Consider the following 230,686-nt stretch of genomic DNA (forward strand, 5'->3'; position numbering starts at 1 on the left):
TAGATGGTGTGACCTTGATCTGTTTCTGACTGCCGGAATGCCGTTACCCCGTCACGATCGCGGAACCCGCCACCTGTGCGGGCGTGAGGTTCCACAACGCATCGAGGAAGTGCGGCTGGAACGTGCCCGGGCCGTCCGACTTCGCCTCGGCGATCTCGCCGGCGCGGTTGAACAGCAGCGAGGCTGCCAGCGCGGCCGTCAGTGGTTCGGCGACCGCTAGGTACGTCGCGGTCACGCCGCCCAGCGAGCAGCCGGCACCGGTGATCTTCGCCATCAGCGCGCTGCCGCCCGGCAGGCGGTAGACCTGCTCGCCGTCGGTCACGAGATCGACCTTGCCGGACACGGCCACCGCCGCCGTGCCGTGCGGCGCGGATCGAGCGAGGAACGCCGCCAGCGTCTTCGCCGGTTCGACCGCCGCATCAACCTCGTCCACCGACTCCACGCCGGCCGGCCGGCTCGCCTCGTCGGGGGAGACCAGTCCCCACATGGTCGCCAGCGCGATGATCTCGGACGCGTTGCCGCGCACGATCGTCGGGGGAGCGGCGCGGAATGAGCGCAGGATCTCCGTGCGGGTCTTGCCGATGCCGGCCGCGACCGGGTCGAGCACCCACGGGTGGCCGGACTTGCGGAACGCGCGGGCGATCTGCGGCAGCGCATCCTTGTAGAACGGCAGCAGCGTACCGACGTTGATGTAGTCCGCGCCCGAAATCGACGCGGTGTCGATCACGTCGTCCGGCAGGAAGCTCATCGCCGCGGTGCCGCCGGCCGCGAGCTGCGCGTTCGCGACGAGGTTGATCGTCACGAAATTGGTGAACGACTGCGCCAGCGGCGTACGTTCCCTGACATCGTGCACGGCCTGTGCGATGCGCTCGCGCAGATCGGCCAGATCGGTCGGTTCGGTGGCGGTTTGATCGATGCCGGCCTGATCACAGACGGAATGGTCGATGTCGGACCGACCGGCATCTGACTGATCGGTGCCTGATTGATCGGCGCAACCGCAACAATGCGACTGCGTGTCGGTATGCGAATCTTCGCTCATATCGCTGCTCCCTACGATGGTCTTAACCAACAGGTTCTAAGGGTCAGGCTCGCGCCTCTCTCAACCCGCCGCACCGGCCGGGTTCCCCTGCATTACGCTCCCGACGCTATGCCCCAACATGGACATATCCCCGTTCTTTCGTGTCCTTCCTCTGGCGTTTCTTGCCCGCCTGTGGTATTAAGGCGCTCCTTATATCACTGTCACGCTGTGCCTATAGACTCGGGAACGCTAACTAGTCCCCAAACCGTTCAAACCAGAAGGTGCATTGTGGCTGTATCCAAACTCGATGAAGTCGTGTCCCTCGCGAAGCGTCGCGGGTTCGTGTTCCCCGCCGGAGAAATCTACGGCGGCACCCGTTCCGCGTGGGATTACGGTCCGCTCGGCGTCGCGCTGAAGGACAATATCAAGCGCGAATGGTGGCGTTCGATGGTCGTCACCCGTGGCGACGTGGTGGGCGTGGATACGTCCATCATCCTGCCGACCCCGGTGTGGGTCGCCTCTGGCCACGTGGCTGTGTTCAACGACCCGCTGGTCGAGTGCCTCAACTGCCACAAGCGCAACCGCGCCGACAAGCTGCAGGAGTCCTACGCCGAGAAACACGGCGACAAGCTGCCCGAGAACGGCATGGCCGACATCGTGTGCCCCGACTGTGGCACCCGCGGCAAGTGGACCGAACCGCGCGACTTCAACATGATGCTGCGCACGCACCTCGGCCCGGTCGAGGACGAGAACAGCCTGCACTACCTGCGCCCGGAGACCGCGCAGGGCATCTTCGTGGACTTCAAGAACGTCATGACCTCGTCTCGTTCCAAGCCGCCGTTCGGCATCGCCAACATGGGCAAGTCCTTCCGTAATGAGATCACGCCGGGCAACTTCATCTTCCGCACCCGCGAGTTCGAGCAGATGGAGATGGAGTTCTTCGTCGAGCCGGGCACCGACGAGGACTGGCACCAGTACTGGATCGACGCGCGCACCCAGTGGTACCTCGACCTCGGCGTCAAGCCGGAGAACCTGCGCCACTACGAGCATCCGAAGGACAAGCTCGCCCACTATTCGAAGCGCACCGTCGACATCGAATACAAGTTCGGCTTCCAGGGCTCTGACTGGGGCGAGCTCGAGGGCATCGCGAACCGCACCGACTTCGACCTGTCGGCGCACGCCAAGCACTCCGGCGAGGACCTGAGCTACTTCAACCAGGCCACCGGCGAGAAGTACGTGCCGTACGTCATCGAGCCGGCCGCCGGCTTGACCCGCTCCCTCATGTGCTTCCTCGTGGACGCGTACGACGTGGACGAGGCCCCGAACACCAAGGGCGGCGTCGACAAGCGCACCGTGCTGCGCCTCGACCCGCGTCTGGCCCCGATCAAGGCCGCCGTGCTGCCGCTGAGCAAGAAGCCCGAGCTGCAGACCGTCGCGCAGAACCTCGCGTCCGACCTGCGCCAGCACGAGTGGATGATCGACTACGACGAGGCCGGCGCGATCGGCCGCCGCTACCGCCGCGAGGACGAGATCGGCACCCCGCTGTGCATCACCGTCGACTTCGACACGCTCGACGACCAGGCTGTGACGATCCGCGACCGCGACACCATGAACCAGGAGCGCATCTCCCTGGACAAGGTCGCCGAGTACGTCGACGCCCGCATCGGCGAGAAGCGCACGCACGTGCCGCAAAAGCCGGTCGCGATGGGCGGCGAGGCTTGGCCGGACTCCGTGAAGATCAACGAGGCCGGCGGCCTGTACTGATCCGCTGTTCGCCGAGCGGACCTCGGCCCCCTCTGATGAGGGGGCTCCCGGCGAAGCCGGGTGGGGGAGGGAAGAAGCCATAACGCCGATCTCTCCCCCAGTCATCCTGCGGATGACAGCCCTCTCAGCAGAGGGGGCCAAGTGCGTTATTGACCTTTGTATTCGATCCGGAACCTATTCCATCAGATGAGGGACAACATATCGTGACGAACAAGGATGCTGAAACCGTGCTCACGGCGCGTGACCGCGAGCGACTCGACCCGCGCGGCGACATGGCCGCGGCTGCGGGCGACGGATCGTCGCAGCCGGCGGCCGAGCCGTCCTCGTCGGTCTCGCCGGTGACGATCGCGCCGGTCAGGCTCGGCCCGATCACCGTGCCCACTCCGGTCGTGCTCTCGCCGATGGCCGGGGTCACTAACTGGCCGTTCCGCGTGATCTGCGAGGAATATGGTCCCGACGGCCTGTACGTGGCCGAAATGATCACCGCCCGCGCGCTCGTCGCCCGCAATCCGAAGGCGCTGCGCCTGTGTCAGTTCGCGCCGAGCGAGAAGATCCGCTCGCTGCAGCTGTACGGCGTCAACCCGGCCATCGTCGAACAGGCCGCGCACATCGTCGTCGACGAGCACATGGCCGACCACGTTGACCTCAACTTCGGTTGCCCGGTGCCCAAGGTCACCCGTCGCGGCGGCGGCTCGGCCCTGCCGTGGAAGACCGACCTGTTCCGCGAGATCATCCAGCGCGTCGTCAAGGTGTGCGGCGAGGCGAACATCCCTGTCACCGCGAAGATCCGCGTCGGCATCGACCACGAGCACGAGACGTTCATGGAGGCCGGACACATTGCGCAGGAGGAGGGCTGCGCGGCAGTGACGCTGCACGCGCGCACCACCGCCGAATACTACGGCGGACACTCCGACTGGAGCCGCATCGGCGAGCTGGTCGAGGCACTCGACATCCCCGTGTTCGGCAACGGCGACATCTGGGGTGCGGACGATGCGCTCGAAATGGTGCGCGAGACCGGCTGTGCGGGTGTCGCGATCGGCCGCGGCTGCCAGGGCCGGCCGTGGCTGTTCGCCGACATCAAGCATGCGTTCGCGGGTGACGATATCCGCGTCAATCCGACGCTCGGCGAGGTCTGCGGCGTGATCGAACGTCACGCCGAGCTCCTGACTGAGTTCTACGACGGCGATGAACGCATGGCTGTGCACGACCTGCGCAAGCATATCGCCTGGTATCTCAAGGGATTCCCGGTCGGCGGCTCCACGCGCAAGGCGTTCATGGAATGCGAAAGCCTTGACGACGTGCGCCGCGAGATCGGTCGTCTCGACCCGGCGATGACGTTCCCGGAGCGTGTCAAGGACAAGCCGCGCGGCCGCGTGCGGTTCGCCAAGAAAGTGCACCTGCCGTACGGCTGGCTGGACTCGCGCGAGACGACCCACGAGCAGCGCGAGACGTTGTTCGGGGACGATCCGATGGACGCCAGCTACTGACGGGGATGGCAGCCTTGTGGTGACGTCCCCGGCGAGTATCGTGTGAGATTGCGAAAGAATGGTGTATTCCGTGCGCGAAACGCCGATACACGCTGAGAAAAGTGCCCTCTTTATCAGGGGTTCTGCGATACAGTTATGCGTAACCGTGTGAGTGACAGGAGACAATGGTGAGCGAAATCGCCCAGAACGAGCAGCTTAGCGACAAGATCAACATCAAGGTCGTCGGCGTCGGTGGTGCGGGTGGCAATGCAGTCAACCGCATGATCGCCGAAGGACTGCAGAACGTCGAATTCGTGGCGGTGAACACCGACGCGAAGGATTTGCTGCGTTCGGACGCCGATGTGAAGATCTCCCTCACCGATAACACCAGCCGTGGTCTCGGCGCGGGCGCCGATCCCGAGAAGGGCGCCAAGGCCGCGCAGGATCACCAGTCCGACATCGAGGAGTCGCTCAAGGGCGCCGACATGGTGTTCGTGACCTGCGGCGAAGGCGGCGGCACCGGCACCGGCGCCAGCCCGATCGTCGCCAAGGCCGCGCATCAGCAGGGCGCGCTCACCATCGCCGTCGTCACCCGCCCGTTCTCGTTCGAAGGTCCGCGCCGCTCTGCGTCCGCGAACCTCGGCATCGAGAACCTGCGTAAGGAAGTCGACGCGCTCATCGTTATCCCCAACGACCGTCTGCTGGAACTCGCCGACCGCAACATGAGCATCGTGGACGCGTTCAAGACCGCCGACAGCGCCCTGCTCGCCGGCGTGCAGGGCATCACCGACCTGATCGCGGCCAACTCGTACATCCACGTCGATTTCGCCGACGTCAACACCATCCTTCGTGGCGCGGGTACCGCGCTGTTCGGCATCGGTTCGGCCCGCGGGGAGGATCGTGCCACGCAGGCGGCCGAGATCGCCATCAGCTCGCCGCTGCTCGAGGAGAGCATCGAGGGTGCGCATGGCGTGCTCATCAATATCTGCGGCCCGACCGACCTGGGCATTCAGGAGGCCGCGGCGGCCGTTGAACTCGTGCGCAAGGCCATCCATCCTGAGGCGCAGATCATCTGGGGACAGTCGCTCGACGACGCGTTTGGCGACGAGGTGCGCGTCACCGTCATCGCGGCCGGTTTCGGTCCCAAGACCAAGAACGGCGATCAGGACGCGCCTTCGGCCGCGGCCCCGATCATCGTCCAGTCTGCCGCCGCGCAGCCCTCTTCCACGCCGGCCGCCGCGCAGCCCAATCAGAGCGCACCGGTTCAGCCGCAGCCCGCAGCACAGCAGTACCAGCAGCCTGCCGTCCAGCAGGCGACGCCGGTCGTCCCGTTGCAGCAGTATGCACAGCCGGCCAACTCCACCCCGCAGCACTCCTTCGACGAGACGTCGGAGCATGAAGTGGTGTCCTCCAACGACCCGGGCGATCTCGACATCCCGGATTTCCTTCGCTGAACCGATTGAGTCGAGACGCCGAGCCTGATTGAAAGGAATCCTCATGGCAGGGTTTATGAAGAACGCAATGTCCTATCTGGGCATGACGGATGTGGTGGACGACGATGATCAGTACGAAGACGAGCCGGCCGAGGACGCCACGTTCGATTCCGATCATTCCGTCACGCCGATGACTTCCGGTGCGGCGTCCGCTGCGAGCCAGTCCTCCGGCACTCAGACGACGCGTGAGTCGAATCCGTTCCAGAGCCGTGTGACGCGCATCACCACCATCCATCCGAAAACCTATGACGATGCGCAGCTCGTCGGCCGCGCCCTGCGTGACGGCGTTCCCGTGGTGCTGAACCTGACGGGGGTTCCCGAGGCGGTGGCGTATCGCATCGTCGATTTCTCGGCGGGTGTGGTGTTCGGCGTGCGCGGTTCGATCGAGCGGGTCACGCCGCGCGTTTTCCTGCTCAGCCCGGCGCAGGTCAATATCAAGGTCGAGGAACCGCAGGCCCCGGCCTCGTCTCACGACCTGTTCTCCGACTGACGCTCTGTTTCCCGGCGAACGATCAGTTCGCGTTCAGCATGCCCCCAGCCTGCCTGATAGGCTGGGGGCATGCTGTTATATCTCCTGTCGTACATCGTCAACCGCGTCATCGACGTGTATATCGCGATCCTGTTCATCCGAATGATCCTCGATTGGGTGACCGTGCTGTCGCCCCGTTGGCGGCCGACGGGCATCCTCTATTCGCTGATCGACGTGATCTATCGGCTCACCGAACCGCCGCTGCGATGGCTGAGGCGGTATATCCGGCCGATCCCGATGGGCGCCGTATATCTCGACGTGAGCTTCATCGTGCTATATTTCGCGCTGATCGTGCTGCGCATCCTGATCTGAAGGCCCGAAAGAGTGTTGAAAACCGCCCATAATGGCGTCGAACTGCCATCTTGGCGTGGGGTACGTGATAGCATCATGTGTTGATACCAACACAGCGAGGCATGACCCCAAAGCGAGGTGTAAGGATTTATGGCTTTGTTGACTCCGAAGGATATACGGGAGCATACCTTCCAGACGGTTCGATTCAAGGAAGGCTATGACGTCGACGAGGTCGACGATTTTCTGGATCAGGTGACGGAAACCGTCGAGGCGCTCGGCAAGCAGGCCGTGGCCGCCGGTGCGGCGACCCAGTCCCTGGGACCGGACGTGGCCAACCTCAACAAGAAGATCTCCGACCTGACCGCTCAGGTGCAGGGACTGCAGAAGGAGAACGCGGAGCTGAAGTCGCAGGCTGGCAACGCTGCCGGTCAGGGCGATCAGGCGGCGCAGGTCGCGCAGTCCAAGCTCGCCGAGGCTGAGGAAAGCAACCGCGCGCTCACCGCGCAGAACGAGCAGCTCAAGGGTCAGGTCGACCAGCTCAACAAGCAGATCGATCAGCTGACCGCCCAGGCCGCCAAGGCGTCCGACAACGACGCCCTCGTCGAGCAGCTCGCGACGATCCAGAAGGAACGCGACACGTTCCGCGCCAACAGCGAGGATCTGTCCCGTCAGCTCGCCTCCGCGCAGCAGCAGGTGGTGGCTGCGCAGCAGGCCGCCGCCCAGGTTCGCGAACTCACCAAGCAGCTCGAAGAGTCCAAGCAGCGTGAGAACCAGCTGCGCGAGCAGGTCTCCAAGGTCGAGCCGAGCACCGAGACCGGCAGCCTGCAGAAGATCGCCGGCGCCGCCGCCTCCGCCAACACCGAGCCGGAGCGCGCCACCGCCATGCTCACCCTCGCCATGCAGCTGCATGATCAGTACGTCGACAAGGGCAAGGCTCAGGCCAAGGAGATCACCGAGGCCAGCCAGGCGAAGTACAACGAGCTGATCACCAAGGCCAACGACTACTCCAGCCGCACCCGCTCCGAGGCCGACGAATACGGCAAGCGTACCCACGCCGATGCCGACGCCTACTCCGATCGCGTGCGCGCCGACGCCGACGGCTACTCCGTCAAGACCCGTCAGGATGCCGACCTGTACTTGAAGAACAAGCACGAGGACGGCGACGCCTACGAGGCCGAGGTTCAGCGTCGTGCTTCCGAATACGACAAGAAGAAGCGCAACGAGGCCGACGAATACAGCAAGAACACCCGTTCCGCCGCCGACGACTATGCGCAGCAGGTGCGCGACAGCCTCACCGAGCAGTCCAAGGTCATCGAGGGCAACATCCAGGGCCTCAAGCAGTTCGAAAGCGCCTACCGTACTCGTCTGACCGAGTTCCTTACCGGTCTGATGAACCAGGTGTCCGACACGAACAGCTACAACCAGACCGAGCAGTCCGGCCAGTGAGACCATAGGACGGGTATTCGGATATGACTACTCGACAGGGACGGCCGCGCACGCGCGTGGCCGTCTTTGCATGTGTGGCGCTCGTCGCGCTCGTGATCGATCAGCTCACCAAGTTCTGGGCGCAGATCGCCCTTTCGGACGGTCGAACGGTTCCGGTTGTGCCCCCGTTGCTGTCGCTGACGCTCGTGCATAATCCCGGTGCATCGCTTGGTCTCGGCTCTTCGATGACCTGGGTCATCTCGTTGCTGGCGATCATTGCCAGCATCGTATTGGTCGTATTGGGACTGCGCACCGCATCGACGCGATGGTCGGTGATGTTCGCGCTGGCGTTCGCCGGTGCGTTCGGCAACCTGATCGACCGTGTGACTTACGCCGACGGATTCCTCAACGGCAAGGTCGTGGACTTCCTCAATTACGGCTGGTCCGTGGGCAATGTAGCCGACATCTGGCTGATGATCGCCGGCATTGGCATCGTCGTACTGATCATGCTGGGAACGCCGATCGACCATGAAGACAATGCCGCGACGGCAGGCGTCGTCACCGCCGACGACGGGTCCGGCGTGGACTCGAATGCCGTTGCCGCATCATTCGGATCGGATGCGCCGGCCGGCGCTGACGGGAGGGACGCGTCGAAAGGCGGTGCCCTATGAGCCGTCTTGTCCCTGCACCCGATGCCTTGGTCGGCAAGCGGTTCGACGTGGCCGTGGCCAAAATGCTCGGCCTGTCACGCGCCAAGGCCGCGGATCTTATCGAAAACGGTCAAGCGCGTGTGCTTGGCCGCGATATCGCCAAATCCGGCACTCTGTTGGCAGGAGAGACCGTCGAATTCGATCTGGTCGAGGAACAGACGCAGCCCGAACCCGTGGCCGACGACATGGCCATCGTCTACGAGGACGACGACGTGGTCGTGGTCGACAAGCCGGTCGGCGTCGCCGCGCACGCATCGGTCGGCTGGACCGGCCCGACGGTGCTCGGCAGCCTGCTGCAACGCGGCGTGCACATCACCTCCTACGGGGCCGCGGGGCGACAAGGCATCGTGTCGAGGCTCGATGTCGGCACCTCCGGTCTGATGCTCGTATGCAAATCGGATCTCGCATACGTGGAGATGCGGCGCCAATTCGCCGAGCATGAGGTCGTCAAAACCTATCATGCGCTGGTCCAGGGCGGGCTCAAGGAAGACAAGGCCACCATCGATGCGCCGATCGGGCGGGCGAAGGTATCCGACTTCCGGTTCTGCGTCACACCGGCAGGCAAACCCGCCATCACCCATTGGGACGTGATGGAGCGTTTCGGCGGCGAGGCCACACTCGTGTCGGTCAATCTGGAAACCGGCCGTACCCACCAGATCCGTGTGCACTTCTCATCCATCGGACATCCCCTCGTCGGCGATCCGATGTACGGGGCGAATCCTGTATTATCGTCTGAGCTGGGACTTGACAGGCAATGGCTGCACGCCATGAAACTCGGATTCCGCCATCCTCGCACCCGCGTATGGACCACGGTCACATCGCAGTATCCGGCCGATCTCTCGCACGCGCTCGACCTGATGCGTCGGCGGCATGCGCAACAGGAGTGAACCGCGGCTGAGCAGTCTCAGGCCGTTGTTCCTCACAAGCGTCGGCTGCGTCTGATTCGCAGAGCCTCGGCGCCATCTCGGTATCACACCCCGAACGAGGCCTCAGGCATCTATGGGCCAGAAAACCGGCGGTGATATGCAGCACGACTCCGGCGGCCAGACATACCGGGCACGCTGCAATGACCAGACAGGCCAGCAACAGCACCAGAACGTCGAGCGGATCGTACCTGCCACGATCCAGATGGTTCATGCACAGCAGCGCAGCGACGCCCAACGCCGCACCAGTGCCGAACATCGCGTTCGCGATGATACGAAGCGTGCGCACCCGCGACGTCCGACCGACTGCGGGCGCCGGATCTTGGCCGTTCGGGCAAGCCTCGGCGGTGAGCACGCGGGGAGCCGTACCCGGTCGTATCGATCGAGGCATCATGATCATCGGTGGCTGCTTCATCGCGCTCCTTCGCTCGTGACCGGTGCATCCGGCGAACCGATCCGTCCACTCATCATCCCGAAACTCTGCATGGTCGCACAAGCCGAACCGGGTCATGTGGACGCAATCGACGGATCCGGGCGTGTTGTGGATAACCTGCTGTGGATAACTCCATCCACAATCGTCACGGCGAACGGACCGGACAGGCCGCACGGTGTGCCAGTCGGGCATGTCGTACGATGCCGGCGGCGATCTCATTCCTTCGGACGAATCCGTCGGTGAGTCTCATACCCTACAATCGTTCATAGAACGTAGGGAAACGTCACGGATCACGGGGAGACCAGCGGTGCTGACACGCAATCAGATACGCACATTGGTAAACGAGCACGGACACGACATCATCGAGCACGAACACATGCACATCGAACGTGGCTGCTACCAGCACGGCTGCATCACCACGTTCGCCCACTCGCTACGCGTCGCATGCCTTGCCGTATGGTTCGCCGACCGACTGCACCTGTGGAACCGCGTTGACCTGCGCTCGCTCATCCGTGCCGCGCTCCTGCACGACTATTTCCTGTACGACTGGCACGACTGGGACAACGGCGACCACCGCCTGCACGGCTTCACCCACGGCAAGACCGCGCTGCGCAACGCGATGAGGGACTTCCGGCTCAACGCGATCGAACGCGACAGCATCGCCTGCCACATGTTCCCGATGACTCCCACTCCGCCCAGCTATATCGAGGGCTATCTGGTGACGATGGCCGACAAGGTCAGCGCCACCCGCGAGACGGTCAGCCTCAAACGGTTTGGCCGCCCGCCCAAGCCCATCGTTGCGACACGCACATTCGACGCACCTCACGTACACTCACATGACGGGCGAAGGAGCTGAACCATGCTGCTGATCGCGGAGAAACTCTTCCTTTGGTTTCTGTTCTACAGCTGCTGCGGCTGGGTATACGAGTCGATCCTCGTTTCGGTGCAGGAACGCCGCCCCGTCAACCGAGGCTTCCTCAACGGCCCGCTGTGCCCGATCTACGGCACCGGCGCGGTGCTCGGCGTCGTGCTGCTCGGACGCGTCCATAACCCGCTGTGGCTGTTCCTGTTGTCGTCGGTCGGCGCATGCGTGCTCGAATATTTCACCTCGTGGGCTATGGAGCGACTGTTCCATGCTCGCTGGTGGGACTATTCGCATTTCAAATTCAATCTCAACGGACGCATCTGCCTGCTCGGCGCGGTGGTGTTCGGCATCGGCGGCGTGGTGATCGTCGATGGTGTCCAGCCATACGTCGCCGAGATCACCGACATGATGCCCGAACCGGTCATTCACTGGCTGTGCCTCATCCTGTTCGTATTGACCGTGCTCGACACGGCGATCACCGTGGCCGGCATCGTCAACTTCGAGGACAGCCTCGACCAGCTCTCCGCAATGGTCGCCAAGTACGGCGACGCGATGCGAGACCGTCTGGGCGATGCGGCGGATGCGGTCAGCGACGCATCAGGCAAGGTGAGCGAGCTGGTCGGTGGTGCGGTCAACGGGCCATTGCATTCCGGCCGTGAGATGTCGACCGAACTCATGTTCAAGGTCCGGGAGGCGGCCGACGGCATCTTCAACCGCCAGCAGCGCCGCATGATCGCTTCGTTCCCGCGTCTGCGTACCGACCGTAACAACGAGACGTTGCAGCAGCTGCGCGAGACGTTCGAGAAGCTGTACCGTGGTCGCAAGTGACCGGTTGACATGGGCCAGACCCCGGTCGAGCCGTTCTGCGAAACTGATAGGCGCATAAAACCCACAATTTGATAGGGAGAAACCACAGTTATGGCTCACGTCATCGATTTCAAGGAGGCCGGATTCGACTCCGTCCTCGATGAACTGGAATGGCGCAGGTTGATTTCGCAGTCCACCGACCGCGATCAGCTCGCCGCAGCGCTGAACGGAGAGCCGATCACCTATTATTGCGGGTTCGACCCGACCGCCGCATCCCTGCACATCGGCAACCTCGTCCAGCTCATCAACATGCGCCACCTGCAGATGGCCGGGCATCATCCGATCGCTCTGGTCGGCGGCGCGACGGGTCTGATCGGCGACCCGCGCCAGTCCGGCGAGCGCACGCTCAACCCGAAGGACGTGGTGGCCGGCTGGGCCGAGCGTCTCAAGAACCAGATCGGCGGCATTCTCGAAACCGGCGGCAGCAACCCGGTGCGGTTCGTGTCGAACTATGACTGGACCGCGCAGATGTCCGTCATCGACTTCCTGCGCGACGTCGGCAAGAACTTCCGCCTCGGCACCATGCTCGCCAAGGACACGGTTGCGCGCCGCCTCAACTCCGAAGAGGGCATCTCGTTCACCGAGTTCAGCTACCAGGTGCTGCAGGGCAACGACTTCCTGCACCTGTTCGACGAGTACGGCTGCACGCTTGAGATTGGCGGTTCCGACCAGTGGGGTAATCTAACCTCCGGCATGGATCTGATCCGCAAGGTGCGCGGCGCTTCGGTGAACGTGTTCACCAGCCCGATCATCACCGACGCGAGCGGCAAGAAGTTCGGCAAGTCCGAAGGCAACGCTGTCTGGCTCGACGGCACTATGTTGAGCCCCTACAAGTTCTACCAGTTCTGGTTCAACCGCCCCGACGTGGAGATGGAAAGCCTGCTGAAGGCGTTCACGTTCCTGCCGAAGGCCGAGATCGAGCGTTTGGTGGAGGAGTCGAAGACCAATCCTGGCGCCCGCGAGGCGCAGAGGACGCTGGCTTGGGAGGTCACGAGCTTTGTGCACGGCGAGGCCGCGACGCAGGCCGCGATCGATGCGTCCGCCGCGCTGTTCGGCCGTGGCGGCGACCTCGGTTCGATCGACGAGGGCACATTGGAGGCCGCGATCGACGGACTCAAGGTCGAAGGCGAGAATGGCGCCAAGGCTTTTGCGGCCGTGGCCGACGGTGATCGCGTGATTGAGGCCGGCGTGAAGGCCGGGCTGTTCAAGTCGATCTCCGAGGCTCGTCGTGCGGTCAAGTCCGGCGGCGTGTACCTCAACAACAGCCGTGTGGAGGATGAGGAGCAGACGCTGGGCGACGCCGACTTCCTGCACGGTCGTTTCGCGCTGATCCGCCGCGGCAAGAAGGCCCTCGGCGCGGTCGAGAAGCACTGATTTTCCGATAGACAGGTATAAGACACAACAACTATCTCGGCTCTCCTGATACGGAGCCGAGCACGTCAGTGAAGGACATCAATGGCAGAAGAACAGGGCCGCTCGGGCGGCAAATCCTACGGCAATCGCAAGTCCTACGGCTCCGGCCGTCCGGGCGGCCGCGGCGGCAATAGCGGCGGACGTTCCTTCGGCGGATCGCGCGGCGGATACCGCAAGGACGGCAACGGCAAGTCCGGTGGCTTCCATAAGGGTGGCTTCCATAAGGACGGCGGCTTCCGCCGTGACCGTGAGGGTGCCGGCGAAGGTCGCGAGTTCAACCGCGAGGGCGGCGATCGTCGCGACTTCCATCGTGACGGCGAGCGCGGCGGTTTCCGCGGCGGTAAGTCGGGCGGCTTCCACAAGGGCGGCTACCGCAAGGATGGCGAGCGCGGCGGCTACCGCGGCAACGGCGGCTTCCGTCGTGACGACGACCGCAAGGATTTCCGTCGTGACGGCGAGCGTCGTGACGGCGATCGCCGTGATTTCAAGCGTACTGACGGTGAGCGTCGCGACTTCCACCGCGATGGTGATCGTCGCGACTTCCGTCGTGACGACCGTCGTCAGGGCGGCGACAACCCGCGCTACCGTCGCGATGACCGTCGTGACGGCGGTCGTTCGTTCCGCGGCGGCGATGATCGTCGTGATTTCCATCGCGATCATGATCGTCGCAATGATGGCGAGCGCCGTGACTTCCATCGTGACGGTGAGCGCAAGGATTTCCACCGTGATGATCGTCGTGATTTCAAGCGCGATGATCGCCGCAATGAGCGCGGTGCCGAACGTCGCAATGATGGCGAGCGCCGCGAATTCACGCCTGAAGAGAAGCGCGAATACCGCGAGACCAAGCGCCGCGAATACATGGAGCGTGGCCCGCGCCGCAATTCCGACGGCACGATGAGCTTCCCGTCGCAGAACCCGTACACCGCGCGTCGCCCCGACGAGCCGAAGATGCCCAAGGGCATGGAATGGTCGATGCTGTCGACTGACGAGCGCGAACGTCTGCGCGGCCTGTCCAAGGAGCACGCCGAGAACATCGGTCTGCACATTCTCGCCGCCTATGCGCTCGAGGAGTCCAATCCGGAGCTGGCGCTCGCCCACGCCAAGTGGGTGGCACGTCAGGCGTCCCGCATCGACTTCGCCCGTGAGACGCTCGCGTTCGTCGCGTATCGTCAGGGCGATTACAAGCTTGCGCTGCGTGAGTTCCGCACCGCCTACCGCATGAATGGCTTTCCGGACTACCTGCCGTTCATCGCCGACTGCGAGCGCGGCACCGGCAACCCGAAGAAGGCCGTCGAAGTGGCTACCTCCGACGAGGCCAAGCAGCTGCGCGGCGAAGCCAAGGTCGAGATGTTCCTGGTGTACGCGGGCGCTCTTGCGGATCTGAACCAGATCGACAAGGCCATCGAGATCGTGCATACGATCGGCCGTTCCAAGGGTCTGCCGGGCGAGTACCGCATGCGTGCCATTCAGGCAGAACAGTACTTCCTCGAGGAGGCCGGCCGTGGCGAGGAAGCTGCCGATCTCGATCCGCTGCTCGACAAGCTCGAACTGCAGTATGCGGACGATGACGAGGCCGTGGACGACGCCGTGATCGACCATGATCTCGAACGGTTCAGCGACGACGAGCTCGACATGCTCGGCATCAGCGAGGACGACGCGCAGTACGCGCCGGCCGATGACGATGAGGATGCCGATGAGGCTGAAGGTGAGTCCGAGGACGACGGCACTGCTTCAGGCGACGAGGATGCGGACGACGCCGAGGATGTGAAGGAAGTCGCCGGCATGAGCGAATCTGCCGAGCACGAGTCCGAGTTCGACGTCGCCGATGCGGATGACGAGTCCGTGCTGCCGGCTCAGGAGGCTCAGGACGGCTCCGATTCCGCCGTCGAGCCGGAGACTGGCATCGATGACGCTGCGGATGCGGACGAGTCGGCCGACGCCGAGGCGAACGATTCCTCCGACGCCGAGTGAGATGACGCGCATGCTCAAATCCACCGACAAGCCGATCGCGGCAGCCTACCGGCTCGCGCTGCTCGATCTTGACGGCGTGGTGTACCGGGGCAAGAACCCGGTCGAACATGCCGCCGAGTCGATTCGCCAAGCCGAATCGGCCGGCATGACCATCGAATATACGACGAACAACTCGTCGCGCTTCCAGCGCGTGGTCGCGGATCAGCTGCGCGGCTTCGACCTTGAGGTCGAACCGCATCAGGTCATCACCTCATCGGTGGTCGCCGCGCGCATGGTGCGCCGTCACGTGCCGGCCGGCTCCAAGGTGCTGGTGCTGGGCGCCGATCATCTGCGCGAGGAAGTCGCCAAGCAGGGGCTGATCGTGGTCGAAGGCGCGGCCGACGAGCCGGTGGCCGTGATCCAGGGATGGTATCCGGACATGTGCTGGCAGGAGATGGCCGAGGTCGCGTTCGCGGTCGAGCATGGGGCGATGTATTTCGTCACCAACCGGGATCTGACGATTCCACGCGAACTGGGCATCGCGCCCGGCTGCGGGTCGATGATTCAGGCCGTCATCAACGCGACCGGCGTCGAACCGGTCGCCTCGGCCGGCAAGCCCGAATCCGCGATGTACGACGAGGCGCGACTGCTCGCGGCCGGCGACGACACGGAACCGGTGGCCAAGGACGCGTGCCTGGCGATCGGCGACCGTCTTGATACCGATATCGAGGCCGGCAACCGTGGCGGCTACGATTCGCTGGCCGTGCTCACCGGCGTGACCAATCCGCATGAGCTGATGCTCGCGCCGGCGCATCTGCGACCGACCTACATCGTCAAGGACCTGCGCGGACTGCTCGAAGCGCAGCCGGCCGCCGTTGCTGCCGGCGACGGTTCGTCGTGGACGTGCGGCGAGGCGTCCGCCACGCTGCATGACGGCGTGCTGACGGTGAGTGATCCGACCAGCATGAACGCCCTGCGTGCGGCATGCGCCCTCATGTGGGACCATGCCGATGCCGGCGGCGACGTTGCGACGGTCACGTTGCCTGATTTCGCGCTCTGACGTTGCCCTGGCCTCCTCCGACGATCCGACGAGGAGGCCAGCTTGTTATCAGATGTTTTACGGTGAGACAGTGGTTGTTCTGTCTTGCCCCTTCCCGATTCATTCCTACGCAAGGAGCTATGTCATGCCTGACGATCTGTCCCAGAGGTTCCCCGAGCTGGCCGATCTGGACGCCAAGGACATGCCGCAACACATCACGGCATTCCAGGAGGTGCTCGACCGACTCCAGCACGAACTCGACGACAATCGGTGACCTATGGCACGGCTTGACTCCTTACTGGTCGACTTCGGACTGGTCGACAGCCGCTCCAAGGCGCAGAAACTCATCAAAACCGGGCATGTGACGGTTGGGGGAGTGGTCGCGTCCAAACCGGCCATGAACGTTGACGCGGATGCGGTGATCAGCGTCGATAAGGGCGACGACTACGTTTCACGCGGTGCGTACAAGCTGGTCGGCGCGTTCGACGTGTTCGCCGCCGACGGATTGCCGTCGCCGGACGGTCTGCATTGTCTCGACATCGGCGCGTCTACGGGCGGCTTCACACAGGTGTTGCTGCGACGCGGCGCCGCACAGGTCATCGCGCTCGACGTCGGTCACGACCAGCTTGACCCGCGGGTATCCGATGACCCGCACGTCATTCGCATGGACGGGGTCAACATCCGCGACGTGAGCGCCGACAGCCTGCCGTACCGTCCGCAGATGATCGTCTCCGACGTGTCGTTCATCTCTCTGACCTATGTGATCCCGGTCATTGCGAGTATCGCCGCGCCCGGCGCGCATATCGTGCTGCTGGTCAAACCGCAGTTCGAAGTCGGACGCGAAGGGCTGGATCGTCACGGTATCGTGGAGGATCCAGCCCTTCGGGAACAGGCGTTGCATAAGATCACGCAATGCGCGGCAGAGCACGGGTTGGACGTCGTCGCGACGGCCGACTCGCCCATCGAGGGCACCCACGGCAACAGCGAATATCTGCTGTACGCTCGGAACCGTATTAGCCGCGGATGAACTTGTCGATCTGATCCTCTTTGCCCATGATGATGAGCTCGTCGTTGCGGTGCATGACCAGTTCCTTGGAACCGTACTGGAACTCCTTGCCAGGGGATTTGATGCCGACGACGGTGATGCCGTAGCGCTCGTGCACCTTCGCATCCTCGATGCTGTAGCCGACCACATGCTGCGGAGTATGGATCTTGACGACCGTGTGCGCGCCCTCGATCTCGATGTAGTCGAGATAGTTGCCGGACACCAGATGGCCGACACGCTTGCCGGCGTCCGTCTCCGCGTTGATGATGTGCCGTGCGCCGATGCGCTGCAGGATGCGCGCGTGCTCCTTCGACACGGACTTCGCCCAGATATCGGAGATGCCGGCGTCCAACAGGTTGCCGGTGGCGATGACCGATGCCTCGACGCTGTCGCCGATCGCCACGATGGCCGTGTTGAAATCGGACGCATTGAGTTGTTCCAGCGCCAGCACGTCGGTCATGTCCGCCTGTACGGTCGGGATCTGCGACGACCAGCGGTTGACCAGCTCCGGATCCTTGTCGACGGCCAGCACGTCCTGGCCCATCGCATCCAGCGTCGTAGCCACCGAACTGCCGAAACGGCCCAGTCCCACCACCAGAATGCTTCTGCCGTTGACTGCCATGACTGTGGTTCCTCATTTCCCGCACGCACGTGCCATCGATGACAACTAACTACCGGTTATGCATCATAGCGTTCCCTCGACCCGACACGGGGCGAAACCGCTGATGCGGAGCGACGGTCAGCCCACCACCAGCGGTTCGGTGGGATAGCGCACGGTTTCGAGCGCGCGCGGACGACTGATCGAATAGGCGATCGTCATCGGCCCGAGCCGGGCCACCACCATCGTGAACGCGAGAATGGCCAATGCCGCCGGATTGTCCTCTCTGGCCACGCCCACCGTATATCCGCCCAGACCGAACGCGGAACACGCGTCGAACAGCGCGTTCGACAGCGACGCGTCGGACACCAGCATCAGGGCCATCGCCGCGCCGAGCACCAGCATCAGGCATGTGGTGGTGATGCTCACGGCCGTCATCGCCACATCGGTGTGGATGCGGCGGCGGAACGCATTGATGTCTTTGTGGCCGGTGAACGATGCGCGGCACACCAGGAGGATCACGGCGAACGTGGTGACGCGGATGCCGCCCGCGGTCGAGGTGCTGCCTCCGCCGATGAACATGACGATGCTCATGAACACCTTCGTGGCCTCGCTGACCTGAGGCACCCACGACAGGTCGAATCCGGAGCTGCGCGGCATGACCGCCGCCACCATGGCATGCCGCAGCCGCGTCTCCACATCCGCGTTCTTGAACAGATAGGGGTTGTCCCATTCGACCGCCAGGAACCATGCCAGCGAGGCGGCGACGATGAGGAACGTCATCGTCAGTGTCACCTTCGTGTGCAGGCTCCAGCGGCGCGGCGGCACACGTTTGCGGGCGCATCGCATGAGGTTGAGGATGACGGGGAAGCCGAGCGTGCCGCAGAACGCGGACATCATGATCGGCATGCCCACGGCCCAGTTGTTCACATGCAGTCCCGCGCCGTCGGGGGTGAACCCGGCGTTGTTGTACGACATGACGGCGAAGAACAGCGCCTCCCATGCCGTTCTGCCCCAGTCGCCGCGATTGACGGACCACAGGCCCGGAAACAGCGCGAAGAACGTGATCGATTCGATGACGAACGTGGTGGTGATGACCACGGTCAACACGCCCCGGATCTCGGAAAGCTTCGTGGTGCCCAGTTCCGTGGCGGTGAGCAGCCGTTGCGTCGCCTTCATGTGATGGTTGACTGCCAGCGCGATCATCGAGGCGAAGGTCATGACGCCGAGCCCGCCCATCTGGACTGACACCAGCAGGATCGCCTGGCCGAATTCGGTCCAGTGGGTCGTGGAGTTGACGATCGAGATGCCGCAGGTGGACAAAGCGGATATCGCCGTGAACATCGCCGTTGAGAACGTCGTGGTCTCGCCCGGCGGCGTGGACATCGGCAGCATGAGCATGCCGGTGGCGATGACGACGAGCGCGGCGAAGTACATGATCGTCAGGCGCCCGGGGTGCGAGGTCATATGCTGGCGGAACGTGTGCCTGCGCGTGGCCCGGCGCTCGTCCGCGGCGGCCTTCTCGAACGTGTCGCCGGAGAACCACCATGCATATCCGCGCGAGGATTCGCGGTTGGAGGAGGATTCGTCAAAGACGAGGTTCGACATGGCTCCTCCTTTACCGGTTCGTGCGGGCGCGTGCCCTGGTCTCGATGCGTGTAGGACATTCTATGCCCTGCGCGTGAGAACGTGACGCGGGTGGATGGTCTCGGACGGCGTGGCGCAAGGTGGGAAGCGGCGTGTCATGCGAACATGTGTTCGAAATTTTCGGTCGGTTCAGTTAGGATGGGACTGTTCCTGTTTCCTGCGGCAAGGGGGATGTGATGGTCGGCGTTCGGCACGCGGTGGTGGTGACGCACACCCGTCTTCGCGAAAGCGGCACGGTGGTGGCCGAGGCGGTGGCGAGGCTGCGCCAGTGCGGGTTCGAAGTGTCGATCATCGACAATTCGGAGGCACCGGCGTTCGGGGCGAGACCGTCGGTGGTGCCGGACAACACCGAGATCGTCGTCGTGCTCGGCGGCGACGGCACGATCCTTCGTGCCGCCGAACTCGTGCACTGCACCCGCGTGCCGATTCTAGGCGTCAATCTCGGCCATGTCGGGTTCCTGGCCGAGTTCGAGAGCTTTCAGATGAGCGAGGCGATCCGTCGCGTGGCCGAACACGACTATTCGATCGACGAACGCATGATCGCGCATGTGGACGTCTGGCTGCCGGGCGCGAGCGAGCCGCTGGAGGACTGGGCGCTGAACGACATTACCGTGGAACGGGCCGACCGTGGCAAGATGGTCGAGCTGTCGATCCGCGTCGATGACGTGGAGATGAGCTCGTTCGGATGCGACGGGGTGATCGTCTCCACGCCGACCGGCTCGACCGCGTACGCGTTCTCGGCGGGCGGGCCGATCATGTGGCCGAACGTGCAGGCGTTGCAGCTGGTGCCGCTGGCCGCGCACGCGCTGTTCGCTCGTCCCCTGATCATCGGTGCGGGCTCGACGTTCGCGCTGGACATTCTCGACGATTCGATGTCGGACGGATGGATTTGCTGCGACGGCAGGCGCCAGCGCGCACTGCCAAAGGGAACACGCATCGAGGTCCGCCAGTCGAAGGACACCCTGAGACTGGCCCGGCTGTCCGGAGTGCCGTTCACCAACCGTCTGGTGACCAAGTTCGATCTGCCGGTCGTCGGATGGCGCGAACAGGCCCGTGGCGGGGTACAGACGGTACATCATGGCCATGTCTTCCCCGATGGGGTGGAGCACGGCGTGCCTGGCTCCGTTCCGATGGGCGACGTGGCGGGCACAGGGGAGAACGCGGATGCTTGAGGAACTGGAGATCCGAGACCTGGGACCGATCCGCCATGCATTGCTGACGCCGGCGCCGGGCATGACCGCGATCACCGGTGAGACCGGCGCCGGCAAGTCCATGCTCCTGAGCGCGATCAAGCTGATCTCCGGAGGCACTGCGGACTCCGGGCGCGTATCTGCCGGCGCGAAGGAATCCTGGACACAGGGCGTGTTCGCACTCGGGACTGCCAAGCCGGAGCGGAACGGGGATGACGGCCGTGGCTCCCGTGTGCTGGCCGTGGCACGCAATGCCGGCGTCGAGCCGGAGGACGGGGAATTGTTCCTTTCGCGCGTCGTGCCGGTATCGGGCCGTTCCCGAGCCGTGGTGAACGGGCGCAGCGTGCCGCGCGCCGTACTGGGTGAACTGGCCGGCGAACTCGTCACGATCCACGGTCAGGCGGATCAGCTGCGCATCGCGGCGTCGGCGCGTCAGCGTGAGTTCCTCGACATGGTGGCCGGGGACGAGCGCGAGCTCGAACGGTATCACAAGGCGTGGGACGCGCTGTGCGCGCTGGACGATCGCCTCGAACGCATGGAGCATCAGGAGGCTTCGGCCCGGCAGCAGGCGGATTACCTGAGGGAGTCCATCGATCGCATCAACCGCGTGGATCCCCAGCCGGGGGAGGACGACGAGCTCAAGGCCAGACGATCGCGCATCGAACATGCGGCGGACATCGCGCAGGGCGTGTCGGGCGCGCTTGGCGCGTTGGACGCATCCCAGGTCAACGTCGACACGGATGACGCCAGTGCGTCCGAACTCATCAACCGCGCGGTGCAGTCGCTGCGATCCGTTCACGCGGATGGCGATTTCGCGGAACTGGCCAATCGGCTGGAATCCATCAACGCCGACCTGTCGGACGTCGTGTATTCGTTGAGCCGTCAGCTCGACGTGGAAGACGACATGGACGATCTCGACGAGCTCAACGCGCGCATTCATGAACTGGGCGAGCTGACCCGCCGGTGGGGGCCGACGTTGGCCGACGTGATCGCATGGCGTGACAAGGCCGTGTTTGATATGGAGGATCTGGATGCGTCGCCCGAAAAGATCGCCGAACTGCGGCAGGAACGCGCCAAGCTGTTCGACGATGCCATGGCGGCGGCCGAACGTCTGAGCGCCGTGCGTCGCTCCGCGGCCCGGTCACTGGCTGCCACCGTAACCGGCGAGCTGTCGTCGCTGGCCATGGACGGCGCCGAACTGAAGATCAACGTGGCGAAGCGAGAAGGAACAGGCAAGACCGCTTCCTGGCCGCTCGATGCCAATGGATGCGACGACATCTCGTTCATGTTCACGCCGTACGAGGGCGCCCCCGAACTGCCGATGGGCAAAAGCGCCTCGGGCGGCGAACTGAGCCGGCTCATGCTCGCCCTGGAACTGTCCGCGGCGGACCGTCATTCGGGTGACGCTTCCCCGATGACGTTCATCTTCGACGAGGTCGACGCCGGTGTCGGCGGCAAGACCGCGGTCGAACTGGGCCGGCGTCTGGCGCGGCTTGCGGCCAGCGCCCAGGTCATCGTCGTCACCCATCTGGCGCAGGTCGCCAGTTGGGCCGACCGGCAATTCGTCGTCACCAAGGAACCTCCGGACGCGGATGACGACGCCGTCGGGGTCGTGACCACCGTCGAACCGGTGGAAGGGGATGCCCGCATACGCGAGATCGCCCGCATGCTTTCCGGCTCCGAATCGGAGGCGTCGCTGGATCATGCGCGCGAGCTGCTGGACTCATCGCGGATATAGGCATACGACCGGAACGGAGCGAACATGAACGATGTGAGGCATATCAACCAGGGCAAGGCGGCCATTTTCGACTTGGACGGCACGCTGCTCGACTCCATGGGCGTGTGGGATCAGGTCGACATCGATTTTCTCTCTCGCAGGGGCATCGTCGTGCCCGACGATTACATGATCAAGGTCGCCTCCATGCAGTTTAAGCAGATCGCCGAATACACGATCGCCCGGTTCGGCCTGACGGACACTCCCGAACAGCTGATGCGCGAATGGGACGACATGGCTCGCGTGGCCTATTCGACCGTGGTCGAAGCCAAGCCGCATGCCAAGGACTACCTGCGCCGCCTTACCGAAAGCGGGGCCCGGCTGGCGGTCGCCACATCGCTGCCGCCCGCGCTGCGTGAGCCGGCCATGAGACATGTCGGCATCGACGGATACTTCGATGCGGTCGTCAGCGTCGACGACGCAGGCGATGTCGGCAAGGACAGGCCCGACGTCTATCTGCTGGCGGCGTCCCGTCTCGGCATCGCACCCGAGCATTGCACGGTGTTCGAGGATCTGCTCGTCGGCGTCAGATCCGCGAAATCGGCGAACATGCACGTATGGGCCATGCACGACGACTCGTCGGACGGCGATTGGGCGACGATTTGCGAGGAGGCCGACGGCGTATTGTTCGACTTCGGCGACGCGCCGGACCGGCTCGCCTAGTCGGCTGCGCGGCGAAACGGCGCATTCGGATGCCTTTGGCAGCGGTCATAAGCAACGTGTATAGCCACGCGGCCACACGTCGCCGAAGCATCGGGTAAGGTGGGCACCAGCCGCGGGGCGGGGGCCATCGCGGACGGGAAACAGCCACACACGCAAACCATCTCAAGGAGGTGCGCCATGACGAGGTTCAACACGCAGCTGGTCCACGGACTGCCGGTCAACGACAACACCACCGGTGCCGTGAATCCGCCGATCTACAACTCTTCCACGTATGCTTTCGAATCGGTCGAGGCGATGCCCCGCTGGGATTACGCGCGCAGCGGCAACCCCACCCGTGATTTCCTCGAGCAGCAGATCGCGCAGCTCGAACACGGCAGCCGCGGTTTCGCGTTCGCATCCGGACTGGCCGCCATCCATGCGGTCATCAGCATCTTCAAGCCGGGCGATCGCATCGTGGTCGGCAAGAACATCTACGGCGGCACCTATTCGTTGTTCAACGAATACTTCGCCGAACGCGGCATCACGTTCGAGCCCGTGGACACCGCGGATTACGAGGCGCTTGACGCGGCGGTTCAAGGCCGTGAACGCGTCACGTTCGACGGATGCAGGCTCGACGAGACGACGCCGGCGAAGGCCGTGTATTTCGAGGTGCTCACCAACCCGCTGTTGCAGGTCAACAACGTGGGTCGCATTTCCGAGATCGCCCGCCGTCACGGAGCCCTCACGATCGTGGACAACACGTTCGTGACCCCGTATCTGCAGCAGCCTCTCGACTTGGGCGCCGACATCGTCCTGCACTCGGCCACCAAGTACCTGGCCGGGCATTCCGAAGTGACCGCGGGCCTTGTCGTCGTCAAGGACGACGAGATTGGCCGGGCCATCTACTTTGCGCAGAACCGGTTCGGCGGTGTGCTCGCGCCCGCCGAATGCAACGATGTACGCCGGGGCATTCAGACGCTCGCCCTGCGTGTGGAACGCCAGCAGGAGAACGCGCAGGCCGTCGCCGAATACCTGCTCGCCCATCCGCTCATCAAGACAGTGCACTATCCGGGCGTGAAGGGCGATCGCGAATGTCTGCTTGCCGACAATGGGCTACGTGGCTTCGGCGGCGTGCTCTCGTTCGAGGTCGTGCCGGGCGTCGATCCCGGCATCGTGCTCGACAACCTGCACGTCTTCCGTCTGGCCGTCAGCCTCGGTGCGGTGGAAAGTCTCGCCGAGCTGCCCTGCCGTATGACGCATTTCGAATTGCCGAAGGAGGAACGGCTCAAGGTCGGCATCACCGACGAACTGATCCGCCTCGCCATCGGCATCGAGGATGCCGCCGACCTGATCGAGGATCTCGGTCAGGCGCTCGACAAGGCGTATGAGGCGTATCTGCGCAATCACAGCGAGCTTGACACGTTCAGCCAGCTCGCGTCGGGCGTATTCGCCTGAACCGTAGGTCTTATATAAGAGACGTCGGGCCATCCGTGCCGATGCGGGGCGGACGGCCCGGATCATATTTTTTTTGTTCTTTTTTCATTGTTCATTCAATCAAGGGGAAAACCGTATGCGTTCCACCATCACACGTGCAGTCAAAGCCGTATTCGGCATCGCGTTGTCGGCCGGGCTCGTCCTGTCGGCCGCGGCCTGCGGCACCGCCTCGGCCAACGACGCGGACACGGCGAAGACCATCCGTCTTGCCGCGTCTCCCGGCCCGTACAGCGAACTGTTCAAGAAGGGCGTCGCCCCGATCCTTGAAAAGCAGGGATACACGATCAAGGTCACCACGTTCAGCGATGCGCAGCAGGCGAACGACTCGCTGAACGAAGGCAGCACCGATCTCAACGTCGATCAGCACACGGCCTACATGGACGCATACAACGAGAAGAAGAACGGCACGCTGGAGTCGCTCATCCCGATCCCATCCGTGCCTGCCGGCCTGTACTCCAAGAAGCATACGTCCGTCGACCAGATCACGAACGGCGCCACGATCGCGGTCTCCCAAGACCCGTCGAATCTGGCTCGCGCATTGCGGCTGCTGGAGAAACTCGGCTGGATCACGCTCAAGGACGACTCCGATTCGGCCCTCGGATCGATCAACGATGTCGCGACCAACCCGAAGAACCTGAACTTGGAGACGCTCGACAACGGCCAGATCCCGCGCGTGCTGGATGATGTGGACTATGCGGTCGTCACCGGCAGCTGGTCGTACAGCGCCAAACTCGACCCGAAACTCGAGCTCGCCCAGGAGACGCTCAAGCCCGAATACGAGATCGTCGCCGTCACCCGCAAGGACGAAGCGAACAAGCAGTGGGCGAAGGACGTGGTCGCGGCGTACAAGTCCAAGACGTTCCACGATTATCTGGCCAAGAACAACACGACCGGCTACTGGTTCGTGCCCGACGAGCTCAAGCAGTAGGCAAGCAACGATGACGATCACATCGACGCCTCACCCACCGCAACAGGAAACGCCCGAGCCGACGCCGGTCCCGACGATCGGCCGTGGGCGACCGTATTACGGAGTCGGCACCGGCATCGCCATTCTTGACTCCGACATCCCTCGTCCGGTCGGAGACATCGGCAACGCCCGCAGCTTCGGCTATCCGGTACGCTACGAGGTCGTCGCCGGCATCGGTCCCGCCGACATGTTCCGGCCGCGCAGCACCGCGGTGGCGGACGGATTCGTCGCGGCCGTCAACACGATGGCCGACCAAGGCATCCAGGTCGCCGCCACCTCGTGCGGCCTGCTCGCCCACTACCAGAGCGAGGTAGCCGCACGCACGCGGATCCCCGTGGCGATGTCGAGCCTGATCCAGCTGCCGCTCGTGCTGCGCATGCTACGGCCGGAACAGAGCGTGCTGCTAGTGACCATCGACGCACACGCGATCGGCGACCGGCATTTCGAACAAAGCGGCGTCGCGCAATCCGATCGGGATCGCATTGTCGTGCAGGACATGGCCGATGCACCGTATTTTCTGTCCGTGATCAAGGGACGGCAGGACGACTACGAGCCGGCGCGGGCCGAGATCGAAGTCCTTGCCGCCGTGCGCGCAGGACTCGCCCGTGCGCCGCAATGCGGGGCGATCGTGCTGGAATGCACCAACCTGCCGCCCTTCTCACAGACCATCCGCCGAACCACGCATCTTCCCGTCTGGGATGTGCTCACCCTGACCGACTGGCTGGCCGGGGCCACCGCCGTGGACTGAAACCAGAGCCCGCCCATAGGCAACCACTATTACCGCATCATCAGCAAGACCACGTAAGGGGAACACACCATGAGCAGCCAATCCTATCTGGTCGTCGGCGGAGGCATCCTCGGCGCGACGATCGCAGAGCGACTCGCCGTACGCGGCGCGGACGTGACCGTCCTCATCGCACCGGCGAAACCCGGGACAAGCGCCACCGAACGCACCCTGGGATGGATCAACGACACCGGCGTCAGCATCGCGGAATACCGTACGCTGCGCACCATCGGCAAACTGCGCCTCGCACAGCGCCAGCTCGTCGATGCATCCCGGCCGGAAGGGACGACCTGGTACCACCAATCCGGCCGGCTGGATTGGGCGAGCGCCGCCGGACGGCAGGAATTGCCCGCGCACAACGGCGCGCATCGCGAAAGCATCGAAGAGGAAGCCGCCAGACTCTCCTCGCAAGGCCAGGACGCGTACCTGATCTCTCCGAGTGAGGCGGCGGCTATCGACCCAGCCCTGGATGGGGCAAGTCTGTCGGGCAACGTGCTGTGGGTTCCGGAAGACGCCTGGGTCGACCTGCCCCTGTTCGCGCGGACTCTGCTCACCCGTGCGCGATCGGCCGGCGCGTGCATCGTACGCGGCAGCGCGTTGACGCTGCTGGAATCAGACGACGGCACCGTGCGCGGCGTGCGTACCGAGAATGGCGACATCACGGCCGACCGTACGATCGTGGCCGCGGGGGAGGACACCCCAGCGCTGATCAGTCGGTTCGCGGCCATTCCCAAGGCGTCCACGACCGGTGTGACCGTATTCACCACGCCGTTGGACAACCCTCCCCGCACTGTGCTGCGCGCGCCGTTCGCCGGTGCCCGCACCGATGAGCAGGGACGTCTGGTCGTCGTCGCCGACCCCTTGGAGGCAGCCATCCTGCCGGACGGCACGCTCGATCCCGATGCGCTACGGCACACGCTCGACCACCTATCCGCATTCCTGGCCGGTCACCCGGCACTGGAGGCCGAACACGTGTTCATCGGCCCGCGTCCCATTCCCGGTGACGGATTGCCGGTAGCGGGCGTCGTCGCGGCGACGGGAGGCACGCTGGCCGTCGCGTTCACGCACAGCGGCGCGACGGTGGGGTATGCGCTCGGCCAGATTCTGGCCGACGAACTGCTCGACGGCACGCGTGCCGTGGTGCTGGACGCGTTCCGGCCGGAACGCTTCGCCGTGAACGGGCTCGACGCCCGGTTCGACTGAGCGTCGTCGACACAGTCATCAACGAGCGGATGGCGCAGGGACATTCCCGCAAGGGAGGAAGCCTGTGCCATCCGCTCGTCGCGTATTGACGCACCATGCCGTTGCCGTCGGATTGCGGCCAGCACGTCCCGATCGAGAAAAAACTTATAGCCGGTTAACAAGTCCAAGAACCGGGCGGGGCCGTACAGACGCTCAAACTTTTGCCTATAGACACGCCGTGTTGCGTCCTGAACGAAGTACGTATATTCGGGATTGTCATCTTCGAGGGAAGATCCTTACACGGAGGAACGGGAATCCTCCTGACACGCAAACATCGGCAAGCAACATCATCGATCGTCCACCACAGAGAGGGGAAACATCATGACCGCACACAAGAAGACCTGGCAGATCATAGCCGCAGCCGCCACCGCCGCGCTGCTCGCCCTGACCGGCGCCTGCGGCACGGCCTCGGCCACCGGTACCGACACGGCGAAGACCATCAAGGTCGGCACGTCACCCGGCCCGTACAGCGAACTGTTCAAGAAGGGCGTCGCCCCGGTGCTCGAAAAGCAGGGATACAAGGTCACCTACCAGAACTTCAGCGACCTGCAGACCGCCGACATCGCGCTCAACGAGGGCAGCGTTGACCTGAACGTCGACCAGCACACCGCATACCTCGAGGCGTTCAACAAGAACAAGGGCGGCGATCTGGTCGGTCTGACCCCGATCCCGACCGTGCCGGCCGGCCTGTACTCGCAGAAGCACAAGTCGCTCGACGATGTCTCCGAAGGTGACCTCGTGGCGATCTCGCAGGACCCGTCGAACGAGTCCCGCGGCCTGCGCCTGCTGGAGAAGCTCGGCTGGATCACGCTCAAGGCCGACGCCGACCCGGTGACCGTCACGCCGAACGACATCGAAAAGAACCCGAAGAACCTCGACATCCGTCCGATGGATTCAGGTACGATTCCGCGCTCGCTGCAGGATCTCGACTATGCGGTGATCCCCGGCAGCGTCTCCTACAGCTCGAAGGTCGACGCCAAGCTCCAGCTCGCGCAGGAGACGCTCAAGCCCGAATACCTACTGCAGGCGACCGTCAAGAAGGAAAACAAGGACAAGGAGTGGGCCAAGGCCGTGGTCGAGGCGTACAAGTCCAAGGACTTCCTTGACTTCCTCGACAAGAACAACACCAACGACTACTGGTTCGTGCCCGACGAACTGCGGCAGTGACCCGAAAGGGCCCGTGAAACGCAATCTCGGGCCCATGCGCCGGGGCCGGCCGCGTAGGACCGGCCCCGATGCATGCCACACATCCACACGTCTATCCAAGGAAGTGCATTCATGAACACAGCCGTCACGTTCGACCATGTGTCCAAAACCTACGGTCGCGGCAGCAAAGCCCAGAAAGCGCTCAACGACATCAGCTTCGAGGTGCCGGCCGGATCGTTCTTCGGCGTCATCGGCTCCTCCGGCGCCGGCAAAAGCACGCTGATCCGCACGGTCAACGGTCTTGAGACACCCACCAGTGGCAGCGTGGACGCGCTGGGCCGCAACCCCGCGACGCTGAACAAGCCCGAACTGGCCAAGCTGCGCCGCGAGATCGGCATGATCTTCCAGCACTACAATCTGCTGCAGTCCAAGACCATCGCGCAGAACGTCGCGTTGCCACTGGTGTTGGCCGGCGAATCCAAGGACACCATCGACCGCCAGGTTCGTCACACGCTGGAACTGGTCGGACTGGCCGACCGTGCCGACGCCTATCCGTCACAGCTGTCCGGCGGCCAATGCCAGCGCGTCGGTATCGCCCGCGCGCTGGTCACCAACCCCAAGGTGCTGCTCAGCGACGAGGCGACCAGCGCGCTCGACCCGATCACCACGCGCCAGATCCTCGACCTGCTCAACGACATCAACCGGCAGTACGGCATCACCGTGCTGCTCATCACCCACCAGATGAGCGTGATCGCAAGGGCCTGTGAACACGTGGTCGTGCTCGCGCACGGCGACATCGTCGAACGCGGCAAGGTGAGCGACGTCTTCGCCCACCCCAAGGACCCGCTGACCAGGCAGTTCGTCGAAACCGTGGTGCCCCGCCAGCTGCCCAAGAACCTGACCGACCGCATCTCGTCGGGCGGCGAAGGCTCGGTGGTGCGCGTCTGGTACCGCTCGGACGCCGCCAAGCACATACTGGCCGACATCAACGCCGCCGTGCATCCCACCGACATCACCCTGCTGCACGCCAATGAGAACGCGCTGCGCGACGTGACGCTCGGACAGCTCATCATCGGGCTCGACGGCGTGGACGGCTCGTCCCTGGCCGAACGGCTCGCCCCACTGGAAAACGATCAACGTGAATTCGAGGTGCTCCATGTCTGATTTTCTCGACTCCACCGTCACCACCGAACAGTACCTGCAGGCGTTCCAGGACACCCTGTACATGGTGGGCCTTGCGCTGTTCTTCGGCGCCGTCATCGGCATCCCGATCGGCGTGGCGCTCGCCATCACGCGCAAGGGCGGCCTACTGCCGAACCAGATCGTCTACGTGGTGCTCAACACGATCGTCAACATCATCCGCTCCGTGCCGTTCATCATCCTCATGGTCGCGATCATGCCGTTCACACGACTGATCGTACACACGTCGATCGGTACGAACGCGGCGCTCGTGCCGCTGGTCGTCTACGTCGCGCCCTACATCGGACGCCTGATCGAAAGCGCGATCCTCGAGGTCGATCCGGGCATCTACGAGGCAGCCGAGGCGATGGGCGCCGGCACTGTGCAGACCATCCGGTACTTCATCCTGCCCGAAGCCAAGGGATCCATCGTGCTCGCGCTGACCACGGCGTGCATCGGACTGATCGGCGCGACCGCGATGGCCGGCACGATCGGCGGCGGCGGCGTGGGTGATCTCGCGATCTCGTACGGCTACCAGCAGTTCGACACGATCGTCATCATCATCACCGTGATCATCCTCATCGCGATCGTGCAGGTGATCCAATCGTTCGGCAACTGGTACGCGCGCCGCTCGCGGCACACGTCGAACACCGAGGAATAGGCCCGCGGCCATCTCCGCGGCCGACATACAGACGACATCAGAAAGGGAAACGGGATCGTGACGCAGCAAGAGACGACCGGATTCGAGACATTGAGCGTGCACGCCGGATACGATCCGGCAGCCAACCGGGACTCCTCGAGCGTGCCGCTCTACCAGTCCGTGGCCTACGGGATGGAGAACGCCCTGCACGGTGACGCGCTCGCGGGCGGCCAGACCAGGGGATTCTCATACTCGCGCGTGGCGAACCCCACCGTGGACGTGTTCGAACAGCGGATCGCCTCGCTTGAAGGCGGCGATTCGGCGGTCGCCGTGGGCAGCGGCATGGCCGCCGTCTCCTACGCGTTGCTGTGCGCGGCCGAAGGCGGCGGCCGCATCATCTCGCCCACCGACCTGTATGGCGCCTCGGTCGATGCGATGGAGACGTTCTTCCCCCAGTTCGGCATCCACACCGACTTCGTGCACGACATCAACGACCTGTCCGAAGTCGAATCGCTCATCGGGGACGACACCCGTGCGATCTTCGCCGAATCGGTCGCCAATCCCAGCACCGAGGTCACCGACATCGCGCCGCTCGCCGAACTCGCGCACCGTCACGGCATCCCGCTGATCGTCGACAACACCGTGCCCACGCCGTACCTGTTCCGTCCGATCGAATTCGGCGCCGACATCGTCGTGCATTCGACCACCAAGGGCATCACCGGCCACGGCAACGCCCTCGGCGGCGCGATCGTGGACGCGGGACGATTCGATTGGGACAACGGGCGTTTCCCGCAATTCACCACGAACGAGCTGATCCTGAGCGACGAACGCAACGGCGTATGGGAAAGCTTCGCCTCCAAATTCGGCCGCGGCGCGTTCATCCACCGGGTGCGCACCAAATACCTGCGTACGTTCGGCGCGGTCATGGCCCCGTTCAACGCATACCTGTCGCTCGTCGGGCTGGAGACATTGCCGCAGCGCGTACGCCAGCAGGCCGCCTCCGCGCTCGCCGTCGCCGAACACCTGCGCGGCGTGCCGCACGTCACGCGAGTCAACTATTCGGCGCTCCCGGACCATCCGCAACGCCGGCTCGTCGAACGATACCTGCCCAAGGGAGTCGGACAGATCCTCTCGTTCGAGGTGGACGGGGACGAAACCAACGTCAACCGCATCCTCGACGGCACGAACCTGTTCTCCTACGTGCCGAACATCGGCGACGCGAGATCCCTGATCGTCAACCCCGCCCGCATCACGCACCGCGAAGTGCCCGCCGTCTACCGCAAGGCCGCCGGCGTGAGCGACAACCTCATCCGCCTGTCGATCGGTCTCGAGAACGTCGACGATCTGATCGCCGACCTCGATCAGGCCATCGCCCACGCCTACCAACCCGCCTGATCCGACCGCAGCACATCCGACCAACCGCAAGCACACGAAGGGAACACCATGACCGCACAGCATCTGCAAGCAGAACTCGAAGACCATTACCGCTGGTTCCACCAGCACCCCGAGCCGGCATACCAGGAATTCGAGACCACCGCGCGCATCAGGCAGATCCTTACCGAACACGGCATCGACATCCTCGACACCGGCCTGAAGACCGGACTCGTCGCACGCATCGACGGCGCGGCGAAGGACGGCCTGGGCGCCGGCCATGTGGTGGCGGTGCGCGGCGACATCGACGCGCTGCCCATCCAGGAGGACACCGGCGTGCCGTACGCGTCCCTCAACCCCGGATACCTGCATGGCTGCGGTCATGACTACAACCTCACCACCGCGCTCGGAGCGGCCCTGCTGCTTGCCGAACGACGCGACGAGTTCGCCGGCACCGTCAAGGTGATCTTCCAGCCCGCCGAAGAGGTGGCCGCTACCAAGGAGATTCCGACCGGAGCCGTCGCCGTGCTCAACACCGGCGCCCTGAATGATGTCGAGGCGTTCTACGGCGTGCACGACACCAACGGCGAGGAACCCGGCACGTTCGTCATCGCGTCCGGCCCCGACTCGGGAGCGGTCGATAAGTTCCGCGTGCGCTTCCACGGTCGCGGCACCCATGCGGCGCACCCCAACGGCGGCATCAACCCGATCCGCCCGCTCGCCGCCGCGGTCGAGGGCATTCAGTCGATCAGCGGTCAAGACGTCGAGCCCACGCATCCGTGCGTCGTCACCGTCACCCACGTCGAATCCGGCAGCACCTGGAACGTCATCGCCCCCGACGCCTTCCTCGAAGGCACCGCACGCACCGCGTTCCCCGAAGACCGCACGATCATCCACGACCGGCTCGAAGCCATCGTCAACGGCATCGCCGCGGCCTACGGAGTAAGCGTCGACTTCGAATGGGAATACGGCTCGCCGTCCGTCGTCAACGACGAGCAGTGGTCGGCGCTCGCCGCCCAGACCGCCACAGACCTCGGACTCACCGTCGTCACGCCCAAGCAGACCTCGCTCGGCGGAGAGGACTTCTCCTACTACCTGCAGCATGCGCCCGGCTCGTTCATCCACATCGGCGTCGGCAATGGCGACCGGCCGATGCACGGCCCGACCTTCTACGCCAAACTCGACGCGCTCGCCGACGGCGCCGACCTGCTCGCCACCGTCGCCACGCGCACGCTCGCACGCCTCGGCGAATGAACGGACGGTGGACTGATGCCCGGATTCCGGGCGGTTCGTGATTCGTGCTGATACGATGGGAACCGTGAGCCGGCATCGAGGACGGTGCCGGCAGACAAGGAAGGGGACATCATGCTGTTATCCGATTTCACCGGGCCGGTCATCACGGTGCTGGTGCTGGCCGTCGTCATCGCATTGCTGTGCGCGGCGATCTTCGTCGTGCCGCAGCAGCAGGCGTACATCATCGAACGGTTCGGCAAATTCCATAAGGTGCAGTTCGCCGGCATCCACGCGCGCATCCCGTTCGTCGACCGCATCGCCACCAAAACCAACATGCGCGTCTCGCAGCTCAACGTGCAGCTCGAAACCAAGACGCTCGACAACGTGTTCGTCACCGTGGTCGCCTCCACGCAGTTCCGCGTGAACGCCGAGAACGTGGCCACCGCATACTACGAGCTGCGCGACCCGGCCGGCCAGCTGCGCTCCTACATGGAGGACGCGCTGCGTTCCGCGATCCCGGCGCTCACCTTGGACGACGCGTTCGCCCGCAAGGACGATGTGGCGTTCGACGTGCAGAAGACCGTCGGCAACGAGATGGCGCGCTTCGGTTTCACCGTCGTCAAGACGCTGATCACCGCGATCGACCCGTCGCCGCAGGTCAAGAACGCGATGGACTCCATCAACGCCGCCCAGCGCGAGAAGGAGGCTACGCGCCAGCGCGCCGAGGCCCAGCGCATCCAGATTGAGACACAGGCCGCCGCCGAGGCCGAGAAGACGCGTCTGCAGGGCGAGGGCCAGGCGAACTACCGCCGCGAGATCGCCAACGGCATCGTCGACCAGATCAAGTCATTGCAGGCCGTGGGCATGAACATCAACGACGTGAACAACGTCGTGCTGTTCAACCAGTACCTCGATGTGATGCGATCCCTGTCCGAATCGAAGAACGCGAAGACCGTCGTGCTGCCGAGCGCCACGCCAGGCGGCTACGAGGCGCTCTACCGGCAGATCACCGAGGCGATGCTCACCGCCAACGAAACCAAGACCGACGGCGGCGACGCGCCGTCCGACGTGGCTTCCGCCGCGAAGTAGATGTTCCGGTACGGCCTACAATGGCCGTATGAGCAAGACGATCATCAACTGCCTGCCGCTGACCGACGAGGAACGGCAGGCTTTTTGCGATGCCGTGGACGGCACCGACGTGCATCAGGAATTCACGGGCGTCGCCGCACAGCGCGGCATGATGGGCTGGAAGGCGGTCGTGCCGGACGAACTGCGCGGAACCGCCACCGCCGTCATCGGCAACATCCCGGCCGACGAGTGCGCGCACTACCCGAACCTCGAATGGCTGCAGACCTGGAGCGCCGGCGTCGACCCGTATCTGGCGCCCGGCGTGCTGACCGACGGCACGCAGGTCACGAACGCGACCGGCGCGTACGGCCAGACCGTGGCCGAACACCTGTTCGCGATGATGTGGTCGCTGATGAAGAACATCCCCATGTACGCGCGCCAGCAGACCGAACAGCGCTGGCACGACCTCGGCCGAGCGCTGTCGCCGGTCGGCGCGACCGTGCTCGTGATCGGCACCGGCGACATCGGCTCGCATTTCGCGACGTTGTGCAAGGCCGCCGGCGCGCATACGATCGGCGTGCGCCGCGACAAGACCCGCCCGGCCGACGGCATCGACGAGATGCATGATTTCAGCGAACTCGACTCGCTGCTGCCCTCCGCCGACGTGGTGGCGATGGTCGTACCGGCCACTGCCGACACGTATCATCTGATCGACGGCCGTCGCCTGACCCTCATGAAATCGACCGCCGTGCTGCTTAACGCCGGCCGCGGCACCGCCATCGACCCGCGTGCGCTCGCCCGCGCCCTGTCCGAGGACCAACTGCACGGCGCAGGTCTCGACGTCACCGAACCCGAACCGTTGCCCGCGTCCAGTCCGCTGTGGAACGAACCGCACTGCCTGATCACCCCGCACGTCGCCGGCGGCAACCATCTGGCCGCAACCGAGGATCGCATCATCGCGATCGCGCTCGGCAACGTGCGCCGCTACGCCCACGGCGAGCCGCTCGCCAACCGGCGCAGGTAGGGAGGAACATGACTGAGTCCAGCAACGTCATTCGTGTACGTGCCGTGGTCACGGGTCTGGTGCAGGGCGTGGGATTTCGGTATTACACGGTCGAACAGGCGCGCAGGATCGGCGTGGGCGGCTGGGTGCGCAACCGGCTCGACGGGTCGGTCGAGGTCGAGGCGCAGGGGGAGCCGACCGAGATCGCGCAGATGATCTCGTGGCTGAAGGTCGGGCCGGATTGGGCGCGCGTCGCGCACGTGGCCGTGACCGAGATTCCGATCGAATCTGAGCGCGGCGCGTTCCGTGTGCGTAATGATCGCTGAGCCGAATATCCATTTAACGGTTTTGACCGGGACTGGTATGTTGCCGGACCTAAGCTGACGCGTTCTGTGTTCTTGGCTCCCTCGGCCGAGGGAGCTGTCCGCGAAGCGGACTGAGGGAGCGTCGGACCCATCGCATTAAACCCGATAAAGTACTAGTCGGAGGTTAATCAGCTCGCCAGGAACTCGGGGATGGCCTCGGCGGCGGCATAGCCGGCGCGGTACATGCGCTCCAGTCCCTCGAACGACTTGCTCAGCGTCGACAGGCCGTACAGGCTTTCGGGCGCGAGGATGAGCACGCGGCCGTCCTTTTCGTACTCCTTGGCCAATGCCACCTCGTCGTTGTACGTCTTGTAGCGTTCCAGCAGCCGCTCGGCCGCCGCCGGGTACGAGTGGCGCAGGATACGCGCCGGCGCGATGTCTTTCTTCTGCTCGCGCAGCACGTCCTTCAGTTGGGTCAGGATCAGCACCACGCGGTCGTAGCCGTCGTCCAGCGCCTTCTGGACCGGGACCGGATCGGCGATGCCGCCGTCGAAATACGGCACCCCGTCGATCACATACGGTTCGCACGCGACCGGCACTGCGCTCGACGCCTTCATGATATTGAAATCGTCGTAATGCACGTCCGACTTGTCGAAGTACTTGGCCGAGCCGTCGCGCGCGTCGCATGCGATCACCGTGAACCCGGTCGGATTCGCCTCGAACGCCGCGTAGTCGACCGGATATTCGCCGTCATGGTTGCTCAGCGTGCCGTACACGTAGTCGAGGTTCGCGAAATTGTGGTTCTTCACGAACGAGTCGAAGCTCGCGTACTCCTTGCGGAACGCGTACTCCGTGTAGAACTTGTGGTTGCGGCCGTGCTGGCCGGAGATGAATGAGACCATGTTCGCGCTGCCCGCCGAAACCCCATAGCAGTGGTTGAACGCGATGCCGTCCTCAAGGCAGCGGTCCATCACGCCCGCGCCGAAGATCGCGCGGAATCCGCCGCCCACGTCGATCAGCGCCGTCCTGTGCTGCGTCTCCTGCGTCTGCGTGTTGTCAGCCATGCCAATTCCCCTTCGTGCTGTGCCGATATCGCGTCCGAGCTTACGTGCCCAGCCGGGACAAACCGGCATCATCCGGTCAGGAATGCAGCAGTTCGCTTGACAATGTCGCGATATGCTCGCTCGGGTCGGAATTGGCGAGTTCCACGCCGCCGGCCGCATCGTCCGGCGCAAGCTTGCCGAGCGATTCGAGCACGACGCCCAAATGCCGCACCGTGCCTTCGTTGCCGTCGATGATCGCGGTCGAGGCCGGCAGCAGCTCGCGGAAATAGTCGCGGTAGAACACGAAATGCGTGCAGCCGAGCACCACCGAGTCGATCGAATCGAGATCGTACTGATCAAAATAGCCGTGCAGCGTGCGCATCACCAGATCATGATCGCCCAGCCGGCCGTGCTCGACGATCTCCACCAGGCCCGGGCATGGCTCGGGGAAGATCGTGTTCTCGGACTTGAACCGGTCCATCAGCGCGGCGAACTTGTGCTCGCGCAACGTCAGCGGCGTCGCGGCGACGATCACTCGCTGAGCGGCATGCGAGCCGTCCGCGCGGTCGCCGCGGTCGCACGCCACCTTCAACGCCGGCTCCATGCCGATGATCGGCATGTCGTAGTGTTCGCGCAGGTCGTTCACCGCCGCCGACGTCGCCGTGTTGCACGCGATCACCACGGCCTTGACACCCTGTTTCACGAACCGTTCCACGATCGCGAAGCTCAATTCGCGCACCTGCTCCGGTGACTTCGTGCCATACGGCGCGTTCGCGGAATCGCCGAAATACAGCACGTGCTCATGCGGCATGTCGTGCATGATCTGCCGTGCCACCGAAATGCCGCCCAGTCCGGAATCGAATACGCCGATCGGTGCCGTCGAAGCCATGCCGCTGCCTCCTGCAAAAGATATGTGGACGTTCACTAGAGTACTCCGCGCATCCCACGCTAGAGTAAAGCCATGAGCATTCCGCACGTTGTATACAAGGCCCACGCCACGGGCAACGATTTCGTCGTCTACGCCGATCCGACCGGCGAATATGAACCCACGCCGGACGAGGTGCGCTTCCTGTGCGACCGGCATTTCGGCATCGGCGGCGACGGTCTGATCCGTCTTGCGCATCCGGGCGACGTGTCCGATCTGAGCGCCGAACAGGTCGCCGAGTCCGCGGCCGGCGGTGCCGAATGGTTCATGGACTACCGCAATGCGGACGGATCCCTCGCGGAGATGTGCGGCAACGGCACGCGTGCGATCACGCTGTTCGCGCAGCGGCAGGGGTACGCCGAGCCGGCCGGGGGAGCGCCGTTCAGGCTCGGCACCCGCGCCGGCGTGAAGACGATCACCTCGCTGGGGGCCGTGGCCGGGTTCGGCAAGGACGTGTTCCAGGTGGACATGGGAGCGTGGAAGCGCGGCGAGACGGATGCGTTCGCCGTGACGATCCCCGGCACGACCGGTTCGGCGCGCGGCACGTTCGTGGACATGGGCAACCCGCATGTGGTCGCGGTGATCGAGGATTCGTTCGCGACGTTGCCCACGGTCGAGGAGCTTGATCTGGTGACGAAGCCGGAAGTCAGTCCGGTGCTCGAGTCTGATCAGAACGTCGAGTTCGTGCGCATCGATGACATGGATGAGACGAACGATGCCGGAGAGGCGACGATGCGCGTGAACGAGCGCGGCTGCGGGGAGACGCTCTCGTGCGGCACCGGCCTGTGCGCGACCGCCGTGACGCTGCGTGCCAAGACCGGCATCGACCATTGGACGATCACCGTGCGCGGCGGCACGCTGCGCGTCGACGTGACCGACGAGGATGTGAAACTCACCGGCGCGGCCACGTTGGTAGGTCGCATCGAACTGCTCTAGGGAGTCGTCGTCGCGGCTCACGAGAAGATGGCTGCGCCGTCCTTGACGAGAATTAGCACCACGAGCGCGATCAGCCACACCACGTCGGCCATGAGATCGTAATTAAGACGGTAATACGTGCGTAGGCCCTGCGAACGTGCCGGCAGCCCCTGCACGGTGACGGTTGCGTGGCTCAGTGCCATGAACTGGATGGTCGTGGAGAACATGAGCGCGAGGCACCACGGGCACAGGGCGTTGATGACGAACAGCGACTGCGAAGTCAGCCAGTACGAGTAGGCGATCGCGGCGAGACCGCCCAGCCAAGTGCAGGCCGCGAACCAGCGGGGCACTGCCACACGCGTCAGACCGATCACCGCGACCGTGACGAACACGGATTCGGCGGCGATGCCGAAGAACGCGTTCGGATAGCTCAGCCCGCCGAATTTGACGATCTCCGACTGCCACGACTGCGCGACCGTCGAACAGGAAAGCACGCTGTTGATGTCGCAGTCGAGGATCTGGTTCGGGTCGCGCGCAAGCTTGAGCGTTTCCGCCGACAACACGAACGAGACGACCAGCGCGACCGCCGAGGCGATCAGCATGATCAGATACGTCCATGTCGCGGCGTGTCGCCATCCGCTCGGCTGAACCACGGTCTCGTGTGGTTCGCTGTCCTGTTCGTTCGTCATATCAGGTTCCCTTCCGATTCGTTTCGGCATGTCATATGACATGCCGATGACCGGTTTCAGATTACGATGGTCGTATGACTCGCATCGACATTCCTTCCGAACCGCCGCGCACGGGCTGGGACATCCACTGCCACACGGTGTTCTCCGATGGTACGGAGACGCCGGCCACGCTGGTGGAACAGGGCAAGGGTCTGGGCCTGCTGGGCGTTGGCATCTCCGACCATGACACGACCGCAGGATGGCATGACGCCGAGGACGCCGCGTCCCGGTGCGGTGTACCGCTGCTGCGCGGTACGGAGATCACCGCCGATGATGAAGGAATCTCCGTGCACATGCTCGCGTTCCAGTACGATCCGCGCAGCCGGCATATCTGCGAGCTGTTCGAGGCCACACGGGCCGCTAGACTCAAGCGTGTCAGACGGATGGTCGAACTGCTGTCGGCCGATTACCCGATTACTTGGAACAGCGTGCTGGAACAGGTGCGCGAGGGGGAGAAGACGACGGTCGGTCGGCCTCATATCGCGGATGCGCTCGTAGCCGCCGGCGTGTATCCGACCCGATCCGACGCATTCTCCGACGTGGTGAGCACGTCAAGCAAATACTATATTCCAACACCATCGCCGAGTACCCATGAAGTGGTGCGGGCGGTCGGCGAAGCCGGAGGCGTGACGGTCATCGCCCATGCCGGCGATCTGAGCCGCAATGCGCGACTGCTGTCGGATCGGCAGATCGAACGGCTGATCGGCGAGGGGCTGGACGGTCTTGAGGTATGGCATCGCGGCAATCCGCCCGAACAGCGCGAACGGCTGCTGGCCATCGCACGCCGTCACGGTCTGCTGGTGACGGGCGGATCGGACTGGCACGGCAAAGGCAAGCCGAACGCGCTGGGGGAGAACCTCACCGATGAGGCCACGGTAGTCGAAATCGTGCGCCGTGGCGCGATTCCGCTGTGGAAATAGGAAAGACGAACCCATAAGTGGGCAGAACAGGCTCTAGGAAACCAAAGGTGGGTGTTTCGGTGTCATATACGGACGAACATCGTCCCCAAATAACACCGAAACACCCACCTTTGATTATTCGGATCCCGTTGTGCCCACTTTTCGCGGGAAACGGGACGGGACACGGCTTGGACCGGACGTCACAGCGCGCCGAAACCGACGGCGTGCTTGGTTTCCGAACCGATGATCGCGTAACCGAGCGCATCGGCCGGCACGACGATATGGCGGCCCTTGTCGTCGGTCAGCTCGATGGTCTGATGCTCGGAGACGGCCTTGCCGATCACCGCGTTCACCTCGTCCGCGCTCTGTTCGGTGCTGAACGTGACGGTGCGCGCCACATTGCGGATACCCAGTTCGATGTCCATGATGCTCCTTGATGACGGCCGCCACGTGGCGGCATGCGTTTTTCTCTATTGTGCCAAGCGGCGTGGCCGGTACGTTCGGTTACGCCGTCGGCGTGGACGCTTCCTCGCCGTGTTCGCCGCTCTCATGGTCATGATCGTCATGCCCGGCCGGGGTGCCGCCCTGCGCCACCGCGCGCGTGATGCCGGTGCGCGACGCCAGGCCGAGCTGCGCATCGCGCAAGGCACGCTCCTCCTGCTCGAGCAGCGGGATCAGCACGGTCTGCGCATCCTGCTCCTGGGCCGGGCTCATGCCTGCCTGCTGCTGGCGGACGCGATCCTGGTACGGCTGCGAACGGTAGACCTGCGGCTGGTTGTCCGGCGTGTCGTCGGAACCGTCATACGTCTGATCGATGAACATCGCACGGGCCTCGTCCGGGCTGATCGCCATCGTCGGGGAACTCGACGGGGTCCATGACCGGGAGTCGGGCGACGGACGGTATGCCGTCGGCGTGGATTCGGGTGTGTGATCGGCCGTGGCATCCGTCTCACCGGTCGGATCCGACACGACCTGTGCGGAATCGGTGCGATCCATGTCTCCGGTCTCATCCGATCCGGTCATGGCCGACACGGCAGGAGCAGCGGCTCCCTGACCGGCCTGTGCTCCGGCCTGTGCGAGACGCCGCTCGCTTTCGCGCAGCAGCGTGCCCACGGTGATCGTGGACGGCGCCTTGCGCTCGTCGGTCTCGTCTCCGGCGCCCTGCGGTCCGCCGTCATCCGCCGATCCCGCCGCAGGAGCCGAAAGCGGCGCGCCGTCGGCCTTGTGCGTGACGATGCCGAGCTGATGGGCCAGACGATCCACCTGCGCCTTGAACTGCATGATCTTCACGTTGTCGGCACGGTTCAGCGCCTGGATGAAATCGCCCACCTGCTCCATCTGCAACCACAGGTTCGCGCGCAGCATGATCAAATCGTCCAATCGCGAACCCATCATCCGCCCGTATGCGGCCAACACCGCGTTGCGATGTTCCTCGTCCAGTTTGGCGAAGATCCATGCAAGGTCGCGGGCGGGATCGTTGATCTGCATGCCCTGCCAGTTGGTGATCGCGGTGATCGTGGAACCGGAATACAGTACGTCGCCGTCCACGAACCCGCCATGCACAAAGCATGTGGCGAACGACCACAGGCCGTCCGTCTCGATGATCCGCGCCCAGCTGCCGGTGATCTCCGGAGGAATATGACCTGCGGCGCGCAACCGGGTGATCCACTTCGACAGCTGCGCGTGGATCTGCGACGTGCCGAACGACGGGTAACCGCCCGACCCCACCATCGTGCCTGGCAGACGGTGGATCGCGCCGATCGCCGTGCCGATCGCCGAGCAGTCGTCCAATGTGAGCAGATCGAGATTGCGCGCGATGCCGTCGAGATGGTTGATGACCATGACCGCGGTGCCCCCGGTCGGTCCCTTCTCGTTGGCGTCCTGGAACGCGACGACCTGATCCAACCCGAATCCCAGGCCGCCGGGCTCACGCGCCTGCGCCAGCGTGCGAGCGGCCCGCACGCGGTTCCTCAGCCTCTTGCATCCGGCCTCGGTGTCGGATGCGAATACGTCGTACTGCCGTCCGGTCGAATCCAGGACGATCGCCTGATCGATGCCGGCCGTGCCGTCCGCGGCATTCTGCGATCCCGCTTCGCGCACTCCGGCCACGGCGATGCTCGGCATGGCCGCGCAGGCAAGGGCCGCCAACTGGAATTTGCTTCGTTCACTCACAGTTACACCCTAATACATCCCCTGACTCGAACCGGTGTCATCAGGCCAAAACACGCATGGCGCTCGCATGAAGGTGCGGTGGCTGCCACAATGGAACGCATGACATCGGCACAGGACACCCACGCACAGGATCTGCTTGACGGTTTGGACGAATCGCAGCATACGGCGGCGGCCACCGTCGACGGTCCGGTGCGCATCGTCGCGGGGGCGGGCGCGGGCAAGACGCGCACGATCACCCGGCGCATCGCATACGCGTGCAGGAGCGGGCAGTGGGATCCGTCGGGCGCGCTCGCCGTGACGTTCTCCGTCAAGGCGGCGAACGAGATGCGTTCGCGGCTGCGCGGGCTTGGCGTGGATGACGTGACCGCGGCGACGTTCCATTCGGCGGCGCTGCAGCAGCTGCGCCGGCACTGGGAGGATATCTGCGACGCGCCATTCCCGCATATAGCCGACGATGGCGAGCCCCGGCGCATCATCGATGTGGCGCTGGGGCGGGTGTGCGCCGCGGCTGGTGCGGACGAACAGACGGCCCGCGCCGTGCAGGAGGAGATCAACTGGGCGAAGGTGTCGCTGATCGCGCCCGGGGACTATCCGCGCGTGGCCGCCGCGCTGCACCGCCGCCCGCCGGCAGGTTTGGAGGTGCAGCAGTTCGAGGACGTGTACGACTGCTACGAGCAGGAGAAGACGTCGCACGGACTGATCGATTTCGACGATATTCTGCTGATCGCATGCCATGTGCTCGACGAGTTCGATGACGTGGCGGCGGACATCCGTCGTTCGGTCCGCTGGCTGACCGTGGACGAGTACCAGGACGTGTCGCCGTTGCAGCATCGGCTGATGACATTGTGGCTGGCCGACAATCGCAATGTGTGTGTGGTGGGAGACCCCGCGCAGACGATCTACTCGTTCGCCGGCGCCAGCAGCTATGACCTGCTGTCGTTCCCCGGGCAGTTCGGACCGTTGGCCGCCGACGTGAGCCTGAACACGGACTACCGTTCCACGCCGCAGATCGTCGGATACGCGAATCGTATTCTCTCCAGGTCTCCCGAACGCGGGGACTATCTGCGTCTGGTCTCCGCCCGGATCGACGGCGAGCACGTGCGGCACACGGTCTACGAGTCGGACGCTGACGAGGCGAGAGGGGTCGCGGGGCGCATCGCGGCCATGGTTGCCAAGGGGGAGGATCCGTCCGACTTCGCGATCCTGACCCGTATCAACGTCCAGCAGCGCCTGTTCTGTGACGCGTTGCGGGAGCTTGGGCTGCGGTATCGCGTCCGGCGCGATACTGGATGGTCGGGTGCGGCCGGAGACGATCCGGCCAGCCGGCAGGCGGTCCTCGAATCGTTGGGAGCTGACGGTGCGGCGCGCGCGGGAGCGGTCAACGTGTCCACGATTCACGCGTCCAAGGGTCTGGAGTTCAGGCATGTGTTCCTGGTCGGCTGTTCCGAGGGTCTGATGCCGTATGGTTCTCCCGCGGACGGCGACGCCTTGGAGGAGGAGCGTCGGCTCGCGTATGTCGGCGTCACCCGTGCCGAAGACAGCCTGCACCTGTCGTATGCGCGCGCCAAGGATCCGGCCATGCCCGGCCGGCCGCGCGTCCCCAGCAGATTTCTGACCTGACGGTCGGCCGGCGCCTACTGTCGTTCGTCGTCCGGGGAATCTCCGGAATCCTCGCCGAGCAGCTTGCTCAGCTCGGCGTCCCAGTCGATCGCATCGGAGCCGCCGGACGAACCGTTCGACCGGTCCGGAGTGCCATCGCCGTTGCCTGCGTTCGCGGCATCCGTTGCGCCGTCGGCCGGCTTGTCGCCTGGCAATGCCGGCAACAGATCCGGATGACCCCACTTCGCGTCACGGGTCTCGATGCCGTCAGTCGCGCCGATCTGCTCCCAGAGAGCCGCCGCCTCGCGCATGCGCTTCGGTCGCAGCTCCAATCCGAGCAACGACTCGAACGTCCGCTCGGCCGGGCCGCCGACCGCGCGTTCGCGCCGGATCATCTCGCGCAACTGTTCGATATGCGGGATGTGCGCCATGCCGGCACGCCAGACCACGCAGTCCACCCAGCCTTCGACCAGTGCGAGCAGCGTCTCCAACGACGCTTTCGCCTCCTGCTGCTCGGGCGTGTCCGCAATGCCCACCTTCGTGAGGTTCACCGCGCCGGAGATCGCCTCCGGATCCATCGAACTCGCCTCGCGCAGCTGCTCCTCCATCGCGTCTAGGTCGATGTCCACGCCGCGCGCGTACTTGCCGATCAGCGCCTCGAACCGCGGCATCAGCCATGGCACCGACGCGAACAGGCGCGCATGCGCCATCTCGCGCAACGCGAGGAACGACATGACCTCCGCGACCGGGATATCCAGCGATTTCGCATACTCCTCGACGTTCTGCACGATCAGGCCGCCCGCGGGATTGGCCAGCAATGCGACGCCCTGATCGAAACTGCCGTGTACCTCGTGCGACAGGTCGCCCGCCGCATGGCCCAGCTGCATCGCGAACGACGTGTTGCCCAGCAGCCGCATCAGCTGCGCCGGGTTCTTCATGCCTTCGGGGATCGGAATCGACACCGGGCCCGCGAACACGCCCGCGATCTCGCCGTTGAACGCGTCTCCCAGACGTTCGGAGATCACCGAGGCCAGCGCCTCGTTCATCGACTCGGCGACCGGTGCCGCGAACTTCGCCCACGCGTCGATCGTTTCCTCCACCCAGCCGGCGCGGGTCATCACCTCGGGTTCGCCGGCCACCGGATTCATTTCGCACGCCGTGTCCAGCCACAGGTTCGCCTCGCTCATCGCACGGCGCGCCGCGGCTCCCGACTCCGCGCTCACCGTCGGCAACGATCCCTCTCCGTTCGCCTGCTGCAAGGCGATCGACTTGGCCAGCTTCACGTTGATCGGCCCTTCGGCCACGGTCTGCTGCATTTCGCTCGGCGTGTTCAGCCCGCCCGTGGTGAACGCCTGCATCAGCGCTTGCACCTCGCTCGGCTTGGGCAGCTTCGACGGGTCCTGACTCATGAGCTGGTCCTTGATCGCGTCGGGCAGGTCGTTGAGCTGTTTGAAGGCCATCTCGCCCTGGATCGGGCCGAAGCATTCGATCAGCCACTGGTGGATTGCGTTCTCGTCCATAGTCCGTTCCCCGCTTCATGTGTTAACGTCGGTTGGTTCCATAGTATTGGAGGTATGCCGAACATGCACACGAAACGCCAGTCTCACGCCCAAGGCATATTCTCACGTATCGGCGCACGGGTGCGCGAATACTACGGGGCGCGTCCACGCGGGTATCTTACCGGGGCGTTCGCCGTGCTGCTGTCGGTTGTCGTGCTGTGCCTGCCCAGCGCCTACGCGGTCGAAGGCCCCGGCCCCACCGCCGACGTGCTTGGCAAGACGGGCGGCAAGAACGTCATCACCGTCACCGGAGCCGACACGCATCGGGACACCGGCAAGCTGCTGCTCGTCACCGTCAACGCGTCCGGCGTGCCCGGCTATCCGGTCACCAACGCGCAGACCCTGTGGGCGTGGCTCGACCCGCAGCAGACCGTCATGCCGCAGGAGGCCGTCGTGCCGGTCGGCCAGAGCGCCGAGGAATACCAGAAGGAAAGCGAGAAGGAGATGACCTCCTCGCAAGGATCCGCGACCGCCGCCGCGCTTGCGTACGCGAAACAGACGCTCGGCATCGACACGGACGGTGTGACGGTCACCATGCACGTCGACGACATCGGCGGCCCGTCCGCGGGCATGATGTACTCGCTCGGCCTGATCGACAAACTCACCGAAACGGATGAGACGGGCGGCCAGACGATCGCCGGCACCGGCACGATGTCGAAGAACGGCAAGGTCGGCGCGATCGGCGGCATCAGGCTGAAGATGATCGGCGCGAAACGCGACGGTGCGACATGGTTCCTCGCGCCCGAATCGAACTGCGACGAGGTCGTTGGCCATGTGCCGGCAGGGTTGCGCGACGTGAAGGTCGCGACGCTCGACGAGGCGTATCAGGCGCTGGTCGCGATCGGGAAGGGCGAGGGCGCGGACCTGCCGCACTGCACCGCCTGACGGCCGGGAAAGACATGTCCGGCAAGCGTGCGGATCATGCGCTCCGGAAGCGGATCGCATGATCGTTTGATGAGACGCGCCGCGCGTGTTAACGCGGCTGTTCCCCGCGGTTTGCTAATGTAATGTCCCGTGAATCAAACGGCATCTGATAACGCTGAAGAGTTCGGTTTCCACAAGGGCGACATCGTCCAGGAGTGGATGTGGGACGAAGACGTGGACGATTCGATCCGCGCCAAGATCGAAGACCTGACCGGTGAGGATCTGGTCGACGAGGATTACGATTCCGCCGTGGACGGCGTGATCATCTGGTGGCGCGACGGCGACGACGAGGACGAGCTATCCGACACCATCGTGGATGCCTACGCGGTGCTCGGCGACGACGGCCCGCTGTGGGTGCTCACCCCCAAGCCCGGTCGCCCGGGTGCGGCCAGCTCCAGCACCGTGCAGTCCGCTGCGAAGACCGCAGGCATGAACGCCGCCACGCCGCTGACCATCAGCAAGGACTGGAACGGCATTCATCTGCGCGCCTTCGGCAAGGGACGCTGACGATCTTCGAAAACCTGAGTGGGGACGGTCCTGCATCGTCTCCGCTTTCTTGTATGCGGCTGCATGCGGCCTGGCGCGTGCCCGAAACGTGCACGGCTCTGACTGCCCTGACTTTCGATATGACAAAGCCCCGGAACCGTGTGATTTCACCGTGTGGTTTCCGAGGCTTGGCAGGCGGTGGGCGATGAGGGGCTCGAATCATCTTCACCCATGGCTGAGAATCGTTGGGAAATGGCCGCTTTGCCTTACAGGAGTAGGGTTGGGCGGCTTTTTCGTATTTCGGGAAATTACACCGAATTACACTGTTTTTTCAGAAAAATGTAGTCAAAATGTAGTCACGGATATGAGAAGAGCGCCAGACGTTAATCTGGCGCTCTTTTGTGGCCTTGGCGGTGTTCCATGCCGCTGCGGCCGAACCATCTATAACCAACAGCGCAATCCAGTGATTGTTTTGTTGACGGTTCCAATTCTAGAGGTCGGCTTGCGTGAACGCGCCAACCTCGCTGTCCAGGTCGAACAATGGGTCATCGTCCTGCTGCTGGCGGATCGCGTCGAGCTTGGCTGCGGCGTCTACCAGCTGGCGGGCGATGCCGGGCAGGTCACGCGGGGCCGTGTCCGCCGACTCCATGGCCGCGTGCAGGCGGCGAACCACCAAACGAAGACAGTCCTCGTAGTCGGGCGGGACGCCGTTCACGATGTCGTCCAGTTGGCTGTTGGTGATCTCGTGACGCCGGGGTTTCGTAACACGTTTCGTATCAGCGGTGACGCTGCCGTGCTCGTGCTGGCGGGATGCCTTGACGCGGCACGCCGCAGAGCAGTATTTGCGCGGCCTACCGGTCGATTGGGCTGGTAGCTGCTTGCCGCAATACCGGCATTTCATCGTTAACTGCTCCTAGTTTCGTATCAAGGGCCTAGCCCGGGGAGAGATCGGCCCTGTGCCCGAGGTGGCTGCCAGACCGGGCGGGAGGATACCCCACCGTGGGTCTACCAGTCGCCGCTCGTCATCAACGGCAGGGACGTCGATCGTATCATCTGTTTTCCGGCGAGCAGCGCGCGAGCGTACGTGTCGCTCTTGTTGCTTTTGAGTCGATTGCAACGACGATGCACGAGACGGCAGTTGCTGAAGTCCAATGGATCGCCGCCACGTGACACAGGCACGAGTTCGTCGACCTCCGCGCTCAATAGATGCGGAGTGCGCAGGCTCTTGTCGACCGGCTTGCCGCAGATCGCACACACGTCATAGGCGGCAAGCACTCGCTTGCGCAGCTGGTCACGCCGCCAACCGTTAGCCCTGCGTGGATTCGGGCGGGACATTGGCGAGCTGTCCGAGCGTGGCGGCGATCCTGTCGAGCGCGTCCGCGATCCGGCAGCGTGCTTCGAGATCGATGATGACGCTTTCGGCGGCTAGGTTGTTTGTCGTTTTGGCTCGGTTGAGTCGTGCGGTCAGAGTGTCGCCGCGCTGGTTGGCCGGGATATTCATAACGTCCTCGAATGTCTTACTGGTCTTCATGGTTGGCGTGGTCCTTTACTTGGTCGTGGTGGTCTGGTTGACAGTGAGCACTGCGAGGTGGTTCGGGTAGGGGATTCCCCAGCCTATGCGCACGGTGATGCGCACGCCGAACGAATCCTTCTCGAAGTAACGGTCGTCTGTACGGCTCACGGTGATCTGACCACTGGCGCTGTACACGTCTTTCGAGCTGTTGACGAGAATCTTGCCGTCCGGGGCCATGTTGTCGAGGTAGACGGGCACGCCGAACAGGGCGGGGGTGGGTTCGTTGGCTACGTCGGGGTTAATCATTGGCTGGCCTTCGGCGTATCGCATTTTCAGCAGGTACGCCCATGTTCCGTATCCCATGACGAGGGCCGTGGGGGTGCCTCCGTTGGCGCTTACCTGTGCGATTGCGTCTATGATCGGGTCGAGCTTGTTGGTGATGTTCCCGCCTTGGATGATGCCGGGGTAGTTGAACAGGCCGGTTGGCTTCGATTCGGGTTGTCCGTCCGTGGGGGCGGGGTTCTGCCAGAATATGGCGTTGATCTTCTCCGTGATGCTCTTACGCATTCCCTCGGTGATGACGGTGACGACGTCCGCGCCGCTGCCTCCGGCCGTGGCGTTTCCGTCCGCCGTGGCGTTGCTTTCGTTGGTGAACACGTTCAGTAGCGCGACTTTCTGCGTTTTTACCGCCAGTTCCTTGGCGTGTGTGTCGGATTCCTTGATTTCCTCACCTTCGGCGACGATCTGCGCGGCGCTGAGACTGCCGACGTAGGGCAGGTAGAGCGATGGATAGTCGCCGGTGATGTCGCCGGCCGTGGTCGCTTGGGTGAATACCGCCGCGTTGGGGATGACGAGTGATGCGGGGCGTGCTGCCGCGCTGCCGTAACCGGCCATTGATTCCGTTGTCATGTTGTTGTTCCTTTGCTGGTTGCGCGTCCCTGCGCTGCATATGAGAAAGCGGCCGGGGCGCTGTGGGTGCGCCGTCCGGCCGCTGACTGCAAACAAAAGTGCTGCGTTTATTCTACATCATGTCTGGCTTGTTCCTCGAGTCGTTTGCATTGCTGTTTCCAGAAGCGTTTCCCGGCACGATGCCTTGCGCTTTCGATGGTGAGGGACTGTATCCAACGGATAAGCTCACGGCGGGTCATGTGCCGGTACGGTTCCGGCTCCAAATCGTCCGGCTCACTCACGGGGCGGCTCCCTCATGTCGTTGCGACGCTTGAGTTCGTCGGCGATCCTGCATAGGGCTTGCAGCATGTCGTCACGCTGACCGCCTGCGGCTAGTTCCTGTAGGTATCGCGCCTCGAGCGAGGCCGGTCTACGATTGCGGTGTCTGCGGTGTCTTGGCATTCGGTTTTCTCCTTCCATTCCTTCGCCAGTCGTCGCATGAGGGTGTCGTAACGTTCCTGACGTTCGTCCTGATCCAGGCGGCGGCCGGCGTGCCTGTGCAGTTTCGCCATACGGGTTTCCTCCATTCGTTTGATTCGGTGCCGGTAGACGGCGGGTATCCTCACGAGCACGCTTCGATGATCTCCGGTATGTGGGCCGTCTCCCATGCGACCACCTCGGCGAGGTCGTCCAGCCACGTTTGCAGCAGTTCGGTCTTGGTGGCGAGGTCGGCGAGTTCGTCGGGCGTGCTGTCGCTCCAGTAGACGCCGCTGTTCTGGATGCTGTTGGAGCCGGTGCCGTCCGTGAACACGTCGGACGCGAACGATACGGCGAACGGGTCAAGGTCGCTGTCGAACACGACGATCGTGTCGCGGTCGGGTGACTCGGGCGGGTAGCGCTCGAACCTCCAGCCCGGCGAGTGCTCGAGCTGCAAGCGGGGCAATGGTGGCAGCTTGGCGAGGATGCGTTTCATGTCCTCGGGCGAGTTGCGTTTCACCGGGCGCATGTAGTCCTCCTCCGAATACGGTCGAACGTCGGGGGGGGGGGGTGATCTTTTCCGTGCTCATTGTCTGTTCCTTTCCTCGGGTTGGTTTGCTTCACTGGATGCCGGCCGGCGTCCCGCGTCCGTCGTGGCGTCGCCAACCGCCGTGTCGGACGTGTGGCGGTGGATGTCGGCCGGCTTGCGATCCCAGCGTGGCGACGCGCGGGGTTTCACCGGGTCGATCTGCTGGGCGAGTATCAGCATGGACGCGCCGGTTATCGCGGCATCCTGCGGATGGACGGGCACACGGATAACGATGTCGTGGCCGCTGCAAGACTGGATCGCGTGCGCGCAAGCGCGGAGGACTTGGCCGGCGATCCGTTGCGCGTCCCTGCGGGGCTTCGACACGTCCGCGTCCGAGTCCGCGACCGAGAACTTGACCGGGATCATGCCCACGTGGTTCACCATGATTCCGCCCCCTCGAACATGAGTTGCCCCGGACTCGAAGTCGAACCTCGATGCAGTCGGCGAGCGCCGTGATCTTTCGGTTCGTCGGGTAGGGTGATGCCGGTCTGGTTGACGATCTGGGCGGCCTGGCAGAGCGGGCATGAGATGTGTGTGACGGTGGCGGTTGTGCTGTGTTCGGCGTGGGTGACGTTGGTTTGTGTCTGGGTGAAGTTGAGTCGTTTGCCGCACCATGTGATTACGGTGTCGTCTTCGCGCCATTCGACTATGTCGTGGTCGGTTATGGTGACGTCTGTCATACGGTTCATGATCGGTGCTCGATTCTGGGTGTGAATGTGGCGTGAGGTGTTGTGGTCATTGGGTTTTGAGGGTGTGTGGTGTATTAGTTCCCCACGGGGTCATTATCCGTAACGGGGTAGTATTCTGGGGTAGTATTCACGCCTACTCCTGTAAGGGTTTGAATTGTGCCCCGATTAGTACCCCTTTACGGATAATGAGGTGGTGGGGAACTAATCGGCGTCCATGTCGTCCGAATCATCGTTCACGCTCCATATGTGCCCCTGTCCGCGTCCGGTGTGGTTCGGATCGGGGGCGGATGAGATAAGGCCGGGATGTCGCTCCCTCACCTTGCGAAGCTGTTTGACGGTGTACCCGCGTTCGTCGGCGGCGGTCTTGATCTTGTCGAACGGGGTGGGGCCGTGCTCGGTCAGATAGTCGATGATCCAATCGGCCACTTCGCCGCGACTCCTGCGCGGGGATTCCGCGAACGCGACACTCATGTTCTTGTTGATGACCTCGTTAACGTTGCGTTCGGTCGGCATGAAACCGGTGATCTTCGGTACGCTGAACACTCGGTTGGCGTCGTCGGTGATGTCGCATGAGATGAGGCCGTATGAATAGGATTGGTCCTGTGCGGTCGTGTAGGACGATTTGTCGATGGTCAGCACGCAATCGCCGTTGTCGTCGTCGCGGGCGACCAAGAGCAGTGATCTGATGGCGTCGCGGAAGGCATGGGAGCCGCTTATCTTGTCGCTGGCGTAGCCGCCGCCCTTGTTGAAGTGCAGGATGCCGACCACGGCGATATCGAGGTCGGCCGCGAACTTCGCCAACGGGTCGAGCGCTCTTCTCACGTCGTCGCGCTTGTTGCTGTCGCCGTCCATCGCCGACGTGATGGGGTCAATTATCCACATGCGGATGCGGTTTCGCTTGAAGCTCTCCGCAAGCGCGGGCAGGTCTTCCGGGATGCGCACGCCGGAGTCTCCGTATTGGTCGGCCATCCCATAGAACGCGATCCGTTCCAAGTCCGCGCCCTCGGCCTCGAGTCTCATGCTCTGCATCGATTCCGTGTCCTCGATACCGCTGACCGCCACGTTGACCGGCGTGCCCTTCCAGTCGCCGTCCAACAGTCCCTTGGTGGCGAGCGCCGCACGGTAGAGGATCAGGGTGGACTTCGAGACGCCGGCGCGGCCGGCTATCAAGGTGATCGTGCCGACCGGGATCAGGGGATAGTCGATGAACCGGGGCGCGTGGCGTTCCACGGCGGACGCGGGCGTGACTTTCGGCTGGCGCGAGCCATTGGCCGAGTCAAGCATGGTCGCCCGGTCGGCCGCTGCGGTGACGGTGATCTTGGGTGCCGGTTTTATCCTGGTCATTGTCTGGGTCATGCGTCTACCTCCTTGGGCCGGCGAGTGCCGCTGCCAGTGCCTTGTTGTAGCGGGCGGTGTATGGGTTGCTGATGGTCTGACGACTGCCTTGGGGCCATATGCCGTACTGGTATTCGAGTTGTTGGCAGCAGCGCAGTCGGTTCAGGTATTGTCTGTAGGCGGCGACGTTGCGAAGATATTCGGCTTCGAGTTGGTAGTTGCGGCGGGAAACTGGGATACTGGAAGCGTTCGGGTTCGTCATAGTCTGAACATCCCTTCTTCTCTCCTTGAAGGTTTGCCCCGCGCTTTCGTATCCTTTCGGCGCGGGGTTTTCTCGTATCCGGTGGCATTATCAGCAGCGCGAGCAACAGCAGTGCGAGGATGATTCTGTATTCCTCGAGCTGCACCAGAAGCGCGGCCGTGAACGACAGCAGCAGCGATACCAGGATGCGGATTTCATGCAGCATGACGTGGCTCCTTGTGCGAGTGCATCCAGTGAAGGACTTGCCGCCGCGTATAGATCGCGTCGCCGTTCACGAGGGTCACGTGCTCGGGGCCGGCCTCGTTGATACGCAAGTCGATCAGCACGGATAGCGGTATGCCCATGCACGCGGCCGTCGCCCGTTCGCTCATGCGCTTGGGCATGACATCCTTGGCAGCAGTGATCTGTTCTTCGGTGAACGTCGGAATCTTAACCACGATTGCCTCCCTCGGTGAGCCATGCCACGAGTTCCTGCACCTGGGAGGGGCTGAGCGTGACCGGATGCGCAGTCAACGCCTCGGCACCGATCTGGAACGTGACGTAACCCGGCGTATACCGATCACAGAGCAGCGGGCGATCCGGGTCGTATTCGTTCTCGAATCTCAGAGTGTTCTTCATGATCCTCAGTCCTCCTTCTCGGTGGTGTCGGTGCCGGCCATCCACTTGTCGAGGTCTGACTTCCGGTAGTAGACACGGCCGTTCGGCTTCGAGTACTTCGGGCCACGGCCGCTGCTGGCCATGCTGGCGAGACTGCCGGCAGTGGTGTTGCAGTAGTCGGCCGCTTGCGAGCGCGACAACCACGGATCACTGATAGGCGGGGTACTGATCTTCATTCCCGTTAACCTCCATTGATGTTTATTAATGACGTTCATTGTTATTTAATGTCTATGACTATAGAACTACAACAACTATTGATGATTGTCAATAAGCGACACGCAGAGAAGTTAATGAATGGTCATTGTTGTTTATTGCCAATAAGATGAGGGCTATGCCAAGAATCACTAACCCAATCGACGCCACGGGCTTGCAGGTGGCCGAAAATATCAAGCGACTTCGAGGTTCGATGCAATACAAAGAGGTTGCTGAGAAGCTAGAGGCAATTGGCCGACCTATGACGCCGGTTGCGATTAGGGATGCGGAAAACGGGAAACGTCGCGTTGATGTGGATGACCTTATGGCGTTCGCCGTCGTATTCGACGTGTCGCCGCTCACGCTGCTGCTGCCGGACAGCGGCAGCACGAATATCAAGGCGAGTATAACCGGGTTCCCGCATGATCTCGGCTGCGAACGAATATGGCACTGGGCGGAGGGCGAGAGGTGTCTTCCGTCGCTCACGCCGGAGACGATCGAACGGCATATAGAACGAGACACGAGATATCAGGAACGCGCCAAACCAACGGTTGACGAACGTCGTTCCATGAGTGACGACAATCTGACCGAACAGCCGGAGGAGTTCGCAGAGCGCGCAATCAAAGAGTTCTCCACAAACAGGATCGTGAATAATGACGTGTCCGATTACATTCGCTGGGCGCTGACAAACGGCACTCTCCGGTTCGACCGCCCGGATAGCAACGGTCGGTGATCCGTCGTGAGTGTCCGCAGGTACAACGCCAAGGACGGCATGAGGTACTGCGTCTATTACACGAAGCCGGACGGGACGCGCACGACGAAACGCGGGTTCAAACGCAAGATAGACGCCGATCTGTGGGAGTCCGAACACGTCAAGATCGCCAAGGCGGCAGACGCCTATGTCGATCCTCAGGCCGGGCACGCCTTGGTGGGCGATCTCTACCAGGACTACATAGACATGAAGCGTCCGCTGTGGAAACCCTCATGGCTGCACTCGGTCGAAACGTCATGGAGGGTGCACGTCGAATCGCAGTGGGGGCGGCGGCGCGTGGGCGATCTGACGAACAAGGAGATTCAGATATGGGTGAGCCGTCTCGCCGGGAGGAGGAGCGCCAGCACCACACTGAAAGCGTTTCACATTCTGGACGCGATATGTGAAAGAGCTGTTCTGGACAGGCTTATCGCGCGCAACCCATGCGAGGGGGTCGAACTGCCGGTGAAGCCGCGGCGCAAGCAGCGGCGCGTGTACCTTACCGCAAGACAGCTCGTGGCCTTCGCCGACGAATGCGCGAACGCGGAGAGGATCGGGGACGAACGCCGTGCGCTCGTGCTCCTGCTTGGATTCTGCGGTTTGCGCTGGGGCGAGGCCGCCGCGCTGCGCGTCCGTGATATCGACATGAAACGCAACCTCCTGCACGTCGTGGACAACACGGTCATGGTCGGCGGCAAGCCGGTGGACGGCACCACGAAGACCGATGAAAGCCGTGACGTGCCGATGCCTCGCATTGTGGCCGACGCGATCTTGCCCATACTCGCCAGACGACGCGAACCGGCCGACCGCGTGTTCGTGGATACGTCCGGCGCGCCGCTGCGGCCGCAGTCGGCGAGCGCGAAAACCGCGAACAGGACGTGGTGGCCGAGCGCGTTGAAGCGGTTGGGATGGAAGCCGGAAGACTGGCCGTCGCCGCATGACCTGCGGCATACGGCGGCGAGCATCGCGGTGCACGCGGGGGCGAACGTGAAGGCATTGCAGAGAATGCTCGGGCATTCAAGCGCGACCATGACGCTGGACGTGTACGCCGATCTGTTCGACAGTGATCTCATGGACGTGGCGCGGCTGATCGACGCAACTGTCCAGGTCGAATGTAGTCAAAATGTAGTCACGGCGGGCGGTGTAGTCACGGGGAAGGCCTTGGAGCCTTGCGATTCCAAGGAAAAATGAGTGTGGGCGATGAGGGGCTCGAACCCCCGACATCCACCGTGTAAAGGTGGCGCTCTAGCCGACTGAGCTAATCGCCCGCGTTGCACTACTGTATCATGCGGCCGGACCGTGCGACACGGCGTGGCATGGCCGGCCGCCCGGCGCGCGGGAGAAGGCATGCGTCCTTGAGTCGCAAGCGCAACGTACAGTTGAACCGTTGGCACTATCCATAGGAGGTTGATATCCGATGGCGCAGGAAGCTGAAGCAGAACGTGGCGGGTCGTCCATCGCCCGTGCCTCGAGCCGCAAACTGGGGTACGATACGGGGCAGGTCGATGCGTTCCTCAACAAGGCCCACGCGTTGTACGACAGCGACGGGGCTGGGCTGACGCAGCAGGATATCCAGAACGTCTCCTTCGACTTGGCTAAGGGGGGCTACGACATCGCACAGGTCGACGCGGCACTGTCCCGACTGGAACGGGCCGTTGTCGACCGTCAGACCGCGACCCAGATCGCCGAGCAGGGGCGCGTCGCATGGCGTGCCCAGACCGAGCAGCTGTATCGCCGGATCGACGCCCACGCGCAGCGCTCGGAGGGCGAGCGTTTCGCACCGGGCAAGAAGAAGCAGCCGTCATATGACCGCAAGCAGGTGGACTCCCTGATCAACGACGCCGTCGACAAGGCAGCCGCCGAACTTGGCGTGGACGGCGCGGATCGCAAGCTCGCCGAGGATCTCAAGCAGGTGACCGCCGCATCGGTCAGCAACGCGACCTTCACGCAGCGCAAAGGCCCCCGTGGATACGACGAGCGACAGGTGGATTATTTCCTCAACTCCTGCGTTCAGCTGCTCAGCCGTCTCGAATCGTTCTCCCGGGTCAACGAGCTCGACGACGCCGCGAGCGCCAAGGCCGCCTCCGGTCCGGTGGCCGCCACCGTTCCCGCGTCGTCCGCGCCGTCCGGGCAATCCGGCGCCGTCTCGCCGCTGTTCGCAGCCGGAAACGGCCAGACCGCGGCACCCGCATCGTTCGCCCCCCACAGCAGCGACAAGGAATCGTTCGACGCGCTGCACAAGGCGGAGCAGGCCATCTTCACGGCGCCGGTGCCGGCCACGCCGGTTGCGAGCGTGCCGCCGGCACCGGTTGCGGCACATGTTCCCGAGACGCCCGCGACTCCCGCACCTGTCGTGCCGCCGGCACCGGTCATTCCCGGTGGCGCGGATTCGTCGCTGGCCGAGCTGGCGCATATGGCCGAGGCCTCGCAGGAGATGGACGCGCCGAGCGCCTTCCACCCGCATATGCCGAGTCTGTCGACTCCGGCCGTGACCCCGGTGCCACCCGTTGAAGATGCCTCTCCTGCGCCGCAGCCCGCATCCCCGGTTCCGGTTCCCGCCGACGGCGAGGCGACAGGCATCATCATGCCGTCGGCCGAACCCGCCGCGCCATCCGAGCAGATGCCCCAATCGTTCGCTCCGGCCGTCAAGCCGCAACGTTCCGCATCTCATGGACGTGTCAGCCAGTCCGCCGCGCAGGCTCCCGCCGTGTCCGAGAACGTGCCGCAGCAGGTGCCGGCCACGCCGGAACCGCAGGCCGAGCCTCAGATCCAGCCCGATTCGATCCCCTCGTTCGCTCCGGCCGAGATGCCGCAGCATGAGTCGACTCGCCCGGCTGAGCCGCAGACCGAATCCGCTCCGGCCGAACAAGCGAAGCCCGAAGTCGTATCGCCGGCATCCGCGCCGGACAAGAACGAGACGGTCTTCCCGTCCCTCTTCCCTCAGGTCGACACTGACATTCCCGATCTGTCGTTCCCGTCCCTGTACGGCGACGACACGAAGAAGCACGCGTGAGCTCGCACGGCCACGGCCGTGAGACGTTTTGCACCATCACCGACAATACAAAGGACACATCGTGAAACAGCAGGCTACGGTGGTCATCCTCGGATCCACCGGATCCATCGGTACACAGGGTCTGGATGTCATCTCCCGTCACCCCGAACGGTTCGCCGTCACCGGTCTCGCCGCGGGCGGCTCCCATGTGGAACTGTTGGCCCGGCAGGCCGCCGCATTCCATGTGCCGCAGGTCGCGGTGGCCGATCCGAGCGCAGTGAAGCCGCTGCGCGAGGCACTTGACCGTGCGGGGGCCACCTATACCACCGTGCAGGCCGGATTCGATGCGGTCATTGGACTCGCCGGATGCGGAGCCGGCGTGGTACTCAACGGCATCACCGGATCGATCGGTCTCGAACCGTCGATCGCGGCGCTCAAGGCCGGCTCTCAGCTCGCGCTGGCGAACAAGGAATCGGTCGTCGCCGGCGGTCACCTGCTGTTCAGCTCGCAGACGCGCGACAACCAGATCAACCCCGTCGATTCGGAACATTCCGCGATCTGGCAGTCGCTGCGCGCCGGCACGCACGGCGAGGTCAGCAAGCTCGTCGTCACCGCGTCCGGCGGCCCGTTCCGCGGTTGGAAACGCGCCGACATGACCGGCATCACGCCCGAACAGGCGTTGAACCACCCGACGTGGCATATGGGCCCGGTCGTCACCATCAACTCGTCCACGCTGATGAACAAGGGTCTCGAGGTCATCGAGGCGAGCCGGCTGTTCGACATCGCGCCGGACCGCATCGACGTGACCGTGCACCCGCAGTCCATCGTGCATTCGATGGTCGAGTTCTGCGACGGCGCGACGATCTGCCAGGCGTCGCCGCCGGACATGCGTCTGCCGATCGCGCTCGGTCTGTCCGCGCCGGATCGTCTCGACAATGTCGCGGCGGCGTGCGATTGGACGAAGGCCGCCAGCTGGACGTTCGAGCCGCTGGACGACGAGGCGTTCCCGGCCGTGTCGCTGGCCCGACATTGCCTCAAAGCGTCCGAAAAGCATACGGCAGTGCTCAACGCGGCCAACGAACAGGCCGTGCACGCGTTCCTCGAACATCGCCTGCCGTATCTGGGTATCGTCGACACCGTCAAGGAAGTGCTTGACGAGATGGATGCCGAACTGCGCGGCGCCCCGCTGTTCGAATCCGTGGAGGAAATGAGTCAACTCGAGCTGGAAGCCCGCCGTCGCGCGGACGATCTGATAAACAAGCAGTAGTCGATATCGTGAATACGGGCCGTGCGGTTGCCGCCGGCCCGTAACTATGCCACGTAGGGAAACAGACCAGAACATGAATCCTTCGAATACCGAAGCCGCAAGTCTTCAGCAGCCCGTCAACAAGCCGTTTCGCAAGACCGGCGACCCGGTCGAGCTGACCAGCGAATCGCCGCTGCACCCGCGCCGCAAGTCGCGCCGCATCATGGTCGGCCCTGTGCCGGTCGGCGGGGGAGCACCCATCTCCGTGCAGTCGATGACCAACACGCTCACCGCGAACGTGCCGGCCACGCTCCAGCAAATTGCCGAGCTGACCGCCGCGGGCTGCGACATCGTGCGCGTCGCCGTGCCAAGTCAGGACGATGCGGACGCGCTGCCCGAAATCGTACGTAAGTCGCCGATTCCGGTCATCGCCGACATCCATTTCCAGTCCAAGTACGTGTTCCAGGCCATCGACGCCGGTTGCGCGGCCGTGCGCGTCAACCCGGGCAACATCCGTAAGTTCGACCAGGTCGGCCCTGACATCTGCAAGGCCGCGACCGATGCGGGCATTTCGCTGCGCATCGGCGTGAACGCCGGCTCGCTCGACAAGGACCTGTACGCCAAGTACGGCGGCCCGACCCCGGAAGCGCTTGTGGCGAGCGCGCTCAAGGAGGCGCGCATGTTCGAGGACGTCGGCTTCCATGATTTCAAAATATCCGTCAAGCACCACGACGTGATCACCATGGTCGAGACCTACCGTCTGCTCGCCTCGAAGGGCGACTGGCCGCTGCACCTGGGCGTCACCGAGGCCGGTCCGGCATGGCAGGGTACCATCAAGTCATGCCTCGCGTTCGGCGCGCTTTTGGCCGAGGGCATCGGCGACACGATCCGCGTGTCGCTGTCCGCGCCGCCGGTCGAAGAGGTGAAGGTCGGCTGCAAGCTGCTCGAATACATGGGACTGCGCCCGCGCAAGTTCGACATCATCTCCTGCCCGAGCTGCGGCCGTGCGCAGGTCGACGTGATCCAGCTCGCCGGTGCCGTGACCGAAGGATTGAAGAACATCACTGCACCGATCCGCGTGGCCGTCATGGGCTGTATCGTCAACGGCCCGGGCGAGGCGCGCGAGGCCGACCTCGGCGTGGCCTCCGGCAACGGCAAGGGCCAGATCTTCATCAAGGGCAAGGTCATCAAGACCGTGCCCGAAGACCAGATCGTTGAGACGCTGCTCACGATCGCCAACGACATCGCCGCGCAGATGGAGGCCGACGGTCAGGTTCCGGCCGGATCCACCGGCCCGGTCGTCGTACCGATTCAGCATCCGAACCGCGCCGCATGACGACACAGGATCAGCGGACCGCCGCCGAGCCGTCGTCGCAGTTGTGGAGTCGCGGACGACGGCTTATGCTGCGTCTGCCGATCTTCATCATGCTGATCGGCATACTCGTCTATGTGTCGAACGCGACCACCGTGCCGTGGAGCAATGAGCCGACCGGCCGCACCATCGCCTCGCTCGACGCCGATACCGCCGTCACGTTCGACAATCCGCGGCATGTCGCACTGCATCAGATCGGCGACTACGACGTCGTCGAACGCACCGTGTACTTTGACGCGAAGCAGCCGTCCACCGGCGAGACGCAGCATATCCGCATGCTGATCCGTGAGCCGAACGTCGCCGATGATGGTTCGGTCGACGGCAGTGCCGGCGATGCAACAGGTTCCGCCGGCACTGCCGCAACGAAAGACAACCTGCCCGCCGTCGTCTTCATGCACGGTGCGGGCCATGGCGGCACCCCGGACGACTCGTTCGGCGACATCGCCACCGACATGGCGTCCGCCGGATTCGTCACCGCCGTCATCGACAAGCCGATCTGGTCGACCAACGACGTCACGCGCGATTATCCGGCCTCCGCGGCCGCTTATGATCAGGCCATCGAAACCTTACGCGACCTGCCGAACGTCGACTCGGCGAACGTCGGCATCTACGCGACCAGCGAATCGACGTGGATCTCCTCATATCTGCTGCAACAGGACCATGACATCGCGTTCCAGATCCTCTTAAGCCCGATGGTGTTCACACCGCGCCAGTCGCTCGGATTCCTCGCCGCGCAGGATTTCACGCTCGTCGGCGCGAACGGCGGCTACCAGTCGATCGTGCACCGCGTGTTCAGTTTCGACACGGCCCTGATCGGTCTGACGAATTTCGATCTCGCTGATATTCCGAACGCGACGGCCTACTCGATTCCCACGTTCATCGCCTACGGGTCGAAGGACGTGATGACCGCGCAGGTCGACGGCACCGAGACGATTCTCGATCTTGCACGGGCGGCCGGCAACACGGACGTGACGGTGCGTACATATCCGATCGCCAACCATGTGATGCGGTTGGGCAGCGACGAAGAGGCCGGAACGCCGTTCGCCGACGCATACACGCGTGACGTGATCGACTGGGCGGCCGGTACTGTGGCGGGATTGACGCAGACCAGCGAGCGGGTCGCCGGCGATTCGCTGTACCAGTCGATCGCCGTGCCCGACGATCCGGTCGCACGGCGCGGACTGACCGTGTATGGGCTGCTGCTGCATGCCTCGATGGCGGTGACGTTGCTGGTCGCGCTGGTCGTGGCCGTGATCGCGGCCGTGATCGCGGCCGGATGTTCGCTGCGAGGACGGCTGCGGGGGCGACGCAACGTGCTGGGATTCGCGCACGGGTTCGGCCATGCGCTGCTGACGTTGACGCTGACCACCGTGGCGACGCTGCTGCTGTTCGCGGCCGGACTCGGGCAGGTGATCATGGGCGTGGTGCGGCTTGCGTGGGGCAGTGCGCCGGGCGACGATCCGGGCATCATGCGATGGAGCTGGCCGGTCATCCAGATCGTGTGCACGCTGGTGGTGTGGGCGTGGAGCGGTGTGTTCGCGCGGCTCATCGAGGTCGCGGCGTCGCGTGGTATCCTGCAATGGCCGCCGCGTGCCGGTTCCATTCGCGCGGTGGTGACCGGCCGTGAGCCGGTGCTCGCTTCCACCCGGCTCGGGCGTGTGCTGTTCTGGTCCGTCGTCTCGGCGATGCTGCATATATTGTTATTCTTCGCGTTCTGGGGTTTGTTCGTGTACTAGTGCCTTGTTGGGCCTCAACTGACGTATCTTTATTCTCGGCCCCCTCGGCTGAGGGGGCTGTCGGCAAAGCGGAGCGTCAGACCCATTACGTTAAGCCCGACAAACACTAAGCGCAGAAAGGAGCCGCGCACATGCCGCTGTACCGCGACGAGGCCGTCGTTTTGCGCACCGCCAAACTCGGCGAGGCCGACCGCATCATCACCATGCTCACGCGTGGCCACGGCAAGATCCGCGCCGTCGCCAAAGGCGTGCGCAAGGTCAAAAACCGTTTCGGCAGCCGGCTCGAACCGTTCATGCGCGTCGACGTGCTCATCGCCACCGGCCGTTCCCTCGACGTCGTCTCCCAAGCCGACTCCATCGCCGCCTACGCCGCGCCGATCTGCGCCGACTACGACGCATACGTGGCCGCCGGCGTGATCGTCGAGACCGCCGACAAGCTTGTCTCCGCCGAACACGAGCGCACGCCCGCGCAGTACCAGCTGTTGATCGGGGCGCTGCACGCGCTCGCCAAGCGTGCGCACGCGCCGGCCATGATCGGCGACTCGTACGTGCTGCGCGCTCTCTCATTGGCCGGCTGGATGCCGCGACTGGCCAGTTGCGTGGTGTGCGGGGAGCCGGTCGGCTCGCCGGCGTATCTGTCTGTGGCGTCGGGCGGCGTGATGTGCGCGGCCGATCACACGCCGGACGCGCACCGGGTCGAACCGGCGGTGTTGCGGCAGTTCGCGGCGCTGGCGCACGGGGACTGGACAGCGCTGGATGGTGCGGGCGGTACGGCCGAATCCCCGTTGCTGCCGGCCACGCGCCGCTTGGTGGAGGAGTGGAGCGAATACTACATGGAACGGCCGATTCGTTCACTGCGCTTGCTAGATTAGCGTCTATGGCTTTTGAGAACGTCGACTACACGTCGCTTGACATTCCGGCGGCGCCTTTTTCCGATCCGTCCATCATCCCCGATTTCCCAAAGAACAAGGTGCCCCGCCATGTGGGTGTGATCATGGACGGCAACGGCCGGTGGGCCAAGCAGCGCGGCATGATCCGCACCAACGGCCATCAGGCCGCCGAGCCGGTGGTGTTCGACACGATCGCCGGCGCGATCGAGGCGGGTGTGCGCTACCTGTCGCTATACACGTTCTCGACCGAGAACTGGAAGCGCTCCCCTCAGGAAGTGCGCTTCCTCATGGGGTTCTCGCGTGAGATCATCCACCGCCGCGTCGCGCAGATGGACGAGTGGGGCGTGCGCGTACGCTGGTCCGGCCGCCGGCCGAAGCTGTGGAAGTCGGTCATCGACGAACTTGAGGTGGCGCAGGAGCGCACCAAAAACAACAAGACGATCGACGTGGTGTTCTGTATCAACTACGGCGGCCGCGCCGAGATCGCGGACGCGTGCGCGGCGATCGCCCGCGAAGTGCGCGACGGACGTATCTCCGGCGACCGCGTCACCGAGAAGATGATCGCCGACCATCTCTACCTGCCCGACGTGCCCGACTGCGATCTGGTGATCCGCACCTCGGGCGAGCAGCGCACGTCGAACTTCCTGCCGTGGCAGGCCGCCTACGCCGAGCTTGACTTCGTGCCTGAACTGTTCCCCGACTGCGGCCGCCAGGTGCTGTGGCGCTCCATCGACCATTACGTCCACCGCGACCGGCGGTTCGGCGGGGTGACCAAGTAGCGTGTGCCGGTTCCCGGGATTCGCTCCGACAATCCCGGGAACCAAGAGTCGCACAATAACGAACAAAGGCCGGAACCACATTGGCGTGATTCCGGCCTTTGACATGTTCACATGCACGAAGTCTGGTTCCCGGGATTTCTTGCGGAATATCCCGGGAACCAGACTTCGCGCTTACTCCAGTCCGATGGACTTGAGGTGATGGATCTTGAGGCTGTCGACCTTGAGCGACCCGGACTCGGCCACCAGCTTGATGGCGCGCGGACCCTCGGACGCATAGGAGTAGGAGCTCAGGACCTGATGGCCGTGGTTCACATATACCTCGACCGAGCCGCGGTCCACGAACACGCGCAGTTCCAGCTTGCCGGTCAGCTCATCCACATCGAGCGGCGCAGCGCGGTAGCCGCGGTCGCCGTGCTTCATCGCGCCGCGGTCGACCACCACGCGGCCGATCTGCTCATCAAAGCCGATCGCTGTATACGCGCCGTCCTCGGTCGCATGCACGCGCAGGCCCGCACGTTCTGCGGTCGAGGCATCCAGATCGATCGTCATCTCGATCTCCACGGCCTCGGCATTGTCCAGCAGCGTCTTGTCGCCGTCCTGCTTCAACTCAATCGCACCGAAATCGATCGTGTCTTCACGCAGACCCTCGACCTCGGCGACCGGCGCGGTGTGGATGTCACCGCAACGCGAGCCGAGCGTGATCTCGCGGGGGAGTGTCAGCTGGCCGCACCAGCCGTCGTCCTCCATCGGGATCGGCTGCACGAACGGGCTCATCCAGCCGTACATGATCTGCCGGCCGTCGCGGCCCGGAGCCTCGGTGTCGCCGGCGGCCGTGTTGAACGACTGCGGCGCGTAGTAGTTGTGGCCGCAATCCCACAGGCGGAACTCGGTCTCCGGCACGAACGCCTCGCCCGGCGTCCACGAGCCGATCTGGTAGCCGGCGGCCGACGTGCTGTGGCTGTCGAAGCCGTGCTTCTTCGCGCCCATCGCCGAATAGCCGATGACCCACTTCTCGTTGCCCTCGGCGTCGCGGATCGGGAAGAAGTCAGGGCACTCGAGCATGAACACGTCCGGGTCCGGATGCTGGAACAAGACGGTCTTGAACGTCCAGTCGACCATGTCGTCGGAGGAGTACAGCCACATCTGGCCACGCTGTTCGGCGGAGGAGACGCCGAACGTCATCCACCACTTGCCGGCGGTCTTCCAGACCTTCGGATCGCGGAAGTGCCAGTGGACCTGATCGCGCGGGCAGTCGACCACCATACCGCGCTTGGTGATGTGCGTGAGCGTGTCGTCGTCCGGCTCGGCAAGCATCTGCACCTGCCATTCGCCGCCGGTGTTGTCCACGCCGTTGGCCCAGCGGTGGCCGGTGTAGAAGAACTTGACCTTGCCGTCGTCGCCGATGACCGCGCCGCCGGAGAACACGCCGTTCTTCTCCTGCTCGAGGCTCGGGGCGAACGCGATCGGCTCGCGACGCCAGGTCACCATGTCGGCGGAGGAGACGTGGCCCCAGTGCATCGGGCCCCACTGGGTGCCGTACGGGTGCAGCTGGTAGAAGACGTGCCAGCGGCCCTGGTAGTAGCACAGGCCGTTCGGGTCGTTGATCCAGCCGCCGTTCGAGGCGATGTGGAACTTCGGGTACCAGCGGTCGTTGCGGGTGGCGGCGAGTTTGGCGACGCCGGCCTCGGCTTTGGCGAGTTCGGCGTCGTGGTCGGCGATCGGGGTGAGGATGGGGGATACGCTCATCGTTGAGTTCCTTTCTGCGGGGGTGATGTTGGGTTTGATGATGAAGGTTCGGATGGGAGCGGATCGGGTCGGAGTGGATGCCGTGCGGGCCGGATAGGGGAGCGGAACGGCTGACAGATGATGCCCGGCGCGAAAAAAGGGGAAACGCTGCCGGGCACCACGATTATGTTGGTCGCGTGGCCGCGTCGGATGACGCGGGATGCGCGAAGCTGGGGAGGATCAGGCCTTGGCCGCTTCCATCTGGCGCAGCTGCTTGTCGGTGTAGAACGGGTCGCCGCCGACATCCTGATCGTCCTTCTTGATGATGAAGAAGCCGTAGATGAGTGCTGCGAGCACGATGGCGGAGATCAGCCAGAAGGTGACGCGCGATCCCATGTCGTTGTCCGGCAGGAGGCCCTTCATGTAACCGTGGAACGCGCCCAGCGGCGTGGAGAAGATGATCTGGCCGACCTGAGAGGCGATCTGGAAGCCGACCATGTACAGCGTGGCCGACAGCTTGGTGTCGAAGTGCAGGGTGAAGTAGCGGAACGCCGGCAGGCAGAACAGCGGCACCTCGATGGAGTGGAACATCTTGACGATGGAGACGGTGATCGGATCGTGGAACACGCCGCACAGGCCGATGCGGGCGAACATGACGAACGCGCCGAGAAGCAGCGAGTTGCGTACGCCGATCTTCTTCATGATGATCGGCACGACGCCCATCATCGCGGATTCGAGGAAGACCTGGAAGCCGTTGAGCGTGCCGTAGGTGGCGTTGCCGATTTCGGCGGTCGGGAACAGGCCGGCGTAGTAGACCGGGAACATCTGCTGATCGAACACGACGTAGAAGGTGTTGGTGAACAGCATGAAGACGATGAGTACCCACAGGGTCGGCATGCCGAGCACGCCCACCATCTCCTTGAACGTCGGGCCGGACTTCTCGGCCTTCGGATCGGCGGCCTTCTTGAGCTCGTCCTTCTGCTCCGCCGGAATCCAGAACGCGTAGATGCCGAGCATGATCAGGCCGCACGCGGAACCGACCCAGAAGTTGATCATCGGGTTGATGTTGAACATGAAGCCGGCGCACAGGGCGACGATTGCATAGCCGAAGGAGCCCCAGGCGCGCGACTGGCCGTATTCGAAGTTGAACTTGCGGCTGTAGCGTTCGGTGACGGCCTCGAGCAGCGAGCAGGCGGCCATGAAGCCGGCCGACAGCACGATGGATCCGATGAGCGCGCCGGCCCAGCGGATGGAGCCGCCGGCCGCGATCATCGGGTGGTAGACGAACTGGACGAACGGTCCGACGAGCGCGGCGATGACGGAGGTGACGATCACGAGGTTGCGCTTGATGCCGAGCTGGTCCTGGATCGCGCCGTACGCGAACATGATGACCATGGTCGCAGCGGAGTTGATGGAGTAGATGGTGCCGATCTCGGCGTCGCTCAGCTGGAGCGATTCCAGCCAGATGCGGAAGAAGGACCACCACACGCCCCATGAGCAGAAGAACATGAAGATGCCGAAGGAGCTTTGCAGGTAGGAAGGATTCTTCCATGCTGCGGTCTTGCCTGCTGCCATTGCATTCCCTTTTCTCTCGCGGCCGCTGCCATGCGGCCGTCTTGTTGTTTGTGATGTTGTGCTGTGTTTGGTTATGGGGATTTCCTTCCGGGCTGCCGTGCCCTTGTATGAAATCGTGATTTGAGTATAAAATGTCAAACGATTTACGTCAAACGATTGACGATGCTTCGGCGTGTCGTGTCAATCGTTTGACGTTTGTGTAACGCTAACAATGGTTTCGAACACTGGAATTGTGATTGTGCCGGTGCCAGTGAAGCCAGTTTGCCGTGCTGCGCGGGGCGGTTCGTTCGACGGATCGGATTCGGTGGGCGGTCCGTCGTGGAATGCGGATGCGGATTAGCCGAGCGGGTGAACCCGATCGGCGCGCACGGACTCCTTCTCAATCAGCGTGCAGTGGATCTTCGCCGGAATCGGCGCATCCAGCGGCGGAATCGCAGCCGTCGTTTCAGGCTGCGCGAACCCGCTCAGATCACGTCCCGGCTCGATCAGCGACACCAGCTTCAGCGCGGCCCAGTATCCCATCTCGTAATGCGGCAGCGCCACCGTCGTCAGCTGCGGCGAGAGCGTCTCCGCCATCACGCGGTGGTTGTCCACGCCGACCACCGACACGTCGCGCCCGATCTCGAGTCCGCGCCGGGCCGCGCACTCGTACACGTACCACGCCCGGGCATCGTTGAAACAGAACACGCCGTCCGGTCGCGCCCGGTCGAACAGGTCGCTCACCGCACGCAGCGCAGGACCGTTGTTGAGCACGTTCGCAGCCAGCGACCCGTCGAACTCGCGTCCGGCATCCTCCAAGGCCTTCCGGTATCCGGTCAACCGTCGATCCTGCGCCAGCAGCGGCTCCGAACAGCCGACGTACGCGATGCGCTCGCAGCCCGCGTCGATCAGCCGTTTCGTCGCATCGTACGCGATGCGGATCTCGTCCGGCTCCACGCTCGGATACTCGCCCTTGTTGTCGGTCGCGTCCACCAGCACGAGCGGATAGTCGGTGAGCGTGTCCGGCACGTCGATGTGCCGGTTCGACATCTTCGCGTACATGAACCCGTCCACGCCGTAGCGTTTGAGCGTGGCGATCTCGTCGTTCTCGTTCGACGCGCCGTCCGTGTTCACCGTGAGCAGCATGTAGCCGAGCTGGCTGGCCGCGTCCTGCGCGCCGAGGATGATGCCGCCCGCGTATGGCGTGGTGGCGACCTCTTCGCTGATGAAGCCGAGAATGCGCGTCTTGCCGGTGCGCAGCGAACGCGCGAGCGGGTTCGAGCGGTAGCCAAGCCGCGTGGCCGTGGCGCGCACCTTCGCCGCGATCTCGGACTTCACGCGGCCCTGATCGCGGTTGTTGAGCACCAGCGACACCGTGGACACCGACACGCCCGTTTCGAGGGCAATCTCCTTCATCGTCGTCATACCGTCAAACGATACACGTAATGGGTGAAGGACGTGGCGTTTCCCCGGGTGTGTCCGGTCTCATGGTGATTCGATGTGCGGAATCCGACCGGGTGAGGCGGCTAAGGGGAGTCCCCTGCGATAATCGTCGTGAATACGGATTGGCGACGAGGGGAGAAACCGTGGCTGAGCATCACAGGCCTGACGCGATCGAAATACGCGGGGCGCGGGTGCATAACCTGAAGAGCGTCGACGTTGATGTGCCGCTCAATGAGATGGTGGGCATCGCCGGGGTGTCCGGCTCGGGCAAATCCTCGCTGGCGCTGGGCGTGCTGTATGCGGAAGGGTCGCGGCGTTACCTTGAGGCGCTGTCGACCTACACGCGGCGGCGACTGACGCAGGCTTCCCGCGCCCAGGTGGACGAGGTGCGCTACGTGCCGGCTGCGTTGGCGTTGCATCAGCGGCCCAGCGTGCCGGGAATTCGTTCGACGTTCGGCACGATGAGCGAGCTGCTCAACAGTCTGCGTCTCCTGTTTTCCCGCTGCGGCACCCACGTATGCCCGCACTGTGGTGCGCGCAATAAGCCGACGCTTGACGTGGCGGCAGGATTGCCGATCGTCTGCTTGGGATGCGGCAAACGGTTCTACGCGCCCGGTGCCGAGGACCTTGCCTTCAACTCGGGCGGAGCATGCCCGACCTGCTCTGGCACCGGCGTCGTGCGCGAGGTGAACCGCGCCGCACTCGTGCCCGACGAGTCGAAATCCATTGATGATGGCGCGGTGCTGCCGTGGGGCTCGCTCATGTGGGATCTTATGAAACAGGTGTGTGGCGCGATGGGCGTGCGCACCGACGTGCCGTTTTGGGAACTGACGCCCGAAGAGCGCGACATCGTCTTCAACGGACCGGCCGTCAAAAAGCACATCCTGTACCGATCCAAGAAGTCGGATGACTTCGCCGAGCTGGATTTTACGTACTATAACGCCGTGTACACCGTCGAGAACGCGCTCGCCAAAGCCAAGGACGAGAAGGGGCTGAAGCGGGTGGCTCGCTTCCTCGCGGAACGTCCCTGCCGCGACTGCGGCGGTACGAGACTGAGTGCCGCCGCGTGTGCGCCGCAGGTGTGCGGACTGAACCTGGCTCAGGTGACCGGCATGGCATTGGATGACATCGTGACATGGGTGCGGGGCGTGCCGGACGCAGTGCCGCCGGACATGCGCCCGATGGCGGCGAACATCTGCGAATCGTTCCTCGACGTGGCGAAACGGCTGCTGGAACTCGGTCTCGGATACCTGTCGCTCGATCGCGCCGGTTCGACCTTGTCGACCGGGGAACGCCAACGCGTGCAATTGGCGCGGGCGGTGCGCAACCGCACCACGGGCGTGCTGTATGTGCTCGACGAGCCGTCCATCGGCCTGCACCCGTCGAACGTTGACGGCCTGCTTGGCGTGATGCATGACCTCATCGCCGACGGCAACTCCGTGGTGGTGGTCGACCATGACGTGCGCGTGCTCGCCGCGGCCGACCATCTCATCGAAATGGGGCCGGTCGCCGGAACGAACGGCGGCCATGTGATCGCGCAAGGGTCGGTGGCTGCCGTCGAACGAAACCCGATCAGCCGCATCGCTCCGTTCCTGAACGAGCACGGCCAGACGCGGGTGCGTGCATCCGTCGCGCCGGAACGGGTGTTCGATCTCGGTCGCATCCACATGGAGACCGGTCAGATGCACACCGTCAAACCGTTGAGCGTGGACATTCCGCGCGGCCGGCTGATCGCGGTGACCGGTGTCTCCGGTTCCGGCAAGACCACGCTCGTGCTGGAGACGCTGATCCCGGCCCTGCGGGCCAATGCCGAAAGGGCCGCGTTACCCGAACAAGTGCGGTCCGTCTGCGCGGACGGCATCGCCAAGGTCAACCTGATCGACGCCACGCCGATCGGTGCGAATGTGCGGTCGACGGTCGCCACTTACTGCGGCGTGCACGACGAGTTGCGCCGCGCCTTTGCCCGCACCGATGAGGCCAAGTCGGCCGGATACAAGACCGGCGACTTCTCCTACAACACGGGGCGCCTGCGTTGCCCGACCTGTGACGGCACCGGTTCGATCTCCCTCGATGTGCAGTTCCTGCCCGACGTGACCATCGCATGCCCCGATTGCCGTGGCGGACGATACGCACCGGCGGCAAGCGACATCCATTGGGGCGTCGACAGGCCGATGACCCTGCCGCAGATGATGGCCATGAGCGTGGACGAGGCGCTTGCCGTGACGAAACCCCTGCGCAAGGCGCATGCCTCGCTGACCACGCTGCATGACCTTGGACTCGGGTATCTCACGCTGGGGGAGCCGACGCCATCCCTCTCCGGTGGAGAGGCGCAACGTCTGAAACTGGCCAGCGAGATGGGGCGGACTCAGTCGGATGCCGTGTTCGTGTTCGATGAGCCGACCATCGGCCTGCATCCGTTCGACGTGCGCGTGCTGTTGTCCGTCTTCGACAGTCTGGTCGCCGCGGGGGCGACTGTGGTGGTCATCGAGCATGACCTCGACATGATCGCCAATGCCGACTGGATCATCGATATGGGGCCGGGCGGCGGCGAGGCTGGGGGCCGCATCGTCGCCGTGGGTACCCCACTACAGATCCAATCGAATTCCGACAGCATCACCGGCCGATATCTTTCCGTCCATGATTGATAACCGTTCGCGGCCCAAGGACTTGCATGCGTGTGCCCGCCTCGAGATGCATTCCGGCTGGCGGCCCTGGCGCATCCACTGCTTCATGTGCGCTCTGGTCGACCAGGCGAACCCGTGCTATGGGGTACCAGTCGGCTCGTTCTATCACCTCCTCCGCGTGATCTGCCGGCAAGGTGACGAAATCGCGCACTTCGGAATCGGGGAATGCGCCGTCGTCATACGGCGGCATCGTGTATCGCGGCACAATACCGACTCGGTCCTCGCCGCGTACCGCGCGAAGCATGGCATCGGCGTGCGGTACGCTGAGCGGCCATCCGGCATCGTGCAATGCCAGCGCCACGCCAATGGCGTTTGCGCAGATCGGATACGCCGCACCATCCAGTACCAGTGTCCAGCCGAATTCATCATGTATCGGCATCAGCGTGACCCATGAAAATCCCGGCCCGGGCAGCATCTCCCACATGTGCCGGTCATCGCGTTCGTCTTCGATCCATGACAGGAACTCCTCCGGAGAATCTCGGTCGAGCATATCCGCCACCTGTCCGCACGGATTCGCATAAGCCCTATGCCAATCCTCAGGCGAGGCGGTATTCGACGGGACTGGGAACCGTGACGCCATATATGCATCCCCGCATGCCCGGTAATAATCGTTCAGGCTCAGTTCGGTCAAACGTTGCCTGGTGTCCGTCCGTACCGCCGATTGCGATGACGGGCGGACGAACAGCCGATCGAACCGTTTGAGTTCGTTCTCGCGCACGGTGGCTTGGACGTAGGCAAGGCTCTCGGGGAAAATCTCCCAGTACGTCTTGCGTGGCATCACGCCCATGCGCATGTCGAACGGAAGCTGTTCGCTCACCCATGCGTTGTATGTGCCCTGAACGCAACGACGCACGCATTCCTCCACGCCGGCGATCAGCCACGACATCAGCTGCATGGCAAATGCGGCATTGACGCCTTGCGGCGCCTCGCGCACGAACCTCACCGAGAACCGGTCGTTCACCGTCAGCAGCCGTGTATCGTCCCGTTCCTCGTATGTCAACCGGTACCACTGCATCTTGTCGGGGTAGCATTCCCGCCAATGCGCGTCAAACTGCTCGTACGAATCGAACAGGCCGTCCGCATGCAGCTGTGCATAGGTGCCGAACGCCTCGATGGAACCGCGTTCGGCCGTGACCCACAAAGCGCGGATTCCGTCTGTTGGCACGATGTTGTGCAGCAGCGCTATCAGTGTTTGAGCGCGCAGATCGATTGGAAGGATCAGATCAGGCGAATTCGAATTCCGTATGCGCATCAGGCCGTCCACTTCGGGCGCGTACAACGTTGCGGTTGCCATGGTCGCTCCTTTCTCGAAAGACACTGCGTCGTGTGTGATATCACTATTGATATCACAATGGTCGTACAAATGTTCGATTGTGGCGGTCGGCGTGTCGGTGCGGTTTCCGGCCGTTGCCGTCATGCGATATGGTGAGCGTAGCGGTGGTTCAGGGAGGTGCGCGATGGCTGACGAAAGTGATCGATACGTCTATCGTATTCATTGGTCGAACGAGGACGACGGATTCGTCGCGACGGTTGCCGAACTGCCGGATCTGCGGTTCATCGCGCAATCTTCGCTGGATGCGCTCGCCGGATTGCGGGTGTTGGCCTCCGAACGGGTGGCGGCGATGCGATCCAAGGGGCAGAACGTGCCGGAGCCGTTCGAAGACCGCCATTATTCCGGTCATATCATGGTGCGTGTGCCGCCGGAAGTCCATCGCAGGCTCACCATCGAGGCCGCCGAACAAGGCGTCTCGCTCAACCGTCTGGTGCAGTCCCGTCTGACGCAATCGACGAAAGCCTAGCCGACTGCATGGTAGAACAATGGTCGTGACCCCGTCCGGACGGCGAGTACAGTAGCCAATCGTGGTGCAGATTCATACGATCAGACGTGCGAGCGCGGACGCGAAATACCGTCAGATGACGACCCAGCCGATCCGCCCGCTCATCTTGAGACTGTGTATTCCGGCTGTGATCTCGAATCTGGTCACCACCGCGTATAACCTTACCGATACGTTCTTCATTGGCCAGCTCGGCACCGCGCAATCTGGCGCGATCGGCATCGCATTCTCCGTCATGACCGTGCTGCAGGCCATCGGATTCTTCTTTGGCAACGGCGCGGGCAACTCCATGAGCCGCGAGCTGGGCAAACAAAACAACGAACGTGCCGCCAAACTGCTCGCCATCGGCTTCACCGGTGCGGTCCTATGCGGTCTGACCGTCGCGGTCCTCGGCCTGCTGACCTTGCGGTCGCTGGTCGTCGCGCTCGGCTCGACCGCCACCATCGCGCCGTACGCCGTGCAATATCTCACGCCGATCCTCGCTGCCGCGCCTTGCGTGTGCGGGTCGTTCGCGCTCAACGGCCTGCTGCGGTATCAAGGGCAGTCCGCGTTCGGCATGACCGGCCTCGTCTCGGGCGCATTGCTCAACTTCCTGCTCGCGCCGCTGTTCATCTTCGTGCTTGATCTCGGCATTTTCGGTGCCGGGCTTGCGACCGGCATCTGCCAGACATTGAGCTTCGTGATCCTGACCACATTGAGCCGCAAATTCGGCGTGATGAAGCTGTCGCTGCGCAACTGCAAGCCCGATGTGCTGCTCGTGCGCGAGATCATCGGCGGGGGCCTGCCGTCACTGGTTCGCCAGGGCGCCGGATCGATCGCGACCACCTGCGTGAACATCGCGGCCAACCCGTTCGGCGATGCGACCATCGCCGGCATGGCCATCGTCATGCGCATCATGCTCGGCGCGAACTCGGTGATCGTCGGCTTGGGCCAAGGCTTTCAGCCGGTGTGCGGATACAACTACGGCGCCGGAAAATACGATCGCGTCAAACAGGCGTATTGGTTCTGCGTCACGCTGTCGACCGCGGTGCTCGCCGTGCTCGGCGCGCTGATCTGGGCGTTCGCACCGCAGCTGGTCGAGATCTTCCGCTCCGACCCGGCCGTGGTCGAGGTGGGCGTGTCCGCGCTGCATTTCCAATGCATCACGGTGGCGCTCAACGGCGTCAACATGATGGGCAACATGTCCACGCAGACAATGGGCAAGACCGGTATCGCCTCGTTCCTCGCCGTATGCCGCATGGGTCTGTTTCTCGCTCCGGCCGTGCTCATCCTGCCGCACTTCCTCGGCGTGCTCGGCGTGGAGGTGGCGCAGTCCGTATCCGATACGCTCTCGTTCGCGGTGACCATACCGTTCCAGCGCAGGATTCTGCGCGGATTGTCGCGATGATGCGCGCGCGTCGTGGCGTGTTGTCCGTTGCGATGACTGGCTCGGCGTATGAAGGCCGTGGTTACGCGCTGGGATGACGCGACGTTGGGATATGTCGAAACGAGATATACTGTCACGCATGAGCGTGATCGAAACGATGATTTTGGGCTTCCTGTCGGAACGTTCCATGTGCGGCTATGAGCTGCGCAAGAAAATGGAACAACTGCAGGGGTCGAGCCGTAAGTTCAGCGACGGTGCGATTTACCCGGCGACCACCCGACTCGTCGACGCCGGACTGATCGCGGAAGAGTCCGAGATGCGCGACGGTCGTCAGCGTCGCCTGTTCACGCTGCTCGACGCCGGCCGTGCCAAGCTGATCGCCGAACTGAAGAACGCGAGCGGATTCGATGTCAGTGATTTCACCCGCTGGATGGTCGTACTCACGTTCCTGTCCGTCATCCCCGACAAAGCCGACCGTGACGCCGTCCTGCGACGCCGGTACGACCTGCTCAGCCGCGGCGATGTCCACTTCTTCTACTGCGATGCTGGCAATCCGCTCTCATTCGACCAGATCACGGACCCGTACCGTCGAGGCATCATCGCCGTACACGACGCGCAGATCGCGGCCGAACTTGACTGGCTGCGCTCGATGCTTGGCATCGACGCGTGAGTTGTCGCGCGTATAGGCGAGGGGTGTCGGTTCGATGTAATGTGAACCGACACCCCTCGCTGTCTGACATTTCCTCGACTGCCGGCTTACAGCGCCCGCAGTCCCGCGAACAGCCTCGTGAACCCCTCGCGCATCCGCGCCCTCGGGCATGCGACGTTGATGCGGATGAACGAGGCGCCGTTGCCGCCGAACTGCGCGCCGGAGGAGAACATCACCTTGTGCTCGCGCTTGAGCCAATCGCACAGTTCGGTCGTGGTCGTAAACCGTGATCCATCTCCGACGAACGCCGAACAGTCCAGCCACAGCAGATACGTGGCCGGGCCGCTCACCAGCATGACATGACGGTCAGCCGCGACTGAACCGTTGTAGTCGTCGATCAGCTGCTCCACCTCACGCTTGTTGCCGGCCAGATAGCTGCGCAGCGCATCCAGCCACGCGCCTCCATGCCCGAACGCGGCAATCGCCGCATCGATGGCGAATGCGTTCGGCTCGGCCACCTCATCGGTGTTGAGCCCGCGCCACACCTTGTGCCGCAGTGTCGGATCGGGCACCATCACGGCCGCCGTATGCAGTCCGGCGATGTTGAACGCCTTCGTCGGCGCCATGCACGTCACCGAAATCGCCGCACACCGCTCGTCCACGGATGCGAACGGCACGTACGAGACGCCTGGATCGGTCAGATCGCAGTGGATCTCGTCGCTGATCACCGTGACGTGATGCTTCCAACACAGCTCGCCGATCCGCGTGAGCGTGGCGCGATCCCAGACCATGCCGGTCGGATTGTGCGGGTTGCACAGGATCATCAGCGAGGTCTGCGGATCCGCGAGCTTCGCCTCCAGATCGGTCCAATCGATCGCGTACCGTCCGGCGGCCGCATCGTAGACAAGCGACGACTGGAGCGCGTTGCGGCCGTTGTTGAGAATCGAATTGAAGAAGATGTTGTACACGGGCGTCATGATGACCACGTTCTCGGCCGGCGTCGTCAGCTTGCGCACCATGCTTGAGATCGCCGGAATCACGCCCGTCGTGAAGATCAGCGACTGCGGGTCGATCGTCAGACCATGCCGCGAACCCCACCAGTCGACGTATGCGCGGCCCCACTCGTCCGGCACGATCGAATAGCCGAACACGCCGTGCGCGACGCGCCGCTCCAGTGCGTCACGCACGGCAGGAGCGGTCGGAAAGTCCATATCCGCCACCCACATCGGCAGCGCGCCGTCGGCCTCCTCCCACTTGAGCGACCACGTGCCGGCGCGGTCCACCGGTGTGTCGAAATCGAATGTATCGTCGTTCTTGCAGTCGGCTGTCTGTCCGTTTGCGCGGCCGATCATATTGTTCATATCGCCGCTCATGCCGCATGCTTCCCGGTCAGAATCGTCGTCTTCGACGGATCGATGCGATCCGCCTCCAACGTCAGTGTGCCGATCGCATCCGCGCGAATCACGCCGCCGGTCGGATTGACGATGCTGTCGATCGTGCCATGCGCGTCCACGTCCACCGTCGAATACTCGAACGCGCGCGTCGTATTGACCAGACGGCAGTCCTTCATGACAAGGTTGTCGATATAGCACAGTCCTTGCAGGCTTTCGATCGTGCAGTTGACGAACGTGAGGTTGCGCGAGTTCCAGCCAAGATATTCGCCGGAGATGTACGAGTTCTCGACAGTCACGTTTTCCGTGTTCCAGAACGCGTCCTTGGAAATGAGCCGCGAATCGCGCACCGTGATGTCGTGCGCGCCGTCGAACGGATAGTTGCCGACCAGACGGAACCGTTCTGCGGTCACATGCTCGCAGTTCATGCCGAAATAATCGCCGCGGGCGACAACGTTGTCCAATGTCACGTTCGTGCAGTTCCAGAACGTCTCCTCGGCGTTCGTCAGATCGACATTGCGCAACGTGACGTCGCTCGCCCGGCGGAAGTTCTTCGGCGCCTCGATCGTCGAATCCTCCACCAGCATGCGGCTCGTGTACCACACGCCGGCGCGGCCCATCTCGAACCACGTCGAATTGCGCACGGTGACGTCGTTCGCATACCATAACGGGTACTTCCACTGGAACGAGCAGTTGTCCAGCGTGATGTTGCGCGCGTGCTTGAGCGGCGACTCGCCGTCCGCGAAGATCGTGTCGATATAGGTCATGTCGTGCGCGAAGAACTCCGCGCGTTCGCCGGTCAGCCGCGCCTGACGGATGATGCCGGACTGGTTCGTTGCAGGTTCGTTCATGAACGTCCTCTTTGCCTCTCGTCGTCTCGTATCGGCCGTCGTCGCCGGCGACCGCCGCTACCCGATTGTGGTAACTTCAAGTGCTCGAAGTCAACGTTCACTCGGATAGCGAACACGCCGGCGTGTGCGGGCGACGAGCCTACCGCCGCCAGGTGCGGCGACGGTAGTTGACGATGCGCTTGCCGCCGACGCCCGCCTTGCCGCCCGGACCCCACGGTCCGCGCGCCTCGGCCTTGAGCTGCGTGAGGTGATGCTTCATCGCAAGCAGCATGATGTGCGTGTCCTCGAGGCCCAGATGTCGTTCGGCGTCGTCCTCGTGCAGCGCGCCCTGGCGCTTCGCATACGCGTCCAGCGTGTTGTCTCCGTCCGGATGGCCCTCGCACGGAATCGAACCCTCGTCCCACAGGCGGCTCATCGGCAGCGTGTCGATGATCGTCACATGCCCGTTGCGGTAGGCCTCCGCGTAGCCGGCCACGTTGAGCATGAAGAAGCTGTGCTCGAACGTGGCCATATGCGCCACGAACGGCTGCGACGTGAGCCGGTGCAGCAGATCGGCCTGCGCGGCCGGGTCCTCGTCGAACAGCGGGAATTCGGCGCCGGTGCGCTGGCTGATGTCGATGCCGGTCAGCTGGATGATGAACGCGTTGCCGTGACGCGCCGCCTCGGGGGTCACGCCGAACGAGAAGCGATGCTGGTCGTACGCGTCGCCGGACTCGTAATAGTCCTTGTCGTAGCGGTAGTCGTCGGGCAGCGAGGTCGGGCGCGGCGACTTCATGTTCATATATTCGAAGCCAACGTCGATGATGTACGCGCGGTACGGTTCGGTGCCGTTCGTCTCCAGATCGATGCCCATCACGTTGTCCACGTCGCGGCCGGGCAGATACACCTCGCGCCAGTAGTCCTTCGGCGCGGCGGCCTGACGGGCGGCCACATGCTCGGCAGCCGCATGACGTGACTTCTCGTAACGCATCTCCGGCACGGCGGTCTCGTTCGTGCGCACCTGTTCGACGCTCGGCACGGCCGGATTGTCATCGTTGATGATCTGCGGCCCTTCGACCAGATCGTCCGCACTGTTCGCGTCCGAACTCGAATCGGCCGGAGCGGACTCGTCGGGGCCGGCCTCGACGGAACCGTACTGCTTCTCGTCCGCCGCGAACAGGGCCATCTGGCGTTCGTGCTTGGCCGCTTCACGCTTCTCGCGGTCGGCCTTGCGCTGTTCGGCGCGCGCGTTGACGATCTCGGCGGTGCGATCCTGCACGTCGGCCAGATCATCGTCGGTGAGCAGGCCTCCCTCGACCGCGTGCAATACCGGCACGGTGACGCGTTGACGGTCCTCGTCACTGACCGTCCACAGTCCTTCCGCGACGCCGCGATCGCGCAGCAGATCGATCTGATCGGTCAGACGGCGATCCGCGTACGCGAGCGCGCGCGGCAGCTCGTACGTCTTGATATGACGGTCGAAGTCGCGCATGAACACCATGCTCATCTTCGCGATGATCGCCTCGAGCCGGTCGCGGATCGCGAGATCGGCCTTGAGCAGGTCGTGCACGTTGCTCGCCGCGCCCGGCTCGAGATCGACCGGCTGAGCGACGCCGATGCCGTGCTCGAGATCGAGCGAACGCACCCAATCCCAGTCGATGTCGTGGTCGTCGGCGTCCTTCAACATGATGTACGCCCACTGGTCGATCGTGTCCTTGGCCTTGGTGAGCCACGTGCGGTCGACGGGCGCGGCGGCTGGCGTGTCGATCGCGGCGGTGGTTCCGGTGCCGGCGTCGGTGGCGTGCTGATCGTTGTCCTGATTGCTGTTATCTGCTTGTTCGCTACTCATACTGTCATTCATATCGTTCATATCACTCATAGTCATCATCATGGAAATATTGTTCCCCACGACTCTTATGGTAACGCTCACAGTCGATGGACTTGCGCTTGGACAGGTGATTCATTGAGTTGCTATTCTCCAGAGCTTCATCAGACATCAGCTTTTTGCTTGGTGATATGTGGACTGGGCGATGTGGTTGCCGTCGGAGACTGATTCATTTGATCGGTAATTGGAAGATGCCGGGAAGGGGAAACCGGCGACGTTTATCTCTGCTAGATGATGTGTCGCCGGTAACAGAGGATTCGAGTACTCCATTCGCCTGTCCTGGTCGTGATTGAATCACTGAAGCAGGTCGGCGATGATGAGTTCGCCTTTCTCTTTGGACACGTGTTGTCGCCGATATAGTTCCAAGCAGTCGCACAACTCATCGGCGTCATGCCAGTAGTCGCGTAGGAAGGCCTCATTTTTGATACGTGTCAGTTCCAGTTCCTTCTTACAGAATTCGCTGGGTTTCAGTTTGCTTTTGAATCGGTTGGTGTACCGGTCGAGCTGTTGTTCTTTGATGATGGCAAGCATTTCAATTTCAGGAGTCGTATAACAGCTGAAGACGGGAATAGTCTCGTTGTATGGGTATCCGAGCTTGAATCGTTCCTTACGAGAATCGAGGATACGGACAATGGCGACTTGCTTATCGTAGTCATAGCCCAGAAACGTGTCCTGAATCGTCTTCGCAGATCTGCAAATGACCGTAGGCCGTTCAGTGATGGTGTCCTTGATGACGGATGATTCGTCAACAATCAGTTTGCCGGCGGCTAGAAGGGTTTCAATGATGACGCGCTCGCATGACCCTTCGCAGACGAAGAGCACGCGAGCGCTTTGCAACATGAATTTGGACTGTTCATCGAGCATCAGCGGCTCCCGTCACCGACTTAATGTAGTTGCGCATTGCTGCTACATCTTCGGCCTTGGGTGCCGTACCCTTTACCAGATTGGAAAAGAAGATCTCGCTCTTCTTTGGTTCCACTCTCGTGACTCTGTCGGAATACTTGATGAGTTGGATGCGACGCTTCTCGTCGCGAACAGCGAAGTAGACGCCGTCCTTGCGTTCCAGATGATCAAGTAATTCTGGGTAATGCGTGGTAAACACCAATGTAGCGCCGCGAGGGTTGGTGATGGGAGATGCGAACAGATCCATGATGGTCTCCACCAGTTTCTTGTTCAGGCTGTTTTCGATCTCGTCTATCAGGAAATATCCTCCCTCCTTCAGAACCTCAACGGCGGCGTTGACGATACGACTTCCACGTATGGTGCCGGCGGACAGCATCTGTGCTGCATCGATCTGTCCCATGATACGTTCATGGTCATCGTCGACGAACTTGAGATGAACCTTACCATCTTCGTCCACGTCCAATCGTTCCACGCTCCGATCAAAGGTGCGAACGATGTCGGACGGCACGGTCGGGGTGTAGAAAGGTACGCGGAAAAAGTCGATGTAGTTCATCACCGGCGTGGAATGACCATTTTCTCCCTTGAGTCCGGAGGTAATGGAAGTGTTGGCCGGTATGTATTTTTTGGCTTCGGCGGCGAGTTCATGACTGCCTCCTATGCCACGGGTCAAGGTCTCCTCGCATCGCCCCTTGAACAGTTCGAAATCGGTCAGTTCTTTCTTGAGGACTGGCCTATTGATGTGTTTCCACATGCGTTCCTCGACGAAGTTCAGCGTATTGCCAGATTCGTAAGGTGCGCCATCACCTTGACCGGTTTTGGCTTTGGTCCTGCTGATGGTGGACTCCAGTAGGAACCACGCATCGTCGTTCGTGAAGATGATGCGTGTCTGGATGGTGCCGGAAATCAGCGCGGCGAGTGGGCCGTATACCAAGTGGTCGGCATCCAAGGGGTTGCCTCGTACGATGTCCAATGCGAAGTTCAGAGCGCGGAGTGTCGTGGTTTTGCCGGACGCGTTGAGTCCGGCTATGCCTATGACGGTCTGTGAGCTGATTCCAGCTCCGATTCCGGTGAACCGATGAACGGTCACGGATTGCGCTGATACTCGGTCGGATGCATATAAATCCATGGAGACGGAGTGATCTCGATAGAGGTCAAGTCCATCGATGGCAAATTTCAGCAGATGCATGGCTTCCCTCCCGTCTTGTAGGCTATAAACATAAAATCTGTTTATAGCCTACAAGACGGGAGGGACAGCGACACGGTTGTGCGCCTATTCGATGACGGCCTGGCCGTTCATGAGGAGGGGGAGGAGCCGGTCGCGCAGCGCGGCGAGGCGGGCGGATTCTTTTAAGCAGACTGAAATTTGCGCGGCCCCGCTCTTGCATAGTGATGCATACGCGTCGATTAACCCATTGTTTTGCGGTAGTGCAATAGGGAACGACAGAGATCCTTCGACATCGAGATGTTTGATTTTTGTGCCGCTGGCATATCCGCTGACATACCGATGATAGTCGACTCGTGACAGCATTTGGTTCAGCAGGTATCGCATGCCTTCTCTGTTTTCGACCAGTCGCACGACGTCCATGGACATTGTGACTTTGTCCTTAAAGATATTCGGCACGAGAAAGGTCTTCGCGATAACATCCGTTGATCCGGTCGAATCTATTGGAGTTTGCTGAGTGACACACATAACGAGGTCATCGGGCGAAAGAAGTTTTGTGTCTTTGACGACTCCTGTGAAGTGTTTAAGCCCGGAATGTTTGTATGTGCCATCCGTGTTAAAAGATGCCAAGTTGATGAGGGACGTGCCCTGATCGGCTAATTCATTTGCCGTATAGGATATTCCTCTATCTATGGAAACTAGCTCATTGGCTGTGATTACTTTCCATCCCTCTGGAATGTCACGGTGGAGGGCTTCGCTGTAGGTCATTGCGCCGCCGGAGAAACGGTAGGGGTTGCCGTGCTCGTCGGGGAAATCGAACTGGGTGAACCAGTAGTCGTACACCGAACGTGCCACTGATTCCAGCTCCGCAATGATCTTCGCATTCGTCTCGATCTTTTCGTCAACGGAGGAAAGCAAGCCCTCTATTCGATCTTGGGTGGCTCGATCCGGCAAAAGGATAGTCATATCCTGGAGAATGTCAGTGTTCAGGGAAGGCATGGTAGAGCCAACGCAACTTGAGAGCATCTGTTTTCTTGCGTAGGACAGCCTAAGAAAATGTGAAATATAGCGAGAGTTGACTGAACTATTGCACCTGACTCTGATGCAATCGGAACCTTGCAGCCAACCGTCTTTCTGCTTATCAATGTAGGCGTGACGATCCACTGATCCCTTCCGGCCAAAAACAATATCTCCTTCGCGAACAAGATGCTCAGAAAGTCTGCGAATCGTTGCTTTTGAAACCATTTTCAATGAGTGAGTATTGACTTCCCCATAGCCGATATCGCCAACGTTAATCATCGGTATGCCTTCGGCGACATATTCGGAGGCAGAGAACTGTGTCCCAAAAGGTCCGGTTTTTAGTTCCGCAATCTCGCCAAGCTTCACCTTACGCAAGATGCACCGCCTTCATCTGCTCCTCGATTTCGCGCTGCAGGCGCTCGCCTTCGGCCCACAGCTCGCGCAGTCTGCCCATCCGCTCGTCCATCTCCGCGTGGAACTGTTCCGGCGTGATGTCCTCGTAGTCGATCTTCACTTCGAAATACTGTCCGGCGCTGAACGAGTACCGCTTCTCCCTGATCGCGTCATACGAGGCGATCACCGAAAAATCATCCTGTTCCCGGCTGCCATTGAACGTTTCGATGATGCGTTCGATCTCCGCATCGGACAGAATGGTCCGCTGGTTCTTGCCGACCTTCTCCTTGGTTCCGAGCTTCGAGGCGTCCATGAGCAGCGCATGGTCGTACTGCTTCGACCGGTCGAGGAAGATGATCGACACGTTCGTGCCGGTGTTCGCGAAGATGTTGCTCGGCATCGACACCACGCCGCGCAGCATGCCGGAATTCACCATGTTCTGGCGAATCTCCAGCTCGATTTTGCTTTTCGCGGTCAGGAACCCGGTCGGCACCACAATCGCCGCCTTGCCGTCCGGCTTCATCGAATCGATGATGTGCTGGAGGAACATCAGGTAGATGGCCATCTTCTCCGGCTGCTTCGCCGGCACCTTCGGCACGCCTGCCCAGAAACGGCTGCCATACTTGTCGGACGCCAGCTGGTCGCGGCTCTGCGAGAAATCGGCCTTGAACGGCGGATTGCTCACCACATAGTCGAACGTCTTGATCGACTTGCCGTCCGGCTCCACATGCCGCGGCGAGACCAGCGTGTCGTCATGCACCACGTTCGCCAATGAACCGACCTGCCCGTTCAGGATCAGGTTCAGCCGCATGAACTCGTTGGCTTTCTGCGAACGGTCCTGCGTGTACGTGGTGCAGTTGCCCTCGCCGATCTGATGCGCCAGCGCCAGCACCAGCGTGCCCGAACCGGCCGCCGGATCGTACACGGTCACGTTCGTGTCTCCTGCGGGAGCGAGAATCCGGGCCATGATGTTCGCGATCGCATGCGGCGTGAAGTATTCGCCGTAGCTGCCGGAATCCTTGTTGTAATCCTTGATGAGATACTCGAACACCTGAGAGAAGAAGTCATAGCCCTGCGAGAACGCGTCGAAGAAGCTGAAATCGACCAACGAGCCGACCAGCGACCTGCAGAAGTCATTGCGCTTGTTCGCCTCGACGATGAACCGGCTCACGCCTTGGAACAGGGTAATCGACTCCGTGCCGGCCTTCACCGAATACACGTCGATGTTGTCCTGCACGATGCCCAGCAGCGCCGTATCGAACGTCTTCGCGAAATCGTCGTCCTGCAGGTTGTACAGCGAGGACACCATCCACTCCGGGCGGATGATTGCTACGGTGCCCAGCTCATACGGCAGCATGGCACGCGCACCCTCGTCAAGGCCGCGATACCGTTCCTCGATGGCGGCGACGTTCTCGCAATCCCTGAACTGGTCGAGCTTGCCCAACTCATAAAGCATGCGGTCGTTGAGATACTTGTACAGGAACGATTCGGTGATGATCTTGTATTCGCTGCTGTCGTTCGCCAAACCGTAATTCGCGCACACGGTCTTCAGCCGGTCGATCATGGCGAGCGTGTCGTTGTAGGTCTCGGTGTTCATGCGAGGCGTGTCTTCCTTTCGTCGGAGTACTCATTGTAGATCCTGTCCACGGTCGTCTTGACCTGCGACGGCGAGAACGTGACGTCGTTGTCCTTGAACGCCTTGATGATCGTCGGGCCGATGCTGTGCTTGAAGATCGCCGGCTGGTCGAGCGCCGCGGCATTCCGTTCGACCGTGGCGTCGATCGAACGCCGCAGGGACGACAGGATGCGGAACAGCGCGGCGTCGCTGGACGCCATCGGCTGATCGTCGCCCATCATCTCCTTGTGGATGCGCATGAACTTCACGTCGCCGCCATATTTGCCGGCGAGCAGGTCGTTCTTCCGGTTCAGCTCGTCCGCCTCGCGTGCGAGCTCCTCGAACTGGCCGATCAGATCGGTCATCTCATCGGTGGTGAGCTCCTGCATGTTGGCTTTGACGAGCTTCTCCCGGAGCTTGTCCAGCAGATTGACGTACGCGGGGTCCTTGGGGTCGTCGTTGCCTTGGAACGAGCCGCAGGCGGTGCGGATCGTCCTCTTCAGCTTGTCGGCCACGGTCAGCTCCTCGGTGCCCTCCTTCTCGAAGCTGAACTCCATATGGTCCAACAGGATGTTGAGCGAGCCTGTGGACAGCTGGCCGAGCTTCAGCGCCTTCTGCTCGTTGATGCGTCCGATGCGCAGATTGACCTCGTTGAGCAGCTTGCCGAACAGGGCGATGTCGAAATGCTCGTCCAGTTCGTCGTAGCCGTACAGGGTGGCCAGATTGCGCAGCTCCTTATACCGTTCGAGCGCCCTGCGAATCCGATACAGCTCGTCTTCGTCCTGGATCGCGCTGATCTCCTTGGCGAACGCGTACTCGTTGTCGGTGCTGTACTGCCACAGCGTGTCCTTGATGTCGGACAAGTCGGCCTTGATCGCCTTCGGATCGTCGAACAGGCTGGCGTACCGTGCGGCATCCTGACCGAACTCGCCGTTCAGTTCGGCCAGATAATCCTGATTGGTCTGGTCGAACTGCTTGGAGATGTCCACGAAATCGACCACGAAACCGTGGTCCATCGACTTGTACGGCCGGTTCACACGGGTGAGCGCCTGCAACAGGTTGTGTGCCTTGAGCGGGCGGCACAGGTACATTTTCTTCAATCGTGGCGCGTCGAATCCGGTGAGCAGCATGTTGAACACCACCAGAATATCGATCTCCCCACGCTTGAACCGTTTCTGGATATCGCGCTGGTCCTCCTTGGACCCCTCGTCGTAAAGCACCAGGGCGGACGAAAGATCGGGATCGTACTGCTGCAGGGCGTCGTATATGTTGCGGGCCTGCTGTGAGGTGCGGGCCACGATCATCGCGCCGATGTTGGCGCAATCCTTGCCGAGCGCGATGCGCGACTGCATGAGGTCGTTCACGATGTATTCCGCCAACGGCTCCACGAAATGCGGGTGCTCGCACACCTGATCGAGATCGGTGAGCTTGTCGATCTCCTGCAGCGTGTCCATGATCGAACGCATCCTGACGCGGAACTGGGGTTTGACATCCTCGCGTAGGAGTCGGAGCGTGTACCCGTCGGCAATGGACCGGTCGTAGAAATAGGTGTGGATGTATTCCCCGAACACCTGCTTGGTGTCCGCACCGTTCTTCTGACGGATCAACGGGGTTCCGGTCAGGGCGATGCGAACCGCGTCGCGATCCGCGTTGAACAGTGCGGCGAGAAAGCTTTTGCCCGGTTTGTATTCGCGATGCGCCTCGTCGATGAAGAACAGACGTTGCTCGTTCAGTCCGTATTCGGCCGTGATGGCCTGCGCGTCGGCACTGAACTTCTGGATGTTCACCACGGCGATCTTCACCGGGGAGATGGTGATCCCATCGCCTTGGCCGGTGTTCCAAGCCGAAGGTTTGCGCAGCAGTTTGACGAAATCGTCCCTTGAATCGACGCGTATGACCGTCGCGCCGCGCGAACGGAACTCGTCGTCGGCCTGATTTGCCAGGTCGAGACGGTCCACGATAAAGAACGTATACAATACGCGACGCTGTTCCTGGTAATAATCGCGCAGATACCGTGTCAGCAGGAACGCCAGTTCGGTTTTGCCGCTGCCCTGCGTATGCCAGATCACGCCCTGTCTGACGCCGCCGTCAAGCGTGCGACGCGCGGACTGAGAGGCGAAGAACTGCGGATAGCGCATGATGTGCTTCTCGATGACTCGTATGCCGTTGTCGTTGACGTAATCCTTGTAGCACAAGCCATATCGCAGCAGGAACATCAGCCGTTCGCGGGAGAACAGCGAGGTGATGATGCTGTTCGCCGGAGTCCGCGGGTCGACGGTTTCGTTCCATTGTGGCGAATCCAGCAGGGAGATCAGGTTGTTGTCCTTGAGGATGAGCTTCTCCTCGTCGATGCTGCGTGGCTTGAGTCGCTGCAACAATTCCCTTCCGCTGTCCTCCTCCTCGCGGAAACGGTTCATGCGTATGCCGTCGTAGGAGCTGGTCGCGTAGAAGGAGCCTTGGATCGGTTCGCGATCGCCGTCGTCGTACGGTTGATCGTTGCTGAACGCCATGATCTGCGTGATGTTCGCGAAACGGCAGAAAAACGGCTGCCTGAATCTCGTATACATGCGGTCGCGCTCGGCGAGAATGCCGTTGCGGTTGTTCAGCCGCTTGACTTCCATGAAGCACAATGGCATGCCGTTGATCAGGAATATGATGTCCGGACGGAAATTATCGTCGTCATGCGCATAGGTGAATTCGGTTACGACCGTGAAGTCGTTGTTGTCCGGTGTCGTGAAATCGATGAGTCTGTATCCGTCCAGGCCATGCTGCAGGTTGCTGAAGAACGCGCGGCCGAGATCGTCGCTGTCCAACGTGACCGCGCTCTTGCGGATCAGGAACCTGACCTGATCGTCATCGATATCCATATCGGGATTGATACGGCGAAGCGCTTGCCCGAACAGGTCGTAGAAGATATTGGTGTCCGGATCGTAATCGGTACCGGGTTTGTCGTTCCTGATGGAACGATATCGCCAGCCGAGTCTTGTGGCGTGTACCAGAGCGGGGACCTTCACGTACTTGTCTTCTGGACCGTGCATCGTGCTTCCTGTCAACGTTGAACGTGTGTGCATTCCTATGATAAATGGCAACGTGGCATCATGCCTTCATGGAATCAGTCGTGTTGTGGAAGCATATGCTCAGCTGCGTCAGCGATCCGCGAACCGCTGGTTGAGTGCGGCGATGCGCTCGACGAACGCGGCGACTTGCGGGGCGGGGGAGAGCGGGGAGAGCAGACCGTACTGCATACCCACCGGCTCCGGCCAGTCGACGGGGACGTTGACGAGCTGCGGGTGCACGCCGGCCCACATCGGCTTGGAAATGAGCAGGTCGCCGGACTCGGCGCAGTCGTTGAACAGGTCGAGGTCGTAATGGTCGATGTTGACCAACGTGATGTCCGGGTTGCGTTCGAACAGGTCGCGGGCGATGTCGTCGGTGCCGTTGCCGCGCGGCAGGATGCGGACATGCTCGCCGCTTAGATCGTCGATGATCAGTCTCGCGCGTCTCGCGAGCGGATGATTGCGCGGCACGGCCAGACACAGCGGTTCATATGACAGCACCTGCGTGTTGCAGATGCCGTTCCAATGATCCGGCACGAATGCGGTGGCGATCACGTCGATGTCCTCGCCAAGCCGCGCGATGATATCGTCGATCGGCGTGCTGCCGTCCGGCATCGATATGAGTTCCAAACGGATGTCGGTTTGGCCGGCACGCTGCCACAGATCGAGGATGCGGCGGGCGGGGCGCAGGATGGAGATGCCCAGACGCACGGGCGCCGCATGTTGGTGCATACGTTGGCGGGTTCTGCGGATGATCTCGTTCGATTCGCTCACGAGCGAACGCGCGCCGTCGATGAATTCCGCGCCGGCTTGGGTCGGGGCGACGCCGGTGCGGGATCGCTCGAAGATCGTCAGACCATACTCCTGCTCGAACGTGGTGACCTGCTTGGCGACGGCCGGCGTGGACAGGTGCAGCCGGCGCGCGGCTTGGGCGAAACTGCCGGCGTCCGCCGCGGCGATGATCGCGTCGAGTCTGCGGTCGTACATGGACGGCTCCCTGCATGTATGTAAACCTATGGTTTATATATCGTAAACCATAATCATTTATAAACCTATCTATTGTAACGTTTCTACGGAATATCATAGTCATCGCAACAACGTATGGATAACGAATATATAGATAGTACAGATAGGATACGCATGGGTCGTATGTCATTCCCGTCCCCATCCTCGGGCGTCACGACAGCCGCGACGGCCGCCACCATCGCCGCGGCCGTCGCATCGTTCCTCGCCGGCATGGACGTGCTCATCGTCAACGTCGCGCTGCCCACCATCGCAGCCGATCTTGGCGGCGACATGGCCGTCCAGCAGTGGGTCGTGGACGGCTACACGCTGCTGTTCGCCGCGCTGCTCCTGCTCGCCGGAAGCCTCGCCGACCGGTTCGGCGCGAAACGCGTGTTCGCGATCGGCGCGGCGCTGTTCGGTCTCGCGTCCCTGTTCTGCTCGTTCGCATGGTCGATGGCGGCGCTCGTCGCCGGCCGCTGTGTGCTCGGCGTCGCCTCGGCGCTGATCCTGCCGGCGTCCATGTCGCTGATCAACGAGGCGAACCCCGACCCGCGACGTCGCGCATGGGCGCTCGCCCTGTGGGGTGCGGGCGGCGCGTCGGCCTCCGCGGTGGGGCCTTTGCTCGGCGGGCTGCTCACGCCGATCCACTGGAGTCTCGTGTTTGCGATCAACGTGCCGTTCTGCCTGTTCATCCTCGCCCTCGTGCCGCGCATCGCGCCGTCCCCGCGCCGTCCCATCCGCTTCGATTGGCTCGGCCAGACGCTTTCGCTCGTTGGTCTGGGCACGCTCGTGGCCGGCATCATCGAAGTCGGCGCTATCGGCTTTGCGGCTCCCGCGACGCTCGTCCTGCTGAGCGTCGGACTGCTTGCGCTCGGCCTGTTCGTCGTCTCACAGGCCAAGGTCGCATCCCCGATGATGCCGCTCGGCCTGTTTCGCATCCGCGGCATGCAGGTCGCGTTGCAGATCGGCTTCATCATGATCTTCAACTGGTACGGCATGGTCTTCATCTGCACCATGTTCCTGCAGAACGAACGGCACATGGGCGCGTTCGCGGCCGGACTCGTGTTCGTGCCGTCCGCGTTCGTCACGATCGTCGGCAACCTGATCGGCGGGCGCATCATCACCGCGCGCGGCGCGCGATTCTCGATCACGCTGGGATTGGCGATCATGATCGCCGGCTTCCTGTTCGAATTCCTGACCCCCGCGCCGATCCCCGTGTGGGTCATCGCGGTGGGCCTGAGCGTCGTCGGCTTCGGCGCGGCCATCACCACGCCCGCCGCGGCCGGCGTCGTCCTGCATTCCGTCAACCCCGCGCAGGCCGGCATCGCGTCCGCCATGTTCAACACGTTCCGTCAAGTCGGCGGCGCGATCGGCGTGGCCGTGTTCGGCGTCATCGCCACGTTCCTGCCCTCGCTCGACACGGCCCTGCGCTCCGTGTTCCTCGCATCCGCCTTGCTGCTCGTCTACGTGCTCGTCTTCGAGCTGACCCGCTGGCGCGGGCGCTGACCGGTTCGGACGCAACCGAGTCCACGTTCCGTCAATCGTGCGCGATCGTGGTTGTCTCCGGATATGAGACAGGCCGCAGCCGAATCGCATGACGAATCATGGATCCGGCCACGGCCTGTACCCGCGGCCGACGGTCAGGTCGGACCGTCGAGGGAAGCCCAGACGAGCCTACTCGGCGCGGGCGATGGCCTGCTCGTAGTCGCGGGTGCCCTTGAACACTTCCTGGATCCACGGGTTCACGCCCTGCTTCTTCGCGCGGATCAGAATGTAGCCGAGCGCGAGTACGTTCGCCACGAGCGCGACCAACGACACCGCAAGGTTCACGTTCGCGTTGTTCACCGACTGCGTGGAGAACACGGAATAATCCTGGAACATCGGGAACACCTGCGCGAACATGCACCAGATCGCCAGCGTGTTCGCGCGGTTCTGAATCCAGCCGCCCTTGTTCCAGAAGAAGTTCGCCACGGTCGGCGCGAGCAGCAGCGCGAGGCCGCAGTACCACGAGTGCGTGGGCAGGCAGTTGTACGTGTAGCAGAAGTTCCACAGGTCGTAGGCGACGATGAACACCCATGTCATGTCGGGCCAGAGCATGTCGTCCTTCTTCTTGGACACGTAGATGCCGAACCAGCCGGTCATGCACGCGATGTTAATCAGGCCCGCCACGCCGTTGAACACGTTATGCCAGCCGCCCATGAGCGTCACGCCTTCGGTGGACACCCATGTGGTTCCCCACGCGCGGAACGCGGATTCGAAATCGGAGACGACCGCGATGAGGATGTTGATCGCGACGATCACGAACGGGAAGCACTTGAACCAGTCGGATTTGCCGATCGCGCCCCAACGGTACTTGAGCGCCATAAAGCCGATACAGCCGGCGGTGGCCGCGTACAGTTTCGCATAGTGGAACCAGCTGGTCATGTGCACGTAGGTCGGGTTGTTGAGCGCCCAGTGTGCGCCGGCCGCGGCCGCCACGTAGATCGCGACGAAATAGACGGTCAGGATCGCGGGGACGACGAGAAACGCGACGATGCCGCCGATCTTGGTGCGTCGGGCGAGTTCGTTCGCGCCGATCAGACAGCAGAACACGAGTATCCAGCCGAGCCACTGCCACACGGCGTTGTCGCCGTAGACCTGAAACAGCATGATGGTCCTTTCTTCATTCTTCCTGATATGTGCCGCGCCGGTTCCTGCGTTGGAGGCCGGCGCGAGCTGACGTTGCGCAATGTTGACGTTGCGTCAATGTCCGGTGTCGTATGCAGTCTATCGCGAGTTTTGACAATGCGTCAATTTTGGCCGGGTGTGTTGCGATGTCCATGAACCGCGACGGCGGGAATCTTGCGTTGCATCGATGCGGGCTGGTCATTGGGAAGAGACGGCGATGATGGACGATCGGATGGATGATCGATGGGGGCGTGTGTTCGTTGATCGTGGTCTTGTCGGCTTGCGTTGATAGTGTGCGGAGCCATGTGTTCTTTGTGTTGCATGATGATGGGCGACTGCCCGCAGACCGGCGGTTTGCCCGGAAGAATCTAACGGGTCAGCGGAGCCAAGCCCGAAGCCGGGTATGGCCGAATCCGCTAGATCTCGTGATCTTCGATCCCATCATTCGCATCATATTCGCTGACATCCGTCGTCGTGCGCTGACCATGCCGATCCTGTGTGAAGACACATATTCGCATCGTCGCGCAACTGGCGGCAATGTCTGAGTTGGAAAGCAAGAACACCTTACTCATATGTCTCAATCCGTATCCCAAAACTCACAAGCCATATCGACGTTCGAGGCTGAAGCCGACCCGCGCGAAGACGGCTGGATGCCGCGCGTCGCGCTGCTGCTCACCGGTCAGGCGTTCTCCCTGCTGGGTTCCAGCATCGTACAGTACGCTCTGTGGTGGTGGATCGCGCTGGAATGGAAATCCGGCTGGTCCATGCTGTTCGCCACTGTGTTCGGCGTACTGCCGCAGGGTGTCGTCTCGATCTTCGGCGGCTCGATGGCAGACCGGTACCGCCGCAAGCCGCTCATCATGCTGCCCGACCTCATCATCGCGGCCGTCACCATCGTCCTGTCGTTCGCGTTCGCGCACGGCTGGGCCGGACTGCCGCTGCTGTTCGTCGTGCTGCTCATCCGTTCGTCCGGCGGTGGCGTACAGACGCCGGCCGTCCAGTCGTTCATCCCCGACATCACGCCGACCGGCAAACTGCTGCGCGTCAACTCGGTCTTCGGCATGATCAACTCGGCCAACATGATCGTCGCGCCGGCCGTCGCGGCCGTGCTCATCAACGTCATGCCGCTGTGGTCGATCCTGCTGATCGACGTGACGACCGCGGTGATCGGCGTCGGATTCGTCGCGATGATCCGCGTGCCACAAAAGTCCGCCGTGACCGACGGCGATACCTCGCAGTCCGTCGACGACACCGACTCCGATGCGGCAGACCTCCATCCGATCGTCGCCGGCATCCGCCGTACGATGGCCGATCTCAAGGCCGGATTCGCCTACACGATGCGCCACAACCACCTGAAGGGCGTGGTGCTCGGCGACGGCATGACCTGCCTCATGTCCGTCGCGCCGCTCAACCTCACGTTGCTGCTCATGACCCGCGAATACGAGGGCATCGACCTGAACCTCGGCGTCGTGAACCTGACCACCGCATCCGACAAGCTCGCCGCCAACGAGCTGAGCCTAAGCATCGGCATGCTGCTCGGCGGCGTGTTCATGTCGACGATCGGCGTGAAGATCATCCGCAACAACATGCACGTGATCGCGCTCGGCATCGCCGCGGTCGGCGTCACGGTCGTGGGGCTGGGGCTTGCGCCCGGGCTGCTCAGCTACCTCATCATCAACGCGCTGTGCGGCGTCGCGTCGGCCGTCTGCGTCGGACCGATGCGCACCGTCATCCAATCCGAGGCCGACGAGTCGATGGTCGGGCGCGTGTTCGGCCTCGACACCACGCTCGCCACGTTCGGCATGCCGGCGGGCATGCTCGTCTTCGCGCCGCTCGCCGACGTTATCCCGATCATGTGGGTGTTCGTCGCCGGCGGTCTGCTGACGTTGCCGGTCGCGTGGTATGTGTGGCGGCTGTCGAAATGAGCCGCGATTGACGGTGGCCGATGCCGCCGAACAACGAATATGGCCGGTTTCCGGAGATCTCGCAATGGAGAGTCCCGGAAACCGGCCATATTCGTTACCGGAAGGATGCCGACTTACTTGGCCAGCAGTTCCTTATAGTTCTTCGCCGCCTCGGCCAGCGCCTCATCGGTGATGCCGAACGCGCCGAACGTTACGAACGGCTTGACCCACGTCGCGCCGATGTAGTTCGAGGTGCCCTGGAACGGGACCAGCACCTGGTCGATCACGAACTTGTTCGCGCCGTCCGGCTGGTAGTTCGCCTCCGGCGAGCCGGTGGAGACAGCCACCTGGAACTCCTTGCCCTCGAACGCGTGGCCCTCGGAGCCGTACGCCCAGCCGTGCTGCAGCACCTCGTCCTCCCAGGTCTTGAGCAGCGCGGGGGAGGAGAACCACCACAGCGGGAACTGGAACACGATGCGATCGGCGGCCTCGATGGCGGCCTGCTCGGCGGCCACGTCGATCTTGCCATCCGGGTACAGCGCGTACTCGTCGCGAACGGTCACGTTGTCAAGCTCGGCGGCCGCATCGATCAGCGCCTTGTTGACGTGGGACTGGGTGTTGAGTCCGGGGTGGAATACGAGCACCAAAGTCTTCATGATGTTCTCCTTGTATGTATGGTTGCATTCGTGTCGTTTCGTGATATCCCGGTTCGGAATATCACGAAACGAGCTATGTGATATCTGTATTACTTTCGCAGATGACACGCCTCTTGGCGAGCCGGCTACGTTCTGGGCGAACACGGCGGCTCGCCGACGACGCTGTGGCGGGAGATCGATGATTGCGCGCAGGAGCGCGAGACCTGTGTGGTGATTCCCATGGCGTGCATGGCGTCAGATACCAAGCTCCATAACGGTTTCCATGCCATGACTCTTCTGCGTCGAAGCGGTTCGACACGCCGAACGGCAATCGATTGCCGGCAATCGATTGCCGTGATATATTTTCTGCTATCCGAGGACGGCAAAGCTGAAGGTCATCGACAATGAAGTGGTTGAGTCCTCCGGCGGAAGAGAATCAATGTAAGGAGACTTATGGAACGCCGTAGTTTGCGCATCCGTAGGATCATGGCGTCCGCAATGGCCGCGGTCGTGCTGTGCGTGCCGCTGGCGGGATGCGGCAACAGCAAGCCCACCGTCGATGCGGACGGCAGGCCGATCGTCACCATCCGTGTGCGTCGCAACGTCACCGACAATCCGATGAAGGACACCGAATATTCCAAGCAGTTGGAGGAGGCCTGCGGCTGCACCATCGACTGGGAGGAGATCGCCGACAGTTCATGGGGCCAGCAGAAGGCGCCGAAGATGGTCGCCAACGATTTTCCGGACATCGGCCTGACCCTGTACGATCCCACCGACGTGAGCCGGTATCCGAACCAGTTCGAGGACATCGGAGCGCATCTCGATGAGCTGCCGAACGTCCAAGCGTTCTTCGAGGCGCATCCGGTGGCCCGCAAGATGGCCGAGAACAGCGACGGACAGATCAAGCTCCTGCCGTCCGATCGAGGCAAGGGCTACCGCGTCTCCGCCACGCACATGTTCATCAACAAGCAATGGCTCGACAAGCTCGGGCTGAAGATGCCGACCACATGGGACGAACTCAATACCGTGCTCGAAGCGTTCAAGACCAAGGACCCCAACGGCAACGGAAAGGCCGATGAGATCCCGATGAACATCCGAAGCCTCGGCTTCGGCCTCTGGAGTCCGCTGGTGCTGCTCAACTCGTCCGGCGTCGTCACCAACTTCATGGGGTCGAGCGCGTCCTCGCAAGGCTACTACGTGCAGGACGGCAAGGTGAAAAGCTACTACACGTCCGAGGAACTCAAGGACGTTATCTCCTTCCTGCACGGACTCGTGGCCGAAGGACTGATCCCGAAGGACACGTTCACCCGCGACGACTCGCAGTACGTCGCGCAGACGGTCAATGACGGCAAGACCGCGCTGACCGGCGTCACGTTCGGATGGTCCGCATACAGCGAATACGGCAACAGTCTGGCGGACCAGTACGTAAGTGTTCCACCACTCAAGAAGACGGCATCCACGCCCGAATCGGACGTGAAATGGGATTATTCGCAGGATGCTACTGAATTCGCCTACAGCCTGTCCGTCAGCCCGAAGGCCGCGAACAAGCAGGCCGTCTACAAGATCGTCAACGCGATGTACGGCGAGAAACTGTCGGTCGAAGGCTACTTCGGTTCCATTCCGACCACGCTGTCCGACGACGGCGATCACACGTACACCATCGACCGTGAGAAGGCGTACGCCGAATACCCCGACACGCGAGCCATCGCATTGCAGGACCGATTCGCCGGATGGGTGCCGGACGACGCGACCATCGTCAACGACGACAACGCCGATCAGGTGACCGAAGCCAACAAGGCCGTCGAGGATGCGTTGGACCGCGTCGACCCGACCGGCGACGTAATCCCGATCTACGTACGCCCCAGCAGCGACGACCTCGACACCCTGTCGGACAACAACACGTCCATCGGCAACTACGCCAACAACCAGCTGGCGAAGTGGGTGCAGCGCGGCGGCATCGACAAGGAATGGAACACGTACCTCAAGAACATCGCCGAACCCACGCTCGGTCTCGAGGAGAACATCGCGATCTGGCAGAAGTACTACGACCAGGCCGTCAAATAGCCGCGACGGTGGCCAACCGGCCTCCGCCATCAATCAACACTTGCGCCGGTTTTCCCCTTTTCCCGGCGCAGCCATTGCGGGTCCGTCGGCCGTGACCGCCGATCCGGCCGATAGACCCCACCTTCCTCGTATGCGACGGCTTTGCTGATGGCCGTCACTATCCATGATTTCATCACCATCGAAAGCATCATCATGTCAACCAACACAGTCTCGGCCGCCGGCCTGCCCATGCAGGAACCGACGCGCAAATCAAATCCTTTCGCCCTCATCGCCGACCACTTCCGCCGGTACTGGGAACTGTGGCTGCTCACTCTGCCCGCCCTCGTGTTCGTGGGGCTGTTCGCCTACGTGCCGATGTGGGGAATCCAACTCGCCTTCCGCGAGTTCGACCCCGACAAGGGACTGACCGGCGGCGATTTCGTCGGATTCAGATACTTCAACAAGTTCTTCCGCTCGCCGCTGTTCGGCGAGATCATGACGAACACGGTCCGCATCAGCCTGTGGACGCTGGTCATGGGCTTCATCTTCCCTATCATCCTCGCCCTGCTCATCAACCAGATCCACTCGCAGAAGATCAAGGGCTTCGTACAGACCATCACGTACATGCCGCACTTCATCTCGATCGTGGTCATCGTCTCCATGCTCAACATCTTCCTCGCGCCGAACACCGGCATCATCGGCCAGTTCTTCGGCGACGAAAGCCTTATGGGCAGCACGGGCGCGATCACCGCCGTCTACTGGATCTCCGAGGTCTGGCAGCACTGCGGCTGGAACGCGATCATCTACCTCGCCGCGCTGAGCTCCGTGGACACATCCCTGTACGAGGCCGCCAAACTCGACGGCGCCGGCCGTCTGCAGCTCATACGCTACGTCGACTTCCCGGCGATCCTGCCGACCTGCGGCGTGCTGCTCATCCTCAACATGGGCTCCGTGCTCAACGTCGGCTTCGACAAGATCTTCCTCATGCAGAACACGCTGAACCTGCCGGCCACCGAGGTGATTTCCACCTACGTGTACAAGATCGGCATGATCAACTTCCAGTTCTCCTACTCCACGGCCATCGGCCTGTTCAACACCGTCGTCAACTTCGTCTTCCTGGTCGCGGCCAACGCGATCTCGAAGCGAGTGTCCAACGCGAGCATCTTCTAAGACGAGAAGGAGCATCATCATGAGCGCATCAATCGCCACGACCGTGGCCCAGGCCCCCAAGCCCAACGGCAACGACATCCCATGGAACACAAAGCAGCGCGAACGGCGCACAGTCGGAGACTGGATCACCCTTGGCGTTATCGACGGCCTGATCCTGCTCGTCGTGCTGATCGTGCTGTACCCGCTGTGGTTCGTCGTCATATCCTCGTTCTCCGACCCGAACAGCGTCGCCTCCGGCCAGACGCGACTGTTGCCCTCCGGTATCACGTTCGCCGGCTATGCGAAGATCTTCGCCAACGCGCAGATCTGGCGCGGCTACTGGAACACCATCGTCTACTCGGTACTCGGCACCGCGGTCAATATGGCGGTGACCATCCCGTGCGCATTCGCCCTGTCCCGCCCCGAATTCAAACCGCGCCGCGTCATCCTGTTCCTGTTCACCGTCACCATGTTCTTCGCCGGCGGCCTCGTGCCAAACTACCTGCTGTTCCAGCAGCTCGGCATCATCGACACGATGTGGGTGTTCATCCTGCCCGGCGCGGTGAGCGTATACAACGTGATCGTCGCCCGCTCGTTCTTCGAGTCGTCCATTCCCGAGGAGCTGCATGATGCGGCGCAGATCGACGGACTCGGCTATCTCGGCTACTTCTTCAAGGTCGTGCTGCCATTGAGCCCTGCCATCCTCGCCGTGATCGGACTGTACTATTTCGTCGGCCACTGGAACGACTTCATGACCGGCCTGATCTACATCTCCGACCAGAACAAACAGCCGTTGCAGGTCGTGCTCCAGCAGATCCTGCTCGTCTCGCAATCCGTCGCCTCGAACCTCAACGCCGCCGCGCAGCAGCAGCTCGCCGACCAGATCAAGTTCGGCGTGATCATCGTCGCCACGATCCCGTTGCTCGTGCTGTACCCCTGCCTGCAGAAGTACTTCAACAAGGGCGTGATGCTCGGCGCGGTCAAGGGCTGAGCCGAGTCGGAAGACAAAACATGAGCCGGAGCGAGGAACGCGTGATCGCGCGAGCAGCTCCGGCTTCCGCCGTCCCCATATGACGCCGGCGCTTGGCGCATAACATGGCGGACAGCGAACGGAACGGGGCACGTTACTATGAACGGTGCTACATCGACATCGACGCAACGGGGAATGCATATGGTCACGATGAAGGATATTGCGCTCAAGACCGGGGTCTCCACGGCGACGGTCTCCCGCGTGCTCAACGGCAAGGACCAGGGACGTATCAAACTCGAAATCGCCCATGCGATACGCGAGCAGGCCGAGTCAATGGGATACATGATCAATCCCATCGCGCGCGGACTGCGCACCAACCGCAGCCACATGCTCGGACTGATCGGCGACGACGTCGCCACCACGCCATACGCCGGACGCATCATCCTCGGGGCGCAGGACGCCGCCCGCACGTTCGGATACTTGCTGACAGTCGTCAACACTGGCAACGATGCGGAACTCGAACGTGAACAGATCAGCATGCTGCGTCGCTATGGCGTCGACGGATTCCTCTACGCGGCCATGTACGACCGGGTGATGACGCTGCCGGACTCACTCGACGGCTGCCCCACGGTCATGGTGGACGCCGAAGACAAGACCGGTCGGTGTCCGTCCATAGCACCGGACGAGCAGGGGATAGGTGAGGACGCGACGACGCGACTGTTGTCCGCCGGATGCCGTCGCATCGCGTACTATGGTTCGCCGACGACGATCATCGCGCAGCCGAGGCGACTCGCCGGGTATTACGCGGCGTTGGAGCGTGCTGGCATCGTGCGTGATGAACGGCTGGTATTCGACCCAGACGAGAAGGTTGATGCCGACGCGCAGGCCGAAGCGTTGCTGGACACGGGCGCAGACGGCGTGTTCTGCTTCAACGACGTGCGTACGCGGTTCATTTACGAGGCGGCCGTGCGGCGCGGTCTGCGTGTCGGCCGGGACCTGTCGGTGGTCAGCGTGGACAATTTCGAGTTGCTGTCCGTGTTCTTCGAGCCCCGACTGACATCCATCGAACTGCCGCATTATGAGATGGGGTATTGGGGCGCGTGCAAGCTGATCTCGATGATCGAGGGACGCGATCTGCCCGGCGCGCTTGACGCGGTGACGACCTGCGCCGTGCTGCCTGATCTATCCGTGGATCAGGGGCGGATCAGGTGCGCGTTGGTGGAGAAAGGCTCGGTGGCGACGGAGCAAGATTGACTTCGAGCGCTCGAAGTTTCTAACGTCGGTGATGAGACTGCGGTCATGACGATGCTGTTGACATGACCGCGGCGCGGAACAAGAACAAGAGTCACAAGGAGGCATCATGGACAATCCGAGCGCATTCCCGCTTGGCGAGCCGAACGACGCGTACGCGCAGTATTTTGAAGGCCAGAGCTATCTCGCGCCGCTTGCGGCGGACGGTCAGGTGTCGGTGGCAAACGTCACGTTCGAGCCGGGCTGCACGAACCACTGGCACATCCACCACGGCGTGTGCCAGATCCTGCTCGCCGTGGGCGGGCGCGGCTACTACCAGATCGAGGGCCAGGAGCCGGTCGAACTGAAGCCCGGCGACGTGGCCTACATTCCGCCGGAGACGAAGCACTGGCACGGCGCGGCGCCGACCGAGTCGTTCGCGCACGTGGCCATCATGCCCAAGGCCGAGGGCGCGTCGAACGAGTGGCTCGAGCCGGTGGATGAGGACGCCTACCGCGCCTTGGCGTAAAACTCTCTCGGTGTCCTCGGCATCCCAAGGCCGTAGGTCAGCATGATCAAACCGATTCTGTTGACCTACGGTCTTTTTTCGCGTCTCGAAACGACCGTAAGTCAACAAGAGGGCGGCAATCCTGTTGACTTACGGTCGCCGGGAAAGGGGAAGGCGACCGTAAGTCAATGGAGGCAGCGCGAAGATGCTGACTTACGGCCGTCTTCGATTGATCGGTTGCCTACTTGACGACCTTGAAGCCGCCGGTCCAGGGGGTCTGCTCGGTCACGCCGAGGATGATCTGCAGCGCGCCGTAGCCCTCGAGGTACTGCGCGCGCTTGAGGGCGCCGGCGTCCACGGTCTTGAGGCCGGCGGCCTCGATGAACGCGGCGACGGACTTCTTCGCCGTCTCGTCGTCGGAGGCGAGTTGGACGACGGTGGGCGCGCCGTCGTTTTCGCCGGTGGCCAGGGTGGCGGCGAACGTGGTGTTGAAGCCCTTGACGACCTTGCTGTTCGGCAGTTTGGCGGCCACGTATTCGGCGGCGGACTGGTGGCCGGCGGGCAGGGCGAGGTCGAAGGTGGTGAAGTCGATCGGGTTGGCCACGTCGACCACGGTCTTGCCGGCCAGCTGGTCGGCGTAGACGGCGAGCACCTCGTCGTAGGCCGGGAACGGCAGAGCGAGCACGACGATGTCGCCGGAGACCGTGGCCTCGCCGAACTTCGCGCCGGTGACACCTTCGGCCGCGGCGGCGGCCTTGTCCGGGTTGCGGTCGATGACCTGCACGCTCGCGCCGGACTTGACGGCCAGCCCTGCGACCGCGGAGCCGATGTTGCCTGCGCCGAAGATGGTGATGGTGCTCATGATGGTGTTCCTTTCGGTGGCGCCGCGCGTCGTGCGCTGTGCTGCTGGGCGTCTCGCGGCGGCTGTGGTGGTTTGTCTGGTTCGGTTATGGGCCGTGCGACCGTTGCGGTGGAGGTTTCGTCGTCCGCTGCGTTCGCGCTGATGCCAGTATGCACCTCGGAAAGAGATATTTCAAACTGAGATATATCGAAAAGATTTATAGATGACGCAAGATCGGCATGATTCCGCCGTTGATGTAAGGCGTGACGATGTTCGTCGTCGGCGTGTCGTTTCGAGATATCTCGGACTGAGATATCATGAACGTATGATGAACACGATAGAACTCATGACCCTGGGCTTCCTGAGCGAGGGGCCGCTGTGCGGATACCGTCTGCGCAAGAAGATGGAGCAGCTGCAGGGCTACATGCAGGCCGTCTCCGACGGCACGCTGCACTCGGTGACGAACAAATTCGTCAAGGCCGGCTACATCGGCGAGACCTTCACCGTCGTCAACGGCCGCCGTCTGCGCGAATTCCACTTGGAGCCCGCCGGCCGCGAGAGGCTGGTCGAGGAGCTGAGGAACACGAGCGGCTACAACCTCACCAACATCACCAAATGGGCCGTCGTCCTCTCGTTCCTGTCCGTCATCCCCGACGAGACGGACCGCCGCGCCGTACTGCAACGCCGTCTCGACTCGCTCGGCTGCGACGTGCGCCGACTGTACAGCGACGGCGAAGGGCCGATCGACAACGACAAGGTCGCCGACAAATACCGTCGCGCCGTCCTCATGATCCACGACGCCGAAATCGATGCCGAACGCCAATGGCTCAAGCGCGAACTCGGCGAGTGAGTTTCACGTAACATTCGCCGGTACTATGGCACATTGTTTGATATACAACAATTGATGCCGTAACGGAGGATGAATCCATGAACGAACGCGATACCAGCAGAGGCGAGGGCGCGCGGACCACGCCGCCGTCCGCCCAGGCCGCAACGGCCCAAGCCGCCAGCGCCAAACGACCTGTGCCGACCGCCATCGTCGTGTGCGTGGTCGCGCTCGCGATCCTTACGTTCCTCGGCATCCTGTCGGAGACGTCGCTCAACATCGCCTACTCCACGCTGATGCAGGAGTTCGCGGTCGACGCATCCACCGTGCAATGGCTCACCACCGGTTACCTGCTGCTGTTGTCGGTCGCGATCCCCAGCTCGCCGTTCATGGTACGCCGGTTCGCGACGAAAACCCTGTTCATCGCGGCGGTCGCGATCTTCACCGCCGGCACGCTGATCGGCGCGTTCGCCGTGAGTTTCCCGATGCTGCTCGCCGCACGTCTCGTCATGGCGCTCGGCACCGGCATCTCGCTGCCGCTCATCACCAACATCATCCTCGAGAAGGCGCCGCTCGAACAGCGTGGTTCGATGCTCGGCATCGTCAGCCTCGTCACCTGCGCCGCGCCGGCCATCGGCCCGGTGTTCGGCGGCATGGTCATGGAATGGCTCGACTGGCATTGGATCTTCTACACGATGCTGCCGTTCCTCGCCGTCGCGTTCCTGCTCGGCATGGCCACTGTGCCGGAGATCCGCCACTCCGGAGACGGAGAACCGGCAACGATCAGCGTGCCGTCGCTGCTGCTGGTTGCGGCCGGACTCGCCGGACTGATCGTTGCGGTGAGCTTCTTCGCGAGCTGGAACGGCGACTGGCGGTTCTGGCTGACCCTGGCCGCGAGCATCGCGATCCTGGCCGTGTTCGTGATCGCGCAGCTGCGCATGCCGCGGCCGTTGGTCGAGGTGCGCGTGTTCGCCTATCCCGGGTTTTCGCTCGGCATGCTGATCCTGCTCATGGCGTCCGGCGGCGTGCTCGGGCTGAACTTCATGCTGCCGATCCTGCTGCAGCGCGGCTTCGGACTGGGCAGTCTGCCCGCGGCACTGACGCTGCTGCCGGGCGCGGTGGTCGGCGCGATCGCGGCGCCGCTGATCGGCGGTGCGCTGAAAAGCCACTTCCCGCCGAAGTTCATCATGACCGGGTTTGTGGTCGTGACCGTGATGGATGCGGTGTTCATCGTCGCGTCCAACAGTGTGGTTGCGGTGGCCATCGCCTACGCGGTGTTCATGGCGTTCTCCGGATTCGTGCTCGTGCCCGACCAGACCCATGCGTTGAACCAGCTGCCCGCACGGCTCAACGCCGACGGCTCGGCCGTGATGAACACCATCCAGCAGCTCGCCGGCGCGATCGGCACGGCCGTGGCCAGCGCGCTGCTGTCCGAATTCTCCGCCGCGGCGGCCCGGAATGGTGCGGGCGAGGCCGCATCCTACGTGCGGGGATTCTCGTCGAGCATGTGGGTGATCGCCGGCATGGCCGTGGTCGGCATCGTGTTCGCCGCGCTCATGTTCCGCTTCTCGACGCGTCGTGCGCCCGAACTGGTCGAAGCGTAGCGATCACCGCCGTCCGTCGCGCACGAACAGCGACAATGCGAATGCGACGAGAGACACGACGGTCGAGACGACGAACACCGCATCCACGCCGTGCGCAAGTCCCGCCGCAGCCGAACCGACGACCGATGCAGGCCGCGTATTCGTCGTCATGACCGTGAAACAGATCGCGATGCCGATCGCCGCGCACGTCTGCCGCAGCGTGTTGTTCATCGCCGTGCCGTGCGGAATGAGCGGCCCGGCCAGCTGGTTGAGCGCGGTCGTCGTCAGCGGCATCAGACAGAATGCGACGCCAGCCATCATCAACGTGAAGAACACGGCCGGATACCATGCCGGCGTGCCCGCATCCATCCGCGACAATGCGAACGACGCCGCAGCGACGATACCAATCGCCGGGGGAGCGATGCGACGGATGCCGACCCGGTCGAACAGACGGCCGGCGACCGGATTGAACACGCCCTCGGCGATGCCGCCGCCCGCCAGCAGCAGACCGGACTGCAGCGCGGTCATCCCTAGCACGTTCTGAATGAACATCGGCAGGATGTTCATCGTCGAGATGAACGTGACGAACACCAGCACGATCACGATCATCGGCAACGTGAACATCGGCCGCGCGAACACGCGGAAGTTAAGCAGCGGGCGTGGCAGACGCAGCTGTCGGATGACGAACGCGACCAGTGACACCGCGCCGACTGCCAGCGAGATGAGCGTGTCAAGAGAGGTCCAGCCGGACTGGCCGGCCAGCGAGAACCCGAGCAGCAGACTGCCGAACCCGAGCGTCGACAGCGCGACCGACGGCACATCGATCGTCGGATCGGTCTGTGGCGTGACGTTGCGCACCGTCGGGATCGCGGCGGCGAGCACGCCCACGGCAATCACCACGAGCGGCACGAACAGGAAACGCCACGGCAGCAGGTCGATGATCAGGCCGGACAGGGTCGGGCCGATCGCCGGCGCGAACGCGATGACCATGCCGAACCAGCCCATTGCCGTGCCGCGCTTGCTCGGCGGGAACGTGAGGAACAGCACGGTCTGCAGCAGCGGCATAAGGATGCCCGCGCCCGTGGCCTGCAAGACGCGGCCGGCCAGCAGCACCCAGAAGCCGGGCGCGCACAGGCACACGAGCGTGCCGAACAGAAACATGCCGATCGCGTAGAAGAACAGCTGGCGCGTCGTGAACCGTTGGATGAGGAACGCGGTGACCGGGATCATGATGCCGTTGGTGAGCATGAACCCGGTGCTTAGCCATTGTGCGGTGTTGCTGGTGACGCCGAAGTCGAGCATGAGATGCGGCAGGGCGCTCGTCATGAGCGTCTGGTTGAGGATGGCGGTGAACGAGCCGATCATCATGATGACGATCGGCAGGATCGGGTGATCGGATGACGGTTGCGTGTCGGTTGGTCTCGAGGTCGCCGGTTGCGTGGTTGACGGTGCGTCCGGCTGCGATACGCGATGCGACATGCTCGAATCAGACATGGTTGTTCCTTTCAGCTGCGATGCGATGGTGGTTTCCCAGCTGATTTCGGTCAACGTCACGATGAGTCGAACGCCGCCGTCCATCGAAGATCGATGACGATATCGTTCGCATGACGCCGTAGCCCCTGCCGGTCGATGTCATGGTCAGTCTACTGCGGAAGAGGACATCGGTCGCCGGTTCAGTTGTCCGGTCGGCTCAGGAAGGCCTGCGATAAATTGCGGCACGCGCGCGGAAAGCGCTTGCCAAAGACGTGTGATCGGGTACAGTGTGGGGAGGAAACGCCACGGCGCAACGCCGCTACAAGGAGGTATGCATATGCTCGTCAATCACAACAACCCGACCCGTGCCGACATGCTCGCCCATATGGGCAGCATCCAGCAGGCCGCCTATACGCGTCCGATCGAATATCAGGAGGGTCGCTCGCACGGACTGCGCGGCATCGAGGTCAAGAACGGTCCGCTGCGCTTCATGTCGATGGCCGACCGCGCGCTCGACATCGCGCAGATCGAATACCGCGGCGAGAACCTCACGTTCCTGTCCAAGCCGGGTTTGAACGGCCGCAACCAATTCGACACCAACGGCGCCGAGGCTCAGCGTTCGATCATGGGCGGCCTGTTCTTCACGTGCGGGTTCGAGAACATCTGCGCGCCGTACGTGACTCCCGCAGACTCCAAGTACCCGGCCGGCAGCTATCCGATGCACGGGCGCATCCGCACCACGCCGGCTGAGCACGTCTCTTCCGACGCGTATTGGGACGAGAACGACCGGTATGTGCTCGAGGTGTCGGGCGAGATGCGCGAGGCCGAACTGTTCGGAGAGAACATGGTGCTGCGCCGGCGCATCACGAGCGTGTATGGCACGTCCACGATCACGGTCGAGGACGAGGTGACCAACGAAAGCTTCCGCGCCGAGCCGCTCATGTGGATGTACCACTGCAATTTCGGCTGGCCGTTGCTGGCGGAGGGCGCCGAGGTCGTGATCCCGAGCCGCAAGGCCACGCCGCGCGACGAGACGACCGCCGCCGACACGACCCCGTGGAACGAGATCGGCGCGCCGGTCGCGAACAAGCCGGAAAGCGTGTATCTGCACGATCTGGTCGCGGATGCGAACGGTCGCAGTTTCGCCGCCGTCGTCAACCGCACGCTCGGCTTGGGTGTGGTGATCGAATTCGACGCGGCCGACTTCCCGTACTTCATGGAATGGAAGTCAATGGGTTCTGGCGACTACGTGGTCGGCCTCGAGCCGTCGAACTCGAGCGTGCACGGCCGCGGCTGGCACGAGCAGCGCGGCGACCTGCACACGATCGCACCGCAGGCCACCGAACGCAAGACCGTCACGTTCACCGTCATTGAAGGCGACACTGCGATCGACCAGCTCATCGCCCGCCGCGACGCGCTCATCAACGCCTGAACCACCATCCCGGGCCGCTCGCAGCGACGGTAATGTCCGTATGTTCGCGCGATCGCGACAGGGATGCGAACATACGGACATATGGGATCGCTGTGTTCCTCCGTATGTTCGCGTCGCCATGCCAGTCGTGTGAACATACGGAGGATAACGGTCACGTCGAGGTACCGTCCGCGTGAGCGGACGGTTACGGCGGTTACTGTGCCAGCGCTTTGGTTACTGTGCCAGCGCCTTTTTGATGCGATTGATGCTGATCGGTTTGGCCGTGCCGAGTTCCTGCGCCCACAGGGACACGTAGAACTCCTCGAGCATCCAACGGGCCGTCTGTGCCTGTTTGGCGAGCGCCTCGTGTTTCGGACCGGCCGGCTCCGCCTTGGCACGGGCCTGGGCCTTGTCAACCAGCTGCTTGGCCTCGTCGGCCTCCCACGCCCAGCGCACGTCACGGTTCTTGTCGGTTTTCGCCTTCGCCAGCCGCATCATGTCGGCCTGCAGGTAGCGGGGGATGTTCGCCAGCGCATCCGGGGGAGCGGCGCCGATGAATCCGGGGAACACCAGCGTGGCGATATGCTCGCGCACCGATTGCAGCACCGAGAGCATCGGCAGGTCGGCCTTGCCGCTCGTCGCCTTGTCGACTTCCGCGTAGCGTTTGAGGATCGTGATCACGTCGTGCGCCACCGCATACACGGTGTCCTCGAACACTTCCGTGACGCCCAGCACCGCGTCGGCCAGCGCGTCGTCGTCCGGCAGCGAGTCGACCTTCGGCAGCAGCCGTTTGACCGCGGCCAGTTGCAGATCCTCCACCAGATCCTTGGTGGTCTTGTACGGCGCGGACGCCAGCATGAGCGCCTCCGCGCCCAGCCAACGCGACGAAATACGTTCGGACGGCAGCCGCAGCGCGTCCAATGCGCCGCGCCACAGCATGTCGGCGCGCGACTCGGTCGTGGCCCCCGCCTTGTGCAGCAGATTCGCCTGTTCGACCAGCTTGCCTTGGTCGGCCGCGCGATCGGCCTGCTTCTTGACCATCTGCCGTGCCGACGCCTCAGCCTGCGCCGCGAACCTGCGCTGCAGCTCGACCAGCGACTTGCCGGTGCCGAGTACTTTGACCGGGCCTCGCGCGCCACGCCGGCCTCGCGCGTTCTTCGGCGCCGGCAACTGCTGTTCGACCGCGAACGTCATGCGCAGGTACGGGTTGAGCTTTTCCCACAGTTCGCCGGTGAGCACTTCCGGGTGAATCTGCGCGCCGATCGTCTCGATCGCCGCCCTCGTGAACACATGCGGCAGATCGGGCCAACGTGCCGCGTCCGTTCCGCCGACGGTCGTATCCGCACTATCCATGCCGGGAAGACTGGCCGGCGGCAGATTCGGCTTGTTGCGCCCGCCGGAACCCGGCAGATCGGCGACATGCTCGTCGATCCACGCCCGAATCTTGCGGGCATTGTCCGGTGCTGGCACGAACTGCACGCGCAGCGACTTCGGCAATGCCTTGATCATCCCCACGATCAGTTCGTCCAGCAATCCGGGAACATTCCACGTGAACTGTTCCGGCGTCAGCCTCGACAATGCCTTGAGCGGCACGTGCACGGTCACGCCGTCGGCCGGATCATGCGTATCGTACACATAGCTCAACCGCAGATCGATCGGTTGGCCGTCCGTGCCGAGCGTATGCCAATGATCGGGATAGTCGGCCAGGCTCACCGATTCCGCGGACGCCAGGCGCTCCACCTTGTCCGGATCGAAGTCCAGCAGATGCGGATGCTCGGCATGCTCGCGCTTCCACCATTTCGCCAGATCTGCCACGCACGTCACGTCGTTCGGGATCACCGACTGGTAGAAGTCGAACAGGTCCTCGTCGCTGACCGTCTGCGCGACCTGACGCGTACGGCTCGCATCGTCGGCCGCCTCGTCGAGAATGTCGCGGTTGCGGCCCACGAACTCGTCGTAGCTGAACCGCTGCTGGATATCGCCTTCCACCAGACCCTGCCGGATCAGGAAATCACGCGCTTCGGGCGGATTGATGCGTCCCCATTGCACGGTGCGGTCCTGCACGATCGGCAGACCGTACAACAGCACCTTCGCGCTCGCCACCGCCGAGCCGCGCGAGCCGGACCAGTGCGGCTCCGCGTACGTGGTGCGCGTAAGCTGGCCGGCCAGCGGCTCAGCCCACGCCGGGTCGATCGCCGCCGAATAGCGCGCCCACAGCCTGCTCGTCTCCACCAGCTCCGTGCTCATCACCCACGCGGGCGTGCTCTTGGCCACGCTCGAGGCCGGGAACAGGGCGAAATGCGTGCCGCGCGCACCCTGATAGTCGTTCTTCGCCATCTTCTGCGCGCGCTTGATCGCCTTCGCGCGAGCCGCGCCCTTGAGCCCGGTGAAGTCGGACGCCTTCGGCTCGCGGATGATCTGCATGCCCATCATCGACAGCAGACCGGCAAGCATCGACGTGTGGATGCCGCGGTCGTCCCACGAGCAGCGCAACGAGCCGGCCGCCTGCTGGTTGATCGGCAACTGGCGGATCTCCAGGCTCGGCCGCGACGCCGGCTGCGGGGAGCCGACCGTGAACTTGAGCTCACGGCACATGTCGGTGAGCTGGTTCACCAGATCCTTCCACTGGCGCACGCGCAGCCAGCTGAAATACTCGGTCTTGCAGATGCGACGCAGCGCAGAATTGCTCGGTTCGCCGTCCGCCTGGAAGATGCGGTCCCAAATGTTCAGCGCGGTCAGATAGTCGCTCGTCGGGTCGGCATACCGGTTGTGGATGCGATCGGCCTCGTCACGAGCGTCGTCCGGCCGCTCACGCGGGTCCTGCAGGCTCAGGAACGCGACGATCACGAGCACTGCGGCCAACGTGTCCGGCGTGGTCGACTTCGCTGCTTCGATCACCATGCGCCCCAAGCGCACGTCGATCGGGATGCGTGCCAGCTGGCGGCCGACATGCGTGAGCACCACCTCGCCATGTCTGCGGGCCACGGCCTTCAGTTCGGTCAGCTCGTTGAAGCCGTCCGAAACGGCCTTCATGTCCGGCGGGTCGATGAACCCGAAGTTCGTCACGTCCTCGGCCGTGCGCGCCACGCCCACCGACAGCATGTGCAGCACCACTGCGCCCAATGAGGTGCGCAGGATCTCCGGTTCGGTGAACCTGGGTCGCGTCTCGTAATCCTCACGCGAATACAAACGAATCGCGATGCCGTCCGCGATACGGCCGCATCGACCGGAACGTTGGTCGGCGCTCGCCTGACTGATCGGTTCGATCGGCAGCCGCTGGACCTTCGCGGTCTTCGAATAGCGGGAGATACGCGCGGTGCCCGGATCGACCACATAGCGGATGCCCGGCACCGTCAGCGACGTTTCGGCCACGTTCGTGGCGATCACGATGCGCTGGTGCGTATGCGGTTCAAAGACCCGGTGCTGGTCCTTGGCCGACAGACGCGCGAACAGCGGCATGATCTCGATCGCATCCGGACGGCGCATGTCGTCGGCACGCGGGCCGTAATGGCGGCGCAGCGCGTTTTCGAACTCGTGGATGTCGCGCTCGCCGGAAGCGAACACGAGAATGTCGCGCGCACCGCGTTCATGGCTCGAATGGATGACCAGCTCGGCGCAGGCGCGCGCCACGGCCGTCGGCATGTCCATATCGGTATCACGGTCCGTGCCACGGCCGCTACCGCCCCGCTCGGCGGCGCTCGGCGCGGCGGACAGTTCCGCGTACGCCTCTTCTCCGGGCATCGCGCCGGTCTCAAACCCGGGCACGTTGCGCATGAGCGCCGGCGCGGTGCCGAGCGGCTCATACACGATCTGCACGGGGAACGTACGGCCCGACACCTCGATCACCGGAACCTTGTCGTGCAGCGCATGCTCGAAATGTTCCTTGAACTTCACCGAATCGATCGTCGCGGACGTGATCACGAGTTTCAGATCGCGCCGTTGCGGCAACAACGCGGTCAGATAGCCAAGCAGAAAATCGATATTCAGGCTGCGTTCGTGTGCCTCGTCGATGACGATCGTGTCGTACTGATTCAGTTTGGGATCACGTTGGATCTGTGCGAGCAGGATACCGTCGGTCACGACGCGCAAGCGTGTCTTCGGTGAGCTTTCGTCGGTGAACCGCACCTGATAGCCGACCTCGTCACCTAGCCGCACGCCCATCTCTGCGGCGATGCGCTCGGCGACTGTGCGCGCGGCCAGACGACGCGGCTGCGTGTGCACGATCTGCCGGCCATGTGAGCCGCGCCCCAATTCCAGCAGGATCTTCGGCAGCTGCGTGGTCTTGCCGGAACCGGTCTGGCCGGACACGATCACGACCTGACTGTGACGGACGGCCTCGGCGATCTCGTCGCGCGCGGCCGACACCGGCAATTCGGACGGATATTCGAATTTCATCAGTGAACTGTCCCTAACATGCAGTCGGCTCCCCGATGGCGGGGAGCCGCGAATGGAATATGCTTGCCTACTTGTTGCGCACCACTTCGATGACGCGGTACCCCTTGGCGGAATGGTACTTGCCTACCTCGTAATCGTCGCCGAGCGCGCCCGCCAGCCACGGGATCAGCGAGTCGGCGCCAAGGTTCTTCTGCACCACCAGATACGCGGTGCCGCCGGCAGGCTTCAGCCGCGGCAGCCACGTCATGAGCAGTGTGTGCAGCGCCTCCTTGCCGACGCGGATCGGCGGATTCGACCAGATCACGTCGAACCGCACGTCGCTTGGCAGCGGCTCGCAAGCCGTCGCCGTCTGCTCGGGCAGGGGAGCGCCGGACTCGTCCGTCTGCGTCACATGCACGTTCCCGCAGCCGTTGCGCTTCGCGTTCGCCGCGGTCAGCTCGAGCGCACGCGTGTTCACGTCCACTGCCCACACGCTGGCATCCGGGGATGCGAACGCCAACGCCAGCGAGACCGGGCCCCAGCCGCAGCCCAGATCAAGGAACGTGCCGGTCTGCGGAGGTTCCGGCACTTCGCGCAGCAGTACGGACGTGCCCAGATCAAGACGCGATCCGGAAAACACGCCGTTCGACGTCTCGACCGTTGCCTCGTTGCCCTGCAGCGACACCGTCAGCGTACGGCGCACGTCCTCGGACGCGGGCTCGGCGGAAAAATACTGCTCGACCATATATCTCCTTGCACCAGCAAATCACCCATGCGCTGCGGCATGTCTTCCAAAACGATGATAATAAAGACCACCATAGTTCAATCGTGAGTCAAGCAAGAGGTGCCTTTGAGCGAGCAGAGCCAGCAGCAGGCCGTTGACGGCGGCGTCGTGAACCAGCCCATCATGGAAAAAGAACCGGTGCTGACCGGCGTGCTGGCAGACCAGTCCGACGTGCTGCTCGACGAGAACGACCACGGTGCGGGGTTCGGCGAGCGATCCAGCGAGGCCTGGGAGGAGCGAGAGTCTCGCAATCAGCTCAAGCACGTCTCCGGCCTTGGCGAGCTGCAGGACGTCACCGAAGTCGAATACCGCAAGGTGCGTCTCGAACGCGTCGTGCTCGTCGGCGTCTGGTCGTCGGCCGTGACCACCGCCTCCGCTGCCGAGGAATCGTTGCGTGAGTTGGCGGCGCTCGCCGAAACCGCGGGCGCGGTCGTGTGCGACGGCCTGCTGCAGCATCGCTACCGGCCGGACGCGGCCACGTACGTGGGTTCCGGCAAGGCGAAGGAGATCGCCGACATCGTCGCACGCGAGGAGGCCGATACGATCATCGTGGACGATGATCTGCCGCCGAGCCAGCGACGTGCGCTCGAGGACGCGACCAAGGTCAAGGTCGTGGACCGCACCGCTGTGATCCTGGACATCTTCGCCCAGCACGCGACGTCGCGAGAAGGCAAGGCGCAGGTCGAACTGGCCCAGCTCGAATACATGCTGCCGCGACTGCGAGGATGGGGCGGATCGCTGTCGCGCCAGGCCGGCGGTCGTGCGGCCGGCGCGGATGCGGGCATCGGTTCACGTGGCCCGGGCGAGACGAAGATCGAAATGGACCGCCGCGTCATCCGCACGCGCATCGCGCGTCTGCGCAAGCAGATCCGCGAGATGGCGCCTGCCCGCGAGGTCAAACGCGGTTCCCGTCGGCGTTACGGGTTGCCGACCGTCGCCGTGGTCGGCTATACGAACGCCGGTAAATCGTCTCTGACCAATCGGCTCACCGGTTCGGCCGAGCTGGTCGAGAACGCGCTGTTCGCCACGCTGGACACGGCCGTGCGCCGTGCCCGCGCCAAGGACGGCCGGCTCTACGCCTACGTCGACACGGTCGGCTTCGTGCGTCGGCTTCCCACGCAGCTCATCGAGGCGTTCAAATCCACGCTGGAGGAGGTCGCCGAAGCGGATCTGATCGTGCACGTGGTCGATGGTTCCCACCCGGATCCGTTTTCGCAGGTCGACGCGGTCAACGACGTGCTCGCCGATATCGACGGCACCGCGGACATCCCGCGCATTCTCGTGTTCAACAAGGCCGATCGCATCGACCCGGCCGCTCGCGAACGCTTGCACGCGTTGCAGCCGGACGCGTTCATCGTGTCCGCGTACAACGGCGAGGGCATCGATGCGTTGCGCGAGCGTGTCGAGGGCATGCTGCCGATACCGAATGTGCATGTGCGTGCGCTGCTGCCGTATACGTCCGGTTCGTTGCTGTCGCGCATCCGCGAATACGGCCATGTGATCGGCGTCGAATACCGCGACGACGGCATGATGGTCGAGGCCGAGGTGGGCAGTCATCTGGCGGCCCAGGTGATGGAAGCAGCCATCGACTGAGCCGTTCGACGTGCGTGTTGCGGCAGCGGCGGCATTCCGCCGATTCCACGATGTGAGCCGCGATTATGGACATGTGATGTGAACGCTCTCAAGTGTGACGAAGATCACCATATCCGTCCGCAACGCGAGTGTCTCAAACGTCAGCGTGTGTGGATAAAGTGAATACGTTGTTTGGATGAATGCCGACACAATCGGCAGAGTTTTCAAGAGAGGTCGCAACAACATGGCTGAATTGAACGTCAAGCCCACCAAGCTCGCAGTCGTCGGTGCCGGTGCAGTCGGCTCCACCCTCGCCTTCACCGCCGCCCAGCGCGGCGTCGCCCGTGAGATCGTGCTCGAGGACATCGCCAAGGAACGCGTCGAGGCCGAAGTGCTCGATATGCAGCACGGCTCCAGCTTCTACCCGGCCGTCTCCATCGACGGCTCCGATGATCCCGAGATCTGCCGCGACGCCGACATGGTCGTCATCACCGCCGGCCCGCGCCAGAAGCCGGGCCAGTCCCGCCTCGAACTCGTCGGCGCGACCGTCAAGATTCTGCAGGCCATCATGCCGAACCTCGTCAAGGTCGCCCCGAACGCCATCTACATGCTCATCACCAACCCGGTCGACATCGCCACGCACGTCGCCCAGAAGATCACCGGTCTGCCGCAGAACCAGATCTTCGGCTCCGGCACCAACCTGGACTCCGCGCGTCTGCGCTTCCTGATCGCCCAGCAGACCGGCGTCTCCGTCAAGAACGTGCACGCCTACATCTGCGGCGAGCACGGCGACTCCGAGGTTCCGCTGTGGGCCTCCGCCACCATCGCCGGCGTGCCGATGTGCGACTGGACCCCGCTGCCGGGCCACGAGCCGCTCGACGCCGCCAAGCGCGAGGAGATCCACCAGGAAGTCAAGAACGCCGCCTACAAGATCATCAACGGCAAGGGCGCGACCAACTACGCCATCGGCATGTCCGGTGTCGACATCGTCGAGGCCGTCCTCTCCGACTCCAACCGCATCCTGCCGGTGTCCTCCATGCTCAAGGACTTCCACGGCATCTCCGATGTCTGCATGTCCGTCCCGACCCTTCTCAACCGCTCCGGCGTCAACACCCGCATCAACACCCCGGTCTCCGACCGTGAGCTTGCGGCCCTCAAGCGCTCCGCGGAGACGCTGAAGGAAACCGCCGCCCAGTTCGGCTTCTAACATTTTGTTGAATGACGGAGCGTCCGCTGCGTTGCTCCTCGGTTGCGGTACTTAGTACCGCTTCCCTCGGTGCGCCTTGTGGACGCACGCGTCATTCAACAAAATGTAATAAGCGGTAACCACCTTTCCTCACCTTCGACGCACTGTTGTGCGCCTTCGGGTTCGGACGGCGGTTTCCGCACGCATCAGCCGAATATTCGTCTTGATGCGATGGATGGGAGTCGGTTCTGACTTCCATACGTATGTGAAACCCCGGCATTGCGCCGGGGTTTCTTGCGTTGTGGGGTTAATGAGAATGGTTGTGAGAAGCGGTCTCATCACCGTAAGACAGGAAAGGGCGACGTTATGACACATGATCACGGGACCGTGATGCGCAATGGGGAAGACGGAAGGTCTCACCAGAAGCGTCTGTCCATGACACTGGCCCTGACCGGTACCGTGTTCGTGGCCGAAGTGGTCGGTGCGATCGTCACCGGATCGCTGGCGCTACTCGTCGACGCCGGCCATATGCTCACCGACATGTCGGTGCTGGCCGCCGCCACCATCACCGCCATCCTCATGCGCCGCAAACCCAACAACACGCGAACCTGGGGATGGGCGCGACTTGAGGTCATCACCGCAGGCGTCGGTGCGCTGATCCTGCTGTTCGTCGGCATCTATGCACTTGCGGAATCGGGCATGAGACTGTTCCATCCCGCCTCGGACGACATCCGAGACCCGAACCTGCTGCTGTTCTTCGGCATACTCGGCCTTGCCGCCAACGTCGGCTCGATCATCATCCTCGCATCCCAGAGCAAGGACAATATGAACATGAAGGCGGCGTTTCTCGAGGTGATGAACGACGCACTCGGCTCCGTCGCCGTCGTGATCTCGGCGCTGGTGATGATGAGTACGGGATGGGTGGGATTCGACGCGGTCGCCGGCGGCGTCATCGCGCTGATGATGATTCCCCGGGCGATCAAGCTGCTGCATAACGCCGTCAGGGTCCTGCTCGAAGAGACGCCGGAAGGACTGGACCTCGACAAGGTGCGCGAACATATGGAACGGGTTCCGCACGTCATCGCCGTGCATGACCTGCACGCCAGCACCGTCTCCACCGGCATGCCGATCCTCATGGCGCACGTCGTGGTCGAACGGGGACTCACCATGGAACAAGGAGCGCAGATCCTTGCGCAGCTGCAGGACTGCCTGCGTGAGCATTTCCCCGTATCCGTGCCGCATACCACCTTCCAACTCGAACCGGAAGGCTACACCACCGCGAATGCGGAACACCTGCATCAATAGCGGATAGCGGATCCTGCGCCGACGCAGGATCCGAACGGCGCGGAATACGCGGAGACACGGCATTGCTGTCCGGGCGGATTGCCACGTCGCACACCCTGTGCATCGACGTTTGGCTACAGCTTGCGCAGAACGGTGACGACGCGCCCCATGATCTGGGCGTGTGTGCCATCGATGGGTGAGTAGGCGGGATTGTGGGGCATCAGCCACACATGGCCGTTGTCGTTGCGGAACGTCTTGACCGTCGCCTCATCGCCCAGCAGCGCGGCCACGATATCCCCGTTGACCGCAGTGTTCTGCTCGCGCACCACAACGAAATCCCCGTCGCAGATGGCGGCATCGACCATGGAATCCCCGTGCACCTCCAGCATGAACAGGGTCCCGGTGCCGGTCAGACGTTCGGGCAGGCGCATGACATCGTCGATGTGCTGCTCGGCGGTGATCGGTATTCCGGCTGCGATCCTGCCGACCAGCGGTACGTCCTGCGACTGTTGGATCGATGCGCTGGAACCTTCGGGGAACGGCAGGATCTCCGCGGTGCGTTCCTGTGCGGCGGCATTCGAACCACGTTCGGAGGTGGGGCCGACCAATTCGATGGCCCGGCCCTTGTTGGCGTTCATGCGAATGAAGCCCTTTTCCTCAAGCACCTGCAGCTGATGTTTAACCGAAGAGGGGCTTTTCAGGCCGGCGGCTTCGCCGATCTCACGGAACGACGGAATGAAGCCCTTGGTGGCGATGTGCGTTCTGATCGCGTCGAGCACGCGACGTTGCCGCTCGGTGAGATCGTTCTCCTGAGGCGCGCCTGACGGGCGGTGGGTGGTGAAGGGGATGGTGCTCACGGGTGGCTCCTTTCATGTCTTCATCATCATATCGTGACCGTGATAAAAAATCAAACATCTGTTCGACGTGTCGCGTTGCAAAAGTCGAACAGATGTGCCACAATCAAACTGTTGTTCGATAGAACGAAAGTTCGAAAGGGTGTGGTCGCAATGATGTCCGACATGACGAAGACGTCCCGTGCGGCGGTGTGCGGCACGGGACTCGAAACCGATGAACGAACCGTCTGGCGCAGTGTCGCGCGCAACGAATGCAGTGGCTTCTCGTGTGGGCCGATTGCTCCTGACGGGCATGACGGCCGCGAACCGAACGTTGTCGTCCGTTGCATGGCCGCTCTGCTGTGCATGACGCTGGCGTGGATCGCGTATTCGTGGCTGGTCCCGATGCGGGCCGATTCGGCCTCCACCGCGATGGAGGTCACGTGCTACACGGTGCAGCCTGGCGACACGCTCTGGCAATACGCCCAGGCGATCACGCCGGCGGGAGGCGATGTGTCGAGCACCGTTGAACGGCTTCGGCGATTGAATGATCTGGATTCATATTCGCTGCAAGTGGGCCAACGCATTATAGTCCCAGCCGAGTCGGAGTCGTAGCCGGTTGTCTCTCGCGTCATGTGCGATGGAGCGAGGAAGGATGTTTGCATGTATGGTATGGCTCACGCTATTGTTGGGGTCATGCATTGCCCTTTTTGCCAGCAGCCTGACACCAAAGTCGTGGATACTCGCATCAGCGAGGACGGTTTTTCCATTCGACGTCGTCGAGAATGCCTGAAATGCCACAAGCGTTTCACCACCGTCGAAACCACCATGCTCTTGGTGACCAAGCGATCCGGCAATTCGGAGCCGTTCGATCGCGGCAAGGTCATATCGGGCGTACGCAAGGCGTGCCAAGGCCGTCCGATCAGGGAAGAGGATCTCAAAAAACTTGGTCAGCGTGTGGAAGAGGACCTGCGATCGCGAGGGCTTGCCGAGGTGAAGTCCGAGGACGTGGGCAAGGCCATTCTCGCTCCGCTGAAGGAACTGGACAAGGTCGCTTATCTGCGTTTTGCAAGTGTGTACCAGAACTTCGACGGCCTGGATGATTTCCAAAAGGCCATAGACGAGTTGAAGAACGAAGCATAGTTCGTCTGCTATGTTGCCAAGGAGCATGGCGAAGCATGCCCTGAATGAGATACGTATATACGCGAGCATTAATCATCATCACCAGAAGGAACGCTGATCAGTATGTCATATGAGCATCCGAATCGGAACAATGAGACCATTCGCGAAGTGGAACGCGACATTATGCGCCGTCCGCCGGAGCATAACACCACCAACATGGATCTCGACCGCATGAAGCTGATCCTCGACCTGTTCGGGCACCCTGAGGATTCCTTCCGTGTCATCCACGTGACCGGGACCAACGGCAAGGGATCCACCGCCCGCATGGCGGAGGCGATCTGCCGTTCATATGGCATGCGTACGGGGCTGTACACGTCTCCACATCTCGAGCGTATCAACGAGCGCATCGCCATCGACGGCCAGGAGCTTTCCGACGACGATTTCATCGATATCTGGGATCAGGTCAAGGGCCTGATCGATCTGGTCGACGCGAAGATGGAGGAGCAGGGCAAGCCCCGCATGAGCTTCTTCGAGGTGCTTACCGCCATGGCCATCTGGAAGTTCGCGGACGCCCCGGTCGACGTCGTCATCGTGGAGGTCGGCATGGGCGGCCTGCAGGATGCGACCAACGTGCTGAACGCCGATGCCGCCGTCATCGGCCCCGTCGACATGGATCATATGATGTGGCTCGGCGACACCGTCGAGAAGATCGCCGAACAGAAGGCCGGTATCATCAAGCCGGGCTGCGCCGCGATCATTGGCAAGCAGCCGCATGAGGATGAGGTCATGCCCGTGCTCGAGGAGGCCGCGCGCCGCAATCAGGCGACCATGATCCGCGACGGATATGAGATGGAGGTCATCAGCCGTATGCCGGCGGTCGGTGGCCAGGTCGCGACGCTGCGCACGCCGCTGGGCACCTATACGGAAGTGCCGATCGCCAAATTCGGAGAGCATCAGGCGCACAACGCGCTGGCAGCGCTGGCCGCGGCTGAAACGGTGATCCCCGTCTCCGGTGCATTGGACGGCGACCTGGTCGCCGAGGCCCTCAGCGGTGTGAAGATTCCCGGGCGTATCGAGCAGGTGCGTACGTCGCCGACCATCATTGTCGATGGCGGGCATAACGTCAACGCCGCGGAATCATTGCGCGCGGCGATCGAGGAGAACTACGACTTCCAGCAGCTCGTCGGCGTGGTCGCCATGATGGCCGACAAGCAGGTCGAGGAATATCTGGGTGTGCTTGAACCGGTGCTGGATAAGATCATCGTCACCGAGAACTCGTGGCGGGATCGCGTCATGCCCGCCGAAGATCTCGAGAAGGTGGCGGTGCATGTGTTCGGTCGCGACCGGGTGATCCGTGAGGACTCGCTGCCGGACGCGATCCAGACCGCCGTCAACATGGTCGACGTGGAAGACGAACTGGGCGTCGGCTATGGGCACGGCGTGCTGATCTGCGGCAGCTTCGTAACGGCCGGCGACGCCCGAACCCTGCTCAAGGAACGGATGAACGCCGATCTGGCGAAGCCCAAGTCCGAACGCGTCGAGCCGAATCTCGGGAACGGGCCGATTATCCGAGCCGACGAATCGGAAGGGGACTCTGCGCCTCAGACGGATGCCGACCGTGACTTCGAAACCGACGCGAACCCCGATTTCGACGTGGACGACTTCGGTGATTTCGGCTTGTCGACACTCGCCAAAGAGGCCGCCTCCAAGCAGGACGGCACCGACGAGGGCGGCGACGAGACCGGTTCCGAGCGAGACTGACGGGGTCCTGCGACGAATGTATCTTAAGGAACTCACACTCAAAGGGTTCAAATCGTTCGCCTCCGCCACCACGCTGCGGTTCGAGCCGGGCATCACGGCCGTCATCGGCCCGAACGGCTCGGGCAAATCGAACATCGTGGACGCCCTGGCATGGGTCATGGGCGAGCAGGGTGTCAAGAACCTGCGCGGCAATTCGATGGAGGACGTGATCTTCGCCGGCACATCCTCCCGCCCCGCACTCGGCCGCGCGCAGGTGTCGCTGACCATCGACAACACCGATCACGCGCTCGATATTGAGTACACCGAGGTGACGATCACCCGCACCATCTTCCGCAACGGCGGGTCCGAATACGCGATGAACGGCACGCCTTGCCGTCTGCTCGATATCCAGGAGCTGCTCAGCGACACCGGACTCGGCCAGCAGATGCACGTGATCGTCGGACAGGGACGGCTCGATGCGATTCTCAGAGCCGACCCCAGCGGCCATCGTGCGTTCATCGAAGAGGCCGCAGGCATTCTCAAGCATCGCAAGCGCAAGGAACGCGCGTTGCGCAAACTGGCGAACACGGAATCCAATCTTGCGCGCCTCGATGATCTTTTGACCGAGCTGCGCCGCCAGCTCGGCCCTCTCGGGCGTCAGGCCCGAACCAGCCGGCGAGCCGACCTTATCCAGGCCACCATCCGCGACGCCCAGTCGCGCCTGCTCGCCGACGATGCGCAGCGTATCGGCGAGCAGCGGGATGAGACACGCGCCCGCCTGACCGACGTGCGTACGCAGCTCGGCTCGTCACGACACGATCTGGCCCGGATCAAACTGCGCATCGAACAGATCGAAGCACAGTCCGCCGCCTCGTCACCGGTGCTTGCGCAACTCAACCAGCAGTGGCACGACCTATCGCGCATCCAGGAACGGCTGCTATCGCTGTCATCCGTGGCGCAGGAACGGAGTCGTTCATTGTCGGATCGTGTGATCGAGCACGATGACGCTCACCCGGAACTGCTCCGTCGACGGGCCGACGAGCTCGAGGAACAGGCATCACGGCAACGGCAGGCAGCGCAGGATGCGAAAGACGCCGTCGACGCCGCCAGCGCGCGTCGCATGGACGACGAACAACGGCTCGCCACGGTACGTCAGAGCCTGAATGAGCTGCGTGGCATGGCACGGCAGCGCGACGCCTCCATAGCCAACCTACGTGAGACGATCGCCCGCGAGGAGTCCGCGATCCAGCTGGAAGCCGCTCGAGGCAAGGATCTCGCGGCCCAGCGTGAGGGACTGATCCGTCAGCGGGACGATCTGACCGCACGACGAGACGCCCTGAACCTCGAAGCGCGGCCCGATGACACTGCCGACTGTGAAAACGAGCTGAAGGCGGCACGTCTCGAACTGTCCGGGCGACAGGACGAATTGAATGAGCTGCAGGATCGCCAGCGTGAGCTGAACGCGGCGATCATATCGTTGCAGGCCAAGGCGGATGCGCTGAAGGACACGCTGGAAAGCCGCAGCGCGTCACAGACGCTGGAGCATGACCCCGAGGTCGCCTCCATCGGCCGACTTGCCGACTTCATCCATGTGGAGGAAGGTTGGGAGGAATCCGTTGCACGGGCGCTCGACGCGTTCGCCGGAGCCATCGTCGTTCCCGAACCGGGCAATATGATCCACGCGCTCGAACGTGCCAACGAGGATCGGCTTGGCAGAGCCGTGGTACTGACGCCGCTCGACTCGCATGACCGGGACTCCAATCGCGACGCGGATAACAATGCGCTCACGGCGCCGGGCAGGGCAATCCGATGCGCGGCCGACCTGGTATCCGCCAATCCCCATGCCGACGCCGACCAAGCCGACGGCGTGGTGCTTGCGGTCAGGCGTCTGCTCTCCGACGTGGCCGCGACACATACTCTGGACGAGGCATTCGAAGCGGTGGATGAGACCGATGCGGGCCCCTGCCCGGGCCGGTTCTCCAGCGCGGTCACTCAATCTGGAGAATTCGTTAACGCGGTCGGCGCGGTCGGCGGTTCGTCGCTGTCGCAAAGCGACCTGTCACTGGCGTCACGGCGCGACAAGGCGGTCGAACGCGTCGCATCGCTACGTGTGAGCTTCGACGAGCTCGGCGGACGCATCGACCAGGCCAGAACGTTGCGGGATCAGGCGCGACTGCGTGTCGATCAGGCCGTCACCCGTCGAACGGAGATGCGGGTCAGATCAGATCAGGCGGCGCAATCGCTGCGCGTCGCCAACGACCAGATCGTCGCCATCGAACTGCGGATACGTGACGTGGATGGCAGGATCGCTGCGGCCGGAAGCAGCGGCGAAACGCATCAGGCAAAGGTCGAGGAACTGACGCGGACGCTTGAATCCCTGCAACGGGACGATGCCGGCAATGCGGATCCGAATGAACTGACGCAGCGGGAGCAGCGTCTGGATCTGCAGTTGCGCGAAGACCGGGAACATGAGATGAACGCCAACATCGCATGGAACGAGGCCAAACGCGCGGCGGAATCGCTGACAAGACAGGTGGGACTGCTCCGCGACCAGGCCCATGAAGCCGAGATCCGTCGCGCCCGCGTGGAAGAAACGAACGCCCGTCTGCGCCGGCAGGCCGAGCGGCTGCATCGGATCGCACAGGATGCGGCGGCCGTCGCCGATATGGTCGGCCTGTCCGTGCGCGATGTCTCCGACCGGCGTGAACGGGTGCAGTCGGAAGCCGCCGGTCGTCATGAGGAGCTTGGCGGTCTGAGAACGCGACGGGACGAGCTCGAACCCAAGGTCAACGATCTGATCGCGCACGAACACGAGCTGGACGTGACCCGCGAACGGCTGGCTGCGGACTATGACCGGATCGCCGGCAGGATCGCCGACGAGCTCGGCATGGGAGCGGACGAGCTGATCAGGGAGTACGGGCCGGACAAACCCGTACCGATGACGGACTCGGACGCGAAGACGTCCGGTGATACGGCTGCCGAGGCCAAAGCCGGATCCGGCGACGAGCCGGACGAGTTACCTCTGAGCGTCCCCTACGTGCGTGAGGAGCAGGAAAAGCGGCTGGAACAGGCCAAACGCGCCTTGGCGGCGCTGGGCAAGGTGAACCCGCTGGCGGTCGAGGAATACGAGGCATTGCAGACCCGCAACAGGTATCTGCACGAGCAGCGGGACGACGTGGCCAAATCCCGCGACGATCTCATGCAACTGATCCGGGATCTTGACGCCACGATGCTCGACGTGTTCCGTTCCGCGTTCGAAGACACCGCGGAGGCGTTCTCGAAGGTGTTCGCCACCCTGTTCCCGGGCGGCACCGGACGATTGCGGCTGGAGAACCCGAACGACATGCTCTCCACCGGCGTGATCGTCGAGGCGAGCCCGGCCGGCAAACGGGTCAGGCAGCTGAGCCTGCTGTCGGGCGGCGAACGTTCGCTGACCGCCCTGGCACTGCTGTTCGCGATCTTCACGGCGCGGCCCAGTCCGTTCTACGTGATGGACGAGGTCGAGGCGGCGTTGGACGACACGAACCTGACCCGTCTGCTCGACGCGCTCGACCAGTTGCGCGAGCATGCGCAGCTGATCGTCATCACGCACCAGCAGCGCACCATGAGCATCGCGGACGCCCTGTATGGCGTGACCATGCGATCGGACGGCGTGACGGCGGTCGTGTCGCAACGGCTGGAACAGGCCTGAACCGGCCGAAGGTATGCCGCCGGCAGGAATATGGCAAGGGGCTTCCCGTTTCCCGCGGAATCGAACCGCGGGAAACGGGAAGCCCCTTGCCATAGTGGGGTATCGCTACTTGCGCAGCGACTTGCGCAGCTTCTGCACGGCGGCCAGCGTGCCGTAGAACACCTTCTTGATCGGCACGTCACGCGCCGGGGCCACCTGCGTGGTGTCTTCCGCGAACTTGGTCTTGAACATGTTCAGCGATTTGAGCGACGGCGCGAAATCGTTGCCGATGCCCATCAGATCGATCTGCGTGCAGCCCCGTGCGCCGAGCGCGCAGCAGAACGTGTACAGCAGCTTGTCGGGCACGAGGTTGCGCATCACCTCGGTGCGCATGCAGGCGTAGTAGTACACGGCATGGGCGCCGTTCACCGTGACGATCGCCCACGCGACGACGCGCCCGTCGATGCGGGCGGCGAACACGCGGCAATGGTCGGGGCCGAGTGCGGTGATCATGTCGGTGTAGTCGCTCATCGGCGCGGGCGAGAATCCGTCGCGATGCGCGGTCTCGACCATCACCGCGTAGTATTCGGAGAAGTCGGCGACCGCCAGTTCGGTTTCGTCCTTGCATTCCGCCGGGCTTTCGCGCAGCGCCTTGCGCACATCGCGGCGGCCGCGCTTCTTCATGCGCGTCAGGATCGCATCGTCTCCGCCGGTCAGATCAACGATGACGGTTTGGTCATACGGGACAGTTGACAGCACGGGTTCGGTGCCCGCCTCGAACCATGCGTCGATGCGTAGGAACACGATCTTTTTGTCCTTGGCATGTACGGTCTGGACCAAGGCGTCTATGACGTCGCGTTCTTCGGCTTCGGAAGGCTTGGCGACCCAGACCGGTCCATGCACCGAACGCAGATAGTGATAACCGTGCGTCTCGAAATCGATCAGGGACACGAACGCGACCGTCTCGCCGTCGCGCTTGACCAGATACGCGCCCCACGGGGTGCGCCCGTCGATGTCGGCCTGATATGCCGCCCATACTGCGGTCTGTTCAATGGGAAGATTGATGCCGTGTTCGGCGGCGGCCGCTTCCAAGGCTTCGGGGGTGACGGCTTCCAGCGTGATCATGATGCTCCTTGCGATTGACTGGTGACGAGTGTAGTACGGGCCGCGGTGCAGCGGCGGTGTGTCGATGGAACGACTGGGACTGGCGCGACGTGCGGCGTCAGCCCTGCGCGATGCCGAACAGGCGGCGGATGATATGGCCATCGCCCTCGTACAGCGCGTGCTTGCCGCCGACCTTGATCCACTGCTCCTCGCCCTTGCCGATGACCAGCAGCACGGTGAGACGTCCGGCCGCCGCATCGGCACGAGCCTCGTCGACCGCGGTTTCGATGGCCTGCGCCCGGTCGAGGATGATCGTGGACGACACATGCGGGTTGGTGATGTAGCCGCGCATCTCGTTCAGAATGTCGAGCATCGGCTCCTTGACGGTATCCTCCGAGGTGAGGATGATCCGGTCGACCTTGTCCTGCGCGCCGTCGATGATGCCCTGACGGCGATCCACGGCCTTGTCGCCGACCGAACCGGTCACCAGCACGAGCTTGGGATCGCGACCCGCATACTTGCGCAGCACGAACTCGGCGAGCGTCTTCGTGCTCACATAGTTGTGCGCGTAGTCGACGTAGGCGACGATGTTGCCGTCGGCGCTCGCGAAATGTTCCATGCGACCCGAGATGCGTACCTGTTCGAGCGCGGCGAACGCGGGCGAATCCTGCGGCACGCCGGCCTGACGAGCCAAAGCGATCGCCGCCGCGGCGTTGGCCGCGTTGAAGCCGCCCTCAAGCTCGAGCGAGAAGTCGCCGATCGTCGCACCGTGATCGTGGAACACGTACTGTGCGGGGTGCTGCGGGTCGGGGGTGGCGACGACGTCGATACCGTCGTTCTGGCAGACCTTCTCTCGCAACGCGAACGTGACCACCGGCACGCCGGCCCGGCCCGCGTCCTGACGGATCAGATCGGCATGATCGCAGTCCTCCCCGAGCACCAGCTTGCGGCAGTTGTACGAGATCTGCCGCTTGCAGTGCAGATAGTCCTCGAACGTCGGATGCTCGATCGGGGAGATGTGGTCGGGGGAGATGTTCAGGAACGCGGCCACGTCGAACGTGAGACCGTAGACGCGGTGCACCTTGTACGCCTGCGAGGAGACCTCCATCACCAGATAGCGCATGCCGTTGTCAAGCGCCTGCCGCATCATGCGGAACGCGTCGAGGCTTTCCGGCGTAGTCAGCGCGGATTCGGTGTACGTATGGCCGTCGAGGCAGTTGTCGACGGATGAGAACAGGGCGCAGCGGCCGCCGGAATAGGCGTTGAGCACCGCCTGCGTGAAATACGCGGTCGTCGTCTTGCCCTTGGTGCCGGTGATGCCGATCACGGTCAGTGTGTCCTGCGGCCGGCCGAAGAATGCGGCGGACAGCAGACTCATTGCCTTGCGCACGTCGTCCACGATCAGGCCGGGCGCGCGGGTCGCGGTGGAGAAATCGGTCTCGGCCACATACGCGGCCAGGCCTCGCCCATCGACGCCGTTCAGATACTCCGGCTTGAAGTTGCCCTTGCAAAACAGCAGCGTTCCGTCGCTGACCTTGCGCGTGTCGTACGTGACATCGGCGAACGGGCGATCGTGCCCGTCGATGTCACGCGGATCCAGCGTCCAATGGCCGTCAGCGATGATCTCGCGCAGCAGATGATGCTCGGACAGAAGATCCGCCGCCGATTGCAGGGTCAACGATTGCACCGTCAAAGTCATGCCGTGTACTCCTTATCGATTCGCGTTAGTCATCTTAGCGTGAGGCTGGCATGTTCTCCCTTACAATGGGGAGGCGTGGCAGACGAAAAGGTGGCAGCAGCACAGGACGAGGGGGAGCGGACGGTGCCGTCGCCCGGTATGACCCCGGAGATGGCGGCGAAACGCGAGCGGTTCGAACGGCTCGCCATGCCGGCCGTGGACGCCCTGTACCGGCAGGCGATGAAACTGACCAACAACGCCGACGACGCGCAGGATCTCGTACAGGACACGTTCGAGCGCGGGTTCAAGGCGTTCGACTCGTTCCAGGAGGGGTCGAATTTCGAGGCGTGGATGACCACGATCGAACGCAACGCCTATTTCAACCAGTACGCGAAGGCTAAGCGCCGTCCTCAACGGGCCAACGACTCCACCGGCGAATATGACGACTGGGACATCTATTCGGCATCCGAGCATTCGTCGGAGGGACTGAAATCGGCCGAGGACGAGTATCTCGACACGTTTGCGCCCCAGGAGATCATGGCCGCGCTCGACCGGCTGCCTCCCGAACGCAGGCAGGTGTTCATCGACACGGTGATCGACGGCAAGACCTACCAGCAGGTCGCCGACGAGCAGGGCGTGAAGATCGGCACGGTGATGAGCCGGCTCAACCGCGCGCGCACGCAGCTCAAACGCGATCTGTCCGCATACGCGCGCGAGCGCGGATACGTGAAGGACTCGGGCCCCTCCCATGGTTCACTGTCCGCGAAGCACGGTGCGAACGGCGATAATGGAGACGAGAGCAGGAAGACGGTCGGATTCGGACATAAGGAGCGGTCATGAGCGAGCAGGTGGAGCGTCACATCTCGGTGACTCGTCAGACCGCGGACGGTACGGTGGTTCGCGCCGACGTGCATGTCACTACGGTGCATCCCGATCCGGCCGTGCACCCCGGCGTGCAGCCGGATGCGTTGTCCGGCGCCGGCAATGATGCGGGGGAATGCTTTGACCCGGCCACCTGTTGCGATGCGCGCGAACGTGCGCTGATCGAAGCGATGCGTGCCTATCTTCGCCCGCAGGTCGCCCCCGAATGCCTGATGCGGCGCCTCCGCGAGACACTCGACCACTGCTGCTGTGATACGGACGAATGAGCGGCCGGTCGGAGTCTCCCAATTCGGGGGGCGTCGGCTGGACAATATCAGACAATGCGAGAAGCCCCCGTTGCCAATGTATGGCACGGGGGCTTCTCTAGCGTTATTCACGCAGCCTGAAACAGGCTTGGATCAGGCGTTCGGGCGCTTGCCGTGGTTGGCGGCCTTCTTGCGACGATCCTTGCGCTTACGTCCGCGCATGCCCATGATGGACTCCTTTACTTCAAGATTAATAAGCCTACGGGATTATCGCATATCCCGCAGACGTTCGCAACTCGTCGGCGGGATATGTTCAGTGCTGCTCCGCTTTGATGAACAGCTTGGTCGTGCTTGTCTCGCCCGGCTTGATGACGATCAGTTCGTTGCCGGTGTTGAACGCGTTCGCATACGCGGTCTGTGGTTCGACCGCAGTGCCGGCCGGGTGCTGGAACGCCGGGAATCCGGTGCCGGTGCACACCTGGAACGAGGTGATCGTTTCGTCGCCGCCCACCTTGATCTCCAGTCCGTCGGGGCGGGTGAACGTGGCGGTCACGGTGCCGTCGGCGTCGTGGCGCACGTTCGTCCACGCGTCGTCGAACGGCTGGTCGGTCAGCAGCGGGTTGTCGCGCAGATCGTACTTCGTGCCGTCCACCGGCTCGGTGCCGGTCGGGATGAGGTTCTCGTCCACGGTCACATGCGTGTCGGCCGGGACCGTCAGGCGGCACTGCGCGTTGTGGCCGTCGATCTCGTCGCCGTAGCCGTTGAAGCCGTTGTCGAGCCACGGGTGGATCGCCAGCGCCCACGGGGCGTCCGTGTCGCCGTTGTTGTACGCGCTCACGGTGATGTGCAGGCCGTCCGCGTCCAGCTCGTGCTTGGCGGTCACGATCACGTCGAACGGGTAGCCGAGCAGGAACGGCACGCGCCACGACTGGGTGACGGACGTCTCGGTCAGCTCCTCGAGCTTCCAGTAGGAGCGGTAGCCGTAGCCGTGGATGGCGGTGTTGCGGTCGTGCTCGTCGATCGGCAGCGTGTACGTCTTGCCTTCGAACGTGTAGGTGCCGGCCTCGATGCGGTTCGGGAACGGGACGAGCAGCTGGCCGTGGCAGCAGGTGACCGGGTCGTCGGGGCCGAGCGGCACGATCACGTTCTTGCCCTGATACGTCACCTTGCGCATCGTCGCGCCGAGTTCGGTGATCACTGCGGCCCAGTCGCCGTAGTGGATGGAATACTGTTGGCCGGTGCGCGGCGGGATGTTCTTCGTCATATGCATCACTCCATAGTGAGGTCCGTGTGGTTTCGTGTGTCCGGTAACGGATGTTACCGCTAACGATCCAGTCTAGCGCGATGCATGTGCCGAAATGGGCGAAATCGAATCCGATTTCGCCCATTTCGGCATGGACATGAGGAACGGTACAGTGGGGCTGAACATAAGAGGAAAGGTGACGATATGGCGAAACGGATCGTGTTGGCTGACCCGCGCGGCTTCTGCGCGGGCGTGGATCGGGCGATTCTCACCGTGCATACGATTCTCAAGGCCTCCCGGGCGCCGCGCGAGGACGGGCTGCCTCCGGTGTATGTGCGTCGTCAGATCGTGCACAACAAACATGTCGTGGAGGAGCTCGCGTCGCAGGGCGCGGTGTTCGTGCAGGAGCTCTCCGAAATCCCTGACGCAGCAGCTCAGGCCGGCATCCCGGTCGTCTTCTCCGCGCATGGCGTGTCGCCGTCGGTCAAGGCCGAGGCCTCCGCGCGTGGCATGCACGTGGTCGACGCCACCTGCCCGCTGGTGAGCAAAGTGCACCGCGAGGTGCTGCGGTTCGTCAAGGAAGGCTACGAGATCATCTACATCGGCCACAAGGGGCATGACGAGGCGGTCGGCGTGGTGGGGGAGAACCCTGAGCACGTGCATCTGATCGAACACGCCGGCGACGTGGACTCGCTGGACTTCGCGCCGAACACGAAGCTCGTGCTGCTCAGCCAGACCACGCTGAGCATCGACGAGACGGCCGGCACGATCGCCGCGCTCAAGGCCAAGTTCCCGTGGCTCAAGGAGCCGCCGAGCTCGGACATCTGCTACGCCACGTCGAACCGCCAGACCGCGGTCAAGCTCGTCGCTGAACAGTCCGACTGCGTGGTGATCGTCGGTTCGGCCAACTCGTCCAATTCCGTGCGGCTCATGGAGGTCGCGCAGGATGCGCTGGGGAGCCGTGGCACGGCGCATCGGGTCGACGACGCCTCGGAGATGGATCCGGCGTGGTTCGACGGCGTGGAGGCGGTCGGCGTGTCGTCCGGCGCGTCCGTGCCCGACGAACTGGTGTCCGGCGTGATCGAGACGTTGAAGAAGCGCGGATTCACCGACGTGTCCTCGGTGGAGACGGTCAAGGAGAACATGCACTTCGTGCTGCCAGCGGAACTCCGCCGGCAGCCTTCGCGTGCGCAATAGGCGCGCACGCTCACCTCGCCTACGGGAAGCACACAGTGCTTCCCGTTTGACGGCTCGGCCGTCCGAACTGCGCGGACGGCAGCCTTCGCCGCAAGCGGTGGGTCTGACGCGCAGATGAACGGTTGCCGAACGGCGGGAAACATTAGCCTACGATAAGCCGGCGCCACGTACCGTGTCCGTTATGATGGCCTCATCGATGAATAGGGAGCGGTATGCGGGTTTTCGATTTTGACGGCACGATCTATGACGGCGAAAGTCTGTTCGACCTGTACCTGTTCAGCGCGCGCTACGATCCGAAGGTGTTCCGCCATATCGCGCCTGTGCTGCGGTACGCGATCAAATACAAGCTCGGCAAGGCCACGCTCGAGCAGATGGAACGCGGCGTCGGCGACATCGCCCGCAAATACCTGCACGATCTGGCCGGCTCGCGCACGGTAAACTCCCTGTGCGACGGCGAGGAATCCGAAGAGCGGCCAGGCGATCTGGACGCCATTCTGGACGGCGTCGCGCACGACGTCGAAACTGGACGCATCGTCGCCCGGGAGGAACGGCTCAACGGCGGGCTGGAAGCGTTGGTGAGCAGGTTCTGGGACCGCAACATGCGCAGGATCAAACCTTGGTACCGGCCGCAGCCCGACGACGTGATCCTCACGGCCTCGTTCGATGTGACCGTGGGCGAGGCATGCCGCAGGCTCGGTGTGCATCATCTGGTCGCATCCACGATCGACCCGGATACGTTGGAGGTCACCTATCTGAACTTCAACACGAACAAGCCGAAGCGGTTCCGTGAACTGTTCGGCGACGTGCCGGTCGACGAATTCTATACCGACAGCAAATTCGACCAGCCGATGATCGATCTGTCCCGCAAGGCGTACATGGTCAAGGGAGATAGGATCACCCGGATCAAATAGCCATCCCTCGGCGTCTTCCTGCCGTTCGTCTGACCGATAATGGCAAGGACGCGTCGTCGGGGGCGACGTCGCCGGCGAAGGACGGGACTGATATGGACGAAAGGAGCGCGGCTTATGGGAATGCCGCTTGACCTGTATGTGATCCGCCACGGAGAATCCGAGGCGAACGTGATCATCAGCGCCGGTGATCGCGGCGACAACTCGCTGTACACGCAGGATAACGTGACCGTGCCCGACCGCTCGTGGAGGCTTACCGCGACCGGCCGCAAACAGGCCGACTGCATCGGTCGTTGGCTTGTCGACCAGCAGCAGCTGTTCGACCGCTATCTCGTCTCGCCGTACGTGCGCACGCGCGAGACGGCAGCCACGATGGCTCTGCCGAAGGCGAAATGGGAGGAGAACCGCGTGCTGCGGGAGCGCTCGTGGGGCGAGATCAACACGATCACGAAGGACGATTTCCGCAGCAACTATCCGCGCAACTGGATGTTCAAGAACACGGACCCGTTGTACTGGCGGCCGCCGGCAGGCGAGTCGATCGCCGATGTGGCGGAGAACCGCGTGCACAACCTGCTCACCTCGCTCGATCGCAAATCCGACGCGCAGTCGGTGGTGATGGTCAGCCACGGCGACCTCATGCTCGCGCTCATGCTTGTGCTCGAGGATCTCTCGGACGAGGAGTTCATGCACCGGGCCGCATCGAGTGAGTGGCAGATCACGAATTGCACCTGTCTGCATTATTCGCGGCGCGATCCGGCGACCGGACGCACGTACAAGCGGTTCCGCTGGGAGCAGACCGCGCGTCCGGTATTGAGCGAGGAGACCGGCAAATGGGAGGTGCAGGTGACCGACTGGCGTTCGTTCAAGAAGCCGACCCTGTCCAACGGCGACCTCGTGGACGTGGTGCACGCCGTCGACCCGCATCTGTGATCTGCGGCGTGCGGTTCCAAGCCGAAACGTGAAGGACTGGTGAACAGGTTACAATGGCTCACGATGCGCGGGCGCATGACGTAACGCGCCCGCTCGGAGAGAACCGAAGGAGTTCATCTATGAAGAACCTGTTCACATGGGCGCTGCACGGCGACGGCAAGACGCTCGCCCCCGGCGAGGTCGTCGAACCCGACGAACGCCTGACCTGGCCGCGCACCGTCGGCATCGGCGCCCAGCACGTCGTCGCCATGTTCGGCGCGACCTTCCTTGTGCCGATCCTCACCGGCTTCGACCCGTCGACCACGCTGTTCTTCACCGCGCTGTCGACCGCGCTGTTCCTGCTCATCAACAAGAACGTGCTGCCGAGCTACCTCGGCTCGTCGTTCGGCTTCATCGCGCCGATCACCGCCGTCACCACCGCGCACAAGGGACCCGCCGTCGCCAGCTTCGGCATCATGGTCACCGGCCTGCTGCTTGCGCTCGTCGGCGTGGCCGTCCATTACGCCGGCTCGAAGTGGATCGACATCATCATGCCGCCGGTCGTCAACGGCGCCATCGTCGCGATCATCGGCTTCAACCTCGCGCCGAGCGTGTGGAACAACTTCAAGGCCGCGCCCGACACCGCGCTCGTCACGCTGATCGCCGTGCTGCTCATCGCCGTGCTGTTCAAGGGGCTGACGGGCCGACTCAACATCCTGCTCGGCGTGATCGTCGGCTACGTGTACGCCTGCGCCCGCGGTCAGGTCGACTTCTCCGCCATCGGCAAGGCCGCGTGGATCGGCCTGCCGCACTTCCACACCCCGCAGGTCGACTTCTCCATCCTGCCGATGTTCCTGCCGGTCGTGCTCGTGCTCGTCGCCGAGAACGTCGGCCATGTCAAGTCCGTCGCGCAGATGACCGGCCGCGACTACGACAACCAGATGGGCACCGCCCTGTTCGCCGACGGCCTCGGTACCGCGATCGCCGGCTTCGGCGGCGGTTCGGGCACCACCACGTACGGCGAGAACATCGGCGTGATGGCCGCTACCAAGGTCTACTCGACCGCCGCCTACTGGTGCGCGGCCGGCTTCGCCCTGTTGCTGAGCCTGTGCCCGAAGTTCGGTGCGATCATCAACACGATCCCGGCCGGCGTGCTCGGCGGCGTGACCACCTTGCTCTACGGCATGATCGGCATGATGGGCATCCGCATCTGGGTCGAGAACAAGGTCAACTTCGACAAGCCGCTCAACATCATGGTCGCCGCGATTGTCATGATCATCGCCATCGGCCAGTTCGAGTTCGCGTTCAGCGGCATCCAGTTCAACGGCATCGCCATCGGCACGATCGTGATCCTCGTCGCCTACCATGGCCTCAAGGCCATCGGCAAGGCCACCGGCACCATCGACAAGGACGATCCCGACATCCTGTGACCGAACACATGCGATGATCCGCGATCCCGAGGCTCCCGCAAGGGAGCCTCATTCATATGCAAGTCACACGGCTCCGCCTGCGTTCCGGCATGGCGACCCTCATGCCAGGTGATTCTGGACAAGCTCTGGGCATAAGCGGTTCCGCACCTGACGTTACGCTGGGAACATGTCATTTTTCGATGCGTTTGGTCCATTGTTCGACGGCTCCCGACAAGATGATCGCCGGGGAGACGGCAGCGACGACGATCCGGTGATCCTCAACGTCCAGGCGGACGGCGACGCCGCGTCCTCGGCGTATGACGGCGGTACGGGAGCGCGGCCGCCACGCCGCCACGCCACGCCACGCATCGCGCAGCAACCGTCCATACCCGGGGTGAGCCGCGGCTCGAGGATCCTCATCGGCGTCGTGCTCGCGCTCGTCGTCATCGTCGGCCTGTTCTTCGGCCTCGCCCAGTTCATCACCGATCTCATGTGGTACGGTCAGCTCGGCTTCCAAAGCGTCGTGTGGACGCAGCTCGGTACCAAGGTCGGCCTGTGGGTCGCCTACGCGCTGCTCATGGCCCTGACCGGTTTCGTCTCCGCCATGCTCGCGATTCGCGCGCGCCCCGATTCGGACGACGGCTCCACGATCCGCATCAACGGCGACGTGATCGAGATCGGCAAGGGCGTTGCCTCGAAGACCGCCCGCCGTGTCGCCGTCGTGGTCTCGCTGATCGTCGGCGCCGTGTTCGGCGCGCAGTTCAATGCGAACTGGGCCGACGTGCTGCTCATGTTCAACGCGCAGTCGTTCGGCACCACCGACCCGCAGTTCGGTCTCGACAACGGCTTCTACGTGTTCGTGTTGCCCGGTTTGAAGCTCGTGGTTGCCGCCGTGTCCATGCTGCTCGGAGTCGGCATCGTGTTCTCCGTCATCTCCCACGTGCTCATGGGAGGCGTCCGCTTCACCATGCCCGTGCACGGCCGCGGCATCCTTGCCGTCACCAAGCGCGCCCGCCGTCAGGTCGCCATTTGGCTCATCCTCAACATGCTCGCATGGTCCGCCCGCCAGGTGCTCGGCGTGTTCACCCACCTGACCGAACAGGGCAGCCGCATCACCGGCGCGACCTACACCACCGTCAACGCCACCATCCCGGTCACGTTCATCATGGCCGCGGTCACCGCCATCCTCGGTGTGTTCCTCGGCATCTGGCTCATGCGTTCGCACGCGCTCGAAGGCCCGGCCAAACCCACCGTCCGCGCCGTGGCCGCGCTCAAGGCGTGGCGCGCGCCGGTCGTCGCCATCGCCGCCGCGCTCGTCGTCTCGATGGTGCTCACCGTCGCATGGCCGATGCTGTTGCAGCGCTTCAAGGTCAACCCGAACGCGCAGGAGATGGAATCGACGTACATCCAGCGCAACATCAAGGCCACGCAGCAGGCGTACGGTCTGAACGACGTGAAGGTCGAGCAGTATAAGGCCACCACCAAGGGCGAGTCCGGTGCGCTGTCCGGCGAGGCCGACACCACCGCGCAGATCCGACTGCTCGACCCGCAGATCGTCTCGCCCACGTTCAAGCAGCTGCAGCAGTCCAAGCAGTACTACACGTTCGCGGACACGCTCGCCGTCGACAAGTACGATGTGGACGGCGAAAGCCAGGACACCGTGATCGCCGCGCGCGAACTCGACCTCGACGGTCTCGACAACCGCAACTGGGTCAACGACCATACCGTGTACACGCACGGCTACGGCATCGTCGCCGCCTATGGCAACAAGGTGACCGCCGACGGCCAGCCGAAGTTCTTCGAGTCCGGCATCCCCACCCAGGGCAAGCTCACGGATTCCGAAAAGTACGAGCCGCGCATCTACTTCTCGCCGAACGCGACCGAATACTCGATCGTCGGCGCGCCGGAAGGCACCAAGTCGTGGGAGTTCGACTATCCGACCGGCTCGGAGGGTGCGACCACCACGTTCAAGGGCGACGGCGGCCCGTCGGTCGGCAACATCTTCTCCCGACTGTTGTACGCGATCCGTTTCGGCTCCGACCAGATCCTGTTCTCCGACCGTGTGACCTCCGCGTCGCAGATCCTGTACGACCGTTCCCCGAAAGAGCGAGTCGCCAAGGTCGCGCCGTACCTGACGCTCGACGGCCGTGTGTACCCGGCCGTGGTGGACGGCCGCGTCAAGTGGATCGTCGACGGCTACACGACCTCCGACGCGTATCCGTATTCGCAGATGACCGATCTGGGTTCGGCCACCGCCGATTCGACCACCGAGACGTCGGACACCGTCAAGGGGCTCGGCTCGCAGCAGGCCAACTACATTCGCAACTCGGTCAAGGCCACCGTCGACGCGTACGACGGATCGGTCGACCTGTACGTGTGGGACGAGAACGATCCGGTCATCAAGGCATGGCAGCAGATCTTCCCCGGCCAGTACCACTCCGTCTCCGAGATCTCCGGCGACCTGATGAGCCACCTGCGCTACCCCGAAAATCTCTTCAAGGTGCAGCGCGAACTGCTCGCCAAGTACCACGTGACCTCCGCGAACCAGTTCTTCTCCGGCGAGGACTTCTGGCAGACGCCGGTCGACCCGACCGAATCCGAGGCCGATCAGGCCAAGGACATCCTGCAACCGCCGTACTACCTGACATTGCAGACCGGCGGTACGAACGAGCCGATCTTCTCGCTGACCTCCTCGTACATCCCCGCCGGCACGTCCACGCGCGAGATCCTGACTGGCTTCCTGTCGGTCGATTCGGACGCGGGTTCCGAGAAGGGCGTGATCGGCAAGAACTACGGCACGCTCCGACTGCAGGAGCTGCCCAAGGACTCCAACGTGCCCGGTCCCGGTCAGGCGCAGAACAACTTCAACGCCGACGCCGACGTGTCCAAGGAACTGAACCTGCTGCAATCCGGCTCCACGAACGTGGTGCGCGGCAACCTGCTCACCCTGCCGCTCGGCGGCGGTCTCGTGTACGTGCAGCCGGTGTACGTGAAATCGAGCGGTTCGACCTCGTTCCCGCTGCTCAAGAAGGTGCTCGTCGCGTTCGGTGACCAGGTCGGGTTCGCGGACACGCTCGACGAGGCGCTCGACCAGGTGTTCGGCGGCGATTCCGGCGCGGCCGCAGGCGACGCGGAGAACGCGACCGGCGGTACGGATGCGAACGACGGCACATCACAGAGCGGTTCCGGCGGTTCGGATTCCGGTACGAACGGCAGCGGCAAGGATAACGGTACGTCCGGCAGCCAGTCGAACGGCAACGGTTCGTCGTCGGCCAACGCCGATCTCAAGGCCGCGCTTGAGGACGCCGCGCAGGCGATGAAGGACGCCGACTCGGCCATGAAGAACGGCGACTGGTCCGCCTACGGCGAAGCCCAGAAGCAGCTTCAGGAAGCCCTCAACAAGGCTCTCGAACTCGAACGGTGACGGGAACGACAGACATGTTGAAATACGAGATCCGTTCCGCCGAAGAGCGGGATGTGCAGGCCATCGCCGACATCTACAACGAGGCGGTGATCCGCGGGGGAGCGTCCGCCGATCTTGAACCGGTCTCGCTCGAGGCGCGCCGTGCATGGGTCGATTCGCACAACCCGCGCACAAAGTATCCGGTCATCGTCATCGACGTGACCGATCCGACGACCGGCGAACGCGCGACCGCAGGATTCGGCTCGCTGTCGAAGTTCCACCAGCGTGCCGGTTATGACGGCATCGCCGAATTGAGCTACTACATCGCAGGGCGGTTCCACGGGCAGGGACTCGGCACCGCGATGGTCGACTGGCTACTCGCGGCGGCCCGCGAACGCGGCTTCCGTCACGTCGCGACCATCATCTACGCCGACAACGCCGGCTCGGTCGCGATCATGCGCAAGTTCGGCTTCACCCGATTCGGGCTGCTGCCCGCCGCCGTGGCCACCGCCGGCAGCGACGCGCTTCACGACATGAGCTACTGGTACCGCGTTCTGTAGCGTTGCCGCTCGCCCGTTCCCGCCGTTCGTTCGATGACGGCGGGAACGGGTATGATTCGTGTGTTTGCGTACGATCGACGCGCCGTGACGGTACGGTGAATATGACGATATGAAGAGGACAAGGGGATAGACATGGCATCCGATTTCTGGCTGATCGTGGGACTGGGCAACCCGGGCAAGAAGTACGAGGACACGCGGCACAACATGGGCTTCATGACCGCCGACGTGCTCGCCGAACGCTGGTCGGTCGCGTTCTCCGACCACAAGGGACTCGCCATGCTCGGCAAGGGCGCGATGAACCTGCAGGGGCGCACCGTCAAGTTCTTCCTCGCCAAGCCCCTGACGTACATGAACGATTCGGGCAACGCGGTCGCCTCCATCAGCGCCTACTACCAGATCCAGCCCGACCATATCGTCGTCATCCACGATGATATGGATCTGGAATTCGGCCGCATCAAGGTCAAGGCCGGTGGCTCCGCGGGCGGCCACAACGGCATCAAATCCATCGACAAGGCGCTGAACACGCCCAAGTACGCGCGCGTGCGCATGGGCGTCGGCCACGCCAAGCGCGGCGCGAACGCGCATGACAACACCATCAACTGGGTGCTCGGCGGATTCGGCCCCGACCAGCGCAAGCAGCTGCCCGACTTCCTCGCCGACGGCGCGGACGCCGCCGAAGACATCATCTTCAACGGACTGGCGAAGACCCAGGAGAAGTTCAATGGCCGCTGACGCTCAGGCGACGCACAACGCGCTGGTCAACGGTTCGCTGGCCGGCGTGCTCGCCGCGCTCGAGCGCGACGACACCTTCCACAAGCTTGCCGCCGGCGACATCGAAGCGTATACCGACCGCAACACCAGCCCGATCATCACCGTCGGAGCCCCCGAAGGACTGCGCCCGGCGCTCGCCGCGGCCGTCGCGCACCGCAAGCCGGTCGTGCTCGTCGTCGCATCGGGCCGCGAAGCCGAGGAAACCGTCGACTCGCTGCGCTCCTGGTACGACGGCGACCCGAACGAGATCGCCCAGCTCGAAGCGTGGGAGACATTGCCGCACGAACGGCTCAGCCCCCGCGCCGACACCGTCGCCAGCCGCATGGCCGTCTTCCGCCGGCTCACCCATCCGAGCACGGCGAACCCGATGTTCGGCCCCATCCGCATCCTCGTCATGCCGGTACGCTCGCTCATCCAGCCGGTCGTCAAAGGACTCGGCGACGTCGAACCGCTCGTGTTCACCCAAGGTGAGGAACTGCCGCTCGACGAAGCGTCCCGACGGCTCGTCGAAAACGCATACACACGCGTCGACCTCGTTATGGACCGCGGCGAATTCGCCGTACGCGGCGGCATCATCGACGTCTTTCCGCCCACCGCGCCGCATCCGGTGCGCATCGAATTCTTCGGCGACGAAATCGACACGATCCGTGAATTCCACGCCTCCGACCAGCGCACCTACGGCGACGGCATCCGCATCATCTGGGCCACGCCCTGCCGCGAACTGCAACTGACCCAGGCCGTGCGCGACCGTGCGAAGAGCCTCATCGGCCAGATCCCGAACGCCGACGACATGCTCGAATCCATCGCAGGCGCGATCCCCGTCGAAGGCATGGAATCGCTCATGCCCGCACTCATCGACGACATGGAACCGGTCACCGGCATGCTCGACAAACATGCGGTCGTCATGCTGTCCGACCCGGAAAAACTGCGCCGCGCCGCCGAAGACCTCGCGAAAACCGCGAACGAATTCCTCGCCGCCAGCTGGCACGTCGCCGCGTCCGGCCACGGCGCGGGCGCCCCGATCACGTTCGACCAGGCCAGCTTCCTTGACTTCGAGGATACCGTCAACGCGCTCGCGTACTCGGAACACGACGTGTGGAACCTGTCCAGCTTCGGCGTGGACACGAGCATGCCGAACCATGTGCAGCTCGCCGCACGCACTCCCGGCGAGTACCGCGGCGACGAGGCGAAGGCCGCCGCCGGCATCGAAGGACTGATCGACGCCGGATACCACGTCACCGTCACCGCCGCCGCGCAGGGCACGCTCGCGCGGTTGAAGCGCGCGATCAACGAGACCGGCATCGCCTCGTTCGACGTCATCCGCTCGCAGGCCATCGACGGCTTCGTCGACACGGCCGCGAAGGCTGCGCTGCTCACCGAACGCGACCTGACCGGCCGTTCGTCCGCCGCGGGGCAAACGAAAACACCGAAACGCCGTCGCAAGGCCATCGACCTGATGGAACTGAAGCCCGGCGACTTCGTCGTGCACGAACAGCACGGCATCGGCCGGTTCGTCGGCATGAAACAGCGCGAGATCGGCACCGGCGCAAACAAAAGCACACGCGAATACCTCGTCATCGAATACGCGCCGAGCAAACGCGGCGCCCCGGCCGACAAACTGTTCATCCCCACCGACCAGCTCGACCAGATCAGCAAATACATCGGCGCGGAGGTTCCCAAGCTCAACAAGCTCGGCGGTTCCGACTGGGCCGAAACCAAGGCGAAGGCGCGCAAGCACGTGCACGAGATCGCCGAGGACCTGGTCAAACTGTATTCGGCGCGCCAGCGTACGCCCGGCTTCGCGTTCAGCCCCGACACCCCGTGGCAGAAGGAGCTGGAGGATGCGTTCCCGTATCAGGAGACGGCCGATCAGCTGACAACGATCGACGAGGTCAAGGCCGATATGGAGAAGCCGGTGCCGATGGACCGTCTGATCTGCGGCGACGTCGGCTTCGGCAAGACCGAGATCGCCGTGCGCGCCGCGTTCAAGGCGATCCAGGACGGCAAACAGGTGGCCGTGCTCGTGCCGACCACGCTGCTTGTCCAGCAGCATTACGAGACGTTCTCCGAGCGCTACGAGGGCTTCCCGGTCACGGTCGCGGCGATGAGCCGCTTCCAGACGACCAAGGAGATCAACGAGACGATCGAGGGACTCGAATCCGGTGCGGTCGACGTGGTGATCGGTACGCACAAGCTGTTGAATCCGAAGATCAAGTTCAAGGATCTCGGTCTGGTCATCATCGACGAGGAGCAGCGCTTCGGCGTCGAGCACAAGGAGACGCTCAAGGCGCTGCGCACGAACGTGGACGTGCTGTCGCTGTCCGCGACGCCTATCCCGCGCACGCTGGAAATGGCCGTGACCGGCATCCGCGAGATGTCGACGCTCGCGACCCCGCCCGAGGATCGTCTGCCGGTGCTGACCTACGTCGGCGCATACGAGGATGCGCAGGTCACCGCGGCCATACGGCGCGAGCTGCTGCGCGGCGGCCAGGTGTTCTTCGTGCACAACCGCGTGCAGGACATCTCGAAGACCGCGGCGAAGATCCACGAGCTCGTGCCCGAGGCGCACGTGGGCATCGCGCACGGCAAGATGGGGGAGAAGCAGCTCGACCAGATCATCCGCGACTTCTGGCATCGCGACATCGACGTGCTCGTGTGCACCACGATCATCGAAACCGGTCTGGATATCTCGAACGCGAACACGCTCATCGTCGACAACGCCGACAAGTTCGGCCTCTCGCAATTGCACCAGCTGCGCGGACGCGTCGGCCGCGGCAGGGAGCGCGCGTACGCGTACTTCCTGTACGATCCGGCCAAGCCGATGACCCAGCAGTCGCACGACCGTCTCGCCACCATCGCGCAGAACACGGCGCTCGGGTCAGGCTTCGACGTGGCCATGAAGGACCTGGAGCTGCGCGGCACCGGCAACCTGCTCGGCGACGAACAGTCCGGGCACATCGAAGGCGTCGGCTTCGACCTGTACATCCGTATGGTCTCGGAGGCCGTCGAGGCGTACAAAGCGCCGGAAGTTAGCGTCGAACCGCTGGCGGTGACCATCGACCTGCCGATCGAGGCGTCGATTCCGGTCGACTACATCGATTCCGACAAGCTCAGGCTCGAAGCGTACCGCAAGCTCGCCGCCGCCCACACTGAGGACGATCTGCGCGAACTGGCGGAAGAGCTCACGGACCGCTATGGCAAGCTGCCCGAGGAGTTCGAGACGCTGTTCGGCGTGGCGCGGCTGCGCATGAAGGCGCGCAAGCTCGGCATTTCGGAGATCATCGCGCAAGGCAAGAACGTGCGCGTCGGCAAGATCGACCCGCCCGAATCCATCCAGATGCGCATCAACCGCATCTACCGCGGCGCGCAGTACCGTCCGCTCACACACACGTACACGATCCCCGCCCCATTCGCCGGCTCGCTCGGTTCCGGCCCCATGAGCGGCGAGATGGTCATGGACTGGACCAGCGACCTCCTCAACGACTTCGCATGGAGTCCGAAGAAAAAGTAGGTGAACGGCAGCGCCATTCGTGGACCGGTGTGTGAGCCGACAGGCGAGCCAGCGAAGCGCGGCCGTAAGGCCGTCCGAAATTGCAGGACCGCCGGCGTCAAGCAACCGGCGTGCGGAAGACCGTATATCCGGCCGACGGGAAGGAACCTGAGATGAAGCCGATATCTCGCAGTATGGAGCGGGTGGATCGTCTGGCCGTCCGGTTGACGCGGATTCATGCGGATTGGCTGTTGTATCTGGCCTGGTTCGTCATCTGGGTCGCACCTGGTTCGATGACCCACGGGACGATCGATCTGCCGCAACGGTTGGTGCTCATCCTGCTGGTTCCGTTCCTCCCCATACTGACGCTGGTGTGCTGGCGATGCATGCGTGTCAGGAACCTGCGTCACCCGTACTGGCGTTATCCGTTTGGCATGGCCGGTTTGTGGTTTCTGACCATGATCACGGAATTCATGGCGTTCACGATACTGGCGTCGTAGGATACGGCGGGTCGGGCGAATGACGGGACCCGCCGTCTGACATGAGCAGTGGCGCATGACCGGATAAGTCATGCGCCACTGCTCGCAATGGAGCTCAGCCGATCTTGTCGAAGCGGAATCCTCCGGCGGCCTTGGTGTCGTCGGTCGGGGTGAAGCGAATCCAGCTTTTCTCGCCGGCGTCGGAGACGGTTATGTCGATGGTGCTGCTCGCCACGTTGTCCGGCGTGCAGCTGATCGTCCTATGTTGTGTGCTCGCTTCGTCAACGGTCAGTTCGGCGTCGAAGCTGCCGGTGCCGGAGCAGACCATTGTCAGCCGGTACTTGCCGACCGGCACCGGGGTCAGCGACATGATGGCGGTCGCGGCTGGCGGCACGGTGTCGCCGTTCTTGTCCACGGTGGCCGCCGACCACCACGATGCCTTCGACGAATTGACCACATCGGCATTCTCGTCGTGCGTCATGTCGTCGTCGAATCCGACCGCCTGATTGACGGCGGCCATGCGCCTGACATCGTCGTCGCTGACCGGTTCGGACACGGTCAGCTTGTGCTCGTCCGTGATGCCGAGCTTGACGGCGATCGTCGCGGACAGCGGGAACGAGCCATCCACGTTGCGGATGTTCGTCGGCGTGTTCCGATCGGCGTCCGTCACCTCGAACGTGCTGAGCGCGGGCGTCAGCTGTGCGTACGTGCCGTCGTGGTAGGAGAGGAAGAACACGTACTCGCCGCCGACGGAGAGCTTGCCGGCTCCCGACCCGGAGGCGGTGTAGCCGTGCATGCTGATGATGTCTCCGGACTTCGGCAGTCCGTCCGTCGGATCCGCGTCGTTGCCGTTGGCGGCGCCGAGCACCTCGGCCTTGATCGTGGTGTCGTATCCGTCGTCCTGCGCCGGCGGTTCGGAGCACGAGACGATGCGCGCGTAGACGATCCGGTCGGATGACGCCGTCAGATCATCGATCGTGTCGAACCACTGCCAGTCGTATTGCACATGCTCGTCGCGTCCCTTGCACGTGGTGCCGGTGGTCGTGCCAGTTTGTGATGGCGCGGTGGATGTCGCGGCGGACGGTGTGCCGCAGCCGGCAAGTCCCGTGCACAACAGCATCGCGGTCAGCGCGGCGATGGTGCGGATGATACCCGATGAGCGTGCGGTGAGGCTGTTCATGACGACTCCTTTGTCCCGCGGGACCCGGTATGGGTCCTTCTTGTCTTCCATTGTCCGCCGTCCGCCGTGCCGAAGCGAACGTCCGTAATGCGGCGCATTACACTGGACGGTTATGAGCAACGAACCCGATGACGTGATCAACGAGAGCGTCGGAAACATCGACGGCGGCGAACCGCAGCCCGCCGCGGACGGCATGCATATCCGCCGCGCCGAGACGCGCGACATCCCGCAACTGCACAAACTCTTGCGCGAGGTGCTGGAAGTCCACCACCGGGGCCGCCCGGACCTGTTCAACACCGGCGTCACCAAATACACGGACGATGAACTGGCCGGCATCCTCGCGAACGACGAGACCCCGGTGTTCGGTATGTTCGCTGCCGACGACGCGACGCTGTACGGTTACGCGTTCTGCATCTTCGAACGGCACGAGCACAGTCATATCCTCACCGACATCACCACGCTGTACATCGACGACATCTGTGTGGACGAGTCGGCCCGCGGTCGGCACGTCGGCACCACGCTGTACCGGCATGTGCTCGATTTCGCGCGGGACGCCGGCTGCTACAACGTGACGCTCAACGTGTGGTCGTGCAATCCGGGAGCGCAGGCGTTCTATGAGCGGATGGGACTCAAACCGTACAAGATCGGCATGGAACAGATCCTGTGATGTGGATCCGTCGCGCGTGGCGAGGCCGTCCGATGGCGTAGTCCGCGCGATGTGACACGTAGGCGCATGACCGCATGCGGACTGCGAACATGAACGGCAAGTGAATGGCGGATGACCGGTGGCATGGCGGAGCCGCAAGGTTGTGAGCGCTCACATAATCGTGTCGCGCGATCTTGCGCGTCGTCCACAAAGCCCGGTATTCTTAAGGCTGTCATCACAACCTATACGTTAAAGGAGTAGTTGTGGCAGCAATTGAAAGCGTGTACGCGCGTCAGATTCTCGATTCCCGTGGCAACCCGACCGTCCAGGTCGTCCTCGACACCGAAGACGGCGCCCGCGGCCTGGGTCTGGTCCCGTCCGGTGCCTCCACCGGTGAGGCCGAGGCTTGGGAGCGTCGCGATGGCGACAAGTCCGTCTACGGCGGCAAGGGTGTTCTGAACGCGGTCAAGGCCGTCAACGAGGAGATCGCTCCGAAGGTCATCGGCATGGATGCCTCCGACCAGCGCGCTCTCGACGACCTGATGATCGAGCTCGACGGCACCCCGAACAAGGGCCGTCTGGGCGCCAACGCCATCCTCGGTGTCTCCCTGGCTGCCCTGTACGCCGCCGCCGAGTCCGCCGACGAACCGCTGTACCGCTACATCGGCGGCACCAACGGCCACATCCTGCCGGTCCCGAACATGAACATCATGAACGGCGGCGCCCACGCCGACTTCGCGACCGACATCCAGGAGTACATGATCTCCCCGTACGGCTTCGACTCCTACTCCGAGGCCCTGCAGGCCGGCGTCGAGGTCTACCACACCCTCAAGAACGTCCTCAAGAAGCAGGGCCTGAACACCGGCCTCGGCGACGAGGGCGGCTTCGCCCCGAAGATGAAGTCCAACAAGGACTCCCTGAACTACATCATGGACGCCATCTCCGCCGCCGGCTACGAGCCGGGCAAGCAGATCGGCATCTCCCTCGATGTCGCCTCCTCCGAGTTCTACAACAAGGAGACCGGCAAGTACCACTTCGAGGGTGACGAGCGCGACTCCCAGTACATGCTCGACTTCTACGAGCAGCTCATCGAGGAGTACCCGATCGTCTCCATCGAGGATCCGTTCAACGAAGAGGGCTGGGAAGACTGGACCGCCATCACCAAGCTGCTCGGCGATCGTCTGCAGTTCGTCGGCGACGACCTGCTGGTGACCAACCCGGCTCGCCTGGCCAAGGCCATCGAGCTCGGCGCCGCCAACTCCCTGCTGGTCAAGCTCAACCAGATCGGCACTGTCACCGAGACCCTCGACGCCATCGAGCTGGCTACGGCCAACGGCTACACCTCCATGGTCTCCCACCGTTCCGGCGAGACCCCGGACACCACCATCTCCGATCTCGCGGTTGCCAAGAACACCCGCCAGATCAAGACCGGTGCCCCGGCCCGTGGCGAGCGCGTTGCCAAGTACAACCGCCTGCTGGAGATCGAGGAGGAGCTCGGCTCCACCGCGAAGTACGCCGGCTACAGCGCGTTCAAGGCCTGCAAGAAGTACTTGGCCAAGTGAGCCTGTGACGAACCTTCATAAGGCCATTCGCTTCATGAAGGTCGCATAGTGTGCAATGCCCGCCGCATTCCCCGTCGAATGCGGCGGGTATTTTTATTGCCTATGAGATCACGATCGAATCCCGGCGCATCCCCCGGCAAAACCCGTAAGACCACGGCATCGGGCGCCACACGGAACGGTCGTGCGGCCCGGGGTGCGTCCGCGCCGAGTGCGAAGCGCGGAACGCGACGCACCGCGGCCAAGGCGAAAACCCGCAGCAGCGGTCCCATCGTATTCTTCGTCGCCCTGTTCATCGTCGCGTTGGGGGCCATCCAGCTGCTGTCGACGTTCTACACGTATGCGATCAGCGTCTCCGAACTCAACGGTCTCAAGCGTGAGGAGGCCGCGCTCATCGCAAAGAAACAGGATCTGGAAAACGATATCGCCCGGTGGAACGACAAAGCCTATGTCGCGGCGCAGGCTCGCGACAAGCTCGGCTTCGTCTTTCCCGGCGAACAGGTCGTGCATGTGCTGCACCCGGAGGCCGTCACCGGATCCGCGCCGAACGACAAGACCGATACCGGCGACGAGGATTCCGGCAAGAAATCGCTGCCCTGGTACAGTGAACTGGCCTATTCGTTCGAACAAGCGGACAAGAAGGCCGATGAGGCGACCACTGCCGGCAATGACCAGAAGAATGCGAACGGCACTTCGGGCACCACGCAAGACAACGTTTCCGATGGCACCGGAAGCACCGAAACCGACCACACCACGGAGGATCAGCAACAGTGACGAATCCAGCACACACCCCCGCCGACGGCATCGACCAGGCGATTCTCGACCAGGCTTCGCGGCTGGTCGACCGGTGCATGAACGACCCCGCCACCGATCATGACATTGCCGTCGTCGAACGACAGCTCGGACGGTATCCGCGTGGCATGGTCGCAGTCGGTGCGCGCTGCGTATGCGGCCGTCCGCTCGCCGTCGTGACCCGCCCCGTGCTTCCGGGCGGCATCCCGTTCCCCACCACCTGCTATCTGACCAGTCCGGAAGCGGTCAAGGCAGTCTCCCATGTGGAGGCGAACGGCGTAATGGCCGAGTACAACGATCTGCTCGCCGTGCCCGACGAGGAGGGGGAGCAGCTGCGTGCCGATTACCGGCGTGCGCATGACCTGTATCTCGCCTTTCGGCATGAACTGGCGCAACGGTTAGGCGACAGCGAGGAGCACATCGCCGGCATCAGCGCGGGCGGCATGCCCGTGCGCGTCAAATGCCTGCATGCGCTGCTCGCGCAGACGCTTGTGATGGGCGCCGGCGCGAACCCGATCGGCGACATGACCCTGTCCCGCATCGCCGACGAATTCGACCCGGCCGTATGCCGTTGCGCGGTGGACGCTGAATAGGCTCGGCAAAGGTCGAAAAGCCCGAACGGCATGAACCAGACAATGCAAGGAGAGGATGTTCGATGAACGACGAACAGCGTTCGGTAATCGTGGCCGGCATCGACTGCGGCACCAATTCGATCCGTTTGAAGATCGCGCGGGTGGACGAACACGGCATGCGTGACATCGTGCCGCGTACGTTGCGCGTGATACGACTCGGCCAGGACGTGGACAAGACGCACCGGTTCGCCGAGGAAGCACTGGAACGTGCCTATACGGCGGCCACCGAATTCGCTGCGATCCTCGCCCAGCATCAGGTGGATGGACTGAGGTTCGTCGCCACCTCGGCCACGCGCGATGCGGACAATCGCGACGAGTTCGAGGACAGGATCGAACGGATCCTCGGCGTGCGTCCCGAAGTCATCCCGGGCACGGAGGAAGCTGATCTGAGCTTCCTCGGCGCGACCAGCGTCGCGCCGCGCGGCGATCTGCCGGCCCCGTTCCTCGTGGTCGATCTCGGTGGCGGTTCGACCGAACTCGTGCTCGGCGGCGACGGCGTGACCGCTCCCGACACGCAGGTTCAGGCCGCATATTCGATGAACATCGGCTCGGTGCGCATGACCGAACGTCACTTGCACACCGACCCGCCGACCGAAGCCGAAATCGGCGAGGCGATCGCCGACATCGATGAGCATATCGACGAGGCGTTCCGGACTGTGCCGGCCGGAAGAACGCGCACGCTCATCGGCGTGTCAGGCACCGTCACCACCATGACTGCGCTCACGCTCGGTCTCAAGGAATATGATCACCGTGCGGTCGACGGCGTGCGCGTGCGCAACGAGGATGCCTACGAGGTGGACGATCGGTTCCTGCGCATGACACGTGCCGAGCGCCGCGAATACAAGACCATCCATCCCGGCCGCATCGACGTGGTGGGTGGTGGCGCGCTCGTATGGAACCGTGTGCTCGCCAAGGTGTCCGCCGCGGCCGAAGCCGACCACGGCGAGCCGATCGACTCGTTCGTCGCCAGCGAGCATGGCCTGCTCGACGGCATCGTGCTCGACTACGGCCGCCGACTGCTCGCGCAACGAGCCTGACGATGACGGACGCCGCTTGTCGGCACATGCCGAAAGATGACGTACAATAATACGGTTGGCCTGTTCGCGGGTCAACGCCCCTGTGGCGAAATGGTATACGCAGTCGACTTAAAATCGATCGCTTCGGCTTGCGGGTTCGAGTCCCGCCAGGGGCACCTTATTCGATCGGAAACACGGCGTTTTCTTTTGGCCGGTAGACTGGCCGGCGTTGTTGCCGGACGGCTGCGGAACGTGGCCGGGGAGTAAAGGAACGGATATGGCCGGTTGGTTGGATGTACGCCGTGAATCGAAGGACTCGCTGCCCACGATGCTGATGCAGGCGATCGTCATCGCGGCCGTGCTGTGCGTATGCGAGCTGATCAGCGCCCCGATCTATGTGAAGATGTCCGGCGGCGCGTTCGTGCCGCTGCCATGGTTCCTCATCGCCTCCCTGTTCGCCGTCGCGTTCGCATACACGGTCGGATTCGTGCTGCTGTGGGCCGTCGAATCGCTCACCGACCGGCTGGACATCCCCAGATTGCTGCCGTTCATCTATGCGTTGGCCGGACTGATCGGATTCGCCGCATGGGGATACGCCGTGTTCCCCGCCGTCATCGACTCGGTCCTCACGCCGGCACAAGGCATCGCTCTGACCGGCACTGCAAAGCTTGGCATCGGTGTCAACTGCGCGGCGGCGGGCTTCGTCTCCTTCTTCTTCGGCGCGATCCTGCCCGGCAAACTGGCGAATCGACGTACCGCGGTCATCGCGGCCGGCATCGCGACGATCGTGCTCGCCGTTCTTGGTGGCATCATCTACGGCATGACGCTGTCCGCGCTGTCCTGATCCGTATGCGCATCCGTCGAGCCGCGGGCCCGGCGTCGCGTCGCATGACACAAACCGTCGCTATACTGGCAGCTGATGTTCAGTATTCTCGATATGTTCAAAATCGGTGTCGGGCCGAGTTCGTCGCATACCGTCGGACCGATGGTCGCCGGTCAGCGGTTTGCGTCCTCGCTCGCCGAATCCGGCGTGCTTGACCGGGTCGCTCGCATCCGTGTCGTGCTGTATGGGTCCCTCGCCCTGACCGGACTCGGCCACGGCACCGACCATGCGGTCATGGCAGGACTCGAAGGCGGGCTGCCGGCCACCGTCAACACCGACCATGTGCTTACCATCCGCCAGGAATGCGAGGTGGGCGGCACGCTCAATCTCGACGGCCGTCATCCGGTCGGCTTCGATTACGACCGGGACATCGTATTCGAACGCTGGCAGCGCATGGCCGCGCACCCCAACGGCATGCGCTTTCAGGCGTTCGACGCCGCGGGTAACCTGCTCGACGAACAGGTCTGGTATTCGATCGGCGGCGGCTTCATACGGCAAGGGCACCCCGATGACCTCATGATCGGCATCCATGACCGCCCGCCGGCAGGTACCTCGTTCGCTGACGACGACGAATCGGCATCCACCGATTTCGGCCCGCATGCACCATACGATTTCACGACCGGCGACGAACTCGTCGCGCTGTGCCGCGAACACGACCTGTCCATCGCCGAACTCGTCTGGGCCAACGAAACCGCCGCGCGCCCCGCCGACGACGTGCGCGCCGACCTGCTCAAGGTCTGGAATACCATGCGTGACTGCGTGACCAACGGCTGCACCAGCGAGCTTGCCACCCTTCCCGGCGGACTCGACGTGCCGCGCAGGGCCCCGAAAATGTACGCGCGGCTCGCCGCCAACAGCGACGTGCTCAAACGCAGCCATCGGCTCGACGCCGCGCTCGAAGCGTCCGACGCCGCATGGGTGGACCTGTTCGCGCTCGCCGTCTCCGAGGAGAACGCCGGAGGAGGGCGCGTCGTGACCGCCCCGACCAACGGTTCCGCCGGCATCATTCCCGCCGTGCTGCAGTATTACTGGCATTTCGTCGATTCCGCGAACGAGGACGGCGTGGTGACGTTCCTGCTGACGGCCGGTGCGGTCGGCTATCTGTTCAAGCGCAACGCATCGATCTCCGGCGCCGAGGTCGGCTGCCAGGGCGAGGTGGGCGTCGCCTGTTCGATGGCCGCCGCCGGCCTGTGCGCGGTGATGGGCGGCACGCCGGCGCAGGTCGAGAACGCGGCCGAGATCGGCATCGAACACAATCTGGGACTGACCTGCGACCCGGTGGGCGGACTCGTACAGATCCCGTGCATCGAACGCAACGCGATGGCTGCGAACACCGCCATCAATGCGGTGCGCATGGCCATGCTCGGCGACGGTTCGCACATCGTCAGCCTCGACCAGGCCATCAAGACCATGAAGGACACCGGCGAGGACATGATGGCCAAATACAAGGAGACGTCCGAGGGCGGCTTGGCCGTCAACGTAGTCGAATGCTGACCCGGTTGCGGTTGCGTGCCCGCGCATCGGCGGGTATCCTCGTGTACATTGTGCGTCACTAAGGAGGAACACATGGCGAATATGCCCAAGGTCAACGCCGAATTCGGCGCCGCTCCGGTCATCGAGTTCGAAGGCGAGGCTCCGGCCGGACTCAAGGCCGTGGAACTGGTCGAAGGCGACGGCCCGATGGTACGTCGTGGCGACACCGTGACCGTGAACTACCACGGTGTCGTCTGGGGCAAGTCCGAGCCGTTCGATTCGAGCTTCGACCGTCACCAGCCGGCCAGCTTCGGCATCGGCGTCGGCCAGGTCATCAAGGGTTGGGATCAGACCGTGCCGGGCCACAACGTCGGCTCCCGCCTGGTCGTCTCCATCCCGCCGGAGTACGGCTACGGCTCGCGCGGCGTCCCGCAGGCCGGCATCGGCGGCGGCGACACGCTCGTGTTCGTGATCGACATCATTTCGACCCGCTGACATCCGGGCCGGCACTGTGTCCGGTCCGATCGCGTTTTGCCCGAAACGTGGACGCGCCGGCGCAAGTCGGCGCTTTTTTCGTACCATACAACATCGTTGACAGACTTTGACCAAGGAGGACAACATGGCTGAAGAGAAAGTCGTCCCGCTCACGCAGGATGCCTACGACAAGCTGAAGGACGAGCTCGCCTACCGCGAGGGTCAGTATCGCGACGAGATCACCAAGCGCATCGCCGCGGCCCGTGCCGAAGGCGATCTGTCCGAGAACGGCGGCTATCAAGCCGCCCGTGAGGAGCAGAGCAAGAACGAGGGACGTATCAACGAGCTGACTGTCAAGCTGCGCAACGCGAAGATCGTCGAGGCTCCGAAGGCCGGCATCGTCGGCAACGGCTCGCTGGTGACCATTGAGCTCGCCGGCAACGAGATGACGTACGTGCTCGGCGCGCGCGACATGGCGTCCGTCACCGAATACGACGTGCTGAGCGAGGACTCTCCGATCGGCAAGGCTATCATGGGCGCCAAGGCCGGCGACACCGTCAGCTACCAGGCCCCCAACGGCCGCACGATCAGCGTGACCGTTAAGGAAGCCAAGCCGCTCGAGTAGGCTTGGCCGGACTTGAGATATGCGAATGTCCTGTTGCACGCATTGTCAGGATGCGGGGAACAGGACATTCGCATATCGGTGCGTAATCGCACGCGGATATGTCATTGGTCGTTCAACTATGCATTAATGCCACAGGCTGACGATCACCATGTAAATGGCGACCATGTGACACGCGTATCCGGCGACGGTGCCGGTGTGGAAGATCTCATGGAAGCCGAACACGCGCGGCCACGGGTCGGGCTTGCGTAGCCCGTAGACGATCGCGCCGGCGATATAGCATGCGCCACCCGCAGCCAGCAGGATCACCACGGTCGGCCCCGCATACGGCGAGGTCCAGAACAGGCTCATGAACGCCACTCCGGACACACCGAACACGATGTACACGATCACGTACAGCCAGCGGGGCGCCCCGATCCAGATCACGTGGATGACGAGCGCCACCAGTGTGCAGATCCACATGCCGGCGATGATCGCGTTGCGCCAGCGCGGCTCGAGCGCGAACGAGACGGGCGTATACGTGCCGGCGATGAGCAGGAAGATGTTCATATGGTCGATGCGGCGCAGCACGTCGGTGACGCGTGGGGACCAGTCTCCCAGATGATAGGCCGCCGAATTGGTGAACAGCACCAGCGAGCAGACCATGAACACCGCGCACGCCCATTTGAGGCCGGCCCCTTGGGCGAGGCAGATCAGCACGATGCCCGCGGCCAGTGCGAGCGGTGCCGCCACTGCATGGATCCAGCCGCGCAGCAGCGGCTTCGGACGACCATGCACGTCGAGACGGATCTTGCGTTCGACCTCGGCGGGGGAGATGCCCTCGAGCCGCGCCGCGCGGGCCTCCGCCTTGGCGATCACGGACAGCGCATGCTCCTCGCCGCGACGGCGGATGCGTTCCGCTCTGGCATGGGCCCTGACTCGTACCGCATCGGCCTTGGCTTTGAGCGCCGCCTCCCTCGCCTCGGTCGCGGCGTCGCGCGCCGCCTGTATCGCCGCGCGCTTGCGTGCGACCTCGTCCTCGGAGACTGCCATCGTTTCCTCCCTATCGACGTTCGCCGGCACGTCCGGTCGGCGGTCACTATCATCTTAACCTACGCTAACGTAACCTACGTTAACGTAACTTAAATATTTGTCAAGAAACGCGGGGTGGGAACGGTGCTCCAGTCCCTGTCTGATGGTCAACGATGCCGGTTCGCCCGACCTGCGCATACGATTTTGCGGCGGACGCAACGGTACGGCATTGCGTATGATGGACAGCATGGCAGATTTCACACAAGTACTCGCAACGCGGCCCGATTTCGACAGCACCGACCGTGAATGGCTGCATCATCTGGTGGCCGACTGGCAGGTCATCGCCGACCTGAGCTTCGCCGACCTGCTGCTCATCCTGCAGAACGGCAACGGCGAATACGTGGTGGCCGAACAGTGCCGCCCATCCACAGTGGCGACGCTGCGCGCCGAGGATGTGGTCGGCAAACCGGTGCCCGAAGACATGATCGGCGAACTCGACGCGGCGATGCGTTCGGCCGTGGTATTCCGTTCCACCGTGCTGCGCAACGTCGGCAAGTCCACGGTGTGCAACGTATACGCGCCGGTACACCACAACGGCAAGACGCTCGGCCTGGTGGTGCGCGAGACGAACATGGCGACTCGCGAATCCAACGGCCGCAACGAGTCCGAAAGCATCAACGCCGGCAAGCAGCTTTACGAGATGATCCCGCGCGGGCAGTTCCCGTACATGGATTCGGTGATGAGCCAGCGCCACAACGCGCGCGTGGCCGACGGCTTCATCGTGCTGGCGGCCGATGGCGTGGTGCGCTACGCCTCGCCGAACGCGATCAGCTGCTTCCGCCGTCTCGGCTCGCTCGACCCGATGCAGGGCAAGCTGCTGAGCGAGGTCGGCACCCAGCTGCTGCACGAGAACGACCCGCTGCCCGAATCCCTGCCGCTGGTTCTGAGCGGCAAAGCAGCCGTGGACTCCGAACTCAACGCGAACAACTCCGCCGTGTCCATGCGCTCCATGCCGCTGTTCGATGCGAACGGACGCACCGGCGCCATCGTGCTGTGCCGCGATGTGACCGAGCTGCGCCGCCGTGAGCAGGAGCTGCAGACCAAGGACGCGACGATTTCCGAGATCCACCATCGCGTCAAGAACAACCTGCAGGCCGTCTCCGCGCTGCTGCGTCTTCAGGCGCGCAAGACCAAGTCGGAGGAGGTCAAGAAGGAGCTGGAGGAGGCTCAGCGCCGCGTGCAGACCATCGCGATGGTGCACGAGGGACTGAGCCAGACCGCCGACGAGATCGTCGACTTCGACAAGGTGATCTCCAACCTGCTCAAGATGAGCGTCGATCTGGCTACGATGCGCGACCAACACATCAACATCGAATACGTCGGCCAGTTCGGCATGATGCCCGCACAGGACGCCACGCCGCTGTCTCTTGTGCTCACCGAGCTCATCACCAACGCGGTGGAGCACGGCTTCGAGGGACGCAAGGAAGGCCACATCGTGATCTCCGTGGGCCGTTCGGGTGCGAACCTCAACGTGGTGGTCGAGGATGACGGATCGGGTTTGGCCAACGAGGAGAGCCATGGCATGGCGCGCTCCTCCGGTTCGGGTCTCGGCACGCAGATCATCAACACGTTCGTCACCAACGACTTCGGCGGCAGCGTGCGCTGGGAGCCGCGCCGCGAGGGCGGCACGCGCGTGGTGCTCGAAATGAGACTGCGCGCGGCCCAGGAAGAATAGGCGGTTCGAACGGGCGCATGGCGGTTTCGTTCTGACGGGCGCAGCCCGGCCAAGACAAAATCGCCACGCGGAAACGACGCCGGCCCGTTTCGAATGCACGTGAACATGGGAAGGCCCCGGCAGCGGTGATGCTGCCGGGGCCTTCCCGGTGAGTCTGCGAATGCGTCAGAGGTTCTGCAACGCCTGAGAACGGCGGGCGCGCATCGCACGACGCTTCAGGGCGCGGCGCTCGTCCTCGCTCAGACCGCCCCACACGCCGTAATCCTGATTGGTCTCCAGCGCGCACTTGAGACACGCGTCGATCACCTTGCAGGTGCGGCACACGGCCTTGGCCTCCTCGATCTGCTGATATGCCGCCCCCGTGTTGCCTACCGGAAAGAACAGCTCCGGATCCTTGTCGCGGCACGCAGCCTTGGCGCGCCAGTCAAAAGCACTGCTCATTGTCTTGCCTTCCTTGAGGCCCCGCGGGCCCGTTGTAAAAATCCATTACACAGGTAACCACGAAATCGGCGACTTTTCAAGAGCTTTCGCCAACGGAGCGTAAAAGAAAGCACTGGACGGGACTGGCCCGTCCCCGCTCGAGCAGCACGGCCCGCCCGGCCGTGTCGAAATCCTCCGGTGTGAACCGGCCGAGGACCTCGGGCGGAATGCCGTTCATCAAGTCTGTCGGCCGATCCGCGGTCGGGAACACGATGCGCGTCGCGCAATGCTCGGGAACCCGGACATGACGCGATGTGCCGACGGCGAACACGACCGTCATATCCGGACTGAGCAGCGCACGGTGAAACTCGTCGCGCAGGGGATGCGAGCCGATCGGGTCGAACAGTGGGTCGGCATCGTCCGCCAACCATACCGTGTGAGGGCATGCGGGAGGGCCATCCACGTCTTGCCGTGTGCCCGAAGTCGTCTTGTGCGAGGCGAACGGTTCCAATATGGTCGGCGTTTCAGACTGAGTCCGGTGCACGATCTTGCGGATCATCCCGCCGTGTTCCGCCCGGCTGAACACCAGCTGCATGTGCGGTTCATTCCGCAGCGCTTCGAGCAGTAGACGGATCAGCGTCGACTTGCCGCGCCCGTGCTGGCCGATGATCGCGACGTTGCCGTCGGCGATGCGTATCCGCGCGGTGCCGAGCGTGACGCCGTCATCGGACAGGCCGAACCCGACCAGACGATGGCCTGATTCCGACACGACGACGCATGGCGTATCCTCGGCGGATACATACACCGACCGTGGCAGTGGCGCGCTGAACAATCGCCGGGGCATGGCCGTTCCCCGGAAGCGGTGCGCGACCCCTATGGCCCTGACGATCGAATCCATGTCCGAGACCTGCGCGCACAGGAATGGCGCGAGCCGCTCCCCGTCGTGGCAGTACGCCGCCCCCGGCAATGAGGGGCTGATGGACGCCGCGGCATCCGAACCGACGAGTTCACGCGACTGCATGGCGTCACGCACCCGCAGACAGATGCCGATCGCGATGTTCGCCTTCATGTCGGCGCTCACCTGACCCGACGGATGCTGCGTGCACGCCACCAGATGCATGCCTAGCGACCTGCCTAACGAGGCGATACGCACCAGCCGATCCACGGAATCGGGCAGTTGGCTGCGCAGTGCGTGAAACTCGTCCACGACGATCAGCAGCCTCGGCGGCGGATCACGCAGCTGCCGGACATCCCCGACGCGCCGCTCGGCCACCAGCCGCTCCCGTCTGCGCAGTTCGCCCTCGATGGACTCCAGGGCCCGCACGGCATGGCTGAGGTCGAGATCGCACACGTTGCCCACCACATGGGGCAGACGGGCAAGTCCGTTGAACGCCGAACCGCCCTTGAAATCAAGGAATACGAAGTTCAGCCGGTCGGCGGGATACCGGCATGCCAACGCGATGCACCAGGTCTGCAACAGCACGGATTTGCCTGAGCCGGTCGTGCCCGCCACCAGCGCGTGCGGGCCCTGGCCGACGAGATCGATCTCGAACGGGCCGTCCGTCCGGACGCCGACGGTCGCGCGAAGCGCATGATGACGAGACTCGCCACCTTGCAGCCATACGCGCACGATGTGCCGCCACAGCGCCGGCTCCTCGTGCGCGAATGGCAATGCCAGAGACTCCCATGACGGGCATCGTTCGGGGAAGACGCATCCGTCGTCGTGGACATCGGGGGATATGTGACTGGGCGTCTTCGCGTCGTCTTCCGCGACCGCATCGGTTCTGACCGATGACAGCGCCGCCGACGCGGCGCATCCGATGATTCCCGGCACGACCATCATGGCGAACAGCCAACGGCGTTCCGCCAGCATCGCCACGAGCATCATCATCTGGGCTGCGATCGGCGCCGTCGCTGCGATCAGCGCGAGACGACGGCCATGACGGAGACCGGACCGTCGCTTCGATGCGATGTGCGTGGATGATGTGCCCATGATTCGAGTCTGGCTTCATTGCACGGGCGCGCGCAAGCCGAAACAGGTGATGTGGTCGAACGCTTATCGTGCGGCGTGTCGCCTTACGCGGCAACGGCTCCGCAGGGCGACACGCCGACAATCAGCTTTCCGCGAGTGTACCCACCTCGCCGGTGGCATGCTTGCCCGAGGCGAGTTGGGAGAACAATTCGAGATTCGCGGAATCGTCCAGCAGCACAGAGGATCCGACCCCGTCGACGTAATAATCGGGATTGGACCAGTACAGGCTGCCGGTCACGCCGCCGGACCCCGTCGCATCGCGGAACGCCAAGGCCATGGCGGCCAACGTGGCGGGATCGGTGCTCTCATCCACCGTGATCGACGACAGTCCGGCGTTCGCCAGTGCCATGACCTTCGCCGGATTGAGCAGCGTGCCGGCGCTGAGCGCCTTCTTCATCACCGCGGCGATGACCTGACGCTGCCGCGCCGCACGGCCGAAATCACCCTGTGCGTCCGAATAGCGCATACGCGAGAACGCAAGCGCCGTCGTACCGTCCGCGTCATGGCATCCGGCCTGCCATTGAAGTCCCGAATAGCCGTCGTCGACGTCCTGGTCATAACACAGGTTCACACCGCCCACGGCATCCACCACGTTCTTCAGACCGCCGAACTGGATCTCGGCCACGTGGTCAATCTTCTGCCCGGTGATCTGTTCGACTTCGCCGGTCAACGCCTTGTTGCCGTATACCTGGGCCACCGAATTGATCTTCATGTACTGGCCTTCGACCTCGACCAACGAATCGCGAGGGATCGAGATCAGAGAGCTCGGGCCGTTCTTCGGCTTGGTGAGTACCAGCAGCGTGTCGGTGCGGAATCCGGTTACCGTCGCATCGTCCGAACCGACGACGCCCTCGGTGTTGTCGCGCTTGTCGGAACCGACGAGCAGCCAACTCGTCGCACCGGACGAATCGGCCATGGAAGTCAGCCACTGGTCGCGGCCGATCCGTCCGTCGACCCAATTCCATGCGCCGAACACCAACAGCACCAATGCCGCCAGCAGCACCGCGAACACGCCGAAGACGATCCGCCCGGCATGCAGCCGGCGCTTGGCCCTCGTCACACCTGTGCCAGGCCCTTGTGGCAGCCGTCCGATGTGCCGTTCCGTGAGGCGCCGGGACGCGCCGGTGCCCTTGCCCATGACGGACGGTGCGGCCGGCATCATCGGCGTGCGCGGCTGCGTCTGCGGAACCCTGGACGGTGCCGCGGACACATGCGACGCCACCGTCGAGACGCGCGAGCCGGACGCCGAACGCCGCGGCTGACGCGGTACGGCAGGGGAGAAGCTGTGGGGCTGTTCCGCCGCTGCCGAGACCGGAACGACGCTCTCGGGCTGCGCAGGAGCGGACGTTCTCCGTACGGTCGCAGACGGCGGCACGGCAGCTGCGCCGGTCGGCCGTGCGGCGGACCGGCGTTTTGCCGAGGACGGCGAGAAGGACGGCGGAATCGCGGGATGCTGCGTGCCGGCGGCGCCCGCGTCGGACGGAACCTGGTCCGATGGTTGCGCGGACGGCTGCACGCGATCCTGCGACGGCCGTCTTCTGGAACCGGCTGGGGTGAAGCTGGGCGGTGTCGCCTGATGCATACCTCCGTTGCCGTCGATCATGGAATCTCGCCTCCATAGCCTTCGTTACTGTCTCATGTCACTGTCGCACAGGAACCCGCGAACCGGGCCGCAGCCGCGGCGATCCTGCGCAGGAACGGCACATACGCATCACCACGATAACGGCAACGGTTCCCGTCTGACCGTTCCGCGGCCTGTTCGATACGGCCGAACCGCGCGGTGCGGGCTCCGGGCGTGCGCTCATGCGAACCGGCTGACCCTATGTATCACACCTCCGGTGAAATCGACGGTAATGACACGGTTCCCATGATAAGGGATTTGACAAAACACAAGTCGCATGTGTGTAATTTAACGGTTGACAGCATAAGTGCATCGGTAAGGAGGAAGACGAATGTGGGGTGTCGTCGAGGATTCCTCCGAAGAACCGCTACGGCAACTATGGGGGCTGTTCCATACCGAAGAGGATCTGTCGTGGCAGCACAAGGCGCTGTGTTCCCAGACCGATCCCGAGGCGTTCTTCCCGGAAAAAGGCGGCTCCACCCGTGACGCCAAGCGCGTGTGCGCGCAATGCGAGGTACGGGAGCAATGCCTGAGATGGGCCATCGAGCACGATGAACGGTTCGGCATCTGGGGCGGCATGAGCGAGCGCGAACGCCGTCGGTACAAGAAGGAGCACAGGGAGCAGGCATGAGCCGGGCCTCCGCATCCATGCGTACACTTGAGTCTATGAATCCCACAGGCAGCAACGAACTCCAGCAGACGATCTCCACGCTGCTGGCCAGGCGGCCCTATACCCACCGGCAGGACGTGAACCCCGCCATCGCCGCGGTGATCACCGTGGAACGCGATCTGCGATTCTTCCCTGACACCATGAAGGCCGTGCTGCGGCAAAGCATGCTGCCTGCGGTGATCGTCGTCGCGGACTGCACCGGCCGCAGCGAACCGGTCGTGGCCAGATTCGAGGTTATCCCGTCATCCGCGGGACCGCTGCGTGCGGTTCCCGAAAGCAAGAGCGTCGAGATCCGCGTGGTCCCGGTCAAAGGGGCGACATCATTCGGCGACGCCGCGACCAAGGGCATGACCGCCGCTGGGCTGCCGGCGACAGTGCGCGCATGGTGGATGCTGCACGACGATTCGAGGCCTGCGGACGATACTTGCCTCGCGTCGCTCGCCGACGCGTGGCGCAACAATCCGACGACATCGCTGCTGGGTGCGAAACAGTTGGACTGGCAGGCGAACGACCTGCACGACGTAGGCCTGTATGCCAGTCGGCACCGACTCGAATCGTTGGTCGTGGACGGCGAGGAAGACCAGGAACAGTACGACAACCGGCAGGATGTGTTCGCGGTGTCGCTTGCCGGCGCGCTGCTGCCGGTGCGCACCCTGCACGAAGTCGAAGGCGTCAACCGGTGGTTCACCACCTACGGAGAATCAGCTGACTTCTGCCGTCGCATCTGTCTTGACGGCGGCCGCGTCGTCGTCGTCCCCGCCGCACGCATCGCCCACCGGCGCGCCCGCTACGAAGGCGTGCGCACGCGCGGCGGCGAGGCCGTGGCCGACGGTGAACGGCTGCATTCCACGATGGCCGTGATCAGTGCCGGGCAACGGTACCGGTATACCGACATCCGCATGCTCTGGTGGCCGCTGCTATGGCTGTGGCTGCTGCTGCGCGCCTTTGCGGTCTCTCTCATGCAGCTGCTGTCCAAACAGCCGTACCGTGCCGGATGCGAACTATGCCTGCCCGGGCGGGCGCTGATCTCGCTGCCCGGTGCGATACGCGCGCGACGCCTCGTGGCCCGGCACAGCAACGTGCCGATGACCCGCTTGTCCGCGCTCAGCGTCAACCGTCAGCAGATGAACCAATGGAAAGACCGAGCCCAGGCACTGGAGGATCAGCACAATACCGTGCTGCTCAGTCCTCTGGCACGCGCCCATCTGCGCCGTCGCCGCATACGGCGGTGGGGACTGGCCTCATGCATGATGCTGATCGCGCTGCTCGCCGTCGTGATCCCGTACCACACCGTGATCGTGGGGGCCTTCGTCTCCGGCACGTCCCTGTACTCCGCGCAGCTGCTGCCCACCTCGGCCAGCTTCAGCCAATTGGCGCAGGCGGCAACCACGCCGTGGGTGTTCGGTACGGGAACCGGCATACCGGCGCCCCCCGCACCGTGGCTGCTCGTATGGCTTGCCGCGTCGGTGGTCACGATCGGCCATCCGGCTGCCGCGCTGACGATGATCTTCCTGCTGGCCGCGCCGCTGGCCGCGATCTCGTTCTGGGCGCTTGCCGGCATTTTCACCAGATCGAACGGCGTGCGTGTCGCGGGCAGCCTGCTGTGGGTGGCTCTGGCGCTTGCGGCGGGCCTATTCGATACCGCTGACCTGCCCATGCTCACGGTCATGGTGTTCATGCCTGCGGCGTTCGCGTTCGCGTTCCGCGCGGTCGGCATGTACCGCACCGAAGACCAGCTGCACCCGCACCGCTCCATGCAGTCTTCGGCACTGGCATCGCTGTGCTTCATCCCGGTCGTCGCATCGCAGCCGCAGTTGCTGCTCCCTCTGATCGCCAGTTTTCTGGTGTTCGTGCTGTTCGTTCGCCGCCATCGCGTCATGCTGCTCCTTATGCCGGTGCCGGCGGCGTTCGTCGTGTCCCCGACGCTGGTCAACGCGATCAAGTACTCCTCCGAAGGCATGTGGCGCCAGTTGTTCGGCAGCGTGACGGTGCCTCGTCTGAACATCGAGGGCGGGCCGCGGTCCGCGACCATGATCGACGTGGTTATGCGGGTATTCGCGCTCGATGGCATCGGCACGCTGCGAGCCATCGCGATGTTCTTGGTGCTGGCCGTCATCGTGGCGCTCGCCGTACTGTCCCTGGCGTTGCCGTTCGCGTTGCGTGCGTCCCGCCTGATGTGGGTGACGGGGTTGACCGGCGCGGCGCTCGCACTGTGCTGCACGCGCATCGTCGTCGCCTCGGATACGGGTGCTGACGTGGCGGCATCCCCGGTTCCGGGATTCATGATGATGATGCTCGGCCTGCTCTCCTGCGTCTGTCTGGTCGCCGGTGCTGCGGTCAAGCGCTTCGTGCCGTTACGTACCGTTGTCCAGTCCGCCGACGGGACCTCGAAGAGCGACGGCGCGCCTGTTGTGGGGCGGACTTCGGCGTTTGTCCGTATCGGACGGGTGCTGCTGATCATGGGATTGACCGTGTGCGTGGCCGTGACCGGCTGGGTCGGACTGTCCGTCACCGATCGACGCAGCGTGGCCGTCTCCGATTCGGGATTGCCGATGGTCGCGGTCGACTATCTCGCGCAAGGCGAGGATCATCGTGTACTGGCGATCCACGCCACCTCGAACAACGATGTGGCGTTCACCGTGATGCGTTCCGAACGCGGCGATCTCATCGACAGTTCGCCCGTGCGCCGCATACGTCTGGCGTTCTCGACCACCGACGAGACGTCGCAGCGCGCCGATGCCGTGTTGTCGCGGTCGGTGGCGCGTCTGCTGGCCGGAGCCGACGCGCAGTCCATCCGCGACATCAGCACGCTCGGATTCGGTGGAATCTTCGTGGCTGTGGATCCCGCAGACGACACCGACAGCGCCGCCCAGAGGCTGGTCAGCAACGTCACCGCATCGGACGGCACCCAATCGGTCGTTGCCGCGGCCAACGGCACCTATTACCGACTGACCATCAACAGCGCGGATCAGCAGAACATCGACACCTCCTGGCAGCAACGCACACAGTCGAGTTATTGGCGGTATGCATGGCTGGCGTGCATGGGCGTGGTAATCGTGCTGTACTGCCTGGTGGCGTTGCCGCATCGCACCTATCGTTACGCGGGGGAGGAATCATGAGCGGACAGGCACCGCGCCATCGTGCGGCACGCACCGGACTGACCATCGCCGCGGCCACGACCAGCGCGCTGATCGTCATATCGTTGTTCGCGGCCTCGGTCGTGCTGCGGCCGTTCTCCGGCATCGTGGACGACACGGCAGGCTTCGGATCCCAGTCGTCGCAGCAGGTCAGCCAGTTGCAGCTGTCGTCGTACTGTCCGGCCCGCATGAGTCTGGCGGACACCGGCGAGTTCGGAGACAGTCAGTTCAGGATCTCGTCCGGCAACATCGCGTCGTCGGCGCGTTACGCCGCATTCGGATCCGTCTACCAGTCCTCGGTCGGGTCGCTTGCCGCAACCGGCGACACGACATCGTTGGTCTCGGACGGGCAGTCCGACGTCCTCACCACATCCGGCGACGTCGACCAGGCGGCGACCGTGCTGCGCACACGGCTGCTCGAATCGAAGAGCGGCACCGGTACCGCTTCGTCGGTTGCTTCATGGGCCACGACCGGCGATCTCAAAGGCATATCGGCAGCATCATGCGTAGGCATGTCGCTCAGCCATCAGTTCCTGCTGTCCGGCACGGCCACGGGCACGACGCAGCAGCTGGTTATCGCGAACCCGTCCAGCAAGGCCACCGCCGTGCAGGTGGAGGCCTGGGGTACTTCGGGTGCCGGCAAGCTGACGCTGTCCACCGGCGAAAGCGTCACGGTGCGGGCGAACGGCGAGACGACGATCGACCTGTCGGCCGCCGTCCCCGGGCAGAACGGTCTGTACGTATCCGTCTCGAGTCGGCAAAGTCCCATCGCCGCGGTCGTCCGCACGGTATCGATGGACGGGCTGACCTCTCACGGCTCAGAGTATGTGACACCGCTGGCAGATGCGTCCGCCACGTCGGTCATGCCCTCCGTGACTGAAGGCGACCATGTCGATCTGATCGCCTTCGGCAGGACGGACAGCGCCGTTCGCCTGTCATGGGTTACCAGCAAGGGATTGGTATCCGTGTCGGACGAGCGGCTCACAGCAGGGACTGTGGCGGTGATCGACGCGGGTCGGGCTCCCAAGGATGCCATGGCTCTGGTCGCCGTTGCCGACAAGGCCATATACGCCAGTGCTCGGATCGTCCGCAACGGTGAGAACGGCCAGGAGGACTTCGCCATGGAGAACGCGTCCGCAGCGTACGAGTCCTCGGCCGTGGCCATTCCCGACGGGTTCGAGGATGAGGCCACGTTCGTCAACGTCGGCTCCGCGGATGCGAAAGCCGTCGTCAAGGCGTACGACAGCCATGGCACGCTCATCGGCCAGGAAGAGCTTGCGCTTGACGCGAACACGGCGAAGCGGCTCGACATCATGCAGACGTTCCCTGACGCCGTCGCAGTGCGTGTCGACCGCTCATCCGGAGAACTTCACTGGGGTGTATCCCTCAGCCGGAACGCGCTCGATGACGCGTCACTCGCCGGCGTCGCCTATCTGCCGTCGACGCCGTTGGACGAGCTGCGCGAGACGATCCGTGTCGACCAGGATCCGTCCATCGTCAGATAACGGTCCGGGGCGCGCCGGTCACAGCCCCCAGTCCGGGTCGATCTCCTCGGGACGGCGGCCGTAGAGATCTGCGATGCGTCCCACCAGCTCGTCGCGGATGATCAGCTGCATGTCCATACGGCTTCGCGCCACGGACTGAATCGGCATCCGATACAGCACGATGCGGGCCGGCACGCCGTGCGCCGCAGGAAAATACTGCGAGTTCAGATTCGGTTCCGGCTCCCACGGGGCCGGCTGTGACGGCGGCACGTCCTCCACGGCGAACTGCACCGGCTTGATCAGTTGCGGCCATGCGCCGTTCAGCCGACGGATCTGCGCGGCCACCATATCGTCGAACATACCGCTGCGCGTGCGATATCTGGGCAGACGGGTACCGAACATCGGCGTGCGTGTGCCGCGGCCGTGACGATTGCGATACACGCGGGCGTTCCAAGGAGCTTCGATCATGCCTACCACCATAGGCCCAGGCGGCGGCAAGCGGCGTCCTGAGCTCGCCGCGGCGTGCGTTAGGATACTGTCATCGGCGTTATCGCACGGCGCCGACGAACCGAGGGAAAGGCAAGCCGTATGATTCAGGTGCACGCATGGGCAGACCTTGATTATGACGTGCTCGTGCGCGATATGCGGGCCGTCGCCTTCGACCTCGACAACACGCTCGCCTCGTCCAAGCAGCCGATGTCGGCGGCGATGACCGATCGGTTCGCGGAACTGACCCATCGCACGACGGTGGCGGTCATCACCGGCGGACGATACGAGCTTGTGGTCAGCCAGGTGCTTGACGCGATCGGCGGCCGTGCGGATCGTTCCCGCATGCATCTCATGCCTACGGGCGGAAGTCGGTATTACCGCTGGCATGTGGATGACGACGGATGCGGCCGGTGGAAATGCGTGTACGCGCATGACCTGAGCGAGACGGATCGTCGCGCCGCCGCCGCGTCCGTGGAGACTCGGGCCCGGGAACTGGGATTGTGGGAGACCCGCGTATGGGGCGAGCGCATCGAGGACCGCGGCAGTCAGCTGACGTTCTCCGCGCTCGGCCAGCAGGCCCCGGAGACGGCCAAACGCTCCTGGGATCCGGACGATAAGAAGAAGAGGATGCTGGTCGCGGCGGTTTCCCGAGACCTGCCGCATCTGAAAGTACGATCGGGAGGCTATACCAGCATCGACATCTCCCTGCCGGGCATGGATAAATCGTTCGCGGTCCATGAATTGGCCCGCGTGCTCGGCGTTGAGGTCGGCGGCATCGTGTTCGTGGGGGATCGTATGAATCCGGGCGGCAACGACTATCCTGCCGCCGAGGCCGGCGCCTATGCCGTGCGTGTCGGCAGTCCGGATGACACGCTGCGTTTCCTCGAACGGCTGCTCGTACGCCTGTAAGCGTCGTGCGGGGACGGTGACGGCATGACGGTGTATGGTCTGGTTCGCGATATGGTGCTGCCGCGAGGATGTGCGGGATGCGATACGCCGGACGAGGTGCTGTGCGCCGGCTGCAGGGGCGGATTCAGCCACACCATATGCAGGTCGTTGCCCCTCACGGTGATGGGGGAGGGATATTCCTGCGCGAGCTACCGCGATACGGCACGTCACGCGATCCTGTCATGGAAGGATCATGGCGACGAGGAATGCGATGGCGTGTTCTCCTCGCTGCTCGCCGGTCTTGCGGTGCGTTGCGGTGCCGTGGACCGTAACGCACCGGTGACGTTGATTCCCGCCCCGTCATCCCGTTCGTCGATGGTCAGGCGTGGACGGTGGCATATGAGCACCGTGACCGGCCATATGGCGGCGACGCTTGTAGCACAGGGATATGCGGTCGATATGATGCCCGCGTTGCGTACCATGCTCGTGTCGACCAAATCGGTGCAGGCGGGAGGCGCGGCACAGCGAAGTCAACGCATCGCCGGCAATATCGCAGTGACCGGAGCGGATTCGATACGCGGACGGCGGACAATCGTGATCGACGACATCATGACCACCGGCGCGACGATGCGTCAATGTATCGCCGCGCTCGACCAGGCGGGGTGCAAGGTCATTACCGCGTTGAGCCTGGCCTCGGTGGAGCGATAGAAAACCGGCAGGGATTTAGGCCGCCGGATGGTACTTCGGCAGGGTGATCTCGAAATCGACGCCGCGTTCGTCATCCACCACGCGCACTGTGCCGCCATGCAGCTGAGCCGCCCATCGGGCGATGGACAGCCCCAGGCCGGTGCCGCCGGACTCGGTGCCGGGGCCGGCCTTGCCTTTGACGAACCTGCGAAAGATGTCCGCACGCTCGTCGGGGGGAATCTGCGATCCGAAATTGACCACATTGGTGACGATCATGCCATGATCGGTATCCTCATGGGCCTCCACCAGCACCGTGGTGCCGTCGAGGGAATGCTTCAGCGCGTTGGCGATGATGTTGGTGAACAGTTGGCGAAGACGATCCTGATCGCCTTCCATGCGGATGGATTCGTCGACGTTCATGATGATGTCGTGCGCATGCCCCGCATCGGCGATTTCGAGCGGTTTGATCGTTTCGTCGAGAAAATCGCGTACGTCGAACTCCTCGACATTGAGACTTGCCGCGCCGGCCTCCATGCGGGACAGATCGAGCAGATAGGCGATCAGATCACTCAGACGATGCGTCTGGTCAAGGATGCTTTCCAGATTGGCCGCAGACGGTTCGGTCACGCCATCGGCCATGTTCTCGACCATGGCCTGCAACGCCGAAACCGGCGTGCGTAGCTCGTGACTGACATTGGCGATCATGTCGAGTCGCATCTGATCGGCATACTGCAGTTCCTCGGCCATCTCGTTGAACGCCCGGGCGAGTCTGCCGATCTCGTCACTGCTGTCAGTGGCCAGATGCACACGCACCGTGTAGTCGCCGTCGGCCATGGCGTTCGCGGCGTCGCGCATCTGCCGCAGCGGGGCGATCAGTCCGCGGGAGAAGAAATACGTGATGCCCAATGCCACGACCAGGGTCAGCGGCATGGCGATCCAGCCGTTCCAGCCGAATTTGAGCAACAGCCACGACATGCCGAACGCAATCGCGGTGGCACTGGTAATGATGACACTCAGTTCCACTTTGAGCGACGAGAACATGCCAATCGGGCGTACGATACTACGATGAGACCGAGATGAGACGCCGGCCTTGCCGTTGCGGTCAAGACGACGGGATGAAGCGACTTCCGATACTTTGGTTATGGCCGAAGCGGCCTTCGGGGACGATGCCGTTCCCGAAGGCCGCTTGCTGATGTGCTGATGTGCCAATCGACTCACCTGTGACTGTCACTCGCTGGGAGGCTCGAACGCATAGCCCACGCCGTGCACGGTGCGGATCGTCTCCGAACCGAGTTTGTGGCGCAGGGCCTTGACGTGCGAATCGACGGTGCGGGTGCCCGAGGCATCGACCCAGTCCCACACCTCCTCGAGCAGCTTCTCGCGCGTGAGCACGGAGCGGGGCTTGCGCGCGAGCGTCGCCAGCAGGTCGAACTCCGTGGGGGTCAGATGAACCTGATCTCCGTTCATCGTCACGATGCGCTGTGCCGGATCGATAACCAGTGAACCGAAATCGAGAATCTTCTCGTTCTCGGAATTCTTGGCGATGACCTTCGCCCGCTCCACGCGGCGCAACAGGGCCTTGCACCTGGCGATCAGCTCTCGCATGGAGAACGGCTTGGTCATATAGTCATCCGCGCCGGCGCCCAGCCCGATGACCTTGTCGCTTTCGTCGTCGCGCGCGGTCAGGATCAGCACCGGCACCGGGCGTTCGGCCACGATGCGCTTGGTCGCCTCGAGACCGTCCATCACCGGCAGCATGATGTCCATGATCACCAGGTCGGGGCGTAGCTGCTTGGCGGCCTGCACGGCGCTCGCGCCGTCCGAGGCCACCCTTGCAGTCCAGCCTTCGGCCGTGATGCGCTGTGCGATGGCGGTGGCGAGCGTGGGCTCGTCCTCCACCACCAGCACCGTGCGCGGCGCCGTCGATCGCGTCGGAGTGTTCAGCATATTCGGAAAACCGCCTTTCAGTGTGTCGGTTCCAAGAATACCGCTCCCAACGCCGGAATCGTGAGTCTCGCGGACCATTCGCGCGAATGGAATTCGCCTGGCTCGGCCTCGAACGTGCCGTTGTGGATGTCGGAGCCGCCGTATTTGGCGTCGTCCGTGGTGAGCACCTCACGCCACTTGCCGCCCTTGGGCAGTGCGACCTGATAGTTCTCCCACGCCTCGCCGGAGAAGTTGACGACCACGACCATCTGCTCGCCCTTCGTGCCGATGCGCACGAAGCTGAGCGTGTTGTGGTCAGCGTCGTCGCTGGTAAGCCACTGGAAGCCGGCCGGATCGAAATCCTGGCTCCACAGGGCGGGAGACGCCTTGTACAGCTTGTTGAGATCGGCCACGAGCTTCTGCACTCCGCGGTGGTCGGGCCAGTCCAGCGCCGCCCAGTCGATGGAGCCGTCGTGGTCCCACTCGCCCCACTGCGCGATCTCATTGCCCATGAACGTGAGGTTCTTGCCCGGATGCGCCCACTGGTACGCGAAGAGCGAACGCACGCCGGCGTACTTCTGCCAGTCGTCGCCCGGCATCTTGCCGTACAGCGAACCCTTGCCGTACACGACCTCGTCGTGGCTGATCGGCAGCACGTAGTGCTCGGAATAGGCGTAGACCATCGAGAACGTGATCTCGCCGTGGTGCCACTTGCGGTTGATCGGCGTCTCGTGCAGGTACTGGAGCGTGTCGTGCATCCATCCCATGTTCCATTTGAGGCCGAATCCAAGGCCGCCCGCGTCGGTCGGGGCGGTGATGCCCGGATACGCGGTGGACTCCTCGGCGATCATCATCACGCCCGGGTTGTTCTTGTACGCGGTGGCGTTCGCCTCCTTGAGGAAGTCGATCGCTTCGAGGTTCTCGCGGCCGCCGTAGATGTTCGGGCGCCACTGGCCGGGCTGACGGCTGTAGTCGAGGTAGAGCATCGAGGAGACGGCATCCACGCGCAGCGCGTCGATATGGTACTCGTCAAGCCAGAAGCTCGCGTTGGCCACGAGGAAGTTGCGCACTTCGCGACGGCCGAAGTTGAACACGTAGGTGCCCCAGTCCGGGTGCTCGCCGCGCAGCGGGTCCGGATCCTCGTACAGCGGCGTGCCGTCGAAGCGCCCGAGCGCGAACGCGTCCTTCGGGAAATGTGCCGGCACCCAGTCCATGATCACGCCGATGCCGGCCTGATGCAGCTTGTCGACCAGATACTTGAAGTCGTCGGGGCCTCCGAGACGCGAGTCGACCGCGTAGTAGCCGGTGACCTGGTATCCCCACGAGCCGGAGAACGGGTGCTCCGCCAGCGGCATGAACTCCACGTGCGTGAAGCCCTCCTGCTCGACGTACGGCACCAGCTTGTCGGCCAGTTCGCGGTAGTTGGCAACGTCCTTGCGCCAGCTGCCGGCATGCACCTCGTAGATGCTCACCGGGCCGTCGTGCGGATTCGTCTTGCGACGCTTGTCCATCCATGCCTTGTCGGCCCACTCATGATCCGAGTCCACGACGATCGAGCCGGTCGCCGGCGGGATCTCGTGGGAACGCTCCATCGGGTCGGCCTTCATGACCCATTCGTAGTTGGCGTTGAGGATCTCGTACTTGTAGACCTCGCCGGCCTCGACGCCCGGGATGAAGAGCTCCCACACGCCCGAGGAACCGAGTTCACGCATGGCGTGGCGACGGCCGTCCCAGCTGTTGAAGTTGCCGACGACGCGCACCGCATGAGCATTCGGAGCCCAGACCGCGAATGCGGTGCCGACCAGCGGCTTGCCGGCGGTGCCGTCGGACGAGCCCATCGGGTCGTCGAAACGGCGCACGTGAGCGCCCAGCGCCTCCCACAGGCGCTCGTGGCGGCCTTCGCCGAACAAGTAGGTGTCCATATCGCCGATCGTGGGCAGATAACGGTACGGATCATCCTCGACGACGCTCTCGCCCAGTGCGTACACGGTGCGCACGCGGTAGTCCGGCACGGCGAATCCGTCGTCGGTCCGTTCTGCCGGCATGACGGTGACGAACACGCCGTTGTGCTCGTGCAGGGCCTCGTACGAGCCGTGCTGCGTGAGGATGGACACGGCCTTGGCCATCGGGCGCAACACGCGCACCGTCACCTCGCCCGCATGCTCGCCCGTGCCGAGATGCCCGCCGAGCACCTCATGGGGGTTGTAGAAGGTGGCGTTGCTGACCGCGTCCAGATCGCCCTGGGCCACGGGCACAGCAACAGAATCGTCGTTGATGTTCGTATGTGTAGCCATACTTCAGAAGTGTAAAACGACACCGCCGAAAAGTGGGCATTGTGGTGTGTCGTACCGGTTCGACGGCGCGTCGTGCTGCCGAATATGATGCCGTCCACGGCATATGACATACTTATCAGGTTTGTTCTAGGCTCTCACGGAGGATTCATGGCTTACAAGGTCGGCGATATGGTTGTCTATCCGCGGCATGGCGCGGCGAAGGTGGAGGCCATTACCGAGCGGACGGTGAAGGGCGTGACGAGGCAATATCTCCAGCTGTCCGTGCTGTCTTCCGATGGTCTGGTCATCAACGTGCCGGTGGAGAACGCCAAGAAGGTGGGCGTGCGTGACATCGTCGACGCCAACGAGGTTGCCAAGGTGTTTGAGATCCTGCGCACCCCGATCGTCGAAAAGGAAATGAACTGGTCGCGCCGCTACAAGCTGAACGTGGAGAAGATCGCGACCGGCGACGTCAACAAGATCGCCGAGGTGGTGCGCGACCTCGCCCAGCGCGACGTGGACGACCACGGTTTGTCGGCCGGCGAGAAGCGCATGCTCACCAAGGCCCGTAGCATCCTGACCTCCGAGATCGCGTTGAGCGAGAACCTCTCGGACGACGACGCACAGCGTCTGTTGGACGTCAACCTCGGCTATGCCGAGCCTCAGCCGGGGGACGACAAGCATCACACGCTCGCCCCGGAGGAGCCGGCTTCCCAGACCCTCGCCCGCATTGAGGCCGAAGGCAAGAAATCCAAGCGCAAGTAAGCGTAATCGTGTGATTTTTCGTTTTGCATAAACGGACGAAGGGCGGTTCGGATATCATGTGAGCGGTATCCGATCCGCCCTTCTTGCTTGTTTGATACCGGATATTCGCCGGTTGCCGGGCGGACACGATCAGACCGTTGAATGAGATGAAAGGATCCGTACATGCTGATAGGACAGGGATTCGACGCACATCGGTTCGCCGCCCCCGACTCTGGGCGGCCATTATGGTTTGCCGGACTGCTGTGGGACAGCGCCGGCATCGAAGGGGATTCGGACGGCGACGTCGCCGCACACGCCCTGATCGACGCGTTGCTGTCCGCGGCCCATCTGGGAGACATCGGCACACTGTTCGGCGTCGGTGCGCAATCCGCCGGGGCCGGTCGCCACGGTGCCGACATGCTTCGCGAAACCGTCGCGTATCTGCGTTCGCATGGCTATGCTCCCGAAAGCGCCAGCGTCGCGCTGGTCGGCAACCGTCCGAAAATCGGCCCGCGCCGCGCCGAGGCCGAACAGGCGTTGTCCGAAGCGGTCGGCTGCCAGGTCTCCCTGACCGCCACCACCACCGACGGCATGGGCTTCACCGGCCGTGGCGAAGGCATCGCCGCCATCGCATCAGCCTTGGTCAGCCCCTGCGACGGGCGCTGACCAGTTTGGCGATTGCCCAGAACAGGGTGGACAGGGTCACGATGATGAAGCTCGGGGGAGCGGGGAACATCGCGGCCAGCACCAGGCCTCCCCAGATCGCCGCCAGACACAGTGCGCTCGCCATCACCATCGCACGCAGGGGCGAACCGGCGAGGATGTTCGCGGTCGCAGCCGGCGTGATCACCAGCGCGAAGATCAACAACGTGCCTACGGCCGGCACGGCGATCGTGATCACTCCGGCCATGATCGCCATGAACGCGACGTTCATCGCGCCGATCGGCACGCCCTTGGCCTGGGCGACCTGTTCATCCACCGAACTGAACAGCAGTGGCCGGTAGATCACGGCCAGCACCGCCAGCAGCAGCGCGTCGAAGATTGCGAATCCGATGATCTGACCGTCGGTGATCGTCAGGATTGAGCCGAACAGGATCGATTGCATTTGCTGGGATGCCGAACTGGACAGCCGTGCGAAGAACAGGCCCAGGCCGGTGGCGAACGCGAGCACGGTGCCGGTCGCGATCTCGCGTTGCGAGGCGCGTTTGCCGAGCGCGCCGATTACCAGAGCGCCGCCCAACGCGAAGACGCCGAGACCGAGTGAGACGGGCAGCCCCAGCAGCACCGCGCCGGTCGCGCCCGGCAGTCCGATGTGCGCGAGCGCGTGCGCGGCGAACGTGGACTGGCGGGCGATCGTGAAATAGCCCATCACGCCGGCCGCGACTGCGATGCACAATCCGGCGAGGAAGGCGTTCGTCATGAACGGCGCGGTGAGCGTGTACATCCAATCCGGGTCAAACGAGAAATCGATCATCGTGAATCAGCCTCTCTTCTCTGCCGCAGTCGTCGCATCCGTTGTGTTCGTCGCAGCGTCGGGATGATGGTGGTGGAATTCGGCCACTTCGGCCGGATTGTGCGTGTCCAGAATCGTATCGGGGCGTTCGTCCGCGCTGGGGGTGACGAACATGTCGCCTTGCGGGGTGGTGATGACCTGCACCTGCGTGCCGTAGAGGTGCGTGAGCAGCGACGAGTCGAGCACCTGGTTCATCGCCGCGTAGTGCGGGTGGCCGTCGAGCAGGTAGATCGCGCCGGTGAGGATCGGCAGCAGCATGTTGAGGTCGTGCGCGACGACCTGGATCGTCATGCCGAGTTCCTGGTTGAGGCGCGCAAGCACATGCACGACGGAACGCTGGCTGGCCAGGTCGAGGTTGGCGAGCGGCTCGTCGAGCATGAGCAGCTTCGGGTCGGAGACGAGCGCCTGCGCGATGGCGACGCGCTGGCGCAGGCCGCCGGACAGTTCGGACAGTCGCAGGTGTGCCTTGTCGGCGATGCCGGTGAACGTCATGGCTTCGCGCACTTTGGCCTTCTGCTCCTTGGTGACGAAGTGGATGCCGAAGCGGGTGCCGGTCAGTCCGAGCAGCACCGATTGTTCGGCGGTGAGGTTCGAGTCGATGTCGGACGTGTAGCTTTGCGGCACGTAGCCGATCTGCCGGTTCGCGGAGCCTGCCGGGCGCCCGAGGATCGTGATCGAGCCGGCGGCGAGCGGCAGCAGTCCCAGCTCGGCCTTCATCATCGTGGTCTTGCCGGTGCCGTTCGTGCCGACGATCGCGGTGACCGATCCGGTCGGAATGGAAAAGGTGCCGTGCTGCCAGATCGTGCGGCCGCCGCGTGTCACCGCCGCATCGTGAAAGACGATGGCGTCCGCCTGCGCATCGTTTCCGTTGATGATGTCGTTCGTCATGATTCCGTCGTTTCCGTATGTCCTGCCATATATGGCTTACCGGAACGGATTATGACAAATGACGTTGACAATCATTCTCAATAACGTGAGATGAGACAGCATGGTCGCGATGGGCGAGCATGAACCATGCTGACAGCAATCGAATTACTTGCCGGGATCGGGCTGTGTGTCGTTCGACGATGTGCCGGCATCGCTGGAATCGGACTTGGAATCGTCGGACGAGCCGGACGAATCGGACGAATCGGACGACGACGGGGCCTTGCAGGCCGCCGTGCCGGACGTAGATGACGAATCGTCGTCCGACGAAGTGCCCGCATCGCTCTTGCCGTCGGAGGAAGCGTCCGTGTCCGCATCGCCCGAACCGTTCGTATCCGTGCCGTCGGTGCCTTCGTCCGTCGTGCAGACTGTCAGCAGATCGGTGATGCCGTCGACCAGCGAGTCGATCCAGTCGGTCAGGTCGCTCTTGTTTTCCGGCATCTGCTCGCTGACATCGAACACCGGGATATCGGAACGGCCAGCGGTGCCGGTGATCATGTTGGTCGCGTCGGACGCCTCCTGCGTGTTGTTGACCAGCAGGTCGACGTCCTTGTCCTCAAGCAGCTTCTGGAACTCCTGCAGATCCGCGGGAGCCGCTTCGCCCTCGGCGGCGGCCGATGCGGCGTAGCCTTGTGGCGTCTTGTCGGTGAAGCCCATGTCGCTCATCAGATAGTAGGCAACGGATTCGGTCGCGGCATAGGAGGCGTCCTTATGGGCGGCGGCGAACTCGTCCATCTTCTGCTCGACGGATTGCTCGTCCTGTTGCCAGGCCTTGTACCGCTTGGTGAAGTCGGCCTTCTTGCTCGGCAGCGCCTTCGAGAACGCGTTGACCAGTTCCTTGGCCATGCCGCTGCGGGCGTCCTTTGAGAACCACAGGTGTGGGTTGTCGCCTTCCATCGCGCCCACGATCTGCGCGGCGGATACCGTCACCGTCTTGCGGCCGACGCTTTTCGATGCCCATGTGTCGTAGCCGGCGCCATTGACCACCACGATCTGCGCCTTCGAGATCTTGGCCACGTCGGAGGTCTTCGGTTCGAAATCGTGTGCGTCGACGCTGGTGGAACTCAGAATCGACGTAACGTTTACATCGTCGCCGCCGATCTGCTTGGCGAGCGAGCCCCACTGGTTGATTGACGAGATCACCTCGATCGGACCGCTGGTCTCTTCCTGGGATGGTGTCTGGGGTTCGGCTTGCGGATCGGGTGCCGTGCCGCAGCCGCCGGTCGCGGACATCAGCGCGACGGCGAGCAGCCCCGCGAACGCCTTCACTACACGGGATCCACGAATATCCATATTGACCAGCCTCTCCGTCAAGTTGTCCGATTGTCCGAATGCCGCAGCGAACGCCGTCATTGACTGCAATCCACGATAGCCTAACGCTAAGGCAAAGCAACCCGACACAGGAGGCAGACTCATGGCTATCAGACTCGATGGCAAGCAGACGGCGGCGGACATCAAGCACAATCTGGCCGAGCGCGTGTCGCGGCTGAAGGAACGCGGCATCGAGCCCGGACTCGGCACGCTGCTGGTCGGCCAGGACGCCGGCTCGGTCAAGTACGTGGCCGGCAAGCATGCCGACTGCGCCGAGATCGGCGTGCGGTCCATTAAGCACGAGCTGCCGGCCGACGCGAGCTTCGACGACATCGCGGCCGTCGTGCGCGAGATGAACGACGATCCGACCTGCACCGGCTACATCGTCCAGCTGCCGCTGCCCAAGGGCATCGACGAGAACGCGATCATCGACCTGATCGACCCGGCCAAGGACGCGGACGGCATGCACCCGTACAACCTCGGCGAACTCGTGCTGCACGTGCGCGGCGAGATCACGACCCCGCTGCCGTGCACCCCGCGCGGCGTCATCGAGCTGCTCGGCGCGTACGACATCGACCTCAACGGCAAGGAGGTGTGCGTGCTCGGCCGCGGCATCACCATCGGACGCACGATCGGCCTCATGCTCACGCGCCGCGCCGTCAACGCGACCGTCACACTGTGCCACACCGGCACGCGCGACGTGGCCGACCACATGCGCCGCGCCGACGTGATCGTCGCCGCGATGGGCTCGGCCGGATTCGTCAAGCCGGACATGATCAAGGATGGTGCGATCCTGCTCGACGTCGGCGTCTCGCGCGTCTTCGACGAGGAGGCCGGTCGTTGGCGTGTCAAGGGCGACGTGGACAAGGCGTGCTACGACAAGGCATACGCCTATTCGCCCAACCCGGGCGGTGTCGGCCCCATGACCCGTGCCATGCTCCTCGCCAACGTCGTCGAAATGGCCGAACGCCAGCTTGGCTGACGGCTTGCGACACGCCCGAAATATATGGGCAGGGCTACCGGTATTGTTGAGACTTGCGCGTGCGCCAGCATGCGCGCAATAACTGAAGAACGATTTTATCCACCAACTAGTTATTAAGAAACCACATTAATGGCAGAGAACAATAACGAAGTCGCCAAGGTCGCCATCAACGACATCGGCACCGAAGAGGACTTCATCAAGGCAGTCGATTCCACCATCAAGAACTTCGATGATGGTGATCTGGTCGAGGGTACCGTCGTCAAGGTCGATCGTGACGAGGTCCTGGTCGACATCGGCTACAAGACCGAGGGTGTGATCCCCTCCCGCGAACTTTCCATCAAGAAGGATGTCGATCCGGACGAGGTCGTCGAGGTCGGCGATCCGATCGAGGCCCTTGTCGTCACCAAGGAAGACAAGGAAGGCCGTCTGATCCTGTCCAAGAAGCGTGCTCAGTACGAGCGTGCCTGGGGCGACATCGAGAAGATCAAGGAAGCTGACGGCGTTGTTGAGGGCACCGTAATCGAAGCCGTCAAGGGCGGCCTCATCGTGGACATCGGCCTGCGCGGCTTCCTGCCGGCGTCGCTGGTCGAAATGCGCCGCGTCCGTGATCTTTCCCCGTACATCGGCCAGAAGATCAAGGCCAAGATCCTGGAGCTCGACAAGAACCGCAACAACGTGGTCCTGTCCCGCCGCCAGTACCTCGAGGAGACCCAGTCCGAAGTGCGCGAGACCTTCCTCTCGCAGCTCAAGAAGGGCCAGATCCGCGAAGGTGTTGTCTCCTCCATCGTCAACTTCGGCGCGTTTGTCGATCTCGGTGGCGTTGACGGCCTGATCCACGTCTCCGAGCTGTCCTGGAAGCACATCGACCACCCGTCCGAGGTCGTCAAGGTCGGCGACAAGGTTACCGTCGAGGTCCTCGACGTCGATCTGGACCGCGAGCGCATCTCCCTGTCGCTCAAGGCCACCCAGGAGGATCCGTGGCAGCGCTTCGCTCGCACCCACGTCCCCGGCCAGATCGTCAAGGGCAAGGTCACCAAGATCGTCCAGTTCGGCGTGTTCATCTCCGTTGAGGACGGCATCGAGGGCCTGGTGCACATCTCCGAGCTCGCGAACCGTCACGTCGAGAACCCGGAGACCGTCGTCAAGCCGGGCGAAGAGGTGTTCGTCAAGGTGATCGACGTCGATCTCGATCGTCGCCGCATCTCCCTGTCCCTCAAGCAGGCCAACGACTCCGTCGATCCGAACTCCGAGGACTTCGATCCGGCGCTGTACGGCATGCCGGCCGAGTACGACGAGGAAGGCAACTACAAGTATCCGGAAGGCTTCGACCCGAACACCAACGAGTGGATCGCCGGCTACGAGAAGCAGCGCGAGGAGTGGGAGGCCCAGTACGCGGCCGCCCACGACCTGTGGGAGCAGCACAAGGCGTTCGTCGCCAAGGAGCTGGAGAACGCCGCTGCTTCGGCCGCCGAGGATGGTCAGGCTCCGAAGGAGGAGAAGGTCGAGGAGACCTCCAACTACTCTTCCGAGTCCACCTCCACCGGCACCCTCGCCGACTCCGATCAGCTCGCCGCCCTGCGCGACCAGCTGCTCGGCAAGTGAGCATCGCCTGAACGAGAAGAAGTGATTCAGTACTGATCCATCGGTCTGAATGAGAAGCCCGATCCCTATGGGGTCGGGCTTCTTGCGTATATGCCGAGGCGCGTGGCCGTCACGGTGGTTCGTCTCGCGCTACCATGTGAGACGTGATAGTGAGGATCGGACTGACCGGTGGGATTGCGGCTGGCAAAAGCACGGTGGCACGACGGTTGCGCGAGCTTGGCGCGGCGGTGATCGACTATGATGCGTTGGCTCGACTGGTCGTCGCCCCCGGCGGGGATGGTCTGCGCAGGATCGTCGACGAGTTCGGCCCGGACGCGTTGACCGATGATGGCGAACTGAACCGTGCATGGATGGCGGCGCATGTGTTTGGGACACATGCACCGGCAGGTGCGCGGGAGCGTCTCGATGCGATCGAACATCCGTTGATCTATGACGAAGCGGCGAGGGCGGAACGCGAGGCGATTGCCGCGTTCGATCGTGCCGGTGCCGGTGCCGGTGCCGACAACGGTGACGGGACGCTGGTCGTCGTGCATGATGTGCCGCTGCTGGCCGAGGTGATCGGGACGATTCCGTTCCGGTTCGACCATATCGTGACGGTCGAGGCGCCGGTCGACGTACGCATCGCGCGCATGATGGGGGAGCGCGGCATGAGCCGCGAACAGGCCGAAGGACGCATTCGGCATCAGAGCGATGAGGCGACGCGCCGAGGAATCGCCGATATCGTAGTGGATTCCACACAATCTATAGAACAAATGTTCGATATTGTTGATAGGCTGTATGTCAACTGGATCAGCCGGAAGGAGTAATGATGGGCTTCAATATCGAACGATCGAACAAGCCGTTCGTCGTCAAGTCGCCGTACAAGCCATCCGGCGACCAGCCGCAGGCCATCGAGGAACTGGCCACACGCATCGAGAACGGCGAGAACGACGTCGTGCTCATGGGCGCGACCGGCACCGGCAAGACCGCGACGACCGCATGGCTGATCGAACGGTTGCAGCGGCCGACGCTCATCATCGAACCGAACAAGACGCTGGCCGCGCAGCTGTGCGCCGAGTTCCGCGAACTCATGCCGGACAACGCGGTGAGCTACTTCGTGAGCTACTACGACTACTACCAGCCCGAGGCGTATATCCCGCAGACCGACACCTACATCGAGAAGGACTCCAACATCAACGACGATGTGGAACGTCTGCGCCACGCCGCCACCGCGAACCTGCTGACCCGGCGCGACTGCGTGGTCGTCGCCACCGTGTCTTGCATCTATGGCCTCGGCACGCCGGAGGAATACGCCGGGCGCATGCTGTTCCTCAAGGAGGGGCAGGAGATCAACCGCGACGATCTGCTGCGCCAGTTCGTCGCCATGCAGTACAAACGCAACGACATCGCGTTCACGCGCGGTACGTTCCGCGTGCGCGGCGACACCGTCGAGATCATTCCCGTCTACGAGGAGCTGGCCATCCGCATCGAGTTCTTCGGCGACGAGATCGACCGCATCTCCACCCTGCACCCGCTGACCGGCGACGTGATCGATCACGAGAGCGAAGTGCACATCTTCCCGGCCTCGCATTACGTGGCCGGCCCCGAGCGCATGGAACGGGCTCTCAAGACCATCCAGCAGGAGCTGGACGAGCGCACCGCTCAGCTGCGCAAACAGGGCAAGGAGCTCGAGGCGCAACGGCTCACCATGCGCACCACCTATGACCTCGAGATGCTCGCACAGGTGGGCGTATGCTCCGGCGTGGAGAACTATTCACGGCATTTCGACGGCCGCGCTCCCGGCACGCCGCCGCACACGCTGCTCGACTTCTTCCCCGACGACTTCCTGCTCGTCATCGACGAATCCCACGTGACCGTGCCGCAGATCGGCGCGATGTACGAAGGCGACGCCTCACGCAAGCGCACGCTCGTGGACTTCGGGTTCCGCCTGCCGTCCGCGATGGACAACCGGCCGCTCAAATGGCCGGAGTTCCTGGAACGCGTCGGACAGACCGTCTACCTGTCCGCCACGCCCGGCGACTACGAACTGGGGCTGTCCGACGGCGTGGTCGAACAGATCATCCGACCGACCGGCCTGCTGGACCCGAAGGTCGAAGTGCGCCCCACCAAAGGGCAGATCGACGACCTGCTTGCCGAGATCAAGGATCGCGTCGCCAAACACGAGCGAGCGCTCGTGACGACCCTGACCAAGAAAATGGCCGAGGATCTGACTGACTACCTGCTCGAACGCGGAATCAAGGTCGAATACCTGCATTCCGACGTGGACACGCTGCGGCGCGTCGAACTGCTGCGAGAGCTGCGCGAAGGCAAGATCGACGTGATCGTCGGCATCAACCTGCTGCGCGAGGGCCTCGATCTGCCGGAGGTGTCGCTCGTGGCGATCCTTGACGCCGACAAGGAGGGCTTCCTGCGTTCGTATCGTTCGCTTATCCAGACGATCGGCCGCGCGGCGAGAAACGTGTCCGGCACGGTCATCATGTACGCCGACGAGACGACCGACGCGATGCACAAGGCCATCGATGAGACCGAACGCCGCCGCGCCAAGCAGATCGCGTACAACAAGGAACATCACATCGACCCGAAGCCGCTGATCAAGAAGATCAGCGACGTCAACGACATGCTTGCCAAGGAGGACGTGGATACGCAGACGTTGCTGGCCGGCGGATACCGCAACGCCGGCAAGGCCGGCAACACGCATCTCGGCGTGCCGACGCTCGACAAGGACGAGGCCGACAAGCGGCATGAGGAGATCCTCAAGGCCGGGCTGCCGGCGCAGGACCTCGCCGACCTGATCCGCCAGCTGAGCGAACAGATGCACACCGCCGCCGAACAGCTCCAGTTCGAGCTGGCCGCCCGCCTACGCGACGAGATCCGCGATCTCAAAAAAGAACTCAGGGGGATGACCGAGGCGAATAAGTGAGCCTCGGTAGCAGCGAGCAGCGGTAGCGTCGCGAGCGTCGCATGTGATGCCGAGGCAAATAAGTGAACTTCGGCCCCGGCTCGGGACCGGGTGCACGCTCCCTCAGTCAGCCTGCGGCTGCCAGCTCCCTCAGCCGAGGGAGCCGAGGCTCGCTATGCTCGCTGAAGTAGCGTCAGCGCCTGTTCATATGCTGGGAGTCATGTCTGAAACCCCTGTAGTGTTTATGGTCGCCACGTTCGTGGTGCTCGCGGCGTTCTTCGTCGTGGATCTGTTCGTCATCGGGCGCAAACCGCACGTGCCGTCCACCAAGGAGTGCCTGCAGCATATCGCGTTCTTCGTGGTCGCCGCCCTGATCTTCGGCGGCATCATGTGGGCCGTCGCCGGTTCCAAGCCGGCCATCGAGTTCTATTCCGGCTGGCTTACCGAATACTCGCTGAGCATCGATAACCTGTTCGTGTTCGTCATCATCATGTCGAACTTCGCTGTGCCGAAAGTCCTGCAGAAGTACGTGCTGTCGGTCGGCATCACCGTCGCTCTGATCCTGCGCGGCATCTTCATCCTCATCGGCGCCGCGCTCATCGAACGGTTCACCTGGATCTTCTTCCTCTTCGGCGCGTTCCTCATCGTCACCGCGATCAAGCTCGTCACTGGCGGCGACGATGACGAGGAATACCATGAGAACGGCATCATCAAGGCCTTGCGCAAGGTCATGAGGATCTCCGACGAATACGACGGCGAGAAGCTGCGCACCGAGAAGAACGGCGTCAAGTACTTCACCCCGATGCTCGTCGTGTTCCTCGCCATCGGTACCACCGACGTCATGTTCGCCTTCGACTCGATCCCCGCGATCTTCGGCCTGACCAAGGACCCGTTCATCGTGTTCACCTCCAACGTGTTCGCCCTGCTCGGCCTGCAGCAGCTTTACTTCCTGCTTGGCGCGCTGCTCGACAAGCTCGTCTACCTGCCGCTTGGTCTGTCCATCGTGCTCGGCTTCATCGGCATCAAGCTCATCATGGAGGCGCTGCACGGCAATTCGCTGCCGTTCCTCAACGGCGGACAGCCCATCGCATGGGTGCCGGAGGTGCCGACGTGGTTGTCGCTCGCGGTTATCATCCTGGCGATCGGCGGGGCCGCCGTGGCCAGCGTGCTCAAGATGAAGTCGCTGGAAACCACGGACGCCAAGAACGCGTGATGAACTGTTGCTGAACAGTGCGGAACCCGTTGCATGAACCCTTGTCGTGCAACGGGTTTTGCATTATCCGGTGGCTTTGCGTTACAATATTGTGAGCGCTCACAACACACCGCAAAAAACAGTGGCCGTGTTCGTCGTGTGCTAGTAGACTGAACCTCGGCAGCCGGGCCATCCCGGGTCCGGCAAAACAAGATAGGAATAGGCAGGCATTCATGCGTAAAGCCAAGATCGTTGACACCATCGGTCCCGCGACCGAATCTCTCGAGGGCATCACCAAGCTCGTCGAAGCGGGTATGGACGTCGCTCGTCTGAACCGCTCCCACGGCACCCCGGAGGATCACCTTCGCGTCTACAACAACGTGCGCGAAGCCTCCAAGGCCACCGGTCGCAACGTCGCTGCGCTGGTCGACCTTCAGGGCCCGAAGATCCGCTGCGGCTGGTTCAAGAAGAACGCCGAGGGCGAGGACAAGGTCCAGCTCCAGCTTGGCCAGGAGTTCATCATCACCACCGATGATGTCGAAGGCGACGAGCACATCACCTCCACCACCTTCAAGGGCCTGCCGGGCGATTGCCACCCGGGCGACCCGATCCTGATCGACGACGGCAAGGTCCGCCTCGAGGTCACCAAGGTCGAGGGCAACAACGTGTACACCAAGGTTGTCGTGGCCGGTCCGGTGTCCTCCCACAAGGGCATCAACCTGCCGGGTGTCGCCGTTTCCCTGCCGGCCCTGACCGAGAAGGACGAGGCCGATCTGCGTTGGGCCATCCGCACCGGCGCCGACATCATCGCCATGTCCTTCGTGCGCTTCGCGACCGACATCGACCGCGCCCACGAGATCATGGACGAGGAAGGCCGCCGCATCCCGATCGTCGCCAAGATCGAGAAGCCGCAGGCCCTCGAGAACCTCGAGGAGATCGTCAAGACCTTCGACGGCGTCATGGCCGCCCGTGGCGACATGGCCGTCGAGTGCCCGCTCGAAGAGGTCCCGCTGGCCACCAAGCGCATCATCGAGCTGGCCCGCCAGTACGCCAAGCCGGTCATCGTGGCCACCGAAGTCCTCGGCTCCATGGTCCACTCCCCGGTGCCGTCTCGCGCTGAGGCCTCTGACTGCGCCAACGCCGTCCTCGACGGCGCCGACGCGACCATGACCTCCAACGAGACCGCCGTCGGCGAGTACCCGACCGAGACCGTCGCCACCATGTCCCGCATCTCCGGCTTCGCCACCGAGCACGGCTTCGACCGCATCCCGGAGCTGAAGAACCTCGACATGTCCTCCACCGGTGCCGTCTCCTCCGCCGCCGTCGACCTGGCCGACAAGCTCAACGCCAAGGCCATCGTCGCCTACACCCAGACCGGCAACACCGTGCACCGCGTCTCCCGCGAGCGCCCGGCCGCCCCGATCTACGGCATTACCAACAACGAGCACACCTACCACTGGCTCGCGCTGTCCTGGGGCACCGAGGCGTTCTACGTCCCGGAGGACTACCACGATAAGTCCCGCAAGGATCTCATGGCTTACACCGACACCATCCTCAAGAAGGCCGGTAAGGTCTCCGATGGCGACAAGATCGTCGTGCTGAGCTCCGCTCAGGGTGAGCACTCCGCCGGCTCCACCGACACCATCTACGTGCACACCGTCGGCAACGCCGAGTGAGCGTAGCGGTATCGCGCTAGTGTCCATCGCATAGAACGAAGGAACCCCATCCACAGCGGATGGGGTTCCTTCGTTTGTTTCGAGCATCGGATGATGCCGAACGACAATGCCGAATCGCCGGATCGATCACTGGCCGAGGTTGTGATTCGGCGCGGTGTACAGGCGCAGAATCGCGATGATCGTCTTGGCGTCCACGATCGTGCCGTTGACTACCATCTGGTATGCCTCATCCAACGAATACAGGCGAACGTCAGGGCGGGGCGTCTCCGGGCCGAAATCACCGCGGCTGACCGGGGTCAGGTTCGTGGCGAAGAACAATGCCGTATGATGCGCCGCGAAACTCGGCATGTTGAGGAAGCGGGAGAACTGCACGTAGCTGGTCGCCGTGAATCCGGCCTCCTCATGCAGCTTGCGCTTGGCCACCTCGAGGGCGGGCTCGTTCGGATCGTTGGCGTGGCCTCCCGGGATCTCCAACGTCCAACGATGGGTCGGGATGCGGTACTGCTCGACCAGCGGGATGCGACCGTCGTCCGTCATGGCAAGCACGCCGACGCCGTCGCCGTTGTTGCCTTGCAGTACGAACCGGTCGAACTGACCGGCTTTCGGCGTGGACAGCGACACCTGATCGACGTTGAAATAATGGGTGGCGACGATCTGTTTGCGCGATTCCTCCTTGAGCGGCGATGTGCGCCACGGATCGAACTGACGATAGGTCTGCGAATCGTTCATGACTACCTCCTTGTATGGCATTTGAACTACCTCTATGGCATATTGTATGGCATTAGCTGCGATCCGTGCCATTGCGCCGACAACGAATCGCCGCACGAGACGTGTGATTCATGCCACGCCGAACCATGCGGCAACTCGCCGCAGTCGTAAACCTGTGCTATTCTTCCGTAGGTGCGCATAACGCCCTCGTATCCCAATTGGTAGAGGAAGCAGCCTCAAAATCTGCGCAGTGTGGGTTCGAGTCCCACCGAGGGCACGCGATTTGAGCGATAACGGAAGACAGTGTCGGCCGCATCGCAAAGACGCAGGATAATTGTTGTAAGGCCGGGCGTCGATTCATGAGGAGCAGCCTGGCACTTCGATGAAAGAGGTTGGCATGGTTGCACGGAACAAGACCTCGGAAACGCCGGAATCGTTGGGTGCGGTGTTGACGGATGACGAACTGAAGGCGGCCGCGCAGGCCGAGGATACCACTACGACTCAGGACGACGCCGAGCAGACGGCGGACGAGAACCGCCAGCGCACGGTCGTCGTCGCCGAAGACGAATCCGTCAACCGTATGGATCTGGTCGCCATGCTCGAGGACAACGGCTACAAAGTCGTCGGCGAGGCCGCCAACGGCGAGGAAGCAGTCGAACTGACCCGCAAGTTCCGTCCGGACGTCGTGTGCATGGACGTCAAGATGCCGCGCATGGACGGCATCGCCGCCGCCGGTGTGATCTGCGACGAGAACATCGCCCCGGTCGTCATGCTCACCGCATTCTCCCAGCCCGATCTGGTCCGTCAGGCCACTGGTGCCGGCGCCATGGCGTATGTGACCAAGCCGTATGAGGAGTCCAAGCTGCTGCCGGCCCTCGAGGTCGCGATGGGCCGTTTCGCCGAGATCAACGACCTGCTCGACACCGTCGAGCGCGGCGAGAACAAGCTCAAGAGCGCCCAGGAAGAGCTCAAGAAGATGGAGGCCCAGCTCAAGAAGGCCGAGGACACGCTGGAGGAGCGCAAGCTCGTCGACCGCGCCAAGGGTCTGCTCATGGACAAGGCCGACTTCTCCGAGCAGGGCGCCTTCCGCTGGATCCAGAAGACGTCGATGGACCAGCGCATCCCGAAGAAGCGTCTGGCCATGGCCATCATCGCCAAGTACGGCGATCCCAAGCCGGAAAGCAACAATGACTGAGGCGACGCAAGCCTCTGTCGAAACGCGCGGAACACTGCTGGTCGTTGACGGCCATTCGCTAGCGTTCCGCGCGTTTTTCGCTCTACCCGTCGAGAATTTCAGCACACAGGCCGGTCAGGCCACCAATGCCGTGTGGGGATTCGCGACCATGCTCTCCCAAGTCCTCGACGCGGAGAAGCCCGATCATCTCGCCGTCGCGTTCGACGTCAAGGGCGGCACGTTCCGCAACCAGATGCTCCCGCAATACAAGGGCACGCGCGACGCCGCCCCTGAGGAACTGCTCACGCAGCTGCCGCTCATACAGAAGATGCTCACCGCGCTCGGCGTCACCTACATCGAAAAGCCGGGCTATGAAGGCGACGACGTGATCGGCACGCTCGCCACGATGGGTGCCGACGCGGGATATCATACGCTGGTGCTGTCCGGAGACCGTGACGCCTTCCAGCTCATCAGCGACCGCATCACCGTACTGTATCCGGGCCATCATTTCAAGGATCTCAAGCACATGACCCCCGAGGCCGTCGAGGAGAAATACCATGTGCGTCCCGACCAATACCCCGATCTGGCGGCGTTGCGCGGCGAGACGGCCGACAACATCCCCGGCGTGCCGGGTGTGGGAGACGGGTTCGCCGCCAAATGGATCAACCAGTACGGCGGCCTCGACGGCATCATCGAACACGCCGACGAGATCAAGGGCAAGAAGGGCGAGGCCCTGCGCGAGAGCATCGACCAGGTGCGGCTCAACCGCAAGGTCAACGCTCTTGTGCGCGACCTCGACCTCGGCGTGGGACTCGACGATCTCACGTTCGGCAACGTGAATGCCAAAGCGCTTGACGATCTGTTCAAGGATCTCGAATTCGGCGTACGCACGCGCAGCCGCATGGTCAAATCGTTCAGCGGGCACGCACTGCCATCGGCTGCAACGGACGGCAGTGATGCACCGGCCGAAGAACCGGCTTCGCTGCAATTGCCCGAAGCGACCATCATCGCGGATGCGCCGATGCTGCAACAGTGGGCGCATGATCACGAATCCGACATCGCACAGCCCGTCCTGCACCACGCCGGCGGGTCATGGGCGCTGCTCGCGCAGGGAGACTCCAAGCCCGGGAGCGCCTCGCTCGGTCATGTCGTTATCGCCGCAGGCCATCAGGCAGCCGTTCTGGCAGCGCCGTTCGACCGGTCCACCGCCGATGCCTTACGCCGACTGATCGCCGACCATCACGATACGATGATCGTCCACGGGTACAAGGAGCATCTGCACCTGCTCGGCTCGGCCGGCATCGATCTGCCGTTGCCGGCATTCGACACGAAGCTCGCCGGCTATCTCGTGCACCCCGACTTTCATGCGGACACGCTCGAACAGGCTGCGGCGCACTTCCTCGACCTGCATATCGAGGAACAGCAGCCGGCGGCGGAACAAGGACTGCTCGATCTGGGGGAGGAACCGGCCTCCGGCTCCGACGACCAGACACAATCCATCCTCACCCATGTCGCCATCGTGCAGGCGCTTGCCGCCGCGCTGGCTCCCATGCTTGCCGAACGAGAACAGTCCAAGCTGCTGACGACCATCGAACTGCCGGTGTCTCGCGTGCTGTACGGCATGGAGGATGCCGGCGCAAGCGTCGACATGCAGCGGCTTGTCACCATGCGCGACCAGTTCGCCGCCGATGCGCGTCAGGCGCAGGAAACCGCATGGGATTGCGCGGGCAGCCGTGTGAACCTGCAAAGTCCCAAGCAATTGCAGAAGGTGTTGTTCGAGGACATGGGCCTCAAAGGCACCAAACGCACCAAATCCGGCACCTACACGACCAGCGCGTCCGTATTGCAGGACCTGTACGTCAAATACGTGGACGACGAGCGTGCCAGCGGTTTCCTCGGCGCGTTGTTGCGGCATCGCGAGACGAACAAGCTCAAGCAGATCGTGCAGACGCTCATCGACGCGACCAATCCGCGAGACGGGCGCATCCACACCACGTTCGAACAGACCGTGGCCGCGACCGGTCGCCTGAGCTCGGTCGACCCGAACCTGCAGAACATTCCGAACCGCAACGACGCCGGCCGCGAGATCCGCTCCGCGTTCGTGCCCGGCGACGGGTACGTGTCGCTGCTCAGCTGTGACTATTCGCAAGTCGAGCTGCGCATCATGGCCGACCGTTCCGGCGACGAGGCGCTCATCGAGGCGTTCCGCTCGGGCACCGACTTCCACCGCTATGTCGCGTCGCTCGTCTACGGCGTGCCGGTCGACCAGATCACCTCCGACCAGCGTAGTCACGTCAAGGCGATGAGCTACGGCCTCGCCTATGGCCTGAGCACGTACGGTCTCGCCCAGCAGCTCAAGATTCGCCCGGGCCATGCCGAGGAGTTGAAGCAGAAGTACTTCGCCACATTCGGCAAGGTGCACGAGTATCTGGAGTCGCTCGTCGCCGACGCGCGCGCCAACGGCTACACGGAGACGATGTTCGGCCGCCGCCGCTACTTCCCCGGGCTGTTGTCCACGAACCGCACCGTGCGTGAAGCGGCCGAACGTGCCGCGCTCAACGCGCCGATCCAGGGTTCGGCAGCCGACATCATGAAGATCGCGATGATCCGCGCCGACCAGGCGTTGCGCGACGCCGGCGTGAAAAGCCGCATCATCCTGCAGATCCACGACGAACTCGTCGCCGAGATCGCGCCCGGTGAGGCCGAACAGGTGACTGCGCTCGTCTCCGACGCGATGGAGCACGCCGTCGACCTGTCCGTGCCGCTGGACGTATCCACCGGCATCGGCGATGACTGGCAGCTCGCCGCGCACTGATCCGCATGTCCGCCGTCGTTTTCGCACCGAAGACGACGGCGGACAACCATATTGTCGTAATTGCATGCAATCGTAAGGAGGACTGGATGCCCACGCTCAAACAGATCGTCGATGTACTCGAAACGCTGTATCCGCTGCGGTATGCGGAAAGCTGGGATGAGCCGGGACTGATCGTCGGAGATCCGTCCGCGCCCGTGACGCGTATCATGTTCGCCGCCGACCCGACCATGGCTGTGGTCGATGCTGCGATCGAACGCGGCGTCGACCTGTTGGTGACTCATCACCCGCTGCTGTTCCGTTCCGTGCATCAGGTGTCCGGACTCGGCGCACGCGGCGACATCGTGCGCAGACTGTACCAGTCCGGCTGCGCGCTATGGGTCGGTCATACCAATGCCGATTCGGCGTACCGTGGCGTCGGTCAGGCCGCCGCTGACCTGTTCGGACTGGTCGACCAGCATCCGCTCGTGCCGATCCGGGACGACGAGGCCGCGTCGGCCGGGCACGAGGTCGGGCTTGGCCGTGTTGGCCGGCTCGCCCAACCGATGACGTTCGAGGCGTTCGCCCGCCGCGTCGCCGACATACTGCCACACACCGAACTCGGCGTCACCGCAAGCGGGCCGCTCGACCAGATGATCGCAACCGTGGCCGTGCTGCCCGGTTCCGGCGATTCACTGTTCGACGAGGTGCGCGCCAGCGGGTCCGACGTGTACGTGACCAGCGATCTGCGTCACCATCCAGCCACTGACGCGATCGAACAGGCCCGATACGAGGCCACGATGCGCACGCAAGGCATCCGCGTCGGCCTTGGTGACGAACGCATCCGCCCGCTGCTCGTCAACACGCCGCACTCCGCCATCGAATCGTTGTGGTTCCACTATGCGATTGAGGATGTGCCGAACGCGGTCGAACAGGCGACTGGCCAGCGGCCGGACGTCGAATGGCTGCGCATGAACACTGATCCGTGGACGCTGCGACTGTAGCGCACGGATCCGCGCGGTACGTGAACGGCCGGCCGTACGGCGTCACACGGCATCGCACGGTGCCATACGGCATCACAAGGAAAGGCATCAAGTCAATGCACGACATCATCGATATGAACGCGCCGGTCGAGGTGCGCTCGCGCGAAACCGTCTACCGTGGCGCGATCTTCACCGTCGAGGACATGACCATCGCCCTGCGCCGGCGCGACGGCGGCACCGTCGACATCCGACGGCAGGTATTGCGCCACGCGCCCTGCGTCGTCATGCTCGTCCACGACACGACCACCGACCGCTATCTGGTCGAACGCGAATACCGCGTCGGCTCCGACCGGTTCGCATACGGCATTCCCGCCGGACTCATGGACGCGGGGGAGGACCCGACAACCGCCGCGCTGCGCGAACTCGCCGAGGAAACCGGCGTCGTGCCGGACGGCGAGAACGGCGTCACCATCGACCATGTCGGCGACTACTACTCGTCCGAAGGCATGACCGACGAACTCGCGCACATTATGGTCATGCACCTGAACCGCTACACGACGACGGCGCGCCATCTCGACGCCGACGAACACGTCGACACCGCGTGGGTCGGCTGGAACGAACTGCTCGCCCTGCCGGTCACCGCATCCAACTCGATCATCGCGATCCAGCACGAACGCATCCGTCGCATCCTGAACGCATCATGAACAGGCCGTGATCGTTCCATTCACATCCAGCAAGACCACACGCAAGTGTCGGCAAACTTCACGGTGAGGTGAGATACTGTACCTATGCAGATCAGACCAGGTTTGATGTACCCGCTCGGCGCCAGCTACGACGGCGCCGGCGTGAATTTCGCACTGTTCTCCCAAGTCGCCAGCAAAGTCGAGTTGTGTCTGTTCGATGACGACGACAACGAGACGCGTATCGAGATGACCGAGCAGAACTCGTACGTGTGGCACAACTACATTCCCGGACTCCAGCCCGGCCAACGCTACGGCTACCGCGTCTACGGGCCGTACGATCCGAATCAGGGTCTGCGATGCAACCCGAGCAAGCTGCTGCTCGACCCGTACGCCAAAGCCATCGAAGGCAACATCGACGGCGACGAAAGCCTGTTCTCCTACTGGTTCGACTCGCCCGGCGACGTCACCAAACGCAACGACCTCGACTCGGCCGGCCACACGATGAAATCCGTCGTCGTCAACCCGTACTTCGACTGGAGCAACGACCAGCATCCGCACATCCCGTACCACGACTCGGTCATCTACGAGACGCACGTGCGGGGTTTGACGAACCTCAACAAAGACGTGCCGCCGGACATCCGCGGCACCTACGCCGGCCTCGCATACCCGACCGTCATCGAATACCTCAAGAAGCTCGGCGTGACCGCCATCGAACTCATGCCGATCCACCAGTTCGTCAACGATTCGTTCCTGCAGGAAAAGGGTCTGTCGAACTACTGGGGATACAACACGATCGGCTTCTTCGCCCCGCACAACGCGTACTCGTCCTCCGGCGAACGCGGCCAGCAGGTCAACGAGTTCAAGTCGATGGTCAAGGCCTACCACCGCGCCGGCATGGAGGTCATCCTCGACGTGGTCTACAACCACACCGCCGAAGGCAACCACATGGGCCCGACCCTGAGCTTCAAGGGCATCGACAACCAGGCGTACTACCGTCTCGTCGACAACGACCAGCGGCACTACTTCGACACCACCGGCACCGGCAACTCGCTACTCATGCGCTCGCCGCACGCGCTGCGTCTCATCACCGACTCGCTGCGCTACTGGGTGTCCGAAATGCACGTCGACGGCTTCCGATTCGATCTGGCCGCCACGCTCGCCCGCCAGTTCCAGGAGGTCGATAAGCTGTCCGCGTTCTTCGACATCGTCGAACAGGACCCGATCATCAGCCGCGTCAAGCTCATCGCCGAACCGTGGGATCTCGGCTCGGGCGGCTATCAGGTCGGCGGCTTCCCGTCCAGCTGGTCCGAATGGAACGGCCGTTACCGCGACTGCGTGCGCGACTTCTGGCGCTCGCAGCCGTCCACGTTGCCCGAGTTCGCGTCGCGCCTCATGGGCAGCTCCGACCTGTACCAGATGAACGGACGCCGACCGGTCGCATCCGTGAACTTCATCACCGCGCACGACGGCTTCACCATGAACGACCTCGTCAGCTACAACGAGAAGCACAACGAGGCCAACGGCGAAGGCAACCGCGACGGCGAATCCAACAACCGTTCGTGGAACTGCGGCGTGGAAGGCCCGACCACGATCCCGGACGTGCTCGACCTGCGCGAGCGGCAGATGCGCAACATGTTCGCCACGCTGCTCGTCAGCCAGGGCATCCCGATGATCTGCGGCGGCGACGAGGTGGCGCGTACCCAGCAGGGCAACAACAACGCGTACTGCCAGGACAACGAGATCTCGTGGACAAACTGGGATCTGAACGATTCGCAGAAGGATCTGTTCGAGTTCGTCTCGAAGCTCATCCATCTGCGTCTCGAGCACCCGGTGCTGCACCGTCGTCGTTTCTTCTCCGGCCGCGAGCAGGGGGATTCTCCCGACAAGCTGCCGCAGGTCGAATGGTTCGACCACACCGGTTCGATCATGGACATGGAGGACTGGCAGAACACGCACGCGTTCTCGGTGATGATCTACCTCAACGGCTCGAACATCCCCGAAATGGACTACTACGGCAACCAGCTCGTCGACAATGACTTCATCCTTATCTTCAACGCGCACTACGAGCCGATCATGTTCACGCTGCCCGACGAGAAGTACGGGCGCAAGTGGCAGCTCATCGTGGACACGCACAACCCGAAGGGGCCGGAGCTGAGCTATGAGGCCGGGTTCGTGATCACCGCGCAGTCGCGCAGCTTCCTGCTCTTGAAGAGCGCGAAGGATCCGCGCAAGCAGCAGAACCACTTGTTCTGAGTGTGAAGTTCGCGCACGTCAGCGATCCGCAGCCAGTCGAGATTCGATCTTCTCGGCTGGCTGTTTCGTATTGGTCGCATGGGCGACCGCCTGCGCGTCCGCCACGCCGTTGGCCGCCGCCGACGCCGCGATGTCGAGCCGGTCGGCCTGCACGCGTACCAGCTGCATCTGCACACGGTCGGCCTCGATCGCCGCGATCTGACGAGAAAACACGATGAACCAGCCAAGGAAGAACGCGCATGCCAGCGCCTCGAGATTCGTGAGCGTATCGTAGCCGCGCAGCATGTAGATGCCGAACCCAGCGCAGATCGCGATCGCCAGATCGGAGATCGCGTACATCGCCTTCGGCATGCGCGGCGCCAGCCACGGCAGCGCGAGCAGCAGCACGCCCATGATGAGCGGCAGACCCTTCGCACACACGTTGTGCATGATGTAGTGCGGCGTGTAGCGGAACACGCCGATGCCGACGAACGCGAGTCCGGAGACGGTCAGCAGCAGCGAGAGGATCGCGATGCGCACCTTGAAATGCTTGATCTCGGGATGGTCGACCTCGTCGCCGTACTGTTCGTGCCACAGCCGCTCGAGCCGCTGCGTGGTGATCAGTTCGGACACGGCGAAGTAGCTGACGATGATGATGCACGTGCCGGCGAGGATGAGCGTCGCGTTGAACATAGTCGCCGCGAACGTGGTGCGGTCGCCGAGTTGCGAGAAGTTGTTGTGATACCAGTACGGGTCGTCGGTGGTCAATCCTGCGGTGCTGACTCCCGAGATCACGAAGAACGGCAGCAGCGAGGCGAGCGTCTTCGCGTTCATGAGTTCGGCCTGTACGAACGTCATGTAGCCGGCCACGCCCGCGAATCCGGCGCAGGCGGCCGGCATGTAGCCGGCGAGCAAGTGCATGCCCATCACCGTGTTCACGACGCTGAACAGGGCGAACGAGGACAGGAAGATCGTGGCCGCGTACACGACCGACAGTGCGAGGATCTCGAAGATGCGGCGGATCGGCACCCACCAGCCGTGCTTGAGCGTGAACGAACGCGAGTTGCTCGCATAGCCGATCACGAACGAGATCACACCGCATGCCGCGATGATGGCCGCCGCCACGCTGAACCGGCGTTGCGTCACCTGCCAGATCGCGGGGGCGAGGTCAAGATACAGTTTCATGCCGAAGAACGCGACGATCGCGCAGATCAGGAACGACACCAATCCCAACGTCTCCGCCCGCTGATGCCGTCCCATCGGTGAACCTCCCTGCCGTGTTCGCGCCGTATTGCGCTCCGACCTCATTGTAGTAGGGGAGCGGATGGCGCGGCATATGCCGTTTTGTGGCAGGGTGCGATCGCATGGTGCGATCGCATGGCCGAACGTGGGCGTGTCAGTCACGTCCACGCGTCCGGTACAATGGGTGATTGTCGTTTTCGCGTGGGCATGATTGTGCGTGACGACGGCATCGGGGCGTAGCGCAGCTTGGTAGCGCGCCTGCTTTGGGAGCAGGATGTCGCAGGTTCGAATCCTGTCGCCCCGACAAGAATGGCGGAATTTCAAGGGTTTTGGTGTCCTTGAGATTCGGGTCTCTGTCGATCGGGTACTAATCGGGTACATTGCTGGGGTTGTTTTCCCTTATTCCAGAGGAACGACGATCTGCTGTTCGACCCATTGGTCGAGGTCTCGTCGTCGGTATCGGATCAGGCGTCCGATCTTTGCGTACGGGAGTTCCCGTCGTTGCTGCTTTTGATCCATCGGATACTGATACATCAGCGTGTTTCTTCCTGTCATGTGACGAGACCTTCTCGTCGCGTCACACCTATGCGGCGAACGACGGGCGGAGACACGAAGACCCGCCCATGGCAATGAGCGGGTCTTCGTCGTATCGTTTACGGGTCGGTGTGGCGCGGGTCTCCGATTGCCGTTGGAGCGGCGTCTCACGTTGTCGTCATCGATTGGATAGGGGTATGAACATCATCTTCGACCGGTCGATGTGCCTGAATCCGTAATGCTCGTAGAAGCGGGTCGCCTGTTCCGTGGCGGGTTCCACCATGAGCGCCCGCGCTCCCACGATTTCCGCGGCGTTCATCGAACGGATGATGGCGTCGCGGAGCAGTTGTCCTCCGATGTGCTGCGTCTGGTAGCGTATGTCCACTCCGAGCATGCCGAGCAGAATGACCGGGATCGGGTCGGGGGTGTTGCGTTTCAGCCATCCGGAGGATTCGCCATGGCTGACGCTGTAGGCGCTGAGCGTATAGAAGCCGACGAGCGCATCGTCTGTGAAGACGCCGTACGCCACTGCGGTATGCTGTCGGGATGATTTGAGCAGGTGCCTGGCAAGCCAGTCGTTGATCAGAGGAAGACCGCAGTCGAATCCGTCGATATGGTCTTCCTGTCGTATGCGGCGTGGTCTTGAGATGTCGTTCATTGCCAGATGGGTTTCCTGCCGATCAGTTCCAGCGTCTGTTCGGGCATGGGGCCGTCCAGCGCGGATGCGAAGGATTCCCACGCCTCGTCGTCCAGTTGGATGGTGTGCGAGGACCTTATGTCCCGCTCGGCCGCATCCAATAGGTTCGACAGCGCCCACTGGGATGAGGATAGTCCTTTGTATTCGGCCGCCTGATCGATCCGGTCTCGCTGATCCTGTGTCAGCCGCATTTCGAAACGGCTGCTTTTCGTTGTATTTGCACTCACCATGCCATTTATTGTACGGCAAATGTACGACCGTTGGCCGTTCGTGGCCAAAGACATCGTCACGCCCTCTTTCCGGTGTAGTGCTCTATTGGCCCCCAAGGGTAGCCTCCTGTTGGAGTGAATCCCCTCAAATGCGGGACGGTCATATTGGACGAAGGCCGGTCGTCCGATGTTCATGGATGACCGGCCTTCCGATCTTTGAATTGATTAACCCCGAAATCCTCTCTGTCGCCGGTTCGGTTGCAGGGGACGACGGTGCCGGGTTTGCCGTCGGTGCCGCCTGGCACACACGTTGTCGTTGGTGTCCGCGTCGCTGGAGTTCCACCAGTTGGTGCCTACCTCATGCTCCTGCTGAGCTGGCTGTTGTATCGTCTGCTGCTGCGTGGTGTTTTGGGGTGTCGTCGGCTGGTCGGTCTGCTGCTGTGGGGGTGACCGTCGTCTGCGGGGTTGTGTTCGTGTGCGGATTTGGGATCAAGCCATTATTGCGACTGCATCGTGGGATGTTTACTGTATCGGAGGAGGATTGCCGCGCTATGTGCGTGTCGCGATTTGACGGAATCGCGATTGGCCTATACAGTACCTATCTGTTGTCTGAACAACGCACTCGTCCGGGTGGCGGAATGGTAGACGCGCTAGCTTGAGGTGCTAGTGCCTATTTTATACAGGCGTGTGGGTTCAAGTCCCATCTCGGACACGAGCGAAACCCCCGTGGAAACACGGGGTTTTCTTGTATCTGTCGCTGATCGCGGCGGCATATGCCGTCATATGCTTGCCTGATAAGGAGGGACCTCACATGCTCGTTGCGTCATGCGTGTTCGCGATGCTTGCCGGTCTGCTTCACGTGCTGATCTTCGTACTGGAATCGTTCCGGTGGACAGATCCGAAGACGATGCAGACGTTCTCCATCGACTCGGTCGAAGAGGCCGAAGCGACGAAGGAGATGGCCTACAATCAGGGATTCTACAATCTGTTCCTTGGCATCATGGCCTTGGCCGGTGCCGTGACCGTCCTGGCCGGGCATCATACCGTCGGCATCACGCTGATGGCGACGGGCACGCTGTCCATGGCGCTCGCCGCCGTGGTGCTGTTCGCGGGCAGCCCCGACAAGTGCGGGGCGGCCGTCAAGCAGTTCGCATTCCCCGCGCTCGCGCTGGCGTTCCTGCTGATCTCCGTCGTCCTGTAAGAGGCTTGCATCGCGTCGCACTGGCGACTGTTCGCGATCGACCGGCGTAGACAATCGCAAGGTGAATCATATGGAGCATCCAATACCGTTGCGTATCCGCGCATACCGACCGGATGATGCCGCCGCGACGATGGATGTGTTCCGCCGCGCCGTCACCGAGACCGCGTCGCGTGACTACGACGACGAGCAAGTTCGCACGTGGGCCGGCAATACGGGAACATCGACGCAGTGGGATGCGCGGCGGTCGGCCGTACACACGTGGGTCGCTGAGACGACGGATCGCCGGCCATTGATCGTGGGCTTCATCGATATCGACGACGACGGCTATATCGACATGCTGTTCGTTGATCCCGCGGTCGCGCGTCGCGGCGTCGCCTCGCGACTGTTCGACCAGGCGGAACAGTATGCGGCGGCCAACGATATCGCTCGGCTCTCCGTCCACGCCAGCATCACCGCGCGGCCGTTCTTCCGCCGTCACGGGTTCCGCACGGTCGAAACACGTCACCCGCGCATCGGCGAGGTGACGTTCGTCAACTATCTCATGATCAAACCGATGCCGGTATGATCGATGCCATGCGCATTGCGATCATCGGATACAGCGGCAGCGGCAAATCGACGTTGGCGAGGAAGCTCGGCGAACGGTTGGCCATCCCGGTCATGTACCTTGACCAAGTACACTGGCTGCCCGGATGGAAAGAACGTGATGACGATGACGCTCGTGCCGTCGTCGCCACGTTCATGAACGATCACGAATCGTGGGTCATCGAAGGCAACTATACGAATCTGCTGTATGACGAACGCATGACGCAAGCCGACGTCATCATCGTCATGCTGTTCGGCCGATTCCGATGCTTCGCGCGGGCCGTTCGCCGCTGGCTGCGCTACCGCGGCGCCAGTCGACCGGACATGACGCCAGGCTGTCCGGAGAAGATCGATGCCGAATTCGCATGGTGGCTGCTCATCAAGGGACGCAATGCCGCCCGCCGGCAACGATTCGTCGACACGGCGCATGCGCATCCCGACACGGCGATCATCGTACGCAATCCCGCGCAACTTGCACGTATACGCCGATATCGGATGATCCGCAGGAACAACCGGCAGACGGATGCAGTGACGGCTGCGCGACCGTATCGGAATCACCGCTGATGTCGGTGTCCGTCATGCAATGGGCGTATTGCCGGTATGCGGCAAACGTAGCATCATGATCGTCAGTCATATGTGAGACGCATGGTTGAAACGGTCAGAAAAAGGAAGGGACGGCATATGGTCACGTCGCATCGCAGTCGGGTAGTGATCGTCGGCACGGGCAGCGTCGGCGCGGCGACCGCCGGTGCCATCGTCCTGCAAGGGTTGTGCGATGAACTGGTGCTCATCAACCATAATCCCGACAAGGCGTCCGGACTGGCCATGGACCTCATGGACGGCTCCGATTACACGGGTCGGTTCGTATCCATCCGCCGTGGCGACTGGCCCGACTGCCGCGATGCCGACATCGTGATCGTCACGGCCGGGCCGAAGCCGAAACCCGGCGAGACGCGGTTCCAGGAGCTCGGTGCGGCCATCGACATCGTCGATCCGATCCTGTGCGCCATCCGCGATTCCGGATTCGACGGCATCCTCATCATGGTCTCCAATCCGGTCGACGTGCTCAGCTGGTTCGCATGGAAGCGCACCGGGCTGCCGCGCGCCCAGGTCATCGGCTCCGGCACGGCACTCGACACATCCCGCATGAAGGCGATCATCGGCGACATCACCAGGCTCGACCCGCGCATGGTGTCCGGCTATGTGATCGGCGAACACGGCGACTCCCAGTTCGTGCCGTGGTCGACAGTCTCGTTCGTCGGCAAAAGCTTTACCCGATATCTGCAGGACAATCGGTCCCGTTATGCGGATATCACCTTGGATGGCATCGAGGAGCGGACGCGGCGGCGCGGTCTGCTCATCAAGTCGCTGCGCGGCGGCACCAGTCAGGGCATCGCCGCCACCGTGGCCGGACTGGCGCGCACGATCCTGTGGGACGAGCGGCGCGTGGTCCCTGTCTCCACGCTGATCGACGGCGAATACGAATACGACGAGCACGACGTGTTCCTGAGTCTGCCGGTCGCGTTGAACGCCGACGGCGTGGGTGATTTCGTCGACCTGCATCTCGACGAGAGCGAACTGGCCAAGTTCCATCGGTCCGCGAGCATTGTGCGGGAGCATTGCGCGATGATCGCAGACCGCCTGTAGAGGGGCGCTTGGCCGTGATGGTGCCTGTGTACATCCGCACATACCGACCGGAGGACGCTGCAGCGACGATGGATGTGTTCCGCCGCGCTGTCACCGAGACCGCGTCGCGTGACTACGACGACGAACAGGTGCGCGCGTGGGCTGGCAATACGGGAACATCGACGCAATGGGATGCGCGGCGGTCGGCCGTGCACACGTGGGTCGCTGAGACGGCGGATCGCCGGCCATCGATCGTCGGTTTCATCGATATCGACGACGACGGGTACATCGACATGCTGTTCGTTGATCCCGCGGTCGTGGGTCGTGGCGTGGCTTCGCGACTGTTCGATCAAGTGGAGCGGTACGCGGCGGCCAGCAATATCGCTCGGCTCTCCGTCCACGCCAGCATCACCGCGCGGCCGTTCTTCCGCCGTCACGGGTTCCGCACGGTCGAAACACGTCACCCACACATCGGCGAGGTGACGTTCGTCAACTATCGTATGGTGAGGGAGATTCGGTTCCCGGGATTTTTCCGGAACAATCCCGGGAACCGAACCATGTCCATATGAACATGCACATGCGCGTCATGATGCGGTTGCCCGTCGTCAGGATGTTCGTTATTGTGCGGTTTCCGGTTCCCGGGATTGTCCCGGAACAATCCCGGGAACCGGATTCATACAGAAATCCTGTATCACACGTTGCTCTACCTGGACAGATGCCCAATAATCAAGGCATCAAATACCCGGACACAGGGGAGCGAGCATATCATGAAACGTCCGTCACATATCCGCACCGGCATCCTGCCGCGCATAATCATCGCCGTCGGCGTGGCCCTCGCCCTCGCGGCACTGCTGATCCCGCTGGGACGGTCGCTAACCGTGCGCGCGTCCTATGCGCACGTCGCCATCACGTCATCCGACCAGTGGGCCGATCATTGCAGCGATATCACAGCCGATGACGAGGCGCTCGCGATCGATCGTACGCGTGCCGTCATGATCAATGGCCAAGCCAATCCGCTGATGTGCACCTTCCGCGATCCGGCCTCCGCGTTGCGCGCGTTCCGTGACACCGCCGATCTGTCTGATATTCAACGGCACTGCATCCTGCCATTGAACGTGCTGACCTGGCGGTGCTATGCGGGCTGGGTCGCCGGGCATGCGCCGTACGATGATCCGCGGATCGCCGCATTCTTCGACATCTACGAGAACACGGACGACAACGACCGCATCGTCACGACGCTCGCCGCCATGCAGCGGCGCGCCGAGGACGGCACGCTCACCGACACACAGCTGAGCGAACTGGCCATGCTGTTTCCCGACTATGCGCCCGTCAGCCGGTATATGCATACGTATGCGGACGATGCGGCGACGGTCGATGACTGACGTCGACATAACCGGTCGATTGAGGGAAGCTGATATGACGGGCATCATGGACCGGATGACGGATGATCATGACGGCCGCGGCCGGATGTCGTCGATGATCGCGACGGTGCTCGCCGTTGCGGTGCCGGTGCTGTTCATCGCCGGCGGACATCGCCACCGTCGACCTCACTTGCGACGGCAGCGACAAATCGCTCACTTCAGGCGAACAGTCGATGACCGACTATCTGTATCTCAACGACGACGGCAGGACATGGACCGAAATCGACCACGGCAACGGCTGAGCAATCGTCAGCCGATGCTTGACGGACGTTCGCTTTTCGATGAACTGACGATTAGCCGGCGGCGCGGCATAATGGATGACGGCATCATTCATGCCGTCAAGGAGGAAAGTATGGCCATCGAGAACGCCAAGGCGCTGATCATCGTGAACAACTGGGGCATCGAGGAGACGGAGCTGACCCGTCCGCTGCGCGATCTCAAAGCCGCGGGCGCCAAGGTCACGCTCGCCGCGACCGAACTGGAACCGTGCGAAACCGTGCAACACGACCGCTACGAGGGCGAGACGCTCACTCCGGACGTGAAGCTGTCCGACGTGCAGGCCGCCGACTACGATCTGCTCGTCGTGCCCGGCGGCACCTGCAACGTCGACCGTCTGCGCGTGAACGAGGATGCGATCACGCTCGCCCAGGAGTTTGCGCATGAAGGCAAGCCGATCGCCGCGATCTGCCACGGCGCATGGCTGCTCGTCAACGCCGGGCTGATGGAAGGCAAGACCGCGTCGCCGTGCCGCTACATCGCCGCCGACATCGAAAACGCGGGCGGCCATTACGTCAACGAGGAAGTGACCGTCGACGACGCGAACGGTTGGCGGTTCATCACCTCGCGCACGCCCGCCGACCTCGACGCGTTCGTCGGTGCGATCAAGAACACGCTCGCCTGAAATTTCATCCCGTCAGGCGACGAAGCGCAGGTAGGTGCGGTCGTCGAAGGATGCCTGGCCGGGCATGAAGCCTTTGGTGGTGCGGTAGTCGCGGATGAGCTGCGGGTCGTCGCGGCGCAGACGGTCCAGTTCCCGCTCCGATTCGGCAAGCGTCGGACGCAACAGGGGATAGCCGTCCGAGGCGAGCACCACCTCGTCGCCTGTATTGATCGGGACCGTACGAATCGGATACGTTGGGTCGGTGAACCCGTCGAACACGAAATAACCGTATTCGCCGCGCCGGTTCGCGAACCGCGACTGCAAACGCAGGAATGGCAAAATCATGTCGCGGGCCGGATCATCCGCTTCGGACGCCGCCGTCCGGCCGGTGGGGGCCGGTGACGATGGCATATCATCCTGCGTGCGGTCCGACTCGTCATCTCTCAACGCCAATGCCTGCGCGGCGAACGATCGCAGCTCGCCCAGCAACTCGTCCACGCGCTTCACCGTCGGCGTCTGCACGCCGTTCACCATGATCTGACAGTCACCGAACAGCCACGCCTCATGCCGGGCCGCACTGTAGACCACCGCGTTCGCCTGCAACCGTTCCCACGGTTCACGTTCGAAGAGCTGCGCGTCGGCGGTCATGTCATACCGCGCCCGCAAGCAGTCATCCAACGCCGACTGCACCTGCCGCATCGTCGCGTCCGCCGGCAATCCGGCAATCGCGCCCAGCAACAGATTCTTCGCGACGACCCCGCCGCTCGGCCGCCACACATGCCGCACGCTTTTGCTCGTCACGCCGTCCACCACGGCCGCGAACCCGTTTGTAACGGCCAGCCCATCCTCGTTCAATGACTGGTCGGCCCTCTTGCCTCGGCAGCACCGTTCGATCACACGCATGCCTTCCACCATAGTCCCATAGCCGCAGCATGCGAATGCGGACGCGACCCCGCCGTTTTTCGATGGAACCGATACGATAAGGCACATGAGCGAAACGAACAATCCCGAACTGTGGCCCGCACCAACGGCGAACGGGCCGATCAACGCCACCGTCACCATCCCCGGCAGCAAATCACTGTCGAACCGCTACCTCATCCTCGCCGCACTCGGCTCCAAGCCGGTGAAGCTGGTCGGTCTGCTGCGCTCGCGCGACACCGAACTCATGATGGGCGCGCTCACCGCGCTCGGCGTGCGCTGCGACATCGATCCTGATGTTGAGACGACCGTCACCGTCACGCCTCCGGACTCCGGGCGATTCAGCGGCAACGTCGACGTGTACTGCGGCCTCGCCGGCACGGTCATGCGCTTCGTGCCCGGACTGGCGCTGTTCGCCGACGGGCCGGTGCGGTTCGACGGCGACGAACAGGCGTATGCGCGTCCGATGAAGCCAGTGCTTGACGGACTCGAACAACTTGGCGCGACCGTCGACTACCACGGTGAGATTGGGCGGCTGCCGTTCACGATCACGCCGCCGGCGCAGTTGCCGGGCGCTGACGGTGCCTCTGGCGCCGCGCATGTCGCGATCGACTCGTCCGGCTCATCACAGTTCATCTCCGGACTGCTGCTGATCGGCTCGCGACTGCCCGGAGGACTATTGCTGACGCATACCGGCGAGAAGACGCCGAGCCTGCCGCACATCCGCATGACCGTCGCCGACGTGAACGGGGCCGGCGGACATGCGCTCGCCGACGAGAACGCACGCGTGTGGACGGTGCAACCGGGCGCGTTGCAGCTGCCGGAACGCGTGGTCGTGGAACCGGACCTGTCGAACGCGGCGCCGTTCCTCGGTGCCGCGCTGATCGCGGGAGGCACGGTGCGTGTGCCGCATTGGCCGGTCGAGACGACCCAGCCGGGCGGCCTGCTGCCGGGATATCTGGAACGCATGGGCGCGACCGTCACGTTCCCGGAGCTCGACGGGATTCGCTACTGCGAAGTGACGGCCGCCACCGGTGCGATTCGCGGTCTTGGCGACTTCGATCTGACGGCGGCGGGGGAGATCGCGCCGTCGCTGGCGGCGATCCTCGTATTCGCGGACGCGCCGACGCGCATGATCGGCATCGGGCACCTGCGTGGGCATGAGACGAACCGGCTCGAGGCGCTGGTCACTGAGATCCGACGCGTCGGGGGAGAAGCCCGCGAACTGCCGGACGGCATCGAGATCACGCCGGTGCCACGCGAGCAACTGCATGGTGCGGTGATGGAATCGTACGCCGATCACCGCATGGCCACGTTCGCCGCGATGATCGGACTCGCAGTACCGGGAGTGGAGATCGTGAATGTGACGACCACGCGCAAGACACTGCCCGACTTTGTGGGCATGTGGACGGGCATGCTGATGTAGCCGTAGCGTAATGGTTCGTTCTCGACGCGCGGACATGAAGAAAGCCCCAACGGTGAAGACCGTCGGGGCTTTCTTCGCATCAGCCGATCAGCATCTCAGCAGACCGGTCTGAATGGCTCACTTGGCGAACTTGTTGCCGTAGGTGTCCTCGCCGGCTTCCGCGATGGCGGCGGACTTGCGGGCGATGGCCAGCTCCTCGTTGGTCGGGATCACGGCGATGACCACGGACGAATCCGGGGTGGAGATGACGCGCGGCTCCTTGGAACGCTTCGCGTTCTTCTCCTCGTCGAGCTTGACGCCGAACGGGGCGAGCTTGTCGCACACCATCTTGCGCACGATGTCGTCGTTCTCGCCGACGCCGGCGGTGAAGGTGATCACGTCCACGCCGCCCATCTGCGCGGTGTAGTTGCCGATGTAGCCGACGATGCGGTGCACGTACACGTCAAGCGCCAGCTTGGCGTCCTCATTGCCCTCGGCCACCAGACGGTGCACCTCGCGCAGATCGCCGAAGCCGGTCATGCCCATCATGCCGGAACGCTTGTTGAACAGGGCATCCAGCTCGTCCACGTTCATGTGGGCGTTGCGGATGAGATGGAAGACAACGGCCGGGTCGATGTCGCCGGTGCGGCCACCCATGACGAGGCCCTCGAGCGGGGTCAGGCCCATCGAGGTCTCGACCGGCTTGCCGGAGATCTCGGCGGAAGCGGAGGCGCCATTGCCGATGTGCAGGACGATCTGCTTCAAGCCCTCGGCCGGCTTGCCGATGACTTCCGGCACCACGGAGGAGATGAACTCGTGGGAGGTGCCGTGGGCGCCGTAACGGCGGATGTGGTACTGGTCGGCGATCTCCTTGTTCAGCGCGTAGGTGCTGGACGCCTTCGGCAGCTGGAAGAAGAAGGAGGAGTCGAACACGAAGATCTGCGGCACGTCCGGCAGCAGCGCGCGCATGACCTCGGCGCCCTTGGCCTCCGGGCCGTTGTGCAGCGGGGCGAGCACGGCCAGATCCTTGACCTGGTTGATGGTCTTGTCATTGACCAGAGCCGGCTTCGGGAAGAGGGAGCCGCCCTGGACCACGCGGTGGCCGACGGCGACGATGTTCGCGTCGGCGAGCTTCGGGCCGTACTCCTCGAAGAAGCCGAGCACGCGCTTCAAGCCCTGCTCGTGGTCGTGGATCGGCTCCTCGAGCTCGTGCTTCTCGCCGTTGTACTCGTGCTTGTAGTGGCCGTCGATCGGCTCGCCGATCTTCTCGACGAGGCCGGACGCGAGGCCCTCGCCGGACTCGAGATCAACCAGCTGGTACTTGATCGAGCTGGAACCGGAATTGATGACAAGGACGGTTTTCGCCATTGTGGGCATCCTCCATATTGTTTGCCGTGCCGCGAAAACGCGGCTTTCCAAATCTTCAGATTACTCGTTGCTTGCTACAAACGACGTGGCAGCATCACTGCTGGGCTTCGATGGCGGTGAGGGCGATCGTGTTGATGATGTCCTGCACGAGCGCGCCGCGCGACAGGTCGTTGACCGGCTTGTTGAGGCCCTGCAGCACCGGGCCGATGGCGAGCGCCCCGGAGGAGCGCTGCACGGCCTTGTATCCGATGTTGCCGGCGCACAGGTCGGGGAACACGAACACGTTCACGTGGCCGGCGACGTCGTTGCCCTTGGCCTTGGTGGCGGCTACGGTCGGCGACCATGCGGCGTCGAACTGGATGGAGCCGACGACCGGCAGATCCGGCGCCTTCTCCTTGACGATGCGGGTGGCCTCCTCGACGACGTCAACGTCCGGTCCCTTGCCTGATCCGAGCGTGGAGTAGGAGAGCATGCCGACCTTCGGCTCGATGCCGAATGCCTTCGCGGTCTCGGCGGACTGGATGGCGATGTCGGCCAGCTGTTCGGCGGTCGGGTTCAAGTTGATCGCACAGTCGGCGAAGACGGCCACATGGTCCTTGAAGCACATGAGGAACGAGCCGGAGACGAGCGACTGGCCGGGCTTGGTCTTGATGACCTGCAGGGCCGGACGCACGGTGTTCGCCGTGGAATTGACCGAACCGGAGACGAGGCCGTCCGCGTAACCGAGCACGACGAGCATCGTGCCGAAGTAGCTCGCGTCCTTGAGCTGCTGGCGCGCCTGGTCCTCGGTCATGCCCTTCTTGGCGCGCAGCTCGCACAGCTTGGCGACCATCGGCTTAACGATGTTCTCGTCGTTCATCGACTGGAAGCGCGCCTTGTCGAGCGAATGCAGCCCGAGCTCGGCCCCGCGGGCGAGAATCGCGTCGCGTTCGCCCACGATGATGAGGTTCGCGACCTCGCGTTCGAGCAGGTAGTCGGCCGCCTTGAGGATGCGGTCTTCCTCGCCCTCGGGCAGCACGATCGTCTTCTTGTTGACCTTCGCGCGGCCGAGCAGGCTGTGCTGGAACGCGTACGAGGTGACGGGGAAATCGATGTCGACGTCGAGCGCCTTGAGCACCTCCTCGGTCGGCACGTTGTCCTGGAACGCCTTGAGCGCGGCGTCCGCCTGCGAAGCCTCGGTGAACGGGGTCTGCGGGATGGTCCACACCGGCAGACCGAACTCGGCGAGCGTGTTCTTGACGAACACCGAATGGCGCGGGTCGCAGCCGGTCACGAAGATGCCGAGCACCTTGTTGCCGGCTGCCTCCATGCCTTCGATCGACAGCTGCACGGTCTCGCGCAGCTCGTCGGGCCAGCGGTCGATCGTGCATACGGCGAGGAAGACGCCGGCCTGCAGGTCGGCGGCGATGTTCGCGTTGAACTCGTAGGCGGTCGGATCGTTGACGTGCGACTTGTCGGTGCCGACGATCAGCGCCGCGTCGGCTCGTGAGACGCTCATCGCATCGTCGAACGCCGCGACGATGTCGCCGCGCGACGCCTCCTTGTCGCGGCGCACCTTGTGGATGTCGAGACCGGAGGACAGGGCCACGCCGAGGCCGGCGTTCGATGCGTTCAGCAGGATCGGCGTGAAATGGTCGTGGTTGGACACGGCAGGGCGGAACACCGCGGTCTTGTACTTGGTGGTCAACGCCTTGAGCACGCCGTATGCGACGACGTTGCGGCCGTTGGCCCCTTCCGGAGAGGCGATGTAGATGTTGGTGACTGCCACAGTGAAACTCCTTGCTTGGGAATGATGCTGCCGTGTGACCACGCTGTTCACACTCACCGATCATTCTAGTACGTGACAGTTGCGGATACGGTTTGCCCCGCAATGTGACCTGCGTCACACTTGCGGGGCAAAAGCTCCGTCGTCAGAGCACGTGATTACTTGTGGTAGAGGCTTACGCGCTCGTACTTCGGTTCGCAGCACACGTTGATGCCGAGCTTGCGGTACAGCGCCTCGTCGGTCGGGGAGATGATGACCGAGAAGAACGCGTCGCAGCCGCGCAGCTGTTCCAGTCCGGCGATCACCTTCGCGGCGAGCGGACTGACCGAACTGGTGATCGACAGCGCGATGAGCGTCTCGTCGGAGTGCAGACGGCGGTTCGTGCTGTTGAGATGCTCGGTCTTGAGCCGGCAGATCGGTTCGATCGTGTTGTCGTCGATCACCGGCAGTTCCGCGTCCACGCCGGTCACGGCCTTGAGCGCGTTCATGAGCAGCGCGCTGGCCGCTCCCATGAGCACGCCGGTCTTGCCGGTGACCACACGGCCATCCGGCAGCACCATCGCGCCGGCCGGAGCGCAGGTCAGCTTCTCCTTGCGCAATGCGGCCGCACGCGCCGGCGACAGGTTCTCGTCCACGCCGGCACGCTGCATGATCGAACGCAGCCGTTCGACCTGCTCCTCGCCGGTGCCGGTGCGCCTGAGCTGTTCGGCGGCCGTGAAATAGCGTCGCACGATCTCCATCTTCGCGGCTTCGCGGCACGCGTCATCGTCCGAGATCGCGTAGCCGGCCATGTTCACGCCCATGTCGGTGGGGCTCTGGTACGGGCTTTCGCCCAGGATTCGCTCCATCATGGCCTTGAGGACGGGGAACGCCTCGACGTCGCGGTTGTAGTTGACCGTCGTCTTGCCGTACGCCTCAAGGTGGAGCGGGTCGATGATGTTCGCGTCGTCGAGGTCGACGGTCGCCGCCTCGTACGCGATGTTGACCGGATGGTTGAGCGGCAGGTTCCAGATCGGGAACGTCTCGTATTTCGCGTAGCCGGCCGTGATGCCGCGCTGGTGCTCGTGGTAGAGCTGCGACAGGCAGGTGGCGAGCTTGCCGGAGCCGGGGCCAGGCGCGGTAACGACGACGAGCGGGCGGCTGGTTTCGATGTAGTCGTTGCGGCCGTAGCCTTCCGGCGACACGATACGTTCGATGTCATGCGGATAGCCGGTGATGGGGTAGTGCAGATGGCAGGTGACGCCGAGTTGGGCGAGACGATGGCGGTAGATGTCGGCGGCCGGCTGGTTCGCGTATTGCGTGAGCACGACTGAGCCGACGTAGAAGCCGCGGGAGCGGAACACGTCGATCAGACGCAGCACATCCTCGTCGTAGGTGATACCGAGATCGCCGCGCATCTTGGCTTTTTCGATGTGGTTGGCGTTGATCGCGATGACGATCTCCACGTCCTGCTTCATGCTGTCGAGCATGCGGAACTTGGTGTCCGGCTGGAATCCGGGCAATACGCGCGAGGCATGGTAGTCGTCGAACAGTTTGCCGCCGAATTCCAGGTAGAGCTTGCCGCCGAACTGCGCGATGCGCTTCCTGATGTTCTCGGCCTGCAGCGCGATGTACTTGTCGTTGTCAAATCCCTGTCGCATGGGCGCCCATCCTTTTCGAACGTCGTCGTAAACGCAAGGATTATACCGGAAAACCGCTCCGGCCGCGACATGCAAAAGCGGGTCGGAACCACAACGATTCCGACCCGCTTTCGCGATTCCTTATATCCGGCCTCAAGATCGGTCCAGGAAAGATTCCAGAGGGAATAGTCGCAGGATGCGTGCGGTAGCAAGGCGTACCGAGGGAAGATGTGCTCAGCACATCGACCGAGGAGCAACGCAGCTAACGCCCCGTCACCTGGTGAGATTCGGCGATGTGTGCGGAGACCGACGTCTGAGGCCGAAGGCGTGCTGAGCACGTCGAGCGCCGAAGAAAGTCGGTATACGCACACATCGCCGAATCTCACTCCCATTCGATGGTTGCCGGGGGCTTGGAGGTGCAGTCCAGCACGACGCGGTTGATCTGGCGGCATTCGTTGGTGATGCGCGTGGAGATCGTGGCGAGGACGTCGTAGGGCAGGCGCGACCAGTCGGCGGTCATGGCGTCTTCGGAGGAGACGGGACGCAGGACGATGGGGGAACCGTAGGTACGCTCGTCGCCCTGGACGCCGACGGAGTGGACGTCGGCGAGGAGCACGACGGGGCACTGCCAGATGTCGCGGTCGAGACCGGCCTTGGTAAGCTCCTCGCGGGCGATGGCGTCGGCTTCGCGCAGCAGGTCGAGGCGTTCCTTGGTGATTTCGCCGATGATGCGGATGCCGAGGCCCGGGCCGGGGAACGGCTGGCGCCAGACGATCTCGTCGGGCAGACCGAGCTCGGTGCCGATGGCGCGCACCTCGTCCTTGAACAGGGTGCGCAGCGGTTCGACGAGCTGGAACTTGAGATCCTTGGGGAGTCCTCCGACGTTGTGGTGGCTCTTGATGTTGGCCGCGCCGTCGCCGCCGCCGGATTCGACGACGTCCGGATACAGCGTGCCCTGCACGAGGAACTTGACTTCCTTGCCGCGTGCGCCAGCCTCTTCGAGGACCTGGCGCTGGGCCTTTTCGAAGGTGCGGATGAACTTCTCGCCGATGATCTTGCGCTTCTTCTCCGGTTCGGAGACGCCCTTCAAGGCGGTGAGGAAGTCGTCGGCCGCGTCGACGGTGATCAGGCGGATGCCGGTGGCGGCGACGAAGTCGTGCTTGACCTGCTCGACTTCGCCCTTCCTGAGCAGGCCGTGGTCGACGAACACACAGGTGAGCTGGTCGCCGACGGCCTTGTGCACGAGGGCCGCGGCGACGGCGGAGTCGACGCCGCCGGACAGGCCGCAGATCACTTCGGCGTCGCCGACCTGTTCGCGGATCTTCTTGACCTGGTCTTCGATGATGCTGGAGGCGTCCCAGTCGTTGGGCAGGCCGGCGCACTGGTGCAGGAAGGTTTCGATGAGCTGCTGGCCCATCGGGGTGTGCTTGACCTCGGGGTGCCACTGCACGCCGTAGAGCTTGCGGGATTCGTCCTGCATGGCGGCGACGGGAGCGCCTTCGGTGTGGGCGAGGACCTCGAAGCCGGCCGGCGCGGTCTTGACGGCGACGCCGTGGCTCATCCACGTGTTCTGTTCGGCCGGGGAACCGGCGAGGATGCCGTCCGCGTGGTCGATCGTGGTTTCGGTCTTGCCGTATTCGCCGAGCGCGGCCTTGTCGACGTCGGCGCCGAGCGCGTAGGCCATCGCCTGGAAGCCGTAGCAGATGCCGAGCACGGGGACGCCGGCGTCGAACAGCTTCGTGTCGACGCGCGGGGCGCCCGGCTCGAAGACGGAGGCCGGGCCGCCGGACAGGATGATGGCCTTGGGATCCTTGGCGAGGATCTCGTCCGCGGGCATGGAATGGGGCACGAGTTCGGAGTACACGCCGGCCTCGCGCACGCGGCGCGCGATGAGCTGGGCGTACTGGGCTCCGAAGTCGACGACGAGCACAGGACCTGTTGCCATAATTCTCCCTTATATAACGAGATGACTGACGGACGGATAACAGATCCATTGTGGCGGCGCAAGGCGACATTGGGCCGTATCGCCACGCTGGTCAAGTAGATGACCGCAATGTGACATCGCGTTATGTTCAGTTGAACAACACGCGCGTGTCTATCGGGAGAAACGAACGCGGCGAAACGGTTCGAGATGCCGGTTTTACGCGAAATGGAGCCGTTTTTGGGTTACGATAGAGTGAACTGCGTGTTCACAAAACGACCATGAAAAGCAAACAAAAGAGAAAATTTCCATAACAATTACGAACACACATGCAAAAAAACGGCCAAAAGTCGGGCTTCGATCGTATGATGCCAAGTGATTGGGATTGAGCACGGCTAAATCGCAAGGTTCGGCACGGCCCATGACCTACCGATAACAATCAATCGCACAACACAGTGCAGGAGTACAGGAGTACATATGACGAGTCCTGTTATTGGCACCCCTTGGAAGAAGCTCAACGCTCCGGTTTCCGAGGAAGCCCTCGAAGGCGTTGACAAGTACTGGCGCGCCGCCAACTACCTTTCCATCGGCCAGATCTATCTGCGTTCCAACCCGCTGATGAAGGCGCCGTTCACCCGTGAAGACGTCAAGCACCGTCTGGTTGGCCACTGGGGCACCACTCCGGGCCTGAACTTCCTCATCGGCCACATCAACCGCTTCATCGCCGACCACGGCCAGAACACCGTGATCATCATGGGCCCGGGCCACGGCGGCCCGGCCGGTACCTCCCAGTCCTACCTGGACGGCACCTACACCGAGACCTTCCCGAAGATCACCAAGGACGAGGCTGGTCTGCAGAAGTTCTTCCGTCAGTTCTCCTACCCGGGCGGCATCCCGTCCCACTTCGCTCCGGAGACCCCGGGCTCCATCCACGAGGGTGGCGAGCTGGGTTACGCTCTGTCCCACGCTTACGGCGCCATCATGGACAACCCGTCCCTGTTCGTGCCGGCCATCGTCGGCGACGGTGAGGCCGAGACCGGCCCGCTGGCCACCGGTTGGCAGTCCAACAAGCTCGTGAACCCGCGCACCGACGGTATCGTGCTGCCGATCCTGCACCTCAACGGCTACAAGATCGCCAACCCGACCATCCTGTCGCGTATCTCCGACGAAGAGCTCCACGAGTTCTTCCACGGCATGGGCTACGAGCCGTACGAGTTCGTCGCCGGCTTCGACGATGAGGACCACATGTCCATCCATCGCCGCTTCGCCGAGCTGTGGGAGACCATCTGGGACGAGATCTGCGACATCAAGGCGACCGCCCAGACCGACAATGTGCATCGTCCGTTCTACCCGATGCTCATCTTCCGCACCCCGAAGGGCTGGACCTGCCCGAAGTACATCGACGGCAAGAAGACCGAGGGCTCCTGGCGTTCGCACCAGGTGCCGCTGGCTTCCGCCCGCGATACCGAGGCTCACTTCGAGGTCCTCAAGAACTGGCTCGAGTCCTACAAGCCGGAGGAGCTGTTCGACGAGAACGGCGCCGTGAAGGAAGACGTCACCGCCTTCATGCCGAAGGGCGAGCTGCGTATCGGTGCCAACCCGAACGCCAACGGCGGCGTGATCCGCAAGGATCTGGATCTGCCGAACCTCGAGGACTACGAGGTCAAGGAAGTCAAGAAGTACGGCCACGGCTGGGGCCAGCTCGAGGCCACCCGTACCCTCGGCGCCTACACCCGCGACATCATCGCCCGCAACATGCACGACTTCCGTATCTTCGGACCGGATGAGACCGCTTCCAACCGTCTGCAGGCCTCCTACGAGGTCACCAACAAGCAGTGGGATGCCGGCTACATCTCCGACGAGGTCGACGAGCACATGCACGTCTCCGGCCAGGTTGTCGAGCAGCTGTCCGAGCACCAGATGGAAGGCTTCCTCGAGGCCTACCTGCTCACCGGCCGTCACGGCATCTGGAGCTCCTACGAGTCCTTCGTGCACGTGATCGACTCCATGCTCAACCAGCACGCCAAGTGGCTTGAGGCTACCGTCCGCGAGATCCCGTGGCGCAAGCCGATCGCCTCCATGAACCTGCTGGTCTCCTCGCACGTGTGGCGTCAGGATCACAACGGCTTCTCGCACCAGGACCCGGGCGTCACCTCCGTCCTGCTGAACAAGTGCTTCCACAACGACCACGTCATCGGCATCTACTTCGCGACCGACGCGAACATGCTGCTGGCCATCGCCGAGAAGTGCTACAAGTCCACCAACAAGATCAACGCCATCATCGCCGGCAAGCAGCCGGCCGCCACCTGGCTGACCCTCGACGAGGCTCGCGCCGAGCTCGAGAAGGGTGCCGCCGCTTGGGATTGGGCTTCCACCGCGAAGACCAACGATGAGGCCGAGGTCGTGCTTGCCGCCGCCGGCGATGTCCCGACTCAGGAGATCATGGCCGCCTCCGACAAGCTGAAGGAACTGGGCATCAAGTTCAAGGTCGTCAACGTGGCTGATCTGCTCTCCCTGCAGTCCGCCAAGGAGAACGACGAGGCCCTGACCGACGAGGAGTTCGCCGACATCTTCACCGCCGACAAGCCGGTGCTGTTCGCGTACCACTCCTACGCTCACGACGTGCGCGGCCTGATCTACGATCGTCCGAACCACGACAACTTCAATGTCCACGGCTACGAGGAGGAAGGCTCCACCACCACGCCGTACGACATGGTTCGCGTGAACCGCATCGATCGTTACGAGCTGACCGCTGAGGCCCTGCGCATGATCGACGCCGACAAGTACGCCGACAAGATCGCCGAGCTCGAGGCCTTCCGTCAGGAAGCCTTCCAGTTCGCGGTCGACAACGGCTACGATCACCCGGACTACACCGACTGGGTGTACTCCGGCCTGAACACCGAGGAGAAGGGCGCCATCACCGCCACCGCCGCCACCGCCGGCGACAACGAGTGACGATAGCCTGATCGCTAGGTCATAAGGGAGCAACGCTCCCCGAGGGAAACCTCGGGGAGCGTTTTTATATTTCATGGCCCTGTTGAGGAAGTAACAAGGAACAACACGACACGAATGATGTGACTACGTAGCCACGTATCGTATACAATCGGACTGTTCGATTCCCGCCCCTCGAAGAAGAAGGACCGATTCCCCGTGGATGTGTCCCTGTCGTATTTCGTCCAACAGGTGCTTTCCAACCCTGCACTGGCCGTGACAACGTTGCTAACGCTCGGCGTCATCTTCGTCAACGGATGGACCGATGCTCCCAACGCCATCGCGACCTGCGTGACCACCCGGTGTATGCGTGTGCGCTCGGCCGTCATCATGGCCGCCGTGCTCAACTTCCTCGGCGTGTTCCTCATGACGCAGCTCAACGCATCGGTCGCATCCACCATCTCCAACATGGTCGACTTCGGCGGCGACACGCACGCCGCGCTCATCGCGTTATGCGCGGCGCTGTTCTCCATCGTCATCTACAGCGTCGGCGCATCCATGCTCGGCATCCCCACGTCGGAAAGCCACAGCCTCATCGCCGGCCTGTCCGGTGCGGCTATCGCCATCCAGGGCGGCATGGGTGGCATCAACATGGGCGAATGGGTCAAGGTGCTCTACGGCCTCGTGGCCAGCCTCGTCATCGGCTTCGGCATGGGATGGATCGTATGCAAGGCCGTCACCCTGATCTGCGCCGGACTCGACCGCCGCCGCACCAACGGGTTCTTCACCTACGCGCAGATCGTCGGCGCGGCCGCGATGAGCTTCATGCATGGCGCGCAGGACGGTCAGAAGTTCATTGGCGTGCTCTTCCTCGGCATGGCGTTCTGCAACGGCCAGCCGAGCGTGGCCGGAGTGGTGATCCCCGTATGGCTCATGATCCTGTGCAGCACCATCATGGGCGTCGGCACATCGGTCGGTGGCGAGAAGATCATCAAATCCGTCGGGCAGGACATGGTCCGTCTCGAAAAGTACCAGGGCTTTTCCGCCGACCTGTCGAGCGCGCTGTGCCTGCTGCTCATGACCGTGCTCGGCATTCCCGTCTCCACCACGCACACCAAGACCAGCGCCATCATGGGCGTCGGCGCGGTCCGCCGCCTGTCGGCCATCAACTTCGGCGTGGTGCGCGACATGATGCTCACCTGGGTGTTCACGTTCCCCGGCTGCGGCATTATCAGCTTCGTCATGGCCAAACTGTTCATGTTCGTGTTCTAGACCGCCGTTATCTGAGTAGGTTCAGGAGGAAACCCCAATGGCAAGGAAAAACGACTCGTTCTATTTCGACGGCTTCAAGCAGAGCGCCGACTACGCCTGTCAGGCCGCGCATCTGCTGAGCGACGTCATGCACACATTCGACCCGACGCAGCTGCGGACGCGCATGGACGAGATGCACCGCATTGAACAGGCCGCCGACGAGGTGCGCCACCGGATGCTCGACGAACTGGTGACCGCGTTCATCACGCCGTTCGACCGCGAGGACATCGCCGAACTGAGCCACATCCTCGACAACGTCACCGACAGCATCGAAGGCGTGCTCGACCGCATGTACTACGACAACGTGACCGTGATGCGCGAGGACGCGCTCGAGCTGGCCGACATGGTCGTGCGCGCCTGCGAGCGGATCGCGGAGCTTGTCGCCCAGCTGCCGCAGTTCAAGCGTTCCAAGACGCTGCGCGAACTTGTGTTCGACATCAACACCATCGAAACCGACGCCGATCATGTGTTCATCGAGGCGATGCGCACCTTGCACACCACCTGCGATGATCCGATGCAGGTGTACGCGTGGCATGACGTGTATCGTCACCTCGAACAGTGCGCCGACGACTGCGAGCACGTGGCCGACGCCATCGACAGCATCGTCATGAAGAACAGCTGACGGTGGCCTCTCCGGCCGGCCGAGGGCTTCGAAAAATTGCTCGACTCGGCTTTGCCTCGCTCGAAATGACAGGGCTGCGTCACAAACCGAGGAGACGATCAGCGGTAGGCGCTGATCCACATGATCGCAAGTTGCGTGCGGTTCGTCAGTCCCAGCTTGTCAAGGATGCCGCTGATGCGGTTGCGCACCGTACCCTCGCTCAGGAACAGTCTGGCGGCGATGTCACGGTTGTCGAGTCCCTCGGCGACCAGCGCGACGATGTCGAGATCGCGGTCGGGCAGCATGGCGAACGCCTCACGGTCGGCCGCATGATCGGCCTTGGCAGGGGATCCCGATTCGGACAGTTTGCCGAGCACTTCGGCGCCGAGCACGATCTGCCCGGCCATCACCGCCTGCAACGCCGGTCCGACCGACGCGACATCCTGCTTGATGAGATAGCCGCGCGCGCCCAACGCCACTGCCTGCGTGATATACGACTTGTCCGCAAACGTGGTCAGGAACAGGATCTTCGCGGCCGGGTCCTTAGCGAGAATCTCCCGGGCGGCCGTCAGCCCGTCCTTGCCGGGCATCTGCACGTCGATGAGCAGCACGTCCGGCCGGCTCGACGGCGAGCGGAAATACTCCGTCACCGCAGCATCACCGTCGTTCGCCGTCCACAGTACATCCGACACATGCGTCGCCGTCAGGATCGTCGCCAATGACTGACATACGATCGGATCGTCGTCCACAATCGCCGTTTTCATGTCAGCTCCTTGATGCGCTTCCGTCAACGGTTCCGTCATATTTGCCGTCAGCATCATGGTACGTCCAGCGCCGTTTGGGAATCGTGACGAACACACGCCACCCGTCATGATACGGGCCGCACGACGCCGTGCCGTCAAGTGCGCGCACACGGGCGTCGATATCGGCCAGCCCCATGCCGCGCATCGCCTCGGGGTCGGACTCGGCATGACGGGTGGACTCAGGCTTCGCCGGCCCCGGATCTTCGACGACCAGCTGCCAGATCGCCGGAAAATCACGCAGCGTGACCGTCGCGGATGCCGCGTCGCTGTGCCGCGCCACGTTTGACAGTGACTCGCGGATCACCGCGGCGAAACAGCGTGTCACCGGCGCCGGAGCATCCGTGATCTCGTTCGACAGGGTCGCCGTGAATCCGGCGGACGTCTCGCCGAACGAGTGCGCCGCGTCCGCGATCTGCGCGACGAAATCCGTGCCGTCATCCTCCAGATCATGCACGGAGCGACGTACCATCGTCATCGCCTCATCCAACGTGCCGTGCAATGCGCCGAATCCTTGCGAGGCGACCGTGTCTCCCGTCGCATCGGCCACCGCCTTGCCGGCCTGCGCCTGCATGATCGCGCGGGTGAGCAAATGGCCGACGTTGTCGTGGATCTCGCGGGCGATGCGCGTGCGTTCGCCCAAGGTCGCCATACGCACCGACTGGGCGCGTTCCTCGGCGACATCGGCCATGCGGCGGCGGTTGACGCGATTGCCGTCACGGGCAAGATCCTGCGTGTGCCGCAACGATCGGCGCAGACGCATCGCCGTCGCACGCGACAAGCCCAGCATCAGGCCGATTACGGTGACCGCCGCGGCCACAAGCAATATCAGATGGTCGGCGACGGCGGTCGTTCGAACCATCGCGACGGCCACCGGCGCCACCGGCAGCAGCCATCTGATCAGCCGGTCCGCACGCGCATCATGCAGCATCGACGGCAGACGTGCCAAGTCGTAGGCGACGGTCGGCATGAACACGCACCAGCTCGGCACGAGCAAGGACGCTGTCATCAAGGCGAGCGCCGGCACGGCCGCCATGGCGCCGCGCCGCGCCATCAGCCATTCGGTCAGGCACGACAGGGAGATTGCGGCCAACAGGCCGATCAGAGAGAGCACATCAACGTCGGAGACCGCCGCCATGGCCGTCGAACAGGCCAGGAGCAGCGCTTTTTCCAGCAAGATGAGCATGCCCCCATGGTAGCCGGTTCCCGGGATTCGACGTGAACATCCCGGGAACCGGCATACCCGTGACAAATGTCACGGATGAGCGCCCAAGTCGTGACGGATGGCTGTGGTGTCACCGCCGCCGACGCGCGATGATGAAACCACCCCCAAGGAAAGGAGCGGACATGACCGACAACACACCGGCCGTCCACGTCAGCCAACTGGTCAAACGATACGGCGACATGGTCGCGCTCGACTACTTCGACCTCGATGTGAGCCAAGGCGAGATCTTCGGTCTGCTCGGCCCCAACGGCTCCGGCAAGACCACCGCCATCAACTGCATCCTCGCGCTGCTCACCTACGATGCCGGCACCATCCGCGTGTTCGGCCAACCGATGACGCCGACCAGCTACGCGCTCAAACGCCGCATCGGCATCGTCCCGCAGAACGTCGCCGTGTTCAACGAACTGACCGTCACCGAAAACATCGACTACTTCTGCTCGCTGTACGTGCCCAAGAAAGCCGACCGTGCGCCGCTCGTCGAAGAGGCGATCGACTTCGCCGGACTCAACGAGTTCCGCAAGTTCCGCCCCGGCAAACTCTCCGGCGGCCTCCTGCGCCGACTCAACATCGCCTGCGGCATCGCGCACAAGCCTGACCTGATCTTCTTCGACGAGCCGACCGTGGCCGTCGACCCGCAGAGCCGCAACGCGATCCTCGAAGGCATCCAAAAGCTCAACCAGGCCGGCGCGACCGTAATCTACACCAGCCACTACATGGAGGAGGTCGAACAGATCTGCGACCGCATCCTCATCATGGACCACGGCCGTCACCTCGCGCTCGGCACCGCCGACGAATTGAAGGCCATGATCGACACGGGGGAGCGGATCACCATCGAAACGTTCGACCTGAGCGACGACGCGCTCGCGGCCGTACGCGCGCTTGCCTTCGTGATCGAAGCGACGTACGACGGGCACGAACTGACCGTGCGATGCCGGCGCGGCGATCACAACCTCGTCGACCTGATCGGCGTGCTGCGCGGCGCGGGCGCGAACCTCGGCCATCTGACCAGCCGGCCGCCGACCTTGAACGACGTGTTCCTTGAACTGACCGGCAAGGCGCTGCGGGACTGAATGCCCCGTCACTCGGTCCAAGGAAAGGAGAACGCTATGTGGAGCACCTTCATCGTCACCTTGAAAACGAACCTGCGCGACAAGAGCTCCCTGTTCTGGCTCATCGTGTTCCCGATCGCGCTGTCGACCATGTTCAACGGCGTGTTCGGCGGACTCGACAAGGCCATGAGCATCACCCCGGTGCCCGTCGCCGTCGTCCAGGACACGAACTGGACGAACGCGCTCGGCGCGGACACGCTGATCGACGCGCTCGCCGGCCAATCAGACGGCGGCAAGACCGGCGACAACGCTGACAAGACGATCGGCGACATCGACATCGGCGTACGACTGCTGGATGTCACCAACGTCGATTCCGCATCGCAGGCGCGCGACCTGCTGACCCAAGGCAAGACGGACGGCATCATCGCCGCGGACGACGACGGGCGCATCGAACTCACGCTCGGTTCCGACACCGTCGCCATCGCCAACAACGGCACGCAGGACGTGGGACTCGACGTCTCCCTGGCCGCGCTCGACAACGTGATCGACCAATACAACCGCACCAGCGCGACCGTGAAGTCCGCGCTCGAGGACAACCCGACCGCCGCCCTCACGCGCACGTTCTGGAACGGCATCGGTTCATCCGTGAACGGCACGAAGGAGATCTCGCTCACCAATTTCAAACCCGACGTGATGGCCAGATACTACTACGCGCTCATGGGCATGGCCTGTCTACTCACCATGTCGTACATGATCCATACGGTCACCACCGCACAGGCGAACCTCTCCGCGCTCGGCATCCGCCGCACCGTCGCACCGCTCGGCCGCGCCAGACAGCTGCTCGCCGGATTCCTCGCCGGATGGCTGTGCGCATGCGCGTGCCTGCTCGTCGCGCTCGCCTACATCCGCTACGTGTGCGGCATCGAGGTCGGCGGTCGCGAACCATTGGCCGTTCTGGCCGTACTCGTCGCCTCGTTCATGGCCTGCTCGTTCGGCACGATGATCGGCGCGATCCCCAAACTCACGGACGGTGTCAAACAGGGCATATCCACCGCGATCGCATGCGGACTGTCGCTGTTCAGCGGCCTGTACGGCGGATTCGCGATGGACCTGAGCGACATGATCGCACGCAAGACGCCGATCCTCGCCGTCATCAACCCCGCCCAACAGGTGACCGACCTGTTCTACTCGCTCATGTATTACGACAGCACCCAACCGTTCGTCCGCACCTGCACCATCCTGCTCGCGATGAGCGCAGTGTTTCTCGCGGCCGGCGTGATCATGCTCAGGAGGCAACGTTATGAACACCTGTAAGGCCACCGTGCGCGTCCTGCTCGCGCACCGCACGTACATCATCATCTATCTCGTGCTCATGGGCGTCATGATGTTCACGCTCAGCTGGTCGCAGATCACCGCCGCCAACCGGCCTGTGGCCGACACGTACGAGCCGGCCAAGGTCAACGTCGCCGTCGTCGACCGGGATGAGAACCGCGGCGGCATCGCCGACTCCCTGCGCGACTATCTGTCCGAATCCGCCACGCTGGTCGATCTGGACGACGACTCCGAATCGCTGCAGCAGGCCGTCGCCTCGAATTGGACGGATCTCATCGTCATCATCCCCGACGGCTATGCCGACCGGTTCCTCAAGGCCGCACGTTCCGGCGGCGACATGCCGCAAGTCGAGACGGTCACCAGCTACACGTCGGGAGCCGGCACGATCGGCGGCATGAACGTGAGCGGGTTCCTTTCGCTGGTCCGCGTCGCGTTGATCGGCGGGCACGCGCACGTCGATCAGACGGAACTCAAAGCATGGTATGAACGCATGGCGGGCACGATGAACGGCGGGGGAGCGCAGGCCGGTTCGTCCGCAAGCCCGGATGCAGGAACGGCCGGAGACTGGTCGAATCTCACGATCGACCCGTCGACGTTCGACTTCGACACGCTGCCGGAAGGCACGCTGACCGATCTGACGATGAACGATGTGCGCGACGCGGCCGGGAACGCCGCGAAGACCGCGCACGACGCGGACGTCAACCGGCCGGTCGCCGTGGAGAAGACCGAATCGCAGGACGAACGGGACGCCGGTGCGGTCAATCCGGTCGCCTCCGGATTCGGCGACACGATGAAGACCGCGCTCTACCCGCTGTTCCTCACGCTGAGCGTATGCGTGAGCCTTGTGGCCCGCGTGTTCGGCGCCGGCGAACTGCGGCGCAGACTCACGGCATCCCCGGTCGGCGCGTCGATCGGATTGAAGCGCATGGGCGTGCTGTGCGTGTTCGCACTGCTGATCTGCATGGCCTATCTGATCGCCGCGCTGGGACTGACGGCGGCGGCCGGGGCGAATCCGGCCGCGTTGCCAGCAGGCGGCGTGGCCATGGCGTTCGGTTCGGTGTGCATGTTCAGCCTCATGTGCGTGGCCTGCGGATTCATGCTCGGCGAATTCGGGGCTTCCGACACGGCCGCCAACGGGTTCGCCAACGTGTTCGGGCTGCTCATCCTGTTCACGTCGGGCATCGCGTTCCCGGTGAGCATGATGCCCGACGCGATCATCCCGTTCGTCAGGCTGACGCCCGGCTGGTGGTACACGTCATCGATCGATGCGGCGCTCGGCGTCGGCGCGGGCGGTGCGGATGCCGTCGGCTGGATGGGCGGGATCGGCATCATCGCCCTGTACGCGGTGACGTTCGTGTGCATCGGGCTCGCCGTGGGACGTGTGCGCAGGATGCGGCCCACGGATGCGGCCGCCGCGACGACGCAGCTCGCGGAAGCGTAAGACGCATCCCCTGCGGCGTCGGCCGTTCGGTCAGGAGTTGTGACCGATATTCAACCGGTACCGCTGGTCCGGGTCATCCTGGAATCGCACCGGGGTGACCCGGCCTTCGCGCAGCAGTTCGCGCAGACCGGCGGTGGCGGCGAGCGGGGTCAGTTGCAGCTCGCGCATGATCTCCTTGACGCTCATCGCCGAATGGCGTTCCAGCACCGTGGTGATCGCCTTGGAAATGTCGCTGGGCGAGCCGAGCCGTGCGGTGCGCTGCTTGGTGATCGTCATGGTGAACGTGTTGATCGTGTTCACCGTGGTCGCCGGTTCGATGCCGGCCTCCCGCAGTGCGGCGGCGATGCGCTGGTAGCCGTCGCCGCCCTCGGGGTTCACGTATCCGCCGTTCGGATACGGGGTCGATTCGAGCAATGTGAACAGGAACTGGTTACGGGTCGACTGGAACGGCGTTCCCGATACCGGATGGGGATCGGTGAGCACATCGTGCGTGACGGTGCCATACAATCCGCCCGGATTGGCGATCTCGATGCGGTCGGTGAACACGCTGACATGCACCTGCGTGCCGCGGGCATCGGGGGAGTAGTCGCGGTGCGTGAGCGCGTTCGCGATCGCTTCGCGCAGCACGACGGGCGGATAGTTGGGCTTCTTCGCGCCGATCCAATGCATCAGCGATTCCACCGCATCGTCGATCATCACCGGGATCGGTCCGACGATCGATTTCGAGGCGACCAGCCGTTCGTCGCCGCGGAACACCTCGTCCCTGCTGATACCCGGGAACACGGCGATCGAAATGCCGAGCCGCGGATAATACTTCTGCGGGTAACGTCCCAACGCGAGCAGGCCGGCCAGCGTCGGCCGCAGCACGCCGCCGACCGTCGACGGATCCGAATCGTCGTGGCGCATCACCTGAAGGTCGAGCAGTGCATCGGCGTCGGCGCGATCGGCGAACACGTGCGGATGCTGTTCGCGAACCCGTGCCAGCAATCCTGACACCAGTGTGGGATCGAGATCGTCGATCGTGGCGTTCGGCACGATATCCAGATCGTAGGTCGGTTGCAGATGCTCCTCGATGAGCCGGTCGACCTCGTACGAATTCATATGCCGGTCGCCGTCGCCGGTGCGGATGTACGAGCCGTTGTACGGCCCTTGTTCGGTCAGGAAGCAGGGTTTGTCGCGCGGCAGCATCTCATCCACGCGGGCGAACACGAGGTTGGTGCCCTCGAACGGGCACGTTACGATCGTCGGACGCACCACCGGTGTCATCTTCTCGCATGCCTGGCTGAGCGACTCCTGCATGGCACGCGCGTTGAACCCCTCGACCGGCGTGAACCCGGCCTTTTCCGACAATCCCAGAATGATCCAGCCGCCCGAGCCGTTCGAGAACGCGGACAGCGTGTCGGTGATGGTCGATGAAATGCGGCGTTTGCACTCCTTGACCTCGCATTGCTGGGTGTCGTTGCCGATCAGACGCATCAGGTCGATCAGCTCGGTCATCTTCGCGGTGTAGTCGTCGGTCATGGCCAGCCTCCTTGACACCATTGTGCCGCAGGTTAGGCTGCTGGGACGGCGGTTCATGGAGAATTCACATACAGGAAAGGGTTCCCGTCGAAATTGGCGAGAACCCTTGGAATGATGATTATGACCGGTGCTTTGTCGGTTTATTCCTCACCGCTCGCGGCGAGACCGTGCCTGTTATTCCTCACCGCGAGCGGCGAGGAAATGCTCCTCACTCGGCAGGACGGCGTTGAGGATGACGGCGACAACGAAGGCGACGGCGATGCAGTTCGAGGCGAAGATCTGCTGGAACAGGGCCGGGAACTGGCTGAAGATATCGCTCACCTGCGTGAAGCCGATACCGATCGTAAGGCTCAGCGCCGCGATCGTGATGTTGCGCTGCGAGAAGCCGGCCTCGGCGATCATCTGGAAGCCGGAAAGGATGATGTTGCCGAACATCATGATCGTGCAGCCGCCGAGCACGGCCTGCGGCAGCGAGTTGAACACCTCGGCGATGGCCGGCACGAAGCTCGCCAAGACCAAGATGAGTCCGCCGGAGAGGATCACCTTGCGGTTGACGACCTTGGTCATGGCCACCAGACCGATGTTCTGCGCGAACGAAGTCAGCGGCAGGCAGCCGAACAGGCCGGACACGGAGGAGATCAGGCCGTCGCCGGCGATCGCGCCCGCGGTCTCACGTTCGGTAGGCTGACGGTTCAGACCAACCTTGGTCAGCGCGGCCGTGTCGCCGAGCACCTCGACCGAGGAAACGACGTAGAGCAGGCCGAGCGAGATGATCGAACCCCAATCGAACGTCGGCTTGAACGGCATGAACTGCGGCAGGGAGACGATCGCCAGGTTCTGGAATCCGGAGAAATCGACCTTGCCCATGCAGATCGCGACCACATAGCCCACGACGAGGCCGAACAGCACGGACAGCTGCTTGGCGGTACCCTTCATGAGCAGCTGGAACGCGAGGCATGCGACCAAGGAGATCAGACCAAGCGTGAGGTTCTGCCACGAACCGAAGTCCTTCGCGCCCGAACCGCCGCCGAACGAGGTCGCGCCCACGTTGAGCAGCGAGAAGCCGATCGACGTGACGACGATCGCGGAGACGATCGGCGGCACGAACCGGCGCCAGTACTTCGCCGTCAGACCCAGCACGAGTTCGAGCAGACCGCCGACGATCACCGCGCCGACGACTGCGCCGTAGCCCTTGTCGGCTGCGATCGCGCATGCGGCCGCGACATAGGTGAACGAGATACCGGTGACCATCGGGAGCCTCGAGCCGATCAGCCACGCGCCGTACAGCTGCAGGCAGGTGCCCAGGCCCGCGACCAGCAGACCGGCCTGGATGATCGCCGCGGACTGGACGGCATCCATCTTCGCGGCGGACGCGACGATGAAGATCGGGGCGAGGTTCGCCACGAACATGGCCATGACATGCTGCAGGCCGAACGGAATGCCCTTCCAGAACGAGACGGGCGCGTCGAGGCTGCTCAGCGCCTCGAACGAGACGGCTTCGGATTGCTTCTTCTCAGACAATGGGTTCCTCTCTTGTTGTTCTTCTCTTGGAAATCAGTGATCTTGGAAATCAGTGACGGAATTCGATCTCGCCGGTCGCAGGGTCCATCGACTCGACGATCGCGAGCGAATCCACATCATAGCCTTCCTCGCGCAGCTGGTCGCCGCCGCCCTGGAAGCCCTTCTCCACGGCGATGCCGATGCCTTCGACGCTCGCGCCGGCATGCTTACAGATGTCGATCAGGCCGTGCAGCGCCTTGCCGTTCGCAAGGAAATCGTCGATGAGCAGCACATGGTCCTCGGGGCCGAGGTACTTGCGCGAGACGATCACCGGGAACTCGCGCTGCTTGGTGAACGAGTACACGGTGGTCACGTACTGGTCGCCGTCGAGGTTGATCGACTGCGCCTTCTTGGCGAATACGACCGGCACGTTGCCGAAGTGACGCGCGGCCACGCATGCCATGCCGATGCCGGACGCCTCGATGGTGAGGATCTTGGTGATGTGCTTGCCGGCGAAATGCTCGGCCCACGCCTTGCCCATGGCATCGTAGAGCGCCACGTCGCACTGGTGGTTCAGAAAGGCGTCCACCTTCAGCACGTTGCCTTCCTTGACGGTTCCTTCCTTGCGGATGCGATCCTCGAGTTCCTGCATACCACTCCTTTGACGAATCTGGATGGGCGAATATTGTGTAAGTTGTCAGTCTACGCCGGCCAGATGACCGCGCCGGGGAATGGAAACACGCTTGCCATGCGGACGCTCGCGATGCCCCGCCGCCTTGCAAATCGGCCAAAAGCACCCCTTGAACACCCCGATTTCGCGCGTGCCCGATCATCCCACGCCGACCATCCCGTTTCTGTCCGCTCCCGTCGTAACATGACGGGGTGATGGAAACGCAAGCACAATCGACCAGACAGCATTCCGCGGCCCGATACCGTTGCATGGACGGCATCAAGGGCATCGCACTCATCGGCATCATGTGGTACCACCTGTCGCAGCGCACGCTGCCCGGCGGCTTCGTCGGCGTCGACATGTTCTTCACCGTTTCCGGATTCCTGCTCGGCACGAGCCTGCTGCGAGAACTCGACCGCGATGGTCGGATCGCATTCGGCTGGTTCTATCTGCGCCGGCTGGCCCGTCTGTGGCCGGCCATGCTACTGACGATCGCCGCGTCGGTGGGACTCGGCTGGCTGGTGGACCGGGATACGCTGGTCCATATCGGCGGCACGAGCGCCGCGTCCGCGCTGTTCGCGTCGAACTGGTACGAGATCGCCACCGGCGGCAGCTATTTTGACTCGACGTCGCCGCAACTGTTGCGCCACCTGTGGTTCGTTGCGTTGCTGGCCCAGTTCACGATCATCATGCCGTTGCTGGTGATGCTGTTGCAGCGACTCCGTTCGTTCGTGGCGCGTCTGTCGGCGATCGTCGTGCTGGCAGCGCTGTCCGCCGTGGGCATGGCGTTGCTGTACCGTCCGCAGACCGACCCGACCCGCGTGTATTTCGGCACGGACACGCATTGCTTCGGACTGCTGATGGGACTTGCCCTGGCGTTGCTCGTGCACTGTCTCGAAACGGCGACCGCTAACGGGCAGCCGGCCGAGACGAAGATCGGAGCGGGCAAGTTGCCCGTGGCGATCCCGGCATCATGGACGCGCACCGGTGCCCCATGGCTGGCGACGGTCGCGTTGCTGACGCTGCTCACGCTGATGATGCACGTCGGACAGAATGCGTCCGCGTTCCGCGGCGGCCTGTTCGCGGCGGCGATCCTGACCGTGATCGTCATCGGCGGCAGTATTGTCGACGATTCGTGGATGAATGACCTGTTCACGTGGCGTCCGTTGGCGTTGCTCGGCAAGTATTCGTACGGCATCTACCTGTGGCATTGGCCGCTGTTCCTGCTGATCCAACTGTTGCTGCCGGCTTGGCGCGGCCGCGGCATGTGGCTGATCTGGCTCTTGACGCTGGTCGCCAGCGGACTGATGGCGGCATTGTCGTGGTGGATGGTCGAGCGGCCGGTCGCCGAGTGGATCGCGGCGCTGCGTACTCGCCGGGACAAGTCCGGCGTCGGTGCGCAGGCTGCGTCTACGGCATCTGTACGGGTCGTGTCCAATGTGGATCGTGATATGCCGGCGTTCGTCCCGATGAGCGAACAGGAACAGGCCTCGCTGCGCCCGGTGCGTGGCATCCCTTCATGGCAGCGGGTGACGGCCACCGTGGTCGTCGTCATGCTGGCCGCCGTCGGCTTCCTGATGGGCGTCAAGGACGCTCCCGCCAAGTCGCGCATCCAAATGGAACTTGAGCAGAACCAGGGCGTGCTTGACCAGCAGGCCGACAAACGCCAAAGTGATGCGGACGCGGCGAAGGCCGCCGCCGAAGCAAAGAAGCGCGCCGAAGAGGCCGCCCGCAAGCGCGAACAGGCCAAGCAGGAGGCGTTGAAGCATCTCGACGGCAAGAACGTGACCGTGATCGGCGATTCCGTGACGGTCGGCGCGTCGCCGTCCTTAAGCAAGCTGCTGCCCGGCGTGGTCGTCGACGCTCAGGTGTCCCGCTCGGTGCTCAAGGGCCCGGGCATCGTCTCCACGCTCAAGGCACAGGGCCAGTTGCGCAAGTATGTCGTGATCTCGCTCAACACGAACTCCGAAACCAACGCCGAGGAGCTGGATGCCATCGTGAACGCGGCAGGCGACGGTCATGTGTTCGTGCTCGTCACCGCATACGGCGACCGTTCGTGGATCCCGCTCGCCAATCAGGCCACCTTCGACTATGCGAGCGCCCACGCCGGCAACGTGACCGTGGCCGACTGGAACGCGGCCATTGGCGCGCATCCCGAATGGCTGGGCGCGGACGGCATCCACCCGGGCGCACAGGGCCAGGAGCTGTACGCGCAGACGGTCAAGGACGCGATCGCCGGCTGGATCGTCGATCATGGCGCCTGACCGTGACTTATGGTAGACAAGTAAGGCCGAAAACGGCGCAACGAACCGAACGAACGTGAAGGGGAGCAGCGTGCAGCAGGATCCGGATCTCATCGCACGAACCGCAGACGAACTCGTGGGCGATCTCAACCCTCAGCAGGCCGAAGCCGTCCAATACCGCGGGCCGGCGCTGCTCATCGGCGCTGGCGCCGGCTCGGGCAAGACGCGTGTGCTCACTCGGCGCATCGCCTACATCCTTAGCCAGTTCAACGCATGGCCGAGTCAGATTCTCGCCATCACGTTCACCAACAAGGCCGCGGCCGAAATGCGCGAACGCCTCGCCACGCTTATCGGTCCGGTCGCCGAACGCATGTGGGTGTCCACGTTCCATTCGGCCTGCGTGCGCATCCTGCGCCGCGATGGCAAAGCCATCGGACTCAACTCCGGATTCTCGATCTACGATACGGCTGATTGCGAGCGGCTTGTCAAGCTCATCGCCGCCGACCTCAACGTGGACGTCAAACGCTACACGCCGCGTGCGATCCTGAGCCGCATCTCGGACTACAAGAACAATCTCGAAAGCTGGCAGAGTCGGCTCAAGCAGCATGCGCCCGACTACAAACCCGGCCAGCGTGGATACCGGATTGGCAATCCCGGCGACGTCGAAGCGCTGTACGCGGTCATCTACGCCGAATACCAGCACCGTCTCGCCGCCGCGAACGCCGTCGACTTCGACGATCTGATCGGCCGCACCGTCGAACTGCTGCGCACCGACCCGGCCGTCGCCGACTACTACCGCCACAAGTTCCGGTACATCCTCGTCGACGAGTACCAGGACACGAATCACGCGCAGTACGTGCTGGTACGCGAGCTGGCCGGCGTCGATGCCGTGCAGCACTCCGGCATGGCGCAGGGAGCCGTTTCCTCCGTGGCATCCCCCGTAGCGGCTCCCGTCGCGCAGCCGATGCCGGTGATGTCTCCCGCACCGCAGGACGAATGGGACGACTGGGGCGGCTGGGGAGACGAAACCGCGTTGCCGATGATGCCAGCCGCCGCGCCGCCCGCACCCGTTCGTGCCATGCAGCAGCCCGTCCAGACCCCGCGCAACGCCGGCCGCGACGGCCAGGCATGGATCACCGTCGTCGGCGACTCCGACCAGTCGATCTACGCGTTCCGCGGCGCGGACATCCGCAACATCCAGGACTTCGAACAGGACTTCCCGAACGCGAAGACCATCATGCTCGAACAGAACTACCGGTCCACGCAGACCATCCTCGACGCGGCGAACGCGGTGATCGCCCGCAACGAGGGACGCAAGCCGAAGAAACTGTGGACCGCGCTCGGCAAAGGCGAGCCGATCGTCGGCTATGCGGCCGACAACGCGCAGCAGGAGGCCGGCTGGATCGCCAACGAGATCGCCCGGCTGCACGGCGAGGAAGGCATCCCATACTCGGACATGGCGATCATGTACCGCGCCAACGCGCAGTCGCGCTCGCTGGAAGAAGGCCTCATCAACGCCGGGCTGCCGTACCAGCTGGTCGGCGGTACGCGATTCTACGAACGTCGCGAGATCAAGGACGCGATCGCCTACCTGCAGGCCATCGTCAACCCGGCCGACAACGTGAACATGCGGCGCATCCTCAACGTGCCCAAACGCGGACTGGGTGCGCGGGCCGAAGCGGTGATGGCAGACTATGCCGACGCGCACGCGATCCCGTTCTATGGGGCGATCGAACGGCTCGACCAGATCGAAGGCGTGCCGACCCGCACCGCGAACCAGCTGCGCGCGTTCCGCGACCTCATGGACGGGCTGCGTACGTTCGCGGCCGACCCGGCCAACAAGCCGAGCATGATCGTGGCCGAAGTACTCGAGAAATCCGGACTGCTCGACGAACTCAAGAAATCCGAGGACCCGCAGGACGCCTCGCGCGTCGAGAACCTGTCGCAGCTGCAGTCCGTGGCGGCCGAATTTGAGCAGAACACGCCGGACGCGACACTGGCCGGGTTCCTTGAAACGACCGCGCTGGTGGCCGATTCCGACCAGCTGCCCGCCGAAGGCGAGGATTCCGGCAAGGTGACGCTCATGACGTTGCACACAGCCAAGGGCCTCGAATACCCAGTCGTGTTCCTGACCGGCATGGAACAGGGCACGTTCCCGCATTCTCGCGCGCTCGAGGACACCAGCGAGCTGGCCGAGGAGCGGCGGCTTGCATATGTGGGCATCACGCGCGCCAAGCGGCGGCTGTATGTGACGCGCGCCGCCGTGCGCGCCCAGTGGGGGCAGGCCAACGAGATGATGCCGAGCCAGTTCCTCGACGAGATTCCGGACGGGCTGATCGACTGGAAGCGGCGCGAGGCCGGCGTCGAGCGTATGCGCGGCGGCTGGCAGGGCGGCTTCGGCGACGACGACGAGTTCGGCGGCTGGGGCGACGATGACTTCGGTTCGGGCACCACATTCGGCGGTTCGTTGTACGGTTCCGGTTCCTCGTCATATGACAGGGGCTCGTCGTACGGGGCGCGCGGATACGGCTCGTCGGGGCGTTCGACCTACGGCGGGTCCTCGTATGGATCGTCGTCCTACGGTTCCGGCTCGTCGTACGGTTCGGGAACATCCGGCCGGTACGGTTCCGGCTCGACCGGCGGCTCGCGTTCGTCGTACGGTTCCGGCTCGTCGTCCCGATACGGTTCGCGCTATGGTTCATCGTCCGGCTCGGGTTCGTCGCGCGGCGGCAAGGTGACCACGCGTCGCGTCGCGCCGAAGAGCGCCGGTTCGTCGTCCGGCGTGCCCTCGTCGTCACTGAACAAGGACAATCAGCTCAACATCGCCGATTTCCATGTCGGCGACCGCATCACGCACGACCAGTACGGTCTGGGCAAGATCGTCGACACTCAGGACAAGGGCCGCAACTCGATCATCACCGTCGATTTCGGCTCCGCCGGCGTCAAGCGCCTGATGCTGCGTGTTGCTCCTATTGAAAAGCTCTAGCGAGATTTCGATAGGAGTCTTCGCGGCGGTGATGTAGCAGAAAAAGCGGATAAGTCAAGTCTTGTTTTTCCATTTCGTTACTGGAATAATCTGCACAGTTCGCAGACATCTACGAGAGGAAGACATGACCCGCAAACTGTTCGCCACCCTGCCCGCCATCGTGCTCGGCACGCTGATCGCCATCGCCCCGCAGACCTTCGCCTACGTATGCAAGGTGGAGGACGGCATGAAGATGGCCTGCCACTACACCGCGCAGGCCGCACTCGGCCTCGGCGTCGTCATCGCGCTGCTCGGCGTGATCGGCCTGTTCGTCGAACCCAAGGTGCGTGCCGGCCTCAACATCGCGGTCGCGCTTAACGCCGCGCTCGTCATCGCCGTGCCGACCGTGCTCATCGGCGTGTGCAAGGGCGCGATGATGCACTGCCATATGGTCACCCTGCCCACGCTCATCGTGCTCGGCGTGCTCATGATCATCTTCGCCGCCATCGCGGTGTGGTTGGACATCCGCGGCACCAAGACGGCGCGGTGATCATGCCCCGCATCACCCTCGGGCGACTGCCCTTCGAGAATCTCAAACGCAAGCCGTTCCGTACGGCCGCGCTCGTCATCGTCGTCACCATGCTCACCGTCGCGTTCTACGGCGGCGCGCTGCTCGCGACGAACCTGAGAACCGGCTTGGACAGTATGCAGGAACGCATGGGAGCCGACCTCATGGTTGTGCCGCAGAACACCGGGGCCAAAGCCGAGGCGCTGCTCACCAGCGGAAGCTCGAGCACGTTCTACTTCACCAACGACATCGCGGGTCTCGTCTCCAAGGCCGACGGCATCGGCCAGGCGACCGCACAGACGTACATCTCGTCGCTCGCCGCCGCCTGCTGCGACGAAAAGGTGCAGATCATCGGCTTCGACCCGGCCACCGACTTCGTCATCGAACCGTGGATCACCTCGCAGTACGACGGCACGCTCAAGAACGGCGAAGTCGTCGCCGGCGCGAACATCAACGTGTCCGAAAACGGCACGATCAGACTGTACAACCACGATTTCCCCGTCGCCGCGCAACTCGCGTCCACCGGCACCAGCCTCGACAATTCGGTGTTCGTCAACGAGACCACCATCCCCGACGTCGTCTCGTACTCCGCCAAGGTTGGTCACGCCGCCATCCCTCAGGAATACGCCGACACGGCCGTCTCCGCGGTGCTCATCAAAACCGCGGACGGCTACGACGCGCACGCCGTGGCCGACAACATCGCCAAGGCCAGCGGCATCAGCACCCTCGGCTACGTGTATCCGGGCGGCGTAACGGCCACCACGCGCGCCAACCTCGACGCGCTCGTCGGCTATGCGGGCCTGTTCCTCGCCGTGTTCTGGACGATGGGACTGATCGTACTGCTCGCGGTGTTCGCCTCCGCGATGAACGAACGCAAACGCGAGTTCGCCGCCTACCGCATCATGGGAGCCACGCGCGGCATGCTCGTCGGCCTGATCGTCAGGGAATCCGCGACGATCGGCCTCATCGGCGGTGTGGCAGGCATCGCCGCCGCGACGCTGGCAATTCTGCCGTTCAACACGTTGATCGGCAAACAGCTGCAACTGCCCTATTTGCAGACCGGAGTCGTGACCGTGTTCGTATTGATCGCGGCGGGACTGCTGTTCGCCGTGGCGACCGGCCTGATCGCGTCGATCGTGACCGCCGTGAAACTGTCCGCGCCGGAAACGTATCTGACGCTGCGTGAGGGGGAGTGAACATGGCGGTACTGGACATCCATGATCTGACCCGCACCTTCACACGACGCGGCAGCGCGTTCGCGGCCGTCGACCATGTCAACCTGAGCGTCGACCGAGGTGAGTTCGTCGCGATCGTCGGCCGGTCCGGCAACGGCAAAAGCACGCTGCTCAACCTCGTCACCGGACTGCTCAAGCCGACTTCGGGCACGGTGAGCGTCGACGGCCGCATGGTCGGCTCGCTGAACGACCGTGACATGGCGCGGCTGCGCAACCGCACGATCGGATTCGTCACCCAGTCGGCCACGCTGCTGGCGAACCTGACGGTGCTGGACAACGTGATCCTGCCGGCCGTGATGATGGGGGAGCCGGCGGCCGATGACGGCGCCGGAGATGCGCGATCCGGCGATGACATGCCGCAGGACGCGCCAGAACCCGATCCGGACATGCCTGATGTGATCGCGCCGGCCGGACACGAGACGCAGACCGAGGATGCGGTCACGCGACGCGCCCGCACGCTGCTCGACGCGTTGCAGGTGTCCGATCTGGCCGACTGTTATCCGAAGGAGCTTTCCGGCGGCGAGATGCGTCGCGTGTCGATCGCCCGTGCACTGATGAACCGACCGACACTGCTCATCGCCGACGAGCCGACCGGCGACCTGGATGCGGAGAGCACGGCCATCGTCATGACACTACTGCGTGAAACCGCCGATGCGGGTACCGCCGTGCTCATGGTCACGCACGATCCGGACGCGCTCGGCTATGTCGACCGCACCTACCGGATGGATCGCGGCGTGCTCACGGAGGCATAGCCGAGTGGCCGGCGGCACGGGTCGACATGGTCTGTCCGCACCTCCTGTGTATAGTCGACATTTGGTGTGTGCCGTCAGGCCATACCGTCTGGGAGCCTTAGCCCGTCAGCGGGTCGGCGACCGGGAACCGCAAGATTCCCTGTCGTTCGCGCGTCGCGCGAGACAAGCGCTGGAGAGGCCGGCTCAGCGGGGGCGTCACCCGATGCCCGCGTTCCGTTCAGACAACGACAGAACAACCAAAGGAATAAACCAATGACGAACGTTCAGCGTTCCCGCCGTCAGGTGCGCCTGTCCCGCGCCCTCGGCATCGCACTGACCCCGAAGGCTCAGCGCATCTTCGAAAAGCGCCCGTACGCTCCGGGTGAGCACGGCCGCACCCGCCGTCGCACCGAGTCCGATTACGCGGTGCGTCTGCGCGAGAAGCAGCGTCTGCGCGCCCAGTACGGCGTGTCCGAGAAGCAGCTGCGCCGCGCTTACGACGAGGCCACCCGCACCGCCGGCCAGACCGGCAACGCCATGCTGACCGATCTCGAGACCCGTCTCGACAACCTGGTTCTGCGTGCCGGCATCGCCCGCACCACCGCCCAGGCCCGTCAGTTCGTGGTGCACCGTCACATCCTCGTCGACGGCAACATCGTGGATCGCCCGTCCTACCGCGTCAAGCCCGGCCAGACCATCCAGGTGAAGGCCAAGAGCCAGACCATGGTTCCGTTCCAGATCGCCGCCGAAGGCGTGCACCGTGACGTGCTGCCCGCGGTTCCCGGCTACCTCGACGTGAACCTCGCCTCCCTGAAGGCGACCCTGACCCGCAAGCCCGAAGCCGAGGAGATCCCGGTTCAGGTCAACATCCAGTACGTCGTCGAGTTCTACGCTCGCTGATCTGGATCCTCTTCACCCTGTAAGAATTTACAGCTTAAGGACATACATACGCACGAACGCCCCGTGGCATACGCCCCGGGGCGTTCGTGTATCCGGCCAAGAGTCGTGTGAGGGCCCGCGACCCGGCATCCGCGGCACGACCACATGCGGTGCCATAATCGAACCATGATTCTGCATCTGCATCTGGTCCGCCACGGGCAGACCACGTTCAACCGCTACAACCGACTGCAGGGCTGGTGCAACGCGCCGCTCACCGAATCCGGACTCGCCGACGCCGACAAGGCCGGGCACAAGCTTGAACACTACGATTTCGCCGCCGCATACTGTTCCGATACGTCGCGCGCGCAGATCACCGCCGCCCGCATCCTCGACATCAACGAGGCCGCCGGGCACGCGCGCCCCGAACTCGTCTCGGACATACACTTCCGCGAACAGTGCTACGGCTACTTCGAAGGCCAGGACATGTCGCTCGCCTGGACGGCCGCCGGCGGTCCCCACGGTGCGAAGAACTACAACGACATCGTCGCCAAGTTCGGCCTCGCCGCCACGCGCGACTTCCTCAAGGAAGCCGACCCGTTCCACGATGCGGAATCCGACGCCGAATACTGGAGCCGCGTCGAGGGCGCGTTCGCACTGATCGCTGCCAACCCCAGTCTCAAGGACGGCGACGACGTCCTGCAGATCTCCCACGGCAACACGCTGCTCAGCCTCGCCCACCGCTTCGGCAGCGACGATCTCGACTTGAGCGAGCGGCCCGCCAACGGGTCGGTCACCGACGTCGACTTCGATACGACGAAGCCGTTCGATCAGGCACTCACGATCGTGCGATACAACCAGTGAGCATTCCGCGGCGCTTGCGTGCGTCGCGCCCGTTGGCTAGGCTTGTGCGGGTATTGTGTGCACGGCCATGCCGTGATGCAGGAAAGAGGTTCAGATGGGTGTAGGAGAAATCGCCGGACTGATCGCCGCGATCGCGTTCGCCGTGCTTGCGGGATTCATGATCTACCCGCTGATCCGCCTCGGCAAACTGTTCGATCAGATCTCCGAGACGGTCAGGGAGTCGGGCGAGCATGCGATTCCCGCGCTTGACGAGGGCGTGACCACCGTCAAGCAGGTGAACAAGTCCCTCGAGGACGTCAACCGCATCTCCGCCGCCGCATCCACCACGGCCAACAACGTCGGCGCGCTGACCGACCTGTACGGCTCGTTCCTCGGCAAGCCCATCATCAAGATCGTCTCCGCCACCTACGCGCTCAAGTCCACGGCGCGCTCCTTCCTCGCGAAGCAGTCGGCCGGCAAGACGACCAAGGGGGAGTGATGTTCAAACGACTCTTCTGGATCGGACTCGGTTTCGCGGCCGGAGTGATCGCGGTATCGAAGGCGAACGCCTATGTAAAGGCGAACACGCCCGACGTGATGCGCCAGTTCGTGCTCGGCCCCGATCAGGACCACGTGACCATGCGCACGCTCGAAGGACTGG

At 63.4% G+C, this 230,686-nt stretch carries 197 protein-coding genes, 5 tRNA genes, 1 pseudogene and 1 riboswitch (1 of these 204 running past the window's edge); of the genes and pseudogenes, 131 read left to right on the plus strand and 72 right to left on the minus strand.

Annotated elements, in window-relative coordinates:
- Positions 1-43 precede the first annotated feature (43 nt).
- Positions 44-1,039 (minus strand): hydroxyethylthiazole kinase, encoded by a 996-nt coding sequence (gene thiM, locus KIH76_RS02905; protein ID WP_214373267.1) that lies wholly within the window; start codon positions 1,037-1,039, stop codon positions 44-46.
- A riboswitch (TPP riboswitch) is annotated at positions 1,031-1,138 on the minus strand. It overlaps the preceding gene by 9 nt.
- 168 nt (positions 1,139-1,306) lie before the next feature.
- Between thiM and KIH76_RS02910 the strand changes: the two genes are divergently transcribed.
- The 15 genes from KIH76_RS02910 to KIH76_RS02975 all read left to right on the plus strand — a co-directional run bounded on the left by KIH76_RS02910 (position 1,307) and on the right by KIH76_RS02975 (position 17,213).
- The gene (locus tag KIH76_RS02910; protein ID WP_163229858.1) at positions 1,307-2,782 is read left to right on the plus strand and encodes a glycine--tRNA ligase; all 1,476 of its coding nucleotides are present in this window, start codon (positions 1,307-1,309) and stop codon (positions 2,780-2,782) included.
- Positions 2,783-3,054: 272 nt separating this feature from the next.
- Positions 3,055-4,269 carry a tRNA dihydrouridine synthase DusB gene (gene dusB / locus KIH76_RS02915; RefSeq protein ID WP_214373342.1) on the plus strand — a complete coding sequence of 405 codons (1,215 nt, stop codon included), beginning with the start codon at positions 3,055-3,057 and terminating at the stop codon, positions 4,267-4,269.
- Positions 4,270-4,433: 164 nt separating this feature from the next.
- Positions 4,434-5,702, plus strand: coding sequence for a cell division protein FtsZ (gene ftsZ, locus KIH76_RS02920; protein ID WP_214373268.1), 1,269 nt, complete (start codon positions 4,434-4,436; stop codon positions 5,700-5,702).
- A gap of 43 nt (positions 5,703-5,745) precedes the next feature.
- The gene (locus KIH76_RS02925) at positions 5,746-6,231 is read left to right on the plus strand and encodes a cell division protein SepF (protein WP_214373269.1); all 486 of its coding nucleotides are present in this window, start codon (positions 5,746-5,748) and stop codon (positions 6,229-6,231) included.
- Positions 6,232-6,300: 69 nt separating this feature from the next.
- Complete coding sequence (locus KIH76_RS02930; protein WP_214373270.1) at positions 6,301-6,582, plus strand: YggT family protein; 282 nt, start codon at positions 6,301-6,303, stop codon at positions 6,580-6,582.
- A 129-nt stretch (positions 6,583-6,711) separates the two neighbouring features.
- Positions 6,712-8,007, plus strand: coding sequence for a DivIVA domain-containing protein (locus KIH76_RS02935; RefSeq protein ID WP_214373271.1), 1,296 nt, complete (start codon positions 6,712-6,714; stop codon positions 8,005-8,007).
- Between the two features lie 23 nt (positions 8,008-8,030).
- A complete protein-coding gene (locus tag KIH76_RS02940; RefSeq protein ID WP_214373272.1) occupies positions 8,031-8,657 on the plus strand; it encodes a signal peptidase II in 627 nt (208 codons plus the stop codon).
- Complete coding sequence (locus KIH76_RS02945; RefSeq protein ID WP_214373273.1) at positions 8,654-9,583, plus strand: RluA family pseudouridine synthase; 930 nt, start codon at positions 8,654-8,656, stop codon at positions 9,581-9,583. The genes KIH76_RS02940 and KIH76_RS02945 overlap by 4 nt, the downstream gene beginning before the upstream one ends.
- Positions 9,584-10,359: 776 nt before the next feature.
- On the plus strand, positions 10,360-10,908 hold the full coding sequence (locus tag KIH76_RS02950; RefSeq protein WP_214373274.1) for an HD domain-containing protein: 549 nt from the start codon (positions 10,360-10,362) through the stop codon (positions 10,906-10,908).
- 3 nt (positions 10,909-10,911) lie between these two features.
- Entirely contained in the window at positions 10,912-11,745 is an 834-nt protein-coding gene (locus KIH76_RS02955) for a putative ABC transporter permease (RefSeq protein ID WP_214373275.1), read from the plus strand.
- Positions 11,746-11,835: 90 nt separating this feature from the next.
- Positions 11,836-13,158: a tyrosine--tRNA ligase gene (gene tyrS, locus KIH76_RS02960; RefSeq protein ID WP_219069270.1), complete on the plus strand. Its 1,323-nt coding sequence runs from the start codon at positions 11,836-11,838 to the stop codon at positions 13,156-13,158.
- Positions 13,159-13,239: 81 nt separating this feature from the next.
- Positions 13,240-15,168: a helicase gene (locus tag KIH76_RS02965; RefSeq protein ID WP_219069272.1), complete on the plus strand. Its 1,929-nt coding sequence runs from the start codon at positions 13,240-13,242 to the stop codon at positions 15,166-15,168.
- A 1-nt stretch (position 15,169) separates the two neighbouring features.
- On the plus strand, positions 15,170-16,207 hold the full coding sequence (locus KIH76_RS02970) for an HAD-IIA family hydrolase (RefSeq protein ID WP_219069274.1): 1,038 nt from the start codon (positions 15,170-15,172) through the stop codon (positions 16,205-16,207).
- A 124-nt stretch (positions 16,208-16,331) separates the two neighbouring features.
- Positions 16,332-16,460 (plus strand): hypothetical protein, encoded by a 129-nt coding sequence (locus KIH76_RS11675; protein ID WP_274608021.1) that lies wholly within the window; start codon positions 16,332-16,334, stop codon positions 16,458-16,460.
- 3 nt (positions 16,461-16,463) lie between these two features.
- Positions 16,464-17,213 (plus strand): TlyA family RNA methyltransferase, encoded by a 750-nt coding sequence (locus KIH76_RS02975; RefSeq protein ID WP_219069276.1) that lies wholly within the window; start codon positions 16,464-16,466, stop codon positions 17,211-17,213.
- On the opposite strand, the gene KIH76_RS02980 is transcribed toward KIH76_RS02975, so the two are convergent.
- Both KIH76_RS02980 and KIH76_RS02985 read right to left on the minus strand, forming a co-directional pair.
- The gene (locus KIH76_RS02980; protein ID WP_214373280.1) at positions 17,200-17,853 is read right to left on the minus strand and encodes a potassium channel family protein; all 654 of its coding nucleotides are present in this window, start codon (positions 17,851-17,853) and stop codon (positions 17,200-17,202) included. The two genes, KIH76_RS02975 and KIH76_RS02980, sit on opposite strands and share 14 nt — an antisense overlap.
- 117 nt (positions 17,854-17,970) lie before the next feature.
- The gene (locus KIH76_RS02985; RefSeq protein ID WP_219069278.1) at positions 17,971-19,437 is read right to left on the minus strand and encodes a TrkH family potassium uptake protein; all 1,467 of its coding nucleotides are present in this window, start codon (positions 19,435-19,437) and stop codon (positions 17,971-17,973) included.
- 215 nt (positions 19,438-19,652) lie between these two features.
- Here KIH76_RS02985 and KIH76_RS02990 point away from each other — a divergent pair, with 215 nt between their 5' ends.
- From KIH76_RS02990 to KIH76_RS03060, 15 genes are all read left to right on the plus strand, one after another.
- Positions 19,653-20,648, plus strand: coding sequence for an NAD kinase (locus tag KIH76_RS02990; RefSeq protein ID WP_236036791.1), 996 nt, complete (start codon positions 19,653-19,655; stop codon positions 20,646-20,648).
- On the plus strand, positions 20,641-22,404 hold the full coding sequence (gene recN / locus KIH76_RS02995; protein ID WP_219069280.1) for a DNA repair protein RecN: 1,764 nt from the start codon (positions 20,641-20,643) through the stop codon (positions 22,402-22,404). Before KIH76_RS02990 ends, recN begins: the two co-directional genes overlap by 8 nt.
- A 24-nt stretch (positions 22,405-22,428) precedes the next feature.
- Positions 22,429-23,103: an HAD family hydrolase gene (locus KIH76_RS03000; RefSeq protein ID WP_214373283.1), complete on the plus strand. Its 675-nt coding sequence runs from the start codon at positions 22,429-22,431 to the stop codon at positions 23,101-23,103.
- Between the two features lie 177 nt (positions 23,104-23,280).
- Positions 23,281-24,537 (plus strand): trans-sulfuration enzyme family protein, encoded by a 1,257-nt coding sequence (locus KIH76_RS03005; protein ID WP_219069282.1) that lies wholly within the window; start codon positions 23,281-23,283, stop codon positions 24,535-24,537.
- Between the two features lie 115 nt (positions 24,538-24,652).
- Positions 24,653-25,504: a MetQ/NlpA family ABC transporter substrate-binding protein gene (locus KIH76_RS03010; protein ID WP_214373285.1), complete on the plus strand. Its 852-nt coding sequence runs from the start codon at positions 24,653-24,655 to the stop codon at positions 25,502-25,504.
- A gap of 10 nt (positions 25,505-25,514) precedes the next feature.
- Positions 25,515-26,291: an aspartate/glutamate racemase family protein gene (locus KIH76_RS03015; RefSeq protein WP_219069284.1), complete on the plus strand. Its 777-nt coding sequence runs from the start codon at positions 25,515-25,517 to the stop codon at positions 26,289-26,291.
- Positions 26,292-26,360: 69 nt separating this feature from the next.
- The gene (locus tag KIH76_RS03020) at positions 26,361-27,530 is read left to right on the plus strand and encodes an NAD(P)/FAD-dependent oxidoreductase (RefSeq protein ID WP_214373287.1); all 1,170 of its coding nucleotides are present in this window, start codon (positions 26,361-26,363) and stop codon (positions 27,528-27,530) included.
- A 360-nt stretch (positions 27,531-27,890) separates the two neighbouring features.
- On the plus strand, positions 27,891-28,736 hold the full coding sequence (locus KIH76_RS03025) for a MetQ/NlpA family ABC transporter substrate-binding protein (protein WP_214373288.1): 846 nt from the start codon (positions 27,891-27,893) through the stop codon (positions 28,734-28,736).
- Positions 28,737-28,847: 111 nt separating this feature from the next.
- Positions 28,848-29,879, plus strand: coding sequence for a methionine ABC transporter ATP-binding protein (locus KIH76_RS03030; protein ID WP_214373289.1), 1,032 nt, complete (start codon positions 28,848-28,850; stop codon positions 29,877-29,879).
- On the plus strand, positions 29,872-30,555 hold the full coding sequence (locus tag KIH76_RS03035; RefSeq protein ID WP_214373290.1) for a methionine ABC transporter permease: 684 nt from the start codon (positions 29,872-29,874) through the stop codon (positions 30,553-30,555). Before KIH76_RS03030 ends, KIH76_RS03035 begins: the two co-directional genes overlap by 8 nt.
- 57 nt (positions 30,556-30,612) lie before the next feature.
- Positions 30,613-31,929, plus strand: coding sequence for an O-acetylhomoserine aminocarboxypropyltransferase/cysteine synthase family protein (locus KIH76_RS03040; RefSeq protein ID WP_214373291.1), 1,317 nt, complete (start codon positions 30,613-30,615; stop codon positions 31,927-31,929).
- Between the two features lie 48 nt (positions 31,930-31,977).
- Positions 31,978-33,159 (plus strand): amidohydrolase, encoded by a 1,182-nt coding sequence (locus tag KIH76_RS03045; RefSeq protein ID WP_219069286.1) that lies wholly within the window; start codon positions 31,978-31,980, stop codon positions 33,157-33,159.
- Between the two features lie 111 nt (positions 33,160-33,270).
- Positions 33,271-34,227, plus strand: a complete 957-nt coding sequence (locus tag KIH76_RS03050) for an SPFH domain-containing protein (protein WP_420829247.1) — start codon at positions 33,271-33,273, stop codon at positions 34,225-34,227.
- Between the two features lie 28 nt (positions 34,228-34,255).
- Complete coding sequence (locus KIH76_RS03055) at positions 34,256-35,230, plus strand: D-2-hydroxyacid dehydrogenase (protein WP_219069288.1); 975 nt, start codon at positions 34,256-34,258, stop codon at positions 35,228-35,230.
- An 8-nt stretch (positions 35,231-35,238) separates the two neighbouring features.
- Positions 35,239-35,535, plus strand: coding sequence for an acylphosphatase (locus tag KIH76_RS03060; RefSeq protein WP_219069290.1), 297 nt, complete (start codon positions 35,239-35,241; stop codon positions 35,533-35,535).
- 167 nt (positions 35,536-35,702) lie between these two features.
- On the opposite strand, the gene KIH76_RS03065 is transcribed toward KIH76_RS03060, so the two are convergent.
- A complete protein-coding gene (locus KIH76_RS03065; protein WP_214373295.1) occupies positions 35,703-36,578 on the minus strand; it encodes a patatin-like phospholipase family protein in 876 nt (291 codons plus the stop codon).
- Between the two features lie 76 nt (positions 36,579-36,654).
- On the minus strand, positions 36,655-37,446 hold the full coding sequence (murI, locus tag KIH76_RS03070; RefSeq protein WP_214373296.1) for a glutamate racemase: 792 nt from the start codon (positions 37,444-37,446) through the stop codon (positions 36,655-36,657).
- A 72-nt stretch (positions 37,447-37,518) separates the two neighbouring features.
- Between murI and dapF the strand changes: the two genes are divergently transcribed.
- Positions 37,519-38,418, plus strand: coding sequence for a diaminopimelate epimerase (dapF, locus tag KIH76_RS03075; protein ID WP_219069292.1), 900 nt, complete (start codon positions 37,519-37,521; stop codon positions 38,416-38,418).
- A gap of 17 nt (positions 38,419-38,435) precedes the next feature.
- Here the strand turns inward: dapF and KIH76_RS03080 are convergent, their stop codons facing one another.
- Entirely contained in the window at positions 38,436-39,086 is a 651-nt protein-coding gene (locus tag KIH76_RS03080) for a vitamin K epoxide reductase family protein (protein WP_236036792.1), read from the minus strand.
- 74 nt (positions 39,087-39,160) lie between these two features.
- Here KIH76_RS03080 and KIH76_RS03085 point away from each other — a divergent pair, with 74 nt between their 5' ends.
- A complete protein-coding gene (locus tag KIH76_RS03085; protein ID WP_214373299.1) occupies positions 39,161-40,045 on the plus strand; it encodes a PHP domain-containing protein in 885 nt (294 codons plus the stop codon).
- Between the two features lie 179 nt (positions 40,046-40,224).
- Here KIH76_RS03085 and KIH76_RS03090 read toward each other — a convergent pair whose 3' ends face one another.
- Positions 40,225-40,449, minus strand: coding sequence for a DUF3107 domain-containing protein (locus tag KIH76_RS03090; protein ID WP_214373300.1), 225 nt, complete (start codon positions 40,447-40,449; stop codon positions 40,225-40,227).
- Between the two features lie 79 nt (positions 40,450-40,528).
- Positions 40,529-42,148: a phosphotransferase gene (locus KIH76_RS03095; protein ID WP_236036812.1), complete on the minus strand. Its 1,620-nt coding sequence runs from the start codon at positions 42,146-42,148 to the stop codon at positions 40,529-40,531.
- A gap of 138 nt (positions 42,149-42,286) precedes the next feature.
- Between KIH76_RS03095 and KIH76_RS03100 the strand changes: the two genes are divergently transcribed.
- Positions 42,287-43,816 carry an ATP-dependent helicase gene (locus tag KIH76_RS03100; protein ID WP_214373344.1) on the plus strand — a complete coding sequence of 510 codons (1,530 nt, stop codon included), beginning with the start codon at positions 42,287-42,289 and terminating at the stop codon, positions 43,814-43,816.
- A gap of 14 nt (positions 43,817-43,830) precedes the next feature.
- Here KIH76_RS03100 and KIH76_RS03105 read toward each other — a convergent pair whose 3' ends face one another.
- Complete coding sequence (locus tag KIH76_RS03105; RefSeq protein ID WP_214373301.1) at positions 43,831-45,315, minus strand: zinc-dependent metalloprotease; 1,485 nt, start codon at positions 45,313-45,315, stop codon at positions 43,831-43,833.
- 54 nt (positions 45,316-45,369) lie between these two features.
- On the opposite strand from KIH76_RS03105, the gene KIH76_RS03110 reads away from it, so the two are divergent.
- Positions 45,370-46,239, plus strand: a complete 870-nt coding sequence (locus KIH76_RS03110; RefSeq protein WP_214373302.1) for a YlbL family protein — start codon at positions 45,370-45,372, stop codon at positions 46,237-46,239.
- Positions 46,240-46,368: 129 nt separating this feature from the next.
- Complete coding sequence (locus KIH76_RS03115; RefSeq protein WP_214373303.1) at positions 46,369-46,785, plus strand: DUF3052 domain-containing protein; 417 nt, start codon at positions 46,369-46,371, stop codon at positions 46,783-46,785.
- Between the two features lie 469 nt (positions 46,786-47,254).
- Here KIH76_RS03115 and KIH76_RS03120 read toward each other — a convergent pair whose 3' ends face one another.
- From KIH76_RS03120 to KIH76_RS03175, 12 genes are all read right to left on the minus strand, one after another.
- Entirely contained in the window at positions 47,255-47,665 is a 411-nt protein-coding gene (locus tag KIH76_RS03120; RefSeq protein WP_219069294.1) for a hypothetical protein, read from the minus strand.
- Positions 47,666-47,769: 104 nt separating this feature from the next.
- The gene (locus KIH76_RS03125) at positions 47,770-48,099 is read right to left on the minus strand and encodes an HNH endonuclease signature motif containing protein (protein ID WP_219069296.1); all 330 of its coding nucleotides are present in this window, start codon (positions 48,097-48,099) and stop codon (positions 47,770-47,772) included.
- Entirely contained in the window at positions 48,071-48,295 is a 225-nt protein-coding gene (locus KIH76_RS03130; protein ID WP_219069298.1) for a hypothetical protein, read from the minus strand. The genes KIH76_RS03125 and KIH76_RS03130 overlap by 29 nt, the downstream gene beginning before the upstream one ends.
- A 15-nt stretch (positions 48,296-48,310) precedes the next feature.
- Complete coding sequence (locus KIH76_RS03135) at positions 48,311-49,186, minus strand: phage major capsid protein (RefSeq protein ID WP_219069300.1); 876 nt, start codon at positions 49,184-49,186, stop codon at positions 48,311-48,313.
- 601 nt (positions 49,187-49,787) lie between these two features.
- Entirely contained in the window at positions 49,788-50,171 is a 384-nt protein-coding gene (locus KIH76_RS03140; protein WP_219069302.1) for a hypothetical protein, read from the minus strand.
- Between the two features lie 57 nt (positions 50,172-50,228).
- Positions 50,229-50,597 carry a hypothetical protein gene (locus tag KIH76_RS03145; protein WP_219069304.1) on the minus strand — a complete coding sequence of 123 codons (369 nt, stop codon included), beginning with the start codon at positions 50,595-50,597 and terminating at the stop codon, positions 50,229-50,231.
- A gap of 11 nt (positions 50,598-50,608) precedes the next feature.
- Positions 50,609-50,920 carry a hypothetical protein gene (locus KIH76_RS03150; protein ID WP_219069305.1) on the minus strand — a complete coding sequence of 104 codons (312 nt, stop codon included), beginning with the start codon at positions 50,918-50,920 and terminating at the stop codon, positions 50,609-50,611.
- Between the two features lie 201 nt (positions 50,921-51,121).
- The gene (locus KIH76_RS03155) at positions 51,122-52,276 is read right to left on the minus strand and encodes an AAA family ATPase (protein WP_219069308.1); all 1,155 of its coding nucleotides are present in this window, start codon (positions 52,274-52,276) and stop codon (positions 51,122-51,124) included.
- Complete coding sequence (locus KIH76_RS03160; protein ID WP_219069310.1) at positions 52,273-52,722, minus strand: hypothetical protein; 450 nt, start codon at positions 52,720-52,722, stop codon at positions 52,273-52,275. Before KIH76_RS03160 ends, KIH76_RS03155 begins: the two co-directional genes overlap by 4 nt.
- On the minus strand, positions 52,712-52,954 hold the full coding sequence (locus KIH76_RS03165; RefSeq protein WP_219069312.1) for a hypothetical protein: 243 nt from the start codon (positions 52,952-52,954) through the stop codon (positions 52,712-52,714). The genes KIH76_RS03160 and KIH76_RS03165 overlap by 11 nt, the downstream gene beginning before the upstream one ends.
- On the minus strand, positions 52,947-53,135 hold the full coding sequence (locus KIH76_RS03170) for a hypothetical protein (protein WP_219069314.1): 189 nt from the start codon (positions 53,133-53,135) through the stop codon (positions 52,947-52,949). The genes KIH76_RS03165 and KIH76_RS03170 overlap by 8 nt, the downstream gene beginning before the upstream one ends.
- A gap of 5 nt (positions 53,136-53,140) precedes the next feature.
- Positions 53,141-53,350: a helix-turn-helix domain-containing protein gene (locus KIH76_RS03175; RefSeq protein WP_219069316.1), complete on the minus strand. Its 210-nt coding sequence runs from the start codon at positions 53,348-53,350 to the stop codon at positions 53,141-53,143.
- A gap of 125 nt (positions 53,351-53,475) precedes the next feature.
- Here KIH76_RS03175 and KIH76_RS03180 point away from each other — a divergent pair, with 125 nt between their 5' ends.
- Together KIH76_RS03180 and KIH76_RS03185 are read left to right on the plus strand one after the other, a co-directional pair.
- Positions 53,476-54,099 carry a helix-turn-helix domain-containing protein gene (locus KIH76_RS03180; protein ID WP_219069318.1) on the plus strand — a complete coding sequence of 208 codons (624 nt, stop codon included), beginning with the start codon at positions 53,476-53,478 and terminating at the stop codon, positions 54,097-54,099.
- A 6-nt stretch (positions 54,100-54,105) separates the two neighbouring features.
- Positions 54,106-55,308: a tyrosine-type recombinase/integrase gene (locus KIH76_RS03185; protein WP_338023552.1), complete on the plus strand. Its 1,203-nt coding sequence runs from the start codon at positions 54,106-54,108 to the stop codon at positions 55,306-55,308.
- A gap of 3 nt (positions 55,309-55,311) precedes the next feature.
- Here KIH76_RS03185 and KIH76_RS03190 read toward each other — a convergent pair.
- A tRNA-Val gene (locus tag KIH76_RS03190) sits at positions 55,312-55,385 on the minus strand.
- A 149-nt stretch (positions 55,386-55,534) separates the two neighbouring features.
- Here KIH76_RS03190 and KIH76_RS11680 point away from each other — a divergent pair.
- The 6 genes from KIH76_RS11680 (at position 55,535) to KIH76_RS03220 (ending at position 63,132) form a co-directional block, all read left to right on the plus strand.
- Complete coding sequence (locus tag KIH76_RS11680) at positions 55,535-57,130, plus strand: DivIVA domain-containing protein (protein ID WP_214373304.1); 1,596 nt, start codon at positions 55,535-55,537, stop codon at positions 57,128-57,130.
- A gap of 61 nt (positions 57,131-57,191) precedes the next feature.
- The gene (dxr, locus tag KIH76_RS03200; RefSeq protein WP_420829248.1) at positions 57,192-58,376 is read left to right on the plus strand and encodes a 1-deoxy-D-xylulose-5-phosphate reductoisomerase; all 1,185 of its coding nucleotides are present in this window, start codon (positions 57,192-57,194) and stop codon (positions 58,374-58,376) included.
- A 73-nt stretch (positions 58,377-58,449) separates the two neighbouring features.
- On the plus strand, positions 58,450-59,691 hold the full coding sequence (gene ispG / locus KIH76_RS03205) for a flavodoxin-dependent (E)-4-hydroxy-3-methylbut-2-enyl-diphosphate synthase (protein WP_214373305.1): 1,242 nt from the start codon (positions 58,450-58,452) through the stop codon (positions 59,689-59,691).
- Positions 59,688-61,463 (plus strand): alpha/beta hydrolase, encoded by a 1,776-nt coding sequence (locus KIH76_RS03210; RefSeq protein WP_214373306.1) that lies wholly within the window; start codon positions 59,688-59,690, stop codon positions 61,461-61,463. Before ispG ends, KIH76_RS03210 begins: the two co-directional genes overlap by 4 nt.
- Positions 61,464-61,594: 131 nt before the next feature.
- On the plus strand, positions 61,595-62,335 hold the full coding sequence (gene recO, locus KIH76_RS03215; RefSeq protein WP_214373307.1) for a DNA repair protein RecO: 741 nt from the start codon (positions 61,595-61,597) through the stop codon (positions 62,333-62,335).
- Between the two features lie 5 nt (positions 62,336-62,340).
- The gene (locus KIH76_RS03220; protein ID WP_214373308.1) at positions 62,341-63,132 is read left to right on the plus strand and encodes an isoprenyl transferase; all 792 of its coding nucleotides are present in this window, start codon (positions 62,341-62,343) and stop codon (positions 63,130-63,132) included.
- 171 nt (positions 63,133-63,303) lie between these two features.
- Here the strand turns inward: KIH76_RS03220 and KIH76_RS03225 are convergent, their stop codons facing one another.
- From KIH76_RS03225 to KIH76_RS03235, 3 genes are all read right to left on the minus strand, one after another.
- Positions 63,304-64,878 carry a glycoside hydrolase family 32 protein gene (locus KIH76_RS03225; RefSeq protein ID WP_214373309.1) on the minus strand — a complete coding sequence of 525 codons (1,575 nt, stop codon included), beginning with the start codon at positions 64,876-64,878 and terminating at the stop codon, positions 63,304-63,306.
- A gap of 219 nt (positions 64,879-65,097) precedes the next feature.
- Entirely contained in the window at positions 65,098-66,432 is a 1,335-nt protein-coding gene (locus KIH76_RS03230; RefSeq protein WP_214373310.1) for an MFS transporter, read from the minus strand.
- A gap of 336 nt (positions 66,433-66,768) precedes the next feature.
- The gene (locus KIH76_RS03235; protein WP_214373311.1) at positions 66,769-67,836 is read right to left on the minus strand and encodes a LacI family DNA-binding transcriptional regulator; all 1,068 of its coding nucleotides are present in this window, start codon (positions 67,834-67,836) and stop codon (positions 66,769-66,771) included.
- A gap of 161 nt (positions 67,837-67,997) precedes the next feature.
- Between KIH76_RS03235 and KIH76_RS03240 the strand changes: the two genes are divergently transcribed.
- Positions 67,998-70,499, plus strand: a complete 2,502-nt coding sequence (locus tag KIH76_RS03240; RefSeq protein ID WP_219069320.1) for an excinuclease ABC subunit UvrA — start codon at positions 67,998-68,000, stop codon at positions 70,497-70,499.
- Here KIH76_RS03240 and KIH76_RS03245 read toward each other — a convergent pair.
- Complete coding sequence (locus tag KIH76_RS03245; RefSeq protein WP_214373313.1) at positions 70,468-71,832, minus strand: hypothetical protein; 1,365 nt, start codon at positions 71,830-71,832, stop codon at positions 70,468-70,470. The genes KIH76_RS03240 and KIH76_RS03245 overlap by 32 nt on opposite strands.
- A 163-nt stretch (positions 71,833-71,995) precedes the next feature.
- Between KIH76_RS03245 and KIH76_RS03250 the strand changes: the two genes are divergently transcribed.
- From KIH76_RS03250 to KIH76_RS03260, 3 genes are all read left to right on the plus strand, one after another.
- The gene (locus tag KIH76_RS03250) at positions 71,996-72,337 is read left to right on the plus strand and encodes a type II toxin-antitoxin system HicB family antitoxin (RefSeq protein ID WP_214373314.1); all 342 of its coding nucleotides are present in this window, start codon (positions 71,996-71,998) and stop codon (positions 72,335-72,337) included.
- 61 nt (positions 72,338-72,398) lie between these two features.
- Entirely contained in the window at positions 72,399-73,760 is a 1,362-nt protein-coding gene (locus KIH76_RS03255) for an MATE family efflux transporter (protein WP_214373315.1), read from the plus strand.
- A gap of 118 nt (positions 73,761-73,878) precedes the next feature.
- A complete protein-coding gene (locus KIH76_RS03260; protein WP_214373316.1) occupies positions 73,879-74,409 on the plus strand; it encodes a PadR family transcriptional regulator in 531 nt (176 codons plus the stop codon).
- Between the two features lie 86 nt (positions 74,410-74,495).
- On the opposite strand, the gene KIH76_RS03265 is transcribed toward KIH76_RS03260, so the two are convergent.
- The 9 genes from KIH76_RS03265 to KIH76_RS03305 all read right to left on the minus strand — a co-directional run bounded on the left by KIH76_RS03265 (position 74,496) and on the right by KIH76_RS03305 (position 87,630).
- Positions 74,496-75,749, minus strand: a complete 1,254-nt coding sequence (locus KIH76_RS03265) for a MalY/PatB family protein (RefSeq protein ID WP_214373317.1) — start codon at positions 75,747-75,749, stop codon at positions 74,496-74,498.
- Between the two features lie 8 nt (positions 75,750-75,757).
- Entirely contained in the window at positions 75,758-76,630 is an 873-nt protein-coding gene (locus KIH76_RS03270; RefSeq protein WP_219069322.1) for a DUF3737 family protein, read from the minus strand.
- Positions 76,631-76,769: 139 nt separating this feature from the next.
- Positions 76,770-78,479, minus strand: coding sequence for a DNA polymerase III subunit epsilon (locus tag KIH76_RS03275; protein ID WP_214373319.1), 1,710 nt, complete (start codon positions 78,477-78,479; stop codon positions 76,770-76,772).
- 309 nt (positions 78,480-78,788) lie between these two features.
- Entirely contained in the window at positions 78,789-79,358 is a 570-nt protein-coding gene (locus tag KIH76_RS03280) for a hypothetical protein (RefSeq protein ID WP_214373320.1), read from the minus strand.
- Entirely contained in the window at positions 79,348-80,583 is a 1,236-nt protein-coding gene (locus KIH76_RS03285) for an AAA family ATPase (RefSeq protein ID WP_214373321.1), read from the minus strand. The genes KIH76_RS03280 and KIH76_RS03285 overlap by 11 nt, the downstream gene beginning before the upstream one ends.
- 84 nt (positions 80,584-80,667) lie before the next feature.
- On the minus strand, positions 80,668-81,945 hold the full coding sequence (locus KIH76_RS03290; protein WP_338023567.1) for a restriction endonuclease subunit S: 1,278 nt from the start codon (positions 81,943-81,945) through the stop codon (positions 80,668-80,670).
- Between the two features lies 1 nt (position 81,946).
- Positions 81,947-83,569: an HsdM family class I SAM-dependent methyltransferase gene (locus tag KIH76_RS03295; protein ID WP_214373323.1), complete on the minus strand. Its 1,623-nt coding sequence runs from the start codon at positions 83,567-83,569 to the stop codon at positions 81,947-81,949.
- Positions 83,566-86,625, minus strand: a complete 3,060-nt coding sequence (locus tag KIH76_RS03300; protein ID WP_219069324.1) for a DEAD/DEAH box helicase family protein — start codon at positions 86,623-86,625, stop codon at positions 83,566-83,568. Before KIH76_RS03300 ends, KIH76_RS03295 begins: the two co-directional genes overlap by 4 nt.
- A 108-nt stretch (positions 86,626-86,733) precedes the next feature.
- Positions 86,734-87,630, minus strand: coding sequence for a LysR family transcriptional regulator (locus KIH76_RS03305; protein WP_214374669.1), 897 nt, complete (start codon positions 87,628-87,630; stop codon positions 86,734-86,736).
- 153 nt (positions 87,631-87,783) lie between these two features.
- On the opposite strand from KIH76_RS03305, the gene KIH76_RS03310 reads away from it, so the two are divergent.
- On the plus strand, positions 87,784-89,154 hold the full coding sequence (locus KIH76_RS03310; RefSeq protein WP_236036794.1) for an MFS transporter: 1,371 nt from the start codon (positions 87,784-87,786) through the stop codon (positions 89,152-89,154).
- A 168-nt stretch (positions 89,155-89,322) separates the two neighbouring features.
- On the opposite strand, the gene KIH76_RS03315 is transcribed toward KIH76_RS03310, so the two are convergent.
- Complete coding sequence (locus tag KIH76_RS03315; protein ID WP_214374667.1) at positions 89,323-90,297, minus strand: DUF5692 family protein; 975 nt, start codon at positions 90,295-90,297, stop codon at positions 89,323-89,325.
- 668 nt (positions 90,298-90,965) lie between these two features.
- Here KIH76_RS03315 and KIH76_RS03320 point away from each other — a divergent pair.
- Positions 90,966-92,240, plus strand: coding sequence for an MFS transporter (locus tag KIH76_RS03320; protein WP_236036814.1), 1,275 nt, complete (start codon positions 90,966-90,968; stop codon positions 92,238-92,240).
- Between the two features lie 113 nt (positions 92,241-92,353).
- On the opposite strand, the gene KIH76_RS03325 is transcribed toward KIH76_RS03320, so the two are convergent.
- On the minus strand, positions 92,354-92,875 hold the full coding sequence (locus KIH76_RS03325) for an NAD(P)H-dependent oxidoreductase (RefSeq protein ID WP_214374665.1): 522 nt from the start codon (positions 92,873-92,875) through the stop codon (positions 92,354-92,356).
- A 432-nt stretch (positions 92,876-93,307) separates the two neighbouring features.
- Here KIH76_RS03325 and KIH76_RS03330 point away from each other — a divergent pair, with 432 nt between their 5' ends.
- The 5 genes from KIH76_RS03330 (at position 93,308) to KIH76_RS03350 (ending at position 98,775) form a co-directional block, all read left to right on the plus strand.
- Positions 93,308-94,918, plus strand: coding sequence for a type 2 periplasmic-binding domain-containing protein (locus KIH76_RS03330; RefSeq protein WP_214374664.1), 1,611 nt, complete (start codon positions 93,308-93,310; stop codon positions 94,916-94,918).
- A gap of 228 nt (positions 94,919-95,146) precedes the next feature.
- Positions 95,147-96,067, plus strand: a complete 921-nt coding sequence (locus KIH76_RS03335; RefSeq protein WP_236036815.1) for an ABC transporter permease — start codon at positions 95,147-95,149, stop codon at positions 96,065-96,067.
- Positions 96,068-96,086: 19 nt separating this feature from the next.
- Positions 96,087-97,037: a carbohydrate ABC transporter permease gene (locus tag KIH76_RS03340; protein WP_214374662.1), complete on the plus strand. Its 951-nt coding sequence runs from the start codon at positions 96,087-96,089 to the stop codon at positions 97,035-97,037.
- A gap of 180 nt (positions 97,038-97,217) precedes the next feature.
- Complete coding sequence (locus tag KIH76_RS03345; RefSeq protein ID WP_214374661.1) at positions 97,218-98,270, plus strand: LacI family DNA-binding transcriptional regulator; 1,053 nt, start codon at positions 97,218-97,220, stop codon at positions 98,268-98,270.
- A gap of 106 nt (positions 98,271-98,376) precedes the next feature.
- Positions 98,377-98,775, plus strand: a complete 399-nt coding sequence (locus KIH76_RS03350) for a cupin domain-containing protein (protein ID WP_214374660.1) — start codon at positions 98,377-98,379, stop codon at positions 98,773-98,775.
- 220 nt (positions 98,776-98,995) lie between these two features.
- Here the strand turns inward: KIH76_RS03350 and KIH76_RS03355 are convergent, their stop codons facing one another.
- Positions 98,996-99,784 carry an NADPH-dependent F420 reductase gene (locus KIH76_RS03355; RefSeq protein WP_214374678.1) on the minus strand — a complete coding sequence of 263 codons (789 nt, stop codon included), beginning with the start codon at positions 99,782-99,784 and terminating at the stop codon, positions 98,996-98,998.
- A 136-nt stretch (positions 99,785-99,920) separates the two neighbouring features.
- Here KIH76_RS03355 and KIH76_RS03360 point away from each other — a divergent pair, with 136 nt between their 5' ends.
- Both KIH76_RS03360 and KIH76_RS03365 read left to right on the plus strand, forming a co-directional pair.
- Positions 99,921-100,445, plus strand: coding sequence for a PadR family transcriptional regulator (locus KIH76_RS03360; RefSeq protein ID WP_236036795.1), 525 nt, complete (start codon positions 99,921-99,923; stop codon positions 100,443-100,445).
- A 77-nt stretch (positions 100,446-100,522) separates the two neighbouring features.
- Positions 100,523-102,025 carry an MFS transporter gene (locus tag KIH76_RS03365; protein ID WP_214374659.1) on the plus strand — a complete coding sequence of 501 codons (1,503 nt, stop codon included), beginning with the start codon at positions 100,523-100,525 and terminating at the stop codon, positions 102,023-102,025.
- Between the two features lie 3 nt (positions 102,026-102,028).
- On the opposite strand, the gene KIH76_RS03370 is transcribed toward KIH76_RS03365, so the two are convergent.
- Entirely contained in the window at positions 102,029-103,498 is a 1,470-nt protein-coding gene (locus KIH76_RS03370; protein ID WP_219069328.1) for a DHA2 family efflux MFS transporter permease subunit, read from the minus strand.
- Positions 103,499-103,814: 316 nt separating this feature from the next.
- Between KIH76_RS03370 and KIH76_RS03375 the strand changes: the two genes are divergently transcribed.
- Positions 103,815-104,909, plus strand: a complete 1,095-nt coding sequence (locus KIH76_RS03375) for an aldose 1-epimerase family protein (RefSeq protein ID WP_219069329.1) — start codon at positions 103,815-103,817, stop codon at positions 104,907-104,909.
- Positions 104,910-105,122: 213 nt separating this feature from the next.
- Here the strand turns inward: KIH76_RS03375 and KIH76_RS03380 are convergent, their stop codons facing one another.
- Together KIH76_RS03380 and KIH76_RS03385 are read right to left on the minus strand one after the other, a co-directional pair.
- On the minus strand, positions 105,123-109,283 hold the full coding sequence (locus KIH76_RS03380; RefSeq protein ID WP_219069331.1) for a DUF3418 domain-containing protein: 4,161 nt from the start codon (positions 109,281-109,283) through the stop codon (positions 105,123-105,125).
- A gap of 67 nt (positions 109,284-109,350) precedes the next feature.
- Positions 109,351-110,007 carry a class I SAM-dependent methyltransferase gene (locus tag KIH76_RS03385; RefSeq protein ID WP_214374655.1) on the minus strand — a complete coding sequence of 219 codons (657 nt, stop codon included), beginning with the start codon at positions 110,005-110,007 and terminating at the stop codon, positions 109,351-109,353.
- Between the two features lie 162 nt (positions 110,008-110,169).
- Between KIH76_RS03385 and hflX the strand changes: the two genes are divergently transcribed.
- The 3 genes from hflX to KIH76_RS03400 all read left to right on the plus strand — a co-directional run bounded on the left by hflX (position 110,170) and on the right by KIH76_RS03400 (position 114,109).
- Positions 110,170-111,639: a GTPase HflX gene (gene hflX, locus KIH76_RS03390; RefSeq protein WP_219069442.1), complete on the plus strand. Its 1,470-nt coding sequence runs from the start codon at positions 110,170-110,172 to the stop codon at positions 111,637-111,639.
- Between the two features lie 223 nt (positions 111,640-111,862).
- Positions 111,863-112,825 (plus strand): L-lactate dehydrogenase, encoded by a 963-nt coding sequence (locus tag KIH76_RS03395; RefSeq protein WP_214374654.1) that lies wholly within the window; start codon positions 111,863-111,865, stop codon positions 112,823-112,825.
- 345 nt (positions 112,826-113,170) lie between these two features.
- Positions 113,171-114,109 carry a cation diffusion facilitator family transporter gene (locus KIH76_RS03400; protein ID WP_219069333.1) on the plus strand — a complete coding sequence of 313 codons (939 nt, stop codon included), beginning with the start codon at positions 113,171-113,173 and terminating at the stop codon, positions 114,107-114,109.
- Positions 114,110-114,222: 113 nt separating this feature from the next.
- On the opposite strand, the gene lexA is transcribed toward KIH76_RS03400, so the two are convergent.
- Positions 114,223-114,945 (minus strand): transcriptional repressor LexA, encoded by a 723-nt coding sequence (gene lexA, locus KIH76_RS03405; RefSeq protein WP_219069335.1) that lies wholly within the window; start codon positions 114,943-114,945, stop codon positions 114,223-114,225.
- Positions 114,946-115,107: 162 nt separating this feature from the next.
- On the opposite strand from lexA, the gene KIH76_RS11520 reads away from it, so the two are divergent.
- The 4 genes from KIH76_RS11520 to smc all read left to right on the plus strand — a co-directional run bounded on the left by KIH76_RS11520 (position 115,108) and on the right by smc (position 121,474).
- Complete coding sequence (locus tag KIH76_RS11520; protein WP_236036796.1) at positions 115,108-115,536, plus strand: LysM peptidoglycan-binding domain-containing protein; 429 nt, start codon at positions 115,108-115,110, stop codon at positions 115,534-115,536.
- An 81-nt stretch (positions 115,537-115,617) separates the two neighbouring features.
- Positions 115,618-116,064 carry a transcriptional regulator NrdR gene (gene nrdR / locus KIH76_RS03415; RefSeq protein WP_214374674.1) on the plus strand — a complete coding sequence of 149 codons (447 nt, stop codon included), beginning with the start codon at positions 115,618-115,620 and terminating at the stop codon, positions 116,062-116,064.
- Positions 116,065-116,166: 102 nt separating this feature from the next.
- A complete protein-coding gene (locus KIH76_RS03420; RefSeq protein ID WP_214374651.1) occupies positions 116,167-117,804 on the plus strand; it encodes a bifunctional folylpolyglutamate synthase/dihydrofolate synthase in 1,638 nt (545 codons plus the stop codon).
- Between the two features lie 16 nt (positions 117,805-117,820).
- A complete protein-coding gene (smc, locus tag KIH76_RS03425) occupies positions 117,821-121,474 on the plus strand; it encodes a chromosome segregation protein SMC (RefSeq protein WP_214374650.1) in 3,654 nt (1,217 codons plus the stop codon).
- Between the two features lie 105 nt (positions 121,475-121,579).
- Here the strand turns inward: smc and KIH76_RS03430 are convergent, their stop codons facing one another.
- Positions 121,580-122,578 (minus strand): lipid II:glycine glycyltransferase FemX, encoded by a 999-nt coding sequence (locus KIH76_RS03430; protein WP_219069337.1) that lies wholly within the window; start codon positions 122,576-122,578, stop codon positions 121,580-121,582.
- Positions 122,579-122,675: 97 nt separating this feature from the next.
- The gene (locus KIH76_RS03435) at positions 122,676-124,256 is read right to left on the minus strand and encodes a UDP-N-acetylmuramoyl-L-alanyl-D-glutamate--2,6-diaminopimelate ligase (protein WP_214374648.1); all 1,581 of its coding nucleotides are present in this window, start codon (positions 124,254-124,256) and stop codon (positions 122,676-122,678) included.
- 150 nt (positions 124,257-124,406) lie between these two features.
- Here KIH76_RS03435 and KIH76_RS03440 point away from each other — a divergent pair, with 150 nt between their 5' ends.
- Positions 124,407-125,075: a sigma-70 family RNA polymerase sigma factor gene (locus tag KIH76_RS03440; protein WP_236036817.1), complete on the plus strand. Its 669-nt coding sequence runs from the start codon at positions 124,407-124,409 to the stop codon at positions 125,073-125,075.
- Complete coding sequence (locus KIH76_RS03445; RefSeq protein ID WP_214374647.1) at positions 125,072-125,383, plus strand: hypothetical protein; 312 nt, start codon at positions 125,072-125,074, stop codon at positions 125,381-125,383. The genes KIH76_RS03440 and KIH76_RS03445 overlap by 4 nt, the downstream gene beginning before the upstream one ends.
- A gap of 132 nt (positions 125,384-125,515) precedes the next feature.
- On the opposite strand, the gene KIH76_RS11745 is transcribed toward KIH76_RS03445, so the two are convergent.
- Complete coding sequence (locus KIH76_RS11745) at positions 125,516-125,590, minus strand: 50S ribosomal protein bL37 (RefSeq protein WP_003817083.1); 75 nt, start codon at positions 125,588-125,590, stop codon at positions 125,516-125,518.
- An 85-nt stretch (positions 125,591-125,675) separates the two neighbouring features.
- Positions 125,676-126,626: an aldose 1-epimerase family protein gene (locus KIH76_RS03450; RefSeq protein WP_214374646.1), complete on the minus strand. Its 951-nt coding sequence runs from the start codon at positions 126,624-126,626 to the stop codon at positions 125,676-125,678.
- 177 nt (positions 126,627-126,803) lie between these two features.
- Between KIH76_RS03450 and KIH76_RS03455 the strand changes: the two are divergent.
- The 9 genes and pseudogenes from KIH76_RS03455 to KIH76_RS03495 form a co-directional block, all read left to right on the plus strand.
- Positions 126,804-127,802 (plus strand): annotated as a pseudogene (locus KIH76_RS03455) (4-hydroxy-3-methylbut-2-enyl diphosphate reductase); the annotation flags it as partial.
- A 212-nt stretch (positions 127,803-128,014) separates the two neighbouring features.
- Positions 128,015-128,713, plus strand: a complete 699-nt coding sequence (locus KIH76_RS03460) for an HAD family hydrolase (protein WP_214374644.1) — start codon at positions 128,015-128,017, stop codon at positions 128,711-128,713.
- Positions 128,714-128,827: 114 nt separating this feature from the next.
- Positions 128,828-129,640 carry a histidine phosphatase family protein gene (locus KIH76_RS03465; RefSeq protein ID WP_214374643.1) on the plus strand — a complete coding sequence of 271 codons (813 nt, stop codon included), beginning with the start codon at positions 128,828-128,830 and terminating at the stop codon, positions 129,638-129,640.
- Positions 129,641-129,759: 119 nt separating this feature from the next.
- Positions 129,760-131,049: a uracil-xanthine permease family protein gene (locus KIH76_RS03470; protein ID WP_214374642.1), complete on the plus strand. Its 1,290-nt coding sequence runs from the start codon at positions 129,760-129,762 to the stop codon at positions 131,047-131,049.
- A gap of 166 nt (positions 131,050-131,215) precedes the next feature.
- Positions 131,216-134,452, plus strand: a complete 3,237-nt coding sequence (locus tag KIH76_RS03475; protein ID WP_219069339.1) for a UPF0182 family membrane protein — start codon at positions 131,216-131,218, stop codon at positions 134,450-134,452.
- Between the two features lie 14 nt (positions 134,453-134,466).
- Positions 134,467-134,991 (plus strand): GNAT family N-acetyltransferase, encoded by a 525-nt coding sequence (locus KIH76_RS03480; protein WP_214374640.1) that lies wholly within the window; start codon positions 134,467-134,469, stop codon positions 134,989-134,991.
- A gap of 132 nt (positions 134,992-135,123) precedes the next feature.
- The gene (pth, locus tag KIH76_RS03485) at positions 135,124-135,723 is read left to right on the plus strand and encodes an aminoacyl-tRNA hydrolase (RefSeq protein ID WP_214374639.1); all 600 of its coding nucleotides are present in this window, start codon (positions 135,124-135,126) and stop codon (positions 135,721-135,723) included.
- Positions 135,713-139,273 carry a transcription-repair coupling factor gene (gene mfd, locus KIH76_RS03490; RefSeq protein ID WP_214374638.1) on the plus strand — a complete coding sequence of 1,187 codons (3,561 nt, stop codon included), beginning with the start codon at positions 135,713-135,715 and terminating at the stop codon, positions 139,271-139,273. The genes pth and mfd overlap by 11 nt, the downstream gene beginning before the upstream one ends.
- Before the next feature lie 152 nt (positions 139,274-139,425).
- Entirely contained in the window at positions 139,426-139,752 is a 327-nt protein-coding gene (locus tag KIH76_RS03495) for a hypothetical protein (RefSeq protein ID WP_214374637.1), read from the plus strand.
- Positions 139,753-139,846: 94 nt separating this feature from the next.
- On the opposite strand, the gene KIH76_RS03500 is transcribed toward KIH76_RS03495, so the two are convergent.
- Positions 139,847-140,911: a hypothetical protein gene (locus tag KIH76_RS03500; RefSeq protein WP_214374636.1), complete on the minus strand. Its 1,065-nt coding sequence runs from the start codon at positions 140,909-140,911 to the stop codon at positions 139,847-139,849.
- A gap of 193 nt (positions 140,912-141,104) precedes the next feature.
- On the opposite strand from KIH76_RS03500, the gene KIH76_RS03505 reads away from it, so the two are divergent.
- The 10 genes from KIH76_RS03505 to KIH76_RS03550 all read left to right on the plus strand — a co-directional run bounded on the left by KIH76_RS03505 (position 141,105) and on the right by KIH76_RS03550 (position 149,011).
- On the plus strand, positions 141,105-141,578 hold the full coding sequence (locus KIH76_RS03505) for a GNAT family N-acetyltransferase (protein ID WP_214374673.1): 474 nt from the start codon (positions 141,105-141,107) through the stop codon (positions 141,576-141,578).
- 242 nt (positions 141,579-141,820) lie between these two features.
- Positions 141,821-143,119, plus strand: a complete 1,299-nt coding sequence (gene eno / locus KIH76_RS03510) for a phosphopyruvate hydratase (RefSeq protein WP_163230630.1) — start codon at positions 141,821-141,823, stop codon at positions 143,117-143,119.
- Positions 143,120-143,221: 102 nt separating this feature from the next.
- Complete coding sequence (locus tag KIH76_RS03515; RefSeq protein ID WP_214374635.1) at positions 143,222-143,890, plus strand: FtsB family cell division protein; 669 nt, start codon at positions 143,222-143,224, stop codon at positions 143,888-143,890.
- Positions 143,891-143,967: 77 nt separating this feature from the next.
- On the plus strand, positions 143,968-144,501 hold the full coding sequence (locus tag KIH76_RS03520; protein ID WP_214374672.1) for a DUF501 domain-containing protein: 534 nt from the start codon (positions 143,968-143,970) through the stop codon (positions 144,499-144,501).
- Between the two features lie 62 nt (positions 144,502-144,563).
- Positions 144,564-145,577, plus strand: coding sequence for a Ppx/GppA phosphatase family protein (locus tag KIH76_RS03525; protein WP_214374634.1), 1,014 nt, complete (start codon positions 144,564-144,566; stop codon positions 145,575-145,577).
- 76 nt (positions 145,578-145,653) lie between these two features.
- Positions 145,654-145,732: transfer RNA gene (locus KIH76_RS03530), tRNA-Leu, on the plus strand.
- 101 nt (positions 145,733-145,833) lie between these two features.
- On the plus strand, positions 145,834-146,400 hold the full coding sequence (locus KIH76_RS03535; RefSeq protein ID WP_214374633.1) for a 4-hydroxybenzoate polyprenyltransferase: 567 nt from the start codon (positions 145,834-145,836) through the stop codon (positions 146,398-146,400).
- Between the two features lie 75 nt (positions 146,401-146,475).
- Positions 146,476-147,933 carry an L-serine ammonia-lyase gene (locus KIH76_RS03540; protein ID WP_214374632.1) on the plus strand — a complete coding sequence of 486 codons (1,458 nt, stop codon included), beginning with the start codon at positions 146,476-146,478 and terminating at the stop codon, positions 147,931-147,933.
- 72 nt (positions 147,934-148,005) lie between these two features.
- Entirely contained in the window at positions 148,006-148,407 is a 402-nt protein-coding gene (locus tag KIH76_RS03545) for an FKBP-type peptidyl-prolyl cis-trans isomerase (RefSeq protein WP_214374631.1), read from the plus strand.
- Between the two features lie 124 nt (positions 148,408-148,531).
- A complete protein-coding gene (locus tag KIH76_RS03550; protein ID WP_214374630.1) occupies positions 148,532-149,011 on the plus strand; it encodes a GreA/GreB family elongation factor in 480 nt (159 codons plus the stop codon).
- A gap of 123 nt (positions 149,012-149,134) precedes the next feature.
- Here KIH76_RS03550 and trhA read toward each other — a convergent pair whose 3' ends face one another.
- The gene (gene trhA / locus KIH76_RS03555) at positions 149,135-150,040 is read right to left on the minus strand and encodes a PAQR family membrane homeostasis protein TrhA (protein ID WP_214374629.1); all 906 of its coding nucleotides are present in this window, start codon (positions 150,038-150,040) and stop codon (positions 149,135-149,137) included.
- A 226-nt stretch (positions 150,041-150,266) separates the two neighbouring features.
- Between trhA and KIH76_RS03560 the strand changes: the two genes are divergently transcribed.
- Positions 150,267-151,754, plus strand: a complete 1,488-nt coding sequence (locus KIH76_RS03560; RefSeq protein ID WP_214374628.1) for a sensor histidine kinase — start codon at positions 150,267-150,269, stop codon at positions 151,752-151,754.
- A gap of 165 nt (positions 151,755-151,919) precedes the next feature.
- On the opposite strand, the gene KIH76_RS03565 is transcribed toward KIH76_RS03560, so the two are convergent.
- From KIH76_RS03565 to KIH76_RS03575, 3 genes are all read right to left on the minus strand, one after another.
- Positions 151,920-152,195: a WhiB family transcriptional regulator gene (locus KIH76_RS03565; RefSeq protein WP_214374627.1), complete on the minus strand. Its 276-nt coding sequence runs from the start codon at positions 152,193-152,195 to the stop codon at positions 151,920-151,922.
- Positions 152,196-152,271: 76 nt separating this feature from the next.
- Complete coding sequence (locus tag KIH76_RS03570) at positions 152,272-154,167, minus strand: FtsK/SpoIIIE domain-containing protein (RefSeq protein ID WP_236036799.1); 1,896 nt, start codon at positions 154,165-154,167, stop codon at positions 152,272-152,274.
- A gap of 121 nt (positions 154,168-154,288) precedes the next feature.
- Positions 154,289-155,809: an LCP family protein gene (locus KIH76_RS03575; RefSeq protein WP_214374626.1), complete on the minus strand. Its 1,521-nt coding sequence runs from the start codon at positions 155,807-155,809 to the stop codon at positions 154,289-154,291.
- Positions 155,810-156,158: 349 nt separating this feature from the next.
- Between KIH76_RS03575 and KIH76_RS03580 the strand changes: the two genes are divergently transcribed.
- Genes KIH76_RS03580 through KIH76_RS03590 form a run of 3 tightly spaced genes read left to right on the plus strand, consistent with a single transcriptional unit; the run spans position 156,159 to position 161,139 of the window.
- Entirely contained in the window at positions 156,159-156,458 is a 300-nt protein-coding gene (locus KIH76_RS03580) for a WhiB family transcriptional regulator (protein WP_214374625.1), read from the plus strand.
- Between the two features lie 35 nt (positions 156,459-156,493).
- Entirely contained in the window at positions 156,494-159,616 is a 3,123-nt protein-coding gene (locus KIH76_RS03585; protein WP_219069342.1) for a glycosyltransferase family 2 protein, read from the plus strand.
- Positions 159,613-161,139, plus strand: coding sequence for a DUF5719 family protein (locus KIH76_RS03590; protein ID WP_214374623.1), 1,527 nt, complete (start codon positions 159,613-159,615; stop codon positions 161,137-161,139). Before KIH76_RS03585 ends, KIH76_RS03590 begins: the two co-directional genes overlap by 4 nt.
- An 18-nt stretch (positions 161,140-161,157) precedes the next feature.
- Here KIH76_RS03590 and KIH76_RS03595 read toward each other — a convergent pair whose 3' ends face one another.
- Entirely contained in the window at positions 161,158-161,586 is a 429-nt protein-coding gene (locus KIH76_RS03595; RefSeq protein WP_219069343.1) for a metallopeptidase family protein, read from the minus strand.
- A 123-nt stretch (positions 161,587-161,709) separates the two neighbouring features.
- On the opposite strand from KIH76_RS03595, the gene KIH76_RS03600 reads away from it, so the two are divergent.
- Together KIH76_RS03600 and KIH76_RS03605 are read left to right on the plus strand one after the other, a co-directional pair.
- A complete protein-coding gene (locus KIH76_RS03600) occupies positions 161,710-162,516 on the plus strand; it encodes an HAD family hydrolase (RefSeq protein WP_420829250.1) in 807 nt (268 codons plus the stop codon).
- 24 nt (positions 162,517-162,540) lie between these two features.
- Positions 162,541-163,203: a ComF family protein gene (locus KIH76_RS03605; RefSeq protein WP_236036800.1), complete on the plus strand. Its 663-nt coding sequence runs from the start codon at positions 162,541-162,543 to the stop codon at positions 163,201-163,203.
- 15 nt (positions 163,204-163,218) lie between these two features.
- Here KIH76_RS03605 and KIH76_RS03610 read toward each other — a convergent pair whose 3' ends face one another.
- From KIH76_RS03610 to glgB, 3 genes are all read right to left on the minus strand, one after another.
- Positions 163,219-164,223, minus strand: coding sequence for a sensor histidine kinase (locus KIH76_RS03610; protein ID WP_214373524.1), 1,005 nt, complete (start codon positions 164,221-164,223; stop codon positions 163,219-163,221).
- A 186-nt stretch (positions 164,224-164,409) separates the two neighbouring features.
- Complete coding sequence (locus tag KIH76_RS03615; protein ID WP_214373347.1) at positions 164,410-165,129, minus strand: response regulator transcription factor; 720 nt, start codon at positions 165,127-165,129, stop codon at positions 164,410-164,412.
- A gap of 17 nt (positions 165,130-165,146) precedes the next feature.
- A complete protein-coding gene (glgB, locus tag KIH76_RS03620) occupies positions 165,147-167,402 on the minus strand; it encodes a 1,4-alpha-glucan branching protein GlgB (protein WP_214373348.1) in 2,256 nt (751 codons plus the stop codon).
- Between the two features lie 147 nt (positions 167,403-167,549).
- Between glgB and KIH76_RS03625 the strand changes: the two genes are divergently transcribed.
- Positions 167,550-168,146: a CarD family transcriptional regulator gene (locus KIH76_RS03625; RefSeq protein ID WP_214373349.1), complete on the plus strand. Its 597-nt coding sequence runs from the start codon at positions 167,550-167,552 to the stop codon at positions 168,144-168,146.
- Positions 168,147-168,308: 162 nt separating this feature from the next.
- Positions 168,309-168,791 carry a 2-C-methyl-D-erythritol 2,4-cyclodiphosphate synthase gene (ispF, locus tag KIH76_RS03630; protein WP_214373350.1) on the plus strand — a complete coding sequence of 161 codons (483 nt, stop codon included), beginning with the start codon at positions 168,309-168,311 and terminating at the stop codon, positions 168,789-168,791.
- Here ispF and KIH76_RS03635 read toward each other — a convergent pair.
- The 3 genes from KIH76_RS03635 to KIH76_RS03645 form a co-directional block, all read right to left on the minus strand.
- Positions 168,769-169,599, minus strand: a complete 831-nt coding sequence (locus KIH76_RS03635) for a metal ABC transporter permease (RefSeq protein ID WP_214373351.1) — start codon at positions 169,597-169,599, stop codon at positions 168,769-168,771. The genes ispF and KIH76_RS03635 overlap by 23 nt on opposite strands.
- 6 nt (positions 169,600-169,605) lie before the next feature.
- The gene (locus KIH76_RS03640) at positions 169,606-170,526 is read right to left on the minus strand and encodes an ABC transporter ATP-binding protein (protein ID WP_214373352.1); all 921 of its coding nucleotides are present in this window, start codon (positions 170,524-170,526) and stop codon (positions 169,606-169,608) included.
- A gap of 144 nt (positions 170,527-170,670) precedes the next feature.
- Positions 170,671-171,855 (minus strand): metal ABC transporter solute-binding protein, Zn/Mn family, encoded by a 1,185-nt coding sequence (locus tag KIH76_RS03645; RefSeq protein ID WP_214373353.1) that lies wholly within the window; start codon positions 171,853-171,855, stop codon positions 170,671-170,673.
- Positions 171,856-171,976: 121 nt separating this feature from the next.
- Here KIH76_RS03645 and KIH76_RS03650 point away from each other — a divergent pair, with 121 nt between their 5' ends.
- From KIH76_RS03650 to pyk, 6 genes are all read left to right on the plus strand, one after another.
- The gene (locus tag KIH76_RS03650) at positions 171,977-172,855 is read left to right on the plus strand and encodes a bifunctional methylenetetrahydrofolate dehydrogenase/methenyltetrahydrofolate cyclohydrolase (RefSeq protein ID WP_214373354.1); all 879 of its coding nucleotides are present in this window, start codon (positions 171,977-171,979) and stop codon (positions 172,853-172,855) included.
- Between the two features lie 129 nt (positions 172,856-172,984).
- On the plus strand, positions 172,985-174,457 hold the full coding sequence (rpsA, locus tag KIH76_RS03655) for a 30S ribosomal protein S1 (protein ID WP_152358590.1): 1,473 nt from the start codon (positions 172,985-172,987) through the stop codon (positions 174,455-174,457).
- 143 nt (positions 174,458-174,600) lie between these two features.
- Positions 174,601-175,263 (plus strand): dephospho-CoA kinase, encoded by a 663-nt coding sequence (gene coaE, locus KIH76_RS03660; protein ID WP_338023556.1) that lies wholly within the window; start codon positions 174,601-174,603, stop codon positions 175,261-175,263.
- 2 nt (positions 175,264-175,265) lie between these two features.
- On the plus strand, positions 175,266-177,377 hold the full coding sequence (gene uvrB / locus KIH76_RS03665) for an excinuclease ABC subunit UvrB (protein ID WP_219069444.1): 2,112 nt from the start codon (positions 175,266-175,268) through the stop codon (positions 177,375-177,377).
- Positions 177,378-177,576: 199 nt separating this feature from the next.
- Positions 177,577-178,569: a TerC family protein gene (locus tag KIH76_RS03670; RefSeq protein WP_219069346.1), complete on the plus strand. Its 993-nt coding sequence runs from the start codon at positions 177,577-177,579 to the stop codon at positions 178,567-178,569.
- Between the two features lie 212 nt (positions 178,570-178,781).
- The gene (gene pyk, locus KIH76_RS03675; protein WP_152358588.1) at positions 178,782-180,224 is read left to right on the plus strand and encodes a pyruvate kinase; all 1,443 of its coding nucleotides are present in this window, start codon (positions 178,782-178,784) and stop codon (positions 180,222-180,224) included.
- A 126-nt stretch (positions 180,225-180,350) separates the two neighbouring features.
- Here the strand turns inward: pyk and KIH76_RS03680 are convergent, their stop codons facing one another.
- Positions 180,351-180,953, minus strand: coding sequence for an NUDIX domain-containing protein (locus tag KIH76_RS03680; protein ID WP_219069348.1), 603 nt, complete (start codon positions 180,951-180,953; stop codon positions 180,351-180,353).
- 182 nt (positions 180,954-181,135) lie between these two features.
- Between KIH76_RS03680 and KIH76_RS03685 the strand changes: the two genes are divergently transcribed.
- From KIH76_RS03685 to glgX, 6 genes are all read left to right on the plus strand, one after another.
- Positions 181,136-181,209, plus strand: a tRNA-Leu gene (locus KIH76_RS03685).
- A 120-nt stretch (positions 181,210-181,329) separates the two neighbouring features.
- Entirely contained in the window at positions 181,330-182,127 is a 798-nt protein-coding gene (locus tag KIH76_RS03690) for an ANTAR domain-containing response regulator (RefSeq protein WP_214373357.1), read from the plus strand.
- Positions 182,120-184,921, plus strand: a complete 2,802-nt coding sequence (polA, locus tag KIH76_RS03695; RefSeq protein WP_219069350.1) for a DNA polymerase I — start codon at positions 182,120-182,122, stop codon at positions 184,919-184,921. The genes KIH76_RS03690 and polA overlap by 8 nt, the downstream gene beginning before the upstream one ends.
- 86 nt (positions 184,922-185,007) lie before the next feature.
- The gene (locus KIH76_RS03700) at positions 185,008-185,901 is read left to right on the plus strand and encodes a Nif3-like dinuclear metal center hexameric protein (RefSeq protein WP_214373359.1); all 894 of its coding nucleotides are present in this window, start codon (positions 185,008-185,010) and stop codon (positions 185,899-185,901) included.
- A 95-nt stretch (positions 185,902-185,996) separates the two neighbouring features.
- Positions 185,997-186,584 carry an NUDIX hydrolase gene (locus KIH76_RS03705; RefSeq protein WP_214373360.1) on the plus strand — a complete coding sequence of 196 codons (588 nt, stop codon included), beginning with the start codon at positions 185,997-185,999 and terminating at the stop codon, positions 186,582-186,584.
- Between the two features lie 84 nt (positions 186,585-186,668).
- A complete protein-coding gene (gene glgX, locus KIH76_RS03710) occupies positions 186,669-188,816 on the plus strand; it encodes a glycogen debranching protein GlgX (RefSeq protein ID WP_214373361.1) in 2,148 nt (715 codons plus the stop codon).
- An 18-nt stretch (positions 188,817-188,834) separates the two neighbouring features.
- On the opposite strand, the gene KIH76_RS03715 is transcribed toward glgX, so the two are convergent.
- Entirely contained in the window at positions 188,835-190,055 is a 1,221-nt protein-coding gene (locus KIH76_RS03715) for an ABC transporter permease (RefSeq protein WP_214373455.1), read from the minus strand.
- A gap of 212 nt (positions 190,056-190,267) precedes the next feature.
- Between KIH76_RS03715 and KIH76_RS03720 the strand changes: the two genes are divergently transcribed.
- A tRNA-Pro gene (locus KIH76_RS03720) sits at positions 190,268-190,341 on the plus strand.
- 408 nt (positions 190,342-190,749) lie between these two features.
- On the opposite strand, the gene KIH76_RS03725 is transcribed toward KIH76_RS03720, so the two are convergent.
- Positions 190,750-191,229 (minus strand): GNAT family N-acetyltransferase, encoded by a 480-nt coding sequence (locus tag KIH76_RS03725; RefSeq protein ID WP_236036801.1) that lies wholly within the window; start codon positions 191,227-191,229, stop codon positions 190,750-190,752.
- Positions 191,226-191,459, minus strand: a complete 234-nt coding sequence (locus tag KIH76_RS03730; protein ID WP_236036802.1) for a type II toxin-antitoxin system TacA family antitoxin — start codon at positions 191,457-191,459, stop codon at positions 191,226-191,228. The genes KIH76_RS03725 and KIH76_RS03730 overlap by 4 nt, the downstream gene beginning before the upstream one ends.
- 642 nt (positions 191,460-192,101) lie before the next feature.
- Here KIH76_RS03730 and KIH76_RS03735 point away from each other — a divergent pair.
- From KIH76_RS03735 to KIH76_RS03770, 9 genes are all read left to right on the plus strand, one after another.
- Positions 192,102-192,189: transfer RNA gene (locus tag KIH76_RS03735), tRNA-Leu, on the plus strand.
- Positions 192,190-192,288: 99 nt separating this feature from the next.
- On the plus strand, positions 192,289-192,678 hold the full coding sequence (locus KIH76_RS03740) for a DUF1304 domain-containing protein (RefSeq protein WP_214373458.1): 390 nt from the start codon (positions 192,289-192,291) through the stop codon (positions 192,676-192,678).
- A gap of 70 nt (positions 192,679-192,748) precedes the next feature.
- Positions 192,749-193,243 (plus strand): GNAT family N-acetyltransferase, encoded by a 495-nt coding sequence (locus KIH76_RS11525; protein WP_236036803.1) that lies wholly within the window; start codon positions 192,749-192,751, stop codon positions 193,241-193,243.
- Positions 193,240-193,824, plus strand: a complete 585-nt coding sequence (locus KIH76_RS11530; protein WP_236036804.1) for a P-loop NTPase family protein — start codon at positions 193,240-193,242, stop codon at positions 193,822-193,824. The genes KIH76_RS11525 and KIH76_RS11530 overlap by 4 nt, the downstream gene beginning before the upstream one ends.
- 117 nt (positions 193,825-193,941) lie before the next feature.
- A complete protein-coding gene (locus tag KIH76_RS03750) occupies positions 193,942-194,907 on the plus strand; it encodes an L-lactate dehydrogenase (protein ID WP_214373459.1) in 966 nt (321 codons plus the stop codon).
- Positions 194,908-194,924: 17 nt separating this feature from the next.
- Positions 194,925-195,455: a GNAT family N-acetyltransferase gene (locus tag KIH76_RS03755; protein WP_236036818.1), complete on the plus strand. Its 531-nt coding sequence runs from the start codon at positions 194,925-194,927 to the stop codon at positions 195,453-195,455.
- 198 nt (positions 195,456-195,653) lie between these two features.
- Positions 195,654-196,268: a hypothetical protein gene (locus KIH76_RS03760; RefSeq protein ID WP_214373460.1), complete on the plus strand. Its 615-nt coding sequence runs from the start codon at positions 195,654-195,656 to the stop codon at positions 196,266-196,268.
- A gap of 116 nt (positions 196,269-196,384) precedes the next feature.
- Positions 196,385-196,549 (plus strand): hypothetical protein, encoded by a 165-nt coding sequence (locus KIH76_RS03765; protein WP_214373461.1) that lies wholly within the window; start codon positions 196,385-196,387, stop codon positions 196,547-196,549.
- 110 nt (positions 196,550-196,659) lie between these two features.
- Complete coding sequence (locus KIH76_RS03770; RefSeq protein WP_219069352.1) at positions 196,660-197,208, plus strand: type 1 glutamine amidotransferase domain-containing protein; 549 nt, start codon at positions 196,660-196,662, stop codon at positions 197,206-197,208.
- A gap of 12 nt (positions 197,209-197,220) precedes the next feature.
- On the opposite strand, the gene KIH76_RS03775 is transcribed toward KIH76_RS03770, so the two are convergent.
- Positions 197,221-198,090, minus strand: coding sequence for a hypothetical protein (locus tag KIH76_RS03775; protein ID WP_219069354.1), 870 nt, complete (start codon positions 198,088-198,090; stop codon positions 197,221-197,223).
- Positions 198,091-198,175: 85 nt separating this feature from the next.
- Between KIH76_RS03775 and aroA the strand changes: the two genes are divergently transcribed.
- Positions 198,176-199,531: a 3-phosphoshikimate 1-carboxyvinyltransferase gene (gene aroA / locus KIH76_RS03780; protein ID WP_219069356.1), complete on the plus strand. Its 1,356-nt coding sequence runs from the start codon at positions 198,176-198,178 to the stop codon at positions 199,529-199,531.
- 117 nt (positions 199,532-199,648) lie between these two features.
- On the opposite strand, the gene KIH76_RS03785 is transcribed toward aroA, so the two are convergent.
- The 4 genes from KIH76_RS03785 to guaA form a co-directional block, all read right to left on the minus strand.
- Complete coding sequence (locus KIH76_RS03785; RefSeq protein WP_219069358.1) at positions 199,649-200,878, minus strand: acetate/propionate family kinase; 1,230 nt, start codon at positions 200,876-200,878, stop codon at positions 199,649-199,651.
- 94 nt (positions 200,879-200,972) lie between these two features.
- Positions 200,973-202,646, minus strand: a complete 1,674-nt coding sequence (pta, locus tag KIH76_RS03790) for a phosphate acetyltransferase (protein ID WP_214373467.1) — start codon at positions 202,644-202,646, stop codon at positions 200,973-200,975.
- 155 nt (positions 202,647-202,801) lie between these two features.
- Positions 202,802-204,283: a DUF1846 domain-containing protein gene (locus KIH76_RS03795; protein WP_219069360.1), complete on the minus strand. Its 1,482-nt coding sequence runs from the start codon at positions 204,281-204,283 to the stop codon at positions 202,802-202,804.
- A 361-nt stretch (positions 204,284-204,644) separates the two neighbouring features.
- On the minus strand, positions 204,645-206,207 hold the full coding sequence (gene guaA / locus KIH76_RS03800) for a glutamine-hydrolyzing GMP synthase (protein WP_214373469.1): 1,563 nt from the start codon (positions 206,205-206,207) through the stop codon (positions 204,645-204,647).
- Positions 206,208-206,660: 453 nt separating this feature from the next.
- On the opposite strand from guaA, the gene KIH76_RS03805 reads away from it, so the two are divergent.
- The 3 genes from KIH76_RS03805 to KIH76_RS03815 all read left to right on the plus strand — a co-directional run bounded on the left by KIH76_RS03805 (position 206,661) and on the right by KIH76_RS03815 (position 211,047).
- The gene (locus tag KIH76_RS03805; RefSeq protein ID WP_163230528.1) at positions 206,661-209,138 is read left to right on the plus strand and encodes a phosphoketolase; all 2,478 of its coding nucleotides are present in this window, start codon (positions 206,661-206,663) and stop codon (positions 209,136-209,138) included.
- A 195-nt stretch (positions 209,139-209,333) separates the two neighbouring features.
- Positions 209,334-210,386, plus strand: coding sequence for an inorganic phosphate transporter (locus KIH76_RS03810; protein WP_214373470.1), 1,053 nt, complete (start codon positions 209,334-209,336; stop codon positions 210,384-210,386).
- Between the two features lie 37 nt (positions 210,387-210,423).
- The gene (locus KIH76_RS03815) at positions 210,424-211,047 is read left to right on the plus strand and encodes a DUF47 domain-containing protein (protein ID WP_219069361.1); all 624 of its coding nucleotides are present in this window, start codon (positions 210,424-210,426) and stop codon (positions 211,045-211,047) included.
- Positions 211,048-211,145: 98 nt separating this feature from the next.
- Here KIH76_RS03815 and KIH76_RS03820 read toward each other — a convergent pair whose 3' ends face one another.
- Together KIH76_RS03820 and KIH76_RS03825 are read right to left on the minus strand one after the other, a co-directional pair.
- Positions 211,146-211,790, minus strand: coding sequence for a response regulator transcription factor (locus tag KIH76_RS03820; RefSeq protein WP_219069364.1), 645 nt, complete (start codon positions 211,788-211,790; stop codon positions 211,146-211,148).
- Between the two features lies 1 nt (position 211,791).
- Complete coding sequence (locus tag KIH76_RS03825) at positions 211,792-213,012, minus strand: sensor histidine kinase (protein ID WP_219069366.1); 1,221 nt, start codon at positions 213,010-213,012, stop codon at positions 211,792-211,794.
- A gap of 161 nt (positions 213,013-213,173) precedes the next feature.
- On the opposite strand from KIH76_RS03825, the gene KIH76_RS03830 reads away from it, so the two are divergent.
- The 3 genes from KIH76_RS03830 to KIH76_RS03840 are packed head-to-tail and all read left to right on the plus strand — an operon-like array spanning position 213,174 to position 216,873.
- On the plus strand, positions 213,174-214,121 hold the full coding sequence (locus tag KIH76_RS03830; protein WP_236036805.1) for an ABC transporter ATP-binding protein: 948 nt from the start codon (positions 213,174-213,176) through the stop codon (positions 214,119-214,121).
- 36 nt (positions 214,122-214,157) lie between these two features.
- Complete coding sequence (locus KIH76_RS03835) at positions 214,158-215,414, plus strand: ABC transporter permease (RefSeq protein WP_219069370.1); 1,257 nt, start codon at positions 214,158-214,160, stop codon at positions 215,412-215,414.
- Positions 215,401-216,873 carry an ABC transporter permease gene (locus tag KIH76_RS03840; protein WP_214373476.1) on the plus strand — a complete coding sequence of 491 codons (1,473 nt, stop codon included), beginning with the start codon at positions 215,401-215,403 and terminating at the stop codon, positions 216,871-216,873. Before KIH76_RS03835 ends, KIH76_RS03840 begins: the two co-directional genes overlap by 14 nt.
- A gap of 30 nt (positions 216,874-216,903) precedes the next feature.
- Here KIH76_RS03840 and KIH76_RS03845 read toward each other — a convergent pair whose 3' ends face one another.
- From KIH76_RS03845 to KIH76_RS03855, 3 genes are all read right to left on the minus strand, one after another.
- A complete protein-coding gene (locus KIH76_RS03845; protein WP_219069372.1) occupies positions 216,904-218,394 on the minus strand; it encodes an ATP-binding protein in 1,491 nt (496 codons plus the stop codon).
- A 174-nt stretch (positions 218,395-218,568) separates the two neighbouring features.
- On the minus strand, positions 218,569-219,915 hold the full coding sequence (locus KIH76_RS03850; protein ID WP_214373478.1) for a nucleobase:cation symporter-2 family protein: 1,347 nt from the start codon (positions 219,913-219,915) through the stop codon (positions 218,569-218,571).
- 49 nt (positions 219,916-219,964) lie between these two features.
- Positions 219,965-220,546 (minus strand): xanthine phosphoribosyltransferase, encoded by a 582-nt coding sequence (locus tag KIH76_RS03855; protein ID WP_214373479.1) that lies wholly within the window; start codon positions 220,544-220,546, stop codon positions 219,965-219,967.
- 233 nt (positions 220,547-220,779) lie between these two features.
- On the opposite strand from KIH76_RS03855, the gene KIH76_RS03860 reads away from it, so the two are divergent.
- The 9 genes from KIH76_RS03860 to KIH76_RS03905 form a co-directional block, all read left to right on the plus strand.
- Positions 220,780-222,828, plus strand: a complete 2,049-nt coding sequence (locus tag KIH76_RS03860) for an acyltransferase family protein (protein ID WP_236036806.1) — start codon at positions 220,780-220,782, stop codon at positions 222,826-222,828.
- Positions 222,829-222,898: 70 nt separating this feature from the next.
- Positions 222,899-225,793 (plus strand): ATP-dependent helicase, encoded by a 2,895-nt coding sequence (locus KIH76_RS11535; RefSeq protein ID WP_338023568.1) that lies wholly within the window; start codon positions 222,899-222,901, stop codon positions 225,791-225,793.
- 124 nt (positions 225,794-225,917) lie between these two features.
- On the plus strand, positions 225,918-226,322 hold the full coding sequence (locus tag KIH76_RS03875) for a DUF4418 family protein (RefSeq protein ID WP_214373480.1): 405 nt from the start codon (positions 225,918-225,920) through the stop codon (positions 226,320-226,322).
- A gap of 2 nt (positions 226,323-226,324) precedes the next feature.
- Positions 226,325-227,536: an ABC transporter permease gene (locus KIH76_RS03880; protein ID WP_214373481.1), complete on the plus strand. Its 1,212-nt coding sequence runs from the start codon at positions 226,325-226,327 to the stop codon at positions 227,534-227,536.
- A 2-nt stretch (positions 227,537-227,538) separates the two neighbouring features.
- Positions 227,539-228,327 carry an ABC transporter ATP-binding protein gene (locus KIH76_RS03885; RefSeq protein WP_214373482.1) on the plus strand — a complete coding sequence of 263 codons (789 nt, stop codon included), beginning with the start codon at positions 227,539-227,541 and terminating at the stop codon, positions 228,325-228,327.
- Positions 228,328-228,579: 252 nt separating this feature from the next.
- Positions 228,580-229,206 carry a 30S ribosomal protein S4 gene (gene rpsD, locus KIH76_RS03890; RefSeq protein ID WP_214373483.1) on the plus strand — a complete coding sequence of 209 codons (627 nt, stop codon included), beginning with the start codon at positions 228,580-228,582 and terminating at the stop codon, positions 229,204-229,206.
- 165 nt (positions 229,207-229,371) lie between these two features.
- Positions 229,372-230,046 (plus strand): histidine phosphatase family protein, encoded by a 675-nt coding sequence (locus KIH76_RS03895; RefSeq protein WP_214373484.1) that lies wholly within the window; start codon positions 229,372-229,374, stop codon positions 230,044-230,046.
- 94 nt (positions 230,047-230,140) lie between these two features.
- The gene (locus KIH76_RS03900; protein ID WP_214373485.1) at positions 230,141-230,524 is read left to right on the plus strand and encodes a DUF948 domain-containing protein; all 384 of its coding nucleotides are present in this window, start codon (positions 230,141-230,143) and stop codon (positions 230,522-230,524) included.
- Positions 230,524-230,686, plus strand: partial view of a hypothetical protein gene (locus tag KIH76_RS03905; protein ID WP_214373486.1) — the 5' portion only. Its footprint extends 77 nt past the window's final position; the window shows 163 of its 240 coding nt (coding positions 1-163); its start codon is at positions 230,524-230,526; its stop codon lies off the right edge, out of view. The genes KIH76_RS03900 and KIH76_RS03905 overlap by 1 nt, the downstream gene beginning before the upstream one ends.

Source organism: Bifidobacterium simiiventris (assembly GCF_019331715.1).
Lineage (GTDB): Bacteria > Actinomycetota > Actinomycetes > Actinomycetales > Bifidobacteriaceae > Bifidobacterium > Bifidobacterium simiiventris.

Coding starts and splice junctions, on each gene's coding strand:
- KIH76_RS02925 (WP_214373269.1), top strand. CDS start 5,746: ATGGCAGGGTTTATGAAGAACGCAATGTCCTATCTGGGCATGACGGAT.
- KIH76_RS03170 (WP_219069314.1), bottom strand. CDS start 53,135: ATGAAGAACACTCTGAGATTCGAGAACGAATACGACCCGGATCGCCCG.
- KIH76_RS03500 (WP_214374636.1), bottom strand. CDS start 140,911: ATGAACAGCCTCACCGCACGCTCATCGGGTATCATCCGCACCATCGCC.
- KIH76_RS02965 (WP_219069272.1), top strand. CDS start 13,240: ATGGCAGAAGAACAGGGCCGCTCGGGCGGCAAATCCTACGGCAATCGC.
- KIH76_RS03250 (WP_214373314.1), top strand. CDS start 71,996: ATGGCTGACGAAAGTGATCGATACGTCTATCGTATTCATTGGTCGAAC.
- ispF (WP_214373350.1), top strand. CDS start 168,309: ATGCTGATAGGACAGGGATTCGACGCACATCGGTTCGCCGCCCCCGAC.
- KIH76_RS03385 (WP_214374655.1), bottom strand. CDS start 110,007: ATGGTCGAGCAGTATTTTTCCGCCGAGCCCGCGTCCGAGGACGTGCGC.
- KIH76_RS03085 (WP_214373299.1), top strand. CDS start 39,161: ATGACTCGCATCGACATTCCTTCCGAACCGCCGCGCACGGGCTGGGAC.
- KIH76_RS03095 (WP_236036812.1), bottom strand. CDS start 42,148: ATGCCGAGCATCGCCGTGGCCGGAGTGCGCGAAGCGGGATCGCAGAAT.
- KIH76_RS03835 (WP_219069370.1), top strand. CDS start 214,158: ATGTGGAGCACCTTCATCGTCACCTTGAAAACGAACCTGCGCGACAAG.
- KIH76_RS03230 (WP_214373310.1), bottom strand. CDS start 66,432: ATGGCAGCAGGCAAGACCGCAGCATGGAAGAATCCTTCCTACCTGCAA.
- KIH76_RS02980 (WP_214373280.1), bottom strand. CDS start 17,853: ATGGCAGTCAACGGCAGAAGCATTCTGGTGGTGGGACTGGGCCGTTTC.
- rpsA (WP_152358590.1), top strand. CDS start 172,985: ATGGCAGAGAACAATAACGAAGTCGCCAAGGTCGCCATCAACGACATC.
- KIH76_RS03025 (WP_214373288.1), top strand. CDS start 27,891: ATGACCGCACACAAGAAGACCTGGCAGATCATAGCCGCAGCCGCCACC.
- KIH76_RS03525 (WP_214374634.1), top strand. CDS start 144,564: ATGAACGACGAACAGCGTTCGGTAATCGTGGCCGGCATCGACTGCGGC.
- KIH76_RS11675 (WP_274608021.1), top strand. CDS start 16,332: ATGCCTGACGATCTGTCCCAGAGGTTCCCCGAGCTGGCCGATCTGGAC.
- KIH76_RS03640 (WP_214373352.1), bottom strand. CDS start 170,526: ATGACGAACGACATCATCAACGGAAACGATGCGCAGGCGGACGCCATC.
- KIH76_RS03080 (WP_236036792.1), bottom strand. CDS start 39,086: ATGACGAACGAACAGGACAGCGAACCACACGAGACCGTGGTTCAGCCG.
- KIH76_RS03515 (WP_214374635.1), top strand. CDS start 143,222: ATGAGATCACGATCGAATCCCGGCGCATCCCCCGGCAAAACCCGTAAG.
- KIH76_RS02930 (WP_214373270.1), top strand. CDS start 6,301: ATGCTGTTATATCTCCTGTCGTACATCGTCAACCGCGTCATCGACGTG.
- KIH76_RS03015 (WP_219069284.1), top strand. CDS start 25,515: ATGACGATCACATCGACGCCTCACCCACCGCAACAGGAAACGCCCGAG.
- KIH76_RS03550 (WP_214374630.1), top strand. CDS start 148,532: ATGGCTGAAGAGAAAGTCGTCCCGCTCACGCAGGATGCCTACGACAAG.
- KIH76_RS03375 (WP_219069329.1), top strand. CDS start 103,815: ATGCTCGTCAATCACAACAACCCGACCCGTGCCGACATGCTCGCCCAT.
- KIH76_RS03365 (WP_214374659.1), top strand. CDS start 100,523: ATGAACGAACGCGATACCAGCAGAGGCGAGGGCGCGCGGACCACGCCG.
- KIH76_RS03135 (WP_219069300.1), bottom strand. CDS start 49,186: ATGACAACGGAATCAATGGCCGGTTACGGCAGCGCGGCAGCACGCCCC.
- KIH76_RS03585 (WP_219069342.1), top strand. CDS start 156,494: ATGAATCCCACAGGCAGCAACGAACTCCAGCAGACGATCTCCACGCTG.
- KIH76_RS11530 (WP_236036804.1), top strand. CDS start 193,240: ATGATCGATGCCATGCGCATTGCGATCATCGGATACAGCGGCAGCGGC.
- KIH76_RS11520 (WP_236036796.1), top strand. CDS start 115,108: ATGACGAAGACGTCCCGTGCGGCGGTGTGCGGCACGGGACTCGAAACC.
- KIH76_RS03840 (WP_214373476.1), top strand. CDS start 215,401: ATGAACACCTGTAAGGCCACCGTGCGCGTCCTGCTCGCGCACCGCACG.
- KIH76_RS03700 (WP_214373359.1), top strand. CDS start 185,008: ATGCCCACGCTCAAACAGATCGTCGATGTACTCGAAACGCTGTATCCG.
- KIH76_RS03730 (WP_236036802.1), bottom strand. CDS start 191,459: ATGCGGCTGACACAGGATCAGCGAGACCGGATCGATCAGGCGGCCGAA.
- KIH76_RS03035 (WP_214373290.1), top strand. CDS start 29,872: ATGTCTGATTTTCTCGACTCCACCGTCACCACCGAACAGTACCTGCAG.
- KIH76_RS03210 (WP_214373306.1), top strand. CDS start 59,688: ATGACGACACAGGATCAGCGGACCGCCGCCGAGCCGTCGTCGCAGTTG.
- KIH76_RS03635 (WP_214373351.1), bottom strand. CDS start 169,599: ATGATCGATTTCTCGTTTGACCCGGATTGGATGTACACGCTCACCGCG.
- KIH76_RS03545 (WP_214374631.1), top strand. CDS start 148,006: ATGGCGAATATGCCCAAGGTCAACGCCGAATTCGGCGCCGCTCCGGTC.
- KIH76_RS03055 (WP_219069288.1), top strand. CDS start 34,256: ATGAGCAAGACGATCATCAACTGCCTGCCGCTGACCGACGAGGAACGG.
- KIH76_RS03090 (WP_214373300.1), bottom strand. CDS start 40,449: ATGGACATCGAACTGGGTATCCGCAATGTGGCGCGCACCGTCACGTTC.
- KIH76_RS03030 (WP_214373289.1), top strand. CDS start 28,848: ATGAACACAGCCGTCACGTTCGACCATGTGTCCAAAACCTACGGTCGC.
- KIH76_RS03565 (WP_214374627.1), bottom strand. CDS start 152,195: ATGAGCAGTGCTTTTGACTGGCGCGCCAAGGCTGCGTGCCGCGACAAG.
- KIH76_RS03475 (WP_219069339.1), top strand. CDS start 131,216: ATGTCATTTTTCGATGCGTTTGGTCCATTGTTCGACGGCTCCCGACAA.
- KIH76_RS03335 (WP_236036815.1), top strand. CDS start 95,147: ATGCAGGAACCGACGCGCAAATCAAATCCTTTCGCCCTCATCGCCGAC.
- KIH76_RS03320 (WP_236036814.1), top strand. CDS start 90,966: ATGCCGCGCGTCGCGCTGCTGCTCACCGGTCAGGCGTTCTCCCTGCTG.
- KIH76_RS03815 (WP_219069361.1), top strand. CDS start 210,424: ATGGCAAGGAAAAACGACTCGTTCTATTTCGACGGCTTCAAGCAGAGC.
- KIH76_RS03330 (WP_214374664.1), top strand. CDS start 93,308: ATGGAACGCCGTAGTTTGCGCATCCGTAGGATCATGGCGTCCGCAATG.
- KIH76_RS02935 (WP_214373271.1), top strand. CDS start 6,712: ATGGCTTTGTTGACTCCGAAGGATATACGGGAGCATACCTTCCAGACG.
- KIH76_RS02985 (WP_219069278.1), bottom strand. CDS start 19,437: ATGTCGAACCTCGTCTTTGACGAATCCTCCTCCAACCGCGAATCCTCG.
- KIH76_RS03100 (WP_214373344.1), top strand. CDS start 42,287: ATGGAACGCATGACATCGGCACAGGACACCCACGCACAGGATCTGCTT.
- KIH76_RS03120 (WP_219069294.1), bottom strand. CDS start 47,665: ATGAAATGCCGGTATTGCGGCAAGCAGCTACCAGCCCAATCGACCGGT.
- pth (WP_214374639.1), top strand. CDS start 135,124: ATGGCATCCGATTTCTGGCTGATCGTGGGACTGGGCAACCCGGGCAAG.
- KIH76_RS03820 (WP_219069364.1), bottom strand. CDS start 211,790: ATGAAAACGGCGATTGTGGACGACGATCCGATCGTATGTCAGTCATTG.
- KIH76_RS03280 (WP_214373320.1), bottom strand. CDS start 79,358: ATGCTCGATGAACAGTCCAAATTCATGTTGCAAAGCGCTCGCGTGCTC.
- KIH76_RS03785 (WP_219069358.1), bottom strand. CDS start 200,878: ATGGCGAAAACCGTCCTTGTCATCAATTCCGGTTCCAGCTCGATCAAG.
- KIH76_RS03645 (WP_214373353.1), bottom strand. CDS start 171,855: ATGGATATTCGTGGATCCCGTGTAGTGAAGGCGTTCGCGGGGCTGCTC.
- KIH76_RS03755 (WP_236036818.1), top strand. CDS start 194,925: ATGGTGCCTGTGTACATCCGCACATACCGACCGGAGGACGCTGCAGCG.
- KIH76_RS03605 (WP_236036800.1), top strand. CDS start 162,541: ATGACGGTGTATGGTCTGGTTCGCGATATGGTGCTGCCGCGAGGATGT.
- KIH76_RS03150 (WP_219069305.1), bottom strand. CDS start 50,920: ATGAACCGTATGACAGACGTCACCATAACCGACCACGACATAGTCGAA.
- KIH76_RS03285 (WP_214373321.1), bottom strand. CDS start 80,583: ATGCATCTGCTGAAATTTGCCATCGATGGACTTGACCTCTATCGAGAT.
- KIH76_RS03845 (WP_219069372.1), bottom strand. CDS start 218,394: ATGACCGACGACTACACCGCGAAGATGACCGAGCTGATCGACCTGATG.
- hflX (WP_219069442.1), top strand. CDS start 110,170: ATGGAAAAAGAACCGGTGCTGACCGGCGTGCTGGCAGACCAGTCCGAC.
- KIH76_RS03325 (WP_214374665.1), bottom strand. CDS start 92,875: ATGAAGACTTTGGTGCTCGTATTCCACCCCGGACTCAACACCCAGTCC.
- KIH76_RS03105 (WP_214373301.1), bottom strand. CDS start 45,315: ATGGACGAGAACGCAATCCACCAGTGGCTGATCGAATGCTTCGGCCCG.
- KIH76_RS11525 (WP_236036803.1), top strand. CDS start 192,749: ATGGAGCATCCAATACCGTTGCGTATCCGCGCATACCGACCGGATGAT.
- KIH76_RS03495 (WP_214374637.1), top strand. CDS start 139,426: ATGAAGCCGATATCTCGCAGTATGGAGCGGGTGGATCGTCTGGCCGTC.
- KIH76_RS03010 (WP_214373285.1), top strand. CDS start 24,653: ATGCGTTCCACCATCACACGTGCAGTCAAAGCCGTATTCGGCATCGCG.
- KIH76_RS03465 (WP_214374643.1), top strand. CDS start 128,828: ATGGGAATGCCGCTTGACCTGTATGTGATCCGCCACGGAGAATCCGAG.
- dapF (WP_219069292.1), top strand. CDS start 37,519: ATGAGCATTCCGCACGTTGTATACAAGGCCCACGCCACGGGCAACGAT.
- KIH76_RS03275 (WP_214373319.1), bottom strand. CDS start 78,479: ATGAACGATATGAATGACAGTATGAGTAGCGAACAAGCAGATAACAGC.
- KIH76_RS02955 (WP_214373275.1), top strand. CDS start 10,912: ATGCTGCTGATCGCGGAGAAACTCTTCCTTTGGTTTCTGTTCTACAGC.
- uvrB (WP_219069444.1), top strand. CDS start 175,266: ATGGGCTTCAATATCGAACGATCGAACAAGCCGTTCGTCGTCAAGTCG.
- KIH76_RS03880 (WP_214373481.1), top strand. CDS start 226,325: ATGCCCCGCATCACCCTCGGGCGACTGCCCTTCGAGAATCTCAAACGC.
- KIH76_RS03715 (WP_214373455.1), bottom strand. CDS start 190,055: ATGGGACGGCATCAGCGGGCGGAGACGTTGGGATTGGTGTCGTTCCTG.
- trhA (WP_214374629.1), bottom strand. CDS start 150,040: ATGGCAGTCTCCGAGGACGAGGTCGCACGCAAGCGCGCGGCGATACAG.
- ftsZ (WP_214373268.1), top strand. CDS start 4,434: ATGGTGAGCGAAATCGCCCAGAACGAGCAGCTTAGCGACAAGATCAAC.
- KIH76_RS03740 (WP_214373458.1), top strand. CDS start 192,289: ATGCTCGTTGCGTCATGCGTGTTCGCGATGCTTGCCGGTCTGCTTCAC.
- KIH76_RS03370 (WP_219069328.1), bottom strand. CDS start 103,498: ATGTCTGATTCGAGCATGTCGCATCGCGTATCGCAGCCGGACGCACCG.
- KIH76_RS03885 (WP_214373482.1), top strand. CDS start 227,539: ATGGCGGTACTGGACATCCATGATCTGACCCGCACCTTCACACGACGC.
- KIH76_RS03450 (WP_214374646.1), bottom strand. CDS start 126,626: ATGACGAAGAACATCCCGCCGCGCACCGGCCAACAGTATTCCATCCAC.
- KIH76_RS03725 (WP_236036801.1), bottom strand. CDS start 191,229: ATGAACGACATCTCAAGACCACGCCGCATACGACAGGAAGACCATATC.
- KIH76_RS03360 (WP_236036795.1), top strand. CDS start 99,921: ATGATGAACACGATAGAACTCATGACCCTGGGCTTCCTGAGCGAGGGG.
- KIH76_RS03705 (WP_214373360.1), top strand. CDS start 185,997: ATGCACGACATCATCGATATGAACGCGCCGGTCGAGGTGCGCTCGCGC.
- ispG (WP_214373305.1), top strand. CDS start 58,450: ATGAATCCTTCGAATACCGAAGCCGCAAGTCTTCAGCAGCCCGTCAAC.
- KIH76_RS03435 (WP_214374648.1), bottom strand. CDS start 124,256: ATGACTTTGACGGTGCAATCGTTGACCCTGCAATCGGCGGCGGATCTT.
- KIH76_RS03270 (WP_219069322.1), bottom strand. CDS start 76,630: ATGAACGAACCTGCAACGAACCAGTCCGGCATCATCCGTCAGGCGCGG.
- mfd (WP_214374638.1), top strand. CDS start 135,713: ATGGCCGCTGACGCTCAGGCGACGCACAACGCGCTGGTCAACGGTTCG.
- KIH76_RS03220 (WP_214373308.1), top strand. CDS start 62,341: ATGGCTTTTGAGAACGTCGACTACACGTCGCTTGACATTCCGGCGGCG.
- KIH76_RS03610 (WP_214373524.1), bottom strand. CDS start 164,223: ATGTTCTCGTCGCTCAAAGTGGAACTGAGTGTCATCATTACCAGTGCC.
- KIH76_RS03300 (WP_219069324.1), bottom strand. CDS start 86,625: ATGCACGGTCCAGAAGACAAGTACGTGAAGGTCCCCGCTCTGGTACAC.
- KIH76_RS03895 (WP_214373484.1), top strand. CDS start 229,372: ATGATTCTGCATCTGCATCTGGTCCGCCACGGGCAGACCACGTTCAAC.
- KIH76_RS03340 (WP_214374662.1), top strand. CDS start 96,087: ATGAGCGCATCAATCGCCACGACCGTGGCCCAGGCCCCCAAGCCCAAC.
- KIH76_RS03440 (WP_236036817.1), top strand. CDS start 124,407: ATGGCGGCGAAACGCGAGCGGTTCGAACGGCTCGCCATGCCGGCCGTG.
- KIH76_RS03045 (WP_219069286.1), top strand. CDS start 31,978: ATGACCGCACAGCATCTGCAAGCAGAACTCGAAGACCATTACCGCTGG.
- KIH76_RS03770 (WP_219069352.1), top strand. CDS start 196,660: ATGGCCATCGAGAACGCCAAGGCGCTGATCATCGTGAACAACTGGGGC.
- KIH76_RS02990 (WP_236036791.1), top strand. CDS start 19,653: ATGGTCGGCGTTCGGCACGCGGTGGTGGTGACGCACACCCGTCTTCGC.
- KIH76_RS03245 (WP_214373313.1), bottom strand. CDS start 71,832: ATGGCAACCGCAACGTTGTACGCGCCCGAAGTGGACGGCCTGATGCGC.
- KIH76_RS03315 (WP_214374667.1), bottom strand. CDS start 90,297: ATGCTGTTTCAGGTCTACGGCGACAACGCCGTGTGGCAGTGGCTCGGC.
- KIH76_RS03345 (WP_214374661.1), top strand. CDS start 97,218: ATGGTCACGATGAAGGATATTGCGCTCAAGACCGGGGTCTCCACGGCG.
- KIH76_RS03650 (WP_214373354.1), top strand. CDS start 171,977: ATGGCTATCAGACTCGATGGCAAGCAGACGGCGGCGGACATCAAGCAC.
- KIH76_RS03560 (WP_214374628.1), top strand. CDS start 150,267: ATGGCAGATTTCACACAAGTACTCGCAACGCGGCCCGATTTCGACAGC.
- KIH76_RS03570 (WP_236036799.1), bottom strand. CDS start 154,167: ATGGGCACATCATCCACGCACATCGCATCGAAGCGACGGTCCGGTCTC.
- KIH76_RS03860 (WP_236036806.1), top strand. CDS start 220,780: ATGGAAACGCAAGCACAATCGACCAGACAGCATTCCGCGGCCCGATAC.
- murI (WP_214373296.1), bottom strand. CDS start 37,446: ATGGCTTCGACGGCACCGATCGGCGTATTCGATTCCGGACTGGGCGGC.
- KIH76_RS03225 (WP_214373309.1), bottom strand. CDS start 64,878: ATGAGCGTATCCCCCATCCTCACCCCGATCGCCGACCACGACGCCGAA.
- recN (WP_219069280.1), top strand. CDS start 20,641: ATGCTTGAGGAACTGGAGATCCGAGACCTGGGACCGATCCGCCATGCA.
- KIH76_RS03615 (WP_214373347.1), bottom strand. CDS start 165,129: ATGCTGAACACTCCGACGCGATCGACGGCGCCGCGCACGGTGCTGGTG.
- KIH76_RS03540 (WP_214374632.1), top strand. CDS start 146,476: ATGTTCAGTATTCTCGATATGTTCAAAATCGGTGTCGGGCCGAGTTCG.
- recO (WP_214373307.1), top strand. CDS start 61,595: ATGCCGCTGTACCGCGACGAGGCCGTCGTTTTGCGCACCGCCAAACTC.
- KIH76_RS03395 (WP_214374654.1), top strand. CDS start 111,863: ATGGCTGAATTGAACGTCAAGCCCACCAAGCTCGCAGTCGTCGGTGCC.
- KIH76_RS03110 (WP_214373302.1), top strand. CDS start 45,370: ATGCCGAACATGCACACGAAACGCCAGTCTCACGCCCAAGGCATATTC.
- thiM (WP_214373267.1), bottom strand. CDS start 1,039: ATGAGCGAAGATTCGCATACCGACACGCAGTCGCATTGTTGCGGTTGC.
- dusB (WP_214373342.1), top strand. CDS start 3,055: ATGGCCGCGGCTGCGGGCGACGGATCGTCGCAGCCGGCGGCCGAGCCG.
- KIH76_RS03590 (WP_214374623.1), top strand. CDS start 159,613: ATGAGCGGACAGGCACCGCGCCATCGTGCGGCACGCACCGGACTGACC.
- KIH76_RS03505 (WP_214374673.1), top strand. CDS start 141,105: ATGCATATCCGCCGCGCCGAGACGCGCGACATCCCGCAACTGCACAAA.
- rpsD (WP_214373483.1), top strand. CDS start 228,580: ATGACGAACGTTCAGCGTTCCCGCCGTCAGGTGCGCCTGTCCCGCGCC.
- KIH76_RS03775 (WP_219069354.1), bottom strand. CDS start 198,090: ATGCGTGTGATCGAACGGTGCTGCCGAGGCAAGAGGGCCGACCAGTCA.
- KIH76_RS03305 (WP_214374669.1), bottom strand. CDS start 87,630: ATGTACGACCGCAGACTCGACGCGATCATCGCCGCGGCGGACGCCGGC.
- KIH76_RS03480 (WP_214374640.1), top strand. CDS start 134,467: ATGTTGAAATACGAGATCCGTTCCGCCGAAGAGCGGGATGTGCAGGCC.
- KIH76_RS03350 (WP_214374660.1), top strand. CDS start 98,377: ATGGACAATCCGAGCGCATTCCCGCTTGGCGAGCCGAACGACGCGTAC.
- smc (WP_214374650.1), top strand. CDS start 117,821: ATGTATCTTAAGGAACTCACACTCAAAGGGTTCAAATCGTTCGCCTCC.
- KIH76_RS03680 (WP_219069348.1), bottom strand. CDS start 180,953: ATGAACGATTCGCAGACCTATCGTCAGTTCGATCCGTGGCGCACATCG.
- glgB (WP_214373348.1), bottom strand. CDS start 167,402: ATGGCTACACATACGAACATCAACGACGATTCTGTTGCTGTGCCCGTG.
- KIH76_RS03260 (WP_214373316.1), top strand. CDS start 73,879: ATGAGCGTGATCGAAACGATGATTTTGGGCTTCCTGTCGGAACGTTCC.
- KIH76_RS03060 (WP_219069290.1), top strand. CDS start 35,239: ATGACTGAGTCCAGCAACGTCATTCGTGTACGTGCCGTGGTCACGGGT.
- tyrS (WP_219069270.1), top strand. CDS start 11,836: ATGGCTCACGTCATCGATTTCAAGGAGGCCGGATTCGACTCCGTCCTC.
- KIH76_RS03575 (WP_214374626.1), bottom strand. CDS start 155,809: ATGATCGACGGCAACGGAGGTATGCATCAGGCGACACCGCCCAGCTTC.
- KIH76_RS03795 (WP_219069360.1), bottom strand. CDS start 204,283: ATGCGACAGGGATTTGACAACGACAAGTACATCGCGCTGCAGGCCGAG.
- KIH76_RS11680 (WP_214373304.1), top strand. CDS start 55,535: ATGGCGCAGGAAGCTGAAGCAGAACGTGGCGGGTCGTCCATCGCCCGT.
- KIH76_RS02975 (WP_219069276.1), top strand. CDS start 16,464: ATGGCACGGCTTGACTCCTTACTGGTCGACTTCGGACTGGTCGACAGC.
- KIH76_RS03580 (WP_214374625.1), top strand. CDS start 156,159: ATGTGGGGTGTCGTCGAGGATTCCTCCGAAGAACCGCTACGGCAACTA.
- aroA (WP_219069356.1), top strand. CDS start 198,176: ATGAGCGAAACGAACAATCCCGAACTGTGGCCCGCACCAACGGCGAAC.
- polA (WP_219069350.1), top strand. CDS start 182,120: ATGACTGAGGCGACGCAAGCCTCTGTCGAAACGCGCGGAACACTGCTG.
- KIH76_RS03430 (WP_219069337.1), bottom strand. CDS start 122,578: ATGATCACGCTGGAAGCCGTCACCCCCGAAGCCTTGGAAGCGGCCGCC.
- KIH76_RS03825 (WP_219069366.1), bottom strand. CDS start 213,012: ATGCTCATCTTGCTGGAAAAAGCGCTGCTCCTGGCCTGTTCGACGGCC.
- KIH76_RS03420 (WP_214374651.1), top strand. CDS start 116,167: ATGTCATATGAGCATCCGAATCGGAACAATGAGACCATTCGCGAAGTG.
- KIH76_RS03830 (WP_236036805.1), top strand. CDS start 213,174: ATGACCGACAACACACCGGCCGTCCACGTCAGCCAACTGGTCAAACGA.
- KIH76_RS03155 (WP_219069308.1), bottom strand. CDS start 52,276: ATGACCCAGACAATGACCAGGATAAAACCGGCACCCAAGATCACCGTC.
- KIH76_RS03760 (WP_214373460.1), top strand. CDS start 195,654: ATGAAACGTCCGTCACATATCCGCACCGGCATCCTGCCGCGCATAATC.
- KIH76_RS03020 (WP_214373287.1), top strand. CDS start 26,361: ATGAGCAGCCAATCCTATCTGGTCGTCGGCGGAGGCATCCTCGGCGCG.
- KIH76_RS03295 (WP_214373323.1), bottom strand. CDS start 83,569: ATGAACACCGAGACCTACAACGACACGCTCGCCATGATCGACCGGCTG.
- guaA (WP_214373469.1), bottom strand. CDS start 206,207: ATGGCAACAGGTCCTGTGCTCGTCGTCGACTTCGGAGCCCAGTACGCC.
- KIH76_RS03065 (WP_214373295.1), bottom strand. CDS start 36,578: ATGGCTGACAACACGCAGACGCAGGAGACGCAGCACAGGACGGCGCTG.
- KIH76_RS03050 (WP_420829247.1), top strand. CDS start 33,271: ATGCTGTTATCCGATTTCACCGGGCCGGTCATCACGGTGCTGGTGCTG.
- KIH76_RS03130 (WP_219069298.1), bottom strand. CDS start 48,295: ATGAAGACCAGTAAGACATTCGAGGACGTTATGAATATCCCGGCCAAC.
- KIH76_RS03400 (WP_219069333.1), top strand. CDS start 113,171: ATGACACATGATCACGGGACCGTGATGCGCAATGGGGAAGACGGAAGG.
- KIH76_RS03175 (WP_219069316.1), bottom strand. CDS start 53,350: ATGAAGATCAGTACCCCGCCTATCAGTGATCCGTGGTTGTCGCGCTCG.
- KIH76_RS03380 (WP_219069331.1), bottom strand. CDS start 109,283: ATGAAATTCGAATATCCGTCCGAATTGCCGGTGTCGGCCGCGCGCGAC.
- KIH76_RS03855 (WP_214373479.1), bottom strand. CDS start 220,546: ATGCAGGAACTCGAGGATCGCATCCGCAAGGAAGGAACCGTCAAGGAA.
- KIH76_RS03310 (WP_236036794.1), top strand. CDS start 87,784: ATGGGTCGTATGTCATTCCCGTCCCCATCCTCGGGCGTCACGACAGCC.
- glgX (WP_214373361.1), top strand. CDS start 186,669: ATGCAGATCAGACCAGGTTTGATGTACCCGCTCGGCGCCAGCTACGAC.
- KIH76_RS02970 (WP_219069274.1), top strand. CDS start 15,170: ATGACGCGCATGCTCAAATCCACCGACAAGCCGATCGCGGCAGCCTAC.
- nrdR (WP_214374674.1), top strand. CDS start 115,618: ATGCATTGCCCTTTTTGCCAGCAGCCTGACACCAAAGTCGTGGATACT.
- pyk (WP_152358588.1), top strand. CDS start 178,782: ATGCGTAAAGCCAAGATCGTTGACACCATCGGTCCCGCGACCGAATCT.
- KIH76_RS03470 (WP_214374642.1), top strand. CDS start 129,760: ATGAAGAACCTGTTCACATGGGCGCTGCACGGCGACGGCAAGACGCTC.
- KIH76_RS03520 (WP_214374672.1), top strand. CDS start 143,968: ATGAACGACCCCGCCACCGATCATGACATTGCCGTCGTCGAACGACAG.
- KIH76_RS03265 (WP_214373317.1), bottom strand. CDS start 75,749: ATGAACAATATGATCGGCCGCGCAAACGGACAGACAGCCGACTGCAAG.
- KIH76_RS03750 (WP_214373459.1), top strand. CDS start 193,942: ATGGTCACGTCGCATCGCAGTCGGGTAGTGATCGTCGGCACGGGCAGC.
- KIH76_RS02940 (WP_214373272.1), top strand. CDS start 8,031: ATGACTACTCGACAGGGACGGCCGCGCACGCGCGTGGCCGTCTTTGCA.
- KIH76_RS03535 (WP_214374633.1), top strand. CDS start 145,834: ATGGCCGGTTGGTTGGATGTACGCCGTGAATCGAAGGACTCGCTGCCC.
- KIH76_RS03805 (WP_163230528.1), top strand. CDS start 206,661: ATGACGAGTCCTGTTATTGGCACCCCTTGGAAGAAGCTCAACGCTCCG.
- KIH76_RS03460 (WP_214374644.1), top strand. CDS start 128,015: ATGCGGGTTTTCGATTTTGACGGCACGATCTATGACGGCGAAAGTCTG.
- KIH76_RS03140 (WP_219069302.1), bottom strand. CDS start 50,171: ATGCGCCCGGTGAAACGCAACTCGCCCGAGGACATGAAACGCATCCTC.
- KIH76_RS03690 (WP_214373357.1), top strand. CDS start 181,330: ATGGTTGCACGGAACAAGACCTCGGAAACGCCGGAATCGTTGGGTGCG.
- KIH76_RS03160 (WP_219069310.1), bottom strand. CDS start 52,722: ATGCTGCATGAAATCCGCATCCTGGTATCGCTGCTGCTGTCGTTCACG.
- KIH76_RS03145 (WP_219069304.1), bottom strand. CDS start 50,597: ATGATCCCGGTCAAGTTCTCGGTCGCGGACTCGGACGCGGACGTGTCG.
- KIH76_RS03670 (WP_219069346.1), top strand. CDS start 177,577: ATGTCTGAAACCCCTGTAGTGTTTATGGTCGCCACGTTCGTGGTGCTC.
- KIH76_RS03125 (WP_219069296.1), bottom strand. CDS start 48,099: ATGTCCCGCCCGAATCCACGCAGGGCTAACGGTTGGCGGCGTGACCAG.
- KIH76_RS03875 (WP_214373480.1), top strand. CDS start 225,918: ATGACCCGCAAACTGTTCGCCACCCTGCCCGCCATCGTGCTCGGCACG.
- KIH76_RS03235 (WP_214373311.1), bottom strand. CDS start 67,836: ATGACGACGATGAAGGAGATTGCCCTCGAAACGGGCGTGTCGGTGTCC.
- KIH76_RS03900 (WP_214373485.1), top strand. CDS start 230,141: ATGGGTGTAGGAGAAATCGCCGGACTGATCGCCGCGATCGCGTTCGCC.
- KIH76_RS03005 (WP_219069282.1), top strand. CDS start 23,281: ATGACGAGGTTCAACACGCAGCTGGTCCACGGACTGCCGGTCAACGAC.
- KIH76_RS03595 (WP_219069343.1), bottom strand. CDS start 161,586: ATGATCGAAGCTCCTTGGAACGCCCGCGTGTATCGCAATCGTCACGGC.
- KIH76_RS03625 (WP_214373349.1), top strand. CDS start 167,550: ATGGCTTACAAGGTCGGCGATATGGTTGTCTATCCGCGGCATGGCGCG.
- KIH76_RS02945 (WP_214373273.1), top strand. CDS start 8,654: ATGAGCCGTCTTGTCCCTGCACCCGATGCCTTGGTCGGCAAGCGGTTC.
- KIH76_RS03000 (WP_214373283.1), top strand. CDS start 22,429: ATGAACGATGTGAGGCATATCAACCAGGGCAAGGCGGCCATTTTCGAC.
- KIH76_RS03445 (WP_214374647.1), top strand. CDS start 125,072: ATGAGCGAGCAGGTGGAGCGTCACATCTCGGTGACTCGTCAGACCGCG.